Origin of the sequence: Pseudomonas sp. B19125 (assembly GCF_044218855.1) — a bacterium.
Lineage (GTDB): Bacteria > Pseudomonadota > Gammaproteobacteria > Pseudomonadales > Pseudomonadaceae > Aquipseudomonas > Aquipseudomonas edaphica.
The window spans coordinates 1265504-1445000 of the sequence record NZ_CP162589.1; the positions used below are offsets into that span (position 1 = coordinate 1265504).

The 179497-nt window shown below is 59.6% G+C and carries 161 protein-coding genes, 2 tRNA genes and 1 other RNA gene (2 of these 164 cut by a window edge); 91 read left to right on the forward strand and 73 right to left on the reverse strand.

Annotated features, from left to right (window positions below):
• On the reverse strand, nt 1-1536 hold the 5' portion of the coding sequence (gene leuS, locus AB4P96_RS05745) for a leucine--tRNA ligase (RefSeq protein WP_017136060.1). 1071 nt of this gene lie to the left of the window's left edge; only the first 1536 of its 2607 coding nucleotides appear in the window; its start codon is at nt 1534-1536; its stop codon lies beyond the left edge, outside the window.
• Between the two features lie 262 nt (nt 1537-1798).
• Here leuS and AB4P96_RS05750 point away from each other — a divergent pair, with 262 nt between their 5' ends.
• Both AB4P96_RS05750 and AB4P96_RS05755 read left to right on the forward strand, forming a co-directional pair.
• Entirely contained in the window at nt 1799-2110 is a 312-nt protein-coding gene (locus tag AB4P96_RS05750) for a hypothetical protein (protein ID WP_395600597.1), read from the forward strand.
• Nucleotides 2111-2215: 105 nt separating this feature from the next.
• Nucleotides 2216-2977, forward strand: a complete 762-nt coding sequence (locus tag AB4P96_RS05755) for a YdcF family protein (protein WP_099547592.1) — start codon at nt 2216-2218, stop codon at nt 2975-2977.
• A 154-nt stretch (nt 2978-3131) separates the two neighbouring features.
• Here AB4P96_RS05755 and lnt read toward each other — a convergent pair whose 3' ends face one another.
• The 5 genes from lnt to miaB all read right to left on the reverse strand — a co-directional run bounded on the left by lnt (nt 3132) and on the right by miaB (nt 8761).
• Complete coding sequence (gene lnt / locus AB4P96_RS05760) at nt 3132-4655, reverse strand: apolipoprotein N-acyltransferase (RefSeq protein WP_395600969.1); 1524 nt, start codon at nt 4653-4655, stop codon at nt 3132-3134.
• A gap of 273 nt (nt 4656-4928) precedes the next feature.
• Complete coding sequence (locus tag AB4P96_RS05765; RefSeq protein WP_010206772.1) at nt 4929-5768, reverse strand: HlyC/CorC family transporter; 840 nt, start codon at nt 5766-5768, stop codon at nt 4929-4931.
• A 43-nt stretch (nt 5769-5811) separates the two neighbouring features.
• The gene (gene ybeY / locus AB4P96_RS05770; protein ID WP_395600598.1) at nt 5812-6270 is read right to left on the reverse strand and encodes an rRNA maturation RNase YbeY; all 459 of its coding nucleotides are present in this window, start codon (nt 6268-6270) and stop codon (nt 5812-5814) included.
• Nucleotides 6263-7267, reverse strand: a complete 1005-nt coding sequence (locus AB4P96_RS05775) for a PhoH family protein (protein ID WP_017136065.1) — start codon at nt 7265-7267, stop codon at nt 6263-6265. The genes ybeY and AB4P96_RS05775 overlap by 8 nt, the downstream gene beginning before the upstream one ends.
• Before the next feature lie 165 nt (nt 7268-7432).
• Nucleotides 7433-8761: a tRNA (N6-isopentenyl adenosine(37)-C2)-methylthiotransferase MiaB gene (gene miaB / locus AB4P96_RS05780; RefSeq protein WP_099547593.1), complete on the reverse strand. Its 1329-nt coding sequence runs from the start codon at nt 8759-8761 to the stop codon at nt 7433-7435.
• Nucleotides 8762-8892: 131 nt separating this feature from the next.
• On the opposite strand from miaB, the gene AB4P96_RS05785 reads away from it, so the two are divergent.
• Entirely contained in the window at nt 8893-9219 is a 327-nt protein-coding gene (locus tag AB4P96_RS05785; protein WP_003194436.1) for a DUF1820 family protein, read from the forward strand.
• A gap of 110 nt (nt 9220-9329) precedes the next feature.
• Here AB4P96_RS05785 and AB4P96_RS05790 read toward each other — a convergent pair whose 3' ends face one another.
• The 4 genes from AB4P96_RS05790 to AB4P96_RS05805 form a co-directional block, all read right to left on the reverse strand.
• Nucleotides 9330-9884: a tetratricopeptide repeat protein gene (locus AB4P96_RS05790; protein ID WP_017136068.1), complete on the reverse strand. Its 555-nt coding sequence runs from the start codon at nt 9882-9884 to the stop codon at nt 9330-9332.
• Nucleotides 9885-10122: 238 nt separating this feature from the next.
• Nucleotides 10123-11406 (reverse strand): glutamate-1-semialdehyde 2,1-aminomutase, encoded by a 1284-nt coding sequence (gene hemL / locus AB4P96_RS05795; RefSeq protein WP_017136069.1) that lies wholly within the window; start codon nt 11404-11406, stop codon nt 10123-10125.
• Between the two features lie 17 nt (nt 11407-11423).
• On the reverse strand, nt 11424-12047 hold the full coding sequence (gene thiE / locus AB4P96_RS05800) for a thiamine phosphate synthase (protein WP_395600599.1): 624 nt from the start codon (nt 12045-12047) through the stop codon (nt 11424-11426).
• 20 nt (nt 12048-12067) lie between these two features.
• Nucleotides 12068-12865: a hydroxymethylpyrimidine/phosphomethylpyrimidine kinase gene (locus tag AB4P96_RS05805; protein WP_017136071.1), complete on the reverse strand. Its 798-nt coding sequence runs from the start codon at nt 12863-12865 to the stop codon at nt 12068-12070.
• A 276-nt stretch (nt 12866-13141) separates the two neighbouring features.
• Between AB4P96_RS05805 and AB4P96_RS05810 the strand changes: the two genes are divergently transcribed.
• The 4 genes from AB4P96_RS05810 to AB4P96_RS05825 all read left to right on the forward strand — a co-directional run bounded on the left by AB4P96_RS05810 (nt 13142) and on the right by AB4P96_RS05825 (nt 19623).
• Nucleotides 13142-15520, forward strand: coding sequence for a hybrid sensor histidine kinase/response regulator (locus AB4P96_RS05810; protein WP_138450947.1), 2379 nt, complete (start codon nt 13142-13144; stop codon nt 15518-15520).
• A gap of 90 nt (nt 15521-15610) precedes the next feature.
• Nucleotides 15611-17260 (forward strand): acyl-CoA dehydrogenase family protein, encoded by a 1650-nt coding sequence (locus tag AB4P96_RS05815; RefSeq protein WP_395600600.1) that lies wholly within the window; start codon nt 15611-15613, stop codon nt 17258-17260.
• Nucleotides 17261-17443: 183 nt separating this feature from the next.
• Nucleotides 17444-18916: an AMP nucleosidase gene (gene amn, locus AB4P96_RS05820; RefSeq protein WP_169987367.1), complete on the forward strand. Its 1473-nt coding sequence runs from the start codon at nt 17444-17446 to the stop codon at nt 18914-18916.
• 71 nt (nt 18917-18987) lie between these two features.
• Complete coding sequence (locus AB4P96_RS05825; protein ID WP_017139357.1) at nt 18988-19623, forward strand: pseudouridine synthase; 636 nt, start codon at nt 18988-18990, stop codon at nt 19621-19623.
• On the opposite strand, the gene AB4P96_RS05830 is transcribed toward AB4P96_RS05825, so the two are convergent.
• Both AB4P96_RS05830 and AB4P96_RS05835 read right to left on the reverse strand, forming a co-directional pair.
• The gene (locus AB4P96_RS05830) at nt 19618-19827 is read right to left on the reverse strand and encodes a DUF2788 domain-containing protein (RefSeq protein ID WP_025999909.1); all 210 of its coding nucleotides are present in this window, start codon (nt 19825-19827) and stop codon (nt 19618-19620) included. The two genes, AB4P96_RS05825 and AB4P96_RS05830, sit on opposite strands and share 6 nt — an antisense overlap.
• 202 nt (nt 19828-20029) lie before the next feature.
• The gene (locus tag AB4P96_RS05835; protein ID WP_003176264.1) at nt 20030-20509 is read right to left on the reverse strand and encodes an Lrp/AsnC family transcriptional regulator; all 480 of its coding nucleotides are present in this window, start codon (nt 20507-20509) and stop codon (nt 20030-20032) included.
• Nucleotides 20510-20952: 443 nt separating this feature from the next.
• Here AB4P96_RS05835 and AB4P96_RS05840 point away from each other — a divergent pair, with 443 nt between their 5' ends.
• On the forward strand, nt 20953-22011 hold the full coding sequence (locus tag AB4P96_RS05840) for a DUF6515 family protein (RefSeq protein ID WP_395600601.1): 1059 nt from the start codon (nt 20953-20955) through the stop codon (nt 22009-22011).
• Here AB4P96_RS05840 and AB4P96_RS05845 read toward each other — a convergent pair.
• Both AB4P96_RS05845 and AB4P96_RS05850 read right to left on the reverse strand, forming a co-directional pair.
• Nucleotides 22008-22901 carry a cation diffusion facilitator family transporter gene (locus tag AB4P96_RS05845; RefSeq protein ID WP_017139355.1) on the reverse strand — a complete coding sequence of 298 codons (894 nt, stop codon included), beginning with the start codon at nt 22899-22901 and terminating at the stop codon, nt 22008-22010. The genes AB4P96_RS05840 and AB4P96_RS05845 overlap by 4 nt on opposite strands.
• 8 nt (nt 22902-22909) lie before the next feature.
• Nucleotides 22910-23329 carry a polyribonucleotide nucleotidyltransferase gene (locus tag AB4P96_RS05850; protein WP_099547596.1) on the reverse strand — a complete coding sequence of 140 codons (420 nt, stop codon included), beginning with the start codon at nt 23327-23329 and terminating at the stop codon, nt 22910-22912.
• A 220-nt stretch (nt 23330-23549) separates the two neighbouring features.
• Here AB4P96_RS05850 and hrpB point away from each other — a divergent pair, with 220 nt between their 5' ends.
• Nucleotides 23550-26057, forward strand: a complete 2508-nt coding sequence (gene hrpB, locus AB4P96_RS05855) for an ATP-dependent helicase HrpB (RefSeq protein ID WP_395600602.1) — start codon at nt 23550-23552, stop codon at nt 26055-26057.
• Between the two features lie 138 nt (nt 26058-26195).
• Here hrpB and AB4P96_RS05860 read toward each other — a convergent pair whose 3' ends face one another.
• Nucleotides 26196-27284, reverse strand: a complete 1089-nt coding sequence (locus AB4P96_RS05860) for an endonuclease/exonuclease/phosphatase family protein (RefSeq protein ID WP_017139352.1) — start codon at nt 27282-27284, stop codon at nt 26196-26198.
• A gap of 41 nt (nt 27285-27325) precedes the next feature.
• A complete protein-coding gene (locus tag AB4P96_RS05865) occupies nt 27326-27985 on the reverse strand; it encodes a YciC family protein (protein WP_026013864.1) in 660 nt (219 codons plus the stop codon).
• A 180-nt stretch (nt 27986-28165) separates the two neighbouring features.
• On the opposite strand from AB4P96_RS05865, the gene AB4P96_RS05870 reads away from it, so the two are divergent.
• From AB4P96_RS05870 to AB4P96_RS05880, 3 genes are all read left to right on the forward strand, one after another.
• Entirely contained in the window at nt 28166-28936 is a 771-nt protein-coding gene (locus tag AB4P96_RS05870; RefSeq protein WP_099547599.1) for a DUF2076 domain-containing protein, read from the forward strand.
• 118 nt (nt 28937-29054) lie between these two features.
• The gene (locus AB4P96_RS05875; RefSeq protein WP_017139349.1) at nt 29055-29531 is read left to right on the forward strand and encodes an NYN domain-containing protein; all 477 of its coding nucleotides are present in this window, start codon (nt 29055-29057) and stop codon (nt 29529-29531) included.
• A 42-nt stretch (nt 29532-29573) separates the two neighbouring features.
• The gene (locus AB4P96_RS05880; protein ID WP_017139348.1) at nt 29574-30185 is read left to right on the forward strand and encodes a PolC-type DNA polymerase III; all 612 of its coding nucleotides are present in this window, start codon (nt 29574-29576) and stop codon (nt 30183-30185) included.
• A 61-nt stretch (nt 30186-30246) separates the two neighbouring features.
• Here AB4P96_RS05880 and AB4P96_RS05885 read toward each other — a convergent pair whose 3' ends face one another.
• Entirely contained in the window at nt 30247-30555 is a 309-nt protein-coding gene (locus AB4P96_RS05885; RefSeq protein WP_017139347.1) for a DUF3077 domain-containing protein, read from the reverse strand.
• A 485-nt stretch (nt 30556-31040) separates the two neighbouring features.
• Between AB4P96_RS05885 and AB4P96_RS05890 the strand changes: the two genes are divergently transcribed.
• Both AB4P96_RS05890 and AB4P96_RS05895 read left to right on the forward strand, forming a co-directional pair.
• Nucleotides 31041-31607, forward strand: a complete 567-nt coding sequence (locus tag AB4P96_RS05890; RefSeq protein ID WP_017139346.1) for a hypothetical protein — start codon at nt 31041-31043, stop codon at nt 31605-31607.
• Nucleotides 31597-31860, forward strand: a complete 264-nt coding sequence (locus AB4P96_RS05895; RefSeq protein ID WP_017139345.1) for a hypothetical protein — start codon at nt 31597-31599, stop codon at nt 31858-31860. The genes AB4P96_RS05890 and AB4P96_RS05895 overlap by 11 nt, the downstream gene beginning before the upstream one ends.
• Nucleotides 31861-32097: 237 nt before the next feature.
• Here AB4P96_RS05895 and AB4P96_RS05900 read toward each other — a convergent pair whose 3' ends face one another.
• Nucleotides 32098-32550: an Lrp/AsnC family transcriptional regulator gene (locus AB4P96_RS05900; RefSeq protein ID WP_017139344.1), complete on the reverse strand. Its 453-nt coding sequence runs from the start codon at nt 32548-32550 to the stop codon at nt 32098-32100.
• Nucleotides 32551-32710: 160 nt separating this feature from the next.
• On the opposite strand from AB4P96_RS05900, the gene yedA reads away from it, so the two are divergent.
• Together yedA and AB4P96_RS05910 are read left to right on the forward strand one after the other, a co-directional pair.
• Nucleotides 32711-33607: a drug/metabolite exporter YedA gene (gene yedA, locus AB4P96_RS05905; protein ID WP_099547604.1), complete on the forward strand. Its 897-nt coding sequence runs from the start codon at nt 32711-32713 to the stop codon at nt 33605-33607.
• A gap of 63 nt (nt 33608-33670) precedes the next feature.
• Nucleotides 33671-35008 carry a DEAD/DEAH box helicase gene (locus AB4P96_RS05910; protein ID WP_169987354.1) on the forward strand — a complete coding sequence of 446 codons (1338 nt, stop codon included), beginning with the start codon at nt 33671-33673 and terminating at the stop codon, nt 35006-35008.
• A gap of 99 nt (nt 35009-35107) precedes the next feature.
• Here AB4P96_RS05910 and AB4P96_RS05915 read toward each other — a convergent pair whose 3' ends face one another.
• Together AB4P96_RS05915 and AB4P96_RS05920 are read right to left on the reverse strand one after the other, a co-directional pair.
• Nucleotides 35108-36334, reverse strand: coding sequence for a TIGR03862 family flavoprotein (locus tag AB4P96_RS05915; protein WP_395600603.1), 1227 nt, complete (start codon nt 36332-36334; stop codon nt 35108-35110).
• A gap of 171 nt (nt 36335-36505) precedes the next feature.
• Nucleotides 36506-37426, reverse strand: a complete 921-nt coding sequence (locus AB4P96_RS05920) for a histone deacetylase (RefSeq protein ID WP_099547605.1) — start codon at nt 37424-37426, stop codon at nt 36506-36508.
• A 76-nt stretch (nt 37427-37502) separates the two neighbouring features.
• Here AB4P96_RS05920 and AB4P96_RS05925 point away from each other — a divergent pair, with 76 nt between their 5' ends.
• From AB4P96_RS05925 to AB4P96_RS05935, 3 genes are read left to right on the forward strand one after another with little or no spacing between them, the layout of a single operon-like run.
• Nucleotides 37503-38072 (forward strand): GNAT family N-acetyltransferase, encoded by a 570-nt coding sequence (locus AB4P96_RS05925; protein ID WP_017139339.1) that lies wholly within the window; start codon nt 37503-37505, stop codon nt 38070-38072.
• Between the two features lie 38 nt (nt 38073-38110).
• Nucleotides 38111-38980, forward strand: a complete 870-nt coding sequence (gene tesB / locus AB4P96_RS05930) for an acyl-CoA thioesterase II (RefSeq protein ID WP_017139338.1) — start codon at nt 38111-38113, stop codon at nt 38978-38980.
• Complete coding sequence (locus tag AB4P96_RS05935; protein WP_017139337.1) at nt 38977-39564, forward strand: HAD family hydrolase; 588 nt, start codon at nt 38977-38979, stop codon at nt 39562-39564. Before tesB ends, AB4P96_RS05935 begins: the two co-directional genes overlap by 4 nt.
• A 164-nt stretch (nt 39565-39728) precedes the next feature.
• Here the strand turns inward: AB4P96_RS05935 and AB4P96_RS05940 are convergent, their stop codons facing one another.
• The 3 genes from AB4P96_RS05940 to AB4P96_RS05950 all read right to left on the reverse strand — a co-directional run bounded on the left by AB4P96_RS05940 (nt 39729) and on the right by AB4P96_RS05950 (nt 42194).
• Complete coding sequence (locus AB4P96_RS05940; protein ID WP_395600604.1) at nt 39729-40715, reverse strand: alpha/beta hydrolase; 987 nt, start codon at nt 40713-40715, stop codon at nt 39729-39731.
• A complete protein-coding gene (locus AB4P96_RS05945; RefSeq protein WP_099547607.1) occupies nt 40716-41606 on the reverse strand; it encodes a neutral zinc metallopeptidase in 891 nt (296 codons plus the stop codon).
• Nucleotides 41607-41777: 171 nt separating this feature from the next.
• Nucleotides 41778-42194 carry a membrane lipoprotein lipid attachment site-containing protein gene (locus tag AB4P96_RS05950; RefSeq protein WP_017139334.1) on the reverse strand — a complete coding sequence of 139 codons (417 nt, stop codon included), beginning with the start codon at nt 42192-42194 and terminating at the stop codon, nt 41778-41780.
• Nucleotides 42195-42379: 185 nt separating this feature from the next.
• On the opposite strand from AB4P96_RS05950, the gene AB4P96_RS05955 reads away from it, so the two are divergent.
• On the forward strand, nt 42380-43258 hold the full coding sequence (locus AB4P96_RS05955; RefSeq protein WP_017139333.1) for a DMT family transporter: 879 nt from the start codon (nt 42380-42382) through the stop codon (nt 43256-43258).
• A 1-nt stretch (nt 43259) separates the two neighbouring features.
• Here the strand turns inward: AB4P96_RS05955 and AB4P96_RS05960 are convergent, their stop codons facing one another.
• Nucleotides 43260-44594, reverse strand: a complete 1335-nt coding sequence (locus AB4P96_RS05960) for an MFS transporter (protein ID WP_017139332.1) — start codon at nt 44592-44594, stop codon at nt 43260-43262.
• A 210-nt stretch (nt 44595-44804) separates the two neighbouring features.
• Between AB4P96_RS05960 and quiC the strand changes: the two genes are divergently transcribed.
• Together quiC and AB4P96_RS05970 are read left to right on the forward strand one after the other, a co-directional pair.
• Nucleotides 44805-46706 carry a 3-dehydroshikimate dehydratase QuiC gene (gene quiC / locus AB4P96_RS05965; protein ID WP_099547608.1) on the forward strand — a complete coding sequence of 634 codons (1902 nt, stop codon included), beginning with the start codon at nt 44805-44807 and terminating at the stop codon, nt 46704-46706.
• An 81-nt stretch (nt 46707-46787) separates the two neighbouring features.
• Nucleotides 46788-47453, forward strand: a complete 666-nt coding sequence (locus AB4P96_RS05970; RefSeq protein ID WP_026013861.1) for a TetR/AcrR family transcriptional regulator — start codon at nt 46788-46790, stop codon at nt 47451-47453.
• A 184-nt stretch (nt 47454-47637) separates the two neighbouring features.
• On the opposite strand, the gene AB4P96_RS05975 is transcribed toward AB4P96_RS05970, so the two are convergent.
• Both AB4P96_RS05975 and aroQ read right to left on the reverse strand, forming a co-directional pair.
• On the reverse strand, nt 47638-48486 hold the full coding sequence (locus tag AB4P96_RS05975) for a shikimate dehydrogenase (protein WP_395600605.1): 849 nt from the start codon (nt 48484-48486) through the stop codon (nt 47638-47640).
• Nucleotides 48483-48932, reverse strand: coding sequence for a type II 3-dehydroquinate dehydratase (aroQ, locus tag AB4P96_RS05980; RefSeq protein WP_017139328.1), 450 nt, complete (start codon nt 48930-48932; stop codon nt 48483-48485). Before aroQ ends, AB4P96_RS05975 begins: the two co-directional genes overlap by 4 nt.
• 418 nt (nt 48933-49350) lie before the next feature.
• Here aroQ and AB4P96_RS05985 point away from each other — a divergent pair, with 418 nt between their 5' ends.
• On the forward strand, nt 49351-49779 hold the full coding sequence (locus tag AB4P96_RS05985) for a DUF4160 domain-containing protein (RefSeq protein WP_099547610.1): 429 nt from the start codon (nt 49351-49353) through the stop codon (nt 49777-49779).
• Nucleotides 49776-50240 (forward strand): DUF2442 domain-containing protein, encoded by a 465-nt coding sequence (locus AB4P96_RS05990; protein ID WP_017139325.1) that lies wholly within the window; start codon nt 49776-49778, stop codon nt 50238-50240. Before AB4P96_RS05985 ends, AB4P96_RS05990 begins: the two co-directional genes overlap by 4 nt.
• A 99-nt stretch (nt 50241-50339) precedes the next feature.
• Here the strand turns inward: AB4P96_RS05990 and trmA are convergent, their stop codons facing one another.
• Together trmA and AB4P96_RS06000 are read right to left on the reverse strand one after the other, a co-directional pair.
• Nucleotides 50340-51419, reverse strand: coding sequence for a tRNA (uridine(54)-C5)-methyltransferase TrmA (trmA, locus tag AB4P96_RS05995; protein WP_017139324.1), 1080 nt, complete (start codon nt 51417-51419; stop codon nt 50340-50342).
• On the reverse strand, nt 51416-52711 hold the full coding sequence (locus tag AB4P96_RS06000; protein WP_017139323.1) for an NCS2 family permease: 1296 nt from the start codon (nt 52709-52711) through the stop codon (nt 51416-51418). The genes trmA and AB4P96_RS06000 overlap by 4 nt, the downstream gene beginning before the upstream one ends.
• A gap of 209 nt (nt 52712-52920) precedes the next feature.
• On the opposite strand from AB4P96_RS06000, the gene AB4P96_RS06005 reads away from it, so the two are divergent.
• The 4 genes from AB4P96_RS06005 (at nt 52921) to AB4P96_RS06020 (ending at nt 57136) form a co-directional block, all read left to right on the forward strand.
• Entirely contained in the window at nt 52921-53364 is a 444-nt protein-coding gene (locus tag AB4P96_RS06005) for a DUF4879 domain-containing protein (protein WP_017139322.1), read from the forward strand.
• A 96-nt stretch (nt 53365-53460) separates the two neighbouring features.
• On the forward strand, nt 53461-53970 hold the full coding sequence (locus AB4P96_RS06010; protein ID WP_017139321.1) for a (2Fe-2S)-binding protein: 510 nt from the start codon (nt 53461-53463) through the stop codon (nt 53968-53970).
• Nucleotides 53967-54956, forward strand: a complete 990-nt coding sequence (locus AB4P96_RS06015) for an FAD binding domain-containing protein (protein ID WP_395600606.1) — start codon at nt 53967-53969, stop codon at nt 54954-54956. Before AB4P96_RS06010 ends, AB4P96_RS06015 begins: the two co-directional genes overlap by 4 nt.
• Complete coding sequence (locus tag AB4P96_RS06020; RefSeq protein WP_395600607.1) at nt 54953-57136, forward strand: xanthine dehydrogenase family protein molybdopterin-binding subunit; 2184 nt, start codon at nt 54953-54955, stop codon at nt 57134-57136. Before AB4P96_RS06015 ends, AB4P96_RS06020 begins: the two co-directional genes overlap by 4 nt.
• Before the next feature lie 138 nt (nt 57137-57274).
• Here AB4P96_RS06020 and AB4P96_RS06025 read toward each other — a convergent pair whose 3' ends face one another.
• Nucleotides 57275-58513, reverse strand: coding sequence for an MFS transporter (locus AB4P96_RS06025; protein WP_170038098.1), 1239 nt, complete (start codon nt 58511-58513; stop codon nt 57275-57277).
• Between the two features lie 317 nt (nt 58514-58830).
• Between AB4P96_RS06025 and AB4P96_RS06030 the strand changes: the two genes are divergently transcribed.
• From AB4P96_RS06030 to AB4P96_RS06040, 3 genes are read left to right on the forward strand one after another with little or no spacing between them, the layout of a single operon-like run.
• Nucleotides 58831-60270, forward strand: a complete 1440-nt coding sequence (locus AB4P96_RS06030; protein ID WP_017139317.1) for a cytochrome ubiquinol oxidase subunit I — start codon at nt 58831-58833, stop codon at nt 60268-60270.
• A gap of 1 nt (nt 60271) precedes the next feature.
• The gene (gene cydB, locus AB4P96_RS06035) at nt 60272-61279 is read left to right on the forward strand and encodes a cytochrome d ubiquinol oxidase subunit II (RefSeq protein ID WP_138453261.1); all 1008 of its coding nucleotides are present in this window, start codon (nt 60272-60274) and stop codon (nt 61277-61279) included.
• A gap of 12 nt (nt 61280-61291) precedes the next feature.
• A complete protein-coding gene (locus tag AB4P96_RS06040) occupies nt 61292-61459 on the forward strand; it encodes a DUF2474 domain-containing protein (RefSeq protein WP_010206690.1) in 168 nt (55 codons plus the stop codon).
• 55 nt (nt 61460-61514) lie between these two features.
• Here the strand turns inward: AB4P96_RS06040 and AB4P96_RS06045 are convergent, their stop codons facing one another.
• Entirely contained in the window at nt 61515-62639 is a 1125-nt protein-coding gene (locus AB4P96_RS06045) for a methyltransferase (protein WP_177033972.1), read from the reverse strand.
• Between the two features lie 166 nt (nt 62640-62805).
• The gene (locus AB4P96_RS06050) at nt 62806-63516 is read right to left on the reverse strand and encodes a LuxR family transcriptional regulator (RefSeq protein ID WP_017139313.1); all 711 of its coding nucleotides are present in this window, start codon (nt 63514-63516) and stop codon (nt 62806-62808) included.
• A gap of 432 nt (nt 63517-63948) precedes the next feature.
• On the opposite strand from AB4P96_RS06050, the gene AB4P96_RS06055 reads away from it, so the two are divergent.
• The gene (locus AB4P96_RS06055; RefSeq protein WP_138451905.1) at nt 63949-64725 is read left to right on the forward strand and encodes a ferredoxin--NADP reductase; all 777 of its coding nucleotides are present in this window, start codon (nt 63949-63951) and stop codon (nt 64723-64725) included.
• 45 nt (nt 64726-64770) lie between these two features.
• On the opposite strand, the gene mscL is transcribed toward AB4P96_RS06055, so the two are convergent.
• Complete coding sequence (gene mscL, locus AB4P96_RS06060) at nt 64771-65187, reverse strand: large-conductance mechanosensitive channel protein MscL (protein ID WP_017139311.1); 417 nt, start codon at nt 65185-65187, stop codon at nt 64771-64773.
• A 287-nt stretch (nt 65188-65474) separates the two neighbouring features.
• Here mscL and AB4P96_RS06065 point away from each other — a divergent pair, with 287 nt between their 5' ends.
• From AB4P96_RS06065 to AB4P96_RS06080, 4 genes are read left to right on the forward strand one after another with little or no spacing between them, the layout of a single operon-like run.
• Complete coding sequence (locus tag AB4P96_RS06065) at nt 65475-67016, forward strand: catalase (RefSeq protein ID WP_017139310.1); 1542 nt, start codon at nt 65475-65477, stop codon at nt 67014-67016.
• Between the two features lie 56 nt (nt 67017-67072).
• Complete coding sequence (locus AB4P96_RS06070; protein WP_017139309.1) at nt 67073-67612, forward strand: ankyrin repeat domain-containing protein; 540 nt, start codon at nt 67073-67075, stop codon at nt 67610-67612.
• A 35-nt stretch (nt 67613-67647) separates the two neighbouring features.
• Complete coding sequence (gene radA, locus AB4P96_RS06075; protein ID WP_099547618.1) at nt 67648-69015, forward strand: DNA repair protein RadA; 1368 nt, start codon at nt 67648-67650, stop codon at nt 69013-69015.
• Nucleotides 69016-69041: 26 nt separating this feature from the next.
• Entirely contained in the window at nt 69042-69776 is a 735-nt protein-coding gene (locus AB4P96_RS06080; protein ID WP_177033977.1) for a hypothetical protein, read from the forward strand.
• A 25-nt stretch (nt 69777-69801) separates the two neighbouring features.
• Here the strand turns inward: AB4P96_RS06080 and AB4P96_RS06085 are convergent, their stop codons facing one another.
• The 3 genes from AB4P96_RS06085 to AB4P96_RS06095 all read right to left on the reverse strand — a co-directional run bounded on the left by AB4P96_RS06085 (nt 69802) and on the right by AB4P96_RS06095 (nt 72060).
• The gene (locus AB4P96_RS06085) at nt 69802-70548 is read right to left on the reverse strand and encodes a sulfite exporter TauE/SafE family protein (RefSeq protein ID WP_017139306.1); all 747 of its coding nucleotides are present in this window, start codon (nt 70546-70548) and stop codon (nt 69802-69804) included.
• Between the two features lie 259 nt (nt 70549-70807).
• Nucleotides 70808-71305, reverse strand: a complete 498-nt coding sequence (locus AB4P96_RS06090; protein ID WP_017139305.1) for a hypothetical protein — start codon at nt 71303-71305, stop codon at nt 70808-70810.
• Nucleotides 71306-71691: 386 nt separating this feature from the next.
• Nucleotides 71692-72060, reverse strand: a complete 369-nt coding sequence (locus AB4P96_RS06095) for a PilZ domain-containing protein (RefSeq protein ID WP_017139304.1) — start codon at nt 72058-72060, stop codon at nt 71692-71694.
• Between the two features lie 173 nt (nt 72061-72233).
• Between AB4P96_RS06095 and AB4P96_RS06100 the strand changes: the two genes are divergently transcribed.
• The 3 genes from AB4P96_RS06100 (at nt 72234) to yjiA (ending at nt 75652) form a co-directional block, all read left to right on the forward strand.
• Nucleotides 72234-74300 carry a carbon starvation CstA family protein gene (locus tag AB4P96_RS06100; RefSeq protein ID WP_017139303.1) on the forward strand — a complete coding sequence of 689 codons (2067 nt, stop codon included), beginning with the start codon at nt 72234-72236 and terminating at the stop codon, nt 74298-74300.
• A 15-nt stretch (nt 74301-74315) separates the two neighbouring features.
• The gene (locus AB4P96_RS06105) at nt 74316-74513 is read left to right on the forward strand and encodes a YbdD/YjiX family protein (RefSeq protein ID WP_003194308.1); all 198 of its coding nucleotides are present in this window, start codon (nt 74316-74318) and stop codon (nt 74511-74513) included.
• A 131-nt stretch (nt 74514-74644) separates the two neighbouring features.
• Nucleotides 74645-75652, forward strand: a complete 1008-nt coding sequence (gene yjiA, locus AB4P96_RS06110) for a GTPase (protein WP_169987333.1) — start codon at nt 74645-74647, stop codon at nt 75650-75652.
• A 185-nt stretch (nt 75653-75837) separates the two neighbouring features.
• On the opposite strand, the gene glyA is transcribed toward yjiA, so the two are convergent.
• Both glyA and AB4P96_RS06120 read right to left on the reverse strand, forming a co-directional pair.
• Nucleotides 75838-77091: a serine hydroxymethyltransferase gene (gene glyA, locus AB4P96_RS06115; RefSeq protein ID WP_053137906.1), complete on the reverse strand. Its 1254-nt coding sequence runs from the start codon at nt 77089-77091 to the stop codon at nt 75838-75840.
• A gap of 230 nt (nt 77092-77321) precedes the next feature.
• The gene (locus tag AB4P96_RS06120) at nt 77322-81173 is read right to left on the reverse strand and encodes an EAL domain-containing protein (RefSeq protein ID WP_395600608.1); all 3852 of its coding nucleotides are present in this window, start codon (nt 81171-81173) and stop codon (nt 77322-77324) included.
• Nucleotides 81174-81457: 284 nt separating this feature from the next.
• Between AB4P96_RS06120 and ettA the strand changes: the two genes are divergently transcribed.
• Both ettA and gdhA read left to right on the forward strand, forming a co-directional pair.
• Nucleotides 81458-83122 carry an energy-dependent translational throttle protein EttA gene (gene ettA / locus AB4P96_RS06125; RefSeq protein ID WP_056858231.1) on the forward strand — a complete coding sequence of 555 codons (1665 nt, stop codon included), beginning with the start codon at nt 81458-81460 and terminating at the stop codon, nt 83120-83122.
• Between the two features lie 348 nt (nt 83123-83470).
• Complete coding sequence (gdhA, locus tag AB4P96_RS06130) at nt 83471-84808, forward strand: NADP-specific glutamate dehydrogenase (RefSeq protein ID WP_176991794.1); 1338 nt, start codon at nt 83471-83473, stop codon at nt 84806-84808.
• Here the strand turns inward: gdhA and AB4P96_RS06135 are convergent.
• The 5 genes from AB4P96_RS06135 to AB4P96_RS06155 all read right to left on the reverse strand — a co-directional run bounded on the left by AB4P96_RS06135 (nt 84805) and on the right by AB4P96_RS06155 (nt 89059).
• Nucleotides 84805-85293: a GreA/GreB family elongation factor gene (locus tag AB4P96_RS06135; protein WP_099547622.1), complete on the reverse strand. Its 489-nt coding sequence runs from the start codon at nt 85291-85293 to the stop codon at nt 84805-84807. The genes gdhA and AB4P96_RS06135 overlap by 4 nt on opposite strands.
• Nucleotides 85294-85405: 112 nt before the next feature.
• Nucleotides 85406-85759: a hypothetical protein gene (locus AB4P96_RS06140; protein ID WP_099547623.1), complete on the reverse strand. Its 354-nt coding sequence runs from the start codon at nt 85757-85759 to the stop codon at nt 85406-85408.
• A 248-nt stretch (nt 85760-86007) separates the two neighbouring features.
• A complete protein-coding gene (locus AB4P96_RS06145; protein WP_017139296.1) occupies nt 86008-86313 on the reverse strand; it encodes a chorismate mutase in 306 nt (101 codons plus the stop codon).
• 288 nt (nt 86314-86601) lie between these two features.
• Nucleotides 86602-88455: a DUF4105 domain-containing protein gene (locus tag AB4P96_RS06150; protein ID WP_186617083.1), complete on the reverse strand. Its 1854-nt coding sequence runs from the start codon at nt 88453-88455 to the stop codon at nt 86602-86604.
• Between the two features lie 115 nt (nt 88456-88570).
• Complete coding sequence (locus tag AB4P96_RS06155; RefSeq protein WP_017139294.1) at nt 88571-89059, reverse strand: DUF3015 domain-containing protein; 489 nt, start codon at nt 89057-89059, stop codon at nt 88571-88573.
• A 280-nt stretch (nt 89060-89339) separates the two neighbouring features.
• Here AB4P96_RS06155 and AB4P96_RS06160 point away from each other — a divergent pair, with 280 nt between their 5' ends.
• The 3 genes from AB4P96_RS06160 (at nt 89340) to AB4P96_RS06170 (ending at nt 93695) form a co-directional block, all read left to right on the forward strand.
• Nucleotides 89340-91778 (forward strand): Lon protease family protein, encoded by a 2439-nt coding sequence (locus tag AB4P96_RS06160; RefSeq protein WP_056858239.1) that lies wholly within the window; start codon nt 89340-89342, stop codon nt 91776-91778.
• Nucleotides 91779-92080: 302 nt separating this feature from the next.
• Complete coding sequence (locus AB4P96_RS06165) at nt 92081-92410, forward strand: hypothetical protein (protein WP_099547625.1); 330 nt, start codon at nt 92081-92083, stop codon at nt 92408-92410.
• Between the two features lie 115 nt (nt 92411-92525).
• Nucleotides 92526-93695 carry an IS4 family transposase gene (locus AB4P96_RS06170; RefSeq protein ID WP_099549335.1) on the forward strand — a complete coding sequence of 390 codons (1170 nt, stop codon included), beginning with the start codon at nt 92526-92528 and terminating at the stop codon, nt 93693-93695.
• A gap of 152 nt (nt 93696-93847) precedes the next feature.
• Here the strand turns inward: AB4P96_RS06170 and AB4P96_RS06175 are convergent, their stop codons facing one another.
• Nucleotides 93848-95671: a hypothetical protein gene (locus tag AB4P96_RS06175; protein WP_017139292.1), complete on the reverse strand. Its 1824-nt coding sequence runs from the start codon at nt 95669-95671 to the stop codon at nt 93848-93850.
• Nucleotides 95672-95833: 162 nt separating this feature from the next.
• Here AB4P96_RS06175 and AB4P96_RS06180 point away from each other — a divergent pair, with 162 nt between their 5' ends.
• Complete coding sequence (locus AB4P96_RS06180) at nt 95834-96322, forward strand: TIGR00645 family protein (RefSeq protein WP_017139291.1); 489 nt, start codon at nt 95834-95836, stop codon at nt 96320-96322.
• A 15-nt stretch (nt 96323-96337) separates the two neighbouring features.
• On the opposite strand, the gene AB4P96_RS06185 is transcribed toward AB4P96_RS06180, so the two are convergent.
• Complete coding sequence (locus tag AB4P96_RS06185) at nt 96338-97771, reverse strand: glycosyltransferase family 39 protein (protein WP_017139290.1); 1434 nt, start codon at nt 97769-97771, stop codon at nt 96338-96340.
• A 127-nt stretch (nt 97772-97898) separates the two neighbouring features.
• On the reverse strand, nt 97899-98924 hold the full coding sequence (locus tag AB4P96_RS06190; protein WP_395600609.1) for a hypothetical protein: 1026 nt from the start codon (nt 98922-98924) through the stop codon (nt 97899-97901).
• A 230-nt stretch (nt 98925-99154) separates the two neighbouring features.
• On the opposite strand from AB4P96_RS06190, the gene AB4P96_RS06195 reads away from it, so the two are divergent.
• Entirely contained in the window at nt 99155-100324 is a 1170-nt protein-coding gene (locus AB4P96_RS06195) for an MFS transporter (RefSeq protein WP_395600610.1), read from the forward strand.
• 457 nt (nt 100325-100781) lie between these two features.
• Entirely contained in the window at nt 100782-101411 is a 630-nt protein-coding gene (locus AB4P96_RS06200) for a LysE/ArgO family amino acid transporter (protein ID WP_017139287.1), read from the forward strand.
• A 153-nt stretch (nt 101412-101564) separates the two neighbouring features.
• Here the strand turns inward: AB4P96_RS06200 and AB4P96_RS06205 are convergent, their stop codons facing one another.
• Nucleotides 101565-101927: an ASCH domain-containing protein gene (locus AB4P96_RS06205; RefSeq protein ID WP_329607343.1), complete on the reverse strand. Its 363-nt coding sequence runs from the start codon at nt 101925-101927 to the stop codon at nt 101565-101567.
• A 57-nt stretch (nt 101928-101984) separates the two neighbouring features.
• Between AB4P96_RS06205 and AB4P96_RS06210 the strand changes: the two genes are divergently transcribed.
• On the forward strand, nt 101985-102137 hold the full coding sequence (locus AB4P96_RS06210; protein ID WP_176991789.1) for a hypothetical protein: 153 nt from the start codon (nt 101985-101987) through the stop codon (nt 102135-102137).
• 40 nt (nt 102138-102177) lie between these two features.
• Nucleotides 102178-102618, forward strand: a complete 441-nt coding sequence (locus AB4P96_RS06215) for an Lrp/AsnC family transcriptional regulator (RefSeq protein ID WP_099547630.1) — start codon at nt 102178-102180, stop codon at nt 102616-102618.
• 257 nt (nt 102619-102875) lie between these two features.
• On the opposite strand, the gene AB4P96_RS06220 is transcribed toward AB4P96_RS06215, so the two are convergent.
• The 5 genes from AB4P96_RS06220 to AB4P96_RS06240 all read right to left on the reverse strand — a co-directional run bounded on the left by AB4P96_RS06220 (nt 102876) and on the right by AB4P96_RS06240 (nt 109010).
• On the reverse strand, nt 102876-103136 hold the full coding sequence (locus AB4P96_RS06220; protein WP_017139284.1) for a DUF6124 family protein: 261 nt from the start codon (nt 103134-103136) through the stop codon (nt 102876-102878).
• Between the two features lie 381 nt (nt 103137-103517).
• Nucleotides 103518-103914, reverse strand: a transfer-messenger RNA (tmRNA) gene (ssrA, locus tag AB4P96_RS06225).
• 104 nt (nt 103915-104018) lie between these two features.
• A complete protein-coding gene (locus AB4P96_RS06230) occupies nt 104019-104297 on the reverse strand; it encodes a hypothetical protein (protein WP_017139272.1) in 279 nt (92 codons plus the stop codon).
• A 125-nt stretch (nt 104298-104422) separates the two neighbouring features.
• On the reverse strand, nt 104423-107245 hold the full coding sequence (locus AB4P96_RS06235) for an FAD-binding and (Fe-S)-binding domain-containing protein (protein ID WP_099547632.1): 2823 nt from the start codon (nt 107243-107245) through the stop codon (nt 104423-104425).
• Between the two features lie 70 nt (nt 107246-107315).
• Nucleotides 107316-109010: a lactate permease LctP family transporter gene (locus AB4P96_RS06240; protein WP_017139270.1), complete on the reverse strand. Its 1695-nt coding sequence runs from the start codon at nt 109008-109010 to the stop codon at nt 107316-107318.
• A 252-nt stretch (nt 109011-109262) separates the two neighbouring features.
• Here AB4P96_RS06240 and AB4P96_RS06245 point away from each other — a divergent pair, with 252 nt between their 5' ends.
• Entirely contained in the window at nt 109263-110030 is a 768-nt protein-coding gene (locus AB4P96_RS06245) for a GntR family transcriptional regulator (protein WP_017139269.1), read from the forward strand.
• Nucleotides 110031-110057: 27 nt separating this feature from the next.
• Here the strand turns inward: AB4P96_RS06245 and smpB are convergent, their stop codons facing one another.
• Nucleotides 110058-110540, reverse strand: a complete 483-nt coding sequence (smpB, locus tag AB4P96_RS06250; protein ID WP_003176160.1) for an SsrA-binding protein SmpB — start codon at nt 110538-110540, stop codon at nt 110058-110060.
• 167 nt (nt 110541-110707) lie between these two features.
• Here smpB and AB4P96_RS06255 point away from each other — a divergent pair, with 167 nt between their 5' ends.
• Together AB4P96_RS06255 and AB4P96_RS06260 are read left to right on the forward strand one after the other, a co-directional pair.
• On the forward strand, nt 110708-111142 hold the full coding sequence (locus AB4P96_RS06255) for a type II toxin-antitoxin system RatA family toxin (protein ID WP_005791512.1): 435 nt from the start codon (nt 110708-110710) through the stop codon (nt 111140-111142).
• Nucleotides 111135-111437 carry an RnfH family protein gene (locus AB4P96_RS06260; protein ID WP_017139268.1) on the forward strand — a complete coding sequence of 101 codons (303 nt, stop codon included), beginning with the start codon at nt 111135-111137 and terminating at the stop codon, nt 111435-111437. Before AB4P96_RS06255 ends, AB4P96_RS06260 begins: the two co-directional genes overlap by 8 nt.
• A gap of 63 nt (nt 111438-111500) precedes the next feature.
• Here the strand turns inward: AB4P96_RS06260 and AB4P96_RS06265 are convergent, their stop codons facing one another.
• Nucleotides 111501-112028, reverse strand: coding sequence for an outer membrane protein assembly factor BamE (locus AB4P96_RS06265; protein WP_017139267.1), 528 nt, complete (start codon nt 112026-112028; stop codon nt 111501-111503).
• A 98-nt stretch (nt 112029-112126) separates the two neighbouring features.
• Here AB4P96_RS06265 and fur point away from each other — a divergent pair, with 98 nt between their 5' ends.
• Nucleotides 112127-112531 carry a ferric iron uptake transcriptional regulator gene (gene fur / locus AB4P96_RS06270; RefSeq protein WP_017139266.1) on the forward strand — a complete coding sequence of 135 codons (405 nt, stop codon included), beginning with the start codon at nt 112127-112129 and terminating at the stop codon, nt 112529-112531.
• 98 nt (nt 112532-112629) lie between these two features.
• Here the strand turns inward: fur and recN are convergent, their stop codons facing one another.
• Nucleotides 112630-114303, reverse strand: a complete 1674-nt coding sequence (gene recN / locus AB4P96_RS06275; protein WP_017139265.1) for a DNA repair protein RecN — start codon at nt 114301-114303, stop codon at nt 112630-112632.
• 254 nt (nt 114304-114557) lie between these two features.
• Here recN and grpE point away from each other — a divergent pair, with 254 nt between their 5' ends.
• The 8 genes from grpE to AB4P96_RS06315 all read left to right on the forward strand — a co-directional run bounded on the left by grpE (nt 114558) and on the right by AB4P96_RS06315 (nt 125025).
• Nucleotides 114558-115118 (forward strand): nucleotide exchange factor GrpE, encoded by a 561-nt coding sequence (grpE, locus tag AB4P96_RS06280; protein WP_395600611.1) that lies wholly within the window; start codon nt 114558-114560, stop codon nt 115116-115118.
• A gap of 102 nt (nt 115119-115220) precedes the next feature.
• Nucleotides 115221-117137, forward strand: a complete 1917-nt coding sequence (gene dnaK / locus AB4P96_RS06285) for a molecular chaperone DnaK (protein ID WP_395600612.1) — start codon at nt 115221-115223, stop codon at nt 117135-117137.
• A 318-nt stretch (nt 117138-117455) separates the two neighbouring features.
• Nucleotides 117456-118580 carry a molecular chaperone DnaJ gene (dnaJ, locus tag AB4P96_RS06290; protein ID WP_017139262.1) on the forward strand — a complete coding sequence of 375 codons (1125 nt, stop codon included), beginning with the start codon at nt 117456-117458 and terminating at the stop codon, nt 118578-118580.
• Between the two features lie 10 nt (nt 118581-118590).
• A complete protein-coding gene (gene dapB, locus AB4P96_RS06295) occupies nt 118591-119397 on the forward strand; it encodes a 4-hydroxy-tetrahydrodipicolinate reductase (RefSeq protein WP_170038173.1) in 807 nt (268 codons plus the stop codon).
• A 258-nt stretch (nt 119398-119655) separates the two neighbouring features.
• Nucleotides 119656-120792, forward strand: a complete 1137-nt coding sequence (gene carA / locus AB4P96_RS06300; RefSeq protein WP_017139260.1) for a glutamine-hydrolyzing carbamoyl-phosphate synthase small subunit — start codon at nt 119656-119658, stop codon at nt 120790-120792.
• 105 nt (nt 120793-120897) lie between these two features.
• Nucleotides 120898-124119 carry a carbamoyl-phosphate synthase large subunit gene (gene carB / locus AB4P96_RS06305; RefSeq protein WP_017139259.1) on the forward strand — a complete coding sequence of 1074 codons (3222 nt, stop codon included), beginning with the start codon at nt 120898-120900 and terminating at the stop codon, nt 124117-124119.
• Nucleotides 124116-124592 (forward strand): transcription elongation factor GreA, encoded by a 477-nt coding sequence (gene greA / locus AB4P96_RS06310; protein WP_395600613.1) that lies wholly within the window; start codon nt 124116-124118, stop codon nt 124590-124592. The genes carB and greA overlap by 4 nt, the downstream gene beginning before the upstream one ends.
• Before the next feature lie 28 nt (nt 124593-124620).
• Nucleotides 124621-125025, forward strand: coding sequence for a hypothetical protein (locus AB4P96_RS06315; RefSeq protein ID WP_026013857.1), 405 nt, complete (start codon nt 124621-124623; stop codon nt 125023-125025).
• A gap of 8 nt (nt 125026-125033) precedes the next feature.
• On the opposite strand, the gene AB4P96_RS06320 is transcribed toward AB4P96_RS06315, so the two are convergent.
• The gene (locus AB4P96_RS06320) at nt 125034-125342 is read right to left on the reverse strand and encodes a YhbY family RNA-binding protein (protein ID WP_017139256.1); all 309 of its coding nucleotides are present in this window, start codon (nt 125340-125342) and stop codon (nt 125034-125036) included.
• Between the two features lie 105 nt (nt 125343-125447).
• On the opposite strand from AB4P96_RS06320, the gene rlmE reads away from it, so the two are divergent.
• From rlmE to AB4P96_RS06400, 16 genes are all read left to right on the forward strand, one after another.
• Nucleotides 125448-126098, forward strand: coding sequence for a 23S rRNA (uridine(2552)-2'-O)-methyltransferase RlmE (gene rlmE, locus AB4P96_RS06325; RefSeq protein WP_017139255.1), 651 nt, complete (start codon nt 125448-125450; stop codon nt 126096-126098).
• A gap of 200 nt (nt 126099-126298) precedes the next feature.
• Nucleotides 126299-128209, forward strand: a complete 1911-nt coding sequence (ftsH, locus tag AB4P96_RS06330) for an ATP-dependent zinc metalloprotease FtsH (RefSeq protein ID WP_032865933.1) — start codon at nt 126299-126301, stop codon at nt 128207-128209.
• 8 nt (nt 128210-128217) lie between these two features.
• On the forward strand, nt 128218-129069 hold the full coding sequence (gene folP / locus AB4P96_RS06335) for a dihydropteroate synthase (RefSeq protein ID WP_017139253.1): 852 nt from the start codon (nt 128218-128220) through the stop codon (nt 129067-129069).
• Nucleotides 129070-129084: 15 nt separating this feature from the next.
• The gene (glmM, locus tag AB4P96_RS06340) at nt 129085-130422 is read left to right on the forward strand and encodes a phosphoglucosamine mutase (RefSeq protein WP_017139252.1); all 1338 of its coding nucleotides are present in this window, start codon (nt 129085-129087) and stop codon (nt 130420-130422) included.
• A gap of 66 nt (nt 130423-130488) precedes the next feature.
• Nucleotides 130489-131244, forward strand: a complete 756-nt coding sequence (gene tpiA / locus AB4P96_RS06345; RefSeq protein WP_003194193.1) for a triose-phosphate isomerase — start codon at nt 130489-130491, stop codon at nt 131242-131244.
• Between the two features lie 4 nt (nt 131245-131248).
• On the forward strand, nt 131249-131632 hold the full coding sequence (gene secG, locus AB4P96_RS06350; protein ID WP_010206600.1) for a preprotein translocase subunit SecG: 384 nt from the start codon (nt 131249-131251) through the stop codon (nt 131630-131632).
• Nucleotides 131633-131654: 22 nt separating this feature from the next.
• A tRNA-Leu gene (locus tag AB4P96_RS06355) sits at nt 131655-131740 on the forward strand.
• Nucleotides 131741-131836: 96 nt separating this feature from the next.
• A tRNA-Met gene (locus tag AB4P96_RS06360) sits at nt 131837-131913 on the forward strand.
• 140 nt (nt 131914-132053) lie between these two features.
• Nucleotides 132054-132512 (forward strand): ribosome maturation factor RimP, encoded by a 459-nt coding sequence (rimP, locus tag AB4P96_RS06365; protein ID WP_032865935.1) that lies wholly within the window; start codon nt 132054-132056, stop codon nt 132510-132512.
• A gap of 47 nt (nt 132513-132559) precedes the next feature.
• Complete coding sequence (gene nusA / locus AB4P96_RS06370) at nt 132560-134041, forward strand: transcription termination factor NusA (protein WP_017139250.1); 1482 nt, start codon at nt 132560-132562, stop codon at nt 134039-134041.
• Between the two features lie 27 nt (nt 134042-134068).
• The gene (gene infB, locus AB4P96_RS06375) at nt 134069-136588 is read left to right on the forward strand and encodes a translation initiation factor IF-2 (RefSeq protein ID WP_017139249.1); all 2520 of its coding nucleotides are present in this window, start codon (nt 134069-134071) and stop codon (nt 136586-136588) included.
• Between the two features lie 159 nt (nt 136589-136747).
• Nucleotides 136748-137143 carry a 30S ribosome-binding factor RbfA gene (gene rbfA, locus AB4P96_RS06380; RefSeq protein ID WP_003176137.1) on the forward strand — a complete coding sequence of 132 codons (396 nt, stop codon included), beginning with the start codon at nt 136748-136750 and terminating at the stop codon, nt 137141-137143.
• A gap of 3 nt (nt 137144-137146) precedes the next feature.
• Nucleotides 137147-138064 carry a tRNA pseudouridine(55) synthase TruB gene (truB, locus tag AB4P96_RS06385; protein WP_017139248.1) on the forward strand — a complete coding sequence of 306 codons (918 nt, stop codon included), beginning with the start codon at nt 137147-137149 and terminating at the stop codon, nt 138062-138064.
• A 115-nt stretch (nt 138065-138179) separates the two neighbouring features.
• On the forward strand, nt 138180-138449 hold the full coding sequence (rpsO, locus tag AB4P96_RS06390) for a 30S ribosomal protein S15 (protein WP_003177875.1): 270 nt from the start codon (nt 138180-138182) through the stop codon (nt 138447-138449).
• 195 nt (nt 138450-138644) lie between these two features.
• Complete coding sequence (pnp, locus tag AB4P96_RS06395) at nt 138645-140750, forward strand: polyribonucleotide nucleotidyltransferase (protein WP_017139247.1); 2106 nt, start codon at nt 138645-138647, stop codon at nt 140748-140750.
• A 296-nt stretch (nt 140751-141046) separates the two neighbouring features.
• Nucleotides 141047-141646 (forward strand): BON domain-containing protein, encoded by a 600-nt coding sequence (locus tag AB4P96_RS06400; protein ID WP_017139246.1) that lies wholly within the window; start codon nt 141047-141049, stop codon nt 141644-141646.
• A gap of 337 nt (nt 141647-141983) precedes the next feature.
• Here the strand turns inward: AB4P96_RS06400 and AB4P96_RS06405 are convergent, their stop codons facing one another.
• The 14 genes from AB4P96_RS06405 to dksA all read right to left on the reverse strand — a co-directional run bounded on the left by AB4P96_RS06405 (nt 141984) and on the right by dksA (nt 161518).
• Nucleotides 141984-144917 (reverse strand): DUF748 domain-containing protein, encoded by a 2934-nt coding sequence (locus AB4P96_RS06405; RefSeq protein WP_395600614.1) that lies wholly within the window; start codon nt 144915-144917, stop codon nt 141984-141986.
• Nucleotides 144918-145004: 87 nt separating this feature from the next.
• Nucleotides 145005-146021 carry a class I SAM-dependent rRNA methyltransferase gene (locus AB4P96_RS06410; RefSeq protein ID WP_170038181.1) on the reverse strand — a complete coding sequence of 339 codons (1017 nt, stop codon included), beginning with the start codon at nt 146019-146021 and terminating at the stop codon, nt 145005-145007.
• 56 nt (nt 146022-146077) lie between these two features.
• Nucleotides 146078-146947, reverse strand: coding sequence for an oxygenase MpaB family protein (locus AB4P96_RS06415; RefSeq protein ID WP_099547641.1), 870 nt, complete (start codon nt 146945-146947; stop codon nt 146078-146080).
• 18 nt (nt 146948-146965) lie between these two features.
• Nucleotides 146966-148903 carry an acetate--CoA ligase gene (acs, locus tag AB4P96_RS06420; protein ID WP_017139242.1) on the reverse strand — a complete coding sequence of 646 codons (1938 nt, stop codon included), beginning with the start codon at nt 148901-148903 and terminating at the stop codon, nt 146966-146968.
• Between the two features lie 105 nt (nt 148904-149008).
• The gene (pgi, locus tag AB4P96_RS06425) at nt 149009-150673 is read right to left on the reverse strand and encodes a glucose-6-phosphate isomerase (RefSeq protein WP_017139241.1); all 1665 of its coding nucleotides are present in this window, start codon (nt 150671-150673) and stop codon (nt 149009-149011) included.
• A gap of 224 nt (nt 150674-150897) precedes the next feature.
• The gene (panC, locus tag AB4P96_RS06430; protein WP_017139240.1) at nt 150898-151749 is read right to left on the reverse strand and encodes a pantoate--beta-alanine ligase; all 852 of its coding nucleotides are present in this window, start codon (nt 151747-151749) and stop codon (nt 150898-150900) included.
• The gene (gene panB / locus AB4P96_RS06435; protein ID WP_017139239.1) at nt 151746-152546 is read right to left on the reverse strand and encodes a 3-methyl-2-oxobutanoate hydroxymethyltransferase; all 801 of its coding nucleotides are present in this window, start codon (nt 152544-152546) and stop codon (nt 151746-151748) included. Before panB ends, panC begins: the two co-directional genes overlap by 4 nt.
• Before the next feature lie 315 nt (nt 152547-152861).
• Nucleotides 152862-153347: a 2-amino-4-hydroxy-6-hydroxymethyldihydropteridine diphosphokinase gene (gene folK / locus AB4P96_RS06440; protein ID WP_395600615.1), complete on the reverse strand. Its 486-nt coding sequence runs from the start codon at nt 153345-153347 to the stop codon at nt 152862-152864.
• Between the two features lie 2 nt (nt 153348-153349).
• The gene (locus tag AB4P96_RS06445) at nt 153350-154753 is read right to left on the reverse strand and encodes a polynucleotide adenylyltransferase PcnB (RefSeq protein WP_017139237.1); all 1404 of its coding nucleotides are present in this window, start codon (nt 154751-154753) and stop codon (nt 153350-153352) included.
• Between the two features lie 708 nt (nt 154754-155461).
• Nucleotides 155462-156892, reverse strand: a complete 1431-nt coding sequence (locus AB4P96_RS06450) for a sigma-54 dependent transcriptional regulator (protein ID WP_099547645.1) — start codon at nt 156890-156892, stop codon at nt 155462-155464.
• A 22-nt stretch (nt 156893-156914) separates the two neighbouring features.
• Nucleotides 156915-159869, reverse strand: coding sequence for a sensor histidine kinase (locus AB4P96_RS06455; RefSeq protein WP_017139235.1), 2955 nt, complete (start codon nt 159867-159869; stop codon nt 156915-156917).
• Nucleotides 159853-160029 (reverse strand): hypothetical protein, encoded by a 177-nt coding sequence (locus AB4P96_RS06460; protein WP_003176118.1) that lies wholly within the window; start codon nt 160027-160029, stop codon nt 159853-159855. Before AB4P96_RS06460 ends, AB4P96_RS06455 begins: the two co-directional genes overlap by 17 nt.
• A gap of 62 nt (nt 160030-160091) precedes the next feature.
• Nucleotides 160092-160979 carry a tRNA glutamyl-Q(34) synthetase GluQRS gene (gluQRS, locus tag AB4P96_RS06465; RefSeq protein ID WP_099547646.1) on the reverse strand — a complete coding sequence of 296 codons (888 nt, stop codon included), beginning with the start codon at nt 160977-160979 and terminating at the stop codon, nt 160092-160094.
• A 95-nt stretch (nt 160980-161074) separates the two neighbouring features.
• Nucleotides 161075-161518 (reverse strand): RNA polymerase-binding protein DksA, encoded by a 444-nt coding sequence (gene dksA, locus AB4P96_RS06470; RefSeq protein ID WP_003235002.1) that lies wholly within the window; start codon nt 161516-161518, stop codon nt 161075-161077.
• A 321-nt stretch (nt 161519-161839) separates the two neighbouring features.
• On the opposite strand from dksA, the gene AB4P96_RS06475 reads away from it, so the two are divergent.
• Both AB4P96_RS06475 and sfsA read left to right on the forward strand, forming a co-directional pair.
• The gene (locus AB4P96_RS06475) at nt 161840-163012 is read left to right on the forward strand and encodes a pyridoxal phosphate-dependent aminotransferase (protein ID WP_017139232.1); all 1173 of its coding nucleotides are present in this window, start codon (nt 161840-161842) and stop codon (nt 163010-163012) included.
• Nucleotides 163012-163725 (forward strand): DNA/RNA nuclease SfsA, encoded by a 714-nt coding sequence (gene sfsA, locus AB4P96_RS06480; RefSeq protein ID WP_395600616.1) that lies wholly within the window; start codon nt 163012-163014, stop codon nt 163723-163725. Before AB4P96_RS06475 ends, sfsA begins: the two co-directional genes overlap by 1 nt.
• Here the strand turns inward: sfsA and AB4P96_RS06485 are convergent.
• Nucleotides 163722-164039: a Rieske (2Fe-2S) protein gene (locus tag AB4P96_RS06485; protein ID WP_017139230.1), complete on the reverse strand. Its 318-nt coding sequence runs from the start codon at nt 164037-164039 to the stop codon at nt 163722-163724. The two genes, sfsA and AB4P96_RS06485, sit on opposite strands and share 4 nt — an antisense overlap.
• Nucleotides 164040-164195: 156 nt before the next feature.
• On the opposite strand from AB4P96_RS06485, the gene AB4P96_RS06490 reads away from it, so the two are divergent.
• Genes AB4P96_RS06490 through AB4P96_RS06500 form a run of 3 tightly spaced genes read left to right on the forward strand, consistent with a single transcriptional unit; the run spans nt 164196 to nt 166875 of the window.
• Nucleotides 164196-165074, forward strand: a complete 879-nt coding sequence (locus AB4P96_RS06490; protein WP_099547648.1) for a hemin ABC transporter substrate-binding protein — start codon at nt 164196-164198, stop codon at nt 165072-165074.
• Nucleotides 165071-166108: an iron ABC transporter permease gene (locus AB4P96_RS06495; RefSeq protein WP_099547649.1), complete on the forward strand. Its 1038-nt coding sequence runs from the start codon at nt 165071-165073 to the stop codon at nt 166106-166108. The genes AB4P96_RS06490 and AB4P96_RS06495 overlap by 4 nt, the downstream gene beginning before the upstream one ends.
• On the forward strand, nt 166108-166875 hold the full coding sequence (locus tag AB4P96_RS06500) for a heme ABC transporter ATP-binding protein (RefSeq protein ID WP_017139227.1): 768 nt from the start codon (nt 166108-166110) through the stop codon (nt 166873-166875). The genes AB4P96_RS06495 and AB4P96_RS06500 overlap by 1 nt, the downstream gene beginning before the upstream one ends.
• A gap of 243 nt (nt 166876-167118) precedes the next feature.
• On the opposite strand, the gene AB4P96_RS06505 is transcribed toward AB4P96_RS06500, so the two are convergent.
• From AB4P96_RS06505 to AB4P96_RS06515, 3 genes are all read right to left on the reverse strand, one after another.
• Nucleotides 167119-167391 carry a TfoX/Sxy family protein gene (locus AB4P96_RS06505; protein ID WP_017139226.1) on the reverse strand — a complete coding sequence of 91 codons (273 nt, stop codon included), beginning with the start codon at nt 167389-167391 and terminating at the stop codon, nt 167119-167121.
• Nucleotides 167392-167593: 202 nt separating this feature from the next.
• Nucleotides 167594-167938 carry a pentapeptide repeat-containing protein gene (locus AB4P96_RS06510; protein ID WP_017139225.1) on the reverse strand — a complete coding sequence of 115 codons (345 nt, stop codon included), beginning with the start codon at nt 167936-167938 and terminating at the stop codon, nt 167594-167596.
• Nucleotides 167939-168031: 93 nt separating this feature from the next.
• Complete coding sequence (locus tag AB4P96_RS06515; RefSeq protein ID WP_186617058.1) at nt 168032-169588, reverse strand: bifunctional aminoglycoside phosphotransferase/ATP-binding protein; 1557 nt, start codon at nt 169586-169588, stop codon at nt 168032-168034.
• 118 nt (nt 169589-169706) lie between these two features.
• Between AB4P96_RS06515 and mrcB the strand changes: the two genes are divergently transcribed.
• The 9 genes from mrcB to msrQ all read left to right on the forward strand — a co-directional run.
• Complete coding sequence (gene mrcB, locus AB4P96_RS06520) at nt 169707-172031, forward strand: penicillin-binding protein 1B (RefSeq protein WP_017139223.1); 2325 nt, start codon at nt 169707-169709, stop codon at nt 172029-172031.
• Nucleotides 172032-172047: 16 nt separating this feature from the next.
• The gene (locus tag AB4P96_RS06525; RefSeq protein ID WP_017139222.1) at nt 172048-172785 is read left to right on the forward strand and encodes a M48 family metallopeptidase; all 738 of its coding nucleotides are present in this window, start codon (nt 172048-172050) and stop codon (nt 172783-172785) included.
• Nucleotides 172785-173114, forward strand: a complete 330-nt coding sequence (locus AB4P96_RS06530) for a YqcC family protein (RefSeq protein WP_017139221.1) — start codon at nt 172785-172787, stop codon at nt 173112-173114. Before AB4P96_RS06525 ends, AB4P96_RS06530 begins: the two co-directional genes overlap by 1 nt.
• A 431-nt stretch (nt 173115-173545) precedes the next feature.
• Nucleotides 173546-175270, forward strand: coding sequence for an acetolactate synthase 3 large subunit (locus AB4P96_RS06535; protein WP_099547656.1), 1725 nt, complete (start codon nt 173546-173548; stop codon nt 175268-175270).
• A gap of 2 nt (nt 175271-175272) precedes the next feature.
• Complete coding sequence (gene ilvN / locus AB4P96_RS06540; protein ID WP_003176102.1) at nt 175273-175764, forward strand: acetolactate synthase small subunit; 492 nt, start codon at nt 175273-175275, stop codon at nt 175762-175764.
• Nucleotides 175765-175811: 47 nt separating this feature from the next.
• Nucleotides 175812-176828 (forward strand): ketol-acid reductoisomerase, encoded by a 1017-nt coding sequence (gene ilvC, locus AB4P96_RS06545; RefSeq protein WP_003176099.1) that lies wholly within the window; start codon nt 175812-175814, stop codon nt 176826-176828.
• 144 nt (nt 176829-176972) lie between these two features.
• Nucleotides 176973-177830: a CDP-diacylglycerol--serine O-phosphatidyltransferase gene (gene pssA / locus AB4P96_RS06550; protein WP_017139220.1), complete on the forward strand. Its 858-nt coding sequence runs from the start codon at nt 176973-176975 to the stop codon at nt 177828-177830.
• A 63-nt stretch (nt 177831-177893) separates the two neighbouring features.
• On the forward strand, nt 177894-178907 hold the full coding sequence (msrP, locus tag AB4P96_RS06555; RefSeq protein WP_017139219.1) for a protein-methionine-sulfoxide reductase catalytic subunit MsrP: 1014 nt from the start codon (nt 177894-177896) through the stop codon (nt 178905-178907).
• On the forward strand, nt 178907-179497 hold the 5' portion of the coding sequence (gene msrQ / locus AB4P96_RS06560) for a protein-methionine-sulfoxide reductase heme-binding subunit MsrQ (protein ID WP_017139218.1). It continues 30 nt past the right edge of the window; 591 of the gene's 621 nt are visible here — the first part of the coding sequence; it begins with the start codon at nt 178907-178909; the stop codon falls past the right edge of the window. Before msrP ends, msrQ begins: the two co-directional genes overlap by 1 nt.

Sequence of the window (179497 nt, forward strand, 5' to 3'; positions counted from 1 at the left end):
CGAGGCGTAGCGGGCGTAGTACCACGAGGACTCGACGAAGGTGTCCATGGTGTCGGTTTCACGCTTGGCAGGTGCACCGCATTTAGGGCACGTGCACTCGTAGAACTCAGGCATGCGCGCCAATGGCGAACCGGCGCCATCCGGCACCACGTCTTCGGGCAGTACCACCGGCAACTGGTCTTCCGGCACCGGCACGTCACCGCAGGTTTCGCAGTGGATGATCGGGATCGGGCAGCCCCAGTAGCGCTGGCGGCTGATGCCCCAGTCGCGCAGGCGGAACTGGGTGCGCGAGGCACCGAGGTTCTTTTTGATCAAGGCAACTTCGATGGCGTCGAAGGCACCCTGGAAGTCCAGGCCATCGAACTCACCGGAGTTGATCAGCGTACCGTGTTCGCCGTAGGCGTCTTGCCACGGGGCCGGGTTGGTATCACCCGAGCTGGTACGCACGACCGACTTGATCGGCAGGCTGTACTTGGTGGCGAACTCGAAATCGCGCTCGTCGTGGGCCGGCACAGCCATGACTGCGCCATCGCCGTAGTGCATCAGCACGTAGTTGGCGACCCACACCGGCAGTTTTTCGCCCGTCAGTGGGTGCTCGACGAACAGGCCGGTTGGCAGGCCTTTTTTCTCTTGGGTGGCAACGTCGGCTTCGGCCACGCTGCCGCCTTTGCATTCAGCGATGAACGCCGAAAGCTCTGGGTTGTTCTGTGCAGCCTGGGTGGCCAGCGGGTGCTCGGCGGCCACGGCGACGTAAGTCGCGCCCATCAGGGTATCGGGGCGGGTGGTGAAGACTTTGAGTGCGCCCGTTTCGCCGATCGAGTCGACGTTGTACGGGAACTGCACTTCCATGCCTTTGGATTTGCCGATCCAGTTACGCTGCATGGTCTTGACCTGCTCAGGCCAGCCCGGCATGTCATCGAGGCTCGACAAGAGTTCATCGGCGTAGGCTGTGATCTTGAAGTAGTACATCGGGATCTGGCGCTTTTCGATCACCGCGCCGGAACGCCAGCCGCGACCGTCGATGACCTGCTCGTTGGCCAGTACGGTCTGGTCGATCGGGTCCCAGTTCACGGTGCCGTTTTTACGGTAGATCACGCCTTTTTCGAACAGGCGCGTGAACAGCCACTGTTCCCAGCGGTAGTAATCGGGCTTGCAGGTGGTCACTTCGCGGGACCAGTCCACCGCCAGGCCCAGGCTGCGCAGCTGGGTTTTCATGTAGGCGATGTTTTCGTAGGTCCACTTGGCGGGCGCCACGTTATTTTTCATCGCGGCGTTTTCCGCCGGCATGCCGAAGGCGTCCCAACCCATAGGTTGCAGGACGTTTTTGCCGAGCATGCGCTGGTAGCGGGAAATTACGTCGCCGATGGTGTAGTTACGCACGTGCCCCATGTGTAGCTTGCCGCTGGGGTAAGGGAACATCGATAGGCAGTAGTAAGTCTCCTTGCCTGGCTGTTCACTGACTTCAAAGGACTTTTGCTCGTCCCAGAAGGTTTGGGCGGCATTTTCTATTTCACGGGGCTGATATTGTTCGTGCATGGCTACTTTTGAACTGAATAGGGGTGGCCTAATCCTCTTCGGTACAACATTCAGGTTGATCGACACCAAAAAGCGGCGCGTCCGTGCCCAAACCCTGCGGGAAGTGGAGTTACAGGAAGCGCCGTAGCATACATGACCCCACTCTATCGAGGGAAACCCTGATTGCGCGGCGAGGGCCGTCTGTCGCGGCGCGAGGCAGGCGCAGCCATGGGGACTACGCTGTTTATTGGGGAGTGAGTCTTATCTTCAATGAGGTGAGGGGATGGTTGAATCGCAGCGAACTTTAATGAAACCGCAATTGTATGAAGGACTGATCGACCGTTTGGGTCGGGCATTGGATGCCGCAAGAACCGCAGGCCGATTGCTTGATGAGCGGCCTCTGGAGCTGGAGTTGCGAGGCTTGAGCCAGGCTGAACTTGAATTGATCAAGTGCTACCTGGAATTGAATCACCACCGTGCCTCTCAGGAACGGGCTGCCCCGCCCGCCCAAGAGCCTTTGCGTTCGGCCAAGGTGATCTGGCTGAAAGATGTGTCTGCTGGTCGCGGTCCCGATAAGCGTCGGGTCGCACGGTAAACGCGGAGCACCGCGTTATCCTTTGAGTCGTTCTCGAAACAGGTTGGTAAAGATTGTCGCTGAACCCCGTTGCATCTAGGCTTCGGGCATCTTTGGAGATGCCCGATGCCTTTTCGTTATTTCATTAAACAATTGCTCTTGCCGCCCGGCCTTTTTTTGCTGCTGCTGGCGCTTGCCTGGTGGTTGCGTAAAAGTCGCCCGCGCCTGGCCGGATGCTGCTTTGCCGTGGGGTTCGGGGGGCTGTGGTTGATCAGCCTGCCGGTGATGGTGCAGTGGGGCGCGCATGCCCTGGAGACCGAGCCGCCGTTGGCCCGTGAAGAATGGGCGACGCTGGCCCAGCGCGCTGACGCGATTGTGGTGCTGGGGTCGGGGCGTGAGCGCGGTGACCCCGCGTGGGGTTCCGATCAACCCACCGGTACTGGGCTTGAGCGCCAGCGTTATGCTGCGCGTCTGGCCAAGGCCTCCGGCTTGCCGGTGCTGACCAGCGGCGGCTTGCACTACGGCACGCCACCCAGTGAGGCTGAGCTGATGGCGGTGTCGATGCAGGATGACTTTGGCGTCACCGTGCGTTGGAAAGAAGAGCGCAGCCGCACCACCTGGGAAAACGCGCAGATGAGCGCCGAAATCCTGTTGCCGCAAGGCATCAAGCGCGTGGTGGTGGTGACCCAGGCCTGGCATATGCCGCGTGCGGTATGGAGCTTCGAGAAGGCCGGTTTTACGGTAGTGCCAGGGCCGGTGGGCTTTTTGGGCGTAGACAATGCGCGACCGCTGGGCGGCTGGATGCCCGAGTTTGTGTCAGTGTGGCGCAGCGGGCAGTTGATCAATGAGGCGGTGGGGCAGGTGGGGTATCGGGTGTTTTACCGATAACGCCGCAATTTCAAATGTGGAAAGCGGTTCATGTGGGAGCGGGCTTGCTCGCGAAAGCGGTGTGTCAGTTGACGATATGTTGACTGACACACCGCTTTCGCGAGCAAGCCCGCTCCCACACAAGCCAGCTCCCACATTGGTTTTATGCCGTTCGTTAGACGGTTTTAGACATCCGGGCCGCCAGCAGCGCCCAGCCGAACAAGCCCAGGCACACAATGATCAACGGCCACGAGCGCCATTGCAGGTACGGCGTCAGGTTATGCATCGGCACCACTTCGCCGTAGAGAATCCCACGCTCGAACTGCGGGATCTGCGCGGTAATCTGCCCAAATGGGTTGATCAAACCTGTCACCCCATTGTTAGTGGCGCGGATCATCCAACGGCCAGCCTCCAATGCACGCATCTGCGCCATTTGCAGGTGTTGCAGCGGGCCGATGGAGCGGCCGAACCAGGTGTCGTTGCTGATGGTCAGCAGCAAATCGCTCTGGGCCGACAGGCCTGCGGCGAATTCCGGGTACACCACTTCATAGCAAATGAACGGCGCAATCTGATAGCCCTTGGCCTGCAGCATCGCCTGATCGGACGGGCCGCGGGCGAAGTCCGACATTGGCAAATCGAAGAAGGCGATCAGCCCGCGCAGCATGTCTTGCAACGGCACGTATTCACCAAAAGGCACCAGTTTTTGCTTGAGGTAAGTGCCATCACCTTCACCCACCACCGTGATGCCGTTGAAGTAGCGCTTCTGGTGGTGCACTTCCTGGCGAATCGGTACGCCGGTGATCAGCGCGGAGTGCCGGTCGGCGGCAAACTTGCCCATCATGCCCAGGTAGCCTTCGACTGACTCTTTGAGCACCGGCACCGCGGTTTCCGGCCATACCAGCAGGTCTACCGGCTTGGAGCTGAAACTCATGTCGCGGTACAGCGCCAACTGCGCATCGATCTGCGCGGGGTCCCATTTCATGCTCTGTTCGACATTACCCTGGATCGCCGCCACCGTCAGTGGGGCGCCCGAGGGCGAGGTCCAGGCATGATGCTTGAGCGCCAGGCCGATGGCCCAGGGTGCAACCAACAACACCAAGCCTGCGCCGATGAAGCCGTTGCGCTTGCTTGCCAGCAGGCGCGGCAGGTTGCACAGCACGGCCGCCGTCAGCGCCAGGGCAAAGGAGATCAGCCACATGCCGCCCAGTGGCGCAAGGCCGGTGAGCGGGCCATCGAGTTGGCTGTAACCGGAGTACAACCAAGGGAAACCGGTCAGGAACCAACCACGAAACGCTTCCTGGCCAACCCACAGCGCCGCAAAGGTCAGCGCATCGGCCAGCGGCGCCTCATTGCGACGCAGCCAGCGTGCCCACAGCCAAGCGGGCAGGGCGAAGAACCAGGCAATCGCGGCGGTAAACAACAGCATCAAAAAGCCAGCCAGCAACACCGAAGCGCCGCCGAAGTGGTGGATGCTGTAGTAGATCCAACTGGTGCCGGCGCCAAACAGGCCAAAACCGAAACACCAGCCACGGCCCAGGGCCTGACGTGGCGTCAGCTCGCGCAGGCCCACATAGAACAGCCCGACGGCCAGTAGCGCAAATGGCCACAGATCGAAGGGCGCCAGCGCCAGAGTAGTGATGGCGCCGGCCACCACGGCCAGCAGGTTACCGGGCCAGCCGGGTGCAATCAGACGGCGCATGTAGGGGTGGGTCATCAGCTATTTCCTGTGTCGCGCCGGGCCTGCTGCGGCACAGGGCAAGGCGCGAGGAGTGTGGTTTGGTTTTTCCAAATGAACGACGAGTAACGCAGCCCTGTGCCGCAGCAGGCCCGGCCCTTCGGGTTGCCCCTGAGAGCGGGCCATGCTGCGTTGCAGGCCTTGAAAAGGGAACGCCATTCCCTGCGGCCTGCGCCTTGCCTGGCCCGCTCTCAGGGGCAACGCGACACAGGAAATAGCTGATGCCCCACCCCTTCCTTAGCGGGCAATCGGAGTCAGGCGGATCAAGTGGATACGACGGCTATCCGCATTCAGAATGCGAAAGCGATAAGCGCCAATCTCGGTGGTTTCGTTACGTTTTGGCAGGTGCCCGAACGCACTCATCACCAAGCCGCCCACGGTGTCGAATTCATCGTCGGAGAATTCGCTGTCGAAGAACTCGTTGAAGTTCTCGATCGGCGTGAGCGCCTTGATCAGGAAATCACCGCTGGGCAGCGGCTTGATGTAGCTGTCTTCTTCGACGTCGTGCTCGTCTTCGATGTCGCCGACGATTTGCTCGAGCACGTCTTCGATGGTCACAAGACCAGCCACGCCGCCGTATTCGTCGATCACAATGGCCATGTGATTGTGGTTGGCGCGGAACTCGCGCAGCAGCACATTCAGGCGCTTGGATTCAGGCACGAAGGTGGCCGGGCGCAGCAGGTCCTTGATGTTGAAGCTGTCGCCGTTCTCCTTGAGGATCAGCGGCAGCAGGTCCTTGGCCAGCAGGACGCCCATGACGTCGTCATGGCTTTCACCGATCACCGGGTAGCGCGAGTGCGCCGAGTCGATCACGGCCGGGAGGAATTCCCGTGGGGTCTGGGTCGCCTTGATGCTGATCATCTGCGAACGCGGGACCATGATGTCCCGAACCTGCAGGTCAGCCACCTGGATGGCGCCTTCGACGATGGCCAGCGCTTCGCTGTCCAGCAACTTGTTCTGATGGGCCTCGCGCAGCAGCTCCAGCAGCTCCTGGCGGTTTTTCGGCTCGTGGGCAAAAGCCTGGGTCAGTTTACCCAGCCATGACTTCTGCCCGTTGCTCGATCGGTCTTCGCTCATAGCGATTACTCTAAATCCTTTGTTGTGTCAGTTATGTGTAGTTTCAGTTTTCGTCGTCTGCATACGGATCAGGGTGACCCAGTTCAGCAAGCAACGTTTGTTCCAGTGTTTCCATTTCGCAGGCTTCGTCATCGTCTATATGGTCGTAACCCAAGAGATGCAAGCAGCCGTGGATGACTAGATGGGCCCAGTGGGCCTCAAGTTCCTTGCCTTGTTCCTTCGCCTCGCGCTCCACCACTTCGACGCAGATCACCAGGTCGCCCAGTAACGGGATATCCAGTAACTCATCCGGCACGTCGGCGGGAAAGGACAGCACGTTGGTCGCGTAATCCTTTTGGCGCCAGGTGTGATTCAGTTCACGGCCTTCGGGCTCGTCCACCAGGCGGATGGTCAGTTCCGAGTCGGCGGTGCGCTGGCGCAGGGCCAAAGCGCACCATTGACGGAACTGTTCTTCGCTGGGGGCGGGCGCGTCGGTGGCCAGCTGCAGGTCTAGCTCAAGCATCGCGGCGCACGTCCTTGGCGGGTGCGTCATCGCGGTGCTCAAAGCGCTCGTAGGCCTCGACAATGCGCTGCACCAGCGGGTGGCGAACCACGTCTTTGGGCATGAAATGCGTGAAGCTGATACCTGGCACGTCCTTGAGCACGTCGATCACCTGGGCCAGGCCGGACTTGGTGCCCTTGGGCAGGTCGACCTGGGTGACGTCGCCGGTGATCACGGCGGTGGAGCCGAAACCGATACGGGTGAGGAACATTTTCATCTGTTCGACCGTGGTGTTCTGGCTTTCGTCGAGGATGATGAAGCTGTTGTTCAAGGTGCGACCACGCATGTAGGCCAGCGGGGCGATCTCGATCACCTGGCGCTCAATCAACTTGGCCACGTATTCAAAGCCGAGCATCTCGTACAGCGCGTCGTAGAGCGGGCGCAGGTACGGGTCGATCTTCTGGGCCAGGTCGCCGGGCAGGAAGCCAAGCTTCTCGCCAGCCTCGACCGCCGGGCGCACCAGCAGGATGCGCCGCACTTGCTCGCGCTCCAGGGCGTCGACCGCACAGGCCACGGCCAGGTAGGTCTTGCCGGTACCGGCGGGGCCGATGCCGAAGTTGATATCGTTACCGAGGATTTCCTTGACGTAGCGCTGCTGATTCAAGCCGCGTGGGCGAATCATGCCTTTTTTGGTGCGCAGGGCCACGCTGGCTTCGGCCACCGGGTTGTTGGCCAAGTCTTCCACGGCGGATTCCTGCAGGTACAGGTGCACGGTCTCCGGCGACAGCTCGCTACCCTTGGTTTCACGGTAGAGGCGGCGCAGCAGGTTTTCTGCAGACGTGGTGTGCTGGGGTTCACCAATAAGCTCGAACTGATTGCCGCGGTTGCGGATCTCGATGCTCAGGCGTTGTTCGATCAGGCGCAGGTGCTCGTCGAACTGTCCGCACAGGTTGGCGAAACGGCGAGCCTCAAACGGCTCGAGGAGAAAACGATGGGGTTCTGCTATGGGTGCGTTCAAGGTTGCTTTTAGCCGCCCTTTGGCTGTTTAGGTGAAAGAGAGGATAACGCCAGCGCTCGGCGTGCGAAAGCACTTATATAGGCTGGCTCAATCTCAAGAACCATGAAGATCCACTGTGGGAGCTGGTAAGCCAGCTCCCACATTTGATCCTCCTATGTCTTGAGGTCAGTTGATCAGCGACCCACGCAGCGAGTGCGGTTGCGCCGCATCGATGTGCACATCGGCAAACTGGCCGATCAGAGTCGGGTTGTCGCAGCGGAAGTTGACGATCCGGTTGTTCTCGGTACGCCCTTGCAATTCGCCCGGGTCTTTTTTCGAGTAGTCGGTGACCAGGATGCGCTGGATCGAACCGACCATTTGTCGGCTGATCTCGAAGCCTTGCTGGTTCAGGCGATGTTGCAGCGCGTTCAAGCGCTCTTTTTTCAGCGATTCCGGCGTGTCATCCGCCAAGTCCGCCGCCGGCGTGCCTGGACGCTGGCTGTAGACGAACGAATACGAGAAGTCGAAGCCGACGTCTTCGATCAGCTTCATGGTCTGCTCGAAATCTTTCTCGGTCTCGCCAGGGAAGCCGACGATGAAGTCCGAACTGATGCAGATGCCCGGCACGGCGGCGCGCAATTTACGCAGCTTGGATTTGTACTCCAGGGCGGTGTGGTTGCGCTTCATGGCCGCCAGAATGCGGTCCGAACCCGACTGCACCGGCAAATGCAGGTGCTTGACCAGCTCCGGCACCTCGGCGTGCGCCTGGATCAGGCTGTCGGAGAACTCCAGCGGGTGCGAGGTGGTGTAGCGAATACGCTCGATGCCGTCCACCGCTGCCACCACGCGGATCAACTCCGCGAGGTCGGCCAGGCGCCCGTCGTGGGTCTGGCCGCGATAGCCGTTGACGTTCTGGCCCAGCAAGGTCACTTCGCGCACGCCGTTTTCGGCCAAGTGGATAATTTCCGACAGCACGTCGTCAAACGGCCGGCTGACTTCTTCGCCACGGGTGTAGGGCACCACGCAGAAGGTGCAGTACTTGCTGCAGCCTTCCATGACCGACACATAGGCACTCGGCCCGTCGATGCGCGGTTCGGGCAAATGGTCGAATTTTTCGATTTCGGGGAACGACACGTCCACCTGCGGCAGCTTGGTGATGCGTGCGGCGTCGATCATTTCCGGCAGGCGGTGCAGGGTTTGCGGGCCGAACACCACGTCGACATAGGGGGCGCGGTCGCGGATCGCGGCGCCTTCCTGGCTGGCCACGCAGCCGCCGACGGCGATCACCATCTCCGGGTTGGCCAGTTTCAATTCACGCCAGCGGCCCAGCTGGGAGTACACACGGTCCTGGGCACGCTCGCGGATCGAGCAGGTATTGAGCAGGATTACGTCGGCATCTTCGGCGCGGGCGGTGACTTCCAGGGCCTGGTGTTCGCCCAGCAGATCGACCATGCGCGAGCTGTCGTACTCGTTCATCTGGCAACCGTGGGTTTCGATGTAAAGCTTCTTGGCCATGGGAATCGTCAACTGGTGGTAAAGAACCGCGCATTATAGGGGGCATGCCCATTGGTTCCTAGCGCTGTGCATCGGGTGCCATGCTATAGTTCGCGCCCTCTTTTATATCCCCGATGTGTTGTTCGCCCACCATGACCAAACGTGAAGCTCCAATCTACAAGGTGATTTTCCTCAACCAGGGCCAGGTGTTCGAAATGTACGCCAAGCAGATCTATCAAAGTGATCTGTGGGGCTTCCTGGAAGTGGAAGAGTTCGTCTTTGGCGAGCGCACCCAATTGGTCGTCGACCCGGGCGAAGAAAAACTCAAGGCGCAGTTTGAAGGCGTGGTGCGCAGCTTTGTGCCGATGCATTCGATTGTGCGCATTGATGAAGTCGAGCGCCTGGGCACGCCGAAGATCAGCGAAGCGCGTGGCACCAGCAATGTGATGCCGTTTCCGATGCCGATGCCTGAGAAGTAAGGCGTTAGACCGAGTCAAGCTATCGCAGGCAAGCCAGCTCCCACATTTGGAATGCATTTCCTTGTGGGAGCTGGCTTGCCTGCGATAGCGGTAGGGGGGCTTAGCTGAAATCAGGGCAGGGGCGAGAAGGGTGAACGCCCATCGGCACTCTGCAATTCCTGCAGGTAATTGCGGAAGATCTGGCCCAGTACCTGGGTGGCCACTTCCAGTTCATCACGCTGCATGTGCTCGGCGACTTCGTCGGCCGTGTCCAGTGCGTCTTCGGCGCCGTTGACCGCCGCCATTTTCAGCACGATGTACGCCTGAACGTTATTGGCCGGCACGCCTTCGCCTTTGAAGAACATGTTTCCCAGCTGGAATTGCGCCTGGGCATGGCCCTGCAACGAAGCCTTCTCGAAGTAGCTCAGGGCTTTGTTGAGGTCGCGGGCAGGGTTTTTGTCGTCGTGGAAGTACTCGCCCAACTCGTATTGCGCCTGCGCATCCCCACCGTCGGCCTGTTTCTGGCACGCGCTCAGGGCTTCGGCCTGGCTGTCTGGCTGGGTATTGAGGGTGCAACGACCCATCGCTGGGATTAACAACGAGTTGCCGCCTGCCTGGGCATGTGCCAGCAGCGGCTGAAGGAGCAACAGGCAGCCCAGAACCAGGGTGCGGCCGGTGCGTTTCATGGGAATCGACTTACCTCTGACGGGGCACGCGGACTCTCGGGGGAGTCCAATAAGCGCGCATTATGAAATAAGCAGGCCCCTGCTTACAAAGTCTTTACTCGTTTTTCTGCTGCGTAGGCAAGTTATCTGCCGGATTGCAGGTGATTTCTCGAAAAATGCAGGAAATCTCTGTAGGCAAAGTAGCAAATCTGACGCTGCGAGGGGCAACGTCAGATGTGTGTGTCCCTTATATCAGGGCTTACTTCAGGGCTGCGAAAGCGCGCTCGGCAGCATCCAGGGTCAGTTTCAACTCCGCTTCGCCATGGGCGATCGAGGTGAACCCGGCTTCGAAAGCGCTCGGTGCCAGGTAAACGCCGCCTTCGAGCATCAAGTGGAAGAAGCGCTTGAACAGGTCGGCATCGCTGCCCATCACGTCATCAAAGGTAACGATATCGTCGGCGCCGCTGAAATACAGGCCGAACATGCCACCTGCTTGTGTGGTCACGAACGGGATACCCGCCGCATCGGCGCGCTGTTGCAGGCCATCGAGCAGGCGTGTGGTGTAGTCGGTCAGCTCGGCGTGGAAACCCGGGCGGCTGATCAGGCGCAGGGTGGTCAGGCCGGCCGCCATGGCCAATGGGTTACCTGACAAGGTGCCCGCCTGATACACCGGGCCAAGCGGCGCGATGTGCTGCATGATTTCGCGCTTGCCGCCGAAGCAGCCCACGGGCATGCCGCCACCGATGATCTTGCCGAAGGTGCTCAGGTCCGGCGTGACGCCGTAGTAAGCCTGGGCGCCGCCGAGGGCTACGCGGAAGCCGGTCATCACTTCGTCGAAAATCAGCACCACGCCGTGCTTGTCGCACTGCTCGCGCAAACCTTCCAGAAAACCCGGTGCCGGTGGCACGCAGTTCATGTTGCCGGCTACCGGCTCGACGATGATGCACGCCACGTCCTGGCCGACTTCGCTGAGCATCTGCTCAACGGCAGCGATGTCGTTGAACGGCAGGGTCAGGGTGTGTTTGGCAAACGCGGCCGGCACACCCGCCGAGCTTGGCACGCCTTGGGTCAGCAGGCCGGAACCGGCTTTTACCAGCAGGCTGTCGGAGTGGCCGTGGTAGCAGCCTTCGAACTTGATGATGCTGTCGCGGCCGGTGAAACCACGGGCCAGGCGGATTGCGCTCATGGTGGCTTCGGTGCCGGAGCTGACCATGCGCACCATTTCCATCGATGGCACGATTGAGCACACCAGGTCCGCCATCTCGGTTTCCATGGCGGTCGGCGCGCCATAGGACAGGCCGTGTTGCAGCTGCTGACGCACCGCGTCGAGCACGTCCGGGTGGCTGTGGCCGAGGATCATCGGCCCCCAGGAACCTACGTAGTCAACGTAGCGCTTGTCATCTTCGTCGGTGACGTAGGCGCCTTCGGCATGCTTGAAGAACAACGGTGTGCCGCCGACGCTCTTGAACGCACGCACGGGGGAGTTCACACCGCCGGGGATGTGTTTCTGGGCATTGGCAAACAGGGTTTCGGAACGGGACATGATCGGGCTCTCTACACTTAAACTTTAAGAAGGTCGTTGAAGGCGCGGGCGCGGCGCGTGACTTCCTGGGTGCTGTCGGCACCGAACAGGCCGTGTACCACGGCGAGCAGGTCGGCACCGTGGGCCACCAGGGGGGCGGCGTTCTCCAGGGTGACGCCACCGATCACGCAGATCGGCAACTGCAGACGCGTGCGGGCCTGGGCCAGCATGTCGAGCGTGGCGGCCGGCGCGCCGGGCTTGGTGGTGGAATTGAAAAAGCGGCCGAAGGCGACGTAGCTCGCGCCTTCCTTGGCGGCCTGCTCGGCCAGTTCGATCTGGCTGTGGCAGGTGGCGCCGATGATGGCTTTGGAGCCGAGCAGTGCACGGGCCGGGGTCAGTGGGCCGTCGGTTTGGCCCAGGTGTACGCCGACGCCCAGGCGCGCGGCCAATTCGGCGTCATCGTTGATGATCAACTGGGTCTTGTAGCGTGAGCACAGCTCGCGCAGTTTCTCGGCCTCACGCAGGCGCCGGGCTTCGTCGCTGCTTTTGTCGCGGTACTGCAACAGGGTTACGCCACCGTCCAGTGCTGCTTCGACGTAGGCGAGGAATTTGCCGGCCAACAGTTGGCTGTCGGTAATGGCGTAAAGGCCACGTAGTTTCATCGAGCAGGCCTCTTGTGCGGTTAAGAGCAGAAATCCAGCGGCAGACGGCGCGGCACAAACTGGCCCTGGCCGAGTTGTTCGGCGTCACGCAGGGTGCGCCAAGTGTAGTTGAGCGCCGATTGCACCGCGCTGGCCAAGCCTTCGCCCTGGGCGATCCGGCCGGCCAAGGCGCTGGCAAGCGTGCACCCCGAGCCGTGATAGCTGCCGGGCAGGCGCTGGCAGGTAAAGGTCTGGCGCGTGCCGTCGCGGCTGTACAGGCGGTTGTGCACTTCATGCTCGTCGCCGTGGCCGCCGGTGATCAGCAGATGCTTTACAAACGGCAGCAGCTTCTCGGCGCATTCGTCCGCCGTGCCCTCGGGCAATTCGGCGAGGATGCGCGCTTCCGGCAAGTTCGGCGTAGCGATCAGCGACAGTGGCAACAGCCGCTCACGCATGGCATAACCGACTTCGTCCTTGCCCAGGCTGCCGCCGCCACCGGCGCGCAGCACCGGGTCGCAGACCACCGGCAGGTGCGGGTGCGCCTGCAGCAGTTCGACCACGGTGTCGACCATCGCGGTGGAACCGAGCATGCCGAGCTTCACCGCCGTCACTTCGGAGTCGCTCAGCACGGCATTGGCCTGGGCCAGTACCCACTCGCGGTCGAGCACGCGAAAATCGCTGACATTGACAGTGTTCTGCACGGTCAAGGCAGTGACGGCCGGGGCCGCATGACAGCCTTGTGCAAGCAGGGCTTCGATATCTGCCTGCAAGCCGGCGCCACCACTGGGGTCGTGGCCGGAGAGACAGAGGACAACGGGGCGAGAGCTGTAGATATTCATGGTGCGCGAGCTTACCACCAAACGCTTTTGGCGTGGCTGTTGGGCGAGAGGCGAATTTCCCGCTTATGTTTATGGTTTGGCTTGGCTGGTTTTTTATTCGGAAAGCGCTTGAGATGCCCGTTCTAGAGCCTTTCAAAAAATTATTTCAATGGTGTCCAATGGCCTCTAGCGGCTATGCTAGAGTGGATCCAAACAACTTAATGTATCGCCGGTATACGTCTACTCAAAAGGAATGGGGGACTTTTGACATAACCGGACAGGCCACGCTGGGGCTCTATGCGCTATTTGCTGATCTTTTTATTGTGCGGGCTGCCGATGCTCGCCAGCGCCATCGAGTTCAACCCGGATACTCGAAGCCTGCCGCTGGGCCGCGTCATGCAAGTGTTCGAAGACCCAACCGACGCCCTCACCATCGCCGATGTCAGCACTCCCGCCTTCGCCGCCCAGTTCAAACCCCATGACAAAGCCACCCTCAACGCCGGCTATTCACGCTCGGTGTTCTGGCTCAAGGTCGACCTGCATTACACCGCCACTGATCCTCGCGCCCCGCGCACCTGGTTTCTGGAGTTGGCGTACCCGCCGCTTAACCAACTGGACCTGTACCAGCGCGACAGCACCGGCAATTACCGCCTGACTACCCGCACGGGCAGCACCCTGGCGTTTTCCAGCCGTGAAGTGCGCCAGGCCAACTACCTGTTCAAGCTCAATTTCGTGCCTGACCAGCAGCAAACCGTGTACCTGCGCCTGCAAAGCCAAGGCTCGATCCAGGCACCGCTGACGCTATGGTCTGCCACCGCCTACCTAGAGCAACAGCCACTGCGCCTGTATGTATTGGGGGCTATCTATGGCGTGTTACTGGGGATGCTGGTCTACAACCTGTTCATCTACTTGAGCGTGCGCGACACCAGCTACCTCTTTTACATCCTCTATATCGCTTCGTTCGGCCTCTACCAGCTCTCGGTCAACGGCGTGGCGGTGGAATATTTCTGGCCGAACAATCCATGGTGGGCGAATGCGGCGGTACCTTTCCTGATCGGTTCGGCGGCGTTGTTCGGGAGCTTGTTCGCGCGCAGTTTCCTGCACACCGCGCAGCACAGCCGCTGGCTTGACCGGGTTTTGCTGGCATTGGCAGCGGCTGGCGCGTTGGTCATGGTGCTGGCGCTGCTGACCAGCTACGCCGTGGCCCTGCGTTTGGCCACAGGTTTGGCGCTGGTGTTTACCGTGACCATCTTTGTGGCCGCCATCAAGGCCTGGTATTGCGGCCAGCGCATGGCGCGTTACTTCATCATCGCCTGGTCGGCGTTCCTGCTGGGCGGGGTGGTCAACACCCTGATGGTGTTGGGCTACCTGCCCAATATGTTCCTCACCATGTACGCCAGCCAGCTCGGCTCGGCCATCGAAGTGGCGCTGTTGTCCCTGGCCCTGGCGGACCGCATCAACGGCATGCGTGAGCAGCAGGCGCAGATCCTGTTCGACGCCAGCCAGAAGCTTGAAGTGCTCAACCAGCAATTGGCGCGCAGTAACCGCCTCAAAGATGAATTCCTCGCCACGCTGACCCACGAACTTCGTACCCCAATGAATGGCGTGATCGGCTCGTTGGAGCTGATGCAGACCGTGCCGCTGGATGACGACCTTACCCAGTACCAGCAAACCGCCGCCGGTTCTGCGCGGGACATGATGCGCATGGTCAACGGCATTCTCACCCTTACCGAATTGCAGGCCGGGCGCCTCACCGCCCATCCCCAGGTCTTCAGCCTGCGGGGCACGCTCGACACCTTGCGCCAGCAATTCACCGCCAGCGCGCACAGCAAAGGCCTGGAGTTTTCTATCGACGTGGCCGATGAACTGCCGGACCGGGTGATTGGCGATGCCGGCAAACTCACCCAATGCCTGGATTGCCTGCTCGACAATGCCTTCAAGTTCACCCACGAAGGTGCGGTGCGCTTGCGCGTGGTGGGTGTGCCGCACAGTGACGGCGAACTGCGCCTGAGCTTCATCGTGACCGACAGCGGCATCGGCTTCGCTTTCCTCGATGAGGCCACGCTGTATCAGCGCTTCTTCCAGGTCGACGGTTCGATGACGCGCGAATACGGCGGCCTGGGCATCGGCCTGGCGATTTGTCGGCAGTTGATCGAACTGCTCGGCGGGCGCCTGACCCATCATTCCGAGCCCCGCAAGGGCAGCCGCTTCCAGTTGGACATGAGCGTCAACCCGGTGCCGCCCGAGCCAAAGCCGGCAACGCACAAACCCCACGCGCAACGAGCGCCCCAGGAATGTACGGTGCTGTTGGTGGACGACAACAGTGTCGGCCAATTGGCGGTACGCGGCATGTTGCTCAAGCTGGGTTATCGGGTGAAAACCGTGGATAACGGCCCGGCCGCCTTGGCGCTTTTTCAGGACCAAACCTTTGATGCGGTGCTGCTGGATATACCCGAGGGCGGCTTCTCGTTGTGCTGTCAGATTCGTGCGCTACCCGGCTGCGGCGAGCTGCCGGTAATTGCCCTGAGCACCTCGCTGCACGCCCCGGATCGAGAGCGTTGCCATGGGGTCGGCATCACCGAACGCCTCAGCAAACCCGTACGTTTCGAGGCGTTGCAAACGGTGCTGGAGCGGCACCTGTTGTGCCCGTTAGAGGGCGAAAGCGCCGAACAATAGGCGGGTATGCCACTTTTTTAAGCCCGATGACGGTGCTTAACTGAAATTCAGGCCTCAACCGCACGTGGCCTATTTTCCAGGAGGCCCGTCATGAACCTGCATCAATTTGCCGAAACCCACGACGTCACCAACCAGCCGCCGTCCCTGGACGGCACCAACCTTTATCGTATCGACCTGCCCCTGCAAGAATGGTCGCGACGCTTTGGCGCCGGCTGGGCGCAGGCGCGTATTGATGCGTACGGCGCGCTGGCCGGTGGGCCGCTGATGGCGGCCGGGTTCCTGGCGAATCAGAACAAGCCGGTGTTCAACAGCCATGACCGCTACGGCCATCGCATCGACCTGGTGGAATTTCATCCGGCCTATCATGAACTGATGCGCACCGCTGTCGAGCATGGCCTGCCATCGCTGCCGTGGGCGCATCCGCAGCCCGGTGCCCATGTGGCCCGCGCCGCCATGACCTACCTGCACAGCCAGGCCGAAGCCGGCAGCGGTTGCCCGTTGACCATGACCTTCGCCTGCGTCCCGGCCCTGCGCCTGCAACCGGACCTGGCGAAGACCTGGTTACCGAAAGTCCTCAACACCGAATACGACCCACGCAACGTCGGCATCGCCCACAAAGCCGGCGCCACCATCGGCATGGCCATGACCGAAAAGCAAGGCGGCACCGACGTGCGCGCCAACACCACCCGTGCCTATCCCGTGGGCGCCGGCGGCCCCGGCCAAGCCTATGAGCTGGTAGGGCACAAGTGGTTCTGCTCGGCGCCAATGTGCGATGCGTTCCTCACCTTGGCGCAGACTGACAAAGGCCTGACGTGTTTCCTGCTGCCAAGGCATCGCCCGGATGACACACGCAACCAGTTCTACATCCAGCGCCTGAAAAACAAACTCGGCAATTGCTCCAACGCCTCCAGCGAAGTGGAGTTTCGTGGCGCCCTGGCCTGGATGGTTGGCGAAGAAGGCCGGGGCGTGCCGACCATTATCGAAATGGTCGCCATGACCCGTTTCGACTGCATGGTCGGCTCCAGCGCCTTGATGCGCCAGGCGTTGACCCAGGCCAGCCACCATTGCGCCCATCGCTCAGTCGGCGGCCGCGTGCTCAGTGAACAACCGTTGATGCAAAACGTGCTGGCCGACCTGGCGCTGGAGAGCGAAGCCTCCCTGGCCTTGAGCATGCGCATGGGGCGGGCGCTGGACCATCTGGATAACGAACAGGAAGCCAAATTTGCCCGGCTGGTGACGGCGGTGGGCAAGTATTGGATCTGCAAGCGCGCACCGGCCATGATCAATGAGGCCGCCGAATGCATGGGCGGCGCCGGGTACGTGGAGGACAGCATCCTGCCGCGTCTTTACCGTGAGGCGCCGGTGAATTCGACGTGGGAAGGTTCCGGCAATGTGCAGTGCTTGGACGTGCTGCGGGCATTGTCCAAAGAACCGGGCGTGCTGGAGGCATTGTTTGTCGAACTGGGCGATGGGCATGGTGACAAGCAGCTGGCGCGGCATATCGAGCAATTGAAGTCGGCGTTTATGGACACTCAGGACATCCAGTACCGCGCGCGGCAGTTGACCGAGGACATTGCCGTGGCGTTGCAGGCCAAGCTGTTGCTGGAGGCCGGGAATGCACTGGTCAGTGACGGGTTTATCGCCAGCCGCCTGGGGGCGTCGTCCGGCCGTGTGTACGGCACCTTGCCGCGCGGGGTGGACGTGGCGGCGATCGTTACGCGCTCGACCCCAACCCCCTGACAACACAGGGTCAAACTGTGGGAGCTGGCTTGCCTGCGATGGCGGTGTGTCAGTCCTGCATTTGCTGGCTGGTACACCGCCATCGCAGGCAAGCCAGCTCCCACCTTTTAAAGCATTCCAAACCCGGTGTTTCAGTGAGGCCGGGATACAGGCAAGATAAAGGCCTGCAAGTCAGAACACAGGATGCTTACCGTGACCGAAGCTTTTGTTGTCGTTCAAACCGCTGAAGAAGCCGTGGACCGGCTGGCGGCTCTGCATGAGCGTGCTACTGGCGCGCTTAACCAAGCCCTCAAGCAATACCTCAAGGACCGCGTCGAGCCTGACGCCGAACAACGTGCGCAGTTCCGCTACCCGGAACTGCGCCTGACCTACCACTGCCACGGCGAAGTCCCACAGACCACCCGCGCATACGCCAAGGTGCAATTGCCGGGAACCTACAGTGTCACCGTCACCCATCCGGCGGCGTTCCGTAAGTACCTGCTGGAGCAACTGGTGCCGTTGATGCACGACTTCACCGTGACGGTGGAAGTCGGCGTCAGCCAGCAGAATATTCCCTACCCGTATGTGGTGGAGCAGGGTGATGAACTGGCTGGCTCAGGTGTCACCGCCGCGACCCTCGCCCGTGTGTTCCCCAGCACCGACTTGTCTGCCGCCACCGACGGCATTGCCGATGGCCTCTACGACTGGGAAAACACCGACCCGCTGCCGCTGGCGTTGTTCGATGCGGCGCGCGTGGACTTTTCCCTGCGCCGGCTGGTGCACTACACCGGCAGCGACTGGCGCCATGTGCAGCCATGGATCCTGCTGACCAACTACCACCGCTATGTTGACCAGTTCATCCTGCATGGCCTGGAGCAACTGCGCAGCGACCCGCGGTTTATTCGCATGGTGCTGCCGGGTAACGTGATCATCGACAAGAGCATGGACCACGGTGAAGCGTCGGCCATTGCCGCAGGCGTGGTCTGGCATCGCTACCAGATGCCGGCCTATCACTTGCAGGCCGCCGACGGCCACGGTGTGACGCTGGTGAACATCGGCGTTGGCCCGTCCAACGCCAAAAACATCACCGACCACCTGGCCGTGCTGCGCCCGCATTGCTGGCTGATGATCGGCCACTGCGGCGGCCTGCGCCAATCCCAGACCATCGGCGACTACGTATTGGCTCACGCCTATATGCGCCGCGACGGGATTCTCGACCGCGTAGTCCCGCCAAACATCCCGATCCCGGCCCTGGCCGAAGTGCAGATGGCCTTGCAGCAAGCCGCTGCCAACGTCACCGGCGAAAAAGGCGAAGAGCTGAAAAAACGCCTGCGCACCGGCACCGTGCTGACCTACGACGACCGCAACTGGGAACTGCGCTGGGCGCAAGAGCGGCCACTGATCAACCTGTCCCGCGCTGTGGCGGTGGACATGGAAAGCGGCACCATCGCGGCCCAAGGCTACCGTTTGCGGGTTCCGTACGGCACTTTGCTGTGCGTGTCGGACAAACCGCTGCACAGCGAGATCAAGCTGCCGGGCTCGGCCAACGCGTTTTATGAGCGTGCGGTCAGCCAGCACTTGAAAATCGGCATCGAGGCGGTGGATTTGTTGCGCACCGAACTCAACTCGCTGCACTCGCGCAAACTGCGCAGTTTCGACGAGCCGCCGTTCCGCTAAGCGGTTGGGATGGTCATTTAGCGGTCAGGCCACTAGCATTGTCGGTCCTGACCGTTAGATGTTCCTTTGCCATGTCCCGTCCTGCCCGCCCCGATTCGCGCCGCCCTGGCGTGAAACCCCCGTACTCCGCAACGCGGCGTGTCGCCAAGGCGCCACCGGCCGAGCCGAAGTTGATCCTGTTCAACAAGCCCTTCGATGTGCTGACCCAGTTCAGCGACGAAGGCGGGCGCGCGACCCTCAAGGATTTTATCGATATCCCCGGCATCTACCCGGCCGGTCGCCTGGACCGTGACAGTGAGGGGCTGTTGCTGCTGACCAACGATGGCCAGTTACAGGCGCGCATTGCCGACCCCAAGCACAAGCTGGCGAAAACCTACTGGGTGCAAGTTGAAGGCGAGCCCACCGAAGAGCAGTTGCAACGCCTGCGTGACGGTGTAGAGCTTAATGACGGCATGACCTTGCCCGCCGAAGCGCGGCAGTTGGACGAGCCCGAACTGTGGCCGCGCAATCCGCCGGTGCGCTTTCGCAAAAGCGTGCCGACGCACTGGCTGGAGCTGGTCATTCGTGAGGGGCGTAACCGCCAGGTGCGGCGCATGACCGCTGCGGTGGGCTTGCCCACCTTGCGCCTGGTGCGCGTGCGTATTGGTGACTGGTCGATTGATGGCCTGGACCAGGGCCAATGGAAGGCAGTGCCGGCGCGTTTATAAAGCGCCGGACTCGATCAGGCCGATCACCACGCTCTTGATGATGAACGCGGCCACGCCCAGGCCCAGCACAAAAAACAGGATGAACGACCCAAAGCGTCCGGCCTTGGATTTTTTCGCCAGGTCCCAGACGATAAAGCCCATGAAGATGATCAGGATGGTGACCAGGCCGGTCATCATCCATTCTTCAAAGAGGGCGGGGTCGATGTTGTTCATGGGGATTTTTTCCGACAGGGCAGGCGGGAAGTATAAAGCAGGGCTTCAGGCACAACATTGACCTGCGTCGTAACGCGGTCGATGTGGGAGCTGGCTTGCCTGCGATAGCGGTGTGTCAGCTAAGGATATGCCACTGATCCACCGCTATCGCAGGCAAGCCAGCTCCCACAGGGGATCACCAGTGTGCTTGAGGTCAGGTACGCAGGTGCGTCAACGGCAGCTCGGTGCTGTTGAGCACCTGGTTGAGCACAAAGCTCGACCTTACGCTGGTTACGCCTTCAATCCGGGTCAAATGCCCCAGCAGCAATTTCTGGTAGTGGTCCATGTCCGGCACCACCACTTTCAACTGATAGTCCGCATCCATCCCGGTGACTAAACTGCATTCCAGCACTTGCGGCAGGGTGCGGATCGCTGCTTCGAAATTCTCGAAACGCTCCGGCGTGTGACGGTCCATGCCGATCAGCACATAGGCTGTAAGGCTCAGGCCCAGCATCTTGCGGTCGAGCAGTGCAACCTGGCGTGAGATGTAGCCGTCGTCTTCCAACTGCTTGACCCGGCGTGAGCACGGCGACGGCGACAGGCCGATGCGTTCGGCCAACTCCTGGTTGGAGATCCTCGCGTCGCGCTGCAATTCAGCCAAAATACTCAGGTCGTATCGGTCAAGCTTGCTCATTGGGTTGGCCTTTGTCGTAACTATTGCGGTGAATTATCTATGAAGGGTTAAAAATTGCGCAAGCACTGTTTATTGACGCAATCTTCGCAATCATCTGTCGGACGTTGGCCTGTATCTTTATCAACAGAATCACCGCCTGGACAAAAGTCCACTGCAGCTGGCCCAATCAGGCCCGCTGCGGCCGCCGCCCCAGCAGGGTTGAGCCGGCCTCCAGGCTGCACACTGTCCACAAGACGGCGTGAGGTGAGCCAACGTCAAAAGCGTTGAGCCAGGACGAAATTCTCAAGGGGCGGCCGACGGGTCGCCCCTTTTTCTTTGTCTGCGCTTTTAGCTCAAAAAATACTTCTCGTGACTGATAACCTGTCTCAGAACCGGGTGAGGCTTTTCCAGTCTCATGCAGTAAGGCCGGACATTCCAGGCCCTAATCCGCAGTGAGGAATAGCATGAAGCGCATCTGGCGTATGGCAGGTGTAGGTTTGCTGATGGTGAGCGTCGGCACACAAGTAATGGCCGATGACCCGCGCTATGAAGGCGGTGGTCAGCATGAAGGACGCCCGGAAGGCGGGCGCGGCAATGAACAGGCGCGACCGCAAAATAATCAACCGCGCCCACAGAACACTCAACCGCGTCCGGAAAACAACCAGCCGCGCCCACAGAACCCGCATGTTGATCGCGCCGAGCAACAGCAGCACGGCGGTGGGCAGTGGCAAGGCCGCCCGCAAAATGCCGAGCAACCGCGGCCGGCACCGCAGCCTGCGAACAACCTGCCGATCCAGGGCCGCCCGGACACCGTGCGCCAAACCCAGGAACCCCGCCAGGGCTACTATCAGGACATCCCGCGCCGTAACGATGGCAACCAGCACTGGCAGACCGGCAATGGCCCAGGCCCGCGTCCGGGCGGCGGCTTCAATAATGGTCACCCGAACGACAACCGCTGGCCGGGTCGCCCCAATGGGCATGGCAACGGCTGGGGGCCAGGCCCGCAATATCGTCCCGGTTACACCGTCGACCGCTTCCCGGACCGCAATTACCGTGTGCCTTACCGTGGCCAGGATTACTTCTTCTCCGGCGGCTACTGGTATCGCCCGCAAGGCCCGCGCTATGTGGTGGTGACGCCGCCCTACGGGATCCGTGTGCAATACCTGCCGGACTACGCCCGTGAAGTGTGGGTGGGCAGCGCGCTGTTCTTCCTCGCGGCGGGTTCCTACTACACCTATGAAAACGCTACCCAGCAATACGTCGTGGTGCAGCCGCCTACCGAAGTACCGGCGCCGCAACCCGCGCCGCAGGGCAACGGTTATGACGTAGTGGCCTACCCGGCCAACGGCCAGTCACCGGCCCAGGTACAGCAGGACGGCTACGACTGTTATCGCTGGGCAGTGCAGCAAAGCGGTTTCGACCCACGCACCGTCACCTACGCCCCGGACCCGGCGGTGGTGCAAACCTACCGCCAGGCCCAGGGCAACTGCCTGACCAGTCGCGGCTATCAGGTGCAGTACTAGGCCTTGTTACCCGTGACCACTTCCCGCGGGTCAGCGTGCACCAGCACTTCGGCGCGTGGGTAAGCCTTGTGAATGGCATCGGCGGCCTGGTCGCTGATGCCGTGGGCCACTGACAGGGTCAATTCCCCCGGCAACTCCAGGTGCAACTGCACAAACCAGTGGCTGCCGGAAATGCGCGTGCGCAAATCATGCGCGCCCAGCACGCCCGGCACACTGCGCGCCAATTCCAGCATGTGCTGGCTGACATCCGGCGGCAGTTCTTCATCCATCAACACGGCAAAGCTCTCGCGGGCGATCTGGATCGCGCTCCACAGGATATACGCGGCAATGCCGAGGCCGAACCACGCATCCACCTGATGAAAGCCGAACCCTGCCAACACCAGTGCCACCAGAATGCTGCCGTTGAGCATCAAGTCGGAGCGATAGTGCAGTGAGTCGGCGCGCACGGCATTGGAGCCGGTTTCGCGGATCACCCGGTGTTGCAGCATCAGCAGCGCCACGGTCATCACCAGCGAAAAAACGATGACGCCAATGCTCAGCCACGGCGCACCGACCGGCTCCGGGTGCAGCAAGCGCTGGTACGCCTGGAATGCAATCAACACTGCACTGCCGGCGATAAACAACGCCTGGGCCATGCCCGACAGCGATTCGGCCTTGCCATGCCCATAACGGTGATCGTCATCGGCCGGGCGCAGTGCGTAATGCACCGCCAGCAAGTTCAGCAGCGACGTAATGCCATCGAGCAGCGAGTCGGTCAACCCGGCGAGCATGCTCACCGAGCCACTGAACCACCAGGCGATGGCCTTGGTGATAATCAGCGCACAGGCCACGCCCACCGAGGCGCGGGTGGCCAGGCGCAGGAGCCTGGCGTGTTCGGGGCTGCTGGTCATACGAATCCTTAAGCGGCGGGTTGCAGGCCCAGGGACGCGAGCTGTTGCACGCTGCCCTTGAACTGGATCATGCGCGGATCGTCCAGCGGCAGCTTGCGGCCGGTTTCTTTCTCAATGATGGATTGCAGCTTGGCGTTGTCGACTTTGCCGTCGGCGCCGATGGCTTCATGCAGCTTCTCGGGTGCGACTTGGGCGGTCTTGCCCGGCTCGAAGTAGATGGCGCCGGTGGCGAAGTCCACGCCAAAGGCGATCAGGCCCGGGATTACATAAAACAGCAGGCCCACGGCGTCGAGCACGGCAATGGCCGGGTCGATCTTGCCGTCGATCTGGCCACGACGGTCCGGGTAGAAAATCGAGCCGCAGGCCGTCAGCTGGCTGAGCAGGGTTGCGGCGAGGACACCGCCGATAACACGGGAAGCGATACGCATAAAATGCTCCTGAACACGGTTGATACGAAACTATATGACAATTCTGTCGAGCCACGCCGCTCTAATGTGGGAGCTGGCTTGCCTGCGATAGCGGTGTATCAGTGCCACATTGGCGGGCTGACCCACCGCTATCGCAGGCAAGCCAGCTCCCACATTTGCCTGCATTCCAATTAAGGACGAACGTTCGCCGTTATACTCGCCGCTCTGCTTTGGAGCCAGTATGAATTCGTTGCCGATTGATGATGTTTTACCCGCCCTGCGTGACGCCTTGGCGAATCGCCATGAGGCCGTGCTGGAAGCGCCGCCCGGTGCCGGTAAAACCACCCGCGTGCCGTTGGCTTTATTGAATGAGCCTTGGCTGGCCGGGCAAACCATCCTGATGCTCGAACCTCGGCGCCTTGCTGCGCGTGCGGCAGCCGAACGCCTGGCCAGTGAGCTGGGTGAAAAAGTCGGTGAAACCGTCGGCTACCGCATCCGCCTGGACAGCAAAATCGGCCCCAACACCCGCATCGAAGTGGTCACCGAAGGCATTCTCACGCGCCGCCTGCAAGACGACCCGGCACTGGACGGCGTGGGTTTGCTGATTTTTGACGAGTTCCACGAACGCAGCCTCGACGCCGATCTGGCACTGGCCCTGAGCCTCAACGGCCGCGAGTTGTTTCGCGACGAACAGCCGCTGAAAATCCTGCTGATGTCCGCCACCCTCGAAGGCGAGCGCCTGGCCGGCTTGCTGAACGATGCGCCGATCCTGCGCAGCGAAGGGCGCATGTTCCCGGTGCAGATGCGCTGGGGGCGGCCGTACCAGGCCGGTGAATTTATCGAGCCGCGCGTGGTGCAGACCGTCCTCGACGCGGTGCAGGACCAAACGGGCAGTATTCTGGTGTTTCTGCCGGGGCAGGCCGAGATTCGCCGGGTCAATCAACAGCTGGCCGACGCCTTGGGTGATCGCCCTGATGTGCTGCTGTGCCCGCTGCATGGCGAACTCGACCTCAACGCCCAGCGCGCCGCCATCGACCCGGCACCGGTCGGCAAGCGCAAAGTGGTGCTGGCCACCAACATTGCCGAGACCAGCCTGACCATCAATGGCGTGCGCGTGGTGATCGACGCCGGGCTGGCGCGGGTGCCGCGTTTCGACCCCGGCAGCGGCATGACCCGCCTCGACACCCAACGCATCTCCCGCGCCAGTGCCACCCAGCGTGCCGGCCGGGCAGGGCGCCTGGAGCCGGGCGTGTGTTATCGCCTGTGGTCTGAAGATCAGCACGAAGGTTTGGCCGCCTATGGCAGCGCGGAAATTCTCGCCGCCGACCTGGCGGGCCTCGCCTTGCAACTGGCGCGCTGGGGCGTGACGCCCACGCAACTGGTGTGGCTGGATGTGCCGCCGACCGCCGCATATGCCCAGGCCCAGGATTTGCTGGTGCGCCTCGGCGCGTTAAACGACGACACACTCACTGCCCATGGCCAGAAAATGGCGGAGTTGCCCGCTCACCCGCGCATCGCCCACTTGTTGCTGCGCGGCCAGGACCTGGGGCTGGCCGCGACCGCTTGTGATGTGGCGGCCTTATTGGGGGAGCGCGATATCTTGCGCGGCGGCGGCGCGGATTTGCACAGCCGCCTGGCATTGATGTCGGGCGAAGAACGCGCGCGTGGCACCCAGGGCGGCGTGCAGCGGGCCAAGCAACTGGCCCGTCAGTACCGGGGCTATTTGCGCGGCCAGCCGACTCAAGCTGTGGCCGACCCTGACCACCCGCGTTGGCTCGGCGCCTTGTTGGCGTTGGCTTATCCGGACCGCGTCGCTCAGCAACGCCGCCCCGGTGGCGCCGAATATCGCCTGGCCAATGGCCGCGCCGCGCTGTTCGCCGAGGCCGACAGCCTGATGAAACAACCTTGGCTGGTGATCGCCGACCTTGGCAGCCGCCAGGGCCAGCGCGAAGAGCGCATCTACCTCGCGGCGGATTTTGACCCGGCGCTGTTCGACAGCGTGCTGGCCGAGCAAGTGCGCAACGTCGACCAACTGGACTGGGATGAACGCGAAGGCGTATTGCGGGCCGAACGCCAGCGCAAAGTCGGTGAGCTGGTACTAAGCCGTGAACCGCTGACCGGCCTGGATGAGTCCGCGCGCAGCCAGGCACTCGTCAACCTGGTGCGCCGCAAAGGCCTGGAGCTGCTGCCGTGGACGCCCGAACTGCGCCAGTGGCAGGCGCGCGTCATGCTGCTGCGCCAGCTGGATGCGGGTAAAACCAGCGAATGGCCGGATATCAGCGACAAAGCCTTGCTGGCCGATTTGGAACATTGGCTGATGCCTTATCTGGGCAAAGTCTCGCGCCTGAGCCATTTTTCTAATTTGGATATTTCCAGCTTCCTGCACAACCTGCTGCCCTGGCCGCTGCCCCAGCGCCTGGACGAGCTGGCGCCACAGCATGTGAAAGTGCCATCGGGTTCGTCGGTGCGCTTGGACTACAGCGAACAGCCGCCGATTCTGGCGGTGCGCCTGCAGGAATTGTTCGGGCTGGCGGACACACCGCGCATTGCCGGTGGGCGCCAAGTGGTCAAGCTGCACCTGCTGTCCCCGGCACGCCGGCCGGTGCAGGTGACGCAGGATCTGGCGAACTTCTGGCGCAGTACGTATGCGGAGGTGAAGAAGGATTTGAAGGGAAGATACCCCAAGCATTACTGGCCGGATGACCCCTTGGTGGCCGAACCCACCGCCCGGATCAAACCCCGAAAGTAGGTGATGTGAAGATCCAATGTGGGAGCTGGCTTGCCTGCGATACAGACGACTCGGTCTGTCCCTTTCACCGAGGCGATGCTATCGCAGGCAAGCCAGCTCCCACAAAAGCCCGCTCCCGCATGGGTGTTGTGGTGTGGGTTATTGCGCGGCCGGCAGCAGGAACCGGGCGATCACGGGTAGGTGGTTGGAGATACGCAGTGTGTCGTCTTGGCGCACCTTGGCCTCCACCCGCTTGATCCTTGGGCTGTAGAACAAATAATCCAAGGTCCTATCCGGCCCATCCACACTCGGGTCATTGGGGAAGTGCGTCAGCCACTTCGCCCGGTCAATCCCACTGGATTCGCTGTTACTCGGGATCATCGGGTACTTATCCCACAACAAATGCAGCTCACTGTCCGGCGAATACTGCCCGCGCTTGCCCGCATCCAGGCGCAGGAATTGCCCCAGCGGCAGCAGGTTGAAATCCCCGCCAATCAACCATGGCGTGCCACGGCCTTCGAACTTGTCCAGCAGTTTTACCGTGGCTTTTACCTGCTCCTGCACGGCGGAACGCCCAGGCTTATCGCCATCCAAGCGCGTATTCAGCACGGCCAGTTGGCCACCATCGCTCAGCGGCAGGTAGGTGAGCAGCAACGCCGGTTTAGGCTGGAACTGGCGGCTGATGAAGTTGGCCGGGGACACCGGCAATTGCAGGCGTTCGGCGTGTTCGATCTGGTAGCGGCTCAGCGTGACGAGCTTGCGGCCGACGCTGCCGAAGATGTGCAGGTTGGGCACAAAGTCGGCTTTCCAGTCGAACGCCTGGGCGCTGCAGGGGTAAAGGTCGACCAGGCGCTCCTGGAGCAACGCCACCTGGTCCTGATAGTGAGAGGACTTGGCGCCTTCATCGAGTTCCTGCAGCAACAGGATGTCGGGCTGTTCGTCGCGAATCACGCGAGCCACTTCGTCCAGGCTGAAGGCCATGTCTTCCACAGTGGGTCGATCGTCCGGGCCTTTGCCGTCGGGGCTGTCGTACCAGAACACATAGTTCTTGCCGGCCAGGTATTGCACGTTCCAGGTCATGACCTTGAGCGCCTGCCCCGGCAGCAGGGTCGGCGCACGTGGCGCCACGCAGCTGACGGGCAGGGTCTGCTTGTCGACGGGGCGCCAGGTCAGGCTATAGATCAGGGCCGCGAGCAGGCCCGCGATGATCAACAGGCTCAACAGGGTGATGCGCAATAAACGGGTCATTGGCTCGGCTTATAGCGTTATCAGAGGTGGCACGGAGCATATCACCGCGCGTCGGCATCGCCACCGATCAGCATAAACAAACGGAAAAGTACCACGCTGGTAAACAGTTGCAGGAAGCTGTGGGCGCTGTCGATCAACAAGCCCAGCAGCGGCGCGGGGTTGGGGTACACCGCCACGCTCGCGCCCTTTAGCAGCCACAACGGCGTCATTACGCACAGCAGGCACACCAGGATTCGCCAGAAATGCCCACGGGTCAGGCGGAAACTTTCCTTCATCGCCTCCAGCGCCGACATGCCGCGCAACACCAGCAGGTACTCGGCAAACGCCAGCACCACCATCAGCCACAGGCCCGGCAGGAAGTACAGCGACAGCCCCAGCAGAATCAACAAGGTACTGACCGCCGTCAGCAGGGCGAAACGCGGCCACATGGCCAGGGCCATGGCCCACACATCTTTAGTGCTGGGCGACTCACCACGGGTGCGCGCATCCAGAAACAGGATCAAGGCGCCGGTGTACAGCGGGTACACCAACAACCCGACGACCACGCTGTAACCGGGAAACGCATCCGGGCCCAGTGTGTGGTCGAGCACCTGTTGCAGCAGGGCTTCGAGGATCACCAACGGCAGGCACAGCTGGACGATGGCGCCCAGGTTGCGTTGGGTGAAACGGAGGGAGTCGCGCAATACGTCTAACGGATTCATCAGGTTCATCACAGCCCTAAAAGCAAGGCCAACACTTTAACCGATCATGACGAGAGGTAAGCAAACGTAAACCTTGCGTAAAGATCATTGAAACGTCTGGTAACACCCCCATAACTAAGCTGTAGCTCACCTGATCACAGGCGGGCCCATGATTTCTACCGGCAATCTAACGAGGTCGCCATGAACAGCGAAGAGCAAACCCTGATCGATGGACTGTTTTCACGGTTGCAACAAGCCGAAACGGACTCAGCCCCCCGCGACGCCCTGGCCGAAGCGCGGATCAAGGAGCACATGACTCGCCAACCGGCCGCCGGGTACTACATGACCCAGTCGATCCTGGTGCAAGAGCACGCGATCAAGAGTCTCGACGCGCAGAACAAGCAACAGGCGCAGCAGATCCAGCAATTGCAGGATGAGCTGCAACAGGCCCGCGCGCAGTCGGCGCAACCGGCACCGAGCAGTGGTGGCTTCCTGTCGAGTATCTTCGGCGGTGGCGCCTCCCGTGACACGCAGCCTGCACAGAGCGCACCGCCTTCTTCCGGCGGCGGCTGGCGTGAACCGGCGCGGCCATCGTTCGGCCAGCCTGCACCGCAACAGAACTACGGTGCCCCGCAGCAAAACTATCAACAGCCACAGCAAGCACCGGCCGCGCCTATCGGCAGTGGTTTCCTCGGTGGCGCGTTGAAAACCGCCGCCGGTGTGGCCGGTGGTGTGATGTTGGCCGAAGGCATCAGCAGCCTGTTCAGCCACAACTCGCAGCAGCCGCAGGTGGTGGAAGAAATCATCCGCGAAGAACCGGCACCGGCCAGCGACAACGGCAACTGGGGCAATGACGACCAGAAGTTTGCCGGCAATGACAGCTGGGGCAATGACAACTCATCCGACAGCTTCGCAGACAGCGACTACTCCGACGATTCCTCCTCCTTCGGCGACGACGACTCCTTCGTCTGACCCACCTTCAACCGGGGCGCTTCGTCGCCCCGGGCTGATTTTTCGCTGAAACTTTCCCATGGCTGTCATACTGGCAGCCTTTCCGGGCCTTGGCGCCTGGCTGTCATGAGGAAGTGCGGTGAAAAAAATTGCAGTGTTCGCCGATGTACAAAACCTCTACTACACCGTGCGCCAGGCGTATGGCTGCCACTTCAACTATGCGGCGCTGTGGGCGGACATCAGCTCGCGCGGGCAGATCGTCGAGGCGTATGCCTATGCCATCGACCGTGGCGACAGCAAGCAGCAGCAATTCCAGCAGATCCTGCGCAACCTGGGCTTTACGGTAAAACTCAAACCCTACATCCAGCGCGCCGACGGTTCGGCCAAAGGCGACTGGGACGTGGGTATCACCCTCGATATCATGGACGCCGCCGACCACGTTGACGAAGTGGTACTGGCTTCCGGCGACGGTGATTTCGACATGCTGCTCGAACGCATCATCCAAAAGCACGGCGTTGAAGCCGTGGCCTACGGCGTGCCGGGGCTGACGGCCAACTCGCTGATACGCGCCGCCAGCCGCTACGTGCCCATCGAAGGCGCGCTGCTGCTTAAGTAAGCGCTCAGGCTTAATCAATAGTTAGACGGAGTTGGAACAGGTTTGGAACGTATAGCGGTCATCGACTTTGAAACCACCGGCATCACCCCGAGCAGCCACTGCCGGGCCACGGAAATCGCGGTGGTTATCCTCGAGCGCGGCCAAATCGTGGATCGCTACCAGAGCCTGATGAATGCCGGCGTACGCGTGCCGGGTTTTATCGAGCAACTCACCGGCATCAGCAACGCCATGCTGCGCAGCGCGCCACCGGCTGAGCGGGTGATGAATGAAGTGAATGAATTTGTCGGTACCACGCCACTGCTGGCGCACAACGCCGCGTTCGACCAGAGGTTCTGGGACTTTGAACTGGGCCTGATCCGTCGCACCCGCCTGCAAAAATTCGCCTGCTCGCTGCTGCTGGCCCGCCGCCTGATGCCGACTGCGCCCAACCACAAGCTCGGCACGCTGAACGCGCTCGCCCAACTGCCCCACACCGGCAAGGCTCACCGAGCGATGGCGGATGCGGAGATGGCCGCCAACCTCACCGCGCACCTGGCCCAGGAACTGCGCGGCACCCACGGCTTGCGCGAACTGTCCCACGATTTGCTGTGTACCCTGCAAAAAGTGCCGGCGGCGAAGATCAACGAACACCTGAAGAAACACCGCGGGTTCTAACTCAAGCGCAGATCAAAATGTGGGAGCAGGCAAGCCAGCTCCCACAGGGGTTATGCGGTGCTCATCGAGGCTGCACACACTCCAACGCCCGATCCACCACACCTTTGGCCATCCCCACCAAATGCATCACCGCCCGCTGCTGGGTGCTGAGCGTTTCACCCGACACATTCACCGTCTCCACCGCGCAATGCAGCAAGTCGGCCGCATGGGCGAGGGCGTCTTCGAAGCTCAGGTTGTCATTGAGTACAAAATTGGGCGCGTCCGGGGCGGATGCTTTGAGGTAGTAGTCGATGGCTCGGCGGTTGAGGAGGGCGTCTTCGCTGAGGAAGTCTGGCTTGGAGCTGGGTGGATCGGGGGTTACTTTGACCATGATGTAGCTTCTCCGTCAGTTAAGAAGCTGCAACCGTTCGCTCGCACACGAATTAGGGTGGCAGCAGTACGCGGGTGTGCAAGACCGTGACGGAGTCCGGTAGATCCGAAGATCTCCCGCGTACAACTGCCATAACGAATCAATGCCTGAAATACAGACGTTGAGAGTTAAGGCTGATGCGTATTACCGTCGTCGGACTTGCACGTCCAGTCACCGAACATTCGATGACAGAGCGAGACTAGCTACCTGAACCGACGGAAACAAGGCCGTGGAATTCTCTAGGAAACGTCCCGCAAATGAAAGGGATCGGTCCTGCTGGCCACCAAAACATCAGCTGTTTTTAGGGCTTTCTTCATTCTTTCTGAATGGTAAGTAGGGGAAGCCCTATTGCGTCGTCGGACCTTTCTGGTTTTTCCCTTCGCCCGCCAATCGCTCCGGTTTGCGACTTAACATCTCGCCTGCTATTTACGTAAAGGGACTACGTCATGCAGGAAAGCGACCTCTACACAGCAATCATGCGAAGCCAGTCTGAACTCCAGCGCAATGGCGTCGATTTCGGCTCGACGTCCAGCATGACGTTTCATTTGGGAAACATGATGACAAGCTGCCCGGCAGTCATGGTTTTACCTAACTCGCCAGGATGGACTCATGGTGCCAGTTACACGTTGCTCCGGCCCATTCAGGCGGAATCAACGGCGCCTGACACCACTGTTGACGACCTGTGGAAATGCACGCAGCAACACTACGGCCTGACGGCGGCAACGGTTCTCACTGGCGCGGCAGGCATACCGATCAGCAAAATCGCCGTGGGGACTTGGGTCCACGTCGGCTCAAGCAAAACGACAAATTTGGCTAGCCTCATTGGAATGCGCTTTTTCCCTCGAACATTGATCCGGCAACCGACAGCGGCCAAGATGGCAAAAGCAACGTTCGGCACCGTTCGAGTATTTGGCATTATTGGGCGGGGCATTCCCTTCGTTGCTGCAGGGTTGGCTATTTTTGACCTGATCAGTATTGGTAAGTGTGCCTATGAGGCGAGAAATGGAAGGTAGTCTGACCCGAACCGAGATAAGCGAAAAAGTGATTCAGCTGTTCGTCGATATCATCGGCTTTATCGACCGAAGCCAGGTGACCGAGCAAACGGATTTCATCCATGACTTCAAGATCATTGATGACGACCTGACCTGCTTCGTTATGCAGATTAAGTGGCAATTCAACCTGCAAGCGACTCAGGAAGACTGGGATCACATTACGACCATTAAGCAGATTGTCGATCTGATTGTTCAGCGCTCAAGCCTTCGGTGAAGCAACTGACGCCATCGCAGGCAAGCCAGCTCCCACAGTAGATCGCATCCAGCCCTGGCGACTCGGTCAAATGTGGGAGCTGGCTTGCCTGCGATGGCGGTATATCAGCCACCACTTTTTGCTCGTTCCCACGCTCCGCGTGGGAATGCCTCCGGTGACGCTCTGCGTCACGACTTCAAGAGCGGACGCAGAGCGTCCTGGGCTGCATTTCCACGCAGAGCGTGGGAGCGATCGGTGTCAGGTGGTTTTTCCCTCCAACTGCCCCAACGGCACCCGCCGTTCTATCGCACTCGACAAAATAATCGAGGTCTTGCTGAACCCGAACTTCGCCACGCGGTTAATCAAATTCTCCAGCTCCGGCATCGAACCCACCGCCGCTTGCATGATCACGCATGGGTCGCCCGTGACCCGATGGCATTCAGTCAGTTCGGGGATTTCAGCGAGGGCGTCGTAGACCTTCTGGCTGCCGTTGTTGGTCAAGCGCAATTCGATCGTGCATTGGATGGGTAAGCCGATTTTGGACAGGTCTACCTTGGCCTGATACCCGGTGATCACGCCGCTGGCCTCAAGTTTGGCCACGCGCTCGGCCACGGCGGGCGCGGAGAGGTTAACTGTGCGGGCCAATTGCGCGTAGGACGCGCGGCCGTCTTCGAGCAGGGCGCTGAGGAGCATGCGGTCGTATTTGTCCATGATAAGGCTCCAGTAACGCGTGGCTTTCGAAAGCACGGTTTATAGCCTTCACAACCATGCTTTGAAAAGTGTATGGGCGCTTTAAACAGGTTTTGTAACTTATGTTTAGCGTGCTGCCTTTTTAGAATAAGCCTCCCCTCTCCTGCCATAGAGCCGCCCAATGCCTGGCCCACGTCGCTTTCCGTTACCGCTGATCGCCGCTTTTTTTGCGCTGTATGTGATTTGGGGTTCTACCTACCTGGTGATTCGAATCGGCGTTGAATACTGGCCGCCGCTGATGCTCGGCGGGATTCGCTTTTTGGTGGCGGGTTTGGTGATGTATGGCTTTTTGCGCTGGCGCGGGGCACCTGCGCCGACGTGGGTGCAGTGGAAGGCTGCGGCCAAGATCGGCATTTTGCTGCTGACCTTCGGCAATGGCGCGGTGTCGGTGGCTGAGCACACGGGGGTTACTTCAGGTGTGGCTGCATTGGCGGTGGCGACGGTGCCATTGTTCACGTTGCTGTGCGGCTATTTCTGGGGCGCGCGTAATACCCGCCTGGAATGGGCCGGGGTGGTGCTGGGGATTATCGGCATTGCCATGCTCAATATGGGTTCCAACCTGCAGTCGAGCCCGACCGGGGCGATGTTGTTGCTGTTCGCCGCTGCCTCCTGGGCTTTTGGCTCGGTGTGGAGCAGGCACTTGCCGTTACCTGCCGGCGCGATGGCCAGTGCGGCGGAAATGATCGTCGCCGGTGCCTTGCTGTTGGTGGGCAGTGCGCTCTCCGGCGAACGGCTGCAGGCTGTGCCGCCGATTGAAGGCTGGCTGGCGTTGGCGTACTTGGCCGTGTTCGGCTCGATCATCGCCTTCAATGCCTATATGTACCTGCTCAAGCACGTGCGCCCGGCGGCGGCGACCAGCTATGCCTATGTGAACCCGGCCGTCGCAGTGTTACTGGGCATTGTGTTCGTCGGTGAGACCATCGGCATGGAAGAAGCCCTGGCGATGCTGGTGATCATCAGCGCGGTGCTATTGATCAGCCTGCCCCAGTGGCGCAAGCCCAGGCCGGAAATAAGGTAAACTGCGGCGCATTACGGCTTTTTTTACCCGCTTATGGCGCTGAACTTTCCCTACGGTAAACACATGACTTTCGCCACACTTGGCCTGATCGAACCCTTGCTGCGCGCCCTTGAGACGCTTGGCTACCAGACCCCGACGCCGGTGCAGGCGCAAGCCATTCCGGCGGTGTTGGCCGGTCGCGACCTGATGGCCGCGGCCCAGACCGGCACCGGCAAAACCGCGGGTTTCGCCCTGCCGCTCCTGCAATTGCTGACCATGGAAGGGCCGAAAGTCGCCGCCAACTCGGCGCGTGCGCTGATCCTGTGCCCGACCCGTGAGCTGGCCGAGCAGGTTCACGCCAGCGTCGCCGAGTACGCGCAGCACCTGCCGCTGACCACTTACGCGGTGTACGGCGGCGTGAGCATCAACCCGCAGATGATGAAACTGCGCAAGGGCGTCGACATCCTGGTGGCCACGCCTGGCCGCCTGATCGACCTGTTCCGCCAGAACGCGCTGAAGCTCAACCAGCTGCAAACCCTGGTATTGGATGAAGCCGACCGCATGCTCGACCTGGGCTTCTCCGAAGAGCTGGCGAACATCTACCGCATGTTGCCAAAAAAGCGCCAGACCTTGCTGTTCTCCGCGACCTTCTCCGATGAGATCCGCCTGCTGGCCGGGCAGATGCTCAATGACCCGCTGAGCATTGAAGTGAGCCCGCGCAACGTCGCCGCCAGCACCGTGAAGCAGTGGGTGGTGCCGGTGGACAAGAAGCGCAAGCCGGAGCTGTTTGTGCACCTGATGCGCAAAGGCCGTTGGAAGCAGGTGCTGGTGTTTGCCAAGACTCGTAACGGCGTGGATGCGCTGGTGGACAAGTTGCAGGGCCTGGGCATCAATGCCGACGGTATCCATGGCGACAAACCCCAAGCCACCCGCCAACGCGCGCTGGACCGGTTCAAGTCCAGCGATGTGCAAATTCTGGTAGCCACCGACGTGGCGGCCCGTGGTCTGGACATTGAAGACCTGCCGCTGGTGGTCAACTTTGACCTGCCGATCGTGGCTGAAGACTACATCCACCGTATCGGCCGTACTGGCCGGGCGGGCAACACCGGTGAGGCGATTTCGCTGGTGTGTGCCGATGAAGTGAACATGCTGTCGGCCATCGAGATGCTCACACGTCAGACCCTGACCCGCAAGATGGAGCCGGATTTCGAACCGGAGCACCGCGTGCCGGACACCGATGCTAGCGGGCAGGTGGTGAAGAAGCCGAAAAAGCCGAAGAAACCTAAGACTTCGGGCGGCGGTGGCGGCAAGCGTAATTTGGGTAAGTGGGTGGACAGTGGTGATGTGGCGCCGGCTGAGCCGTCGATCAAGCCAGTGCGTAAAGTGCCGGTGTTCAACACTGGGCCGCGCAAGAAGAAGTAAGTCTGTCAGGGCCTCATCGCAGGCAAGCCAGCTCCCACATTTGACGGTGTTCACCGCTCAAAATGTGGGAGCTGGCTTGCCTGCGATAGCGACTTGAACTCAGCGCTTAAGCCACTCCAGCACACCACGCCCAGCCGCTCGCCCACTGGCAAAACACCCCGTCAGCAAATACCCGCCGGTCGGCGCTTCCCAATCCAGCATCTCCCCCGCACAGAACACGCCTGGCAATTGCTTGAGCATCAGCCGCTCATCCAGCGCTTCAAACGGCACGCCGCCCGCCGTGCTGATCGCCTCATCCATCGGCCGTGTCTTTACCAGTGTCAGTGGCAACGCCTTGATATCCACCGCCAATTGCGCCGGATCATGGAAGTGCTCAGCTGGCGCCAGTTCACGCAACAGCGCCGCCTTCACGCCATCAAGCCCCAACTGACTGTGCAAATGCTTGCTCATCGAGCGCGAGCCACGGGGCTTGGCCAAGGCGGCTTGCACCTTGTCCAGCGGCTTGCTCGGCAACAGATCAATATGCACAGTGGCTGAGCCGTCACGGTTGATCGCTTCGCGAATCGGCGCCGACAGCGCGTAGATCAAACTGCCCTCGATGCCCATGGCGGTGACGACGCATTCGCCCAGTCGAGGCTTGTCCTCCCCAAGGCCGATGGCGACGTTCTTCAGCGGCGCGCCCGCGAATTTGCTGACCATCAACTCGCTCCAGCCCGACACTTCGAAGCCGCAATTGCTCGGTTGTAGCGCGGCGTAGGGCACGCCTTTATCTTCCAGCAACTTGAGCCAGGCACCGTCGGAGCCCAAACGCGACCAGCTGCCGCCACCCAAGGCCAGCAACACCGCGTCGCTGTGGACAGTTTTATCGCCGTCCGGGCTGTGGATAAGTAAACCGCCGTCGTCGGTCCAGCCCAGCCAGCGATGCCGGGTGTGGATAACCACGCCCTGGTCGCGCAGGCGCTTGAGCCAGGCGCGCAGCAGTGGGGCGGCTTTCATGTCGGTGGGGAATACACGGCCGGAGGTGCCGACAAAGGTCTCGATACCCAGGCCATGAATCCACTCGCACAAAGCCTCTGCGCCAAACGCGCGCAACAACGGCGCCATGTGCGGCGCGTGTTCGGCGTAACGCGACAGGAACGCCGGGTACGCCTCGGAGTGGGTGATGTTCATGCCGCCCACGCCGGCCAGCAGGAACTTGCGCCCCACTGAAGGCATGCCGTCGTACACGTCTACCCGCACGCCCGCCTGGCTCAAGACTTCCGCGGCCATCAACCCGGCAGGGCCGCCGCCGATAATAGTGACGTGTTGGGAAGGGGTCTGGGGCATGGGCAGGGCTACGGTCGCTTGAATAGGCCGAGCATTCTACCCGACGACGGCGTAGCTGCCTGATCAAAAAACGTACACTTTCCTACACGCCATACGGCTGCCGGCTTTCAGACCCTTACGCTCAAGTTATCCACAGGCCGTTCCACAGGCATTGTGGGTAACGCCCACAACTCAATGACAACCTGATGACGCCCACACCCGTTGTGCGCTGTGGTGCAGGATGCCGTGGCGGCGGGCCAGGGCCGGGCGGTCTTTGCTGTAGCCGCCGCCGATCACGCCCATCACTGGAATGTCGCGGCCCAGGCAATGGCGCATCACGCTTTCATCGCGGGCGGCCACGCCTGCGTCTGTCAGTTTGAGGTAACCGAGGGCGTCGTCCTTGTGCACGTCCACCCCGGCGTCGTACAGCACCAGGTCGGGCTGGTACAGCGGCAACAGGTAGTTGAGCGCGTCGTCGACCACCTTGAGGTAGTCGGCATCGCCCATGCCCATGGGCAGCGGGATGTCCCAGTCGCTCTGGGCCTTGCGCGCCGGGAAGTTCTTTTCGCAGTGCAGCGACACGGTGATGGCGTCCGGTGTGTCATGGAGGATGCGCGCAGTGCCGTCGCCCTGATGCACGTCGCAGTCGAAGATCAGCACGCGGTTGACCCGCCCGCTGGCCAGCAGGTAATGGCTGATCACCGCCAGGTCATTGAAGATGCAAAAGCCCGCCGGGTAGTCGTAATGGGCGTGGTGCGTGCCGCCCGCCAGGTGGCAGGCCAGGCCGTGTTCCAGGGCTTTTTCTGCTGCGAGAATTGAGCCGCCAACTGCACGCACGGTGCGCCGCGCCAGGGCTTCGTTCCAGGGCAGGCCGAGGCGGCGTTGGTCTTCGCGGGACAGCTCACCGCTCATGTAGCGCTCGATATACCCAGGTTCATGGGCCAGGGCCAGAATCTCGGCGGGGCAGACCTCGGGTCGCAGCAAGTGGCTGTCCTGGGTCAGGCCGCTGCTCACCAGGTGGTCACGCAACAGGCGGAACTTGTCCATGGGGAACCGGTGGTCCGCCGGGAACTCAGGGCTGTAGTCATCGTGGTAGATCAATGGCAAAGGCATGGGATTTTCTGACGGGAACCTGCGACGGATCTTACCAGCGCTGTACACTCACGCACATGGCAAGGGAGGGGGACCCATGGAGCCGATACTGGAATTGGAAAGCGCACGGCTGGTGCTGCGCCAATGGCGTGACAGCGACCTGACGGAATTTGCACGCATGTGCGCCGACCCGCAGGTAATGCGCTATTTCCCGGCCAAGCTGAGCCACCTGGAAAGCGCCGCGCTGATCGGCCGTATTCGCGGGCATTTTGCCGAATATGGCTTTGGCCTTTGGGCCTTGCAGCGTAAGGATACCGGCGAATTTATCGGCCTGACCGGGCTGCTAAACGTCAACTTCGAGGCCAACTTTACCCCAGCGGTAGAAATTGGCTGGCGCCTGGCCCACGAGCATTGGGGCCTGGGTTATGCCAGTGAAGCGGCGTGGACCGCGCTGCGCTGTGGTTTCGACCGGCTGCAGCTGGACGAAATCCTCGCCTTCACCACCGAATCCAATCTGCCATCACAAAAAGTCATGCAGGCCATCGGTATGCATTACGATCCGCAGGCAGATTTTGAACACCCCAAGGTCGCAGCCGATGACCCGCTGCGCCATCATGTGTTGTACCGCATCACCCGCGCCCAATGGTTGGACACGCTGCACGGATAAGCAGCCCGGAATGCCCTATTGATTGTAGGAGTTGCTCTATGAGCCAAGTATTGGAAGATCTGGTGGACTTGCTGACCCTGGAACCGATCGAGGAAAATCTCTTTCGCGGCCGCAGCCAGGACCTGGGCTTTCGCCAACTGTTCGGCGGCCAAGTGCTGGGCCAGTCGCTGTCGGCCGCCAGCCAGACCGTAGAAGAAGCGCGTCACGTGCATTCCCTGCATGGCTATTTCCTGCGCCCTGGCGATGCTGCACTGCCAGTGGTGTATTCGGTGGACCGCGTGCGCGATGGCGGCAGTTTCAGCACGCGCCGCGTCACGGCGATCCAGAAGGGCAACCCGATTTTCACCTGCACCACCTCGTTCCAGTATGACGAAGAAGGCTTCGAGCACCAGACCACCATGCCCGTGGTCGTCGGCCCGGAAAACCTGCCGTCGGAGCTGGAGCTGACCAAGCAACGCGCGCACCTGATCCCCGAACACATGCGCGACAAGCTGCTGTGCCCCAAGCCGATCGAAGTGCGCCCGGTGACCGAAAAAGACCCGTTCAACCCGCAGCCGTCCGACCCGGTCAAGTACGTGTGGTTTCGTGCGGACGGCGCATTGGCCGATTCGCCGGCGCTGCATAAATACCTGCTGGCCTATGCTTCGGATTTCGGCTTGCTGACGACCTCGCTGCTGCCCCACGGCAAGACGGTTTGGCAGAAAGACATGCAGGTCGCCAGCCTTGACCATGCGCTGTGGTTCCACGCCGACCTGCGCGCCGATGACTGGCTTTTGTATGCGATGGACAGCCCGTGGGCCGGTAACTCACGGGGTTTCTCCCGTGGCAGCGTGTACAACCGCGCCGGGCAACTGGTGGCTTCGGTGACCCAGGAAGGGCTGATTCGCCATCGCAAGGATTGGGCATGAGCCTGTCGGACGTTAAGCACTGGGTTTTTGACATGGACGGCACCCTCACGGTGGCCGTGCATGATTTTGTGGCGATTCGCGTGGCGCTCGATATTCCACCTGAAGACGACATTCTCACGCACCTGGCGGCATTGCCTGCGGATGTGGCGGCGGCCAAGCATGCCTGGTTGCTTGAGCACGAGCGCGAGCTGGCTGTGGGGTCGGTTGCTGCTGTTGGCGCGGTGCAGCTGGTGCGCGAGCTGGCCGGGCGGGGTTATCGCCTGGGCATCCTGACGCGCAATGCGCGCGAGTTGGCGCATATCACCCTTGAAGCGATTGGCCTGGCGGACTGCTTTGCCGTCGAGGATGTGCTGGGGCGTGATGATGCGCCGCCCAAGCCGGATCCGGGTGGGTTGCTGAAACTGGCGACTGCCTGGAAGGTAGCGCCGAGCGCGATGGTGATGGTTGGGGATTACCGCTTTGACCTGGTTTGTGGCCGGGCGGCGGGGACCAGGACGGTATTGGTTAATCTGCCCGAGAACCCGTGGCCGGAATTGGCGGATTGGCATGCTGAGGATTGCGCGGCGTTGCGCCGAATGCTCTAACCCAGGCACCTTGGTCGGGCTTGTGTGGCAGTTGAGCTTGTGTGGGAGCTGGCTTGCCTGCGATAGCATCACCTCGCTATGCCTGTTAGACCGAGGTGTCTGCATCGCAGGCAAGCCAGCTCCCACACAAGCCAGCTCCCACATGTTTGATCCGGTTTTGTCAGTTACTTACCGAACAGCACCTGCTCACCCTCAGGCGACGTAAACATCTTATCGCCGTCGTGCCCAACCCCTGGCACTTCCACCAGCTTCTGCGTCAGTTGCGGATGGCGCTGCTTGAGGTAGTCGAAATAGTTGTGCCCGCGAATCAGGCGATACGCGCCCTGGGTTTCGGCTTCGCAGCTTTTATCCAGCGCCGGGTGGTTGGGGTCGGTGTCTTGCTGGCCCAGCAGGTAGGTGATGTTGCGTGATACGTAAACCTGCTCCAACTGCTGCGCGCTCTGGCCCTTGGCGTAATCCGGCAGATTTTGCATGCCGTACTTCCAGTCGTTGAAGCCTGGGCAACTGGCCACATCAAACTTCACCGGGCGTTGCGGGCTGAAGTAGGCGTAGGACGACGGGTTAGCCACCACATAACGCAGGCTGATGCCTTCGGTTTGCAACATCGGGTGGTCGTGGTCGGTGAGGGCGAAACGCTGCACCACCTGGCCGCCGCCGGAATGGCCGGCTACCACGATTTCTTTCAAGGCCGGGAACAGCTTGCGGTTGCCCAGGTGCTTGATGATCTGGTCGAGGGCGCCGTAGGAGCTGATGTGGCCTGGGCCGGTCGACGGGTCGCCGGCCATCCAGCCGTTGTGGTTCCAGCGCAGCACCTGATTGTCGAGGTGGTTGCGCTGGGTATCCAACTCATTCAAAAACTGCGGCGCGATCACCAGGGTATTGGCGGCAAGGCCTGCGTGTTGGGCGGCATCTTCGCCGCTTTGCAGGTAGGTCTGCGCATTGCGCAGGCGACCGTGCACGATGATCAATGCGCGAGTGACGTTGGGCAGCGGCTGGCGCCAGTCCTGGCTCAAGCCCAGGCTCAAGGCGCCGGCTTCCAGTTGGAAACGATCGGGGCTGACCACCTTGACGCCATGTTCTTTCTCGGCGGCCCAGGTGGTGGTGGAACACATCGCTAATGCGCTAAGCAGCAACCCCAATCGTTTGTTCATTTAAAGACTCTTGGCTGTAAAGGTGTCGCATTGAGAGATCTGGCCCTCTGCGAAGCCGGTCTTGAACCAGCGAACCCGCTGTGCCGAGGTGCCGTGGGTAAACGAGTCCGGCACTACGCGCCCTTGACCCTGTTGCTGCAAACGGTCATCGCCGATGGCGTTGGCCGCATTCAGTGCGGCTTCAATATCGCCGGGCTCCAGCCAGTTCAGGCGTTTTTGCGCGCGGTTGGCCCACACGCCGGCGAAACAGTCGGCTTGCAGTTCCTGGCGTACCAGTAAACCGCCGTCACCTTCCATCTGCCGGCCTTGCTGGCGTGCGGCCTGGATCTTGGCCGAGATGCCCAGCAGCGTTTGCACGTGGTGCCCGACTTCGTGGGCGATCACATATGCCTGGGCGAACTCGCCCGAAGCCTTGAAGCGTTGCGACATCTCCCGGAAGAAATCCAGGTCCAGATACACTTGCTGGTCGGCCGGGCAGTAGAACGGGCCGCTGGCCGAGGTGGCGCCACCGCAGGCGGAGTTGACCCGGCCACGGAACAGAATCAGTTTCGGGTTCTTGTAGGCCAACCCGTTTTCCTTGAACACCTGGCCCCAGGTGTCTTCCGTGTCGCCCAGCACGGCGCGCACGAAATCGGCCTGTTGATCATTGGCCGGCGGCGCCTGGCGCGCCTGCGTACTCGCCGGGGGCGCTTGCTCCATTTGGCCGCTTAGCTGGCCGAGGATCTGCATCGGGTCCTGGCCGGTCAGCCAGCCGATGCCGACGATCAGCACGATCGCCGTGAGGCTCAGGCCTTTGCCGCCGCCAAAGCGCATGCCGCCACCGCCGCCGCCACCACTGTCATCGCGGGCGTCCACCACGTTGTCGCTGCGTCGGCCTTTTTTCCATAGCATGGGTGCAGTCCTCTCGTTAAGCCTGCGCTCTTTATTTTAAGAGCAGTGTTGTTGGTGCAGGGGCATGGCGCCAGCCCGGCTGTCTGACAAGCAACGAGAGCTGCCTAGTATCGCTGCTGTCAGGCCGTGTCGGCAGGGGCGCCAGATGAAAGTTATGTCAGGTTTGCCGCCTCAGTCGCGGCAGTAGCCTTCGCCGGTGTCGACGATCAGGCAGTCTTTTTTATCTGCCAGCCATTTAAGGCCCGTGGCTTCACCGTCGCCGGCGCTCAGCTGTTGCGGGCCGTCCGGGCGGGTGAAACTGATGCCGTCTTCATTGGCTTCGCCTTTGAAGGTGCCGGCGTCGTCGGCATCAAGGCCGTATTTCATGGTCAGCAGGTAGTGCCCACGGCCGATGCTGTCGTCCTTGGCGATGGTCAGGTTCAGGCCTTCGACGCCGATCCATTTGCCGACCCATTTATCGGTCGGTGGGTTTGCCGGTACCAGCGTGGCTTGCACGGAAGCGGGGGCGGGTTTTGGGGCTTCCTTGGGTTCCTTGTTGCACGCGGTGAGCAGGGCAAGGGCAGAAAGAACAAAGAGTGTTTTTTTCATAGCGACATGGCCTTGGTTGAAAAATGTGCAACACGACGGTGAACGTGCAGCGTTGGACTCGAAACCCGTGATTTAGTGCGCTGTTCGCACGGTGTTTGGTTATGCTCTTGGGGCAGACGCAAGCCCGGCTGCTAGATTACCGGGTTAAGTGCAAATGCGTTCAGCCCGCCATGCAAGAGAATTCAATGACTGTCAGCACACCGCTTTCCGGCGTCAACCATCCTTTCAAAGGCATCCTGCTGATTGTGCTGGCGACGTTTCTGTTCTCCAGCCACGACGCCTTGTCCAAATACCTGGCCGGGTTCTACCCGATTGTGATGGTGGTGTGGGCGCGTTACTTGGTGCACACCTTGCTGATGGCCGGGATTTTCCTGCCGCAATCCGGCTTGCGGGTGCTGCGCAGCAAGCGGCCGGGCATGCAGGTGGTGAGGGCGTTGTGCCTGCTGGGCACGAGTCTGTTTTTTACCGCGGCGCTGCATTATATCCCGTTGGCGGAAGCCACGGCGGTGAACTTCCTGGCGCCGATCCTGGTGACGGCGCTGTCGGTGCCCTTGCTCGGCGAGCACGTCACGCGTGGCCAATGGCTGGCGGTGATCTGCGGGTTTGTCGGTGTGCTGATCATCATCCACCCCGGTGGCGAGTTGTTCACGCCTGCGGTGTTGCTGCCGCTGTGTTCGGCGATGTTCTTCTGTTTCTACCAATTGCTCACGCGCATCCTCAGCCAATACGACACACCGACCACCAGCAACTTCTTCGCCGGGCTGTGCAATACCTTGGTGATGAGCGCGCTGGTGCCGTTCTTCTGGCAGGTCCCGACGTTGTGGCATGCCTGTTTGATGCTGGCGCTGGGCACTTGCGGCATGACCGCGCACTTGATGCTGACCCAGGCGTTCCGCTTCGCGGCGCCAGCCTTGCTGGCACCGTTTGGCTATTGCCAGATCGTGTTTGCGGGATTGTTGGGTTGGTTGGTGTTCAGCCATACCCCCGACGTGACCACGGTGGTCGGCATCGGGGTGATCTGCATGAGCGGGCTGGCCGCTGCCTGGCAGCAGCGGCGGCGGTGAGTTACACGTCGACTGTGGGAATCTTGCGCGGCGCCATGAAGTACATCCAGGTCAGCGCAATGAAATACATCGCCGGGATCAGGGTGAACAACACGGTGTAGTTGTTGTTGGTCACGGTAAGGATGTGCCCGACGACCTGGGTCATGAACATGCCGCCGATGGCCGCGCACATGCCGCCGAAACCGAACACCGTGCTCATCATGTGCTTGGGCGTGTAGTCCATCACCAGGCTCCAGATATTGGCAGTCCAGGCCTGATGCGCGCCGATCGCCAGGGAAATGGCGAACACTGCAACCCACAGCTGGCTGGAACCGGCAGCCATGATCACGCCAACGATGCAGCAGGCAAACAGCAGCATCGACAACAGCCGCGCCTTGATCGCATTCATCCCGCGGCCGATCAGGAATGACGACAGGATCCCGCCACCCACACTGCCGAAGTCGGCGGTGAGGTAAATGATGATCAGCGGGATGCCCATCTGGGTCACGTTGATGCCCAGGTTGTATTGCTGGTTCAGGAACGGCGGCAGCCAATACAGGTAGAACCAGAACACCGGCGCGGTCATGGCGTAGGCGAGGGCGAAGGCCCAGGTGCCGCGCATGCGCAGGATGCGGCTGAACGGAACGCTTGGCTGCTCCGGTTCGGCTTCCTGTTGCACGTAGTCCAATTCGGATTGTTTGGCGGTCGGATGGTCTTCCGGGTTGTAGTACTTCAACCCCCAGAACACCAGCCAGATCGCGCCGAGTGCCGACATGCACAGGAACGCCGCCTGCCAGCCCCACACGTGCAGGATCAGCGGCAGCAGCATTGGGGTCATCATCGCGCCGACGTTGGTGCCGGCGTTGAAGATGCCGGTGGCCACTGCGCGCTCACCGGCCGGGAACCACAAACGCGTGGTCTTGACGCACGCCGGGTAGTTGGCGGCTTCGGTCAGGCCGAGGATAAAGCGGCAGACCATAAAGCCCACCGCCGAGGTGGCCAGGCCGTGGGCGCCGGTGGCCAGGCTCCACAGCAGCACGGCGCAGAAGAACACGCGCTTCACGCCCACACGGTCAATCAGCCGGCCTTGCAGCACAAAACCGATGGCATAACCGACCTGGAACCAGAAGTTGATGTTGGCGTAGTCCATCGCCGTCCAGCTCATCTCTTTGGCCAGGATCGGTTGCATCACGCCCAGGGCGGCGCGGTCGATGTAGTTCAGGGTGGTGGCGAAGAACACCAGGGCCAGCATGCCCCAGCGCGTTTTACCCACGGCCATGGCGCCACGGATCTTGTCGCCGATGCCGGCGTGCGGGTTGCCCGGGCGCGCGGCCAGAGCGGAGTTTTGCGAAGGCATGAGGTCGTACCCGTTTTTGAAATTTTTATGGTGTGTTCTGGGTCTTGGTGCAGGTTCGATGGTGCGCAGTGGTTAAAAAGTCGTCAATTCGCCAACAGGGCATAGTGTTCGGTAATCGCACGAAAAACTAACCGGTTCGTACATTTTAATTGCTGGGTGTAGGCTAGGGGCCAATAATTTGCTGCAAATAAAAACTGCCGGGAGTCGCCCATGCAACGTTCCATTGCCACTGTTTCCTTGAGCGGCACCCTGCCGGAGAAGCTCGAAGCCATCGCCGCTGCCGGGTTCGACGGGGTGGAGATCTTCGAGAACGACCTGTTGTATTACGACGGCAGCCCGCGGGAAGTTAGGCAGATGTGCGCCGACCTGGGCATTGCCATCACCTTGTTCCAGCCGTTCCGCGACTTTGAAGGATGCCGCCGCGACCGCCTGGCGCGCAACCTGGAGCGCGCCGAACGCAAATTCGATTTGATGCAGGAGCTGGGCACCGACCTGGTGCTGGTGTGCAGCAATGCTTCGGCAGATTGCGTGGGCGATGAACGCATTTTGCTCGATGACCTCAGCTTGCTGGCCGAGCACGCCGGTCGCCGTGGTTTGCGTATCGGCTATGAAGCGCTGGCCTGGGGCAAACATGTGAACACCTGGCAGCAGGTGTGGAACCTGGTGCGCCAGGTCGATCATCCAAACCTGGGCGTGTTGCTCGACAGCTTCCACACGCTGTCGCTCAAGGGCGATCCTAGCGGCATCGCCGACATTCCCGGCGACAAGATCTTCTTTGTGCAAATGGCCGACGCGCCGGTCCTGGCCATGGATGTGCTCGAGTGGAGCCGGCATTTCCGCTGTTTCCCGGGGCAGGGCGAATTTGACCTGGCAGGTTTTCTCGCGCCGATCATCAAAAGTGGCTACACCGGGCCGTTGTCCCTGGAGATTTTCAACGACGGTTTCCGCGCCGCACCCACCCGCGCGAATGCGGCGGATGGCTTGCGTTCGCTGCTGTACCTGGAAGAGAAAACCCGTGAACGCCTCAAGCAGGAGGCGCCGGCTCAGCCCGTCGAGATTCTGTTTGATACCCCGGCAGCCAGCGAATACAACGGCATCGAATTCCTCGAGTTTGCCGTGGACGAAAGCCTCGGCGCCAAGCTGACCCACTGGCTGGAGCGCCTGGGGTTCGTCAAGGCGGGCCAGCACCGCTCCAAGAGCGTGAGCCTGCTGCGTCAGGGTGATATCAACCTGATCCTCAACTGTGAACCCTATTCGTTTGCCCACAACTTTTTCGAAGCCCACGGCCCGTCGTTGTGCGCCACGGCGATTCGGGTCAAGGACAGCGCCAAGGCGCTGGAGCGGGCCGTGGCCTACAAAGGCCAGCCGTATCGCGGGCTGGTCGGGCCTAACGAGCTGGAGCTGGCGGCGGTACGTGCGCCAGATGGCAGCCTGATTTATCTGGTCGACCCTGCCGAGGGTGCGCTGTACGACACCGACTTCAACTTGCAGGCGGCAACGGCGTCCAGCGGCGGTTTGCTGCGTATCGACCATATGGCCATGGCCTTGCCGGCCGACAGCCTCGACAGTTGGGTGCTGTTCTACAAGAGCCTGCTGGATTTTGAAGCCGATGACGAAGTGGTGCTGCCCGACCCTTATGGCCTGGTGAAAAGCCGAGCGTTGCGCAGCCGTTGCAGCTCGATCCGCTTGCCGCTGAATATTTCCGAGAACCGCAACACGGCAATTTCCCACGCGCTGTCGAGTTATCGTGGTTCGGGCGTGCACCACATTGCTTTTGACTGCGCGGATATTTTCGCAGAGGTCAGTCGCGCCAAAGCGGCCGGCGTGCCGTTACTGGATATCCCGCTCAACTACTACGACGACCTGGCCGCACGGTTTGATTTCGACGATGAGTTCCTCAGCGAACTGGCGTACTACAACGTGTTGTACGACCGTGACGCCCAGGGCGGTGAGTTGTTTCATGTGTACACCGAGGCTTTTGAGGGGCGGTTTTTCTTCGAGATTATCCAGCGCAAAAACGGCTATGCCGGGTATGGCGCGGCCAACGTGGCGGTGCGCCTGGCGGCGATGGCCAAATCGCGCAGCGGCGCGGCACGTCAGGCGCGTTTATAACGGCCGGGCCAGGTGCTTCCTTCGGGAAGCGCCTCGGCCCATAATCGCCGCCTGCACAACAAAAATGGCCGTGAGCGCACCATGACCCTGACCCCCGACCTCTCCGCCGTGCCAGACACACCGCGCAAGAGTCGCAAGAACAACCCGGAAAAGACCCGCGAAAACATCCTGCAGGAAGCCATCGTCGAGTTTGTTCAGCAGGGCCTGTCCGGCGCGCGCGTGGATGCGATCGCCGAGCGTATCCACACCTCCAAACGCATGATCTATTACTACTTCGGCAGCAAGGAGCAGTTGTACGTCGAGGTGCTGGAAAAACTCTACGGCGATATCCGCAACACCGAAACCCGCATGAACCTCACGGCCCTGGAGCCGCGTGAGGCGATCCGTCGTCTGGTGGAATTCACCTTTGATCACCACGACCAGAACGTGGATTTCGTGCGCATCGTCAGCATCGAAAATATTCACAACGCGGAATACGTGAAGCGCTCGGATTCGATCAAGGCGATGAACAGCAACATCCTCGAAGCACTGGGCGCCACATTGCGGCGGGGTGCCGAGATGGGGGTGTTTCGCGAAGGGCTGGAGCCGCTGGATGTGCACCTGCTGATCAACTCATTCAGCTTTTACCGGGTGTCCAACCGCCATACGTTCAGTGAGATTTTTCAGATCGAGCTGTCGGACGAAGCGATTAAACAGCGGCATCGGGAGATGATTTGTGAGTCGGTGATGCGGTACTTGCAGGCTTGAATTCACTCGATTCCCAATCTGGAATGCAACCAGTGTGGGAGCTGGCTTGTTGTGGCGAGGGAGCTTGCTCCCGCTGACTGCGCAGCAGTCTCCGGCTTTTTTGGGGGCGCTTCGCACCCCAGCGCAAGCAAGCTTGCTCGCCACAACAAGCCAGCTCCCACATTTTTTGATTCAGTTTCGGCAGTCAGCTATTCATATTCTGAAAGTGCGCCAGCATTCGCTGCGCATCCGGCGTTTGGCCACTGAACAACTCAAACGCCTTCACCGCCTGAAACACCGCCATATTGCCGCCGTCCAGCGTTCGGCAACCCAGGGCGCGGGCGTTGCGCAGCAGTTCGGTTTCCAGCGGGAAATACACGATTTCCGCGACCCACAATTGGGCTCGCAACAGCGCAGGCGGTACCGGCGTGCCGGGCAGCTTGGCCATGCCCATGGGCGTGGTGTTCACCAAGCCATCCGCTTCGGCCATGGCGTTTTCCAGGTGGTTACCGACCTGGGCGCGACCGGCACCAAAGCGTTGCGCAAGGTTATCCACCAGGTCGCGGGCGCGGGCCATGTCCACGTCAAAAATACTCAAGTGCTGCACGCCTTCGGCCAACAAGGCATGGGCCACAGCTGCGCCCGCACCGCCGGCGCCCATCTGTACGACTCGCTCGCGCGCGACGTCATGCAAGTTGCGCCGGAAACCTTCGGCAAACCCCAGGCAATCCGTGTTGTGGCCAATGCGCTTGCCGTCCTTGAACACCACGGTGTTGACGGCGCCAATGCCTCGTGCCTCGTCAGACAATTCATCGAGCAATGCCAGCACTGCCTGCTTGCATGGGTAGGTAATGTTCAAGCCGGTAAAACGCATCAATTCAGCGGCGTCCAGCAGGTCGGGCAGGGCGTTGATGTTCAGTTGCAGCGCGTCCAGATCGATCAACTGATACAGGTAGCGCAAGCCTTGGGCGTCGCCTTCCTGTTCATGCAGGGCGGGCGTGCGGGAGGCTTGGATGCCGGCGCCGATCAGGCCGGCGAGGATGCGCGGTTTCATCGGGCGGATCCTTTGAGGGTGTGGCTGAAGTGTTCCAGCGCCAGGTGATAACCATGACTGCCGAAGCCTGCGAGCACCGCCTTGGCAATGGGCGACACAAACGAGTGATGCCTGAACGCCTCGCGCGCATGCACGTTGGATAAATGCACTTCGATCACTGGCACTTCACTGGCCACCAGTGCGTCGCGAATCGCTACGGAGGTGTGGGTCCAGGCCGCCGGGTTGATCACGATACCGGCGCAACGGGCGCGGGCACCGTGGATCCAGTCGAGCAGTTCACCTTCGTGGTTGGTCTGGCGAAATTCGATTTTCAACCCCAGGTTTTCCGCGCTGCGACCGCACAGTGCGGCGATGTCGGCCAGGGTTTCATGCCCGTAGGTAGCAGGCTCGCGGGTGCCGAGCAGGTTGAGGTTGGGGCCGTTGAGCACCAGCACGATGGGCGGCATAAAGGTCTCTCCACACTTATTATTGGTTGTGCGGATAAAATGTACTGGATGGTTAATTTGGTCAATTGAAGGCGGCTGATGTGTTCGATTATCGAACGCTTATTCTGAGGCATACCGGCACAGCATCAGATTAGATATCAATTGAAAATCAACCTCGACGCCGGACTGGGCGAGCGCACGGCATGCGTATTTGCTGGCGCGGATTCAGTTGAAGTATTACGCGGGGTTGCTGAGCGAGCAGGACTTGCGGGCGTTGGCAGGGTATTCCCAACCCTCGGCATGAGTGGTTACAACCCCGCATTCGCGGGGTTGTTCGTCGTTACTAATCTGTGAAACAGCTTCGCAAGGATGGAGCCGGTTGTCGGGTGCCACGGAAAAATTGTTACCTGACGGAAAATAACCTAACGGATGGGTTACGATGAAAGTAGGTGCTTACAAGGGATATGTGATTTCAGTGCTTCTGCGGGATGAACACTGCCCGCCCCACGTTCATGTCAGGGGCAAGGCATGGGATGCGCGTTTTCGTTTCAGCTTCCTGGATGGGGATGTGGAGTTGTGGGATGTAGAGCCGGATCGCAGGCGGCCGCCTACTGCGCTCTTGAAGGAATTACGCGAGGCGATCATGCAGCGGCACTACCTGGCGCGTGCACGCCGGATCTGGTGGGAGAAACTGCAAACGGTTTGCCTGGAGAACCATTCCTGGGATTGGGACGCTGGTGAATTGGTTCAAGGGTTGGTTATTCGACGTGGTGTCTATGTCATCGCAAGCGCCCGGCACGATGTCGTAGAGCAAAGAACAATTTTGAATCTGGTCAGAGCGCCAGATTGCGTGGGGATTAATTTATGAAAATCGTAAAAGCCAAAGTCGTACCCTATAAGCCGCTCACTGACGCCGATGTCGACAAGGCCATCGCCCGTGGGCGCAAGCTCAAACGTCTGTACGCCAATGCCAGCAATGTGCGCTATGAACACGAGTGCATTTCCATCGGTTTCAGCGACGGCAGCCGCGTCATGTTGCCTGTAGCCGGGTTGCCGGAGTTCGAAGGGTTTTCCCTGGAGGACTTTCAGCAACTGGAGGTCGGCTTTGGCGGCAAGGCGCTGTGCTGTGAGGCGCAGGATCTGGACGTTTCGATCACCGGGCTCATCGCCACCAGCCAGCCCTTGATGGACCTGGCGACAAGCCTGGTAGCGTCGCGCAACGGTCGCAAGAGCAGCGCCGCCAAAACCGCCGCCGCTCGAGCCAATGGCAAGAAGGGCGGTCGGCCACGCAAGGAGCCGTTGGATAACGGTGATTCAACAGATGCATGAAAACCCAGTGTGGGAGCTGGCTTGCCTGCGATAGCGGTGTATCAGTTGACCGATGCAGGGCAGGCCTACCGCCATCGCAGGCAAGCCAGCTCCCACAGTTTACCGCCGGGTCAATAACACCCCGGATTCCATATGGTGCGTCCATGGGAACTGGTCAAACATCGCACACTGGGTAATCCGATGCGTGTCATGCAGTTGCGCAATGTTCGCCGCCAACGTCTCCGGGTTGCAGGAGATGTACAGGATGTTGTCGAAGCGACGGGTCAGTTCGCAGGTGTCCGGGTCCATGCCGGCGCGCGGTGGGTCGACGAAGACGCTACCGAATTCGTAGCTCTTCAGGTCGATGCCGTGCAGACGGCGAAACGGTCGAACCTCGTTGAGCGCCTCGGTGAGCTCTTCGGCAGACAGGCGCACCAGCGTGACGTTATCCACTGTATTTTCATCGAGGTTGCTTAAGGCAGCATTCACCGAGGTCTTGCTGATTTCGGTGGCCAGTACCTTACGCACGCGGGTCGCCAGTGGCAGGGTGAAGTTGCCGTTGCCGCAGTACAACTCCAGTAAATCATCCGGGCGATCGCCCAGGGCTTCATAGGCCCAGTTGAGCATCTTCTGGTTCACGGTGCCGTTGGGCTGGGTGAACGCGCCCTCGGGTTGACGGTAGCTGAAGGTGCGCCCGCCGACGTCGAGTTTTTCCACCACGTAGTCGTGGCCGATCACATCGCGCTTGCCCTTGGAGCGGCCGATGATGCTGACATTCAAGTCCGCCGCCAGCTTGTTCGCAGCCGTGTGCCAATGTTCGTCCAGCGGGCGGTGATAGCACAGGGTAATCATCGCGTCGCCGGCCAGTGTGGTCAGGAACTCCACCTGGAACAGCTTGTGGCTGAGGGCCGCGCTGGCTTGCCAGGCGGCTTTGAGTTGCGGCATCAGCTGGTTGATGCGCTGGCTTGCGATGGGGAACTCTTCGATCAGGATCGGCGTGCGCTTGTCGTCCTGGGAGAACATTGCGTAGTGGCGCTCACCGCCCTCGCGCCACAGGCGGAACTCCGCGCGCAGGCGGAAGTTCTGCAGCGGCGAATCGAAGACCTGCGGTTCGGGGGCGTCGAACGGTGCCAACAGGTCACGCAGGCGCGTGACCTTGTCTTGCAGTTGAACGGTGTAGCTTGCGGCGTCAAAAGTCATGCGTTGAACCAGCCCAGCTTGATCACAAACAGAATCGACAGGATCACCAGTGCCGGGTTCAGCTCACGGTAGCGGCCCGAAAGCAGCTTGATGGCGGTCCAGGCGATGAAACCGAAGGCGATGCCGTTGGCAATGGAGTAAGTGAAAGGCATCGCCAGGGCGGTGACCACCACGGGCGCTGCAACGGTAATGTCATCCCAGTCGATTTCGGCCAGGCCCTGGGTCATCAGCACGGCCACGAACAGCAGCGCCGGCGCGGTGGCAAACGCTGGAACACTGGCGGCCAGTGGCGAGAAGAACAGCGCCAGCAGGAACAGGATGGCGACCACGATGGCGGTCAAACCGGTACGGCCACCGGCACTCACACCCGCAGCCGACTCGATGTAGCTGGTGGTGGTCGACGTACCCAGCAGCGAACCGGCCATGGCGGCGGTACTGTCGGCGATCAGTGCACGGCCCATTTTCGGCATGTGGCCGTCTTTGCCCATCAGGCCGGCGCGCTTGGCCACGCCGATCAGGGTGCCAGAGTTGTCGAACAGGTCAACGAACAAGAAGGCGAAGATCACGCTGACCAGGCCGATATCCAGCGCACCTTTGATATCCAGTTGCAGGAAGGTCGGGGCCAGGGACGGTGGCATCGAGGTTACGCCGCCGAACGGGGTGAACCCCATCGCGATAGACACGATGGTCACCGCCAGGATGCCGATCAGCACCGCACCGCGCACCGCCAGGGCTTCCAGCGCCACGATCAGCGCGAAACCCAAGGTAGCGAGGATCGGCGCCGGTTGTTTCAGGTCGCCCAGGCCGACCATGGTGGCCGGGTTGCTGACCACGATGCCGGCGTTGTGCAGGGCGATCAGTGCCAGGAACAGGCCGATACCGGCGGCAATCGCCGAGCGCAGCGGCAGCGGGATGCTGTTGATGATCCACTCACGGATGCGGAAGATCGACAGCAGGAAGAACAACACCGCCGAAATGAATACCGCGCCCAACGCGACTTGCCAGGTGTGGCCCATGTGCAGGACCACGGTGTAGGTGAAGAAGGCGTTGAGGCCCATGCCCGGTGCCAGCGCGATCGGGTAGTTGGCGATCAGGCCCATCACGGTCGAACCGATGGCGGCGGCCAGGCAGGTGGCGACAAACACCGCGCCCTTGTCCATGCCGGTCTCGCCGAGGATGCTCGGGTTCACGAACAGAATGTAGGCCATGGCCAGAAAGGTCGTGATACCCGCGAGAATCTCGGTGCGCACGTTGGTGTTGTGTGCTTTGAGTTGAAACAGCTTTTCCAGCATGCCGGCTCCCTGTGACGCTATTTTGCGTCGTTATTTGTTGACCTCTAAGTCAAAGCACAAACTGCGCCAAGCGCCTGTGGTTTCAGAGAGGATCGGAAAAAGCGGCGCATGATACCAGCAGCCGACGCGATGTGGCGGATAGGCTGCGTATTCTCGAATCTGGCCTTGAGGCATACTGCGCCGACGTTAAATACAGGGTCGTTCTCAGCATGAAAAAAGCCAACGCCAGCAGTCTAGCTCTGTTCGCCGCAATCGGCCTGGGGCTTGTGGCACCGGTGTGGGGCGCGGCTGCACCGCCGTTGAGCGAGGTGCGGGTGTTCAAGGTCGAGTCGGCGCGTTGCACGGAAACCATCCCCACAGATGTGACGACCACCCAGATGTGTACTCATCGTGGGCCGACCAAGGTCTCGGTGATGGAGGTCGGCCTGGGCAAAAGCCCGATGGGGCGCTTCAATGGCGCCGAATTGAATGGGCAACGCACGCCGGTCTGTCAGGTGGGCAACATCAGCGAAGTCTGTAACGGCGCAGGCACTGTGATGGGCTACATCTATGTATTTGACTTGAATGTCCAGGCCCAAGGCTGGTTTGAATTCAGCAATATCTCGATCAATGGCCCGCAAAATACGTTGAAGCTCTTGTTCAACATCCTCTGATCAATCCCCTTGAACGCTCACTACCTCGGGAAGTCGTAGCCCTTAGACGGCGACTTTCCTGAACGCCGCGGATGTGCACCAACCCGTGAGGTGTTTATGAGCGCGACCCCCAATGGCGCGACGACCAAACCGTTCGTCAGCCACCCGATACGCCTGACCCTGAATGGCCAAGACCGCCAGCTGCAGGTGTTGCCCTGGACCACCTTGCTGGACCTGCTGCGCGAACAGCTGGATCTGGTGGGTAGCAAAAAAGGCTGCGACCACGGCCAGTGCGGCGCCTGCACGGTGTTGCGCGATGGCAAACGCATCAACGCCTGCCTGACCCTGGCGGTGATGTGCGACGGTGCCGAGGTGACCACCATCGAAGGCCTGGCCGACGGCGACCAGTTGCACCCGATGCAGCAGGCTTTTATCCAGCGTGACGCGTTCCAGTGCGGCTACTGCACGCCGGGGCAGATTTGCTCCGCCGTCGGCCTGGCCAATGAAGGCCGCGCCCACAACACCGCGCAAATTCAGGAACTGATGAGCGGCAACCTGTGCCGCTGCGGGGCCTACAGCAATATTCGCGATGCCATTGAAGACGTTGTGCTGGGAGGTGACCAATGAACCCCTTCCAGTACAGCAAGCTGGCCGATGTGCAGGAAGCCGTGCACCTGAGCAGCGCGACGTCGCGGTTTATCGCCGGCGGCACCAACCTGTTGGACCTGATGAAAGAAAACATCAGCCGCCCCGAACACCTGATCGACATTACTGGCTTGGCGCTGCATGGCGTAGAAGCGACTGCCGACGGCGGGGTGATGATCGGCGCGTTGGTCAGCAATGCCGACCTGGCCTGGCACCCGCTGATCGAGACACGCTACCCATTGCTGTCCCAGGCCATTCTGGCGGGCGCCTCGCCGCAACTGCGCAATATGGCCAGTACCGGCGGTAACTTGTTGCAACGTACCCGTTGCTACTATTTCTACGATGCCAGCGTGCCATGCAACAAGCGTGAACCCGGCAGCGGCTGCCCGGCGCGCACCGGGTTGAACCGCATTCATGCGATCCTCGGTGCCAGCGAACATTGTGTGGCTACCCATCCCTCGGATATGTGCGTCGCCCTCGCAGCGCTGCAGGCGCGGGTGCATGTAGAAGGGCGTGGCGGCGCGCGGGTGATCGAGTTTGCCGACTTTCATCGATTGCCCGGCGATACGCCTGAGCGCGACAATCTGCTGGCCGACGATGAGCTGATCACCGCCATCGAACTGCCGCCTGATCATCTCGCCAGCCATAGCCACTACCTGAAGATTCGTGACCGTGCGTCCTACGCCTTCGCGCTGGTCTCCGTTGCCGCCGCGCTGGAGCTTGCGGGCGACACCATCGTCGATGCGCGCCTGGCCCTTGGCGGTGTGGCCCACAAACCTTGGCGCGATCGCGCGGTGGAAGCCGCGCTGATCGGGCAAGCGGTCAGCCGCGAAACCTTCAGCCAGGCCGCTGACGCCTTGCTGCAAGACGCTGAACCCTTGGAACACAACAGCTTCAAAATCAAGCTGGCACGCCGCGCAATCATCCGTGCCCTGAGCGACGCCGCTGTCGCAGGAGAACGCTCATGACCGCCGTCGGCAAACCCCTGGACCGCGTTGACGGTCTGCTCAAGGTCACCGGCCAGGCGCGTTATGCCGGTGAGTTTCCAGGCAACGACCTGCTGCATGGCAGTGTCGTCTCAAGCACGATTGCCAAGGGCCGGGTAATCAGGATCGACGCGTCCAAAGCCCTGGCGCTGCCGGGCGTGGTCTGGGTGCTTGATCATCTGAACCGGCCCAAACTCGCCAGCTACGATGAGGCTTTCGCCGATGCCGATGCAGCCGACGGCTCGCCGTTTCGCCCGCTGTATAACGACCGCGTGCTTTATAACGGCCAACCCCTGGCCCTGGTGATCGCCGACAACCTTGAGCTGGCGCGACACGCTGCCTCGCTGGTCGAGATCGAATACGCGAGCGAGGCTTTTGCCACTGACCTCGCGGCCCTGCAGGAACAGGCGCACCCATCGCCGCAAACGCCGCCCAAGCCACGCGGTAACTTCCAGGCCGAGTGGGCTGCTGCCGCTGTCAGCCTGGATATGCACTACAGCACGCCCATCGAGCACCACAACCCGATGGAACCCCACGCCAGCACCGTGCTGTATCAGCCGGACGGCACCCTGCATATCCACGACAAGACCCAAGGCCCGCAGAACTGCCAGGCGTATGTGCAAAAAGTCTTCGGCCTGGATAAAAGCCAGGTAAGGATCTTCGCTGCGTTCGTCGGCGGTGCCTTTGGCTCGGGCCTGCGCCCGCAGTATCAACTGCCTCTGTCGGTGATGGCAGCGCTGGCGCTCAAGCGTTCGGTGCGCGTCACCCTGACCCGGCAACAGATGTTCACGTTCGGCTACCGCCCGCGCACCCTGCAGCGTTTGCAACTGGGCGCTGCTGCCAATGGCCGCCTGTTGGCGTTGGGCCACACAGCGATTGGCCAGACCTCGCGTTTCGAGGATTTCAGCGAACATGTGGTGGAGTGGAGCGGCATGCTCTACCACTGCGACAACGTGCAATTGACCTACAAACTGGTTCCCCTGGACGTGTCCACGCCGATGGACATGCGCGCGCCGGGCGCCGCGCTGGGCGTGATCGGCCTGGAATGTGCGATGGATGAACTGGCCTGCGCCCTGGGGATGGACCCTGTGCAACTGCGCCTGATCAACTACGCCGAGCGCAACCAGAACGAAGACAAACCCTGGTCGAGCAAAGCCCTGCGCGAGTGTTACCGCGAAGGTGCCGAGCGCTTCGGCTGGAGCCAGCGCAACCCCGAGCCGCGCAGCATGCGTGATGGCAACCAGTTGATCGGTTGGGGTATGGCCGGTGGTGTATGGGAGGCCCTGCAGATGAAGGCCAGCGCCAAGGCGCAGTTGGATGCCCAAGGCCAATTGACCGTCAGCAGCGCCACCACCGATATCGGCACGGGCACGTATACGGTAATGACGCAGATTGCCGCGCAAACCAGCGGTGTGGCGATGGCCGATGTGCGTTTTCTGCTCGGCGATTCGTCGTTACCCACGGCGCCGTTGCAGGGCGGCTCGTTTACCGTGTCGTCTGTCGGCACTGCCGTGCAGCAGGCCTGCGAAGCGCTGAACGCCAAGCTGCTGGCGGTTGCCCGGCAGACTTACCCGGTGTTCAAAGAGGCTGAATCGGTGCGCTTTGAAGACGGCCAGTTGCACACCGGTGATGTGAGTGTGTCCTTGGCACAACTGGTCAAGGACAGTGGCGAAGAAGTGCTCGCTGTTCAGGTTGACAGCCAACCGGACAAAAAGCGTGAAGGCTATGCGACGGCGACCCATTCGGCAGTGTTTGTCGAAGTTCAGGTCGATGAAGACCTGGGCACGATCAAGGTGCGTCGAGTGGTCAGCGCCATTGCCGCCGGGCGGGTAGTCAACCCGAAAATGGCCCGCAGCCAGATACTCGGCGGCGTGGTCTGGGGCATCGGCATGGCACTGCATGAAGAAACCCAGGTCGACCATCAACTGGGGCGCTACATGAACCACAGCCTGGCCGAGTACCACATCCCGGTGAATGCCGATATCGGCGACATAGAGGTGATTTTTGTCGACGAACACGACGAAATCGTCAACGCCCTGGGCTCCAAGGGTGTGGGCGAAATCGGTATTGTCGGGGTGGCGGCAGCGGTGGCGAATGCGATCTACCATGCCACTGGCAAGCGGGTGCGGGAGTTTCCTGTCACGTTGGATAAGGTGCTGTAACCCGGTCTTCGAACCACAGAAGATCAAAATGTGGGAGCTGGCTTGCCTGCGATAGCTATCTGTCAGCCAATCATATGTTGGCTGAGACACCGCCATCGCAGGCAAGCCAGCTCCCACATTGCCTGTTTTTCAACCGGCTTATAGCTTGGCTTCCTCCACCGGCACATGCATCCGATCGCGGTTGGCCAGGGTCGGAAACAGCTTTATCCACACCCCCGTCACCAACAGCGTACCAATCCCGCCCATGACCACGGCGGGCACGGTGCCGAACCAGTGGGCGGTAATCCCCGATTCAAATTCGCCCAGTTGATTGGATGCGCCAATAAACAGACCGTTGACCGCACTGACCCGCCCGCGCATTTCATCCGGGGTCTCCAACTGCACGAACGAAGCGCGGATCACCATGCTGATCATGTCCGCCGCGCCCAGCACCACCAGTACCGCCAGGGAGAACCAGAACGACGTCGACAGGCCGAACGCAATGGTTGCCACGCCAAACACACCGACGGCGGTAAACATCACGCGCCCGACATGCCGGTCTACCGAGAACCTCGCCAGCCACAGCGACATCAACAACGCGCCCACCGCTGGCGCCGAACGTAACAGACCCAGGCCCCAGGCGCCGGTCAGCAGGATGTCCTTGGCGAACACCGGCAGCAACGCTGTGGCGCCGCCCAGCAGTACGGCAAACAGGTCCAGCGAAATGGCGCCGAGAATGTCCGGGCGGCTGCGAATAAAGCGGATCCCGGCCAGCAGCGAATCCATCGTGGCCTTGGCTTTATTGATCGGTGTCTGGCGCGCGGGCAGGTTGAGGGTCAGCCCGCAGGCGATCAGGTACAGCACCACGGTTGGGCCATACACCCACACGCTGCCAAACGCATAGAGCAAGCCGCCCAACGCTGGCGCGACGATGGTGGCCAGTTGCTGCGCCGATTGCGACGAGGCCACGGCACGCGGGAACAGCGCGCTCGGCACGATGCTCGGCAGCAGCGCCTGGGTGGTGGGCATCTCAAACGAGCGTGCGGCGCCGAGCAGGAACGCGAGGATAAAGATCATCTCGCGGGTCACATTGCCGGTCAGGCCGCCGATGGCCAGGGACAAGGCAATCAATGCCTGCACGGTCTGGCAGATGGCGGCGACTTTGCGCCGCTCATAGCGATCGGCCACGTGGCCTGTGTGCAACATGAACAGAACGCGCGGAATGAACTCCACCAGGCCTACCAGGCCCAGGTCCAGCACATTGCCAGTCAGTTGATAGAGGTTCCAGCCGATGGCCACGGTAAGCATCTGGAAACCGCTGGCGGTAAAGATCCGGGCCAGCCAGAACGCGATGAAAGGGCGGTGGTGGCGCAACAGCAATGCGGGTTCACTGGGCATCGGGAAGTCAGGTCTGGAGCAGAGGGTGCAGGCAGATTAGCATCAAGCTGTAACAAATAGTTGCAAGAACTGAGCTGAGACAACCTGTCACGCGTCAATGAACCACACGGCTTTCGTCCGAAAATGGGACTACTCTTTGAGCAATGCTTGATCCAGATCAAAACCGGCCCCGGGATTGATCTGGCGGCCGCAAGGCCAGGATCCCTACGTGATGGGTAAAAAAAGAAACGAATTGAAATTCGCCACACTCCATATCCGTGGGGGCAGTGGGTGCAGGCTCCCGCCAGCAGCCGGTATTACCTGACAGAGGAAGACTTATGTTCGGTTTGGAGGCGCTAGATCTCGCCCGAATTCAATTCGCGTTCACCATCTCGTTTCACATCCTGTTCCCGGCGATCACCATCGGCCTGGCCAGTTATCTTGCGGTGCTGGAAGGCTTGTGGCTCAAGACTCACAACGACACCTACCGTGACCTCTACCATTTCTGGTCGAAGATCTTTGCCGTCAACTTCGGCATGGGGGTGGTTTCGGGCTTGGTCATGGCTTACCAGTTTGGTACCAACTGGAGCCGTTTCTCGGACTTCGCCGGCGCCGTCACCGGACCGCTTCTGACCTACGAAGTGCTCACGGCCTTCTTCCTTGAGGCGGGTTTCCTCGGGGTGATGCTGTTCGGCTGGAACAAAGTGGGGCGCAAGCTGCACTTCTTTGCCACGGTGATGGTGGCCGTCGGTACGCTGATCTCGACCTTCTGGATTCTGGCCTCCAACAGCTGGATGCAGACACCACAAGGCTTTGAAATCATCGACGGCCGTGTGATTCCCACCGACTGGCTGGCGGTGATCTTCAACCCCTCGTTCCCCTATCGCCTGATGCACATGGCCACGGCAGCCTTTGTGGCCACGGCGTTCTTCGTCGGCTCTTCGGCGGCCTGGCACTTGTTGCGCGGCAAGGACAACCCGGCGATCCGCACCATGCTGTCGATGGCGATGTGGATGGCCCTGATTGTGGCGCCTATCCAGGCGGTGATCGGTGACTTCCATGGCCTCAACACCTTGAAGCACCAACCGGCGAAAATTGCCGCGATTGAAGGCCACTGGGAAAATATCGGCAATGAGCCGACGCCGCTGATCCTGTTCGGCTGGCCCGACATGAAGGCCGAGAAAACCAAATACGCGGTCGAAATTCCGTACCTCGGCAGCCTGATCCTGACCCACTCCCTGGACAAGCAGGTGCCGGCGCTCAAGGAGTTCCCGCCTGAAGATCGCCCCAATTCGACCATTGTGTTCTGGTCGTTCCGGGTCATGGTCGGCCTGGGCTTCCTGATGATCTTCACCGGTCTGTTCAGCCTGTGGCTGCGCCGGGGCGACAAGATGTACACGTCCAAGCCGTTCCTGTACCTGGCGTTGTGGATGGGCCCGTCCGGCCTGATCGCGATTCTTGCCGGTTGGTTTACCACCGAAATCGGCCGACAGCCGTGGGTGGTCTACGGGTTGATGCGCACGGCGGATGCTTCCTCCGGGCATAGCCTGGCGCAGATGACCATCACGCTGGTGCTGTTTGTGGTGGTGTACTTCGCGCTGTTCGGCGCCGGGTTGGGCTACATGATGCGCCTGGTGCGCAAAGGCCCGCAGACCCACGAGGGCAGCGAGCCAACCCATGGTGGCCCTGGCCAGAAACGTACACCGGCCCGTCCGTTGTCCGCCGCCGATGATGGCAGCGACGACGACCACACCCACATCCAGCACAAGGGGAATTGAGATGGGTATTGATCTTCCGCTGATCTGGGCCGTGATCATCATCTTCGGCATCATGATGTACGTGGTGATGGACGGTTTCGACCTGGGCATCGGCATCCTCTTTCCGTTTATCCCCGGCAAAGTCGACCGCGATGTGATGATGAACACCGTCGCGCCGGTATGGGACGGCAACGAAACCTGGCTGGTACTCGGCGGCGCGGCGCTGTTCGGCGCGTTCCCGCTGGCCTATTCGGTGGTGTTGTCGGCGTTGTACCTGCCACTGATCCTGATGCTGATCGGGCTGATCTTCCGGGGCGTGGCCTTCGAGTTCCGCTTCAAGGCCAAGGACGACAAGCGTCACCTCTGGGACAAGGCGTTTATCGGTGGCTCCATCGCCGCGACGTTCTTCCAGGGGGTGGCACTGGGGGCGTTTATCGATGGCATTCCGGTGGTGAATCGCCAGTTTGCCGGCGGCTCGCTGGATTGGCTTACGCCATTCACCCTGTTCTGTGGCGTTGCATTGGTGGTCGCCTATGCCTTGCTCGGCTGCACCTGGCTGATCATGAAAACCGAAGGCAAGTTGCAGGAGCAGATGCACAACCTGGCGCGGCCATTGGCGTTTGTGGTGCTGGCAGTGATCGGTATCGTCAGTGTGTGGACGCCGCTGGCGCATCCGGAAATCGCTTCACGCTGGTTCACCCTGCCGAACCTGTTCTGGTTCCTGCCGGTGCCGATTCTGGTGCTGGTGACCATGTACGGGTTGATCCGCGCCGTGGCGCGTAATGCCCACTACACGCCGTTCCTGCTGACGCTGGTGCTGATCTTCCTCGGCTACAGCGGCTTGGGCATCAGCCTGTGGCCGAACATCATTCCGCCTTCCGTGTCGATCTGGGACGCCGCTGCTCCACCGCAGAGCCAGGGCTTCATGCTGGTGGGCACGTTGTTCATCATCCCGTTTATCCTGGGCTACACCTTCTGGAGCTACTACGTGTTCCGCGGCAAGGTCACCCACGAAGACGGCTACCACTAGGAGGGTCGTTGTATGTCCGGCAAACCTTCGTTACACGAGATTGAACAGGCCGAGAAACAGCCGTTATGGCGGCGCCTGGGGTGGCTGGCGATGATCTGGACCGGCAGCGTGCTGGCCCTGTTCGTCGTGGCCAGCCTGATGCGCATGTTCATGAATGCCGCCGGCCTGACCACTCACTGATATCCCGATCCGGGCTTTGCGGCCCGGTTTTCCAGCCCTCGCTACGAGGGCTTTTTTATTTGCGGGCTTTGAGAATGACGAACTTCGGCGTGGCGGCTACTTGTTCAACGCCACGGAACAAACGCGCCAATTTGCTGTGATAACCCAGGTGGCGGTTGCCGACGATATAAAGGGCACCGCCCACTACCAGGGCTTCGCGCGCCTGCTGGAACATGCGCCAGGCCAGTAAGTCGCCGACCACCTGCTGCTGGTGGAACGGCGGGTTACACAGCACCACGTCCAGTGACTGGGCTTCCTGGCCGGCGAGGCCATCGGCGGCGCGTACGCTTACATCGCGCGTACCGAAGGCAGCCTGCCAGTTTTCGACCGCCGACTGCACGGCCATGTAGGACTCATCCACCAGGGTGTACTGCGCGTCGGGGTTTTGCAGGGCACTGGCGATCGCCAACACGCCGTTTCCGCAGCCCAGGTCCGCCACGCGGGCGCTGCCGAGATTGTTTGGCAGGTGCGGGAGGAAGGCACGGGTGCCGATGTCCAGGCCTTCGCGGCAGAACACGTTGGCGTGGTTCAACAGCTCGATGGCCGGTGCGTCCAGGGTGTAGCGGGTAGGGTAGGGCGAGACGGCGGCCGGGCGGGCGTCCACCGTGGCGATCAGCAAACGGGCTTTTTTCAGGGCAAGGGACGCGTGCATCGGGCCGATATAGCGCTCCAGCAACTCGCCCGCCGCCCGTGGCAGGTGCTTGACCATCGCGCCGGCAATCACCTGGGCGCCTGGCGCCAGTTGCCCTTGCAGGCGGATCAACTGCTCCTCCAAAAGGGCCAGGGTCTTTGGCACGCGGATCAGCACGCGGTCGAACGGCCCGGTCGGGACCTGGCTGGCGGGGACGAATGCTACGGCATCAAAAGCTTTGCCATTGCGCACCAGGTTTTTCTCCAGACCCTGGGCTGCCAGAAACGAGTCACCGCTGGACGTCACGTGCACCCGGCCTTCGAGGCTGGCCGCCAAGGCGCCGAAGCTGTCGTTGAGCACCAGCACGCAGGTAGCGGCGCCGGGCTGCTGCTCGGCCAGGTAGCTGAGCAGGTACTCATCGGCAGCATCAAAGGCCTGCAACGGGTCATTGTGTTGCTCAGGCTGGCGAATCAGGTCGAGCTGGGCGAAGGGGCTGTCAAGCAGGGGCATGGCGGGGAAGCTCTGGGTCATCGATGGGGCGGCAGCGGGCATGGGCAACCGGCGCAACCATCTGAGTGAACAACGAAGCGGCATCAATGCGCCGTATCAACACTCAGAATTGGCCGTAAATGTTACTTTTTTTTCGATGGGATTACATGCGGTGTTTCTTCAGCGGTTAAAACAACCCTGCTTTGGAAGCACACAGTACGGCGGCAATCTTGTTATTGACCCCCAGTTTTCTCAAGCAACTGCTGATATGAAAGCCCACGGTGCGCTCCGACAGGCACAGGATCGTGGCAATGTCCGAAGCCGTCTTGCCCAGGGCCGACCACCTGAGGATTTCCGTTTCTCGTGGGGTCAATTTGCAAGGCGCTGTGACGCTCGGCTTTTCGGCATAATTTTGTGCCACCGCGGCATGCATCACATGACAAAGCCAGAGCACCTGGCCGGCTTTCTCGTAAAGCTCCTGTGGGCTGACTTCGCCGTTGCTTCTGCCCAGGGTCAGCATGCTGAACACACCCTGGAAATCGTGCACGGCTTGGGTCCATCCAAAATGCACACCAAACGACTGGGCCAACGACCAGAGGTGGGGTGCGGCGCTGAAGGTTTTTTCATCCCACACGATAGGCAGCACGCTACGTTTGCAGTGGGCGACTACCGGATCGATGTCAAAAAAATGCGCTTGTTTGTAAACGGCATTCCATTCATTGGGGTAGTTATTAAAGTGAATCGGTTTAGTTTGGGTAGCTTGTTGTTGCGAACTCATCGTAAATGAGCAGTATTCGAATCCTAGCTCATAGGTGTGATTGACGACCATCTCATAAATAGTGGTGATCTTGTTCTCACCTTCCAGTTTGGGGAGTCGTGTATTGCGCCAGTTGACCATTTGTAACTCTCCATGGGTGTTGTTGCCTGGGCACGTCCCGGATCCCAGCGAGGTACGGAAATCAGTGTAGGACAAAGCCTACACATCGTAATGTGAAAAAATTTTACTGAATGCCCGTATTTTGTTTGTTTATTACTTATACAATGAGTGATCGTTTGTACATATAGTGCTTTATGTTCGGGTTATTCCTATAAGTTCAATGGGTTGGTGGTGATATTAAATTGGCATTTGTTTAGTTGCACTGCGACATCTAATGGCCTGTTAGAAGGGGAGAAATAGCTAAATAATTAGTTGGGACTGGATAGCTCCGATCCGAGCGCTTGCGCTGTAACAGCATAGCTGTTGCTCGCACTGGCAATGCCAGTACAAACCACTGGTGTTTCCCTGCGCGACTTTGAGAGACACTAGGGCACCTGTTCAACGGAGCCCCCCATGACGGCCAGCGCTGAGAAATTTACCCGCCAGACCCTGCTCGAAGTGCAATCGCTGACGCCCAGCCTGTTTACCCTGCGCACCAGCCGTGACCCGGGCTTTCGGTTTACCGCCGGCCAGTTTGTGCGCTTGGGCGTGACCAAGGCGGACGGCAGCACGGTGTGGCGCGCCTATTCCATTGTGTCCTCGCCATTTGATGAACACTTGGACTTCTTCTCTATCGTCGTTCCGGGGGGCGAGTTCACCAGTGAATTAAGCCGTCTGCAGGTGGGCGATACCTTGATGGTTGAGCGTCAGGCCACAGGCTATCTGACCTTGAATCGTTTTGTGGACGGGCGTGATCTGTGGCTGCTGGGCACCGGCACGGGGGTGGCACCGTTTCTGTCGATCCTGCAGGACTTCGAGGTCTGGGAAAAATTCGAGCGCATCGTACTGGTGTACAGCGCCCGAGAGGCCAAGGAACTGGCGTATCAGTCGCTGATTAACACGCTCGGCGAGCGTGAGTACCTGGCCGAGTACGCGCATAAACTCACCTACATTCCCATCGTCACCCGTGAGCAGCACCCTGGGGCACTGAACGGGCGCATCACCACGCTGATCGAGAATGGCGAGTTGGAGCGCACTGCCGGTGTAGAACTGACCCCGGAGCACTCCCGCGTGCTGATCTGCGGCAACCCGCAGATGGTCGATGACACGCGCCAATTGCTCAAGCAGCGCGACCTGCAACTGAGCCTGAGCCGGCGCCCAGGGCAAGTGGCGGTGGAAAATTACTGGTAATAAAAAAGGCGCCTGAAACAGGCGCCTTTTCCAGGCAAACGCGGGTTAAAGCGGTTTGTCGTTTTGTGCTTTGAGCAGATCACGAATCTCACCCAGCAGCAGCTCTTCCTTGGTCGGCGTCGGCGGCAGGCTTGGGGCCACAGCTTCTTCGCGCTTCAGGCGGTTGATGGCTTTCACGCCCATAAAGATGGCGAAGGCGACGATCACGAAGTCGATGATGCTCTGGATGAACTTGCCATAGGCCAGGACCACAGCGGGCACATCACCCTGCGCGGCCTTGAGGGTTATCGCCAGGTCAGCGAAGTCCACACCACCGATCAACAGACCAATAGGTGGCATCACCACGTCGCCTACAAACGAGGAAACGATTTTACCGAAGGCGGCGCCGATGATGATACCGACGGCCATATCGACCACATTACCTTTGACCGCGAAGGCCTTGAACTCACTGATCACGCCCATAGGTTATTCCTTGTTACAGTTGAGGAGGGTGGAGGTCAGTGTAAGTCAGTCGTAGCCCGCTTGCTCGACACAACCGTTAACACTGTCAATTTTTATCGACCCATTAAATCGTAAATAGTTTGCAAAGTGCCACCAATCGCGCGCGAAATACGCGCTACTTCAGGGGCTTGCCACACTTTTTTCTTAATCAGCCCGGTGGTGTTTTTCTATTTATCTTCTGACTCGCAGGTCACTAGCCTCTGGCAAGCACAACTGAATGTGCACTAAAAAAGCCAGAGGAAACCCCGATGAACACGTCAATGAGCCGCAGGCCTGTTTCCGCGCGATATGCGCTGGGATTGGTCACTGCCAGTCTGCTGTCCCTTTCCGTACAAGCCGCCAACCTGACCCGCGATAACGGCGCCGCCGTGGGGGACAATCAGAATTCACAAACCGCCGGGGCCAATGGCCCGGTGCTGCTGCAGGACGTGCAGCTCATTCAAAAACTGCAGCGCTTTGACCGTGAACGCATCCCGGAGCGCGTGGTTCACGCCCGTGGCACCGGCGCCCATGGCACCTTTACCGTCACCGATAACCTCAGCGACCTGACCAAAGCCAAAGTCTTCGCAGCCGGTGAAGCCACCCCTGTATTCGTGCGTTTCTCTGCCGTGGTGCACGGCAACCATTCCCCGGAAACCCTGCGTGACCCACGCGGTTTCGCCACCAAGTTCTACACCAGCGAAGGTAACTGGGACCTGGTGGGCAATAACTTCCCGACGTTCTTTATCCGCGACGCCATCAAGTTTCCGGACATGGTCCATGCGTTCAAACCGGACCCGCGTACTAACCTTGACGACGACTCGCGTCGTTTTGACTTCTTCTCCCATGTTCCAGAGTCCACCCGCACGCTCACCGAGTTGTATTCCGACTCCGGCACGCCAGCCAGTTATCGCGAAATGGACGGCAACGGCGTACATGCCTACAAGTTGATCAACGCCAAGGGCGAAGTGCATTACGTCAAGTTCCACTGGAAGAGCCTGCAGGGCATCAAGAACCTTGACCCCAAGCAAGTTACCGACGTGCAGGGGCGTGACTACAGTCATATGACTAACGACTTGGTCACTCACATCAACAAGGGCGATTTCCCCAAGTGGGACCTTTACGTGCAAGTGCTCAAACCTGAGGATTTGGCCAAGTTTGATTTCGACCCGCTGGACGCCACCAAAATCTGGCCGAATGTACCGGAACGCAAAGTCGGGCAAATGGTGTTGAACCGCAACCCGGCCAACGTCTTCCAGGAAACCGAGCAAGTGGCCATGGCCCCGGCCAACCTGGTGCCGGGCATCGAGCCGTCGGAAGACCGCCTGCTGCAAGGTCGAGTGTTCTCCTACGCCGACACGCAGATGTACCGCCTGGGGCCGAACGCCCTGCAACTGCCGATCAACGCACCGCGTGTCACCGTCAACAACGGTAACCAGGATGGCGCAATGAACGCCGGCAAGACCACCACGGGCGTGAACTACCAACCAAGCCGCCTGCTGCCACGTGACGAACCACAAGCCGCGCGTTACAGCCAGTCGGCGCTGTCGGGCAGCACCCAGCAGGCGAAGATCCAGCGCGAGCAGAACTTCAAGCAGGCCGGTGACTTGTACCGCTCCTATAGCCAGAAAGAGCGTCAGGACTTGATCGAAAACTTCGGCGGCTCCCTGGCCACCACCGATGACGAGAGCAAGCACATCATCCTGTCGTTCCTCTATAAGGCTGACCCTGAGTACGGCACTGGCGTGACCAAGGTTGCCAAAGGCGACCTGGCGCGCGTCAAGGCGCTGGCAGAAAAACTGACTGACTGACGTTGGTTACGGTCGGCGCCCGCTGATAGGCGTCGACCCCGAGCTGGAGAAAACTCATGCGAATTTCTATCGGTTTACTGATGGCCATGCTGGCCTTTGTCGCCCATGCCGAGTCACCCGACCCGGTCGCGCTCAAGGCTCAGTTGCAGGACTACTATTTCGATGCTGCCCGTCGTGGCGATATCGAGATGCTCAACACCTTCATAGAATCTGGCTACAGCCTCAACACCCAGGACGACAAGGGTTACACCGCGCTGATCCTTGCCGCCTACCACGGCCAGGCTCCATTCGTGGAACGCCTGCTCAACGCCGGCGCCGACGCCTGTGTGCAGGACAAGCGCGGTAACACCGCATTAATGGGCGCGATCTTCAAAGGCGAGTTGAAAATCGCCCAGCGCCTGCTCGCCACCGACTGCAACCCCGACCAGCGCAACGGCGCCGGGCAGACCGCCGCCATGTACGCCGGGCTGTTCAAGCGCGTTGAATTGCTGGATGAGTTAAAGGCCAAAGGCGCCGACCTAAACGCCGAAGACCCGATCGGCAACAGCGCTTCACGTTTGGCCAGTGGTGAAATCCGGACCCCGGCGCCGCGCTGAGCTATCATCGCGGTTTTTCGGTTGGAGGTTCTCAAATGGCAAAGGCCAAGCGCATGTACGGCTGCACCGAGTGCGGCGCGACCTTTCCCAAGTGGGCCGGCCAGTGCACCGAGTGCGGCGCGTGGAACACCCTGACGGAAACCATGATCGAAAGCGGCGGCGCCGCAGCCCCCACCGGCCGCGCCGGCTGGACCGGGCAACAGGCGCAGATCAAGACGTTGGCTGAAGTCAGCGTCGAGGAAATCCCACGTTTCTCCACGGCGTCCGGCGAGCTGGACCGCGTGCTCGGCGGCGGGCTGGTGGACGGTTCGGTGGTGCTGATCGGCGGCGACCCCGGCATCGGCAAATCGACCATCCTGCTGCAAACCCTGTGCAGCATTGCCAGCCGCATGCCGGCGCTGTACGTCACGGGTGAGGAGTCCCAGCAGCAAGTGGCCATGCGCGCCCGTCGCCTGGGCTTGCCCCAGGATCAACTGCGGGTCATGACCGAAACCTGCATCGAAAGCATCATCGCCACGGCCCGTATCGAAAAACCCAAGGTCATGGTGATCGACTCGATCCAGACGATTTTCACCGAGCAGCTGCAATCGGCACCCGGCGGCGTGTCCCAGGTGCGCGAAAGTGCGGCGCTGCTGGTGCGGTATGCCAAGCAGAGCGGTACGGCGATTTTTCTGGTGGGCCACGTGACCAAAGAGGGCGCCTTGGCCGGGCCGCGAGTGCTTGAGCATATGGTCGACACCGTACTGTATTTCGAAGGCGAATCCGATGGCCGTTTGCGTTTGCTGCGGGCGGTGAAGAACCGTTTCGGCGCGGTCAACGAATTGGGCGTGTTCGCCATGACCGACCGGGGGTTGAAAGAAGTCTCCAACCCCTCGGCGATTTTTCTCACCCGCGCCCAGGAAGAAGTGCCTGGCAGTGTGGTGATGGCGACGTGGGAAGGTACCCGGCCAATGTTGGTGGAAGTGCAGGCGCTGGTGGATGACAGCCACTTGGCCAACCCGCGCCGGGTCACCCTCGGCCTGGATCAGAACCGCCTGGCGATGTTGCTCGCTGTGCTGCACCGTCACGGCGGTATTCCCACCCATGACCAGGACGTATTCCTCAACGTGGTCGGCGGGGTCAAGGTGCTGGAAACCGCCTCCGACCTGGCGTTGATGGCGGCGGTGATGTCGAGCCTGCGCAATCGCCCGCTGCCCCATGACTTGCTGGTATTCGGCGAAGTCGGCCTGTCGGGCGAGGTACGCCCGGTGCCGAGTGGCCAGGAGCGCCTGAAAGAAGCGGCCAAGCACGGTTTCAAACGCGCGATCGTGCCCAAAGGCAATATGCCGAAGGAATCGCCGCCGGGAATCAAGATTATTGGCGTCACGCGCCTGGAACAGGCGCTGGATGCACTGTTCGAATAACCGTGAAGCAATCAGGGATGAACGCAATGCAACAGACCAATCGTTGGGGGGTATGTGCCCTGTTCGTGGCCTTGCTCGGGTTGTCGGGCATTGCCTTGGCTGAGTCGGCCCCACTGCCGGCCGGTTACCGCCTGGCCCAGGAACTGGCGACAGCAGACGGCAGCGTGCTGCAGGTGCTGGAAGACCAGCGCATCAGCGCGCAGTTGCACAAAGACAGCTGGGGCAATGGCCTGGATGAGGACTCATTTGACGAGCCCGGCGATCTGGTGGAAAACCCGTTGCTCAACGCCCAGGTACGTTTGCTGTCGGCGTCCGGCGCTGTACTGGCGCACGACGATCTTGGCTACCCCTTGGCCAAGGTCAAGAAGGCCCCGCTTAAAGGCCTGCCGGACACGGTGTACTTTTTGAGCGTCGACCAGACGGCGCCGATGGGCAGTTACAGCGGCCCGGCGACTCAGTTGCTGATGCCGGCCAAACAGCAACTCAAACCAATGCGCTATAAGGGCGCGGCCGGCAAGGTCGAGCCGCTGACCCTGGCCCAGACCGGCAAAGCCGCCTGGCAGATCGCCACGCCAGCCGCCGGCGGTACGGATGAGTTACTGCAGGTCTCGTCCTTTATGGACGGTGACGGCGACGATGATTTCGCAACCCGCTACACGACCTATCGTTTTATCGATGGGCAATGGCAGGCCGTGTCGCGTCAGAAGGCGGGTTATTGGGACACGGAAAGCGAATTCCCCCCGAGTGCCGCGTTTCCCTGAGTGTCGCTTTTCCGTGAGAGCGTCACTACCAGAAGATCATTTTCAACGCCAAGGCAATCACGACTACGTTGAAAGCGCTTTCCATCCACTTATCGCCTTTCTGAAGAGCAAACTTGGCGCCCGCATTGGCGCCAAATAGCGTGCCTATGATCAGGCAACACCCGTACTGCCAATTAATAATTCCGCTGACACCGAATATTATTAACGAGCCGACTGAGAGGATGAGGCCACCCACCTTACGTGTGCCAATTGACTCACTGATCGTTTTTTTAAAAAATATAATATACAAATAAGTTGATAGCTTGGCCTGCCCGCCGAACAGGCCGCCGATCATGCCGACGGGAATAAACAGGATATACCCGCAAAAGCGCCTGAGCGAAGAAGGGGCCGTCTTCGGCGAGTGAGGCTTCCTGATGAGTGAAAGCCCCACCAGTAGCAGTGTCAGACCGCCAATGATTTTATGCAGCAGCGCCGGATCTATTTGCACGAGCAGACTTGCACCGACCAAGGCGCCAGCCAACCCAAGTGCGGCTGCGGGGGCCGCTAACCTGTAATCCACTTTTCCATTGTTATGAAAGTGTCTTAATCCGGCAAACATCGTCCCTACCGATGCCAGGCGGGCTGTCGCTATCGACGCCTGTGGGGATATTCCGAGCCAGATCATCACCGGCACTGTTAGAAATACACTGCCGCCGGTATTGGTGCCGATAAAACCCGTCATAACACCCAGTACGACCAACCCTGCGCCTATCAGCCACTCATGCTCAATCATATTGAAAGACCTGCATCCCTGATGACGTGCATTAATTGTTATTCGTTCAAGTAGAGGGGGTCTACCCAATGGTAGCAATTGCGGTCCCTACTATTAGCGGTTAGGTGCAGTTTTGCGGTGTGCACAAAGCTATATTCACCAATGATCGGACGACGGCGATCAAAGGTGTCGCCCATCGCTTTTGAAACAAGACTACTGAGTTTTAATACCTTTTGGCTTTTGCCGCTGCACAATATTGAATTGAAATGAAGATTTTTAATCAGTAGACATGTCTCAGTGATACCGCAGCGCCCGTCGCTACATTACGCTTTACTTGCGCTATGGCGGAGGCAAATGGCAAACTTCGACTGACGGTATAGCTGAGGTTGTATGCACCGCCCAACAAGTTGCAGACTGGAATGTTAAGCACTTTGCCCGCGAGGTCTAACAGAGCATGATCAATCGCACACTTGGCAAATAGATGCCCTTTGATCAGCGTGTCGAGTTGGCTCATGATAACTTCGAATGCGCAAGGGTCTTTTCCAATGATTGCCGGGCATAGATAACTTTCAAGGACGGCCAACATGGTTTCGGGAGTATCACCTTGAGCAGGATAGCGTCTTGAGATAGTTCCGGACTCTCCCCAACCTACCAAGCCAGTATCGGTGGTTAACTTTAATACTATATGCCGCCCCTTCGGGGTTATGTTGGTAGCGGTTTGGTAGGGGTTTTTATAGGGGATTTCGGTCAAGAAGATTTCGGCTTTGGCAATAAGCATGCTTTAACATCCTGTTAGAGGGCCGGGCTGGAAGGGCAGGTGAAATGTAGTTTATTAACTGTGTTTTTATCAAGCGCGCGAACCGTATCGTCTTAATGATCGATCATGAAAATAATTTCATTATTGGAAGTGTTGCTTTTTAAAGAAAGGAGCGGCGTTGCTTATTTTTCCCACCGAATTCAATGTGGATTGAGTTGTTACAGTTTTAATTAAAATGACGTATGTCGTTTTTGTGAAGGGTTTATATGTTTCCAGGTGGTCGTGCAGGCGGGGTTGTTATGATGATTTGATCTAAAGGTATGACTTTTATTGATGAGGATGTAGCGGAGGCTGGCGGGTGAGTGGATCTATTCAGACACCCGTAGCCTCTGCGGTTTAGAGGGTTTTCAAATCTCTAACAAGGCGCCCAGCTCACGCTCCAGTTCTTCATGATCGCCCACATTCAGCTCAATCAACCGCCGCAAATGGCCGATCGACTCCAGGTCTATGTGCTCACACACAAACCCCAACTGCCCATGATCATCGTGGGCCAGTCTGACCTGCATCTTTATATGCGCCTGCGGATCCAGACGGATATCCACATCAAACGGCTGAGCGCGATTGCCCTGCCAGTCATCAGGGCGCTGCACCAACAAACCTTTGAGCGAGAGGTCCACCAATTGCACCGGCCAATTCCAGCGGTCTTGCGCAATGGTCGTTCGGGCATCAAAGGCAATACGCCGAAAACGGCGCCGATCTGACGGTTGCTCGCTCATGGTCAAACCCTCTGGAGATAAGGGGATTGTAGCCCTGCGCCATCATCGGGCCTTTATTTCTGCTTTTTTTACGGTTGCAAGGCTCTAGACCAACGTAGGGGGGTGGCCTTTAAGGCCAACAGCGCTAAACTCGGGCTGGCTGTCTTTCTGTCCACCCTGGCTGGAATATAAAAATGAAAAATAATAATAGCCTGCTACGCCACCTACCCTGGCTGGTGCTGGCAATCGTAGGAGCGTGCGCCCTGGGCGTAGTGGCCTTGCGCCGCGGCGAGGCGATCAACGCCTTGTGGATTGTGGTTGCTGCTGTCGCCATCTACCTGGTTGCGTACCGTTACTACAGTCTGTTCATCGCTAACAATGTGATGCAGCTCGATCCACGGCGGGCCACCCCCGCAGTGCTCAACAATGACGGCCTGGACTATGTGCCGACCAACAAACACATCCTCTTTGGGCACCACTTTGCGGCGATTGCCGGCGCAGGTCCGCTGGTCGGCCCAGTATTGGCGGCGCAAATGGGCTACCTGCCCGGCACGCTTTGGCTGATTGCCGGTGTGGTGCTGGCCGGTGCGGTGCAGGACTTCATGGTGCTGTTCCTGTCCACTCGTCGCAACGGCCGTTCCCTGGGGGACATGGTTCGCGAAGAGATGGGCCGCATTCCGGGGACCATCGCGCTGTTCGGCTGCTTCCTGATCATGATCATCATCCTCGCGGTGCTGGCGCTGATCGTGGTCAAGGCCCTGGCCGAGAGCCCGTGGGGCATCTTCACGGTGATGGCGACCATCCCGATCGCGATGTTCATGGGCGTGTACATGCGCTACATCCGTCCGGGCCGCATTGGCGAAATTTCGGTCATCGGCGTGCTGTTGCTGCTGGGTTCGATCTGGCTGGGCGGGCAGATTGCCGCTGACCCGGTGTGGGCCAAGGCTTTCTCGTTCACCGGTATCCAGATCACCTGGATGCTGATCGGCTACGGTTTCGTGGCGGCGGTATTGCCGGTGTGGCTGATTTTGGCACCGCGTGACTACCTCTCCACCTTCCTCAAAATCGGCACCATCATCGCCCTGGCGATCGGCATTCTGGTCACCATGCCAGAGCTGAAAATGCCGGCCCTCACCCAATTCATCGACGGCACTGGCCCGGTGTGGAAGGGCGGCCTGTTCCCGTTCCTGTTCATTACCATTGCCTGTGGCGCGGTCTCGGGTTTCCACGCGCTGATTTCCTCGGGCACCACGCCCAAGCTGCTGGATAACGAAGTCAACTCGCGCTACATCGGTTACGGCGCGATGCTGATGGAGTCGTTCGTGGCCATCATGGCCATGGTCGCCGCCTCGGTGATCGAGCCCGGCGTGTATTTCGCCATGAACAGCCCGGCTGCGGTGGTCGGTGGTGATGTGGTGACTGTGGCGCAAACCGTCAGCAGCTGGGGCTTTGCAATTACCCCGGAAGCCTTGACGGCCGTGGCCCATGACATCGGCGAAACCACCATCCTGGCGCGTGCCGGCGGTGCGCCGACCCTGGCGGTGGGTATCGCGCAGATCCTGCACAGTGTGCTGCCGGGTGAAAACACCATGGCGTTCTGGTACCACTTTGCGATCCTGTTCGAAGCATTGTTCATCCTGACCGCAGTCGACGCCGGCACCCGTGCGGGGCGCTTCATGCTCCAGGATTTGCTCGGCTCCTTCGTACCGTCGCTCAAGCGTACCGAGTCCTGGACCGCTAACTTGATTGCTACGGCAGGTTGCGTGGCGATGTGGGGTTACCTGCTGTACCAAGGCGTGATCGACCCGCTGGGCGGCATCAATACCTTGTGGCCGCTGTTCGGTATCTCCAACCAGATGCTCGCCGGTATCGCGCTGATGCTCGCCACCGTTGTGCTGATCAAAATGAAGCGCCAGCGCTACATTTGGGTGACCATGCTGCCGGCAGTCTGGCTGCTGATCTGCACCACCACCGCAGGCTTCATCAAGCTGTTCGACGCTAACCCGGCGATTGGCTTCCTGTCGCTGGCCAAGAAGTACAGCGATGCCCTGGCCAACGGCCAGATCCTCGCACCGGCCAAGAACATCGACCAGATGCAGCACGTGATCTGGAACGCTTACACCAACGCAACGCTGACGGCGCTGTTCCTGTTCGTGGTCTTCAGCATCCTGTTCTATGCGCTCAAGGTCGGCGTTGCCGCCTGGGGCAACAAAGAGCGCACGGACAAAGAAGCCCCGTTCCAGGCTGTACCGGACGCGTAAACGAGGATTGCAACCATGTTCAATGACATCAGTCGCCTCGGTAAATACCTCGGTCAGGCCGCGCGCCTGATGGTCGGCATGCCCGACTACGACACCTACGTCGAGCATATGCAAACCAAGCACCCGGACAAACCGGTGATGGACTACAAGGCGTTCTTCCGCGAACGCCAGGAAGCCCGTTACGGTGGCAAGGGTGGGCCTAAGTGCTGCTGACCCGGTATTCGGGTTAGCGCTTCTCCCTGTGGGAGCAAGGCTTTATGTGGGAGCTGGCTTGCCTGCGATAGCATCACCTCGGTCTGCCTGATAGACCGAGTTGCTTGCATCGCAGGCAAGCCAGCTCCCACATGGGTCTGCTCCCACATTTGTTTCTGTGTTTCTTCAAGGAGAATTTTTTGTCCTCTCCCATCCCTGTCACCATCCTCAGCGGCTTCCTCGGCGCCGGCAAAACCACCTTGCTGCGCCACCTGCTCAAAGCCGAGCATGGCCTCAAAATCGCCGTGATCGAAAACGAATTCAGTGATGCCGGTATCGACACCCAACTGTTGGGTGCCGAACCGGTGCAAGTCATGACCCTGTCCAACGGTTGCGTGTGCTGCACTATCCACACCGACCTGACCAAAGCCCTGTACCTGCTGCTCGAGCGCCTGGACAGCGGCGAGATCGCCTTCGACCGGCTGGTGATCGAGTGCACCGGCCTGGCCGACCCTGCGCCTGTGGCCCAGACCTTTTTCATCGACGAGGAGCTGCGCGAGCGCTACATCCTCGACGGCATCATCACCTTGGTGGACGCGGCCCATGCTGAGCACCACCTGACCCAGACCATCGCCCAGGCTCAGATCGGTTTTGCCGACCGCCTGCTGGTGAGCAAGCGTGATCTGGTGGATGAGGCATCCTTCGACGCCCTCAGCCAGCGCTTGACCCGCATCAACCGCCGTGCGCCGATTCGCGTGGTCGACCACGGCAAAATCGACCTGGCCGAACTGCTCGACGTGCGCGGCTTTAATCTCAACGCGGGCATGACCCTGCGCCCGGTCAGTGCCGCGCCGTCCATCGACCGTATTTCCAGCCTGGTGCTGCGCACCGACCAGCCGCTGGATATCGACCGGCTCAGCGAGTTTATGAACGAACTGCTGGAGGACCATGGCAAACAACTGCTGCGCTACAAAGGCGTACTGAATATTGCCGGGGAAGACCGGCGCATGGTGTTCCAGGGCGTGCTCAAGCTTTACGGTTTCGATTGGGACACCGAATGGGCCGAGGGTGAGGCGCGCGAAAGTGTGATTGTGTTTATTGCTGATGAGTTGCCGGAAGCCAAAATTCGCGAGGGCTTTGCCCGGGTCTACCAACCCTGACTCGAAATGCATTCAAAATGTGGGAGCTGGCTTGCCTGCGATGGCGGTGGGTCAGCTAATGATGTGCCAACTGACAGGCCGCTATCGCAGGCAAGCCAGCTCCCACATTGAACCGTATTTCAATTTGAGAACGGCCATAAAAAAGCCCGGCTCAAGAGCCGGGCTTTTTATTCAAGCAACTGCAATCAAGCGCCGTACACCGGCAGTTTTTTGCAGATGGCCTTGACCTTCTCACGGACCGCGTCAATCACGGCTTCGTTGTTCAGGTCAGCCAGGATGTCGCAGATCCAGCCGGCCAGTTCCTTGCACTCTGCTTCTTTAAAGCCACGAGTGGTCACAGCCGGGGTGCCGAAGCGCAGGCCGGAGGTGACGAACGGCGAACGTGGGTCGTTCGGCACGGAGTTTTTGTTCACGGTGATGAAGGCTTTGCCCAGTGCGGCGTCAGCGTCTTTACCGGAGATGTCCTGCTTGATCAGCGACAGCAGGAACAGGTGGTTTTCAGTACCGCCGGACACCACGTCAAAGCCGCGCTCGATAAACACGCTGGCCATGGTCTGGGCGTTCTTCACCACTTGTTGCTGGTAAGTCTTGAACTCAGGCTGCAGGGCTTCTTTGAAGCAGATCGCTTTAGCGGCGATCACGTGCTCCAGCGGGCCGCCTTGGGCGCCAGGGAATACGGCAGAGTTCAGCTTCTTCTCGATCTCGGCGTTGGCGCGAGCCAGGATCAGGCCGCCACGTGGACCGCGCAGGGTCTTGTGCGTGGTGGTGGTCACGACGTCAGCGAAAGGCACCGGGTTCGGGTAGACGCCAGCGGCGACCAGACCGGCTACGTGAGCCATATCAACGAAGAGATAAGCGCCGACTTTGTCAGCGATAGCGCGGAAACGTGGGAAATCCAGGATCTGCGAGTAGGCAGAGAAACCGGCCACGATCATTTTTGGCTTGTGCTCAACGGCCAGGCGCTCGACTTCGTCGTAGTCGATCAGGCCGTTGGCATCGATACCGTATTGAACGGCGTTGTACAGCTTGCCGGAGGAAGAAACGCTGGCGCCGTGGGTCAGGTGACCGCCGTGGGCCAGGCTCATGCCCAGGATGGTGTCGCCGCCTTGCAGCAGGGCCAGGTACACGGCGCTGTTGGCTTGGGAACCGGCGTGTGGCTGAACGTTGGCGTAATCGGCGCCGAACAGTTCCTTGGCACGGTCGATTGCCAGTTGCTCAACCACGTCGACGTACTCGCAACCACCGTAGTAGCGCTTGCCTGGGTAGCCTTCGGCGTATTTGTTGGTCAGAACCGAACCTTGAGCCTCCATCACCGCAGGGCTGGTGTAGTTTTCCGAAGCGATCAGCTCAATGTGCTCTTCCTGGCGCACGGCTTCTTGCTCCATGGCGGCGAAGAGATCGGCGTCGTACTTGGCAATAGTCAAATCACGGCTGAACATGGCGGTCCTCAAGGATCGGGGGCAGAAAAGGAAGGCATTCTAACCCAATGGGTTTTAGATGGCATATGAAAGGACATAATGTCGCGGACAAGTGGGGCTCATCCAGGGATGGGCGGTGCCTGTACTGGCCCTATCGCAGGCAAGCCAGCTCCCACACCTGAAGGTATTCACAATTCAAAATGTGGGAGCTGGCTTGCCTGCGATAGGGCCATCAGCCCCACCACAAGGCTTCAGTCGAACATGAACAGCGCATCATTGCTGAACTGCGCCTCAAACCGATTTGCCGGCATTGGCCGCCCAAACAGATAACCCTGCACCTCATCACAGCCATGTTCACGCAGGAAATCCAGCTGCTCATGGGTTTCCACGCCCTCGGCGATCACCGCCAGGTTGAGGCTGTGGGCCATGGCGATAATCGCGCGGGCAATTTGCGCGTCCTGCTCGCCGGACGGCAGGCCGTCGACGAAAGTTCGGTCGATCTTCAACACATCGATGGGGAATTGCTTGAGGTAGTTGAGCGACGAATAACCGGTGCCGAAGTCGTCCACCGCAATGCTCAGGCCCAGGTTTTTCAGGCTGGCGAGGATCTGCATGGCCTCGTTGACTTCGCGCATCAGGATACTTTCGGTCAGCTCCAGCTCCAGGCACGCCGGCGGCAGGCCGGTGTCCTTGAGAATAGTGGCGATGCGTTCGCCCAACTGCCCATCGGAGAATTGACGCGCCGAGATGTTCACCGAGACTTTCGGCACGCGCACCTTGTTCTGGTGCCAGGTCTTGAGCTGGCGGCAGGCTTCCGCGATCACCCAGTCGCCCACGTCTACCACCAGCCCCAATTCCTCCAGTACCGGGATGAAATCCCCCGGCGGCACCAGCCCTCGGCGTGGGTGACGCCAGCGCAGCAGGGCTTCGGCGCCGGTCAGGCGTTTGCCGTCGCCGCTGAACTGCGGTTGGTAATACAGCACGAATTCGTTCTGGTCCAAGGCATGGCGCAGGTCGCTCTCCAGCTCCAGGCGCTCCAGGGCGCTGGCATTCATGTCCGCCTGGTAGAACTGGAAGTTGTTCTTGCCGCGCTCTTTGGCGTGGTACATCGCCGTGTCGGCGTTTTTCATCAGTTGGCTCAGTTCGTTGCCGTCCTGCGGGCTTAAGGCGATGCCGATACTGGCGGTCACAAAGAACTCGCGGCCCTCCAGCACAAATGGCTTCACCAGGCTTGCCAGGATCTGCTCGGCCACGGTAATTGCGCGGTTCAACGCCATCTCGCGGCTGACCCGCGGTTGCAGCAGCAAGGTGAACTCGTCGCCGCCCATACGTGCCACTGTGTCGTCTTCGGCCACGCAGCCCAGCAGGCGGGTGGCCATTTCCTTGAGCATGCGGTCGCCGGCGGCGTGGCCCAGGGAGTCGTTGATCGGTTTGAAACGGTCGAGGTCGAGGAACATCAGTACCACCCACGACTTTTGCCGTTCGGCCGACTGCAGCGCGGTGTGCAGGCGGTCCTGGAACAGTGTGCGGTTGGGCAGGTGGGTCAGGGCGTCGTAATACGCCAGGCGGTGGATGCGCTGCTCGCTGGCCTTGCGCTCGCTGATATCACTGAAGAAACACACGTAGCTGGCCAGGTCGCCTTCATCGTCGAATACGGCGGTAATGCCGACCCAGGCCGGGTAATGCTCGCCATTGCGACGCTTGAGCCACACTTCACCTTCCCAGGTGCTGTGCTGATGCAACTGCTTGAGCACGTAACGCAGGTGCGCCTCCTGCTGTTCATCCACCGTGAGCATGTTCGGCAATTGATCCAGCACGTCTGCCACTGCATAGCCGCTGACCCGGCTGAACGCCTCGTTGGCCTGCACGATATAACCGGCCGGGTCGGTGATCAGGATCGCCGAGGTTGAGTGCTCGAATACCGTGGCCGCCATGCGCAGGTCTTTTTCGGCGCGGCGTTGCTGGCTGATATCGCGGCCCACACCCAGGATGCCTTCAAACGCGCCGTGTTCGTCCCAAACCAGCACCAGGCGCAACTCGATCGGCACCTTGCGGCCGTCGGCGCGCAGGCAGTCGAACAGGAACAGTTGGGTGTGGATATCATCACGCAGTCTGTTCAGCGCCTCGGGGTCGCCGAGCGCACGGCTGACCTGTTCCACCAAACTGTAGATACCGGTCAGTTGCTGCGGGTTGGCGATGATCGACTGCCAGCCGTTCTTGAACACCCAGTCCACGTCATAACCCAGCACGGCGTTGACTGATGGGCTGATGTAATTGAGCGCAAGCTGGCTGTCGGTGGAGCAGATCACGTCGCTGATGCTTTCGGCCAGCATGCGGTAGCGCTGCTCGCTGTCACGCAGGGATTCACTGGCTTCGATCTGGTCGGTGATGTCCTTGGCCACGCCGATGATCCGCGTGACCACAGCGGTTTTATCCCGCGCCAGCGCTTGCTCACGGATATCAAAGCGCCGCCACTGGTTATTGCGATGGCGAAAGCGCAGCTGGCATTGCAGTTGGGTGGTGTAGCCGACCTCGCGCTGTTGCAGGCGCAAGTCGTGGTAATACTCGGCATCCTCGGGGTGCAGCAGGATTTCCCAGAAGTACTCGCCCATTTGCTGCAGTTCGGCCTTGTTGTAGCCGAGGGTATGGCCCAAATGGTGGTTGCTGAAAATCATGCGCTGGCTGATCACGTCCTGCACATACAGGTGATCAGGCACGGTGCGCACCACGTCCGACCAGAAACTCTCACGCTCCACCAGCGACAGTTCGATCAGCTTGCGGCTGGTGATATCGCTGATGCTGAGAATCACGGCCTTGAAGTCGTCCTGCTGCTCCGGCAGGCGCATCACCAGCCACAGATATTGGTCATTGCCGGCCACGTCATTGAGCTGGATTTCCAGCTCCAGCTGTTTTTGCTGGGTCAGAACGGCTTCGAGCACTTGATAGCCGATGGCGGTGGCATTGCTTGGGCAATCATCGATCAAGCGTTCCCAGGCTTGCTCGCATGAACCGACATTCAGCAGGCGCACGGCCACCTGGTTGACCTCGGTAATGCGCAGTTCCTTGAGCAGTTGCTGGCGCCCGGCGGTGTTGTTGAGCAACCAGACCTGCAATTGCTCACGGGTCTGCACGTGGGTCTTGTCAAAAAACGCCTTGAGCCCCGACAGATCCAACACGCACAGGGCCACGCCGGTGCCTTCGAAAATATCCTGATAACGCCGGCGGCCTTCATGCACCTGGCGCTGGCGGCGGCGCATGTTCAGCAGCACGATCAGCGGGATCAGCGAGAACGCCAGGCCCAGCAGGCATTTGCCGATAAACGCCGGCAGCAGTTGCTCCAGCACCGCGCTGCGGTCAAACAGGCCGCGCAATTGCCAATCGCTTTTACTCAGGGGCGTAACCAGCACGCTTTTGTTCAATTCATCCGGCGTCAGCGCCGCGGCCCATTGCGCAGGCATGCCACTGTCGCGGCTGACCACGCGGTGGTTCAGGCGGTTCTCGATGGCCCACATCGGGCGCTGGCCCTGGCCGTCCTGGCGGGTGAGGTTGCTCAGGTAGCTGGGCGCCAGGCGCAAGGCCCAGTACATTTTCGAGCCGCCGCTGGGCTGCTGAAGCAACAGATAGATCAGGGTGCCGTCGGGGCTGTTGCTCAAGTAATAAGGTTGCGAGTGGCTGCGCTGCACCAGCTCTTCAAGCCAGGCGCGGTCCTGGCTGCCTTTGGCGCTGTCGCTGATCAGCGCGCCGCTGGGGGCGAGCAGGGCGAAACTGCGCAGCTCCGGCAACGAGCGTTGCAAGGTGCGCATCAGCGCCTGTTGTTGCTCGTCGTTGCGCGGCGGCTCGACCATCGGCAGCAGGTTCAAGGCGATTTTCGCGCTCAGGGCCATGTTCAGGCTGATCTGTTCAGCCAGGTCGGCGCTGTAATCGATGGTGTATTGCTGTTGGTTTTTCTGGTTTTGCTGCAGTTGGTCCAACAGCTGCCAGAACAATAACGCCAGCAGCACCAGCACCAGCATCGCCAGTGCGCCTTTTAAAGTGCCGTGCAGGGGCGCGCCCGGCGCTATATGAGCGGCGCGCAAGGGCGTGAGCGGCGTGACTTTGGACAAGCTGTGATCCTGCGGTTTGGCTGGACTGGCGCGCGACGTGCACTATAAGCCGGACGCCCGGAGGGCGGCTAGCATGCCTTGCCTTGTGGCAAAGTGCCAGCCCCGCTTGGCTGGACTGCCCAAGCGCATTCAGGTAGCTTTGCCGGTTACGCGGGGGCGTTCCAGCCCCAGACATTCAGGCTTTTTCCGCTCGCAGGCATTGATGATAGTCAACGGCCCGCGCGGCGCATGGCCTGCACGGGCTTCGCCCGCTTAATTCATCAGTCACTGACGCTAGGTTCACCATGGCTCAATACGTCTTCACCATGCATCGGCTGGGAAAAGTTGTTCCGCCGAAGCGGGAAATCCTGAAAAATATTTCGCTGTCCTTCTTCCCCGGCGCCAAGATCGGCGTGCTCGGCCTCAACGGTTCGGGTAAGTCCACGCTGCTGAAAATCATGGCCGGCGTCGACACCGAGTTCGAAGGCGAAGCGCGCCCGATGCCCGAACTGAACATCGGCTACCTGCCGCAAGAGCCGATCCTGGACCCGACCAAGACCGTGCGTGAAGTGGTCGAAGAAGCGGTGGCCGTGATCAAGAACGCCCAGGCCCGCCTGGACGAGGTCTACGCCGCCTACGCCGAAGAAGATGCCGACTTCGACAAGCTGGCCGCTGAACAGGCCAAGCTCGAAGCCATCCTGCAGGCTGGCGACGGCCACAACCTGGAGCGCCAGCTGGAAGTCGCCGCCGACGCGCTGCGTTTGCCAGCGTGGGATGCCAAGGTCGAATTCCTCTCCGGCGGTGAAAAACGCCGTGTGGCCCTGTGCCGCCTGCTGCTGTCGGCTCCCGACATGCTGCTGCTCGACGAACCGACCAACCACTTGGACGCCGATTCCGTCGCCTGGCTGGAGCACTTCCTGCACGATTTCCCGGGCACCGTGGTAGCGATCACGCACGACCGCTACTTCCTGGACAACGTCGCCGGCTGGATCCTCGAGCTCGACCGTGGCGCCGGTATCCCTTACGAGGGCAACTACTCCGGTTGGCTGGAAGCCAAGTCCGACCGTCTGGCCGCCGAATCCAAGCAGCAATCGGCCCACGAAAAAGCCATGAAGGAAGAACTGGAGTGGGTGCGCAAAGGCGCCAAGGCCCGCCAGTCCAAATCCAAGGCACGTCTGCAACGCTTTGAAGAAATGCAGTCGCAGGAATTCCAGAAGCGCAGCGAAACCAACGAGATCTACATCCCGGCCGGCCCGCGCCTGGGTGACAAGGTCATCGAATTCAAGAACGTCTGCAAAGGCTATGGCGACCGCGTGTTGATCGACAACCTGTCGTTCTCCATGCCAAAAGGCGCGATCGTCGGCGTTATCGGTGGTAACGGTGCGGGTAAATCCACACTGTTCCGCATGCTGATGGGCAAGGAAACCCCGGATTCGGGCAGCATCGAAATCGGTGAAACCGTGCAACTGGCCTGCGTGGATCAAAGCCGCGAAGACCTGGACGGCAGCAAAACGGTATTCCAGCAAGTCTCTGAGGGGTCCGACCAGATCCGCATCGGCAACTATGAGATTCCGTCGCGCACTTACGTCGGCCGTTTCAACTTCAAGGGCGGCGATCAACAGAAGTTCGTCAAGGACCTGTCCGGTGGTGAGCGCGGTCGCTTGCACCTGGCACTGACCCTGAAAGAAGGCGGCAACGTGTTGCTGCTCGACGAACCGTCCAACGACCTCGACGTTGAAACCCTGCGCTCCCTGGAAGAGGCCCTGCTGGACTTCCCGGGCGCCGCCATTGTGATCTCTCACGATCGGTGGTTCCTTGACCGCGTCGCGACGCACATCCTGGCGTACGAAGATGACTCCCAAGCGGTGTTCTTCGAAGGTAACTACACCGAGTACGAAGCGGACCGTAAGAAGCGTTTGGGTGATGCTGCTGCCCAGCCGCACCGTGTACGGCACAAAAAACTGGCCTGAGTTGGGTTGGTTTGAAAAAGCGGAGCCTTCGGGCTCCGCTTTTTTTTGCGTGTGTTTCAGGAGGACCGAGGTGGATTTATCGCAGGCAAGCCAGCTCCCACCTTCGGCCGCATTTCAAATTGGCAACCCGATCAAATGTGGGAGCTGGTTTGCCTGCGATAGCGGTTTATCTGTTGGTGCATTTACTGATTTGAAATCCTCTTAATGGTGCAAAAAATCATAGTAATTTATATATAAAGCACCATTTAAATTCACAAAGGCGACATTTTGCGCTTTTCAGGTGCAACATGAATTGCTAAGGTCCGGCTCAATCTCATTTAAAAACAATCAATTTGCCGAGACTTCTCCATGATCGAATCTGTCGAATCCTTCCTTTCCCGCCTCAAGAAACGCGACCCCGACCAGCCGGAATTTCACCAGGCCGTAGAAGAAGTCCTGCGCAGCCTGTGGCCGTTTCTTGAAGCCAACCCCCACTACCTGACGTCGGGCATTCTGGAGCGCATCTGCGAGCCGGAACGCGCGATTACCTTCCGGGTATCGTGGGTGGATGATCACGGCAAGGTGCAGGTCAATCGCGGGTTTCGCATCCAGATGAACAGCGCCATCGGCCCCTACAAAGGCGGCCTGCGTTTTCACCCGTCGGTGAACCTGGGCGTGCTGAAATTCCTCGCCTTCGAACAGACCTTCAAAAACTCCCTGACCTCGCTGCCCATGGGCGGCGGCAAAGGCGGCGCGGACTTCGACCCCAAGGGCAAGAGCGACGCCGAAGTGATGCGCTTCTGCCAGGCGTTCATGAGCGAGTTGTACCGCCATATCGGCGCAGATGTGGATGTGCCGGCTGGCGATATCGGCGTGGGTGCGCGTGAAATCGGCTTCCTGTTTGGCCAGTACAAACGCCTGAGCAACCAGTTCACCTCAGTGCTGACCGGCAAAGGCATGGCCTACGGTGGCAGCCTGATCCGCCCTGAAGCCACCGGCTTTGGTTGCGTGTACTTCGCTGAAGAAATGCTCAAGCGCAACGGCCAGCGGGTTGAGGGCAAGCGCGTGGCCGTCTCCGGTTCCGGCAACGTCGCGCAATACGCAGCGCGCAAAGTCATGGACCTGGGCGGCAAGGTGGTTTCCCTCTCCGACTCCGAAGGCACCTTGTACGCTGAAAGCGGTTTGACCGAGGAGCAATGGTCGGCGCTGCTGGAGCTGAAAAACGTGCAGCGCGGCCGCATCAGCGAACTGGCCGGGCGTTTCGGCCTGGAGTTCCGCCAAGGCAAAACGCCTTGGGAGTTGGCCTGCGATATCGCGCTGCCCTGCGCGACCCAGAACGAACTCGACGCCGACGCCGCCCGCACGCTGCTGCGCAATGGCTGTATCTGCGTGGCCGAAGGCGCCAATATGCCAACCACGCTTGAGGCTGTGGATATCTTTATCGAGGCGGGCATTCTGTTCGCACCGGGCAAAGCCTCCAACGCCGGTGGCGTGGCCGTGAGTGGCCTGGAAATGTCGCAGAACGCCATGCGCCTGCTGTGGACCGCGGGCGAAGTCGACAGCAAATTGCACAACATCATGCAGTCGATCCACCATGCCTGCGTGCATTACGGCGAAGAAAACGGTCGGGTCAACTACGTGAAGGGCGCGAACATCGCGGGCTTTGTGAAAGTCGCTGATGCGATGCTGGCCCAAGGCATCGTCTAGGCCTCGGGTTCGACCCGCAGCACTTCGATCAACTGATCGCCGACGGGGCGCTTCCACAGTACTTCGTCGCCGACCTGGGCGCCCAGCAATGCGCGGCCCAGCGGTGAGCCCCAGTTGATCAGGCGGGCGTGGGCGTCGGCCTGGTCTTCGCCGACCAGTTGAATGCGCTGCTGCTCGTCCTGCTCGTTGGCGAAGGTGACCCAACTGCCGATTTGCACCTTGTCGGTAGACGTCGCTGGTGGCATCACCTGGGCGCTTTGCACACGCTGGTTGAAGTAGCGCAAATCGCGCTCAAGGTCCGCCAGCCGCTGCTTATTGTCCCGGGCGGATTCGAGGCTGTATTCCTGCTGCAACTGCGCAACCTTGGCCTGCAACTGCGCTAACCCTTGCGCGGTGAGACGATTGGGCTGTTCACTCACCAGGCGCTCCACCGGCTGGTCGGCCTGGGCGGCGGCGTTGTCCTCATTTACAAAAGCTCGGCTCATGGAGTTCTCCCTCTATGGAGTTTGGGCCATGATCGCCGCGTGATCGTTCCCACGCTCTGCGTGGGCATGCAGCCCTGGACGCTCTGCGTCCGCTTTTCAGAAAAACCACCTACTACTGGCGATAGACGCGGGCAGCGTCGCGATCCTTCTCCTGTTGCCAGGCGCGTTCACGGTCATCCCAGTGGTTGTCCTTGTAGTCGCGCAACTCCTCGTTCTCGCGCATGGCCTTGCACTGGCGAAAGCCATCTTCCCAGCCTTCGGCGTATTGACGGTCTTTGAGATAGCGCGGCACATTCTTGCGAAACTCCCCACTGATGACCCCAGCGGCCTGGCGACCACTGCTGCAACCGTCGTCAAAGCCATCGGCAAAGGCCGGAGGATAACCCTTGGCGATCAAATCCTGATGGGTGGACTGGCAACCCGACAACCACACTAGCGCACACAGCATTACCGCAGACCGCCACATGGCGTACTCCCTGGCCGCTTTACGGCTGATAGGGGAAGTCTAGTCAGGGATTTGTCGGGGAGGCGTGAAAGGGCGGTGAGAAAAGTGTTGAGTTAAAGGGCCAGGCCACGCTCTGCGCGGGAACGATCTAAAGACAGGCGCTGTCCTGTGGCGAGGGAGCTTGCTCCCGCTGGGGCGCGGAGCGGCCCCAAAAGATCGGGTCTGCTGCGCAGCCCAACGCAGGGCAAGCCTGCTCGCCACAAAGGGGGTTATGTCGTCTGGTCGGTCGTCAATGCGGCATGTTCAGCCAGCTCTTGCTGAATAAACGCCGCAATCATTGCGCGATACACCTGCTCAGTGACCTCAGGGTTGGCGCCCACCGCCTCGGATAAACCCCGCACTTTGGCGATCACCTGTTCAACCCGTTGTGGCGCCTTGACGCCATCGGCGTCTTTCTTAAAGCGCGCAGCCTGGGAAACGTAGTGGCCGCGCTCGGCCAGCAGGGTGACGATTTGTTGGTCGAGGCGGTCGATGTTTTCGCGGACTTGTTCAAGGGAGGTGCAGTTAACAGCCATGTTGATGGAACTCCTGATTGCGATGTGTCGGGATATGCACGGACCAAATGTGGGAGCGGGCTTGCTCGCGAAAGCGGTGGGTCAGTCAATGCATCATTACCTGGACGACCGCCATCGCGGGCAAGCCCGGCTCCCACCTTTGAACTGTGAACGGCGCAGAGCTCAAGTCAGGCGCAAAAAAGTGTGGGAGCTGGCTTGCCTGTGATGGCGGTATGTCAGCCAAAAATCAACAACTGACACTCCGCCATTGATCGTTCCCACGCTCTGCGTGGGAGCGATCCGGGGTGGTTAGTAGTGATACCACTTCACTTCAAGCATCACTTCATTCACTGGCGTCGACAAATGGCTGTACTCACGCTGGGCACTCAACCGCAGGCCCAGGTTGCGCGACAACTCCCACTGCTGGTTCAGGCTGATACTGCGCCGCACTTCGCCATTGGTGAAGAAATCACCCTTGGCCTCAAGGCTCAGATTCCCCAGCGGGTTTTTCCACAGCACGCCGGTGTTGAACCCGGCAGCCGGTGAGATGGCTTCGCTGAAGTCGTTGTTATGTTCCACACGCACGGTGCCGAGGGCAAAACCCAGCATGTCGTCGGTGAGTTGCCAGGTACCGCCGGCGCCGCCGTTGACGTGGGCGACGAGGGTTTCGTCGTCGTGCTTGCCCGGCACGCGCTCCAGGCCGCCGGTCACTTGCCATGACCACGGCTGCAACAGCGCATTACGCGGGGTCAGGGAGCGGATGGTGGCCAGGTCCAGCTGTTGCAGTTGCCAGTGGTTGCCTTCGTATTGGCGCAGTTTCATCTGCAAAATTTCAATCTGCGCGCCCAGCGGGAAGCCTTCGGCGTTGTCGTTGAGGTCGTGGTAGGCCATGCGCAGGCCGTATTCGCCGAAGGTTTTGCTGCCGCGGGTGCCGATGCCGGCTTGCCAGGTGCGCGACTCGTGGCCGTCTTCGGGCAGGCCAGGGCGTTCGATTTTAAGGTCGGGCGCCGGGTTCTGGTTGATTGCGCGCAACAGTTCGAAGCTGCGTTGCGAGCGTTCGGTGTCGCGCTCCAGGCCATTGGCGCGGTAGCGGCCGAGGCGATAGGCGGCGTCGATAATCAACGCCTGACGCTCGCGGGGCAGGGCCTTGAAGGCCGGTTCCTGCAACTGCTTCTGGTCGTCGCTGATTTTCAGCACCCATTGCTGCTCGTCGCCATTCAGCGGTTTGGCGCGTTCGAGCAGTTCACGTTCGCGGGACGGGCGATAGTCGATTTTCTCCACCAAACCCGCTTCTTTTACCGCTTTGACGGTGTCGGTGGGGATCGCCGTGAGCGGGAATTGCTCGGTCAGGCGCAGGCTCGGGCGCGCCACTTGCAGCAGTTCCAGCAGGCGATAGGAGCAGTTTTCATCAAAGAAGAAGTAGTCGAACTGGATCTGCTTGAGCTCCCACACGTGCTCGACCATGCGCTTGGTCTCGACTTCGGTGAGGTTCAGGCGGTATTCCCACAGGTCGCGGTTTTCGAGGCTGCGGTACTCCGAGAGCTTTTCCTGGTACGGCACCAGCGCGAACAGGCCGGGGTAGCCGCCCATCAGGCCTTTCCAGGCGTAGAGGATGCTGTTGTCGGAGCCTTCGATATAGGCGCCGAAGTTGATCGCGTAGCTCAGCAGCGCGGTGTTGTTGCTCTGCACGTCAGCCTGGTCGATACGCAGCAGGGTGTGACCGAACATCGACGACGGGCTGTTGAGGTAGGCCGCCGGGAAGATCATCACCGCGCTGTGGGGCGCGACGTCTTTGAACCATTGGGTGAATTCTTTGCACTCCAGCGCGGGCAAGTCGGTGAGGTTCAACTGACTCTTGAGCCAGCGGGTACGTGCGGGGTAAACGCATTGGGCGTGCTTTTCGCCGAGGCTGGCCGGGGCGTACAGCGCCTCCACGGTGGCCTGCAGTTCCTGGTCCGGGTGGTGGGCGCCATCGGGGGCGAGGAAGAACTTTTTGTCGCTGACATAGCTGCGCCAGCCCTTGAGCTTGCCGGCTTCGTAATGGCCCAAAGACAGCCAGAACGGATCGTTGGCCAGTTGCTGCAAACGTTGATCATCAATATGCGGCGCCGCGTACAGCGGGGCGCAGGCGAAGAGTGCCAGCCAGGCAAAGCGTTTGAGCATAAGGGCAACTTAAGTCGGAAGTAGTGAGACCCAAAGGGGAGGCGGGCCCAAAAATAGAACCAAAAATAAAACCAGAAATAAAACCCGCGCCTCGAAAGGCGCGGGCCAGTCGAGCTTAAGCCTGGGTGGCGTATTTGGCCAGGCGGGTATCGCTTTTCAGTACAGCCAGGGTGTTGTTGTGCACGTCGTCAGCGGTCACGTCAGCTTTGCTGAAGATCTGCTGGAAGTGCTCGTGGGTCACGGCCGCGAAGTGCTCGCGATCTTCCGGTGCAACGCCCAGTACCACCGCGTAGGTGGTCAGCGCTTCGCCGTTGCCTTTGGCCATGTCTTCGGACAGCTCGTTCATCATGCCATTCATGGCAATCCAGGACTTGCCGCCGTAGGTCAGGGCGCTGTTGGTGCTGCAACCGTTGGTGCCCGAGGTCATGCCGAAGGTGGCGTTACCCGAGGTGCCGTTGGTGGTGGAAGCAAGGAAGTGAGCCGGAGTACCGCGCTGGCCTTCGAACAGCATGTTGCCCCAACCGCAGTTCGGGCCACCTGGCGATTCAGCCATTGCATTGAGGGAGACAACGGTGAAGAGAGTACCAAGAAGGATCCGTTTCATAGCTTTGTTCTCTTTGTGTGCAAACCAATGGACAAGGGTTCAGGCGCGTCGCAGCGCCCTAGGGGCCAGTTATTAGTCCAACCCGCGCAGTTTGGAGTTTAGGCACGTTCCTAGGGTTCCGTTATTTTTTATAAAACAATCGGTGTGGTTGTCGAGCGTGGCAGCGATTTTTTTGTAAGACGCATGCCCTGTCTATGCTTTCCCACAGCCTCGCCTTGCCAGAGCGCGTCAGCGAGAGCCAGAATGCCGTCATCTGCCCCGCCTGATGTAAGGAAGCCCGATGCCTGATCCTGTTGCTGCCAGCTTGCGTCTAGCGCCCGAAGCGCTGACTCGCCCTTTCTCCGCTGAACAGTTCAGCTTCTCGACCACCAATGATTTGGAGCCCTTTCGCGGTGTGCTTGGCCAGGAACGCGCAGTAGAAGCGTTGCAGTTCGGTGTGGCGATGCCACGCCCCGGTTACAACGTGTTTGTCATGGGCGAGCCCGGTACAGGCCGCTTTTCGTTCGTCAAACGCTACCTGAAAGCCGAAGGCAAACGCCTGCAGACCCCGGCGGACTGGGTCTACGTCAACAATTTTGACGAGCCGCGCGAACCGCGTGCCCTGGAATTGCCGGGCGGCGCTGCGGCGGCGTTCATCGCCGATATCAACGGCTTGGTCGACAACCTTGTCGCCACGTTCCCGGCCGTGTTCGAACACCCGACCTATCAACAGCGCAAAAGCGCCATCGACCGCGCCTTCAACCAGCGTTACGACAAGGCGTTGGACGTGATCGAGCGCCTGGCGCTGGAAAAAGACGTGGCGCTGTACCGCGACAGCTCCAACATCGCCTTCACGCCGATGCTCGACGGCAAGGCGCTGGACGAAGCCGAGTTCTCGCAACTGCCGGAAGTCGATCGCGAGCGCTTCCACACGGATATTTCCGAGCTGGAAGAGCGCCTCAACGAAGAACTGGCCAGCCTGCCGCAGTGGAAGCGTGAGTCCAACAACCAACTGCGCCAATTCAACGAAGAAACCATCACCCTGGCCCTGCAACCTTTGCTGGCGCCTCTGTCGGAAAAATACGCAGAGAACGCAGGCGTTTGCGGTTACCTGCAAGCCATGCAGGTCTACCTGCTGAAAACCGTGGTTGAGCAATTGGTCGACGACGCCAAGACCGACGCCCAGGCGCGCAAGCTGCTCGAAGAGCAATATTGCCCAAGCCTGGTGGTGGGCCATTCGGTCAATGGCGGCGCGCCGGTGGTGTTTGAACCGCACCCTACCTACGACAACCTGTTCGGCCGTATCGAATACAGCACCGACCAAGGCGCGCTCTACACCACCTATCGCCAGTTGCGTCCGGGCGCGTTGCACCGTGCCAATGGCGGTTTCCTGATCCTGGAAGCCGAGAAAATGCTCAGCGAGCCGTTTGTGTGGGACGCGCTCAAGCGCTCCTTGCAGTCGCGCAAGCTGAAGATGGAGTCGCCGCTGGGCGAGCTGGGCCGCTTGGCCACCGTGACCCTCAACCCGCAGATGATCCCGTTGCAGGTCAAGGTCATCATCATCGGCTCGCGCCAGCTGTACTACGCGTTGCAGGACGCCGACCCGGACTTCCAGGAGATGTTCCGCGTGCTGGTGGACTTCGACGAAGACATCCCGATGGTCGACGAAAGCCTGGAACAGTTCGCCCAGTTGCTCAAAACCCGCACCTCGGAAGAAGGCATGGCGCCGTTGACCTCGGACGCGGTGGCGCGGTTGGCCACTTACAGCGCACGGTTGGCGGAACACCAAGGGCGTCTGTCGGCGCGCATTGGCGACTTGTTCCAACTGGTCAGCGAGGCGGACTTTATCCGCCACCTGGCGGGCGACGAGATGACTGATGCCGGCCATATCGAACGGGCGCTCAAGGCCAAGGCCACGCGCACCGGGCGTGTATCGGCGCGGATTCTCGACGACATGCTCGCCGGGGTCATCCTGATCGACACCGCCGGTGCGGCGGTCGGCAAGTGCAACGGGCTGACCGTGCTGGAAGTCGGTGATTCGGCGTTCGGCGTGCCGGCGCGGATTTCCGCCACGGTGTACCCGGGCGGCAGCGGCATTGTCGACATCGAGCGCGAAGTTAACCTCGGCCAGCCGATCCACTCCAAGGGCGTGATGATCCTCACCGGTTACCTGGGCAGTCGTTATGCCCAGGAATTCCCGCTGGCGATTTCGGCCAGTATCGCGTTGGAGCAGTCCTACGGTTACGTGGACGGTGACAGTGCGTCGTTGGGCGAGGCGTGTACCTTGATTTCGGCCTTGTCGAAAACGCCGCTCAAGCAGTGTTTTGCCATCACCGGCTCAATCAACCAGTTTGGTGAAGTGCAGGCGGTGGGTGGGGTCAACGAGAAGATCGAAGGCTTCTTCCGCCTCTGCGAAGCCCGCGGCTTGACTGGCGAGCAGGGCGCAATCATCCCGCAGGCCAACGTGGCCACGCTGATGCTCGACGAGAAGGTGCTGCAAGCCGTGCGCGACGGGCAGTTCCATATCTATGCCGTGCGTCAGGCCGACGAGGCGCTGAGCCTGTTGGTGGGCGAGCCTGCCGGTGAGCCGGACGAAGAAGGGCAATTCCCCGAAGGCACAGTGAATGCGCGCGTGGTTGAGCGGTTGCGTGCGATCGCCGAGATGATCAGTGAGGATGATTTGAAGGAGGCGGAGAAGGAGCTGGCGCAGCAGGCGTTGGCGCAAACCCAGCCAACCTGATCTGCAGTTCGGAACGCGGTAAATGTGGGAGCTGGCTTGCCTGCGATAGCGGTGGGTCAGCCAGCAGAAGTGTCGGCTATGAGTCAGTCATCGCAGGCAAGCCAGCTCCCACATTGGATCGGTGGTGTTTCGTCACAAAATTGACTCCCATTTCTGGGACCAACGCCCGTTGGTCCCTACAACCTTGGTTTGTACTGGTTTTCTTCTATTCTGACTTTTAGGGATATCCACAGGAGTCGCAGGACAGAGACAGCCTCCCCGCGTGATTGAGGCTGAACACCGATCTACCGAGGGTCGCCGCCATGTCGCGCAACCTTTGCCTTACCCGCCAATGCCTGGGCCTGGTCACCCGTATCGAATGCTCCATTCGCCCGCTCGCGGGGGATAACGGCATGTGGACCTTATTGTTTGCTGCCGGCATGACCGGCGAGCAGCCGTCCACCATCAAGTCCCAAGGCCCGTTCCATGGGCCATTCGTGGCGGAAACCATTCTGGAGTCGATTGTGCAAAGCCTGACCTTGCACGGCTATGCGCTGGCCGATGACCCGCAGATCTGGTGCCTGCACCTGCAGGCCCATCTGCGACAACTTAACGGCGGGCGCTCGCACCCGGTCAGCGATACCCACCACTGATCGTTCCCACGCTCCGCGTCACTAGTGTCCGGTAAAAACCAAAGGGGGAGCTTGCTCCCCCTTGTTGTTCGCGACTGTCAGTCATAATCGGATTTTTCAGACTCGATTTTGACCCATGTTTACCAGTACCCGTTTAGCCCACCTACTCAGTGCGATCCCGCGCCAGTTCTTTCGGCAATCCACCGAAAAGCACCAGGCTGATCGCTACGTCAAACGCTGCACGAGCTGGCAATTGCTGGTGACACTGGTCAGCGGCCATATAACCCAAGCTTTAAGCCTGCGGTCCTTGGCCACTTTTTCCGAAACGCTAAGTCCGCATAGTTACCATCTTAAAGCGGGGCCCGTCGCCCGATCGACCCTGTCAGATGCCTTGAACAAGCGAAACTACCGGCCATTCCAGGATCTTTGCCAATTGCTGTTGAGCGGCATCAGCCGCCAGCAGCGCAAAGAAGTCGGTGCCATGATTAGCCTGCTTGATTCCACGTCAATCACTTTGCGCGGACCTCACTTTGATGACTGGACAGCCTCCACGAAAACCCGCATCACGCAGGGCCTGAAAGTACATGTCGGACTAGATTTGGCGCAGTTGGCCCCGGTGTACGTCAACATCACTCCTGCCAACGTCAACGACCTGAGCGATGCGCTGGAAATGCCGATTCAGGTCGGCATGACGTATGTCTTTGACAAGGGATATTGCGATTACAACTGGTGGCACCAGTTGCAGACCAAAGGAGCCTTTTTCGTCACCCGCCTGAAAAAAAACGCCAATATCAAAGTGCTGCACAAGCACTCGATCGCAGCCGAGCAAAGCCCCGTCATGACCGACGAAGTCATCCTGTTCGGAAAAAAGCATCTAGGCGGCAAGCGTCTTAATGACTACCGAGAAACGCCGGCAAGACGCGTGGTGGTAGAACGCGAGGGACACGCCACGCCGTTAATTCTGGTGACCAATGACTTCGTAAGATCAGCCGAAGAAATCGCGGGATTGTATAAAGATCGCTGGAAGATCGAGCTGTTTTTCAAGTGGGTCAAGCAACATCTGAAACTCAAACGCTTCTACGCATTCTCTGAAAACGCCGTGCGTCTGCAGATTTACAGTGCCTTGATCAGCTACTTGTTATTGCACCTTTACCATCGTCGCTCAGAATTTACCGGTTCGTTGTTTGAGCTGACGGTTCGCATATCTCATGTCCTGCACGAACGGCCCGCGACGCCAGAATTGAGGGATCGACGAAGGCAGGAGCGAGAAAAGCTGAAGGCTGCCCAAGGCAGCCTTCAGCTATGAAACATGTTTACCGGACACTAGTGACGCTCCGCGTGGGAATGCCGCCCCGGACGCTCCGCGTCCCGCAGCCAGCGCAGGTTCAAGCCGTGGGCAGGTGACGCGGAGCGTCACGGGATGCATTCCCACGCGGAGCGTGGGGACGATCGGCGGGGTTACTTGCTCTCGGGCTTATCCAGCTTGACCTCAAAACCGTATTGCACGGTGTTCAGTTCGGTGCGCTGGTAGCTTTCCAGGCTGGTGGGCTGGCCGTAGAAGTAATGCACATCAAACAGCGCCGTGCCGTATTCCTCGGCGCGGTGGCTCACGCCGAGGATTTCCTTGAGGTACTTGCCCGTGGCGTCCTTGGCGTAGAAGCGCCAGCTGTCGGCGGGGAATTCCTTTTGGTCGACGATCAGCGCGTTGTCCTTGAGCGACAGGCCTTTAGGCAGCTTGGCCACGTCTATCGTGTTTTTTTCGATGGTGGCCAAAAACAGCGGCACCGAGCCCACCACAAAGGCCGGGTTTTCCGGGAACAGGTTGAGGTCATAGGTGAGTGTGCCGCTGCCGGCGTTCAGCTCGAAGGCCTCGGTGGGCAGTTCAATCGGCTCGCCGCGCTCGCCTTTGTCGTCCGCCGTGAAGAAGGTGATGGGCGCGTCGCTGTTGTTGCGATCAGCACCGACCAGGTCGTCATTGAACGTGAACGGGTGGTCAAACACGATCTTTGCCGCGCTGGCGTCTTCGGTCGACTGGGTGATGGTCACGCTTTTTTTCAGCTGGTCCTCGGTCATGGCGGCGTCTTTAAGCCAACTGGCGGCGCTGTCGTCGTACACGGTGACCGGCATCGGCAGCGCTTGCACGCTGCTTTGCAGGCTGTTCTTGTCGAAGCGCTGCACCGGCAGGTCCAGGTCTTTGCGGGTGAGGGTGGCTTTGGAGAAGTCCAGTACATCGACCTGCAGGGTGTCGATCAGGCCATTGAAATACACCTTGGCGTAGTGGCTGCTCTGTTTGTGCTCGAAGGCTTTTTGTTCGTCGGTGAGTTGTTTTTCAAAGGCATCCGACCAGGCCTTCTGCTTTTGCATCTCGGCCAGTTGTTTCTCGTAGAACGCCACTTGCGCGGCATTTTCGTTGATTGAACCCGAGCGGGTCAGGTACTGCCCGGTGCTGTCGCGGGCCTGCACCAGCAATGGGTTGGGCGATTCATCGCCGACTTCCGGCGCCAGCGGTTCGCTGTTGGTCAGTTCAATCTCGGCGTAGTTTTTTTCAAGCAACAGCAGGTTGAGGGTGATATTGCCTTCGGTGCGCTTGTGGCCTACGTCTTTTTTCGACAGGTCGAAGGTCAGCACCTTGCCCGGCGCGACCACTTCAACCGAGCCTTTGAGGCTGACGGGCTGCGGCTGGCTCTTGTTGTCGGTCTCGACGCCTTCGATAAACGGGTAGGTCACGGTCAAGTCATCGGGGTTGGTCAGGTTGGAGCTGCTGGGGCTCAACTGGATACCCGGGTCGGTTTCCGACCATTCCGGCTGGAAGGGGATGACTTTATTGTTGCTCAAGGTCACCGACTGCCATTCCAGGCCGTGGGGGAAGGGGAACTGGTCGGGGCTGTTGAAGCTGAACGGGAATACCGGCTGCAAATCGGTCAGGTAGTCGGAGTGCGAGGCTTTGCGCAGCACGAACAGGCCGTTGATGTAGGTGTCGACCAAGGCTTGGGGCGTGGGGTAGTGCGTGAGCAGGGCCAGGGTATCTTCACCGTATTCGGCTTCGATGGGCTTGTTGGCGAGCTTGACGCGCGCCCGTTCCAGCAACAGCAGGGAGCCGCCGAGGTCGGCGATGGCGTCTCTGAGTTTGGGGTCTTGAATGCTGTCCAGCGATTGTTCGAACTTTGCTGTTTTCTCTTCGAGGGTGGCCTGCTTCTGCTCTTCTTTCGGGGAGCAGCCACCAGCCATCAGCAACACCGCACACAGGCCAAGGGTGGCCAAAGGGGATCGCACATCCGTCATCTGAATCTTCCTGTCCGACATCATCGAGCCGAGTGAGAGGACTCGACACTAGCAGAAAAATTCTCTTACAGATGCCGTACAGATCAGTTTTCTCGTGGTTCCAGCTGTTTGGAGGCGGCTGGTATACTCGCGGCCATTTTTAGCCTGGCTGTGTGAGATCTGATGGAACGCTTTATCGAAAATACGATGTACGCCTCGCGCTGGCTGCTGGCGCCGATTTACCTGGGGCTTTCCCTGGGTCTGCTGATCCTGGCGCTGAAGTTTTTCCAGGAAATCATCCACGTCCTGCCCAACATCTTCACCATGTTGGAATCGGAAGTGATCCTGTTGCTGCTGTCGTTGATCGACATGGCGCTGGTCGGCGGTTTGCTGGTGATGGTGATGATTTCCGGCTACGAGAACTTCGTCTCGCAGCTGGATATCGATGAGAACAAAGAAAAGCTCAACTGGCTGGGCACCATGGACTCTTCGTCGCTGAAGATGAAAGTGGCGGCTTCCATCGTGGCGATTTCGTCCATCCACTTGCTGCGGATCTTCATGGACGCCAAGAACGTCGATCCGCAGCATTTGATGTGGTACGTGATCATCCACATGACCTTCGTGGTCTCCGCGTTTGCCATGGGTTACCTGGACAAGCTCACCAAGCACTGATGCCCCGCGTTAGCCTTACTGCGTCACAAAGTAGTAAGGCTGGCGGCCGATCTTCATTTCCTTGATCACGTTGACCTTCTCGCTCAACTGTTCGGTGCGGTCCAGCAACGCAATGTTGCCGGGCTTGGCGGTGAGGAAGCTGCGCAACTCGGCTTCGGTCTGCAGGATCGGCAAGTACGCCTGCAGATAGAACACGCTGGCCCCGGCGATACGCTCGTTAGGCTGGAACAGCACCACGTCCTTGCCTTCGGTTTGAAAGGCTTTGGCCTGGCTGATCACCGGCACGAACGACTCGCGTTTGTCGGCCTTTGGCGCGAACCAGAACGCGGCGCTCATATAGCTGAGGATGGCCAGGGTAAAAGCACCGACGATCACACGCCGGTGGTAGCGGTAAATCGCAGGTTTGTGGGCTTTAAGCCATTCCAGCAACACCCCGGCATATTCCGCGGCCAGCACGGCGGCGGCTGGCGTGAGGGCCATCAAATAAACCGTGCGTTTACTCGACGCCAGGGTCAGCAGGGTGAACTGCGCCACCAGCCACACGCTGAAAAACAGGCGGTAGCGGTTGCGCACCAGGCTTTTGCGAAAGTGCCACAGGCCCAGGTACACCAGGATATTCCACGGCAAAAAGGCTTCGGGCAGCTTGGCGATGTAGTAGTAGATCGGTTCGTAATGCCCGGCCTCGACGAAGGAGCCGCTGAAGCGTCCTACGCTGTTGGTCCACAGCACTTCAGCCACCGCCTGCATACCGCCGCGCTGGAACAGGAAGCCCAGCCAGATCAACAGCGGCACCAGCGCCAGCAGCGTGAACAACGCCGGCTTGAGCCAGTCGCCGATGCGCAGGCGTTTATCCATCAGGCTGGTGCTGAGCAAATACACAAAAATCACAATGCCCGGCATCGCCAGGCCCAGCACGCCTTTGCTCAACGTGGCGATGACCATGCCGACGGTAAACATCGCCCAGGCCCAACCACTTGAGCCTTCGCGATCAGTCCGCACGGCCTGGTAGAACCCCAGCAGCGCTGTGGTCACGCCGAGGCTGAGCAATGAGTCCTCACCCACGCCGCGCACATTGCCCCAGTAACTGGCCATGGTCGCCAGGATCAGCGCGGCGCAGAACGCCAGGGTTTGCGGCCGCCCGAACTTGCGCAGCATCGCGTAAAACAGCATCACACTGAACAACCCGGCGAACGCCGACGCCAGGCGCACCGCCCAACTGGTGCCGCCAAACAGGCGAATGGCGCCAGCATCCAGCCACAGGCTCAGGGGTGGTTTTTCCAGGAAGGGTTCACGGAACAGGCGCGGGATCACCCAGTCATTGTCCAGGTGCATGGCCATGGCGATCCCGGCGACGCGGGCTTCGGTGGAGCCTTGCAGCTCATGGCTGCCAAGGGCGAAGAAGAACAACACAGCAACGAGAAGGAGCAGCAGAGGAACGGGACGCGTCATGGTTCTGGCTACCGAAGCAGGGGACCGCTCGGGGGAGCGGCCATGTTAATCGGTCAGTATATGTATCCGTTTCTTAACATTTCGTGAACGAGTGTGGGGTTTTTGTACGGCTCGCTCAGCCCCGTATTCAAGGCAGTTTCAAGCTGGTCAGCGCCGCTTTGCCTGGCTCGGTGAGTACCGGTTCCAATTGCGCCCAGGTGAAGCTCAACTCATTGTCGCAGCCGTCGCCCGTGGCGCGCGTGGAGAGTTGCAGGCCTTGAGTGTTGAAGCTCAGTTCGAAACTGTCGTAACTGGTGATTGCCGGGCAGCCCTCGTCAGTGGTGGTTTGTTTGGCCAGCCAGGCGCTGAAGGTGGCAGGCAACTTCACGTGCCCGGAGTAGACGTCATACCATTGTTGTTGGCCACCGAGCCAGGTCCACGGGTCAACACGTTCGCCGGTTTGCAGGTTCCAGGAGTGCAGCCCCCAACTGATGCCTCGCGCGCCGGTACCCGCCGCCCAGCGATAGAACTTTACGGTGATGAATTGCGATGACCAATACGTAGGCTCGACGTCGATTTCGCTGGTGTAGCCCGAGCCGTTTCGTGCGAGGTAGTCACGGCGCTCCTGGAAGTAATCCGCCTGCGCCTCATCGCTGACGGCCAGAGCCGCGAGTTGCTGGTTGATCTTCTGAATCGCCGGGCTGTCGCCTTCGAGCTTGATCGTGACCTGTGCGCCTTGGGCCTTGAGCAAATAAGCGTGGTTTTCGAAGCCTTTTTTCTCGGTCTTCACCGGCAGCGGCGCGGCTTCCATGGGCGCGTTGTAGGCGTCGCTGCCGCAGCCGTCGGTGCTGATGCGTTTCAAGGCCAGTGGCAGCGATTTGGCGTCTTTGGTTTTGCTCCAGGCGCCCGCGAGCGTATCGCCCTGAGGTTTGTCCAGCTTCCACAGCCCGGTATTGCCGGCTTCCACCCACGGTGCGTTGTCGTTGGCCTGGGTCAGTTGGATCGGCGTGAGAATGCGCTGGTAGTAGTAACTGCCCTGTTCGCCGTCGGCGCCGTTGAAACAGGCGGTGATGGCGGATTTACCCAGCGTGCCCTGCCACACGCCCGCGAGGTCGGCGGCGTTGGCGAGAAAGGGCGTGAAGGCGAGGGCGATGACGGCGAGGGGCTTGAGCACGGGTATCTGACTTCCGGTTGTCTGATAAAGGTCGTCAGGGTAATGGGAAAGAGGTGCCTACGAAACCTGGGGCGATTCAAACACCTTCTTTTTAGATAAGGTAACTCTCGGTTTTTATATCCTTAGTCATTAAGAATATTGGTGCCTGGCAGCTTGGCAGGGTACTAATCGCTACTTTGCCCCTTGGCAGTTCGGGCGTTCTACTGCTGCCTAACCAAGGCCTGTCACCCATGGAAAGCCCGAGCATCGAATACACCGACAAACAGCGCTGGTTTGCCTTAACCAAGATCAATACCCTCTCGGCACTCTCGCAGATCGTGCAGATCGGCACCGTTACGCCACTGCTTTCGCTGTCGCTGGAACAGCAAGGCGTGGAGCCGGCCAAGATCGGCGTGATTGTCAGCGCCTCGTGGCTGGCGATCCTGCTGCTGTACAAATGGGTGCCGCGTTTGCTCGCCCACCTGGGGCTGGTCAAGACCAACATCCTCAGTGCGGTGCTCACCGTTGGCGCATTGATCGGCATGACCTTGACTCACCACCTGGTGCTGATTTTTGCGCTGAATTTTGTCCTCGGTATCGGCCTGATCCTGCGCTGGATCGCCTGCGACACCTGGATCGTCGCCGTCGCCTCCAAAGATGAACGCGGCCGCGCGATTGGCGTACACGAAACCCTCATGGGCCTGGGCATCGCCGTCGGCCCGCTGCTGCTGGTGGTCTTCGGCGTCGGCAGCGCCGCGCCTTACTACGCCTGCGCCGTCATCGTCCTGCTCTCCGGCCTACTGGCACTCACCCTCAAACCCTACGACACCCAACCACAAACCCCGGCAGAAAAACGCCACGGCAAATTATTCAGCGTCATCCCCACCGCCCTCTGCGGCGCGTTTATCGCCGGCTTCGCCGAAACCTCATCCGTATCATTCCTGGCCGGCTACAGCCTCTCGGCCGGCTACCTCCTCACCGCCGCAACCCTGCTGATCTCCGTCTTCGGCATCGGCGGCACCCTGCTGCAACTGCCCATCGGCTGGATCGCCGACCGCAGCTCCTACAAAATCGGCCAACTGGTCTGCGGATTGATCCTGCTGCTAGGCACCCTCGCCATCCCATTCAGCCAGCCGCTTCCCTGGTTGGCGACGCTCATCGTATTCCTCTGGGGCGGCGCGATTGGCGGCATGAACACCCTGGCCGTGATCGAAGCGGGAGATAGGGTGGGGGAGCATCAGGTGTCTACGGCGATGACGGCGATTGCGATGTTTTATACGTTGGGGAGTGTGTTGGGGCCGATTGCTACGGGGGCGATGGTTTCTTATGTGAGTGGGGATGGGTTGATGATTGCGGTGGGGGTGGTGGGGGTGGTTTTTGTGGGGATGTTGGTGGTGCGTAGAGATCCGGCGCGGGGGTGATTGGGGGCGAATTTCAGGTACAAAAAAAGACGTCCGTGGACGTCTTTTTTGTTGAAGGGCCTTCGGCGTAAATGCCGTTGAGCTGTAGGTATGGTGGTTTACTAAAATTGGATGTTTCATTTGGCGAAAATTCTCGCCACAAAGAAGGGGTGAAATCAAGCAGTGTTCATTCTGCTGGGGGCGCTCCAAGAATAGACGGATCGACTCGGAACCTCTTTTTTGACGCTCTCGTCGAGTGGCGTTCAGCAGGTCTATTGCTGAAGCAGAGGGGCGTCAATTGACCCGATGAGTGAATGATTTCGCTATGTGAAGGGTTTTTTTGCTTTCCTTAATAAGTAAGGTTGTTTTTTATTTATGCCTTAAAAATATATATAAACTTGTCAAAAATAGTTGAATATTTAATTCATCTGCGCGCGTTCAGCATCTAATCTATAAACTCAATTACGGAGGGGGATTTATGTTGATCTTTATGAAGTCGATGATTATCGGACTGTGCATAGCAGCCCCCGTCGGCCCAATAGGCCTTTTATGTATACAGCGCAGCCTTATGCGAGGCTGGAGGTCAGGTTTTGCAACAGGGTTAGGGGCAGCAACCGCCGACGCAATGTATGGCTTTATAGGCGCGTTAGGGATCACCGCGATTATCACAACACTGATTATGTTCAAACCCTGGCTGTGCATTTTCGGCGGGCTTTTTCTGGCGTACATCGGCTACCAGACGATAAAGTCAAAGGAGCCTGCAACCGCCTTGTCGGGCGAACGGGCCGGCATGATGAAAGCCTATTCGACGACATTGCTTTTGACCTTATCGAACCCGATGACCATCTTGTCGTTCATCGCCATATTCGCGTCAATGAGCGATGGCATGGTCGGCGACCAAGGCCAGCCTTCAGTGTGGCCAATGGTGACCGGTATATTTCTAGGTTCCGCGGTTTGGTGGCTTGGATTAAGCGGTTTTTCCTCCGCATTCAAAACCAGAATATCCAAGTCAAAACTCAAATTGATTAACTACTTTTCCGGATCGACCATCACCGTCCTTGGTGCGTATCAAGTGGTCACCGGTGTCATGCTTGCCGCTGCTGCATAAGGGCCACAGGGAGCGTGCAGCGGCCCCTATTAAAGCGTTAGGGGCTGCATTTTTAACTCGATATAGGCTATCAAACGTCCTATCGCGAGATAGATGTCTGATACGGTTGCACTGCTAAAAGTAAGCGTCTGCCCAACACATCTTGCTCAATGTTCAGCGTTTGTCTGGGAGAAGGAAATCTACCTCGTAGATACCCCGTGCCGCACGGATGGTCACAGGGGGTGTGACTGGCCTTATCTCACTCAACTCCCATGCGAGCCAGCCATCCTCAAAATAGCTTGCACAGGCCGCTTGCATATCAGCGAGGATGAAGGGACGCACGGCTTTCACGCGCACAATTGCCACGGCAATACCGTTATCGTCTTCGTCCCCATCGTTATGGAGAAATCGCTCGTTTTCCACAATCAGGAGATCCTCGCAAGGATCTAAGTCTGGAAGCCAACGACGGACTTCGAGGATTTTCTCGCCAGAAGCGATTCGGCCGCCACTGGGCCGTACAATTGATAAAGCCTTTATGGCTTTCTCCTAAAAATTAGACGCTTGGAAAATAGTCGCTTCGACAGGATTCCACTTATGCGGCAGAAGCTCGGTAATCTTCACTCTGTTGGGCAGCGCTTCAAAAGTGAAGCAGTTCGTCGTTTGTTTTTTGTAGAGTTTTCATGGGCTGAAAATAGGCTAGCACTTACTACTTTTTTGATGGATTATTTTTTAATGGAAATTGTATGAGCTTCATTAAAATTTTCACCTTTTTTCACGGAAGACCTTCATGGATCGTATAGACATCAAAATCTTGAGCGTGGTGCAAGATTTGGGGCGCATTTCCATTACCGAATTGTCAAAGCACGCGGGCCTTTCCATTCCTGCCACAACTGACCGTCTGCGAAAGCTCGAGGATGGGGGAATCATTTCTGGCTATTGTGCTCAGGTTGATCCAGCGAAGCTGGGGTTTGGCATATCAGCCGTTGTCGGCATGACGACCTTCAAACCATCAAAATCCAAGTTGATCGCGACGCTCAACGACATCCCAGAGGTCGTTGAATGCCTGCACGTTACGGGTAATGACTCTTACCTTATTAGAATCTATGCCAAGTCGATGGCAGACATTGAGAGCGTTATCGCGAAGATTAATAATTATGGCGAAACGCGCACCAGCATCGTTTTATCGGTACCAATCGAGAGAAGGAAACTGGTCCTCGTCGACAGATAGAAGCTGGTTACAAAGGGGGGACCCTCCTGCATGCCAAGATGAGTGCCAGGCCAGTGCCGCCAGATCCTTAGTCGGGTGCGATGTTTATGTGGTGGCAGGAGAATGACTGGCCGTCAGCCATGTGCAGTCCATACCTCGAGCTCTGCCCAGCGGGTCAACGGCCGCCGATAGCCTGCTTGTTTTGAACCAAGGTGCGCCGAGGATTGAAGGTTCTTAAGGCCGAGTTGCTGCGTAGCAAATCGGCCTTTTGATTTTTACTACTGCGGGGAAGGTGATGTGGCGGTTGTGGGGTGCAGTACGGACAGCACCCGCTCGATCAATAACTCACCCAGCACGATTAATTGTTGGCTGCCCAAAAGCTTTTGACGGTTTTCGCCTTCGAGTTCGAAGGCTAGGTCAGTGGTGATAGCGTTCAGCGAGGCCAGGGTTTCGCTGGCTTGAATCAAGAGGGTTTCTGGGTCGATGTCTTGAGCGACCGTGAAAAGGTTCGCTGGGGGATTTGGGGTGATTTTTTTCATGATGAAGCTCCCACACTGTTTAAGGAGCTGCCGCCCCCTGCTGTCAAACAGGATTGGGTGGCAGCTGTACGCGGGTTGACAGGCCGGAAGTGTAGGAACCCGGCGCACCCGAAGATGCCCCACGCACAGCCGCCATGAACGAGACGGGATGCGTGAAGCATGCCGTTAAATCATGGGGTGTGAAAGGTTACACTTTTCGGCCTGTCAAAGCCGGTCGCTGATGAGCAGCGACGGGGGAACGTTAGCGTTGTGGTGGGTGCTGCGCCAGTTCACCAACGGCGCGACATCTTGAAGGAAAAATCCGAAGGCCCGCCGGCTGGGCTTTCCAGCCTCCAGAAACAACAAAACCCGCACTAGGCGGGTTTTGTCGATGCTTCGAATTGGTGGAGCCGGGGGGATTTGAACCCCCGTCCGCCAGTACTCCGCTGTCGGTACTACATGCGTAGCCGTTTCTATTAAGTTAACCCTCAGCGACCCGAAGGGCAGGGTGCTTTGGGCGAGTTGTGTAAGTTTTAGCCGCTTCGTCCACAACGTACTGCACGGCGATTCTGTTCTATATGACAATCACTTTGGGTTTACAGACATCCCCTGGTGATTGCTGGACCCGAAGGTACCAGAAGCTCAGGGCTAAGGCTGCTTACGCAGCGAGAGCGAATTCCTGGCCGTAGTTTTCGTCATTGGCAACTATAAGAAGTTGCAACAGTGGATTTACGAGTTCTGTTACCAACTCGGCATGCACCTAAAGTTTCGCGACCGGCGTCGAATCCTAAACGGCCCCGTGCTTGTAACTCGTTGTTTCTTAGTGAGTGACAAGCCTGTGCAGTGTACGCCAAACCGTCACGGAAGGCCAACCCGAAGGTTGGCCCTCAGCGAGTGAACCGCTTATTGGCCGCCTTTGTCGCCGTTCTGCAGATCTTGCAGGGCCTTGGAGGTGATCTCGATGCATTTTTTGTCATCGCCAGCGGCGTGCGCGGCTTTGGCCTGGGACACGGCGGTGTCAATTTCGCCCTTTTTGCCACTGGTGTCGGTGGCGAGCAGGGCTTGGCCGTTGTTGATTTTGTCCAGGTTGATTTTGCACAGGTCCGGCTCGCCGGCAGCAAAAACAGGCGAGGCCAACATTGCGGCGGTGATGAACACGCCAGCAAGAGCAGTACGCTTCATGGGGTATCTCCTTGAGCAAATAAGGCTCGATGCTGCGCCGAGGCGGGGCAGCCAGCGAGGTCACGGATGAGCCTCGTTCGCCGAGGCCTATTCAAGTGACTGCGCCGGCACGCAGGGGTTCTGTTTTATTTGCAGGTTTCATGGGCGCGGGCCTGGGTGACGCGGTCTACGAGGTAGACCAGGCCGTGGTAATCGATACCGCCATGCTGGCTCAGGCCGATCTCGCAGGTGCGGCTGGTGGAAATGCCTTCGCTGCAATGTTGCACCGCGTCCTTGAGCGAGCGCAGTGAGTGGGCGTTGAGTTCCGGGGTGGTGAAGCCTTTATCGCCAGCGAAGCCACAGCAGTGAATGCCTTCCGGGATCACCACGGTGGTGGCGCAGCGCCGCACAAGGTCGATCAAGGCCTGGCTTTCGCCCAGGTGCTGGGTGCTACAGGTGACATGCACGGCGATGGGGGCTTGCTGTGGCGTGAAGTCGAGGCGGTCCATCAGGTGGGTGCGGATAAAACGCACCGGGTCGTAGAGGTCCAGGCGGGTTTCGCCGAGGTCTTGCACCAGCCGCAGGGTGCAGGGGCTGGTGTCGCAGTAGATCGGGTCGAGGCCGCCACGGCTGGCGTGGAGCAGGGCGCCGATCAGCTCCTGGCGCTTGTGCTCGGCTTGTTCGGCGTAGCCTTTGGAGGCAAATGGCTGGCCGCAGCACAGGCTGTCCTGGTTGTCGGGAAACACGACTTGGTAACCGGCTTTTTCCAGCAGGCCGCGGGTTTTGTCGTACAGCGACATCTGCTCTTTATCGTCGGCTGATGGGCCCATGGCGCGTGAGACGCAGGCGGCCAGGTAAACCACGCGCGGGCGCTCGTCTTCAACTGCCGGGCTGAAGCGGATGGCTTTTTCCGGCTGTGGCATGGCATTGCTCCACTGCGGGATCTGCCCCTTGGACAGCTGTGTGATTTTTGCCGAGAGCTTCGCCAGGCGAGGCGCGCCCAGCAGCATGCGCGCGCCATTGGCGACATGCAGGGTAAAGCGCGCACCTTGCATGGCCGTGGAGAAATGGCCGGCCAGCCAGTCGGCGGTTTTCGTACGGTCGGCGTCGCGAGCACGCAGCTTTTTCACCAGGTCGCCGGTATTGATGCCGACCGGGCAGCGTTGCGCACACAACCCGGTGGCGGCGCAGGTGTCGATGCCTTGGTAATGGTAGGCCGCTTCCAGTTCGGTGGTGTCGACGCCTGCGCGTCTCTTTGCCTGGATATCGCGCCAGATCACGATGCGCTGGCGCGGGCTGAGCGTCAGGCCTTTGGAGGGACACACTGGCTCACAAAAACCACACTCGATGCACTTATCCACAAGCTCGTCGGCCGCAGGCAGCGGTTTAAGGTGCTTAAGGTGGATTTGCGGGTCTTCGCTCAGCACCACGTCGGGGTTAAGGATGCCGTTGGGGTCGAGCAGGCGTTTAAGCTGCCACATCAACTGGTAGGCATCGCTGCCCCATTCCAGCTCGACGAAGGGCGCCATATTACGGCCGGTGCCGTGTTCGGCTTTCAGCGAACCTCCGAACTCCACGGCTACCAACTGCGCCACATCGTCCATGAACGCCTGGTAGCGTGCGACTTCTTCACTGCTGTTGAAGCCTTGGGTGAACACGAAATGCAGATTGCCTTCCAGGGCGTGTCCGAAAAGGATTGCTTCGTCGTAGTGATGTTTGTCGAACAGCTCGATCAAGCGGTTTACGCCGATGGCCAGTTGCTCGACCGGGAAGGTCACGTCTTCGATGATCACCGTGGTGCCGGTTTTACGCACGGCGCCGACGGCCGGGAACGTGTCTTTGCGGATGGCCCACAGGCGGGCGTTTTCCAGCGGGTCTTGGGTGAAGTCGACCTGTTTTTCTACCGGGAAGGCGGCCAGGGACGCCATGATCAGCGCCAGTTGTTCCTGGAGTAATGAAGGTGATGCGGCACGGGATTCGATCAGCAGCGCGCAGGCGTTTTCCGATAGCTGCTGTACGAAAGCCGGCATGCCGGGTTTGTCCTGCACCGAGCGCATGCTGCGCCGGTCCAGCAACTCAACGGCGGAGACGGGTTGGGTTTTGAGCACCGTCACGGCATTGCAGCAGGTTTCCACGTCCGGGAACACAATCAGCGCCGAGGCCTTGTTCGGGTGGTCGATCACCGTGTCGTAGGTCACTGCGCTGATAAAACCGAGGGTGCCTTCGGAACCCACCAGTAGGTGGCTGAGGATATCCAGGGGTTCATCGAAATCCACCAAGGCGTTGAGTGACAGGCCGGTGGTGTTTTTCAGACGGTATTTGTGGCGGATTTTTGCAGCCAGTTCGGCATTTGCCCGCGTCTCCCGGCCCAGCGTGGCCAGGCGCTCCAGCAGCTCGCCATGCTGTTGGCGAAAGGCGCTGACACTGGCCGCGTCCTCGGTATCCAGGCGGCTGCCATCAGCCAGTACCAGGCGGATGCCGGCCAGGGTGTGATACGTGTTTTGCGCGGTGCCACAGCACATGCCGCTGGCATTGTTGGCGACGATGCCGCCGATCTTGCAGGCGTTGATCGAGGCCGGGTCGGGGCCGATCTTGCGCCCGAACGGCGCCAGCCACGCATTGGCCTGGGCGCCGATCACGCCGGGTTGCAGGCGGATCTGCGTGCCTTGGCCACGAATTTCGCGGCCATTCCAATTGTCGCCCAGCACGATCAGCACCGAGTCGCTGATGGCCTGACCGGACAAGCTGGTGCCGGCTGCGCGGAAGGTCACGGGTACGCGGTCGCGCTGGGCCAGGTGCAGCAGCGCCACGACTTCGTCTTCTGACTCCACGCGAACCACCAGCTGTGGGATCAGTCGGTAAAAGCTGGCGTCAGTGCCGAAGGCGAGGGTGGAAAGAGGGTCGTCGAAGCGACGATCTTTCGGGATCAGTTGTGCGACGTCGCTCAGGAAAGCAGCAGGCAGGCTCATCGGTCCTCCAGAAATAGCTGACGCCGGCATCGTTGTCCGGCGTCGATTCTTACCCTGTTACGCGCAGGTTTTAGTGCACCAGCATACCGGTGAACCAGTAGGCCTGCGCCAGCGTGATCAGCCCGACGATGGTGGCAAAAAACAGGCTGTGCTTGAGGGTAAAGCGGAACAGGTCGGACTCTTTGCCCACCAGGCCGGTGGCGGCGCAGGCCACCGCGATTGATTGTGGCGAGATCATCTTGCCGGTCACACCGCCGCTGGTATTGGCTGCTACCAGCAAGGTGTCGTTGACGCCGATCTGATGCGCCGTGGTGGCTTGCAGCGAGCTGAACAGGGCGTTGGACGAAGTGTCGGAGCCTGTCAGGAAAACCCCCAGCCAGCCGAGGAACGGCGAGAAGAACGGGAAGGCAGCGCCGGTGCCGGCCAATACCAGGGCCATGGTCGAGGACATGCCGGAGTAGTTGGTGACGAAGGCAAACGCCAACACCATGCCAATGGACAGGATCGGCCAGCGCAGTTCGTAGAAGGTCTCTTTTAAAGTGGTAAGACCAGTCTTGAGGTTGATTTTCAACACCAGCATCGAAATCAGTGCAGAGAAGAAAATCGCGGTGCCGGTGGCTGAAATCGGGTCCAGCTTGAACACGGCCGGAATCGCCGTGGGGTTGGTGACGATCGGGGCGACCTTGATCACCAGTTGATCCAGGTGCGGGATCGCGAAGTTGAACACCCAGCTGTACATCGAACCGCCGGCGGCGAACATCGCTTTGAACGGCTTGAGCGTCCAGATAGTGACCAGCACGGTGAGGATCAGGAACGGCGACCAGGCTTTGAAAATCTGCCCCAGGCTGTAAGGCGAGGCGACGGTTTGGCGTGGCTGGCCGAAGCCACCTGCGCTGGCGGTGACCGCTGCGGCGGAGGTGGCGCCGGCAATTTGTGCGCCGGCGCTGCGTTTGGGCTGCCAGACTTTCAGGAACAGCGTCAGCGCTACCAGGCTGGCCAGGGCCGAGGTGATGTCCGGCAGTTCCGGGCCGATGAAGTTGGAGGTGAAGTATTGGGTGACGGCAAAGCTCAGGCCCGCTACCAGTGCGGCTGGCCAGGTTTCGCGAACGCCGCGCAGGCCGTCCATCATGAACACCAGCCAGAACGGCACGAACAACGACAGCAGCGGTAACTGGCGGCCGGCCATGGCGCCGATCTTGAACGAATCGATACCGGTCACTTGCCCGGCGACGATGATCGGGATGCCCAGCGCGCCGAACGCTACAGGCGCGGTGTTGGCGATCAGGCACAGGCCGGCGGCGTACAGCGGGTTGAAACCCAGGCCCACCAGCAGTGCGGCAGTAATTGCCACAGGGGCCCCAAAACCGGCTGCGCCTTCAAGGAAGGCGCCAAAGCAGAAGCCAATCAACAGCACCTGCAAGCGCTGGTCATCGGTAATCGACAGGACCGAGCTGCGGATGATTTCAAACTGCCCGCTCTTGACCGTCAGTTTGTAGAGGAATACGGCAGCGACGATGATCCAGGCGATGGGCCACAGGCCATAGGCAAACCCGTAACCGGCGGCGGCCAGCGCCATGTCTACCGGCATCTGGAACGCGAAAATCGCCACCAGGATCGACAGCGCCAGGGTGATACTGCCTGCCACGTGGCCTTTTAGGCGGAACACGGCCAGTGCCAGGAAGAAAAATACGATCGGGATAACGGCGGCCAGTGCGGACAGGCCAAGGCTGCCGAGTGGGCTGTAGAGCTGTTGCCAGGTTTGCATGATGGGGTGGCCCCTGATTGTTGTTGTTTGGTCAGCTTGGATAATTGGTAATACCAATTTACAGTCGCTGTTGGCTAGAGTAAAAGCCTTGGCAGGGGTGTGTCAATTTGCCGCCCACGAAACTTTGGTCGTAGCGGTGTAGGTGAGGTGTTCTGGTTGGGTCAATCGAAGGCGTTCTGATAGGTGCCGCAAGCGCGGCGATAGGCGAGAATAGAGGGCCTGGCGAGTGGTCGGGTTTGTGGAGAGTGAGTTATGGGGTTTGATCAGGTGCGTCAGCGCCGTTTGTCTGACGATATTGTCGAGCAGCTTGAGGGCATGATCCTTGAGGGCACGCTCAAGTCGGGCGAACGCTTGCCAGCCGAACGCGCTTTGGCTGAACAGTTTGGCGTGTCGCGCCCTTCGCTGCGGGAGGCGATCCAGAAACTCGCGGCCAAGGGGTTGTTGGTCAGTCGTCAGGGCGGCGGTAACTATGTGGCGGATTCTCTGGGCTCGACCTTCAGTGATCCGTTGCTGCACCTGCTGGAAAATAACCCGGAGGCTCAGCGGGATTTGCTGGAGTTTCGTCAGACCCTGGAAGCGTCCTGTGCTTACTACGCCGCATTGCGTGCTACTGAGGTCGACCGCGAGCGGCTGACCGCAGCGTTTGAGGCGCTGCAGGATTGCTACACCCGCGCCGATGAAGTTAGCCGGCTGGAAGAGGGCGCAGCGGATGCGCGCTTTCACCTGGCCATCGCTGAGGCCAGCCATAACGCCGTGTTGCTGCACACCATTCGTGGGCTGTTCGATTTGCTCAAGCGTAACGTGGTGACCAATATCGGCGGCATGTACCAGCAGCGTACAGAAACCCGCGACATGCTCATCAGTCAGCATCGGGATTTGTATTTGGCGATTATCGAAGGGCGCGCCGAGCAGGCGCGGGAAGTCTCAACACGTCACCTGCTCTATGTGCAGGAAGTGTTGGAGGAGGTGCGTCAGGAAGTTCAGCGCGTGGCCCGGGCGGAGCGACGTAAAGGGATGTAGCCCGCGTGGGCTACACCGTCACAAGGATTACTCTTCCTTGCCCTTGTTGCGCACGGCGCGATGCAACTCACGGTTGGAGTCGCGCTCACGCTCGGTATCGCGCTTGTCGTATTCCTTCTTGCCCTTGCCCAGCGCGATCTCGCACTTGACCAGGTGCTTGCTCCAGTACCAGGACAGGCAGATACAGGCATAGCCTTTCTGCTGTACGGCGGCAGCGAGCTTTTCCAATTCGCGGGCGTTGAGCAACAGCTTGCGCGTGCGCACCGGGTCGGCAATCACGTGGGTGCTCGCGGTGGTCAGCGGGGTGATATGACTGCCCAGCAGCCATGCCTCGCCATCTTTGAGCAATACGTAGCTGTCGACCAGTTGCAGCTTGCTGGCGCGCAGACTTTTTACTTCCCAGCCGGCCAGGACCAGACCAGCCTCGAACCGATGTTCGATGAAGTAATCGTGTCGCGCCTTTTTATTTTGCGCGATGGTCCCTGTGGGGTGTTTCTTTTGTTTAGCCATAGGGGCGGCATTATAGGGAGTTGCGAGCGTGTCGGCTACGGTCAACCTGCGTGCTTGAGCGTGTTGGACGAATCCCGGACAATACCGGCAGTTCTCTGGTTTTTTTCTCTCGCGGATCGGGCTGTTCTTTCGCGATGTTTGCCTCAAGCAGTGGAAGTAACGCTCACATGACGACGCATATTCAACGTTCGGCTTTATTGCCTTATCCGGCTCAGGCGCTCTATGACCTGGTCAATGACGTAGCGCGTTACCCGGAATTCCTGCCTTGGTGCTCAACCGCCGAAGTGCTGGAAAGCAGTGATGAGCATATGGTCGCCAGTGTCGGGGTAGCCAAGGGTGGGCTTAGCCAGCATTTTGTTACGCGCAATGTGCTGGTGCCGGGCAAATCCATTGAGATGAACCTGCAGGAAGGGCCGTTCACCCAGTTGCATGGGGTATGGGTATTCAAGGCGCTGACCGACAAGGCCTGCAAGATCAGCCTGGACCTGTCCTTTGATTACGCCGGCCCGATTGTGCGGGCGACCTTGGGGCCTTTGTTCAACCAGGCGGCCAACACCCTGGTGGATGCATTCTGTCAGCGGGCCAAACAACTGCATGGTTGAGATTGAAGTGGTGTACGCCGCTGAGGACCGCCAGGTCTTGCTGGCGGTGACGGTGCCTGCGGGCACCAGCCTGAGGGCTGCGGTGCTGGCGTCGGGGATTGCTGAGCAATTTCCAGGCTTGGTATTGGCGGATTGCCAACTGGGCATATTCGGCAAAGTGGTCGCCGATGCGCACGTGCGTGTTGCGCAGCCAGGTGATCGAATTGAGATTTATCGGCCCTTGCTGGCAGACCCCAAGGAAGTGCGCAGGCTGCGTGCGGCCAAGGCGGCCTTGGCGCGGCAGCAGAACCCATAAGGCTGCCAATCGGCAGGCAACAAAAAGCCCGGCATGCCGGGCTTTTTATCGAGCGCCGCAAAATTACTGCGGGCTGGTGTCCAGAGGCTGTGGCGTCGGGACAGGAACGGTCTGCACGCCGTCGACGTCCTTCTGGATCTGATCCAGCAAGGAGCCAGGCTTGGCCGGTACTTCGGACTTAGGCTTCTCTGCTTCCTGCGCTGGCGCAGTCACATTGGTGCCGTTGTCCTTGCCGAGCAAGGCTTCATCACGGCTTACGCCGGGCATGAAGTCACCGGACAGGCTCACAAGCTGGTCATTGCCATTGAAGATGACACTGACGCGCTCCTGCTGGCGCTCACCGCCACCTGGCTGGATGCTGTAGAGATAATCCCAGCGATCGGCATGAAAAGTGTCGGTCAGCAGGGGGTTACCCATAATAAACCGTACTTGCCGTCGGGTCATTCCCGGGCGTAACTGGTCTATCATGTCCTGCGTGACGACATTGCCCTGCTGGATGTCGATTTTGTAAACCCCGGGGAATGAACAACCGGCGAGTGCGAGCAGTCCCACAAGGGTGAAACTGGTTAGCAAGAGCTTGGTGTTTTGCATCGGTGGGCGACTTCCACTATCTTGGCTGGGACAACGTAAACGCCGATCATACCCGTATTAAGAGAAGCTGCGAAGCAGCATCCGCGAGAAAGCTAACCATGGTTGAAAATAGCGAACTACGCAAAGCCGGTCTTAAAGTGACTCTGCCACGAGTCAAGATTCTACAAATGCTCGATTCTGCTGAGCAGCGCCACATGAGTGCCGAGGATGTTTACAAGGCGCTGATGGAGTCTAACGAGGACGTTGGCCTGGCCACGGTTTACCGTGTGCTGACCCAGTTTGAAGCCGCAGGGCTGGTGGTTCGTCATAATTTCGACGGCGGTCATGCAGTGTTCGAATTGGCTGACGGTGGTCATCACGATCACATGGTTGACCTGGATACCAATGAGGTTATCGAGTTCACCAGCCCGGAAATCGAGAAGCTCCAGCACCAGATCGCTGAGCAGCATGGATTCGATTTGGTGGACCATAATCTGGTCCTGTACATCCGTAAGAAAAAGTAAAAATCGACACAGATTTGCTCTGTGAAACGATAGAAGGCGACCCTAGGGTCGCCTTCGTGCTTTCTATAAGAGAGAAAATAGAGCGAAAAAAGCTCGGTTCAAGCCTTGGCTGCCACTACCATCTTCTTCGCGTGGGCCAGGGACTCTTTCGTCAGGTCGATGCCGCCCAACATCCGCGCCACTTCTTCTACCCGCTCCGATTTGTTCAGCTTGGACACGGCCGTATGCGTCGCATCGCTGCCGCGCACTTTGTGTACAAATAAATGCTGATGCCCTTGGGCGGCCACTTGCGGCAAGTGAGTCACGGTGAGCACCTGGCCACGCTCCCCAAGGCGGCGCAGCAGTTGGCCGACAATCTCCGCCGTCGGCCCGCCAATCCCCACGTCCACTTCGTCGAATACCAGCGTGGGTACCCGCGAGGTCTGGGCGGTAATGACCTGAATCGCCAGGCTGATCCGCGACAGCTCACCGCCGGACGCCACTTTCGCCAGTGCCTTGAGCGGCTGGCCAGGGTTGGCGCTCACCAGCAGCTCCACCTGTTCCAGGCCATGGGGTTGCAGCTCGTTGCTGGTGTTGGCGTGCAGCTCAATGGTGAAGCGCCCGCCAGGCATGCCCAGGCGTTGAATTTCCTGCTCCACGGCACTGGCCAGGCTGGTAGCGGCTTGCTGGCGCAGGTCGCTGAGCTCGCGGGCCTTTTCCTGGTAATGGCGGGCGAAGGAGGCGAGTTCATCGCCCAGCCGTTCAATGGATTCATCATTGGCGTTGAGGGTTTCGATCTCATCCAGCAGCTTTTGCTGCATCGTCGCCACTTCGGTCGGCTGGATGCGGTGTTTGCGCGCCAGGGTATAGATAGTGTCCAGACGCTCTTCGATTTCTTGCAGGCGCGCGGGGTCGGCGTCGAAGTGGTCCAGGAAGCGATTCAGTTCCCCAACGGCTTCTTCTACCTGGATCTGCGCACTGGTCAGCAGGGTGGTGGCTTCGCTCAAGGAGCCCGACCCGCTGTTCACGCTCGATAGGCGATTGAGGCTGGCGGTCAGTGCGTTCAGTACATTGCCCGAATCACTTTCGCTGCATTGCTCCACCACTTGCCGGCAGATACCCAGCAGGGTTTCGGCGTTGGTCAGGTTTTTGTGTTCCTGCTCAAGTTGCTCCAGCTCGGTTTCGCCAAGGCCCAGGCTCTCCAGCTCTTCAAGCTGATAGCTGAGCAGTTGATGGCGAGCGCGTTGTTCGTCGCCGGAATTGGAAAGTCGCTCCAGCTCCTGGCGGGTTTGCCTCCAGCGCTGGGCGGCAAGCTGCACCTGGCGCGCCAGGTCGGTGGCGCCGGCGTATTCGTCGAGCAGGCGGCGATGAGTGTCGGTTTTCAGCAAGGATTGGTGTTCGTGCTGGCTGTGGATATCGATCAGCAACTCGCCCAGTGCCTTTAAATCGCCAAGCGGGCAGGGCGTGCCATTGATGTAGCCGCGTGAACGACCTTCCGCCGTAATGACGCGGCGCAGGATGCACGGGCCTTCATTATTAAGGTCGCGCTCAGCCAGCCAGGCCTCGGCTTCGGGAATATCGGCCAGGTCGAACGTGGCCAGAATGTCGGCCTTGTCTGCGCCGGGGCGTACCACGCCACTGTCGGCGCGGTCGCCCAGGGTCAGGCCCAGGGCGTCGAGCATGATCGATTTGCCGGCGCCGGTTTCGCCTGTGATTACGCTCATCCCGCGATCCAGTTCGAGATCCAGGTGTTCAACGATGGCGTAGTTATGTACGGACAGGTGCACCAGCATGACGGCCGCTCCCAGGCTTTAGGTCTGGTTATTTATACAGTGTTTTATTCAGGGCTGGCAATCCTGGTGCTTAGCTCAATTTGCTTGAGTGCGCGGATTTTTTAGCGCAAAGCGCAATGACGCTGCCGGAATTGATCCAGAGCAAGCGAAAGACTTTTGGTAACGCCTGCGCCCTTGAACCTGAAAATTGTGGCCCCATATACCGGAACAGAAGCGCGAGTTGAGTTCGCGCATGATTTTGAAAGGAGAAATCTATGGCTGACGAACAGACGCAGGATACGCAAACTCCAGACGCCAATTCGGCTGCCGGTGATGAACTGGCAACTCGTGTGCAAGTGCTCGAAGAGCAATTGGCCGCTGCGCAGGATCAATCTTTGCGTGTTGCCGCCGATCTGCAGAACGTCCGCCGCCGTGCCGAGCAGGATGTCGAGAAAGCTCACAAATTCGCGCTGGAAAAATTCGCCAACGACCTGCTGCCGATTATCGACAGCCTGGAGCGTGGCCTTGAGTTGTCCAACCCGGATGACGAAAACATCCGTCCGATGCGCGAAGGGATCGAGCTGACCCTGAAAATGTTCCAGGACGCCCTGAAGCGTTATCAGTTGGAAGCCATCGATCCGCAAGGCGGTGAGCCGTTCAATGCTGAGCATCACCAAGCCATGGCCATGCAGGAAAGCCATGACCTGGAGCCCAACAGTGTACTGAAAGTGTTCCAGAAGGGTTATCAGCTCAACGGTCGCTTGCTGCGCCCGGCGATGGTAGTGGTGAGCAAGGCTCCTGCACCCGTTGCACCTTCTATTGATGAGCAGGCTTGAAATCAGTCGTAACGGCCCCATCTATAAGTCAAGCGTTTAAGTGCTACCGCAGTTAGCCACCACTGCTGCGGCAACCTAATTAAAGTTTCGGGAGAGTAAATCATGGGCAAAATTATCGGTATCGACCTGGGGACTACCAACTCCTGCGTCTCCGTGCTGGAAAACGGCGTTGCTAAAGTTATCGAAAACGCCGAAGGCGCGCGTACCACGCCGTCGATCATTGCTTACGCCAACGACGGTGAAATCCTCGTAGGTCAGTCGGCCAAGCGTCAGGCTGTGACCAACCCGCACAACACCCTGTACGCGGTTAAGCGTCTGATCGGTCGTAAGTTCGACGAAGAAGTCGTACAGAAAGACATCAAGATGGTCCCTTACAAAATCGCCAAGGCTGACAACGGTGACGCCTGGGTTGAAGTAAACGGCCAGAAAATGTCGCCGCCGCAAATCTCGGCTGAAATCTTGAAAAAGATGAAGAAAACCGCCGAAGACTACCTCGGTGAAGCCGTGACTGAAGCGGTGATCACCGTTCCGGCCTACTTCAACGACAGCCAGCGTCAGGCGACCAAAGACGCCGGCCGCATCGCTGGCCTGGACGTAAAACGTATCATCAACGAACCCACCGCAGCCGCTCTGGCCTACGGTATGGACAAGGCCAAGGGCGACCACACCGTGATCGTTTATGACCTGGGTGGTGGTACTTTCGACGTCTCCGTCATCGAGATCGCTGAAGTTGACGGCGAGCACCAGTTCGAAGTGTTGGCCACCAACGGCGACACCTTCCTGGGTGGTGAAGACTTTGATATTCGTCTGATCGACTACCTCGTTGACGAATTCAAGAAAGAAAGCGGCATGAACCTTAAGGGTGACCCGCTGGCGATGCAGCGCCTGAAAGAAGCCGCTGAAAAAGCCAAGATCGAGCTGTCTTCGGCTCAGTCGACCGACGTGAACCTGCCTTACATCACTGCAGACGCCACTGGTCCTAAGCACTTGAACGTGAAAATCTCCCGTTCCAAGCTCGAAGCGCTGGTTGAAGACCTGGTACAACGCACCATCGAGCCTTGCCGCATTGCGCTGAAAGACTCCGGTATCGATGTTGGCTCGATCAACGACGTGATCCTGGTTGGCGGTCAGACCCGTATGCCACTGGTTCAGAAGCTGGTCACCGAGTTCTTCGGTAAAGAAGCACGTAAAGACGTGAACCCGGACGAAGCGGTTGCCATGGGTGCTGCGATCCAGGGTGCGGTATTGGCCGGCGACGTGAAAGACGTTCTGCTGTTGGACGTCAGCCCGCTGACCCTGGGTATCGAAACCATGGGTGGCGTGATGACCGCGCTGATCGAGAAAAACACCACGATTCCTACCAAGAAATCGCAAGTGTTCTCGACTGCCGACGACAACCAGGGCGCTGTGACCATTCACGTGCTGCAAGGTGAGCGTAAGCAAGCCGCTCAGAACAAGTCCCTGGGCAAGTTCGACCTGGCTGAGATTCCACCAGCACCACGTGGCGTGCCGCAAATTGAAGTGACCTTCGACATCGATGCCAACGGTATCCTGCACGTAGGTGCCAAAGACAAGGCGACCGGCAAAGAGCAGAAGATCACCATCAAGGCCAACTCCGGTCTGTCTGATGAAGAAATTCAACAGATGATTCGTGATGCTGAAGCCAACGCTGATGCGGATGCCAAGTTTGCTGAGCTGGCCGGTGCACGTAACCAAGGCGATGCCCTGGTTCACTCGACGCGTAAAATGGTCTCCGAAGCAGGCGACAAAGTGACCGCCGAAGAGAAGACCGCGATCGAAGCAGCTGTGGTTGCCCTGGAAGCCGCCATTAAAGGCGACGACAAGGCTGCCATCGAAGCCAAGGTTGAGGAGCTGTCGAAAGTCTCCGCACCGGTTGCCCAGAAAATGTACGCCGAGCAAGGCCAGCCGGCAGAAGGCGCTGCACAGCACGCAGAGCCTGAAGCCAAGCACGATGATGTTGTCGATGCCGAGTTCGAAGAAGTCAAAGAGCAGAAGTAAGTTGGTTGCCCGGTTGACCGCTATCAAGCGGTGACTGGTAGGATGTCGCCGCGCGGGAGCTTGCTCCCGCGTTGGCGTGTCTGGGGTATGTGAATTTTTACAGCATGCGACAAGGTTCGGGTGCTGGCGGTGTGATCGGGAATGCTCCTGCTTTCCGAGCAGTAAATACCGCATTTTTGGCCGGGTCCCTGGCTAAAAAGTAGTTATGACCAGGATCGTTGAATTGACGTGAGTTGGGTCCGGGCCTGTATTGGGGCTCAACGAGTTCGGCAAGGCTCAGGAGGGCCGGGCTGAACGTCCTTAAGAGTGCAAAGACTTATGGCAAAGCGTGACTATTACGAAGTGTTGGGTGTGGAGCGCGGCTCCAGCGAGGCGGACCTGAAAAAGGCTTACCGTCGCCTGGCGATGAAGCACCACCCGGACCGTAATCCGGATAGCAAAGAATCCGAAGAGATGTTCAAAGAGGCCAATGAGGCCTACGAATGCTTGTCTGATTCCAGTAAACGCGCGGCCTACGACCAGTATGGCCATGCCGGTGTCGACCCGAGTATGGGTGGCGGCGGTGCCGGTTTTGGTGGTCAGAACTTCTCCGATATTTTCGGCGACGTGTTCAGCGACTTCTTTGGTGGCGGCCGTGGCGGTCAGCGCGGCGGTGCCCAGCGTGGCAGTGACTTGCGTTACACGCTGGAGCTGAACCTGGAAGAGGCTGTGCGCGGTACCACGGTCAATATCCGTGTGCCGACACTGGTCAATTGCAAGCCGTGCGACGGTTCGGGGGCCAAGAAGGGGTCCTCGCCGATTACCTGTCCGACCTGTGGCGGTATTGGCCAGGTGCGCATGCAGCAGGGCTTCTTCTCGGTGCAGCAGACCTGCCCGCGCTGCCATGGCCAGGGCAAGATCATTTCCGATCCGTGCGACTCCTGCCACGGCGAAGGTCGTGTCGAAGAGTACAAGACCCTTTCGGTGAAAGTGCCGGCGGGTGTTGATACCGGTGACCGTATTCGCCTGTCTGGCGAAGGCGAGGCGGGCACTCAAGGTGGCCCGACGGGCGACCTGTACGTGGTGATCAATGTGCGTGAGCACTCGATCTTCCAGCGTGATGGCAAACACCTGTTCTGCGAGGTGCCGATCAGCTTTGTCGACGCGGCATTGGGCGGCGAGCTGGAAATTCCAACCCTTGATGGTCGGGTCAAGCTCAAGATCCCGGAAGGCACACAGACCGGCAAGCAGTTCCGTATCCGTGGCAAAGGCGTTGCGCCGGTGCGCGGTGGCGGTGCTGGCGACTTGATGTGCCGTGTGGCGGTGGAAACGCCGGTCAATCTGGGTCGCCGTCAACGCGAACTGCTTGAAGAGTTCCGCAGCTCGTTGGAAGGCGATGACTCCCATTCGCCGAAAACCACCGGCTTCTTCGATGGCGTTAAGCGCTTCTTCGGCGACTTGTAAGGACGTGAATATGCGACGTATAGCCGTAATGGGCGCTGCTGGGCGCATGGGCAAGACCTTGGTCGAGGCGGTGCAGCAGCGCTCGCCGGCCTCCGGGCTGACGGCGGCGATTGTTCGCCCTGGCAGCACGCTGATCGGTGCGGACGCCGGTGAGCTGGCTTCGCTGGGTCGCATCGGCGTTTCGTTGTCGGGCAACCTGGAGCAGGTGGCTGACGAGTTTGATGTGCTGATCGACTTCACCTTGCCGGAAGTGATGCTGAAAAACCTGGCGTTCTGCCGCAAGACGGGCAAGGCCATGGTCATCGGCACCACAGGCTTGAATGCCGAGCAGAAGCAGTTGCTGGTGGAGGCGGGCAAGGATATTCCGATCGTCTTCGCCGCCAACTTCAGCGTCGGCGTGAACCTGTCGCTCAAGTTGCTGGACCTGGCCGCGCGCGTGTTGGGTGATGAGGCGGATATCGAGATCATCGAGACCCACCATCGCCACAAGATCGATGCACCGTCGGGTACTGCGCTGCGCATGGGTGAGGCGATTGCCGATGCCCTGGGGCGCGACCTGTCTAAAGTCGCTGTTTACGGGCGTGAAGGCCATACCGGTGCGCGTGCCCATGACACCATCGGCTTTGCCACTGTGCGCGGTGGTGATGTGGTGGGTGATCACACCGTGCTGTTTGCAAGTGAAGGCGAGCGCCTGGAGATCACGCACAAAGCCTCCAGCCGCATGACATTTGCCAAGGGTGCGGTGCGTGCGGCGCTCTGGCTGGAAGGTCGTGAGCCTGGTCTGTATGACATGCGCGACGTGCTGGATCTGCACTAAGAGTAGCCAAAACCGGGCCTCAAGCTTATGCTTAGGCCCCGTTTTTACCCGCTAGGCGACGTCCTGTCGCATTCCCCTGCCTTTAAGGCTCATTAGCGGTGGACCAAAAAAGCCTTTTTCTGTAAGCTACAGCTTTAGTGTGTCCACTAAAAGCGCGCAGAATAATTCAGTGAAGAAGCGGGGTGACGTGTCCATACGTCACTCCGCTTTTTTACAACCTGCGATCGCCCTTTCAGGCTTTATTTACGGGAGGTCTTCTTGACTAAGCCAGCCATACTCGCCCTTGCTGATGGCAGCATTTTTCGCGGCGAAGCCATTGGAGCCGACGGTCAAACCGTTGGAGAGGTAGTGTTTAACACTGCCATGACCGGCTATCAGGAAATCCTTACCGATCCTTCCTACGCCCAGCAAATCGTTACCCTGACCTATCCGCACATCGGCAACACCGGTACAACGCCGGAAGACGTTGAGTCTGATCGTGTCTGGTCGGCCGGTCTGGTCATTCGTGATCTGCCACTGGTTGCGAGCAACTGGCGTAACACGATGTCGCTGTCCGATTACTTGAAAGCCAACAATGTTGTGGCGATCGCCGGTATCGATACGCGTCGCCTTACACGCATCCTGCGTGAAAAAGGCTCGCAGAACGGCTGCATCATGGTCGGTGACAATATCTCCGAAGAGGCGGCGATTGCCGCTGCCCAAGGCTTCCCTGGCCTGAAGGGCATGGACCTGGCGAAAGTTGTCAGCGTCAAAGAGAAGTACGAGTGGCGCTCCACTGTCTGGGACTTGAAGACCGACAGTCACGCGACCATCGACGCCAGCGAGCTGCCATACCATGTTGTGGCCTACGACTACGGCGTGAAGTACAACATCCTGCGCATGCTGGTTGAGCGCGGCTGCCGCGTGACCGTGGTGCCGGCGCAAACGCCTGCGAGCGATGTGCTGGCCCTGCAACCGGACGGCGTGTTCCTGTCCAACGGCCCGGGTGACCCTGAGCCATGCGACTACGCCATCCAGGCCATCAAGGACGTGCTGGAAACCGAGATTCCGGTATTCGGTATCTGCCTCGGTCACCAGCTGCTGGCCCTGGCGTCCGGCGCCAAGACCCTGAAAATGGGCCACGGCCACCACGGTGCCAACCACCCGGTACAAGACCTGGACACCGGCGTTGTGATGATCACCAGCCAGAACCACGGTTTTGCGGTGGATGAAGCAACCTTGCCGAGCAACGTTCGCGCCATTCACAAGTCGCTGTTCGACGGCTCCTTGCAAGGCATCGAGCGCACCGACAAGAGCGCGTTCAGCTTCCAGGGCCACCCTGAAGCCAGCCCTGGCCCGAACGACGTAGCGCCGCTGTTCGACCGTTTCATCAATGAGATGGCCAAGCGACGCTGACTGAGAGGCCTGCGGGCGGCCCCGAACCTCGGTGGCCCCCGCAGGCTCTTCAACGATTGTTCAAGACGGCTTGCCGACTGACCTGCGGATTTGAGTGACAAACCCATGCCAAAACGTACAGACATAAAAAGCATCCTGATTCTCGGCGCTGGCCCGATCGTGATCGGCCAGGCTTGCGAATTCGACTACTCCGGCGCCCAGGCCTGTAAAGCCCTGCGCGAAGAGGGTTACCGCGTCATCCTGGTGAACTCCAACCCGGCCACCATCATGACCGACCCGGACATGGCCGACGCCACTTACATCGAACCGATCAAGTGGCAGACCGTTGCCAAGATCATCGAAAAAGAGCGTCCCGACGCGCTGCTGCCGACCATGGGTGGCCAGACCGCACTCAACTGCGCCCTGGACCTGGAGCGCGAAGGCGTTCTGGAGAAGTTCGGCGTAGAGATGATTGGCGCCAACGCCGACACCATCGACAAGGCTGAAGACCGTTCGCGTTTCGACAAGGCCATGAAGTCCATCGGCCTTGACTGTCCGCGCTCCGGTATTGCCCACAGCATGGAAGAGGCCAACGCGGTTCTCGAAAAGCTGGGCTTCCCGTGCATCATTCGTCCGTCCTTCACCATGGGCGGCACCGGTGGCGGTATTGCTTACAACCGTGAAGAGTTCGAAGAAATCTGCGCCCGTGGCCTGGACCTGTCGCCGACCAAAGAGCTGCTGATCGACGAATCCCTGATCGGCTGGAAAGAGTACGAGATGGAGGTTGTCCGCGACAAAAAGGACAACTGCATCATCGTCTGCTCCATCGAAAACTTCGACCCGATGGGCGTGCACACCGGCGACTCGATCACCGTTGCTCCGGCGCAGACCCTGACGGACAAGGAATACCAGATCATGCGTAACGCCTCGTTGGCGGTACTGCGTGAGATCGGCGTTGAAACCGGCGGTTCCAACGTTCAGTTCGGTATCTGCCCGGACACCGGTCGTATGGTCGTGATCGAGATGAACCCGCGTGTGTCGCGTTCTTCGGCACTGGCTTCGAAAGCGACCGGCTTCCCGATTGCGCGCATCGCCGCCAAGTTGGCGATCGGTTACACCTTGGACGAGCTGCAAAACGAAATCACGGGCGGCGCTACGCCGGCGTCTTTCGAGCCGTCCATCGACTACGTCGTGACCAAGCTGCCGCGCTTTGCCTTCGAGAAGTTCGCCAAGGCCGACGCACGCCTGACCACTCAGATGAAGTCGGTTGGCGAAGTAATGGCCATCGGCCGGACCTTCCAGGAATCCCTGCAGAAAGCCCTGCGCGGCCTGGAAGTGGGTGTTTGCGGCCTGGATGAAAAGCTCGACCTGAGCAACCCGGAAAGCATGAGCGTGCTCAAGCGCGAGCTGACCGTGCCGGGCGCCGAGCGTATCTGGTACGTGGCCGATGCTTTCCGCGCGGGTATGACCGTCGAACAGATCTTCGGCATGAACATGATCGATCCGTGGTTCCTGGTGCAGATCGAAGATCTGATCAAGGAAGAAGAGAAGGTCAAGACCCTCGGTCTGTCCTCTATCGACCGCGACCTGATGTTCCGCCTCAAGCGCAAAGGTTTCTCCGATCAGCGTCTGGCCAAGCTGCTGGGTGTGACCGAGAAGAACCTGCGCACCCACCGCCACAAGCTGGAAATCTTCCCGGTCTACAAGCGCGTTGATACCTGCGCGGCCGAGTTCGCCACCGACACCGCGTACCTGTACTCCACTTACGAGGAAGAGTGCGAGGCCGCGCCGTCGGGCCGCGACAAGATCATTATCCTGGGCGGCGGTCCGAACCGTATTGGCCAGGGTATCGAGTTCGACTACTGCTGCGTACACGCCGCCCTCGCGCTGCGCGAAGACGGGTACGAGACCATCATGGTCAACTGCAACCCGGAAACTGTTTCGACTGACTACGACACTTCCGACCGTCTGTACTTTGAGCCGGTAACCCTGGAAGACGTGCTGGAAATCTGCCGCGTCGAGAAGCCGAAAGGCGTGATCGTGCAGTACGGCGGCCAAACCCCGCTGAAGCTGGCGCGTGCCCTGGAAGCGGCCGGCGTGCCGATCATCGGCACCAGCCCTGACGCCATCGACCGTGCCGAAGACCGTGAGCGCTTCCAGCAAATGGTCGAGCGCCTGAACCTGCGTCAGCCGCCAAACGCCACCGTGCGCAGCGAAGACGAAGCCATCCGCGCCGCCAGCAAGATTGGCTACCCGCTGGTGGTGCGTCCGTCCTACGTATTGGGCGGCCGGGCGATGGAAATCGTCTACGAAGAAGAAGAACTCAAGCGCTACCTGCGTGATGCGGTGAAAGTGTCGAACGACAGCCCGGTGCTGCTGGACCACTTCCTCAACTGCGCCATCGAAATGGACGTGGATGCGGTGTGCGACGGTACCGACGTAGTCATCGGCGCGATCATGCAGCACATCGAACAGGCTGGCGTTCACTCCGGTGACTCCGCTTGCTCGCTGCCGCCGTACTCGCTGCCAGCGCACATCCAGGACGAGATGCGCGAACAGGTCAAGAAAATGGCCTTGGAACTGGGCGTGGTCGGCCTGATGAACGTTCAGTTGGCGCTGCAAGGCGAAGACATCTACGTCATCGAAGTGAACCCGCGTGCTTCGCGTACCGTGCCATTTGTTTCCAAGTGCATCGGTGTGTCCCTGGCCATGATCGCTGCCCGCGTGATGGCGGGTAAGACCCTGAAGGAAATCGGCTTCACCAAGGAAATCATTCCTAACTTCTACAGCGTGAAAGAGGCGGTGTTCCCATTCGCCAAATTCCCTGGTGTGGACCCGATCCTGGGCCCAGAGATGAAGTCCACCGGTGAAGTGATGGGTGTGGGTGACACTTTCGGTGAAGCATTCGCCAAGGCCCAGATGGGCGCCAGCGAAGTGCTGCCGACCGGCGGTACTGCGTTTATCAGCGTGCGTGATGATGACAAACCACTGGTTGCAGGCGTGGCCCGTGATCTGATCAACTTGGGCTTTGAAGTCGTGGCAACTGCCGGGACCGCCAAGCTGATCGAAGCTGCCGGCCTGAAAGTACGTCGCGTGAACAAGGTGACGGAAGGCCGTCCGCACGTGGTCGACATGATCAAGAATGACGAAGTCACGCTGATCATCAACACCACCGAAGGTCGCCAGTCGATCGCGGACTCCTATTCCATTCGTCGTAATGCCTTGCAGCACAAGATCTACTGCACCACCACCATTGCTGCTGGCGAAGCCATCTGCGAAGCGCTCAAGTTCGGTCCGGAAAAGACCGTGCGTCGCTTGCAGGATCTACACGCAGGATTGAAGGCATGACCAAATACCCAATGACCGTCCAGGGCTTCAAGGCCCTGGAAGAGGAGCACGCCCATCTGACCAAGGTCGTCCGTCCAAAGCTGAGCCAGGACATCGGTACGGCCCGCGAGCTGGGTGACTTGAAGGAAAACGCCGAATACCACGCTGCTCGAGAGCAGCAGGGTATGGTTGAGGCGCGGATCCGTGATATCGAAGGCCGCCTGCAGAACTCGGTGGTGATCGACGTAACGACCATTCCTAAAACCGGCAAGGTGATTTTCGGCACCACCGTGGAAATCGCCAACGTCGAAACGGACGAAAGCGTGGTTTACCACATCGTCGGTGAGGACGAGGCTGACTTCAAGCTCGGCAAGATCTCCGTCGGTTCGCCACTGGCCCGCGCCTTGATTGCCAAGGAAGAGGGTGATGTGGTGACCGTTAAGACGCCAGGTGGCGTTACCGAGTACGAGATTGTTGAAGTTCGTCACCTCTGAAAGGCGGCGCCCGCTTCGTGCGGGCGCCATGCTTTGGCAGCTCGCCCAGATGCTTTGGGTGGGTGGCCTATGGTTGTTGCACATCGGTGTGCTGCCGGTGTTGGGCCTGATTGGCCTGGCACCGCTGCTGATCGATGAGCTCAACGGAATGCTGAGTGCGCTGCTGGTGGGTTTTTCAGCGGCGTGCGTGACGCTCCAGGCATTGGTGCTGGTCAAGACCGAGGGTTTGAGGAGCTTGTGGCGGGATATTCGCGGCCAACTGCTGTTGATGGCGCTGTATGCGTGCGCAATGTTTTGCGTGGTGCATGTGTGGCTGCCGCAAGCGTTGCGCTGGCAGCTATTCAGCTATCTTGTGCTAGGGTTCTCCGGCCTGGTGCTGGTTATACAGCCGGCACCGGGATGGAGCGGCGGGGCGCGCGAAGCACGCCCGTGACCCTTGTATTACTTGAAGCGGTGTACGTTCGACAGCTGCTTGTTGACGCTGAAGTTCTTGCGATACAGCAGTGCCATCTTGCCGATGACCTGTACCAGGTCCGCTTTGCCGACCTTGCACAGTTCTGCAATGGCGGCCAAACGCGCTTCGCGGTCAAGGATGTTGACCTTGATCTTGATCAGTTCATGATCGCCCAATGCGCGTTCCAGTTCGGCTAACACACCTTCAGTCAAACCGTTGTCTGCCACAATCAGAACTGGTTTCAGATGGTGGCCAATGGATTTGTACTGTTTCTTCTGCTCTTGAGTGAGCGGCATAATCTGACCCCTGCGTCTGATCTTGTAAAAAGCGGCGGCCAGTTTACCCGAGCGAGTCCGGGACCGCCCAGTTAATCACGACCCGTTTTATTTTCGAGGTGGCCCGTGGCCCGTTCCAAAACCAGCCTTAAGTGGCTACAAGAACATTTCAACGATCCTTACGTCAAAAAGGCGCAAAAGGACGGCTACCGTTCCCGGGCCAGCTACAAACTGCTGGAGATCCAGGACAAGGATAAATTGATTCGTCCAGGCATGAGCGTTATCGACCTTGGCGCAGCCCCTGGTGGCTGGTCCCAAGTGACCAGTCGTCTGATTGGTGGGCAAGGTCGATTGATCGCTTCAGACATCCTTGAGATGGACAGCATCCCGGATGTGACCTTTGTACACGGCGACTTCACCCAGGATACGGTGTTGGCCGAGATCCTTGAGGCTGTGGGAAATTCGCAGGTAGACCTTGTGATTTCCGACATGGCCCCCAATATGAGTGGATTACCGGCCGTTGATATGCCGCGAGCCATGTTCCTGTGCGAGTTGGCACTGGATCTGGCGGGTCGGGTTTTGCGTCCCGGTGGTGATTTCCTGGTGAAAGTCTTCCAGGGCGAAGGTTTTGACGAGTACCACAAGAACATTCGCAAATTGTTCGACAAGGTACAGACGCGCAAACCAGACTCTTCGCGAGACCGGTCACGCGAGCAATACCTGCTGTGCCGCGGCTTCCGTGGTGTCGAAGGGGCGGAGAGCGAAGAGCGTTTTTGAGGAATTCGAGGAGGGCGATAGGTTTTTTTATATCGCTTTCGTCACGAAGCTTTACGAATATTGTGTAGTCAAAGTTTCACAAAGGGTTACAGACGGCGCCTGCCAGAGTTGTAGGTAATGTAGTAAGTTAGGACGGTGAATATCATGCGAAGCGCGCGCCAGTAGCGGAGCTTGCTTCAGAGGGTAGTTAATTGAACGATATGGCAAAGAATCTGATCCTGTGGTTGATCATCGCGGCTGTCCTGGTGACGGTGATGAACAACTTCTCCAGCCCTAACGAGCCGCAGACCCTCAACTATTCCGACTTCATCCAGCAAGTTAAGGATGGCAAGGTCGAGCGCGTAGCGGTTGATGGCTACGTGATCACCGGCAAGCGCAACGATGGCGACAGCTTCAAGACCATTCGTCCGGCAATCCAGGACAACGGTCTGATCGGCGACTTGGTGGATAACCATGTAGTGGTTGAAGGCAAGCAGCCTGAACAGCAGAGCATCTGGACTCAGCTATTGGTAGCGAGCTTCCCGATCCTGGTGATTATCGCCGTGTTCATGTTCTTCATGCGCCAGATGCAAGGTGGTGCGGGAGGCAAGGGCGGGCCGATGAGCTTCGGCAAGAGCAAGGCGCGCCTGCTCTCTGAAGATCAGGTGAAAACCACCCTGGCTGACGTCGCAGGTTGTGATGAAGCCAAGGAAGAAGTCGGTGAGCTGGTTGAGTTCCTGCGTGATCCGGGCAAGTTCCAGCGCCTGGGCGGCCGCATTCCTCGCGGCGTGCTGATGGTCGGTCCTCCGGGTACCGGTAAAACCTTGCTGGCCAAGGCGATTGCCGGTGAAGCCAAGGTGCCGTTCTTCACCATTTCCGGTTCTGACTTCGTCGAGATGTTCGTCGGTGTTGGTGCCAGCCGTGTTCGCGATATGTTCGAACAGGCCAAAAAGCACGCACCGTGCATCATCTTCATCGACGAAATCGACGCCGTGGGTCGCCATCGTGGCGCCGGCATGGGTGGCGGTCACGATGAGCGTGAGCAGACCCTCAACCAATTGCTGGTTGAGATGGACGGCTTTGAAATGAATGACGGCATCATCGTCATCGCCGCGACTAACCGTCCCGACGTGCTCGACCCAGCGTTGCTGCGTCCAGGCCGTTTCGACCGTCAGGTTGTGGTGGGGCTGCCGGATATTCGTGGTCGCGAACAGATCCTGAAAGTACACATGCGCAAAGTGCCAATGGGTGACGACGTGGCTCCGGCCGTGATTGCCCGTGGTACGCCAGGCTTCTCCGGTGCCGACCTGGCCAACCTGGTCAACGAGGCTTCGTTGTTCGCTGCCCGTACCGGCAAGCGCATTGTGGAAATGAAAGAGTTCGAACTGGCCAAAGACAAGATCATGATGGGTGCCGAGCGCAAATCCATGGTCATGTCCGAGAAAGAGAAGCAGAACACCGCTTATCACGAAGCCGGTCACGCCATTGTTGGTCGCGTTGTGCCTGAGCACGACCCGGTCTACAAAGTGTCGATCATTCCTCGTGGCCGTGCGCTGGGTGTGACCATGTTCCTGCCGGAAGAGGATCGTTACAGTCTCTCCAAGCGTGCGCTGATCAGCCAGATCTGTTCTCTGTATGGCGGCCGGATTGCTGAAGAGATGACGCTTGGCTTCGACGGTGTGACCACCGGTGCTTCAAACGACATCATGCGTGCCAGCCAGATTGCGCGGAACATGGTGACCAAGTGGGGGTTGTCGGAAAAACTCGGTCCTTTGATGTATGCCGAGGAAGAAGGCGAAGTGTTCCTGGGTCGTGGTGGCGGCGGTCAAGCTGCCAGCTTCTCGGGTGAGACGGCCAAGCTGATCGACTCCGAAGTGCGCAGCATCATTGACCAGTGCTACGGCACGGCCAAGCAGATCCTGACGGATAACCGCGACAAGCTCGATGCAATGGCTGATGCGCTGATGAAGTACGAAACCATTGATGCCGATCAGATTGACGACATCATGGCGGGCCGCGCACCGCGTGAGCCTCGTGATTGGGAAGGTGGTTCGGGTACCTCGGGCACCCCGCCTGTGGTACAGAACGAACGTCCTGAAGCCCCAATCGGCGGCCCCGCAGCTGACCACTAAGGTTTGAAATGACTTCTGCGCTGTCCTCCACCCGGTTGCCTTGCGGCAACCGGGTTCTTGATTTGGCCCATACGCATGTCATGGGCATTCTTAATGTAACCCCCGATTCTTTTTCTGACGGCGGCCGCTTCAATCAGCAGGATGCCGCGTTGCGTCATGCCGAGGCGATGGTGGCGGCTGGCGCGACCTTGATTGATGTCGGTGGTGAGTCAACTCGACCGGGCGCTCGCGTGGTTTCTCCCTTGGAGGAGCTGGAGCGGGTCGCGCCAATCGTCGAGCGGATTGCCCGTGAGCTGGATGTGATTATCTCGGTGGACACCTCGACTCCCGCAGTAATGCGCGAGACAGCGCGCCTCGGTGCGGGGCTGATCAACGATGTGCGCTCCCTTCAGCGTGATGGCGCGCTGGATGCGGCGGCGGCAACCGGACTGCCGGTGTGCCTTATGCATATGTTGGGAGAACCCGGCAATATGCAGGACAGCCCGCATTACGATGATCTGGTTGGTGAGGTGAGTGGGTTTCTTGCGCAAAGAATGACTCAATGCGCCAAGGTGGGCATCGCAGCCGAAAAGATTATCCTGGATCCCGGGTTTGGCTTCGCCAAGACCCTGCAACACAACTTGAGCCTGTTCAAGCATATGGAAGCTTTGCACGCCCTTGGTCGACCCTTGTTGGTCGGCGTGTCGCGCAAGAGCATGATAGGGCTGGCCCTGAATCGCCCTGTGGGTGAGCGGTTGTACGGTGGCCTGGCGTTGGCGGCACTTGCCGTGACCAAGGGCGCGCGTATTTTGCGGGTGCATGATGTCGCCGAGACGGTTGATGTGGTGCGCATGCTGGCCGCGGTAGAATCAGCCGAATAGAACGATGGAGCACTTATGACTAAAAAATATTTTGGCACCGACGGTATTCGTGGTCGGGTCGGCGAATTCCCGATTACTCCTGACTTTATGCTTAAGCTGGGCTGGGCCGCAGGTATGGCGTTCCGCAGCATGGGCGCTTGCCGCATCCTGGTGGGCAAAGACACTCGCATCTCGGGTTACATGTTCGAATCTGCGCTGGAGGCGGGGCTGTCTGCCGCAGGCGCCGATGTCATGCTGCTGGGGCCCATGCCGACGCCGGCAATCGCTTACCTGACACGTACCTTCCACGCTGAAGCCGGTATCGTGATCAGTGCCTCGCACAATCCCCATGATGACAACGGCATCAAGTTCTTCTCGGGCCAGGGCACCAAGCTGCCGGACGAGATCGAGCTGATGATCGAAGAGTTGCTGGACGCGCCGATGACCGTGGTTGAGTCCAGCAAGCTGGGCAAGGTCTCGCGTATCAATGACGCCTCAGGCCGTTACATCGAGTTCTGCAAGAGCAGTGTGCCGACCAGCACCAACTTTGCCGGCCTCAAAATTGTTGTCGACTGTGCTCACGGTGCAACCTACAAAGTGGCGCCCAGCGTATTCAAGGAGCTGGGTGCCGATGTGACGGTGCTGTCGGCCCAGCCAAATGGTTTGAACATCAACGATAACTGCGGCTCGACGCATATGGAGCAGCTGCAGGCTGCTGTCCTGGCCGAGCACGCTGACCTCGGTATTGCCTTCGATGGCGACGGTGACCGCGTATTGATGGTGGATCACACCGGTGCGGTGGTTGATGGCGATGAGCTATTGTTCATCATTGCCCGCGACCTGCATGAGCGTGACAAGCTGCAAGGCGGTGTGGTTGGCACGCTGATGAGCAATCTCGGGCTTGAGTTGGCCTTGGCCGAGCTTGGGATTCCGTTTGTACGCGCCAATGTCGGTGACCGCTATGTCATCGCCGAGCTGCTGGAGCGTAACTGGCTGGTGGGCGGAGAGAACTCGGGGCATGTGGTTTGCTTCCAGCACACCACCACGGGCGATGCCATTATTGCTGCGCTGCAGGTATTGCTGTCCTTGCGTCGTCGCAAAGAGAGTCTGGCTCAAGCGCGCCAGGCGCTGCGCAAGTGCCCGCAGGTTCTACTGAATGTGCGCTTTGCCGGTGGCGAAAACCCTATCGAGCACCCTGCTGTCAAAGACGCCTGCGAGCGTGTGACCCTTGCAATGGCTGGGCGTGGCCGCGTGTTGTTGCGCAAGTCCGGCACGGAGCCGCTGGTGCGTGTCATGGTCGAAGGCGAGGACGAAACACAGGTTCGCGGCCACGCCGAAGACCTGGCAAAACTGGTAACTGAAATTTGCGCCTGAATTCGGCTTGCCAGTGATGGTGTGGTTGGGTAACATCTGCGCCCACTTTGACCGACGAGGTACAGCATGCGTCGCACTATGGTAGCTGGTAACTGGAAGATGCACGGTACCCGCGCCAGTGTCGCTGAGCTGATCAATGGCCTTCGTCACTTGGCCTTGCCTAGCGGTGTTGATGTTGCGGTTTTCCCGCCTTGCTTGCATATCAACCAGGTGGTTGATGGTTTGAAAGGCAAGTCGATTCAGGTCGGCGCGCAGAACTCTGCGGTGGAACCCATGCAAGGTGCGTTGACCGGTGAGATTTCACCGAGTCAGCTGGTTGATGCGGGTTGTTCCTATGTGCTTGTCGGGCACTCCGAGCGCCGTCAGATGATGGGCGAGCGTGATGGGACACTCAATCGCAAGTTCGCAGCGGCACAGGCTTGTGGCTTGATTCCAGTGTTGTGCATAGGGGAGACCCTGGAGCAGCGTGAATCGGGCAAGACTCTTGAAGTTGTCTCGCGTCAGCTGGGCAGCATCATCGAGGAGCTGGGTGTTGGTGCATTTGCAAAGGCAGTAATTGCTTACGAGCCGGTCTGGGCCATTGGCACCGGGCTGACTGCTACACCGCAACAAGCGCAGGATGTGCATGCAGCCATCCGCGCGCAGTTAGCGGCAGAGAATTCTGAAGTCGCGCAAGGTGTGCGGCTTCTATACGGCGGCAGCGTGAAGGCGGCCAATGCGGTCGAACTGTTCGGCATGCCGGATATCGATGGGGGGCTCATTGGTGGAGCTTCCCTGAATGCAGATGAGTTCGGTGCGATCTGTCGCGCCGCGGGAAACTGAAAAAATGCTGGAAACAGTCGTGGTCGTTTTTCATCTGTTGGCTGCCCTGGGCGTAGTTGCCCTGGTTTTGTTGCAACAGGGTAAAGGTGCGGATGCTGGTGCGTCTTTCGGTGCAGGTGCTTCAAATACTGTGTTCGGAAGCCAAGGTTCCTCTACCTTTCTTAGTAAGTTTACTGCTATACTTGCCGCCGGTTTCTTCATAACCAGCTTGGGGTTAGGTTACTTTGCTAAAGAGAAAGCTCATGTGCTGACTCAGGTAGGTCTCCCAAACCCAGCAGTTTTGGAAGTACCAAAAGCAAAACCGGCTTCTGATGATGTCCCGGTGCTTCAAGAGCAAAAGTCGGCTACTCCAGCGACTGACGTACCTCCAGCTCAAGAGCAGAAGTAAGAAGGGTTGTAAACGCTGTATTGCCGAGGTGGTGGAATTGGTAGACACGCAACCTTGAGGTGGTTGTGCCCATAGGGTGTAGGGGTTCGAGTCCCCTTCTCGGTACCAATTATCAGGAGAGCCCGCTGTTGCGGGCTTTCTTGTAGGTGGAAGGTTACATTGACCCTGTAAGGGATCGGTCGTATACTTCCGCCCCAGCTTTGTCGCGGGGTGGAGCAGTCTGGTAGCTCGTCGGGCTCATAACCCGAAGGTCGTCGGTTCAAATCCGGCCCCCGCAACCAGTTTTAGCGGAGCCCCTTTTAAGGGGCTTTTTGTTAGCTGGACACTTTCAACGCCGCTGTTCGACGGCGTTTCAAGGATGGGCGTTTCGCCCATTTTTTTATTTTGCACAGCATGCACATACATGCACGAGGGGGTTCAGGTGTCGAGCAAGCTAGAAGAGTTGCAGGCCTTGCTGGCCCCGGTGGTCGTGGCCCTAGGCTATGAATGCTGGGGTATTGAGTTTTCGGCTCAAGGTCGCCACTCAATGTTGCGCGTTTATATCGATAAAGAGGGCGGCGTGCTGGTGGACGATTGTGCCATTGTCAGCCGTCAGATCAGCGGTGTGCTGGATGTTGAAGATCCAATCGCCGTTGAATACACCCTCGAAGTTTCCTCGCCAGGCATGGAACGCCCACTGTTCACTATTGATCAGTTTGCAAAATTTGCCGGTGAACAAGTGAAGATCAAGCTGCGCTCACCCTTTGAAGGGCGACGCAACTTTCAGGGCCTTCTGCGCGGTGTAGAAGAACAGGATGTCGTGGTGCAGGTAGAAGACCATGAGTTCCTGTTGCCGATCGATATGATCGACAAGGCCAACATTATTCCCAGTTTTGACTGAGACGCGGATCCCGCGGATCCAATGGCTTGCGAAAGGCGAGGCGTACGATGAGCAAAGAAGTACTGCTGGTTGTTGAGTCGGTATCCAATGAAAAGGGCGTACCGGCAAACGTGATTTTTGAAGCGCTGGAGCTGGCCCTGGCCACTGCTACCAAAAAGCGTTTTGAAGACGAAGTTGATCTGCGTGTGGAAATCAACCGCCACACCGGTGCCTATGAGACTTTCCGTCGCTGGACGGTCGTCGAAGAAGCCGATCTTGATGATCCGGCCATCGAAACCTGGCCGAGCAAGGTTGCGCAAACGCATCCGGGCGCCCAGGTCGGTGATGTCGTCGAAGAAAAGATCGAGTCGATCGAATTCGGCCGTATTGCTGCACAGACTGCCAAGCAAGTCATCGTGCAGAAGGTTCGCGAAGCTGAGCGCGCTCAAGTCGTTGACGCTTATCGCGAGCGCCTGGGTGAAATCATCTCCGGCACCGTGAAAAAAGTTACTCGTGACAATGTGATCGTTGACCTGGGCAACAACGCTGAAGCGTTGCTGGCCCGCGAAGACATCATCTCTCGCGAAACCTTCCGTGTCGGCGTGCGTCTGCGTGCGCTGCTCAAGGAAATCCGCACCGAGAACCGCGGCCCTCAGTTGATCCTGTCGCGTACCGCGCCGGAAATGCTGATCGAACTGTTCCGCATCGAAGTGCCGGAAATCGCCGAAGGCCTGATCGAAGTCATGGCTGCGTCTCGCGACCCGGGTTCGCGCGCCAAGATCGCGGTCCGCTCCAAGGACAAACGCATCGACCCGCAGGGCGCTTGCATTGGTATGCGCGGTTCGCGCGTCCAGGCAGTGTCGGGCGAGTTGGGCGGTGAGCGTGTGGATATCGTGCTGTGGGACGATAACCCGGCGCAGTTCGTGATCAACGCCATGTCGCCAGCTGAAGTGGCGGCAATTATCGTTGACGAAGATGCCCATGCAATGGACATCGCCGTTGGCGCAGACAATCTGGCTCAGGCCATTGGTCGTGGTGGTCAGAACGTGCGTCTGGCCAGCCAACTGACCGGCTGGACCCTGAACGTGATGACCGAATCGGACATCCAGGCTAAGCAGCAAGCTGAAACCGGTGACATCCTGCGCAACTTCATCGACGAGCTGGAAGTCGACGAAGACCTGGCGCAGGTGCTGGTAGATGAAGGCTTCACCAGCCTGGAAGAGATTGCCTACGTACCGTTGGAAGAAATGCTCAACATCGACGGCTTTGACGAAGACACCGTCAACGAGCTTCGCGCTCGAGCCAAGGATCGCTTGTTGACTAAAGCCATCGCTACTGAGGAAAAGCTGGCAGACGCCCATCCGGCCGAAGACCTGCTCTCGCTTGAGGGTATGGACAAGGATTTGGCGATGGAACTGGCGGTGCGCGGCGTAATTACCCGCGAAGACCTGGCCGAGCAGTCTATTGACGATCTGCTCGACATCGACGGCATTGACGAAGATCGTGCCGGCAAGTTGATCATGGCCGCCCGAGCCCATTGGTTCGAGTAACTAGGCGCGGCCTGAGGAGAGAAGTGCATGACGCAAGTCACGGTGAAACAACTGGCCGATGAGGTCAAAACACCGGTAGAGCGCCTGTTGCAGCAGATGCGTGAGGCAGGTCTGCCGCACACCGCCGCCGATGAAGGTGTGAGCGATAGTGAGAAGCAGTCTTTGCTGACTCACTTGAAGAGCAGCCACAAGGCGAAAGTGGAAGAACCGCGCAAGATTACATTGCAGCGCAAAACCACCAGCACCCTGCGTGTTGCTGGTAGCAAAAGCATCAGCGTTGAAGTGCGCAAGAAGAAAGTCTTCGTACAGCGCAGCCCGGAAGAAATCGAAGCCGAGCGCAAGCGCGAGCTGGAAGAACGTCGCGCAGTAGAAAATGCTGCTCGTCAGAAGGCTGAAGAAGAAGCCAAGCGTCGCGCCGAAGAAGAAGCGCGTCGCCAGCCTGCTGCTGCGCAACCTGCTGCCACTGAAGCAGCCGCTGCGCCTAGCGCGCCAGTTGAAGCTGTGCGTGAGGCCGCCCCGGTTGCCGCAGCTCCTGCAGCTGACGCTCGCAAGCGCGACGAACCTCGTCGTCCGGACAAACCACGTGCCGACGATAACAATCGTCGCGGTGGTGGTGGCGATGGTGAGCGTAAAAACGCTCCGCATCGTGCTTCGGTCAAAGAGAAAGCGCCTGCTCCACGCGTTGCCCCACGTACTACCGACGAAGAAAGCGATGGCTTCCGTCGTGGTGGTCGCGGCAAGGCCAAGCTGAAAAAACGCAACGCCCACGGTTTCCAGAGCCCAACCGGCCCTGTCGTGCGTGAAGTGAAGATCGGCGAGACCATCACTGTTGGCGATCTCGCCCAGCAGATGTCGGTCAAGGCAGCTGAAATCATCAAGTTCATGTTCAAGCTGGGCACTCCAGCCACCATCAACCAGGTACTGGACCAGGAAACTGCCCAGTTGGTTGCTGAAGAGCTGGGCCACAAAGTGACCCTGGTCAGCGACACCGCCCTGGAAGATTCCCTGGCTGAGTCCCTGAAGTTTGAAGGTGAGGCTGTTTCCCGTGCACCGGTTGTGACCGTAATGGGCCACGTTGACCACGGTAAAACTTCCCTGCTCGACTACATCCGTCGTGCCAAGGTTGCTGCAGGCGAAGCCGGCGGCATTACCCAGCACATCGGCGCGTACCACGTTGAAACCGAGCGTGGCATGGTGACTTTCCTCGACACCCCTGGTCACGCTGCGTTTACCGCAATGCGTGCCCGTGGTGCCAAGGCTACCGACATCGTGATCCTGGTAGTTGCAGCGGACGACGGCGTGATGCCGCAAACCATCGAAGCCGTTCAGCACGCGAAAGCGGCTGGCGTACCGCTGGTGGTTGCAGTGAACAAAATCGACAAGCCGGGCGCTGATCTCGATCGCATCCGTAGCGAACTGTCGGTTCACGGCGTGACTTCTGAAGAGTGGGGTGGCGAGACGCCATTCGTGTCGGTATCCGCAAAAATGGGTACTGGCGTTGACGAACTGCTCGAAGCTGTTCTGTTGCAAGCCGAAGTACTCGAGTTGACCGCTACTCCATCGGCCCCTGGTCGTGGTGTTGTGGTTGAATCGCGTCTGGACAAGGGCCGTGGCCCGGTTGCGACCGTTCTGGTTCAAGACGGTACGCTGCGCCAAGGCGACATGGTGCTCGTTGGTTCGAACTACGGCCGTGTACGTGCCATGCTCGACGAGAACGGCAAGCCAATCAAGGAAGCCGGCCCGGCTATCCCGGTCGAGATCCTCGGCCTGGACGGTACCCCGGACGCTGGCGACGAGATGAGCGTAGTTGCCGACGAGAAGAAAGCCCGTGAAGTGGCTCTGTTCCGTCAAGGCAAGTTCCGCGAAGTCAAGCTGGCCCGTGCTCACGCCGGCAAGCTGGAAAACATCTTCGAGAACATGGGCCAGGAAGAGAAGAAGACGCTTAACATCGTCCTCAAATCTGACGTTCGTGGCTCCCTCGAAGCGTTGAACGGCGCCTTGAACGGCCTCGGTAACGACGAAGTGCAAGTGCGCGTTGTGGGTGGCGGTGTCGGTGGTATCACCGAATCCGACGCCAACCTGGCACTGGCTTCCAACGCTGTACTGTTCGGCTTCAACGTGCGTGCCGATGCTGGCGCTCGCAAGATCGTCGAGCAGGAAGGCCTGGACATGCGTTACTACAACGTCATCTACGACATCATCGAAGACGTCAAGAAAGCCCTTACCGGCATGCTTGGCAGCGATGTCCGGGAGAACATCCTGGGTGTTGCCGAGGTGCGTGACGTGTTCCGCTCGCCGAAATTCGGTGCGATCGCCGGTTGCATGGTTATCGAAGGTACTGTGTACCGTAACCGTCCGATCCGTGTACTGCGTGAAGACATCGTTATCTTCGAAGGCGAGCTGGAATCCCTGCGCCGCTTCAAGGATGACGCTTCCGAAGTACGTGCCGGCATGGAATGCGGTATCGGCGTCAAGAGCTACAACGACGTCAAGGCTGGCGACAAGATCGAAGTCTACGAGAAGGTCCAGGTTGCTCGCAGCCTCTAACTCGCGCACTTCCGGAGCCACGCCGCGTGTGGGCATGCAAATGCCCCGCGCAGCGTACGGACTCTAAACGCAACGCCCGGTCTGGCTTTTGTCAGGCCGGGCGTTTGCCGCTTTCAGACCCCACGGGTTTCACCGTGTGGCAGTAACAGGTAACAAGACATGGCAAAAGAATACAGCCGTACCCAACGTATCGGCGATCAGATGCAGCGTGAGCTGGCCCAACTGATCCGTCGCGAAGTCAAAGACCCGCGCGTTGGCCTAGTCACCATCACCGCCGTTGAAGTGAGCCGTGACGTGGGTCACGCCAAGATCTTCATCACCGTGATGGGGCAGGACAACAGCGAAGAAATCGCGCAAAGCATCAAGGTGCTCAACTCGGCTGCAGGCTTCCTGCGCATGCAGTTGGCCCGTGAAATGAAGCTGCGCAGTGTTCCCCAGTTGCACTTCCACTACGACGAAAGCGTCGTGCGTGGTGCGCACCTGTCGGCATTGATCGAGCGCGCTGTGGCTGAAGACAGCCAGCACCCGTCCACACCTGAAGACGCCAAGGAGTAAGCGGTGGCTCAGGTCAAACGTATCCGTCGCAACGTCAGCGGCATCATTCTGCTCGACAAGCCCATTGGCTTTACCTCCAATGCCGCGCTGCAGAAGGTTCGCTGGCTGCTCAATGCCGAGAAGGCCGGGCACACCGGCAGCCTCGACCCATTGGCCACCGGTGTACTGCCGTTGTGCTTTGGCGAGGCCACCAAGTTCTCGCAATACCTGCTCGATTCCGACAAGGGTTACGAAACCCTCATGCAACTGGGCAAGACCACCACCACGGCCGATGCCGAAGGTGATGTTCTGCAGGTTCGCGACGTGACCGTTGGTCGTGCTGATATCGAGGCCGTTTTACCCGCTTTTCGTGGGCAAATCAGTCAGATACCGCCGATGTACTCGGCGCTCAAGCGTGATGGCCAGCCTCTTTACAAGCTGGCACGTGCGGGCGAAGTAGTGGAGCGTGAACCGCGTTCTGTTACTATTGCGCGGCTTGAATTGCTCGCCAGTGAAGGCGACACCGCACGATTGTCGGTGGACTGCAGCAAAGGCACCTATATTCGTACACTGGTGGAAGATATCGGTGAGCAACTGGGCTGTGGTGCATACGTTGCAGAGCTGCGACGTACTCAAGCCGGACCTTTCACCCTGGCCCAGACGGTCACGCTGGAAGAGTTGGAAGCGGTACATGCCGAAGGCGGCAATGAAGCGGTTGATCGCTTCCTGATGCCCTCGGACAGCGGTTTGCTGGATTGGCCATTGCTGCACTTCTCGGAGCACAGCGCGTTCTACTGGCTAAACGGTCAGCCGGTACGTGCCCCGGACGCTCCGAAGTTCGGTATGGTGCGGGTACAGGATCATAACGGTCGCTTTATCGGTATCGGTGAAGTGAGCGAAGACGGGCGTATAGCGCCGCGTCGACTGATTCGGTCAGAATGACCGAACGAGTGTGGCTGTTAACAGGCACGGTCAACACTCATTTTTAGATACAGGGATTTGTCCCTGGCCTGTTGAAACTGCCCTTTGGGTGGTTTCCTGAAAAAAGGATTGCCTCATGGCTCTCGACGTTCAAGAAAAAGCACAAATCGTTGCTGACTATCAGCAAGCTGTTGGTGACACTGGTTCGCCAGAAGTGCAAGTTGCACTGCTGACCCACAACATCAACAAGCTGCAAGGTCACTTCAAGGCCAACGGTAAAGACCACCACTCCCGTCGTGGTCTGATCCGCATGGTAAACCAGCGCCGTAAGCTGCTGGACTACCTGAAAGGCAAGGATCTGGGTCGTTATCAGACTCTGATCGGTCGCCTGGGTCTGCGTCGCTAATAAGCGATTGCGCTAGAGGTTGGTTGTCTGCCGTGTGTCAGTGGGATTTCCGCTGGCCCATGGCAGGCTCCCAGCCTCAAGTTTTATCTGGATACACGTTTTACCCTGGACGAGCGTCGGGCCGATTCCCGGCATTGCCCAAGAATTTCGCAAGAAGACAAGTTCCCCCAAGAGCCACAAAGAAGGTAGGACACCGTGAACCCGGTTATCAAAAAATTCCAGTTCGGTCAGTCGACCGTTACCCTCGAGACAGGCCGTATCGCCCGTCAAGCCTCCGGCGCAGTGCTGGTTACCGTTGACGACGACGTTACCGTATTGGTGACCGTTGTTGGCGCAAAGACCGCAGACCCGAGCAAAGGCTTTTTCCCTCTGTCCGTTCACTACCAGGAAAAGACTTACGCTGCCGGTAAGATCCCTGGCGGTTTCTTCAAGCGTGAAGGCCGTCCTTCCGAGAAAGAAACCCTGACTTCCCGACTGATCGACCGTCCGATCCGTCCGCTGTTCCCAGAAGGCTTCATGAACGAAGTGCAGGTTGTCTGCACCGTCGTTTCCACCAGCAAGAAGACCGATCCGGACATCGCTGCGATGATCGGTACCTCGGCTGCCCTGGCCATCTCCGGCATTCCTTTCGATGGCCCGATTGGCGCTGCGCGCGTTGCTTTCCATGAAAGCACCGGCTACCTGCTGAACCCGACTTACGAGCAACAGAAAGCTTCGAGCCTGGACATGGTCGTTGCCGGTACCTCTGAAGCCGTATTGATGGTTGAATCGGAAGCCAAAGAGCTGACCGAAGACCAGATGCTGGGCGCTGTACTGTTTGCTCACGACGAATTCCAGTCCGTGATCAAGGCCGTTAAAGAACTGGCTGCCGAAGCTGCCAAGCCAACGTGGGCCTGGGCTCCACAGGCTGAAGCGACTGAACTGCTGGGCGCTATCCGCTCCGAGTTCGGTGCTGCCATCTCCGACGCCTACACCATCACCGTCAAGGCCGACCGTTACGCGCGCCTGGGCGAGCTGAAGGATCAGGTTGTAGCCAAGCTGTCCGGTGAAGAAGGCCAGCCTTCTTCCAGCGAAGTCAAAGCGGCCTTCGGTGAAATCGAATACCGCACCGTTCGCGAAAACATCGTTAACGGCAAGCCACGTATCGACGGTCGCGACACTCGCACCGTGCGCCCACTGAACATCGAAGTCGGCGTTCTGCCGAAGACTCACGGTTCGGCGCTGTTCACCCGTGGCGAAACCCAGGCTCTGGTCGTTGCAACACTGGGTACTGCCCGTGATGCACAGCTGCTGGACACCCTGGAAGGCGAGAAAAAAGACCCGTTCATGCTGCACTACAACTTCCCTCCGTTCTCGGTGGGCGAGTGTGGTCGCATGGGGGGCGCTGGTCGTCGCGAAATCGGTCACGGCCGCCTGGCTCGTCGTTCGATCTCCGCGATGCTGCCTGCTGCTGACGTGTTCCCGTACACCATCCGTGTTGTGTCGGAAATCACCGAGTCCAACGGTTCCAGCTCCATGGCTTCCGTTTGCGGTGCTTCCCTGGCACTGATGGACGCTGGTGTACCGATGAAGGCACCGGTTGCCGGTATCGCCATGGGCTTGGTTAAAGAAGGCGAGAAGTTCGCCATCCTGACCGACATCCTGGGCGACGAAGACCACCTGGGCGACATGGACTTCAAAGTAGCCGGTACCGCCAAAGGTGTTACCGCGCTGCAGATGGACATCAAGATCAAAGGCATCACCGAAGAAATCATGGAAATCGCCCTGGGCCAAGCCCTGGAAGCGCGCCTGAACATCCTCGGTCAGATGAACCAGATCATTGGTCAGTCGCGCACCGAACTGTCGGAAAATGCTCCGACCATGATCGCGATGAAAATCGACACCGACAAAATCCGTGATGTTATCGGTAAAGGCGGCGCGACCATCCGTGCGATCTGTGAAGAAACCAAGGCTTCGATCGATATCGAAGACGACGGCTCGATCAAGATCTTCGGCGAAACCAAGGAAGCTGCTGAAGCTGCACGTCAGCGCGTTCTGGGCATCACCGCTGAAGCCGAGATCGGCAAGATCTACGTGGGTAAGGTTGAGCGCATCGTCGACTTCGGCGCATTCGTCAACATCCTGCCGGGCAAAGACGGTCTGGTGCACATCTCCATGCTGAGTGACGCTCGCGTTGAGAAAGTGACCGACATTCTCAAAGAAGGCCAGGAAGTGGAAGTGCTGGTACTGGACGTGGACAACCGCGGCCGTATCAAGCTGTCCATCAAGGACGTAGCAGCAGCCAAGGCTTCGGGCGTTTAATCACCCGCAGGCTTTACGCTGAAAAAGAGGACTCTTCGGAGTCCTTTTTTTATGCCCACAGGAAAGTAGCGGGAAATCAGTCGCTTAGTAAACTCTAAAAGCCGCAACTTGCATGCAGGCACGATCGACTTCATGCAAGTTGCACGATTTCGAAAATTGCCTGTTTTTATAAGTTGTTGTTTATAAAGGGGTTATTCCGATTTCGCGACTTGGCACACTGCCTGCAATAACCCTGTTAACGCTGCAGCATCAAGGTTTACACGCTGCAGACTTTTAATAAAACAGGAGTTACTCGTATGAAGAAGTTCGCTCTCGCTACTGCTACCGCTCTGACTCTGGCCATGGGTGCTAACGTAGCCTTTGCTCAGACTTCCCAAGCCCCAATGACCCTGGCGGCCGGTGAAATGACCAAGGCTAAAGAGTCCACTTCGGACACTTGGATCACCACCAAAGTAAAAGCTGATCTGCTGACCGAGAAAGGCATTCCTGGTTCGGACATCAAGGTTGAAACCAACAAAGGCGTGGTTTCCCTGTCCTCCACCGTCGCTATCTCTGATTCCCAGAAAGCCACGGCTGTAGCGATCACCAAGAAAATCAAAGGTGTTACCGCTGTTTCTGCTGACGGCCTGATGGCTGGCGGCGTAGCTAAAGCCGACAACGTCGACAAAGCCAAGACCAGCACTTCGGACACCTGGATCACCACTAAAGTGAAATCCGATCTGGTTACTGAGAAAGGCATTCCTGGTACCGACATCAAAGTCGAAACCAACCACGGTGTAGTGTCGCTGTCGTCGACTGCTGCTGTGACCCAGTCTCAGAAAGACACCGCAGTTGCGATCACCAAGAAAATCAAAGGCGTTAAATCTGTATCGGCTGATGGTCTGACCGTTCAGTAACGCTAAAAGAATCGTCTGAGCTAGACGGCGGCGGCTTAGGGTGAGTTAGTTATCCACCCGATGCACCTCTAAAGTTCATGCGACCGACCACACGGATGTGGTCATTACAGGCCCCGGCACTTGTGTCGGGGCCTGTTCTATTGTGTGGGGAATAGGATTGCGCAGGGCAGCTGACGTTCAACTGTGGGAGCTGGCTTGTGTGGGAGCTGGCTTGCCTGCGATGCAAACACCTCGGTTATTCAGTTAAACCCGGGTGATGCTATCGCAGGCAAGCCAGCTCCCACACAATCTATCTCCCACACAAGCCAGCTCCCACATTTTGATAGGGCCTTAGGGGTTACTCGGCATCCAGATGCATCGGCGTTACCACTCTGCCATCCTTCTCCGCCTGCCCCAGGCTGGCGTCAATGAAGTACACCCGGTCATCTTCCAACTGGCCTTTGTCCACCAGGTAGTCCTTGATAGTGCTGGCACGGTCCTGCCCCAGTTGGCGCAGCAGTACATCACTGGCGCCCCAGAACTTGATCAAGCCATCACGCAGCTTCGCAGTGCGGTCATCGCTGCTCAGGTCTTTCCATTCGGCCGGTGGTTGTTGCTTAAGACGGGTGCGGTAGATGCCTTCGAGCAATGGCGCTTTTTCCTTCTCCGGCACCACCAGCAATGACGCCTGGGCTGGCACCTTGTCGCCGCGACGCTGGAGGATTTTGTAGTAGTTGTATTGGTATTCACGCTCCAGGCGATCTGCGGCGATGAACGGACCATCGCTGCTGGCCGCTGCCGTGCCTTCAATCTCAAGGCGCAGGGTAGGGCGCTCTTTCAGTGCCTTGGCCAAGGTATTCAGAGCACCCTCGGCCTCTTTGTTCAGTTCGCTGGAGCCTGCGGCAAACGACACGTTACCCAGGTCTTCCGAGCCGCCACCGCTGACCAGCCCGCCGATAAACTTGAACGGCGCCGTGGCTGCGCGCACCACCAGGTTGCGCAGGGTCTGCCACACAATCGGCATGACGCTGAACTGCGGGTTATTCAAGTCGCCGGTCACGGGGAGTTCGATGGAGATCTTGCCGTCAGTGTCCTTGAGCAGCGCAATGGCCAGGCGAATCGGCAAATCGACGGCATCGGCACTGTCGACCTTCTCACCCAGTTGCAATTGCTCAACCACCACCTTGTTTTCAGCCTTCAACTGACCTTTGGTGATCATGTAGTGCAAATCGAGGTTGAGACGGCCTTTGCGAATGCGGAAACCCGCGAACTTGCCGGAATATGGCGTCAACGTGGTCAGTTCGACACGCTTGAAGCTGGTGGCGATATCCAGCGCCGCCATCGGGTCAAACGGGTTGACGCTGCCCTTGATAGTGACCGGCGCGTAGCGATCCACCTTGCCCTTGATGTCGACGCTGGCCGGTTTGGCCTGGCGACTGTCGATAGTGCCAATCTGCCCGTTGAGTTGCTGGATAGCCGTGGCGAAGTTGGGCGTGAGGCTGAAGTCGGCGAAGTTGGCCGAGCCGTCATTGATCGCAATCTGCCCGATATGAATACCCAACGGTTTGTCTTTGCTCGCCGCCGGTTTGGCTGCCGACTTGGCGCCATTGTCGGCCGGTTGCGGGATCAGCAAGTCATCGATGTTGGTGGTGCGGTCATCGTTGATCATAAAGCGCGCATACGGCTGCAGCAGGTTGACCTTGTCGATCGACAGGCTGTCGCCGTGCTGGTAGTTCACACCTTCAAGTACCAGACGCTGCCACTTGAGGAAGTCGCGGGTCTTGAGGGTGTCCAGGGTGTGCAACTGGTCGACCTGAGCGCGGCCGGTGACCTGCAGGGCCAAAGGCTCGGTGCTTTTGAGGTTCACATCGAGGTTGCTGCCCAGCATACCGCTGCGCAGCTCCAGGCGAATAAACGGACTGATATAGGATTGCGCGACGCGCAGGTCGATGTCCTGGGTGTTCACTTTCAACTTGGCGCTGACCGGGTTGAGGTTGACCTCGCCGGTTGCGCTGACCTTGCCTTGCTTGCCCAGGCCGGAGTCGACCTTCAGGGTAAAGGGGCTGCGGTTGAGGCTGTCGAAGTTCTGCATATCGACATTCAGCGGGCCTAGCTCCAATGCAACTGCCGGTTTGGCAGCTCGGTCCGCCAGGTGTACTTGATAGTTGCGCAGTTGCACGTCCTTGAGCAGCACTTGCCAGGGTTTGCTCGGTGCGGCAGGTTGGGCGTTTGGCGTATCGGCGGTTGCAGGCGCGCTGGCAGGCTTGAGTTCCTTGGCCGGTTTGCTCGGTTGGCTGGCAAGCAGTTTCTGCCAGTCCAGTTGCCCATCGGCTTCGCGGGCCGCCCAGGTTTCCAGTTTGTTGCTGCGGATCTTGCCGACCACCACTTGCTGCTTGGCCAGGTCCACCGTGGTGTCGCTGACGTCCAGGCGCTCCAGGCGCACCAGTGGCCGGCCATCCGGCGCCTTGATCGCAAAGGGCGCGATGCTGGCGGCGGTGTTGGTCAGGTTCAGTTCGGTTTCTTTGGCCAGGCTGAATTTATAGTCGGTGCTGAAGTTCAGCACGCCGTCTTCAAGCACCAGCGGCAGGGCATCCCGCACATAGGGCCACCAGGCTTTCATCTTGCCATCAGTGACTTTCAAGGTGCCTTCGGAAGTGATCGGCACCAGGCTGAAATTGCCTTTCCAATCGATCTGACCGCCCTCGGGGCCGGCCGCCACCAGGGTCATGTCGGCATTGTCTTCGGGCAACGTGCTGAGGTTTTTCAGCTCGAAGTCGAGTTTGTCGTAGAGAAATTCGATTGGCTCGCTGGGGCGCAGGTCGCGAAAGTACACATAGCCGCCGGCCAGCTTGATGCTGTCGATGCGCAGCGGGAACGGCTTGGCATTCGGGTCAGCCGGGGTCGGCTCACTCGGCGGCAGCTTGAACAGCTGCGCCAGGTTCAACTGGCCGGTTTTGTCGAACAGCACTTCGGTCTTCGGCTGGTCCAGTTGTACGTCTGCCAGGTGCAGCGCGCGCGTCCACAGGCTGTTGATCTGCAGGTTGGCGTACAGGCGCTCGAAACCGACTTGCTCCTTACCCGGCTCGCCGAGCTTCAGGCCCCACACCGTCAGTTCCAGGCTGAACGGGTTGAGCTCGATACGCTCGATACGGGCCGGCACCGTGGCGTAATTGGCCAGTTGTTGGTTGGCAATGCGAAGGGCAATGCCCGGCAGAATCAGAAAGCCCAGCAAGCTGTACAGAGCCAGGGCGGTCAACAAGGCGCCAGCGGCGCGGATCAATCCTTTGGGCATGAGTGACGCCATCTATGTAGAACGAGAGTGCCTTGGAGTATGGCACGGGTTTTCGGTTCCGAAGTACTGGACTCCTTGGGAAAAGTACTACAACTGCAGGATCAGTGTTTTTAACGGTGGCTGCTGATCCAGGGACGGGAAGTCAGCCCCAGGCGTCATGATTTGCCACTCGCGTACCGGGCGGCCGGCTTTTTCGGCGCAACGCAGCACCTGCTCACGCCAGTCATCCATGCTGACTTTTGCCAGGTTGTTGCAGCAGATCAACACGCCATTGTCGGCGGTGGTCAGCAGTGCGGGCTTGAGCAGGCTCTGATAATCGCGCAACAGGTCGACGGTGCCGAAAGCACTCTTGGCCCAGGCCGGTGGGTCGAGCAGCACCAGGTCGAACTGGCGCTGCTCAAGGCGTGGATAACTCGGCAGCTTCTGGCCACGACGCTGGGTGATCGGCAAACCGGCCAGTTGGCGAATCGCCGGGAAGTAGTCGGACTGCACGAATTCCATGGTCGGCAAGTGCGGGTTGAGCAGGCCGTTTTCGCGCCCGACCGCCAGGTTGCCTTCGGCGAAGTCCAGGTTGCACACCTCGCTTGCGCCCCCGGCTGCGGCGCTCAAGCCTACGCCACAGGTGTAGGCGAACAGGTTCAGCACGCTTTTGCCGGCGCTGTGGTCCTTGACCCAGCCACGGGTGTTGCGCAGGTCCAGGAACAGCAGCGGGTCTTGCCCGGCATGGCGGCCGCGTACACGGTAGTTGAGGCCCCATTCGTGGCCGACCTGATCTGCCAATGCCGCAGGCTCGGCGCGGTACACCGTGTCTTCACGGTCGATGCGCGAGTTGCCACGGGAGCGGTCGTTGTACACCAGCTGCAATTCCAGCCCCATGAACTGGTTGACCTGTTGATGCAGGTCCAGCAGCTCCTCGGTTTGCAGCGACTGGTGGAAGCTTTGCACCAGCAATTGCGGGCCGTAACGGTCAATGGTCAAGCCGCCGGCGCCTTCCTGGCTGCCATGGAACAGCCGGTAGCAGTCGGTGCCTTGGGCGTGCAACTCGTTGATCAGGTCTTGGCGATGGTTGAGAGCGGCGCGCAGCGCCTGATTCAAGGGAGTCATGGAGCGCGCCTTGCGGGTAAAAGAGGGCGCGAAGTTTAACAGCTATGGGCCGCCGTCTACATCAACCCCATCCGCCGCTGGGCGCGTTGCACCGAACCGTTGCGCATCGCCCAGCGCAGCAAGGGCGCGCTGCGCTTCACACCCGCGCGGATCACCAAGCGTTGCATCGAGCTTTGGTGTTGCCCGAGCATAGCGCTGGCCCAGTCCGGCAACAGGTCGATGCCGGCCTGCATCATCAAGCTGCCAAAGGGTTTGGCCAAGGTGCTGGGCGCAGGTGCATTGACCAGCAGGCGCAGCACTTCGCGGCTGCGATCGTCGCACAGCAGTTGTGGACGAATGCGCGCCAGATAATCGGAAATTTCCTGGCGTGAACGCGGCACGTGCCGTGCGCCCAGTCGCTCGGCAACCAAGGCAATTTCACTGTAGTAGCGGTCCTGGTCGCGCCCAGACAGATGCGGGTTGCGATAACGCAGGTGTGCCGCCAGAAAGTTGCTGACCTCCGCCACGTGTACCCACGTCAGCAGCTCCGGGTCACTGGCCGCATAGGCTCGCCCATCCGGCGCATGCCCGACCACTTGCAGGTGGATGGTGCGCACCTTCTCAATCAGCCATTCGGCGTCCTGGCGCGAGCCGAACGTGGTGCCGGAAATAAACTGCGAAGTGCGGCGCAGGCGCCCGAGCATGTCCTGGCGAAAGTTGGAATGGTCCCACACGCCGGCCAGGGCCAGCGGGTGCAAGGCTTGCAGCATCAACGCGCTGATGCCGCCGATCAGCATGCTGCTGAAGTCGCCATGCACCTGCCAGCTCACAGAGTCCGGCCCGAACAGGCCGGGGTCGCCCTTGGGGTTTTCCAGGTCCAGTTGGCCGAGTGACAAGCCGGTGAGGCTCATCAACTGGGTTTCGATACGGCTGCGGATAAATTCCATGGCGACTCTGGGTGGCTCCTATCGGTTCAGGCGTTTATCGATCAGGCCGTCCACCACGCTCGGGTCGGCCAGGGTCGAGGTGTCGCCGAGGCTGTCGAGTTCGTTGCAGGCGATTTTGCGCAAAATGCGTCGCATGATCTTGCCCGAGCGGGTTTTCGGCAAGGCCGGCGCCCATTGGATCAGTTCCGGCTTGGCAAAGCTGCCGATTTCCTTGCTGACCAGCGCCAGCAAGTGTTTTTTCAGCTCATCGCTGGGCTCGACGCCATTCATTGGGGTGACAAACGCATAGATGCCCTGGCCTTTGACGTCGTGGGGGTAACCGACCACAGCGGCTTCGGCCACTTGATCATGCAGCACCAGCGCGCTTTCCACTTCGGCGGTGCCGATGCGGTGGCCGGACACGTTGATCACGTCATCGATGCGGCCGGTGATCCAGTAGTCGCCATCCTCATCGCGGCGCGCACCGTCGCCGGTGAAGTAGTAGCCGGGATAGGGTTTGAAATAGGTGTCGAGCATGCGCTGCGGGTCACCGTAGACGCTGCGGATTTGCCCCGGCCAACTGGCCTTGATAGCGAGCACGCCACTGCCGGCACCGCTGAGTTCCTTGCCATGTTCATCCAGCAGCACAGGTTGTACGCCAAACATCGGTTGGGTCGCGCAGCCAGGTTTGATCCGTTGCGCGCTGACCAGCGGGCTGAGCATGATGCCGCCGGTTTCGGTCTGCCACCAGGTATCGACAATCGGGCAGCGCTGCTCGCCCACAGCGTTAAAGTACCAATCCCAGGCCTCCGGGTTGATCGGCTCGCCGACGCTGCCCAGCAGGCGCAGGCTGGCGCGCGAGGTGTTCTGCAGTGGCCCGTGGCCCTCACGCATGAGCGCGCGCAATGCGGTGGGCGCGGTGTAGAAGATATTCACCTGGTGTTTATCGATGACCTGCCAGAAACGCGAGCTGTCCGGGTAGCTCGGCACGCCTTCGAACATCAGTGACGTCGCACCGTTGGCCAGCGGGCCGTACACGATATAGCTGTGGCCGGTGACCCAGCCCACGTCGGCGGTGCACCAGAACACTTCGCCGTCACGGTAGTCGAGCACGTACTTGAAGGTCATCGCCGCTTGCAGCAGGTAGCCGCCGGTGGTGTGCAGCACGCCTTTGGGTTTGCCGGTGCTGCCGGAGGTGTAGAGGATAAACAACGGGTCTTCGGCGTCCATCGGCTCGGGCGGGCAATCAGCGCTGGCGGCGTCCAGGGCGGCTTGATACTTGAGGTCGCGGCCTTCTACCCAGTCAAGTTTCGCCCCCGTGCGCTCCACCACCAGTACCGTGCTGACGTTCGGGCAACTGGCCAGGGCTTTGTCGACATTCTTTTTCAAGGCCACCGGCTTGCCGCCGCGCACGCCTTCATCGGCGGTGATCACGGTGCGACAGTCGGCATCGAGGATGCGGTCGCGCAGGGCATCCGGAGAGAAGCCGCCGAACACCACCGAGTGCACCGCGCCAATCCGGGTGCAGGCCAGCATCGCGTAGGCGGCTTCCGGGATCATCGGCATGTAGATGCACACCCGGTCGCCTTTTTTCACCCCACGGCTTTTCAGCACATTGGCCAGGCGGCTGACGTTTTGATGAAGTTGGCGGTAGGAAATTTTGGAGGACTTTGCAGGATCATCGCCTTCCCAGATAAAGGCCGGCTGGTCGGCGCGTTGTGCCAGGTGACGGTCGATGCAGTTGTAGCTGACGTTCAGTTGGCCGCCGGCAAACCACTGGGCTGCGCCGGTAGTGATGTCCGAGTGCTGCACGGTGTGCCAGGGTTTGATCCAGTCGAGGAAACCCTTGGCCTGTTCGGCCCAGAACGTATCGGGTTGCTCAATGGATTGGCGGTAGAGGCGCTGGTACTCGTCTTGACTGAGCTGCGCGGCCTGGCGGACGTCATCGGCGCGGGGGAATGTGCGGATATCGAACATGAGCGGTCCTTATTCTTGTTTTAGCGACAAGGCATAAAGATGCACGCTGTGGGGAGAGGGTTCAAGGCCAACGTCCAAACGGACGTTGGCCTTGGTGTACCGGCCTCAGCCGCGGTGACGACCGCGGAAGTAGTTGATCAGGCCCTGGGTCGACGCATCGTCAGCCAGGGTTTCTTCGGCGCCGGTCAGGCGGTTGTAGACACCTTTGCCCAGCTCTTTGCCCAGCTCCACGCCCCATTGGTCGAAGGCGTTGATGCCCCAGACCACGCTTTGTACAAACACTTTGTGTTCATACATGGCGACCAGTGCGCCCAAGCGACGTGGGCTGATGCGCTCGACCACGATGGTGTTGCTCGGACGGTTGCCCGGGATCACCTTGTGAGGCGCCAGTTTCTGCACTTCGGCTTCCGGCAGGCCTTTTTCGCGCAACTCAGCCTCGGCTTCACTGCGGGTCTTGCCGAGCATCAGTGCCTGGCTCTGGGACAGGCAGTTGGCGTACAGCCACTGGTGATGGTCGGACACCGGGTTGAAGCTGACGATCGGCACAATGAAGTCGGCCGGGATCAGTTGAGTCCCCTGGTGCAGTAACTGGTGGTAAGCATGCTGACCGTTGCAACCTACGCCACCCCAGATCACCGGGCCCGTATCGGTGGACACCGGTGTGCCGTCCTGGCGCACGCTTTTGCCGTTGGACTCCATGTCCAGCTGTTGCAAGTGTTTGGTGATGTTACGCAGGTAGTGGTCATACGGCAGGATCGCATGGCTCTGCGCACCCCAGAAGTTGCCGTACCACACGCCCAGCAGGCCCAGCAGCACCGGCATGTTTTGCTCGAACGGCGCGTTCTGGAAGTGCTGGTCCATGGTGTAGGCACCGGACAACAGCTCTTTGAAGTTGGACATGCCGATGGCCAGAGCGATTGGCAAGCCAATGGCCGACCACAGCGAGTAACGGCCGCCGACCCAGTCCCACATCGGGAAGATGTTTTCTTCACGGATACCGAACGCCACGGCCGCCGCGTTGTTGCTCGATACGGCGATAAAGTGACGGTACAGTTCGGCTTCCGAGCCACCCTGGGCCAGGTACCAGGCGCGGGCGGCCTGGGCGTTTTTCAGGGTTTCGAGGGTGTTGAAGGATTTGGACGAAACGATAAACAGCGTGGTCTCGGCGCGCAGCTTCTGGGTCAGTTCGTGGAACTCGCTGCCGTCGATGTTTGCCAGGTAGTGGCAGCGCACGCCTTTGTGAGCGTAGGACAGCAATGCCTCGGAGACCAGCTCCGGGCCGAGGAACGAACCACCGATGCCGATATTCACTACGTCAGTGATCGGCTTCTCGGTGTAACCACGCCACAGGCCGTCGTGGATGCGGCCGACCAGGTCAGTGATCTGGTTCAGCACCTTGTGCACGTCCGGCATGATGTTTACGCCGTTGACCGACAGCTTGTCGCCCACTGGGCGGCGCAGCGCGGTGTGCAGGGCGGGGCGACCTTCGGAAGAGTTGACCGGCTCGCCTGCGTACAGCGCGTCAATCGCGGCTTTAAGGTTGACTTCTTTGGCCAGGCCCACCAGCAGGTCACGGGTTTCGCTGGTGATCAGGTTTTTCGAGTAATCGAGGAAAAGCCCGCAGCTGCTCAAGGTGAACTGGGAAAAGCGCTGGGGATCGGCATTGAACGCGTCGCGCATGCTGAAATCCTGCATGGCTTGGCGATGTTGATTGAGCGCTTGCCAAGCGGGCAGAGCGGTAACGTCATGAGGAGTGCGGTAGTACGCCATCGCTGCGGGTTTCCTTTTATTACGGGGACTTGCCTTTAGGACACTTCTAAATCCGGAACGTTGAGTCTTTCATCAGGCGTTTGAGTCCGGTCAGCGCCAACAATGGCGCAGGGCGATTACATTAAACCTAGCGTGTCGATATGTCTTGGCTTTGTCTGCGCTGTTGCCGGTACTTTTTTATACCGGCACAGCGATCAGGGCAACAGGCGAAGTGCCTGGCGGGGTCAGTTGAGGGTCAAATGCAGGTTGTCGATCAGGCGTGTCGCACCCAGATAGGCCGCCACGAGGATGACGATATCCCGATCCTCAGGCGTGGCCGCACGCAGGTGCACGCCTTGGCGCACTTCCAGGTAATCCATGCGCAGCCCGGCAGCTTCAATCTGCGCGATCTGCTCGGCACGCAGCTTGGCGAAATCCTGCTCGCCGCCTTTTATAGCCGCCGCAATCTGGCTGAGGCTGCGGTAGAGCACCGGCGCAATCGCGCGCTGTTCTTCGTTGAGGTAGCCGTTGCGTGACGACAGCGCCAGGCCGTCGGCGGCACGCACGGTGGGCTCGCCGATGATCTGGATGGGCATGTTCAAGTCATGCACCATGGCGCGGATGACCGCCAGTTGCTGGTAGTCCTTCTGGCCAAATACGGCCATGTCCGGCTGGACCATGTTGAACAGCTTGCTCACCACCGTCGCCACACCTTCGAAGTGCCCGGGTCGGCTGGCACCGCACAGGCCCTCGGACAGTTGCGGAACGCTGACGCGGGTTTGGCCGGTCATGCCGCCGGGGTACATTTCGTCAACGGTGGGCGCAAACAACAGATTGCAACCGGCTTGCAGCAGCTTTTCCTGGTCGGCCGCCAGCGTGCGCGGGTACTTGTCCAGGTCTTCGCCAGCGCCGAACTGCAACGGGTTGACGAAAATGCTCGCCACCACAAAGTCCGATTGCTGTGCGGCCTTGGTCACCAAGGTGGCGTGGCCGCTGTGCAGGTTGCCCATGGTGGGCACAAAGCCAATGCGTTTGCCGGCACTGCGCGCGTGGGCGACGGCGGCGCGTAGTTCTCTTACGGTTTTAACGGTGTTCATGCAGAGAACCCATGTTCTTCGCCAGGGAACGTCACGGCTTTGACTTCACTCACGTAGGCGGCCAGGGCTGCCTGGATGCTGTCCTGGCCTGCCATGAAGTTTTTCACGAATTTGGGCGCACGGCCGGTCAGCGACAGGCCGAGCATGTCGTGTACCACCAGCACTTGGCCGTCGGTGGCCGAGCCTGCGCCAATGCCGATCACCGGCACTTTGACTGCCTGGGTAATTTCTGCCGCCAGTTCGCTGGGCACGCATTCGAGCAGGATCATCGCGGCGCCGGCTTGCTCCAGGGCAATGGCATCCGCACGCATCTGGCGCGCCTGGGCTTCATTGCGGCCTTGCACCTTGTAGCCGCCGAAGATGTTCACCGACTGCGGTGTCAGGCCCATGTGCACGCACACTGGAACGCCGCGCTCAGCCAGCAGCCGGATCGACTCCGCCAGCCATACCGCGCCTTCGACTTTGATCATGTGTGCACCGGCTTGCATCAGCTTGCCGGCGTTCTGGAAGGTTTGTTCAAGGGTGGCGTAACCCATGAACGGCAGGTCAGCGATGATGAAGGCGCCGTTGTTACCGCGTTTGACGCTGGCCGTGTGGTACGCAAGTTCGTCAGTGGTGACCGGCAGGGTGCTGTCATTCCCTTGAAGAACCATGCCCAGTGAATCGCCAATCAACAGCACTTCAACCCCGGCCTCACAGCTGGCGTGGGCGAAGGTGGCGTCATAGCAGGTCAGCATGGTGATTTTTTCACCTTTGAGCTTCAGGCTCTGCAAGGTGGTCAGGGTAATGTCTGGCATGGAAAGGGTCCTCGTTCAGGCGCTTGGAAACAGCGAGTAACGCGCGTGAGTCTTCGTTTATACAGGCGCACTGTCTTGAGAGCAGTGCTTATAAGGCCTGGATTGCGCCCTTCAGCGCCGGGTTGGCGGCAGCGGGACGCCTATAGTCGTGATGAGGACACGGGAAGTCAATTGGATGTGTTACCGCATTGTTACGAGTGGGGTGTTACCCCTGTTACGGGTGGGAGCTGGCGTGCCTGCGATGGCATCATCGCGCAATAGCGGGTGTACCGAGTTGCCCGCATCGCAGGCAAGCCGGGTCCCACATTGACCGAGTCAGTCTCGGGGCACGCGCTCCAGGCCAACAAACGGGCAGGCGGCCAGCAAGTCGCTAAGTGTTTGGCCATTGGGCAGTTGCAGGTCGGCGGGTGCCAGCTCTGCCAGCGGGTACAGCACAAACGCGCGCAAATGCATCTGATAGTGCGGCACCTTCAGCCGCGGCGTGTCGATCAGGCGATCGCCAAACAACAGGATATCCAGGTCCAGGGTGCGCGGGCCCCAGCGTTCAAGGCGCTCGCGGCCCTGGTCGTTCTCGATGGTTTGCAGGGCATCGAGTAAATCCAGTGGCGCAAGATCGCTGTCCAGGGCGGCGACCGCATTGGTGTAGCGCGGTTGGCCCGGGAGCAGGGAGTCACTTTGATAGAACGCCGACACGCCAACGAGGGCCGTGCCGGGCAATTGCGCCAGGGCTTCGACAGCGCTGCGCAATTGCTGGTCTGGGGCAGCCAGGTTGCTGCCCATGCCAATGTAGACACGTTTCACGTTTATTCGCCCGCAGCGCCCGAGGCGTCGGCCGCGCTGCGTTTGCGCTTGGTGCCGCTGCGACGACGTTTTTTCGGGCCAGTGCCTTCGCCATCGCCTTTGCTGCCGAGGTCGCGAATCATCTCGCGGCGCTGGCTGTCATTGGCATCCTGGTAGTCGGTCCACCATTCGCCCAGGCCGTCGGTCTGCTCGCCGGCGCTTTCGCGCAGCAGCAGGAAGTCGTAGCCGGCACGGAAGCGCGGGTTATCCAGCAACAGGTCGGCGCGTTTGCCACTGCGGCGCGGCAGGCGCTCCTGCATGTCCCAGATCTCGCGGATCGGCATGGTGAAGCGTTTGGGAATGGCGATGCGCTGGCACTGCTCGGCGATCAGCTCGTGGGCGGCTTCCTGCATGGCCGGGATCGGCGGCATGCCACGGTCTTGCAGGCGCAATACGCGTTTAGGCAGGGCAGGCCACAGCAGGGCGGCAAACAGGAACGCCGGCGTTACCGGTTTGTTCTGCTTGATGCGCAGGTCGGTGTTGATCAACGCTTCGCTGATCAGCGTGTGGGTGTACGTGGGGTTGTATTCCAGTGCCTCGGCGCTGGCCGGGAACAGCGGGTCGAACAGTTGCAGGTCGACCAGCATTTCGAACGTATCGGCGGCATAACCCGAGAGGAACAACTTCAGCACTTCTTCGAACAGGCGTGCCGAAGGAATTTCCCGCAGCATCGGCGCCAGCTCGCGAATCGGCGCGGCGGTGTGTTTCTCGATGCCGAAGTTCAGCTTGGCGGCAAAGCGCACGGCGCGCAGCATGCGTACCGGGTCTTCCTGGTAACGCTGCGTCGGGTCGCCGATCAGGCGGATCAGGTTGTTGCGAATGTCGTGTACGCCGTTGGCGTAATCGAGAATGCGCTCGCTGACCGGGTCGTAATACAGGGCGTTGATGGTGAAGTCGCGGCGCTGCGCGTCTTCTTCCAAGGTGCCGTACACGTTGTCACGCAGGATGCGGCCGCTCTCGTTGCGGGAAGACTGATTGGTGTCTTCCTCATCATCGTTTTGCGGATGGCCTGCGCGGAACGTCGCGACCTCGATGATTTCGCGACCAAAGTGGATGTGCACCAACTTGAAGCGGCGACCGATGATTCGCGCATTGCGAAACTCGGCACGCACCTGCTCCGGCGTGGCGCTGGTGGCGACGTCGAAATCCTTGGGCGTGATATTGAGCAGCATGTCACGTACGCAGCCGCCCACCAGATAAGCCTGGTAGCCGGCGTTCTGCAAACGTTCGACGATGTTCACTGCATAGCGGCTGAATTGAGCGCGCTGCAATGAATGCTGATTGCTGTTAAGCACTTCAGGCGTGCTGCGAATGTGTTGCGTACGACGCAAGGGGGAACGGAATGACTGGAACAACTTCTTCAGCATGGGATGCACTGTTTGAAGGAATGTTCGGCCATAACGAAGAATGACCGCATGATGGGCCGGGATTCTAGCATTTAGTCGAGGGATGGTGTAGGAACAAGCTGCAAGGCTTGAGCCAGAAGCTTAAAGAAGGGTGTGAGCGGGTCAAATGCCGGAAACTACAAGGGGAGCCGAAGCTCCCCCAGAAGTAGTTGCGTGCTCTATTTTTATTATGGTTGCGGGCTTTTTGTTTTTGTTGATCGCCCTCGCCATGAAGTTTCACCTTCATGACACTCCCAATCGGGAGCCAAGAGCAAACGGATTGCTTTGGTCGCTGTGTTGCTGATCTACGATCCAACCAGTTCAGGCTCTGCCTTAGGGCAGTTTTTGTTGTTCTCGGCCTGGTTGCGGGGCAAGCCCCAAATGCAACGCCTCTCCAAAAGAATCAGTTAGCTGCGCCTCCGCCGTGTTGTTTTTGTTATGCGTGAGTCGATTCGTCTTATTTTTATTGTCTTGTACAAAGCTTGTTATTGTTTTTGTACTAAGCATATAGCAGGGTGCGTGCCAACTTTTGTGCCGCCCAGCAAAACCGGGGGGGTGAGCTGGTTCTGGCTTTTGGAAGGGCGAAAAAAAGCCGGGGCTTCGTTACCGTAAGCCCCGGCTTCTGTTACGTGAAAAGGCTGCGGTAACAGTTTTTTCACATCTGAGGGTGTTACCTGTGGGGGCGCGCCCTCAGCTTTCGCTGGCTACCCCGGTCTTGCGCCGTGGAATGCCCAGGCGTTGGCGGCGTTCCCACAGGCACTTGCGGCTCACGCCCAGCTTGCGCGCCAGTTCGGTCTCGGTCATATGGTCCTGATGCTCAAGCACGAAGTGCTGGAAGTAGTCTTCCAGTGACAGGTCTTCGGTCGGCTCATGGCTGGTATTGCTGCCACCGCCCTGTTGCGGGGCCAGGCCGATGAAGTCGTCGTCTTCCAGGTCGCTCAGCTCGATATCGATACCCAGCAGCTCGGCAGAAATTTCCGGGCTCTCCGACAGAATCACCGCGCGCTCGACCGCGTTCTCCAGTTCGCGGACGTTACCCGGCCACGAGTAATGCCGAATCGCCTGCTCGGCGTCGGCGGCAAACTTGAGGTCGGTACGGTTGATGCGCGCGCTCTGGCGCAGCAGAAACGCGCTGGCGATCTCATTCACGTCGGCGCCACGCTCGCGCAAGGCCGGCAGCTTGAGGGCGATGACATGCAGGCGGTAATACAAGTCTTCCCGGAACTGGCCGATCTTGGCCAGGCTCTTGAGGTCACGGTGGGTCGCGGCGATCAGGCGCACATCGACCTTCTGTGATTGCACCGAACCGACACGGCGAATCTCGCCTTCCTGCAACACGCGCAGCAAGCGCGCCTGGGCTTCCAGGGGCAGTTCGCCAATTTCGTCGAGGAACAAGGTGCCGCCGTCCGCCGCTTCGACCAACCCAGCACGCCCGGCGCTGGCGCCGGTAAATGCGCCTTTCTCGTGCCCGAACAGTTCGGACTCGATCAGGGATTCGGGAATCGCCGCGCAGTTCACCGAAATCATCGGCGCTTTGGCACGTTTGGACAGATTGTGCAGGGCGCGGGCCACCAGCTCTTTACCGGTGCCCGACTCGCCCTGGATCAATACATTGGAGTCGGTCGGCGCCACTTTGCGGATCTTGCTGTACAGATCCTGCATCGGTGGGCAAGAGCCGATGATGCCGATCTCGCCGTTGCTGTTGTCGGCCCCCGGCTTCTCGGCAGCCTTGCCGGCAGGACGCTGTTCGGCCGGCGTACTGCCAGCCGACTGACGGTCACGCAGAATGCGCGCCACGGCCTGGAGCATTTCGTCGTGATCGAAAGGCTTGGCGATGTAGTCCACCGCGCCCATCTTCATCGAGTCCACCGCCGAGCGCAGGCTGGCGTAGCTGGTCATGATCAGCACGGGCGTGCCCTGGCCAAGCTTGATCAGCTCGGTCCCCGGCGCGCCCGGCAGGCGCAGGTCGCTGACAATCAGGTCGAACGTGGGAATGCTGAAACGCTCTTGGGCTTCCTGCACCGAGCCGGCTTCGCTGACCTGGTACTGATTACGTTCAAGCAGGCGACGCAAGGCAGAGCGGATAATGGTTTCGTCTTCGACGATCAAAATGTGCGGCATTGATTCAATTCTCTCGACGGTCTCAGTTCACAGCGGACGTCGCTTCGACATGACGCGGCAAGGTCACCCGAATACGGGTGCCGCGTTGGCTTTCGGTGTCAGCCGGGCTGTCGATGGTGATTTGTCCATAATGCTCTTCAACGATGGAATAGACCAGTGCAAGGCCCAGACCGGTACCTTCACCCGGGTCCTTGGTGGTGAAGAAAGGTTCGAACAATCGATCCATGATGTTCTGTGGAATACCGCTGCCTTCGTCCTCCACGATCAGGTCGACCGTGTGCTCGAAAGCCTCGCTCTTGACGCGTACCGCACTGCCGGCGGGCGTTGCGTCACGGGCGTTTGAAAGCAGGTTGATCAGCACCTGCGCCAAGCGTTGGGAGTCGCCGTCAACCCAGTGGTCCGGGTCGCACAGGTTAAAAAACTGTACTTCGAAATTGCGCCGGTTCAAGGCCAGCAGCCCAATGGCATCCTGCGCCACTTCCGCCAGGCACACCGCTTCGTCATGGTTCTGATGGGCGCCGGCGTGGGCGAAGCTCATCAGCGACTGCACGATGCGTGACACGCGCTTGGTCTGCTCGAGGATCTGCCCGCTGATTTCGGTGATTTCAGCGTCTTCTTCGCGCTCTTCCCGCAGGTTTTGCGCCAGGCACGCGATACCGGTGATCGGGTTGCCGATTTCATGGGCCACACCCGCGGCCAGGCGACCGATGCTGGCCAGGCGTTCGGAGTGCACCAGCTTGTCTTCGAGCATCTGGGTTTCGGTCAGGTCCTCCACCAGCAGCACCAGGCCACTGTTGCCCGGCGCCAGCGGCTCGTCGATCGCCGCTTTGTGCAGATTGAGCCAGCGGGTCTGGCCGTCCAGCGCCAGGTGCTGTTTGTGCAAGTGCTCGTCGGGCAGGTTGATAAAGCCTTGCAACAGTTCTTTCCAAGGGTCGCCCAAGGTATTCAGGCGCGAACCCACAACACGTTGTGCGGCGATGCCGGTGAGTTCTTCCATCGCCTTGTTCCACATCAGGATCTCTTGATCCTTGGCCAGGGAACACACGCCCATCGGCAGTTCCTGAAGGGTTTGACGGTGATAGCGGCGCAGGGCATCGAGTTCGGCGGCAAGGCCGGTGAGACGTGAGTGGTAATCCTCCAGCCGGCTCTCGATGAAATGGATGTCTTCGGTGACGTAGTTTTCGCCGCCGGCCTTGTAGGGCAAGAAGGTTTCCACCATGTCCTGGGACACGCTCGGTCCCATCAGGCCGGACAGGTTGGCCTCAATGCGGTCGCGCAAACGGCGCAGGGCGTAGGGCCGGCGCTCATCAAACGGCAGGTAAAGGTCGCGCAGCGCCTGCTCGACTTCCTTTTGCGCAGCCTTGGCGCCCAGCGGCTTGGCCAGTTGGGTGGCGAACTCTTGCGGTGAGGCGGCGTGCAGCTCGCGGCGTTGCGGGCGGCGCACGTTGTCCACCGCGCAGGCTTCGGCGGCGCTGGTTTCTTCGGGGCTGGCGTTGGTGAACAGCGAGATCAGGGTAAACATCAGCACGTTGGCGGCCAACGAGGCGATCGCTGCCATGTGCCAGCTGGTGTCATCCAGCACGTAGATCATGTTCAGCAGCGGAATGTAGAAACCCTGCAGGTTGCCGACCAGCGGCAGCAGCATGGTCACCATCCACACCAGAATACCTGCCAGCAGCCCGGCGATAAAGCCGCGACGGTTGGCGGTTGGCCAGTACAGCACCGACAACACACCCGGCAAGAACTGCAAGGTCGCTACAAACGCGACGATGCCGAGGTTGGCCAGATCTTGCCCAGCGCCCAGCAGCAGGTAGAAGCCATAGCCGGCCATGATGATGGCGACGATCAGCGCGCGGCGCGTCCATTTCAGCCAGCGGTAGATATTACCTTCGGCTGGCGGCTGATACAGCGGCAGCACCAGGTGATTGAGCGCCATGCCGGAGAGTGCCAGCGTGGTGACGATGATCAAGCCACTGGCCGCCGACAAACCGCCTACGTAAGCCAGCAATGCCAGGGATTTGCTGTTGGCGGCAATACCGACGCCAAGGGTGAAGTATTCGGGGTTGGTGGTGGCGCCGAGCTTGAGGCCGGCCCACAGGATCAGCGGCACCGCCAGGCTCATCAGCAGCAGGAATAACGGCAAACCCCAGCTGGCGCTGACCAATGAGCGCGGGTTGAGGTTCTCGGTGAAGGTCATGTGGTACATGTGCGGCATCACGATGGCCGAGGCAAAGAACACCAGCAGCAGCGTGCGCCATGGGCCTTCCTGCAACGGCGTGTGCAAAGCGGCGAGGGCGGTCTGGTTTTGCAGCAACCACAACTCCAACTGTTGCGGCCCGTCGAATACGCCATACAGCGCATACAGGCCGACACCGCCGATGGCGATCAGCTTGATCACCGACTCAAAGGCAATCGCAAACACCAGGCCTTCGTGTTTTTCGCGGGTGGCGATATGGCGTGAACCGAAGAAAATCGTGAACAGCGTGATCAGTGCGCAGAAGGCCAGGGCAACGCGGTGCTGCACCGGTTCGCGGGTGAGGATGCTGATGGAGTCCGCCACCGCCTGGATCTGCAGGGCCAGCAACGGCAGCACGCCGATCAGCATAAAGATCGTGGTCAGCGCGCCGGCCCAGGTGCTGCGAAAGCGGAAGGCAAACAAGTCCGCCAGGGACGACAGCTGATAGGTGCGGGTGATTTTCAGGATCGGGTACAGCAATACCGGCGCCAGCAGGAACGCGCCGGACACGCCCAGGTAGCTGGACAGAAAGCCGTAGCCATACTGATAGGCCAGCCCCACCGTGCCATAAAATGCCCAGGCGCTGGCGTAGACGCCCAGGGACAAGGTGTAGGTCAACGGATGGCGAATGATCGCCCGCGGAATCATTCCGCGCTCACTGATCCAGGCAACCCCGAACAACGCGGCCAGGTAGGCGGCGCTGATCAGCAGCATCTGGGTGAGGCTAAAGCTCATCGGCATCTTTTTGGCTCTGCAGGATGAAGGTCACGACGATCAGGATCAACCACAGCAGATAAGGGCGATACCAGGCGCCCGTGGCGTCGATCCACCAATCCATGATGGCCGGGGAAAACAGGTAGATCCCGACGACCAGCAGCAGGACCAATCGATAGATGTACATGTTGGCCTCTGATTAAAAAACTGCCGCGATGGTAACGGATGCTTGGCAAGCTGCAAGCGCCTTCAGCTCAATTGCGCTTCGGCCAGCGTGAGTGTGCGCGGAATCTGGCTGGCGTCCCAGTGTGCAATGCCCCAATCCAGCAGTTCCCGTGGGCTGGCGTGCAGCATTTCGCTGCCGGGTTGCTGGCCGAGGGCGCGCAACGCTCTCAATAGCAAAGGTGTGGCCTGGTCGGGTGTCAACGGCGGCGAGCGGTAGGATTTGCCCAGCTTGTTGCCGTCCGGCTGGGTGATCAGCGGCACGTGCAGGTAGCGCGGCTGGCGCAGACCCAGCAGTTCCTGCAGGTAAAGCTGGCGCGGCGTGGAATCGAGCAGGTCGGCGCCGCGCACGATGTCGGTGACACCTTGCCAGGCATCGTCGAGTACCACTGCCAGTTGGTAGGCATACAGGCCATCGCGACGGCGGATGATGAAATCGCCCACATCACGGCCCAGGTGCTGTCGGAATTCGCCTTGCACGCGGTCGGTAAAGTGATACTCCAGCTCCGGAACGCGCAGGCGGATCGCCGCGTCTTGCTGATCGTGCCCGAGGTTTCGGCACAGGCCTGGATAGATCCCGTGGTAGGGCTCCAATTGTTTACGCGAGCAGGTACAGGCGTAAGCCAGGCCGTGGTTGAACATGTCGTTCAAGACTTTGGCGTAGGCATCATGCCGCTCGCTTTGCCGGACCAGTTCCCCATCCCACTCAAAGCCATAGCTTTCCAGGGCGTGCAGGATCGCCGCCTGGGCGCCGGGTTCTTCACGGGGTGGGTCGAGGTCTTCCATGCGCATCAGCCAGCGGCCGTGATTGGCGCGGGCATCGAGGTAGGAGGCGAGGGCGGCAACCAGCGAACCGAAGTGCAGGTGGCCGCTGGGCGTGGGGGCGAAACGCCCGATATAGGTAGAGGCTGTCATGGGCCGGATACTACTGGAAAACCGCTGAACGCCAGAAACAAAAATGGAGCGTTTGCACGCCCCATTTTTTGTTTGTCGCGTTCAGCCCGGCAGGGTTACTTGCCGACCTGTTTTTCCTTGATTTCAGCCAAGGTCTTGCAGTCTACGCACAGGTCCGCGGTTGGGCGGGCTTCCAGGCGGCGAATACCAATCTCGACGCCGCAGGATTCGCACCAGCCGTATTCCTCGTCCTTGATCAGTTGCAGGGTCTTGTCGATCTTCTTGATCAGCTTGCGCTCTCGATCACGCGCTCGCAGTTCAAGGGCGAACTCTTCTTCCTGGCTCGCACGGTCGGCCGGATCAGGAAAGTTGGCTGCTTCGTCCTTCATGTGGTCAACGGTACGATCAACCTCCTGCATCAAGTCCTGTTTCCACTTGTTCAGGATCTTGGTGAAGTGCTCGCGCATGGGCTCGCCCATGTACTCCTCGCCCTTTTTTTCCACATAGGGGTCGAAGCCGCCGAGGCCTTGAGTCTGCTGTTGCTTTGCTTGGGTGGACATGAATAGACCGCCTCTCACTCTTCTAATCCATTGCGCAGGATTGCAACGTCACCGACACCTGCCGGCCCTGCGGCTGCAAGCGGGCGAACTTACCAGATAGATTCGGGGTGCGCCACTCCCGGTTGTCGAGGCCCAACGTGGCAGGCTTGCAAACTGTCATGGCCCGCCATGGCTGGGTATAGCGTGTCTCGAATGTTGATTTTAGTCGTTTTGCAGGCGCTTGCCCGGTTCAGCACGGAGGACCGAGCAGGCAATAGAGCATGTTTTACCGCGCGGGTTCGGTAGAATCCGAATTTTGTCCTCACCGTTTAAGGAAGGCTAATGGCTCAGCCCTACAGTGCGCGCAGTCGCGCCATCGAACCTTTTCACGTTATGGCGTTACTGGCGCGAGCCAATGAGCTGCAGGCGGCTGGCCATGATGTTATCCACCTGGAGATCGGCGAGCCGGATTTCACCACGGCCGAGCCGATTATCCAGGCTGGCCAGGCCGCGCTGGCCAACGGCAAGACGCGCTATACCGCGGCCCGTGGGCTGCCCGAACTGCGCCAGGCCATCAGTGGTTTTTACCAGCAGCGCTACGGCCTGAGCGTCGACCCCGAGCGCATTCTGATCACGCCCGGTGGCTCTGGCGCGTTGCTGCTGGCCAGCAGCCTGCTGGTCGATCCGGGCAAGCACTGGCTGTTGGCCGACCCAGGCTACCCGTGTAACCGACATTTCCTGCGGCTGGTGGAAGGCGCGGCGCAGTTGGTGCCGGTTGGCCCGGACGTGCGCTACCAATTGACCGCTGAGCTGGTGGCCAAACACTGGAATGCAGACAGCGTTGGCGCGCTGGTGGCCTCACCAGCCAACCCGACCGGCACCATTCTGACCCGCGACGAACTGGCGGGGTTGTCGAGTGCAATCAAGGCGCGTAACGGCCATTTGGTGGTGGACGAGATCTATCACGGCCTCACCTACGGCACCGATGCCGCCAGCGTGCTGGAAGTCGACGACGATGCCTTCGTCTTAAATAGTTTTTCGAAGTATTTCGGCATGACCGGCTGGCGCCTCGGCTGGCTGGTGGCGCCCCCGGCGGCAGTGGGCGAATTGGAGAAGTTGGCGCAGAACCTCTACATCAGCGCGCCGAGCATGGCCCAATACGCGGCGCTGGCGTGTTTCACCGAGCAAACCCTGAGTATTCTGGAAGAGCGCCGCGCCGAGTTCGGGCGCCGCCGGGATTTCCTGCTGCCAGCCTTGCGCGAGTTGGGTTTCGGCATCGCCGTAGAGCCCGAAGGCGCGTTCTACTTGTACGCCGATATCAGCGCGTTCGGCGGTGATGCCTTCGCGTTTTGCCGTCATTTCCTTGAAACCGAGCATGTGGCGTTTACGCCGGGCCTGGATTTTGGTCGTTATCAGGCCGGCCATCATGTGCGTTTTGCCTACACGCAAAACCTCGATCGGCTACAGGAAGCGGTGGAACGCATCGCCCGTGGCTTGCGGAGCTGGCAAGGCTGATGCGCTTTCATCCTCCCCTCGAAGAAGGGCGGCTGATCCGCCGCTACAAGCGCTTTCTCACCGATATCGAAACGCTGACCGGCGAGTTGCTGACCATTCACTGCCCCAACACCGGCTCTATGCTCAATTGCATGGTGGAGGGCGGCCAGGTCTGGTTCAGTCGCTCCACAGACCCCAAGCGCAAGTTGCCGGGCACCTGGGAAATTGCCGAAACCCCCCAAGGCCGGCTGGCATGCGTCAACACCGCGCGTGCCAACCAACTGGTGGAGGAGGCGTTGCGTGCCGGGGTGATCACTGAACTCAACGGTTTTATCGCCTTGAAGCGCGAAGTGCCTTACGGCCAGGAAAAAAGCCGTATCGATTTTCGCCTGGAGTACCCACACGGCGCGGCGTATGTGGAGGTCAAGAGCGTCACCTTGGGCTTTGATGGCTCGCCGGTGGCAGCGTTTCCCGACGCGGTGACCCAACGTGGCGCCAAGCATTTGCGCGAGTTGGCACACCTGGCGCGTGAGGGCGTGCGTGCGGTGCAGTTGTATTGCGTGAACCTGTCGGGGATCGACGCTGTACGCCCGGCGGTGGAAATCGATGCGGGCTACGCCGCTGCGCTGCGCGAGGCCAAGGCGGCCGGCGTGGAGGTGTTGGCCTATGGTGCGCGGGTCACGCCGCAGGAAATTATCATCGACCGGCGCCTGGACGTGATGATCGGCGACTAGAGTTGCACCCACAGGCCTTGCGCGTCTTCACGGCCGGGCAGGGCTTTAAGGCTTTGGCCCGCGCACGGCCCGGCGATGCACTCGCCGCTTTCGATCAGGAACAAGGCGCCGTGGGTGGCGCACTGGATCAGGCTGGCGCTGCTGTCCAGGAACTGGTCGGGCTGCCATTCCAGCGGGATGCCGCGATGGGGGCAGCGGTTGAGGTAGAAGTACGCCACGCCGTCACGGCGCACGGCCAACACTTTGCAACCGTCTATTTCAAAACCACGGCTGCTGTTGGGCGCCAGGGCATCTGAGGGGCAGAGAAGCTTCATAACAATCCTTAAGTGCCTTGACGTTCAAATGCAAACAATTATCAAATGCCGGCTTCGCCCGTTAGCTGATTGGGTGCTCTGTACGATGCCAGACAGGGTTTATCTGTCACATCCATGAGTGCTTGAGTGGCCCCGCCCTTGGAAGGAAACCCTGTTATGCGCCTGAGTACCAGCGCTATTGCGCTTGTTGCCTCACTGCTGGTCAACCACGGGGCGCAAGCCTCTGAACTGCCGCAACGCTGGGTCAGCGCCGGTGGGGCGCTATCGGAATGGGTCACGGCGCTGGGCGGGGAGTCAAAGCTGGTGGGGGTGGATACCACCAGCCAGCATCCAGCATCGCTCAAGGCGTTGCCGAGCATCGGTTATCAGCGGCAACTGTCGGCGGAAGGGATTTTAAGCCTGCGTCCGCAGGTTCTGGTCGGGACTGAAGAGATGGGCCCACCGCCGGTGCTGGCGCAAATTCGCGGCGCGGGCGTGCAGGTGGAGATGTTCTCGGCAGAGCCGGATTTGCCGACCTTGAAAGGCAACCTTCAGCACTTGGGCAAGCTGTTGGGTGATGAAGCCAAGGCCAACGAATTGTTTACCGGATATGAACAAAAGCTGGATCAGCAGCAAGCCTGGGTCGCCAAGGCCCAGGCCACGCAAAAGGCGCCGGGTGTGCTTTTGTTGCTAGGGCATGCAGGTGGCAAACCGCTGATTGCAGGCAAGGACACGGCCGCCGATTGGATGTTGCAGCAGGCGGGCGGGCATAACCTGGCGACCCACACGGGCTATAAGCCGTTTTCGGTGGAGTCGCTGGCCGGGCTGAGCCCTGATGTGCTGGTGTTTGCTGATCGCGCCCTCACTGGCGATGCGGCGCGGGCGGCCTTGTTCAAGGAAAACCCGATTCTGGCGTCGACCCCGGCCGCCAAAAACGGCCGCGTGTTTGAGCTGGACCCGACCCTGCTGGTCGGCGGGCTCGGGCCGCGTCTGCCGCAAAGCCTGGTGCAATTGTCTGCCGGGTTTTATCCGTCCCAGGCTAAACCTGCCCCATGACGACTCTGGTTAAACCGAAAACGCTGTTTATCGGGCTGGCGCTGTTATGCCTTCTGGCAATCTGGCTTTCACTGGCCCTGGGGCCGGTCAGCCTGCCGTTGCTGGATACGCTCAAGGCCGCCTTGCGCCTGATGGGCGTACCGATTGAAGCCCAGGGCCTGGAGCAGGCCGAATTGATCCTGGGGCAGATTCGTTTGCCGCGAACCTTGCTGGGTTTGGCGGTAGGTGGTGTGCTGGCATTGTCGGGTGTGGCGATGCAGGGCTTGTTTCGCAACCCGCTGGCCGATCCGGGGTTGGTCGGTGTGTCCAGCGGCGCGGCGCTCGGGGCGGCGATTGCTATCGTCGGCGGTTCTTTTTTTGGTGGCCTGCCGGATGCGTTCGGGCCTTATCTGCTGTCGTTGTGCGCGTTTCTTGGCGGTTTGGGCGTCACTGCCCTGGTCTATCGCCTGGGGCGCCGCAACGGCCAGACCAACGTTGCAACGATGCTGCTTGCCGGTATCGCGCTTACCGCCCTGGCCAGTTCGGCGGTGGGGTTGTTTACCTATCTGGCCGATGACGCCACCTTGCGCACGCTGACGTTCTGGAATCTTGGCAGCCTCAATGGCGCCAGCTATTCGCGGTTGTGGCCATTGCTGTTGGTGAGCGCCGGTGTGGCGCTGTGGTTGCCGCGCCGTGCAAAAGCCTTGAATGCATTGTTGCTCGGCGAGTCCGAAGCCAATCACCTTGGCATTGATGTTGAAGGGCTCAAGCGTGAACTGGTGTTTTGCACGGCCCTTGGTGTGGGCGCGGCGGTAGCGGCGGCGGGCATGATCGGGTTTGTCGGGCTGGTGGTGCCGCATCTGGTGCGCTTGTTGGCCGGGCCGGATCATCGGGTGTTGTTGCCGGCGTCTGTGCTCGCGGGCGCGAGCCTGTTGCTGTTTGCTGACCTGGTGGCACGCCTGGCGCTGGCGCCGGCTGAACTGCCGATCGGCATCGTGACGGCCTTTATCGGCGCACCGTTTTTTCTTTATTTGTTGCTGCGAGGGCGCGCCTGATGCTGCGAGTAGAAGCGTTGCAGGTTCGGCGTGGCGATAAAACCGTGCTGGCGGATGTCACCCTGGACTTGCTGCCGGGTGAAGTGCTCGGTGTGCTCGGCCCTAACGGAGCAGGCAAGAGCACGCTGCTCGGTGCGTTGTGCGGCGAGCTGAAGCCGGATCAGGGCAAGGTGTGGCTGGATCAGCAAGCCTTGACGGACTGGAGCGGGCCGCAACGTGCCCAACGTTTGGCAGTGTTGCCGCAGACTTCCACGCTGGATTTCGCATTTCGTGTCGAGGAGGTTGTAGGCATGGGCCGCTTGCCCCATCAGACTGGACGCGTGCGTGATGACGAAATCATCGAGGCGGCGCTGCACGCGGCAGACGTGGGCCATTTAAGCGGACGCAGCTACCTGGCGCTGTCGGGTGGTGAACGCCAGCGTGTGCATCTGGCGCGAGTGTTGGCGCAGTTATGGCCGGGGGAAGCCGGGCAGACCCTGCTGTTGGATGAGCCGACCTCGATGCTTGACCCCTTGCACCAACACACGACCCTGCAAGCTATACGTACATTCGCGGATCGCGGCGCTGCGGTGCTGGTGATTCTCCATGACCTGAACCTGGCGGCGCGTTATTGCGACCGAATTCTGTTGCTGGAGCAGGGGCGCCCACACGCGTTGGATACGCCGGCGCAGGTGATGCGGCCCGAGCCACTTAAGGCGGTGTTTGGTTTGGAGGTGCTGGTACAGCCGCACCCGGAGCGTGGGCATCCGTTGATCATTGCGCGCTGAATCGGCTTTTTTACAGGTAAAAAAAGACCCGGCAAGAGCCGGGTCAAATAACCGTGATTAGCCTGATGAGGAGATAATCTGAGAGTCCGAACCAATGGTCTTTCAGTTATCGGCTGATCTCGCGACCAGTTGTGATAATCATAACGATTCTCATTTGAGAGTCAACATCTGTTTTTCAACGATCTGCCGTTTTTCTCAAACACGTGTTCGAACTGCCCATGAACATTGGGGATTCTTGCAGACCTAAATTTTCTGACGCGCTGAAATCGCTTCCAACTGACGGTTCAATGCCTCCTTGCGTTCCGTCGGGATGTCGTTCCAATGCACGTCCATCAAGGCTCCCTCGATTGCATACAGCAGCACTTTCGAGGCCCGAAACCCGCGAGTGCGCACGGCTCGGTAGGCATCGACAGCTCCCAGGCGACGTAAGTCGGACGCGCTGTGGATGCCCACCGCATGCAGCCACTGCGCCGACGTCTTGCCCAGGTTTTTCAGGTGTTGCAGCTCATCGTTCATCAAGCCTCCTTGCGACGGCCGAATGGTGCGGTGGGTATCGTGACCAGGCAAGCCTGAAAAGGAGTGTAGCGCTCAGTAGGAAAAGCGTGGTTCTTTGGTCAGGAACGGCTGAAAAGCTTATAAGAATTTTTAAGGATATTGCCGACAAGCAGGCAGGAGGCGCCGCTACGCGTGAGGCGTAGCTGGGGCCCGAAAGATGAAGTTACTTGGTGCGGTAGCGCAAACGAGTGCCGAAATTGACCGACATGAGGATTTCGTCAGCCGTCAGTTCGGGGGAGAAGTAGGTGCCGGAAATCTGCGCATGGGCCAGGCTGGCGCCTTCCAGCGAGCACTCGCGCAGGTCCAGGCCGCGCAGGTCGGCAGAGCGGAAGTAGGCGTCGGTGAAATCCACGCCCGTGGCGTTCAGGTCACGCAGGTCCAACCCCCGGAAGTCGCCACCACGCATGTCGATGGGGCCGTCTTTGGGGCGTTCCTGGTTGAAGCCGCGGATGTCGTCTTTATGCAGGAGTGCGTAGAGCGGAGTATCAAGAAGCTTGGGCTGACTCATGACGGCGACTCCTGTTGGAATTATGACGCCATTATAGTGCCACTATTGCTCGGTCGTGCACCGAAGATCGGTGACACGACCAAGAAATATTTCTTACAGACCGGGCAGGCGCTGGCGAATGTGTGCCACCAGAGCGTCGAGTGTGCCGCTTTCGTTGGTTTCCACGCGTTTGCTCAGCAGCAGCTCTTCGGCGGTCAGCGGGTCACGGTTGGCCTGCTGTTCTTCGATAATGGTGAGCGTCGCGTCGGAAGGATCGTTTTTATCCGCCTGACGTTGCGCCAGCCAGCTGGCGATAACGGCTTGCGGTGCGTTGCAATCAAGGATCAGGAAGGGCGCACCGGTTGCCTCGGCAATCTTGGCGGCGGCATTGCGTTGTGCGCTTTTCAGGAAGGTCGCGTCCAGCACTACCGGGTAGCCGGCACGCAAGACGGTATCGGCGATTTCGTTGAGCCGAGCGTAGGTGGCAGAGCTGGCTTCGGCGGCGTAGATACCGGCTTGCGGGGTGTTCTCGACCTTTTGTTCGCCAAACAGGCGCTTGCGTTCCACATCCGAACGCAGGCGCACGGCACCCAAGGCTTCCACCAGACGCATGGCCACGTGGCTTTTACCGACGGCCGAAACACCGTGGGTTATCGCCAGGAAGCGCGATGGAATAGTGCTGTAGCTTTCCGCCAGGTTCGCATAGTTGCGGTATTGGCGCAGGGTGGTGGCGCGTTGCACCGGGCTGGCCTCGCTCGGCATGCTGAACAACGCCACCTTGGCGCGCACCAGTGCACGGTAGGCTTTATAGAAGTTCAGCACTTCCAGGCCCTGATAGTCGCCGGTCAGCTCCAGGTACTGGCTGATAAAACGGCGCGCCAGGGATTTGAGGCCGCGGTCTTCCAGGTCCATCGCCAGAAAGGCCGTGTCGGCATACACATCGGTGAAGCGGAACGGCTCGTTGAACTCGATGCAGTCGAAGATCACCACCTGGCCATCGATCAGGGTGGCGTTGCCCAAGTGGATATCACCGTGACACTCACGGGTGAAACCTTCGAGTTTGCGTTGGGCCAGCAGTGGCTTGAGGCGTTCGAAGCTGGCTTCGGCCCAGGCTTGCAGGGCTTCGAGTTGAGCCAGGTCGGCTTTGTCGCTGAGGAACGGGCGGATCTGGTCGAAGTTCTGGCGAACCGGTGCCATCACCTCATCCGGCGTGCCGGCGGGGTGGTCTTGCGGCACTTTCGGGGCGCTGAGGTGGAAGTGCGCAATCTGCTTGGCCATATCATCAATGTGCGCGCTGGTGACCTCGCCATTGGCTTGCAGTGTGCTGAGCAGCTGGCTCTGCGGGAATTGGCGCATTTTCAGCGCGTATTCGATGACCGGGCCATCACCGCCCAATTGCGGGGCTTCGGCGCTGCCGGTGATTGGCAACACGTCAAGATACAAATCTTCGGTCAGGCGCTGATTGAGGCGCAGCTCTTCGCGGCAGAAGTGGCCGCGATCATCCAGTTGGGTGAAATCCAGAAAGCCGAAGTTCATCGGCTTCTTCAGCTTATAAGCATAGGGGCCGGTCAGTATGACCCAGGAAATATGGGTCTCAATGACTTGAAACGCTTCAACCGGATGGGGATACAAAGCCGGGTTTTGCAGGGCAGCGATCAGGGACTGGCTCACGGGCGATCCTTCAAAGTCTGGGGGAAATCATGGCCGGCATTATGGCGGTTACGGTCGGTCGTGCAAACCGCTGTCCGGCTCATGTTGATCGTCAATAAAGTGCGTATAATCCGCCGCCATGACTCGAACCCGATCTCCCCGTTCCCGTAAAAAACCTCCTTCACGCGGCCTGCGCCCGTGGCTGGGCTGGGCCATCAAGCTGAGCCTGGTAGGCCTTGTGGTGCTCGCAGGCTTCGCGGTGTACCTCGACGCCGTGGTGCAGGAGAAATTCTCCGGCAAGCGCTGGACCATCCCGGCCAAGGTATACGCACGCCCGTTGGAATTGTTCACCGGCCAAAAGCTGAGCAAGGAAGACTTCCTTACCGAACTCGACGCCTTGGGCTATCGCCGCGAACCCGTGAGCAATGGCCCCGGCGCCGCTGCTGTCAGCGGCAATACCGTCGATTTGAATACCCGTGGCTTCCAGTTCTATGAAGGCCTGGAGAAAGCCCAGCCGGTGCGCGTGCGCTTCTCCGGCGATTACGTTGCCGAACTGTCGTCGCTCAATGGCTCCAAGTTGCCCGTGGTGCGCCTGGAACCGCTGTTGATCGGCGGTATTTACCCCAAGAACCTTGAAGATCGCATCCTGATCAAGCTTGATCAGGTGCCGCCGTACCTGCTCGATACGCTGATCGCCGTGGAAGACCGCGATTTCTACAGCCACTGGGGTGTGTCGCCCAAGTCGATTGCCCGCGCCATCTGGGTTAACACTTCCGGTGGCAAGATGACCCAGGGCGGCAGTACGCTCACGCAACAATTGGTCAAGAACTTCTACCTGACCAACGAGCGCAGCCTCACCCGTAAACTCACCGAAGCCATGATGGCCATGCTGCTGGAGCTGCATTACAGCAAGCAGGAGATTCTTGAGGCGTACCTCAACGAAGTGTTCGTCGGCCAGGACGGCCAGCGCGCGGTGCACGGTTTCGGCTTGGCCAGCCAGTTCTTCTTTGGCCAGCCCTTGTCCGAATTGAAATTGCATCAAGTCGCGTTGCTGGTGGGGATGGTCAAGGGGCCGTCTTACTACAACCCGCGTCGCAACCCGGAGCGCGCGCTTGAGCGTCGTAACCTGGTGCTGGATGTACTCGAACAGCAGGGCGTGGCCACCGCTGAACAAGTCGCGGCGGCGAAAAAAATGCCACTGGGTGTTACCACTCGCGGCAAGCTGGCCGACAGTTCGTTCCCGGGCTTTATTGATCTGGTCAAACGCCAGCTACGTGAAGACTATCGCGACGAAGACTTGACCGAAGAAGGCCTGCGGATCTTTACCAGTTTCGACCCGATCCTGCAGATGAAAGCCGAAGCGTCGGTCAACGATACCTTCAAACGCCTGACCGGCCGTAAAGGTTCGGATGAAGTCGAAGCAGCCATGGTCGTGACCAACCCGGAAACCGGTGAAGTGCAGGCCATGATCGGCAGCCGCCAGGCCAGTTTTGCCGGTTTCAACCGTGCCCTGGATGCGGTGCGGCCAATCGGTTCGCTGGTCAAGCCAGCGGTCTACCTCACGGCCCTGGAAAAACCAAGCAAATACACGCTGACCAGTTGGCTGTCGGATGACCCGCTGTCGGTCAAAGGGGCGGATGGCCAGGTATGGACGCCGCAGAACTTTGATCGTCGCTCCCACGGCACTGTGTTCCTGTACCAAGGCCTGGCGCATTCCTACAACATCTCCACCTCGCGCCTTGGGCTTGAAGTGGGCGTGCCGAATGTGCTGAAAACCCTGGGGCGACTGGGCATCACCCGTGAGTTCCCGGCGTTCCCCTCGATGCTGCTGGGCGCTGGCGCCATGACCCCGATGGAAGTGGCGACGATGTACCAGACCCTCGCCAACGGTGGCTTCAATACCCCGATGCGCGGCATTCGCAGTGTGCTGACCGCCGAGGGCGAACCGCTCAAGCGTTACCCGTTCCAGATCCAGCAGCGCTTTGACGCAGGTTCCATCTATCTGATCCAGAACGCCATGCAGCGCGTGATGCGTGAAGGTACCGGGCGTTCTGTCTATAGCGTGCTGCCGTCGAACCTGACGCTGGCGGGCAAGACCGGCACCAGTAACGATTCGCGCGACAGCTGGTTCGCAGGCTTCGGCCAGGATGTGCTGGCCGTGGTCTGGCTGGGTCGCGACGATAACGGCAAAACCCCGTTCACTGGTGCGACCGGTGCGCTGCAGGTGTGGACCAGTTTCATGCGCAAGGCCGATCCGTTGCCGCTTAACATGCCGCAGCCGGACAACATCGTGCAGGCCTGGATTGATCCGCATACCGGGCAGGGTTCCGATGCCAACTGTCCGGGCGCGGTACAGATGCCGTATATTCGCGGCAGCGAGCCACCCGCCGGTGCTGCGTGCGGTGGCAGTGCCCCCGCTGACGCGGATTCGGTGATGGATTGGGTCAAGGGCTGGATGCATTAAGCAAAGAGGGTTTCAAGTGAACAAGTTGTGGATTCCAGCTATTACCGCCTTGGTTATGCTCGGCGGTTGCTCCAGCGTGCAGCGCGGTTCGATTCCCGTGGTGGACTCAAGCACGAACGTTTCCAATAACGACCGTATCTCGGCCACTGGCGGTTTCCGTCAGACCGTGGTCAAGCGTCCCGCCCAAGCCACGCCTCAGGCCATACCGCAGGATTCGGGCGTGGTGGTGATGGTGCCGGGCGGCGGTGCTGCGACGTCGGCGCCGATCAGTGCCGAGCCTTGGACGCCAGGGCCAAGCACTTCGGGGCCGGCCAACTCCGCGCCGATCCAGACGGCGCCGATCAACCAGGGCACTTACAACATGCCGCCGTCCACGCCGAGCGGTATTCCGTCGTCGTCTAACGCGGGTGGCCTGTCGGCTGACGAGCAACTGGACGGGCCGGTGCTGGCTTTGCTGACCACCGCCCAGCAGCAACAGGCCGGTGGTGACCTGAACGGGGCATCGTCGAGCCTTGAGCGTGCCCAGCGTGTGGCGCCGCGTGAGCCGCAAGTGCTGTATCGCCTGGCCCAGGTGCGCATGGCCCAGGGCGACGCGCCGCAAGCCGAGCAGTTCGCCCGTCGCGGCCTGACCCTGGCCAACGGTCGCCCCGACCTGCAAGCCAACCTGTGGGCTTTGATTGGTGACGCGCGTGCGGCACAAGGCGACGCCGCCGGTGCTGCCCAGGCGCGGCAAAAAGCCAAGGTCAGCCTCTGATGGATGCACGGTTTCCGGCAATTGCCGAACAGCTGTTGCTGATTGAGCGTGAGTTACGTGTGCAGGGTTGGTGGGACGAAGTGCCCCCCAGCGCTGAAGCGCTTAGCAGCGTCGAGCCGTTTTCGGTGGACACCCTGGACTTTCACCAGTGGCTGCAATGGATCTTCCTGGTGCGCATGAAGCAGATCCTCGAGCAGGACCTGCCATTGCCCAATGCTTCGGGGATCCTCGAGATGGCGGAGATGGTTTACGCCGATCGCCCGCTTGAAAGCATAGGCTTACGCAATGCGCTGAAAAAGTTCGACCAATTGATCGTCGACGCTCGTTAATTGCCTGACTGCCGGGTTTTTCGGCAGTCTTGCGCACATTTCTACCGCTTGACGACATTCAGGCGAGTTTTATCCCTCCTCAAACCCCTTTAATCTTCGTTCTCATGCGCTTAGTTGGAAAAAAGCGCAATTATTGCTTGACTTGAAGGGGCTGAAACAGAAGAATCCAAAGTCCGCTGTATCGGGACTGCCAGAAGCAGGCCCGCTCAGCAGATCATGAGGCGCATATCCGCGCCGACCTGTAACACCCGCAACGCGTTACCTCGCGCTGGGTGGGAAAAGCCCGCAACACTTGGGACGATCCCAATACTTGCTCAGTCAGTGCTGACGTAGTCGGCGACCACCGTCGCTCATGCTCTGTTGAGAAGTAAACCTATTAAGACCCGTCGGTTTTTAACGGACGGTATTCTGGCGTTTTAGAGGTGAACAACGTGGAGCTTTTATCTGGCGGTGAGATGCTCGTCCGCTTTTTGCGTGACGAAGGCGTCGACTATATCTACGGGTACCCAGGTGGTGCTCTGCTGCATGTTTACGACGCACTGTTCAAGGAACCGGCTGTTACCCACATCCTGGTTCGCCACGAACAGGCCGCGACCCATATGGCTGACGGCTATGCCCGTGCCACCGGTAAAGCCGGTGTGGTACTGGTAACGTCCGGCCCAGGCGCAACCAATGCCATTACCGGCATCGCGACTGCCTATATGGACTCCATTCCGATGGTGATCATTTCTGGCCAGGTGCCCAGCACCATGGTCGGCACCGATGCATTCCAGGAAACCGACATGATCGGTATTTCCCGGCCGATCGTGAAACACAGTTTCATGATCAAGCACGCGTCGGAAATCCCGGAAGTCATGAAAAAGGCCTTCTACCTTGCACAGTCCGGTCGTCCGGGCCCTGTGGTGGTCGATATCCCGAAAGACATGACCAACCCGGCGGAAAAGTTCGAATACGTCTTCCCGAAAAAAGCCAAACTGCGTTCCTACAGCCCGGCCGTTCGTGGGCACTCGGGTCAAATCCGCAAGGCGGCAGAAATGCTCTTGGCGGCCAAGCGCCCAGTGCTGTACTCCGGCGGTGGCGTGATTCTGGGCGGCGGTTCTGCACCTCTGACCGAATTGGCCAAGCTGCTTAACCTGCCAGTAACCAACACCTTGATGGGCCTCGGCGCATTCCCGGGTACGGACCGTCAGTTCGTCGGCATGCTTGGCATGCACGGCAGCTACACCGCCAACCTGGCCATGCACCACGCCGACGTGATCCTGGCGGTGGGCGCGCGGTTTGATGACCGTGTGATCAACGGACCGAGCAAGTTTTGCCCGAATGCCAAGATCATCCACATCGACATCGACCCGGCGTCCATCTCCAAGACCATCAAGGCCGACGTGCCGATCGTAGGTCCGGTAGAAAGCGTGCTGACCGAAATGGTTGCGGCGCTCAAGGACATCGGCGAAACGCCGAACAAGGAATCGGTTGCCAGCTGGTGGAAGCAGATCGACGAATGGCGCGGCGACCGCGGCCTGTTCCCTTACGACAAGGGCGACGGCAGCATCATCAAGCCACAAACCGTGATCGAAACCCTGTGCGAAGTGACCAAGGGCGACGCCTTTGTGACCTCCGACGTGGGCCAGCACCAGATGTTCGCTGCGCAGTACTACAAGTTCGACAAGCCTAACCGCTGGATCAACTCCGGTGGCCTGGGCACGATGGGCTTTGGTTTCCCGGCGGCCATGGGTGTGAAACTGAGCTTCCCGGACACCGACGTCGCCTGCGTGACGGGTGAGGGCAGCATCCAGATGAACATCCAGGAACTGTCGACGTGCCTGCAGTACGGTCTTCCGGTGAAGATCGTGTGCTTGAACAACGGCGTGCTGGGCATGGTTCGTCAGTGGCAGGACATGAGCTACAACAGCCGTCACTCCCATTCCTACATGGAATCGCTGCCGGATTTCATCAAGTTGGTTGAAGCCTACGGCCACGTCGGCATGCGCATCACCGATTTGAAAGATCTGAAGCCGAAGATGGAAGAGGCGTTCGCCATGAAGGACCGCCTGGTGTTCCTCGATATTCAAGTGGACACCAGCGAGCACGTCTACCCGATGCAGATCAAAGACGGCTCTATGCGCGACATGTGGCTGAACAAGACGGAGCGTACCTAATCATGCGGCACATTATCTCCCTGCTTCTGGAGAACGAACCCGGCGCTCTGTCTCGTGTTGTCGGCCTGTTTTCGCAACGCAACTACAACATCGAAAGCCTGACCGTGGCGCCGACCGAAGACCCGACCCTGTCGCGCCTGACGTTGACTACTGTTGGTCACGATGAGGTGATCGAGCAGATCACCAAGAACCTCAACAAGCTGATCGAAGTGGTCAAGCTGGTCGACTTGTCGGAAAGTGCCCACATCGAGCGCGAGCTGATGCTGGTCAAGGTCAAGGCCACGGGTGCCCAACGTGCCGAGATCAAACGCACCACCGACATTTATCGCGGGCAGATCGTCGATGTGAGCGCCAGCGTTTATACCGTTCAACTGACCGGTACAAGCGACAAGCTGGACAGCTTCATCCAGTCGATCGGGACGGCCTCGATTCTGGAAACCGTACGCAGTGGTGTCACCGGGATTGCCCGTGGCGACAAAGTACTCAGCATCTAACCCAAATTAGCGAATGGCCTTACGGCCTGGATATATAGAGGAACCTCATGAAAGTTTATTACGATAAAGATTGTGACCTGTCGATCATCCAGGGCAAGAAAGTCGCCATCATCGGCTACGGTTCCCAGGGCCACGCCCAAGCGTGCAACCTGAAAGATTCCGGCGTTGACGTGACTGTTGGCCTGCGCAAAGGCTCGGCCACTGTTGCCAAGGCTGAAGCCCACGGCCTGAAAGTGACTGACGTTGCTTCCGCCGTTGCCGCTGCCGACCTGGTCATGATCCTGACCCCGGACGAATTCCAGTCCGCGCTCTACAAGAACGAAATCGAGCCAAACATCAAGAAAGGCGCCACCCTGGCCTTCTCCCACGGCTTCGCGATTCACTACAACCAGGTTGTGCCACGCGCTGACCTCGACGTGATCATGATCGCGCCGAAAGCGCCGGGCCACACCGTGCGCTCCGAGTTCGTCAAAGGCGGCGGCATCCCTGACCTGATCGCGATCTACCAGGACGCATCCGGCAACGCCAAGAACGTGGCACTGTCCTACGCTGCTGGCGTTGGTGGCGGTCGTACCGGCATCATCGAAACCACCTTCAAGGACGAGACCGAAACCGACCTGTTCGGCGAGCAAGCCGTACTGTGCGGCGGTACCGTTGAGCTGGTCAAAGCCGGTTTCGAAACCCTGGTTGAAGCTGGCTACGCGCCAGAAATGGCCTACTTCGAATGCCTGCACGAACTGAAGCTGATCGTTGACCTCATGTACGAAGGCGGTATCGCCAACATGAACTACTCGATCTCTAACAACGCCGAATACGGCGAGTATGTGACCGGCCCGGAAGTCATCAACGCCGAGTCCCGTCAGGCTATGCGCAACGCCCTGAAACGTATTCAGGACGGCGAATACGCCAAAATGTTCATCAGCGAAGGCGCTACCGGCTACCCTTCGATGACCGCCAAGCGTCGTAACAACGCCGCTCACGGTATCGAAGTGATCGGCGAGCAACTGCGCTCCATGATGCCGTGGATCGGTGCCAACAAGATCGTCGACAAAGCCAAAAACTAAGTCGTACGTATCCAGAAAAAACGCGGCTTAGGCCGCGTTTTTTCGTTTGGAGGCGGGTTCTGGTATAAAGCTGCATCGTTTGCGGGCGAACACGCGCTGCAAGTATTTGTCGAATTCTTTTCACACCGTTGCAAGGTAAAGTCCATGACCGAACGTCCCGAAGAGCCAAACCAGGCCTCTGACGCCGAAAGCCTGCTACCGATCGATGAGCATGTCGAAGAAGGGCATGATGCGGAAGGTCGCAAGGTCCGGCATCGTGGTATCTATCTTCTGCCCAATCTGTTCACCACGGCGAACCTGTTTGCCGGGTTCTACTCCATCATCAACTCCATGAGTGCGCAAAGCGCATTGGCGGCGGGTGATGCGGCGAGTGCCAGCAAGTATTTCGGCTTTGCGGCTATCGCCATCTTCGTGGCCATGGTGCTCGACGGCCTGGATGGCCGGGTGGCGCGCATGACCAATACCCAAAGCGCTTTCGGTGCCGAGTACGACTCGCTGTCGGACATGGTGGCTTTCGGCGTTGCGCCGGCATTGCTGGCATTTGCCTGGGCGCTGGGTGATATGGGCAAGGTCGGCTGGATGGTTGCCTTCATCTATGTCGCCGGCGCGGCGTTGCGTCTGGCGCGCTTTAACACCCAAGTGGGTACTGCTGACAAGCGTTACTTCATCGGCCTGGCCAGCCCGGCGGCGGCAGGTGTGGTGGCAGGTATCGTCTGGGCGTTCAGTGACTACGGCATCCAGGGTTCGAAGATGTCGTTCCTGGTGGCCTTGATGGTTGCAGCCGCCGGCATGCTGATGGTCAGCAATATCAAGTACAACAGCTTCAAGGAGTTTGACCTCAAGGGGCGCGTGCCTTTCGTGGCTATCCTGGTGGTGGTGCTGGTGTTTGCGGTCGTGTTCAGTGATCCGCCACGTATTCTGCTGCTGGCGTTCCTGGTGTATGCCGCGTCGGGGCCGGTTCAATACCTGCTGCACCTGCGCCGCGACAAAACATTGCCTTAATGTAATTTCCCCCATACTCCGCAGTCTATTGGTGCATCAGTTCTCCAATGCTGCGGAGTTGCCATGTTAATCAAGATCCCCAAAGCGTCCGATTGTCATGAATCGGATGTCACGCCTGAATCCTTCTATCTTTCGCGTCGCAGCTTGCTCGGTGGTGCGCTGGCCGGTGTTGCGGCCACTGCGTTGCCGCGTTGGGCGAGTGCCGAAGATGCCGCGCGTTATGCCGATGTCGAGCCGGGCAATGCCCCAGGCTGGTTTGCAGATAAGCTGCCCAGCACCCAATGGCAGGCGGTTACGGTAAAAGACGAAGCCATCACCCCGTTCAAGGACGCCACCCACTACAACAACTTCTATGAGTTCGGTACGGACAAGGGCGACCCGGCGAAGAACGCCGGTTCACTCAAGACCGAACCCTGGAGTGTGGTGATCGATGGGGAAGTCGGTAAACCTGGGCGCTATGCCCTGGAAGACTTCATGAAGCCTTATCAATTGGAAGAGCGTATCTACCGACTGCGTTGTGTCGAGGCGTGGTCGATGGTGATTCCGTGGATGGGCTTTCCTATTTCAGCCTTGCTCAAGCAGGTTGAACCAACCGCTAAAGCCAAGTACATCCGCTTTGAAACGCTGCAGGACCCCAAAAGCATGCCGGGACAGCGCTCCAGCTTCGGCTTGATCGACTGGCCCTATGTAGAAGGGCTGCGTCTGGATGAAGCAATGAATCCGTTGGCGATCCTGGCTGTGGGTATGTATGGGCGGGAGTTGCCGAACCAGAACGGTGCACCACTGCGTCTGGTAGTGCCGTGGAAGTACGGCTTCAAGAGCGTGAAGTCGATTGTGCGGATCAGCCTGGTCAGCGAGCAGCCAAAGACGACTTGGCAAAGCATTGCGGCCAATGAGTATGGGTTCTACGCGAATGTGAACCCGACCGTCGACCATCCTCGCTGGACCCAGGCGCGTGAGCGTCGTTTGCCGAGCGGTCTGTTCAGCCCGAATGTGCGAGAGACGCAGATGTTCAACGGCTATTCGGATGAGGTCGCTTCTCTCTATACGGGCCTCGACCTGCGGAAGAACTACTGATGCGTTATCCGATCTGGCGCATTGGCGTCTTTATAGCCGCGGCGATCTGGCCATTTTTCTGGCTGTATGAGGCGTGGAGCTCTGTGCTCGGGCCTGATCCAGGCAAAGTGTTGATGGATCGGTTGGGGCTTGGGACCCTGATCCTGTTGCTGGTAACGCTAGGTATGACGCCGTTGCAGAAACTCAGCGGGTGGGCAGGGTGGATTGCCGTGCGTCGGCAGCTGGGATTGTGGTGTTTTGCGTATGTGGCACTGCACCTGGCTGCGTACTGCGTATTCATCCTCGGGCTGGATTGGTCGCAGTTCGGCGTCGAGCTGCGTAAGCGGCCCTACATTATTGTCGGTGCGCTGGGGTTCCTTGGCTTATTGGTGCTGGCAGTAACGTCCAATCGTTATAGCCAGCGCCGGTTGGGTAGCCGTTGGAAGAAGCTGCATCGCCTGGTGTACGTGATTCTTGGGCTTGGTTTGTTGCACATGTTGTGGATTGTGCGGGCCGACCTGAAGGAATGGGCGATCTATGCATCTATAGGCGCGCTGCTGCTAGTGCTGCGCATCCCGCCAGTGATGCGCCGGATTCCCCGTCTTATTGCG

Bases quoted from the DNA above. Each gene is read 5' to 3' on its own strand.
- AB4P96_RS05750 (WP_395600597.1), top strand. From the start codon at position 1,799: ATGGTTGAATCGCAGCGAACTTTAATGAAACCGCAATTGTATGAAGGA.
- AB4P96_RS05755 (WP_099547592.1), top strand. From the start codon at position 2,216: ATGCCTTTTCGTTATTTCATTAAACAATTGCTCTTGCCGCCCGGCCTT.
- lnt (WP_395600969.1), bottom strand. From the start codon at position 4,655: ATGCGCCGTCTGATTGCACCCGGCTGGCCCGGTAACCTGCTGGCCGTG.
- AB4P96_RS05765 (WP_010206772.1), bottom strand. From the start codon at position 5,768: ATGAGCGAAGACCGATCGAGCAACGGGCAGAAGTCATGGCTGGGTAAA.
- ybeY (WP_395600598.1), bottom strand. From the start codon at position 6,270: ATGCTTGAGCTAGACCTGCAGCTGGCCACCGACGCGCCCGCCCCCAGC.
- miaB (WP_099547593.1), bottom strand. From the start codon at position 8,761: ATGGCCAAGAAGCTTTACATCGAAACCCACGGTTGCCAGATGAACGAG.
- AB4P96_RS05785 (WP_003194436.1), top strand. From the start codon at position 8,893: ATGACCAAACGTGAAGCTCCAATCTACAAGGTGATTTTCCTCAACCAG.
- AB4P96_RS05790 (WP_017136068.1), bottom strand. From the start codon at position 9,884: ATGAAACGCACCGGCCGCACCCTGGTTCTGGGCTGCCTGTTGCTCCTT.
- hemL (WP_017136069.1), bottom strand. From the start codon at position 11,406: ATGTCCCGTTCCGAAACCCTGTTTGCCAATGCCCAGAAACACATCCCC.
- thiE (WP_395600599.1), bottom strand. From the start codon at position 12,047: ATGAAACTACGTGGCCTTTACGCCATTACCGACAGCCAACTGTTGGCC.
- AB4P96_RS05805 (WP_017136071.1), bottom strand. From the start codon at position 12,865: ATGAATATCTACAGCTCTCGCCCCGTTGTCCTCTGTCTCTCCGGCCAC.
- AB4P96_RS05810 (WP_138450947.1), top strand. From the start codon at position 13,142: ATGCGCTATTTGCTGATCTTTTTATTGTGCGGGCTGCCGATGCTCGCC.
- AB4P96_RS05815 (WP_395600600.1), top strand. From the start codon at position 15,611: ATGAACCTGCATCAATTTGCCGAAACCCACGACGTCACCAACCAGCCG.
- amn (WP_169987367.1), top strand. From the start codon at position 17,444: ATGCTTACCGTGACCGAAGCTTTTGTTGTCGTTCAAACCGCTGAAGAA.
- AB4P96_RS05825 (WP_017139357.1), top strand. From the start codon at position 18,988: ATGTCCCGTCCTGCCCGCCCCGATTCGCGCCGCCCTGGCGTGAAACCC.
- AB4P96_RS05835 (WP_003176264.1), bottom strand. From the start codon at position 20,509: ATGAGCAAGCTTGACCGATACGACCTGAGTATTTTGGCTGAATTGCAG.
- AB4P96_RS05840 (WP_395600601.1), top strand. From the start codon at position 20,953: ATGAAGCGCATCTGGCGTATGGCAGGTGTAGGTTTGCTGATGGTGAGC.
- AB4P96_RS05845 (WP_017139355.1), bottom strand. From the start codon at position 22,901: ATGACCAGCAGCCCCGAACACGCCAGGCTCCTGCGCCTGGCCACCCGC.
- AB4P96_RS05850 (WP_099547596.1), bottom strand. From the start codon at position 23,329: ATGCGTATCGCTTCCCGTGTTATCGGCGGTGTCCTCGCCGCAACCCTG.
- hrpB (WP_395600602.1), top strand. From the start codon at position 23,550: ATGAATTCGTTGCCGATTGATGATGTTTTACCCGCCCTGCGTGACGCC.
- AB4P96_RS05860 (WP_017139352.1), bottom strand. From the start codon at position 27,284: ATGACCCGTTTATTGCGCATCACCCTGTTGAGCCTGTTGATCATCGCG.
- AB4P96_RS05865 (WP_026013864.1), bottom strand. From the start codon at position 27,985: ATGAATCCGTTAGACGTATTGCGCGACTCCCTCCGTTTCACCCAACGC.
- AB4P96_RS05870 (WP_099547599.1), top strand. From the start codon at position 28,166: ATGAACAGCGAAGAGCAAACCCTGATCGATGGACTGTTTTCACGGTTG.
- AB4P96_RS05885 (WP_017139347.1), bottom strand. From the start codon at position 30,555: ATGGTCAAAGTAACCCCCGATCCACCCAGCTCCAAGCCAGACTTCCTC.
- AB4P96_RS05890 (WP_017139346.1), top strand. From the start codon at position 31,041: ATGCAGGAAAGCGACCTCTACACAGCAATCATGCGAAGCCAGTCTGAA.
- AB4P96_RS05895 (WP_017139345.1), top strand. From the start codon at position 31,597: ATGGAAGGTAGTCTGACCCGAACCGAGATAAGCGAAAAAGTGATTCAG.
- AB4P96_RS05900 (WP_017139344.1), bottom strand. From the start codon at position 32,550: ATGGACAAATACGACCGCATGCTCCTCAGCGCCCTGCTCGAAGACGGC.
- yedA (WP_099547604.1), top strand. From the start codon at position 32,711: ATGCCTGGCCCACGTCGCTTTCCGTTACCGCTGATCGCCGCTTTTTTT.
- AB4P96_RS05910 (WP_169987354.1), top strand. From the start codon at position 33,671: ATGACTTTCGCCACACTTGGCCTGATCGAACCCTTGCTGCGCGCCCTT.
- AB4P96_RS05915 (WP_395600603.1), bottom strand. From the start codon at position 36,334: ATGCCCCAGACCCCTTCCCAACACGTCACTATTATCGGCGGCGGCCCT.
- AB4P96_RS05920 (WP_099547605.1), bottom strand. From the start codon at position 37,426: ATGCCTTTGCCATTGATCTACCACGATGACTACAGCCCTGAGTTCCCG.
- AB4P96_RS05925 (WP_017139339.1), top strand. From the start codon at position 37,503: ATGGAGCCGATACTGGAATTGGAAAGCGCACGGCTGGTGCTGCGCCAA.
- tesB (WP_017139338.1), top strand. From the start codon at position 38,111: ATGAGCCAAGTATTGGAAGATCTGGTGGACTTGCTGACCCTGGAACCG.
- AB4P96_RS05935 (WP_017139337.1), top strand. From the start codon at position 38,977: ATGAGCCTGTCGGACGTTAAGCACTGGGTTTTTGACATGGACGGCACC.
- AB4P96_RS05940 (WP_395600604.1), bottom strand. From the start codon at position 40,715: ATGAACAAACGATTGGGGTTGCTGCTTAGCGCATTAGCGATGTGTTCC.
- AB4P96_RS05945 (WP_099547607.1), bottom strand. From the start codon at position 41,606: ATGCTATGGAAAAAAGGCCGACGCAGCGACAACGTGGTGGACGCCCGC.
- AB4P96_RS05950 (WP_017139334.1), bottom strand. From the start codon at position 42,194: ATGAAAAAAACACTCTTTGTTCTTTCTGCCCTTGCCCTGCTCACCGCG.
- AB4P96_RS05955 (WP_017139333.1), top strand. From the start codon at position 42,380: ATGACTGTCAGCACACCGCTTTCCGGCGTCAACCATCCTTTCAAAGGC.
- AB4P96_RS05960 (WP_017139332.1), bottom strand. From the start codon at position 44,594: ATGCCTTCGCAAAACTCCGCTCTGGCCGCGCGCCCGGGCAACCCGCAC.
- quiC (WP_099547608.1), top strand. From the start codon at position 44,805: ATGCAACGTTCCATTGCCACTGTTTCCTTGAGCGGCACCCTGCCGGAG.
- AB4P96_RS05970 (WP_026013861.1), top strand. From the start codon at position 46,788: ATGACCCTGACCCCCGACCTCTCCGCCGTGCCAGACACACCGCGCAAG.
- AB4P96_RS05975 (WP_395600605.1), bottom strand. From the start codon at position 48,486: ATGAAACCGCGCATCCTCGCCGGCCTGATCGGCGCCGGCATCCAAGCC.
- aroQ (WP_017139328.1), bottom strand. From the start codon at position 48,932: ATGCCGCCCATCGTGCTGGTGCTCAACGGCCCCAACCTCAACCTGCTC.
- AB4P96_RS05985 (WP_099547610.1), top strand. From the start codon at position 49,351: ATGAAAGTAGGTGCTTACAAGGGATATGTGATTTCAGTGCTTCTGCGG.
- AB4P96_RS05990 (WP_017139325.1), top strand. From the start codon at position 49,776: ATGAAAATCGTAAAAGCCAAAGTCGTACCCTATAAGCCGCTCACTGAC.
- trmA (WP_017139324.1), bottom strand. From the start codon at position 51,419: ATGACTTTTGACGCCGCAAGCTACACCGTTCAACTGCAAGACAAGGTC.
- AB4P96_RS06000 (WP_017139323.1), bottom strand. From the start codon at position 52,711: ATGCTGGAAAAGCTGTTTCAACTCAAAGCACACAACACCAACGTGCGC.
- AB4P96_RS06005 (WP_017139322.1), top strand. From the start codon at position 52,921: ATGAAAAAAGCCAACGCCAGCAGTCTAGCTCTGTTCGCCGCAATCGGC.
- AB4P96_RS06010 (WP_017139321.1), top strand. From the start codon at position 53,461: ATGAGCGCGACCCCCAATGGCGCGACGACCAAACCGTTCGTCAGCCAC.
- AB4P96_RS06015 (WP_395600606.1), top strand. From the start codon at position 53,967: ATGAACCCCTTCCAGTACAGCAAGCTGGCCGATGTGCAGGAAGCCGTG.
- AB4P96_RS06020 (WP_395600607.1), top strand. From the start codon at position 54,953: ATGACCGCCGTCGGCAAACCCCTGGACCGCGTTGACGGTCTGCTCAAG.
- AB4P96_RS06025 (WP_170038098.1), bottom strand. From the start codon at position 58,513: ATGCCCAGTGAACCCGCATTGCTGTTGCGCCACCACCGCCCTTTCATC.
- AB4P96_RS06030 (WP_017139317.1), top strand. From the start codon at position 58,831: ATGTTCGGTTTGGAGGCGCTAGATCTCGCCCGAATTCAATTCGCGTTC.
- cydB (WP_138453261.1), top strand. From the start codon at position 60,272: ATGGGTATTGATCTTCCGCTGATCTGGGCCGTGATCATCATCTTCGGC.
- AB4P96_RS06040 (WP_010206690.1), top strand. From the start codon at position 61,292: ATGTCCGGCAAACCTTCGTTACACGAGATTGAACAGGCCGAGAAACAG.
- AB4P96_RS06045 (WP_177033972.1), bottom strand. From the start codon at position 62,639: ATGCCCCTGCTTGACAGCCCCTTCGCCCAGCTCGACCTGATTCGCCAG.
- AB4P96_RS06050 (WP_017139313.1), bottom strand. From the start codon at position 63,516: ATGGTCAACTGGCGCAATACACGACTCCCCAAACTGGAAGGTGAGAAC.
- AB4P96_RS06055 (WP_138451905.1), top strand. From the start codon at position 63,949: ATGACGGCCAGCGCTGAGAAATTTACCCGCCAGACCCTGCTCGAAGTG.
- mscL (WP_017139311.1), bottom strand. From the start codon at position 65,187: ATGGGCGTGATCAGTGAGTTCAAGGCCTTCGCGGTCAAAGGTAATGTG.
- AB4P96_RS06065 (WP_017139310.1), top strand. From the start codon at position 65,475: ATGAACACGTCAATGAGCCGCAGGCCTGTTTCCGCGCGATATGCGCTG.
- AB4P96_RS06070 (WP_017139309.1), top strand. From the start codon at position 67,073: ATGCGAATTTCTATCGGTTTACTGATGGCCATGCTGGCCTTTGTCGCC.
- radA (WP_099547618.1), top strand. From the start codon at position 67,648: ATGGCAAAGGCCAAGCGCATGTACGGCTGCACCGAGTGCGGCGCGACC.
- AB4P96_RS06080 (WP_177033977.1), top strand. From the start codon at position 69,042: ATGCAACAGACCAATCGTTGGGGGGTATGTGCCCTGTTCGTGGCCTTG.
- AB4P96_RS06085 (WP_017139306.1), bottom strand. From the start codon at position 70,548: ATGATTGAGCATGAGTGGCTGATAGGCGCAGGGTTGGTCGTACTGGGT.
- AB4P96_RS06090 (WP_017139305.1), bottom strand. From the start codon at position 71,305: ATGCTTATTGCCAAAGCCGAAATCTTCTTGACCGAAATCCCCTATAAA.
- AB4P96_RS06095 (WP_017139304.1), bottom strand. From the start codon at position 72,060: ATGAGCGAGCAACCGTCAGATCGGCGCCGTTTTCGGCGTATTGCCTTT.
- AB4P96_RS06100 (WP_017139303.1), top strand. From the start codon at position 72,234: ATGAAAAATAATAATAGCCTGCTACGCCACCTACCCTGGCTGGTGCTG.
- AB4P96_RS06105 (WP_003194308.1), top strand. From the start codon at position 74,316: ATGTTCAATGACATCAGTCGCCTCGGTAAATACCTCGGTCAGGCCGCG.
- yjiA (WP_169987333.1), top strand. From the start codon at position 74,645: ATGGGTCTGCTCCCACATTTGTTTCTGTGTTTCTTCAAGGAGAATTTT.
- glyA (WP_053137906.1), bottom strand. From the start codon at position 77,091: ATGTTCAGCCGTGATTTGACTATTGCCAAGTACGACGCCGATCTCTTC.
- ettA (WP_056858231.1), top strand. From the start codon at position 81,458: ATGGCTCAATACGTCTTCACCATGCATCGGCTGGGAAAAGTTGTTCCG.
- gdhA (WP_176991794.1), top strand. From the start codon at position 83,471: ATGATCGAATCTGTCGAATCCTTCCTTTCCCGCCTCAAGAAACGCGAC.
- AB4P96_RS06135 (WP_099547622.1), bottom strand. From the start codon at position 85,293: ATGAGCCGAGCTTTTGTAAATGAGGACAACGCCGCCGCCCAGGCCGAC.
- AB4P96_RS06140 (WP_099547623.1), bottom strand. From the start codon at position 85,759: ATGTGGCGGTCTGCGGTAATGCTGTGTGCGCTAGTGTGGTTGTCGGGT.
- AB4P96_RS06145 (WP_017139296.1), bottom strand. From the start codon at position 86,313: ATGGCTGTTAACTGCACCTCCCTTGAACAAGTCCGCGAAAACATCGAC.
- AB4P96_RS06150 (WP_186617083.1), bottom strand. From the start codon at position 88,455: ATGCTCAAACGCTTTGCCTGGCTGGCACTCTTCGCCTGCGCCCCGCTG.
- AB4P96_RS06155 (WP_017139294.1), bottom strand. From the start codon at position 89,059: ATGAAACGGATCCTTCTTGGTACTCTCTTCACCGTTGTCTCCCTCAAT.
- AB4P96_RS06160 (WP_056858239.1), top strand. From the start codon at position 89,340: ATGCCTGATCCTGTTGCTGCCAGCTTGCGTCTAGCGCCCGAAGCGCTG.
- AB4P96_RS06165 (WP_099547625.1), top strand. From the start codon at position 92,081: ATGTCGCGCAACCTTTGCCTTACCCGCCAATGCCTGGGCCTGGTCACC.
- AB4P96_RS06170 (WP_099549335.1), top strand. From the start codon at position 92,526: ATGTTTACCAGTACCCGTTTAGCCCACCTACTCAGTGCGATCCCGCGC.
- AB4P96_RS06175 (WP_017139292.1), bottom strand. From the start codon at position 95,671: ATGACGGATGTGCGATCCCCTTTGGCCACCCTTGGCCTGTGTGCGGTG.
- AB4P96_RS06180 (WP_017139291.1), top strand. From the start codon at position 95,834: ATGGAACGCTTTATCGAAAATACGATGTACGCCTCGCGCTGGCTGCTG.
- AB4P96_RS06185 (WP_017139290.1), bottom strand. From the start codon at position 97,771: ATGACGCGTCCCGTTCCTCTGCTGCTCCTTCTCGTTGCTGTGTTGTTC.
- AB4P96_RS06195 (WP_395600610.1), top strand. From the start codon at position 99,155: ATGGAAAGCCCGAGCATCGAATACACCGACAAACAGCGCTGGTTTGCC.
- AB4P96_RS06200 (WP_017139287.1), top strand. From the start codon at position 100,782: ATGTTGATCTTTATGAAGTCGATGATTATCGGACTGTGCATAGCAGCC.
- AB4P96_RS06210 (WP_176991789.1), top strand. From the start codon at position 101,985: ATGCGGCAGAAGCTCGGTAATCTTCACTCTGTTGGGCAGCGCTTCAAA.
- AB4P96_RS06215 (WP_099547630.1), top strand. From the start codon at position 102,178: ATGGATCGTATAGACATCAAAATCTTGAGCGTGGTGCAAGATTTGGGG.
- AB4P96_RS06220 (WP_017139284.1), bottom strand. From the start codon at position 103,136: ATGAAAAAAATCACCCCAAATCCCCCAGCGAACCTTTTCACGGTCGCT.
- AB4P96_RS06230 (WP_017139272.1), bottom strand. From the start codon at position 104,297: ATGAAGCGTACTGCTCTTGCTGGCGTGTTCATCACCGCCGCAATGTTG.
- AB4P96_RS06235 (WP_099547632.1), bottom strand. From the start codon at position 107,245: ATGAGCCTGCCTGCTGCTTTCCTGAGCGACGTCGCACAACTGATCCCG.
- AB4P96_RS06240 (WP_017139270.1), bottom strand. From the start codon at position 109,010: ATGCAAACCTGGCAACAGCTCTACAGCCCACTCGGCAGCCTTGGCCTG.
- AB4P96_RS06245 (WP_017139269.1), top strand. From the start codon at position 109,263: ATGGGGTTTGATCAGGTGCGTCAGCGCCGTTTGTCTGACGATATTGTC.
- smpB (WP_003176160.1), bottom strand. From the start codon at position 110,540: ATGGCTAAACAAAAGAAACACCCCACAGGGACCATCGCGCAAAATAAA.
- AB4P96_RS06255 (WP_005791512.1), top strand. From the start codon at position 110,708: ATGACGACGCATATTCAACGTTCGGCTTTATTGCCTTATCCGGCTCAG.
- AB4P96_RS06260 (WP_017139268.1), top strand. From the start codon at position 111,135: ATGGTTGAGATTGAAGTGGTGTACGCCGCTGAGGACCGCCAGGTCTTG.
- AB4P96_RS06265 (WP_017139267.1), bottom strand. From the start codon at position 112,028: ATGCAAAACACCAAGCTCTTGCTAACCAGTTTCACCCTTGTGGGACTG.
- fur (WP_017139266.1), top strand. From the start codon at position 112,127: ATGGTTGAAAATAGCGAACTACGCAAAGCCGGTCTTAAAGTGACTCTG.
- recN (WP_017139265.1), bottom strand. From the start codon at position 114,303: ATGCTGGTGCACCTGTCCGTACATAACTACGCCATCGTTGAACACCTG.
- grpE (WP_395600611.1), top strand. From the start codon at position 114,558: ATGGCTGACGAACAGACGCAGGATACGCAAACTCCAGACGCCAATTCG.
- dnaK (WP_395600612.1), top strand. From the start codon at position 115,221: ATGGGCAAAATTATCGGTATCGACCTGGGGACTACCAACTCCTGCGTC.
- dnaJ (WP_017139262.1), top strand. From the start codon at position 117,456: ATGGCAAAGCGTGACTATTACGAAGTGTTGGGTGTGGAGCGCGGCTCC.
- dapB (WP_170038173.1), top strand. From the start codon at position 118,591: ATGCGACGTATAGCCGTAATGGGCGCTGCTGGGCGCATGGGCAAGACC.
- carB (WP_017139259.1), top strand. From the start codon at position 120,898: ATGCCAAAACGTACAGACATAAAAAGCATCCTGATTCTCGGCGCTGGC.
- greA (WP_395600613.1), top strand. From the start codon at position 124,116: ATGACCAAATACCCAATGACCGTCCAGGGCTTCAAGGCCCTGGAAGAG.
- AB4P96_RS06315 (WP_026013857.1), top strand. From the start codon at position 124,621: ATGCTTTGGCAGCTCGCCCAGATGCTTTGGGTGGGTGGCCTATGGTTG.
- AB4P96_RS06320 (WP_017139256.1), bottom strand. From the start codon at position 125,342: ATGCCGCTCACTCAAGAGCAGAAGAAACAGTACAAATCCATTGGCCAC.
- ftsH (WP_032865933.1), top strand. From the start codon at position 126,299: ATGGCAAAGAATCTGATCCTGTGGTTGATCATCGCGGCTGTCCTGGTG.
- folP (WP_017139253.1), top strand. From the start codon at position 128,218: ATGACTTCTGCGCTGTCCTCCACCCGGTTGCCTTGCGGCAACCGGGTT.
- glmM (WP_017139252.1), top strand. From the start codon at position 129,085: ATGACTAAAAAATATTTTGGCACCGACGGTATTCGTGGTCGGGTCGGC.
- tpiA (WP_003194193.1), top strand. From the start codon at position 130,489: ATGCGTCGCACTATGGTAGCTGGTAACTGGAAGATGCACGGTACCCGC.
- secG (WP_010206600.1), top strand. From the start codon at position 131,249: ATGCTGGAAACAGTCGTGGTCGTTTTTCATCTGTTGGCTGCCCTGGGC.
- nusA (WP_017139250.1), top strand. From the start codon at position 132,560: ATGAGCAAAGAAGTACTGCTGGTTGTTGAGTCGGTATCCAATGAAAAG.
- infB (WP_017139249.1), top strand. From the start codon at position 134,069: ATGACGCAAGTCACGGTGAAACAACTGGCCGATGAGGTCAAAACACCG.
- rbfA (WP_003176137.1), top strand. From the start codon at position 136,748: ATGGCAAAAGAATACAGCCGTACCCAACGTATCGGCGATCAGATGCAG.
- rpsO (WP_003177875.1), top strand. From the start codon at position 138,180: ATGGCTCTCGACGTTCAAGAAAAAGCACAAATCGTTGCTGACTATCAG.
- AB4P96_RS06400 (WP_017139246.1), top strand. From the start codon at position 141,047: ATGAAGAAGTTCGCTCTCGCTACTGCTACCGCTCTGACTCTGGCCATG.
- AB4P96_RS06405 (WP_395600614.1), bottom strand. From the start codon at position 144,917: ATGCCCAAAGGATTGATCCGCGCCGCTGGCGCCTTGTTGACCGCCCTG.
- AB4P96_RS06410 (WP_170038181.1), bottom strand. From the start codon at position 146,021: ATGACTCCCTTGAATCAGGCGCTGCGCGCCGCTCTCAACCATCGCCAA.
- AB4P96_RS06415 (WP_099547641.1), bottom strand. From the start codon at position 146,947: ATGGAATTTATCCGCAGCCGTATCGAAACCCAGTTGATGAGCCTCACC.
- acs (WP_017139242.1), bottom strand. From the start codon at position 148,903: ATGTTCGATATCCGCACATTCCCCCGCGCCGATGACGTCCGCCAGGCC.
- pgi (WP_017139241.1), bottom strand. From the start codon at position 150,673: ATGGCGTACTACCGCACTCCTCATGACGTTACCGCTCTGCCCGCTTGG.
- panC (WP_017139240.1), bottom strand. From the start codon at position 151,749: ATGAACACCGTTAAAACCGTAAGAGAACTACGCGCCGCCGTCGCCCAC.
- panB (WP_017139239.1), bottom strand. From the start codon at position 152,546: ATGCCAGACATTACCCTGACCACCTTGCAGAGCCTGAAGCTCAAAGGT.
- AB4P96_RS06445 (WP_017139237.1), bottom strand. From the start codon at position 154,753: ATGCTGAAGAAGTTGTTCCAGTCATTCCGTTCCCCCTTGCGTCGTACG.
- AB4P96_RS06450 (WP_099547645.1), bottom strand. From the start codon at position 156,892: ATGCCGCACATTTTGATCGTCGAAGACGAAACCATTATCCGCTCTGCC.
- AB4P96_RS06455 (WP_017139235.1), bottom strand. From the start codon at position 159,869: ATGCCGATGAGCTTTAGCCTCACCCAGATGCTGCTGATCAGCGCCGCC.
- AB4P96_RS06460 (WP_003176118.1), bottom strand. From the start codon at position 160,029: ATGTACATCTATCGATTGGTCCTGCTGCTGGTCGTCGGGATCTACCTG.
- gluQRS (WP_099547646.1), bottom strand. From the start codon at position 160,979: ATGACAGCCTCTACCTATATCGGGCGTTTCGCCCCCACGCCCAGCGGC.
- dksA (WP_003235002.1), bottom strand. From the start codon at position 161,518: ATGTCCACCCAAGCAAAGCAACAGCAGACTCAAGGCCTCGGCGGCTTC.
- AB4P96_RS06475 (WP_017139232.1), top strand. From the start codon at position 161,840: ATGGCTCAGCCCTACAGTGCGCGCAGTCGCGCCATCGAACCTTTTCAC.
- sfsA (WP_395600616.1), top strand. From the start codon at position 163,012: ATGCGCTTTCATCCTCCCCTCGAAGAAGGGCGGCTGATCCGCCGCTAC.
- AB4P96_RS06485 (WP_017139230.1), bottom strand. From the start codon at position 164,039: ATGAAGCTTCTCTGCCCCTCAGATGCCCTGGCGCCCAACAGCAGCCGT.
- AB4P96_RS06490 (WP_099547648.1), top strand. From the start codon at position 164,196: ATGCGCCTGAGTACCAGCGCTATTGCGCTTGTTGCCTCACTGCTGGTC.
- AB4P96_RS06495 (WP_099547649.1), top strand. From the start codon at position 165,071: ATGACGACTCTGGTTAAACCGAAAACGCTGTTTATCGGGCTGGCGCTG.
- AB4P96_RS06500 (WP_017139227.1), top strand. From the start codon at position 166,108: ATGCTGCGAGTAGAAGCGTTGCAGGTTCGGCGTGGCGATAAAACCGTG.
- AB4P96_RS06505 (WP_017139226.1), bottom strand. From the start codon at position 167,391: ATGAACGATGAGCTGCAACACCTGAAAAACCTGGGCAAGACGTCGGCG.
- AB4P96_RS06510 (WP_017139225.1), bottom strand. From the start codon at position 167,938: ATGAGTCAGCCCAAGCTTCTTGATACTCCGCTCTACGCACTCCTGCAT.
- mrcB (WP_017139223.1), top strand. From the start codon at position 169,707: ATGACTCGAACCCGATCTCCCCGTTCCCGTAAAAAACCTCCTTCACGC.
- AB4P96_RS06530 (WP_017139221.1), top strand. From the start codon at position 172,785: ATGGATGCACGGTTTCCGGCAATTGCCGAACAGCTGTTGCTGATTGAG.
- ilvN (WP_003176102.1), top strand. From the start codon at position 175,273: ATGCGGCACATTATCTCCCTGCTTCTGGAGAACGAACCCGGCGCTCTG.
- ilvC (WP_003176099.1), top strand. From the start codon at position 175,812: ATGAAAGTTTATTACGATAAAGATTGTGACCTGTCGATCATCCAGGGC.
- pssA (WP_017139220.1), top strand. From the start codon at position 176,973: ATGACCGAACGTCCCGAAGAGCCAAACCAGGCCTCTGACGCCGAAAGC.
- msrP (WP_017139219.1), top strand. From the start codon at position 177,894: ATGTTAATCAAGATCCCCAAAGCGTCCGATTGTCATGAATCGGATGTC.